The sequence below is a fragment of the Priestia flexa genome (genome assembly GCF_021441905.1).
Classification (GTDB): Bacteria; Bacillota; Bacilli; order Bacillales; family Bacillaceae_H; genus Priestia; species Priestia flexa.
The window spans coordinates 2,183,248-2,413,933 of sequence record NZ_CP090431.1 but is presented as its reverse complement, the minus strand read 5'-3'; the positions used below and the strand labels follow the sequence as shown (position 1 = coordinate 2,413,933).

235 protein-coding genes, 1 tRNA gene, 4 pseudogenes, 3 riboswitches and 2 other annotated features (1 of these 245 cut by a window edge) are annotated in these 230,686 nt (G+C 37.3%); of the genes and pseudogenes, 169 read left to right on the top strand and 71 right to left on the bottom strand.

Going from position 1 to position 230,686, the window contains the following annotated elements; translation table 11 throughout:
* Window positions 1-100 precede the first annotated feature (100 nt).
* Window positions 101-991, top strand: a complete 891-nt coding sequence (locus LZP85_RS12460) for a YitT family protein (RefSeq protein ID WP_025911422.1) — start codon at window positions 101-103, stop codon at window positions 989-991.
* A 334-nt stretch (window positions 992-1,325) separates the two neighbouring features.
* Here the strand turns inward: LZP85_RS12460 and LZP85_RS12455 are convergent, their stop codons facing one another.
* On the bottom strand, window positions 1,326-1,778 hold the full coding sequence (locus LZP85_RS12455; protein ID WP_119543495.1) for a hypothetical protein: 453 nt from the start codon (window positions 1,776-1,778) through the stop codon (window positions 1,326-1,328).
* Between the two features lie 39 nt (window positions 1,779-1,817).
* Window positions 1,818-2,594 carry a hypothetical protein gene (locus tag LZP85_RS12450; RefSeq protein WP_206782495.1) on the bottom strand — a complete coding sequence of 259 codons (777 nt, stop codon included), beginning with the start codon at window positions 2,592-2,594 and terminating at the stop codon, window positions 1,818-1,820.
* A gap of 138 nt (window positions 2,595-2,732) precedes the next feature.
* Here LZP85_RS12450 and LZP85_RS12445 point away from each other — a divergent pair, with 138 nt between their 5' ends.
* Entirely contained in the window at window positions 2,733-3,476 is a 744-nt protein-coding gene (locus tag LZP85_RS12445) for an alpha/beta fold hydrolase (RefSeq protein WP_206782496.1), read from the top strand.
* 34 nt (window positions 3,477-3,510) lie between these two features.
* Here the strand turns inward: LZP85_RS12445 and LZP85_RS12440 are convergent, their stop codons facing one another.
* Window positions 3,511-4,107, bottom strand: coding sequence for a DUF3885 domain-containing protein (locus LZP85_RS12440; RefSeq protein ID WP_025911418.1), 597 nt, complete (start codon window positions 4,105-4,107; stop codon window positions 3,511-3,513).
* A 288-nt stretch (window positions 4,108-4,395) separates the two neighbouring features.
* On the opposite strand from LZP85_RS12440, the gene LZP85_RS12435 reads away from it, so the two are divergent.
* Entirely contained in the window at window positions 4,396-4,737 is a 342-nt protein-coding gene (locus tag LZP85_RS12435; protein WP_224840264.1) for a hypothetical protein, read from the top strand.
* Window positions 4,738-4,749: 12 nt separating this feature from the next.
* Here LZP85_RS12435 and LZP85_RS12430 read toward each other — a convergent pair whose 3' ends face one another.
* From LZP85_RS12430 to LZP85_RS12420, 3 genes are read right to left on the bottom strand one after another with little or no spacing between them, the layout of a single operon-like run.
* The gene (locus tag LZP85_RS12430; RefSeq protein WP_206782498.1) at window positions 4,750-5,883 is read right to left on the bottom strand and encodes a Ger(x)C family spore germination protein; all 1,134 of its coding nucleotides are present in this window, start codon (window positions 5,881-5,883) and stop codon (window positions 4,750-4,752) included.
* Window positions 5,880-6,986: a GerAB/ArcD/ProY family transporter gene (locus LZP85_RS12425; protein ID WP_206782499.1), complete on the bottom strand. Its 1,107-nt coding sequence runs from the start codon at window positions 6,984-6,986 to the stop codon at window positions 5,880-5,882. Before LZP85_RS12425 ends, LZP85_RS12430 begins: the two co-directional genes overlap by 4 nt.
* A gap of 9 nt (window positions 6,987-6,995) precedes the next feature.
* Window positions 6,996-8,417, bottom strand: coding sequence for a spore germination protein (locus LZP85_RS12420; RefSeq protein WP_206782500.1), 1,422 nt, complete (start codon window positions 8,415-8,417; stop codon window positions 6,996-6,998).
* A gap of 134 nt (window positions 8,418-8,551) precedes the next feature.
* Between LZP85_RS12420 and LZP85_RS12415 the strand changes: the two genes are divergently transcribed.
* From LZP85_RS12415 to LZP85_RS12410, 3 genes and pseudogenes are all read left to right on the top strand, one after another.
* Window positions 8,552-8,953, top strand: coding sequence for a secondary thiamine-phosphate synthase enzyme YjbQ (locus LZP85_RS12415; RefSeq protein WP_119543889.1), 402 nt, complete (start codon window positions 8,552-8,554; stop codon window positions 8,951-8,953).
* Between the two features lie 323 nt (window positions 8,954-9,276).
* Complete coding sequence (locus LZP85_RS20790; RefSeq protein ID WP_257788896.1) at window positions 9,277-9,402, top strand: hypothetical protein; 126 nt, start codon at window positions 9,277-9,279, stop codon at window positions 9,400-9,402.
* A gap of 124 nt (window positions 9,403-9,526) precedes the next feature.
* A pseudogene (locus LZP85_RS12410) lies at window positions 9,527-10,899 on the top strand (IS1182 family transposase); the annotation flags it as partial.
* 133 nt (window positions 10,900-11,032) lie between these two features.
* Here LZP85_RS12410 and LZP85_RS12405 read toward each other — a convergent pair.
* Window positions 11,033-11,698, bottom strand: coding sequence for a C40 family peptidase (locus LZP85_RS12405; RefSeq protein ID WP_119543888.1), 666 nt, complete (start codon window positions 11,696-11,698; stop codon window positions 11,033-11,035).
* Between the two features lie 318 nt (window positions 11,699-12,016).
* On the opposite strand from LZP85_RS12405, the gene pfkA reads away from it, so the two are divergent.
* The 3 genes from pfkA to LZP85_RS12390 all read left to right on the top strand — a co-directional run bounded on the left by pfkA (window position 12,017) and on the right by LZP85_RS12390 (window position 14,433).
* Window positions 12,017-12,976 carry a 6-phosphofructokinase gene (gene pfkA, locus LZP85_RS12400; RefSeq protein ID WP_025911412.1) on the top strand — a complete coding sequence of 320 codons (960 nt, stop codon included), beginning with the start codon at window positions 12,017-12,019 and terminating at the stop codon, window positions 12,974-12,976.
* Between the two features lie 314 nt (window positions 12,977-13,290).
* Window positions 13,291-13,689: a universal stress protein gene (locus LZP85_RS12395; RefSeq protein ID WP_025911410.1), complete on the top strand. Its 399-nt coding sequence runs from the start codon at window positions 13,291-13,293 to the stop codon at window positions 13,687-13,689.
* 12 nt (window positions 13,690-13,701) lie between these two features.
* Entirely contained in the window at window positions 13,702-14,433 is a 732-nt protein-coding gene (locus LZP85_RS12390) for an NAD-dependent protein deacylase (RefSeq protein ID WP_025911409.1), read from the top strand.
* Between the two features lie 29 nt (window positions 14,434-14,462).
* On the opposite strand, the gene LZP85_RS12385 is transcribed toward LZP85_RS12390, so the two are convergent.
* Entirely contained in the window at window positions 14,463-14,705 is a 243-nt protein-coding gene (locus tag LZP85_RS12385) for a hypothetical protein (RefSeq protein WP_025911407.1), read from the bottom strand.
* A gap of 239 nt (window positions 14,706-14,944) precedes the next feature.
* Window positions 14,945-15,045, top strand: a riboswitch (SAM riboswitch).
* An 80-nt stretch (window positions 15,046-15,125) separates the two neighbouring features.
* Between LZP85_RS12385 and LZP85_RS12380 the strand changes: the two genes are divergently transcribed.
* The 3 genes from LZP85_RS12380 to safA all read left to right on the top strand — a co-directional run bounded on the left by LZP85_RS12380 (window position 15,126) and on the right by safA (window position 19,186).
* Window positions 15,126-16,253 carry a 5-methyltetrahydropteroyltriglutamate--homocysteine S-methyltransferase gene (locus LZP85_RS12380; protein WP_226639021.1) on the top strand — a complete coding sequence of 376 codons (1,128 nt, stop codon included), beginning with the start codon at window positions 15,126-15,128 and terminating at the stop codon, window positions 16,251-16,253.
* 832 nt (window positions 16,254-17,085) lie between these two features.
* On the top strand, window positions 17,086-18,447 hold the full coding sequence (locus LZP85_RS12375; protein ID WP_119543887.1) for a hemolysin family protein: 1,362 nt from the start codon (window positions 17,086-17,088) through the stop codon (window positions 18,445-18,447).
* Window positions 18,448-18,559: 112 nt separating this feature from the next.
* Window positions 18,560-19,186: a SafA/ExsA family spore coat assembly protein gene (gene safA / locus LZP85_RS12370; RefSeq protein ID WP_182840867.1), complete on the top strand. Its 627-nt coding sequence runs from the start codon at window positions 18,560-18,562 to the stop codon at window positions 19,184-19,186.
* A gap of 46 nt (window positions 19,187-19,232) precedes the next feature.
* On the opposite strand, the gene LZP85_RS12365 is transcribed toward safA, so the two are convergent.
* The 3 genes from LZP85_RS12365 to LZP85_RS12355 form a co-directional block, all read right to left on the bottom strand.
* Complete coding sequence (locus LZP85_RS12365) at window positions 19,233-20,339, bottom strand: mechanosensitive ion channel family protein (RefSeq protein WP_025911397.1); 1,107 nt, start codon at window positions 20,337-20,339, stop codon at window positions 19,233-19,235.
* Window positions 20,340-20,508: 169 nt separating this feature from the next.
* On the bottom strand, window positions 20,509-21,228 hold the full coding sequence (locus LZP85_RS12360) for a DUF421 domain-containing protein (RefSeq protein ID WP_025911396.1): 720 nt from the start codon (window positions 21,226-21,228) through the stop codon (window positions 20,509-20,511).
* Window positions 21,229-21,324: 96 nt separating this feature from the next.
* On the bottom strand, window positions 21,325-21,945 hold the full coding sequence (locus tag LZP85_RS12355) for a LysE family translocator (protein WP_025911394.1): 621 nt from the start codon (window positions 21,943-21,945) through the stop codon (window positions 21,325-21,327).
* A 217-nt stretch (window positions 21,946-22,162) separates the two neighbouring features.
* Between LZP85_RS12355 and LZP85_RS12350 the strand changes: the two genes are divergently transcribed.
* Window positions 22,163-23,014 (top strand): VOC family protein, encoded by an 852-nt coding sequence (locus LZP85_RS12350; RefSeq protein ID WP_061785274.1) that lies wholly within the window; start codon window positions 22,163-22,165, stop codon window positions 23,012-23,014.
* A 31-nt stretch (window positions 23,015-23,045) separates the two neighbouring features.
* Here the strand turns inward: LZP85_RS12350 and LZP85_RS12345 are convergent, their stop codons facing one another.
* Entirely contained in the window at window positions 23,046-23,795 is a 750-nt protein-coding gene (locus LZP85_RS12345; protein ID WP_206782503.1) for a sulfite exporter TauE/SafE family protein, read from the bottom strand.
* Between the two features lie 159 nt (window positions 23,796-23,954).
* Between LZP85_RS12345 and LZP85_RS12340 the strand changes: the two genes are divergently transcribed.
* From LZP85_RS12340 to LZP85_RS12280, 13 genes are all read left to right on the top strand, one after another.
* Window positions 23,955-24,920 carry an NAD(P)H-dependent flavin oxidoreductase gene (locus LZP85_RS12340; protein WP_061785268.1) on the top strand — a complete coding sequence of 322 codons (966 nt, stop codon included), beginning with the start codon at window positions 23,955-23,957 and terminating at the stop codon, window positions 24,918-24,920.
* Window positions 24,921-25,038: 118 nt separating this feature from the next.
* Window positions 25,039-26,325 carry an ATP-binding protein gene (locus LZP85_RS12335; RefSeq protein WP_206833559.1) on the top strand — a complete coding sequence of 429 codons (1,287 nt, stop codon included), beginning with the start codon at window positions 25,039-25,041 and terminating at the stop codon, window positions 26,323-26,325.
* 92 nt (window positions 26,326-26,417) lie between these two features.
* Window positions 26,418-27,434 carry a LacI family DNA-binding transcriptional regulator gene (locus tag LZP85_RS12330; protein ID WP_226639019.1) on the top strand — a complete coding sequence of 339 codons (1,017 nt, stop codon included), beginning with the start codon at window positions 26,418-26,420 and terminating at the stop codon, window positions 27,432-27,434.
* Window positions 27,435-27,523: 89 nt separating this feature from the next.
* Entirely contained in the window at window positions 27,524-29,641 is a 2,118-nt protein-coding gene (locus tag LZP85_RS12325) for an amylo-alpha-1,6-glucosidase (protein ID WP_119543306.1), read from the top strand.
* A 61-nt stretch (window positions 29,642-29,702) separates the two neighbouring features.
* On the top strand, window positions 29,703-30,944 hold the full coding sequence (locus tag LZP85_RS12320; RefSeq protein WP_226639017.1) for an ABC transporter substrate-binding protein: 1,242 nt from the start codon (window positions 29,703-29,705) through the stop codon (window positions 30,942-30,944).
* Between the two features lie 93 nt (window positions 30,945-31,037).
* Window positions 31,038-31,880 carry a carbohydrate ABC transporter permease gene (locus tag LZP85_RS12315; protein ID WP_119543309.1) on the top strand — a complete coding sequence of 281 codons (843 nt, stop codon included), beginning with the start codon at window positions 31,038-31,040 and terminating at the stop codon, window positions 31,878-31,880.
* Window positions 31,881-31,892: 12 nt separating this feature from the next.
* Complete coding sequence (locus LZP85_RS12310; RefSeq protein ID WP_119543304.1) at window positions 31,893-32,720, top strand: carbohydrate ABC transporter permease; 828 nt, start codon at window positions 31,893-31,895, stop codon at window positions 32,718-32,720.
* 172 nt (window positions 32,721-32,892) lie between these two features.
* Window positions 32,893-33,798, top strand: a complete 906-nt coding sequence (gene murQ / locus LZP85_RS12305; protein WP_119543303.1) for an N-acetylmuramic acid 6-phosphate etherase — start codon at window positions 32,893-32,895, stop codon at window positions 33,796-33,798.
* A 15-nt stretch (window positions 33,799-33,813) separates the two neighbouring features.
* A complete protein-coding gene (locus LZP85_RS12300) occupies window positions 33,814-34,671 on the top strand; it encodes a MurR/RpiR family transcriptional regulator (RefSeq protein ID WP_025911383.1) in 858 nt (285 codons plus the stop codon).
* Window positions 34,672-34,723: 52 nt separating this feature from the next.
* Window positions 34,724-36,085, top strand: coding sequence for a PTS transporter subunit EIIC (locus tag LZP85_RS12295; RefSeq protein WP_119543302.1), 1,362 nt, complete (start codon window positions 34,724-34,726; stop codon window positions 36,083-36,085).
* Window positions 36,082-37,095 carry a MupG family TIM beta-alpha barrel fold protein gene (locus tag LZP85_RS12290; protein ID WP_025911381.1) on the top strand — a complete coding sequence of 338 codons (1,014 nt, stop codon included), beginning with the start codon at window positions 36,082-36,084 and terminating at the stop codon, window positions 37,093-37,095. The genes LZP85_RS12295 and LZP85_RS12290 overlap by 4 nt, the downstream gene beginning before the upstream one ends.
* A gap of 107 nt (window positions 37,096-37,202) precedes the next feature.
* Entirely contained in the window at window positions 37,203-38,456 is a 1,254-nt protein-coding gene (locus tag LZP85_RS12285) for an exo-beta-N-acetylmuramidase NamZ family protein (protein WP_119543301.1), read from the top strand.
* 21 nt (window positions 38,457-38,477) lie between these two features.
* Entirely contained in the window at window positions 38,478-40,403 is a 1,926-nt protein-coding gene (locus LZP85_RS12280; RefSeq protein WP_119543300.1) for a glycoside hydrolase family 3 protein, read from the top strand.
* Window positions 40,404-40,416: 13 nt separating this feature from the next.
* On the opposite strand, the gene LZP85_RS12275 is transcribed toward LZP85_RS12280, so the two are convergent.
* Window positions 40,417-41,322 (bottom strand): TetR/AcrR family transcriptional regulator, encoded by a 906-nt coding sequence (locus LZP85_RS12275; protein WP_025911378.1) that lies wholly within the window; start codon window positions 41,320-41,322, stop codon window positions 40,417-40,419.
* 189 nt (window positions 41,323-41,511) lie between these two features.
* On the opposite strand from LZP85_RS12275, the gene LZP85_RS12270 reads away from it, so the two are divergent.
* Both LZP85_RS12270 and LZP85_RS12265 read left to right on the top strand, forming a co-directional pair.
* Window positions 41,512-43,005, top strand: coding sequence for a DHA2 family efflux MFS transporter permease subunit (locus tag LZP85_RS12270; protein WP_062686964.1), 1,494 nt, complete (start codon window positions 41,512-41,514; stop codon window positions 43,003-43,005).
* A gap of 107 nt (window positions 43,006-43,112) precedes the next feature.
* Window positions 43,113-43,643: a GNAT family N-acetyltransferase gene (locus tag LZP85_RS12265; RefSeq protein ID WP_025911376.1), complete on the top strand. Its 531-nt coding sequence runs from the start codon at window positions 43,113-43,115 to the stop codon at window positions 43,641-43,643.
* Between the two features lie 37 nt (window positions 43,644-43,680).
* On the opposite strand, the gene LZP85_RS12260 is transcribed toward LZP85_RS12265, so the two are convergent.
* Window positions 43,681-44,733, bottom strand: coding sequence for an aromatic ring-hydroxylating oxygenase subunit alpha (locus LZP85_RS12260; RefSeq protein WP_119543299.1), 1,053 nt, complete (start codon window positions 44,731-44,733; stop codon window positions 43,681-43,683).
* 197 nt (window positions 44,734-44,930) lie between these two features.
* Here LZP85_RS12260 and LZP85_RS12255 point away from each other — a divergent pair.
* From LZP85_RS12255 to LZP85_RS12245, 3 genes are all read left to right on the top strand, one after another.
* A tRNA-Thr gene (locus tag LZP85_RS12255) sits at window positions 44,931-45,003 on the top strand.
* Between the two features lie 163 nt (window positions 45,004-45,166).
* Window positions 45,167-46,126 (top strand): ABC transporter ATP-binding protein, encoded by a 960-nt coding sequence (locus tag LZP85_RS12250; RefSeq protein ID WP_119543298.1) that lies wholly within the window; start codon window positions 45,167-45,169, stop codon window positions 46,124-46,126.
* Window positions 46,126-47,649: an ABC transporter permease/substrate-binding protein gene (locus LZP85_RS12245; protein ID WP_119543297.1), complete on the top strand. Its 1,524-nt coding sequence runs from the start codon at window positions 46,126-46,128 to the stop codon at window positions 47,647-47,649. Before LZP85_RS12250 ends, LZP85_RS12245 begins: the two co-directional genes overlap by 1 nt.
* Window positions 47,650-47,684: 35 nt before the next feature.
* Here LZP85_RS12245 and LZP85_RS12240 read toward each other — a convergent pair whose 3' ends face one another.
* Window positions 47,685-48,050, bottom strand: coding sequence for a hypothetical protein (locus LZP85_RS12240; protein WP_025910794.1), 366 nt, complete (start codon window positions 48,048-48,050; stop codon window positions 47,685-47,687).
* Between the two features lie 117 nt (window positions 48,051-48,167).
* A complete protein-coding gene (locus LZP85_RS12235; protein WP_374699996.1) occupies window positions 48,168-49,052 on the bottom strand; it encodes an LCP family protein in 885 nt (294 codons plus the stop codon).
* Between the two features lie 309 nt (window positions 49,053-49,361).
* Between LZP85_RS12235 and LZP85_RS12230 the strand changes: the two genes are divergently transcribed.
* Window positions 49,362-50,009 carry a hypothetical protein gene (locus LZP85_RS12230; RefSeq protein WP_025910796.1) on the top strand — a complete coding sequence of 216 codons (648 nt, stop codon included), beginning with the start codon at window positions 49,362-49,364 and terminating at the stop codon, window positions 50,007-50,009.
* 103 nt (window positions 50,010-50,112) lie between these two features.
* A complete protein-coding gene (locus LZP85_RS12225; RefSeq protein WP_226639015.1) occupies window positions 50,113-51,216 on the top strand; it encodes a M24 family metallopeptidase in 1,104 nt (367 codons plus the stop codon).
* Between the two features lie 27 nt (window positions 51,217-51,243).
* Here the strand turns inward: LZP85_RS12225 and zupT are convergent, their stop codons facing one another.
* On the bottom strand, window positions 51,244-52,047 hold the full coding sequence (zupT, locus tag LZP85_RS12220) for a zinc transporter ZupT (protein WP_078989488.1): 804 nt from the start codon (window positions 52,045-52,047) through the stop codon (window positions 51,244-51,246).
* A gap of 330 nt (window positions 52,048-52,377) precedes the next feature.
* On the opposite strand from zupT, the gene LZP85_RS12215 reads away from it, so the two are divergent.
* From LZP85_RS12215 to LZP85_RS12195, 5 genes are all read left to right on the top strand, one after another.
* Window positions 52,378-52,956, top strand: a complete 579-nt coding sequence (locus LZP85_RS12215; RefSeq protein ID WP_061786026.1) for a suppressor of fused domain protein — start codon at window positions 52,378-52,380, stop codon at window positions 52,954-52,956.
* Window positions 52,957-53,124: 168 nt separating this feature from the next.
* The gene (locus tag LZP85_RS12210; RefSeq protein WP_142925367.1) at window positions 53,125-53,319 is read left to right on the top strand and encodes a hypothetical protein; all 195 of its coding nucleotides are present in this window, start codon (window positions 53,125-53,127) and stop codon (window positions 53,317-53,319) included.
* Window positions 53,320-53,408: 89 nt separating this feature from the next.
* Window positions 53,409-53,687, top strand: a complete 279-nt coding sequence (locus LZP85_RS12205; RefSeq protein ID WP_025910801.1) for a hypothetical protein — start codon at window positions 53,409-53,411, stop codon at window positions 53,685-53,687.
* A gap of 56 nt (window positions 53,688-53,743) precedes the next feature.
* Window positions 53,744-54,151, top strand: coding sequence for a ribosomal maturation YjgA family protein (locus LZP85_RS12200; RefSeq protein WP_226639013.1), 408 nt, complete (start codon window positions 53,744-53,746; stop codon window positions 54,149-54,151).
* 51 nt (window positions 54,152-54,202) lie between these two features.
* The gene (locus LZP85_RS12195; protein WP_119543993.1) at window positions 54,203-54,964 is read left to right on the top strand and encodes a MerR family transcriptional regulator; all 762 of its coding nucleotides are present in this window, start codon (window positions 54,203-54,205) and stop codon (window positions 54,962-54,964) included.
* Window positions 54,965-55,029: 65 nt separating this feature from the next.
* On the opposite strand, the gene LZP85_RS12190 is transcribed toward LZP85_RS12195, so the two are convergent.
* Window positions 55,030-55,548, bottom strand: coding sequence for an acyl-CoA thioesterase (locus LZP85_RS12190; protein ID WP_206782513.1), 519 nt, complete (start codon window positions 55,546-55,548; stop codon window positions 55,030-55,032).
* Between the two features lie 282 nt (window positions 55,549-55,830).
* Here LZP85_RS12190 and LZP85_RS12185 point away from each other — a divergent pair, with 282 nt between their 5' ends.
* Window positions 55,831-57,978: a SpoIID/LytB domain-containing protein gene (locus LZP85_RS12185; RefSeq protein ID WP_119543991.1), complete on the top strand. Its 2,148-nt coding sequence runs from the start codon at window positions 55,831-55,833 to the stop codon at window positions 57,976-57,978.
* A gap of 23 nt (window positions 57,979-58,001) precedes the next feature.
* Here LZP85_RS12185 and LZP85_RS12180 read toward each other — a convergent pair whose 3' ends face one another.
* Both LZP85_RS12180 and LZP85_RS12175 read right to left on the bottom strand, forming a co-directional pair.
* Window positions 58,002-59,378, bottom strand: coding sequence for a sensor histidine kinase (locus LZP85_RS12180; protein WP_119543990.1), 1,377 nt, complete (start codon window positions 59,376-59,378; stop codon window positions 58,002-58,004).
* The gene (locus LZP85_RS12175; RefSeq protein ID WP_206782514.1) at window positions 59,375-60,046 is read right to left on the bottom strand and encodes a response regulator transcription factor; all 672 of its coding nucleotides are present in this window, start codon (window positions 60,044-60,046) and stop codon (window positions 59,375-59,377) included. Before LZP85_RS12175 ends, LZP85_RS12180 begins: the two co-directional genes overlap by 4 nt.
* Before the next feature lie 272 nt (window positions 60,047-60,318).
* Here LZP85_RS12175 and LZP85_RS12170 point away from each other — a divergent pair, with 272 nt between their 5' ends.
* Entirely contained in the window at window positions 60,319-61,539 is a 1,221-nt protein-coding gene (locus LZP85_RS12170; RefSeq protein WP_226639036.1) for a S1C family serine protease, read from the top strand.
* Window positions 61,536-62,162 carry a hypothetical protein gene (locus LZP85_RS12165; protein WP_206782515.1) on the top strand — a complete coding sequence of 209 codons (627 nt, stop codon included), beginning with the start codon at window positions 61,536-61,538 and terminating at the stop codon, window positions 62,160-62,162. Before LZP85_RS12170 ends, LZP85_RS12165 begins: the two co-directional genes overlap by 4 nt.
* Window positions 62,163-62,631: 469 nt before the next feature.
* On the opposite strand, the gene LZP85_RS12160 is transcribed toward LZP85_RS12165, so the two are convergent.
* A complete protein-coding gene (locus LZP85_RS12160; RefSeq protein WP_025910809.1) occupies window positions 62,632-63,087 on the bottom strand; it encodes an Lrp/AsnC family transcriptional regulator in 456 nt (151 codons plus the stop codon).
* 191 nt (window positions 63,088-63,278) lie between these two features.
* Window positions 63,279-63,418: riboswitch (cyclic di-AMP (ydaO/yuaA leader) on the top strand.
* Between the two features lie 132 nt (window positions 63,419-63,550).
* On the opposite strand from LZP85_RS12160, the gene LZP85_RS12155 reads away from it, so the two are divergent.
* The 3 genes from LZP85_RS12155 (at window position 63,551) to LZP85_RS12145 (ending at window position 67,597) form a co-directional block, all read left to right on the top strand.
* On the top strand, window positions 63,551-64,210 hold the full coding sequence (locus LZP85_RS12155; protein WP_025910811.1) for a potassium channel family protein: 660 nt from the start codon (window positions 63,551-63,553) through the stop codon (window positions 64,208-64,210).
* Window positions 64,211-64,213: 3 nt separating this feature from the next.
* Entirely contained in the window at window positions 64,214-65,539 is a 1,326-nt protein-coding gene (locus tag LZP85_RS12150) for a TrkH family potassium uptake protein (RefSeq protein ID WP_234561734.1), read from the top strand.
* Between the two features lie 936 nt (window positions 65,540-66,475).
* Complete coding sequence (locus tag LZP85_RS12145; protein WP_025910817.1) at window positions 66,476-67,597, top strand: S8 family peptidase; 1,122 nt, start codon at window positions 66,476-66,478, stop codon at window positions 67,595-67,597.
* A gap of 39 nt (window positions 67,598-67,636) precedes the next feature.
* Here LZP85_RS12145 and LZP85_RS12140 read toward each other — a convergent pair whose 3' ends face one another.
* Complete coding sequence (locus tag LZP85_RS12140) at window positions 67,637-68,926, bottom strand: globin-coupled sensor protein (protein WP_119543131.1); 1,290 nt, start codon at window positions 68,924-68,926, stop codon at window positions 67,637-67,639.
* Window positions 68,927-69,175: 249 nt separating this feature from the next.
* Between LZP85_RS12140 and LZP85_RS12135 the strand changes: the two genes are divergently transcribed.
* From LZP85_RS12135 to LZP85_RS12095, 10 genes are all read left to right on the top strand, one after another.
* Window positions 69,176-69,844 (top strand): C40 family peptidase, encoded by a 669-nt coding sequence (locus tag LZP85_RS12135; RefSeq protein ID WP_119543132.1) that lies wholly within the window; start codon window positions 69,176-69,178, stop codon window positions 69,842-69,844.
* Window positions 69,845-70,066: 222 nt separating this feature from the next.
* Entirely contained in the window at window positions 70,067-70,414 is a 348-nt protein-coding gene (locus LZP85_RS12130) for a DUF2642 domain-containing protein (protein ID WP_076512772.1), read from the top strand.
* A 17-nt stretch (window positions 70,415-70,431) separates the two neighbouring features.
* Entirely contained in the window at window positions 70,432-70,632 is a 201-nt protein-coding gene (locus LZP85_RS12125) for a hypothetical protein (RefSeq protein WP_025910826.1), read from the top strand.
* Between the two features lies 1 nt (window position 70,633).
* Window positions 70,634-72,163, top strand: coding sequence for a glycosyltransferase family 2 protein (locus tag LZP85_RS12120; RefSeq protein WP_119543133.1), 1,530 nt, complete (start codon window positions 70,634-70,636; stop codon window positions 72,161-72,163).
* Window positions 72,150-73,379: a nucleotide sugar dehydrogenase gene (locus LZP85_RS12115; RefSeq protein WP_176031344.1), complete on the top strand. Its 1,230-nt coding sequence runs from the start codon at window positions 72,150-72,152 to the stop codon at window positions 73,377-73,379. The genes LZP85_RS12120 and LZP85_RS12115 overlap by 14 nt, the downstream gene beginning before the upstream one ends.
* A 15-nt stretch (window positions 73,380-73,394) precedes the next feature.
* Window positions 73,395-74,822, top strand: coding sequence for a glycosyltransferase family 2 protein (locus LZP85_RS12110; protein ID WP_025910829.1), 1,428 nt, complete (start codon window positions 73,395-73,397; stop codon window positions 74,820-74,822).
* A gap of 139 nt (window positions 74,823-74,961) precedes the next feature.
* Window positions 74,962-75,354, top strand: coding sequence for a DoxX family protein (locus LZP85_RS12105; RefSeq protein ID WP_025910831.1), 393 nt, complete (start codon window positions 74,962-74,964; stop codon window positions 75,352-75,354).
* Window positions 75,355-75,572: 218 nt separating this feature from the next.
* A complete protein-coding gene (locus LZP85_RS20785; protein WP_257788897.1) occupies window positions 75,573-75,701 on the top strand; it encodes a hypothetical protein in 129 nt (42 codons plus the stop codon).
* 377 nt (window positions 75,702-76,078) lie between these two features.
* Window positions 76,079-76,573 (top strand): PCYCGC motif-containing (lipo)protein, encoded by a 495-nt coding sequence (locus tag LZP85_RS12100; RefSeq protein ID WP_076512777.1) that lies wholly within the window; start codon window positions 76,079-76,081, stop codon window positions 76,571-76,573.
* Window positions 76,574-76,693: 120 nt separating this feature from the next.
* A complete protein-coding gene (locus LZP85_RS12095) occupies window positions 76,694-76,876 on the top strand; it encodes a hypothetical protein (protein WP_025910834.1) in 183 nt (60 codons plus the stop codon).
* Window positions 76,877-76,914: 38 nt separating this feature from the next.
* Here LZP85_RS12095 and LZP85_RS12090 read toward each other — a convergent pair whose 3' ends face one another.
* The gene (locus tag LZP85_RS12090) at window positions 76,915-77,379 is read right to left on the bottom strand and encodes a YtxH domain-containing protein (protein ID WP_025910835.1); all 465 of its coding nucleotides are present in this window, start codon (window positions 77,377-77,379) and stop codon (window positions 76,915-76,917) included.
* Between the two features lie 334 nt (window positions 77,380-77,713).
* On the opposite strand from LZP85_RS12090, the gene LZP85_RS12085 reads away from it, so the two are divergent.
* The 5 genes from LZP85_RS12085 to LZP85_RS12065 all read left to right on the top strand — a co-directional run bounded on the left by LZP85_RS12085 (window position 77,714) and on the right by LZP85_RS12065 (window position 81,105).
* A complete protein-coding gene (locus tag LZP85_RS12085; RefSeq protein WP_025910837.1) occupies window positions 77,714-79,189 on the top strand; it encodes a glycoside hydrolase family 32 protein in 1,476 nt (491 codons plus the stop codon).
* A gap of 181 nt (window positions 79,190-79,370) precedes the next feature.
* Window positions 79,371-79,790 (top strand): organic hydroperoxide resistance protein, encoded by a 420-nt coding sequence (locus LZP85_RS12080; RefSeq protein ID WP_119543134.1) that lies wholly within the window; start codon window positions 79,371-79,373, stop codon window positions 79,788-79,790.
* Between the two features lie 148 nt (window positions 79,791-79,938).
* A complete protein-coding gene (locus LZP85_RS12075; RefSeq protein WP_076512778.1) occupies window positions 79,939-80,244 on the top strand; it encodes an antibiotic biosynthesis monooxygenase family protein in 306 nt (101 codons plus the stop codon).
* On the top strand, window positions 80,241-80,630 hold the full coding sequence (locus tag LZP85_RS12070; protein ID WP_076512779.1) for a globin family protein: 390 nt from the start codon (window positions 80,241-80,243) through the stop codon (window positions 80,628-80,630). Before LZP85_RS12075 ends, LZP85_RS12070 begins: the two co-directional genes overlap by 4 nt.
* Window positions 80,605-81,105, top strand: a complete 501-nt coding sequence (locus LZP85_RS12065; RefSeq protein ID WP_025910841.1) for a GNAT family N-acetyltransferase — start codon at window positions 80,605-80,607, stop codon at window positions 81,103-81,105. The genes LZP85_RS12070 and LZP85_RS12065 overlap by 26 nt, the downstream gene beginning before the upstream one ends.
* Before the next feature lie 143 nt (window positions 81,106-81,248).
* Here LZP85_RS12065 and LZP85_RS12060 read toward each other — a convergent pair whose 3' ends face one another.
* Both LZP85_RS12060 and LZP85_RS12055 read right to left on the bottom strand, forming a co-directional pair.
* Window positions 81,249-82,694 carry an MDR family MFS transporter gene (locus LZP85_RS12060; RefSeq protein ID WP_025910843.1) on the bottom strand — a complete coding sequence of 482 codons (1,446 nt, stop codon included), beginning with the start codon at window positions 82,692-82,694 and terminating at the stop codon, window positions 81,249-81,251.
* Between the two features lie 113 nt (window positions 82,695-82,807).
* Window positions 82,808-83,437: a TVP38/TMEM64 family protein gene (locus tag LZP85_RS12055; protein WP_062687128.1), complete on the bottom strand. Its 630-nt coding sequence runs from the start codon at window positions 83,435-83,437 to the stop codon at window positions 82,808-82,810.
* A 195-nt stretch (window positions 83,438-83,632) separates the two neighbouring features.
* Between LZP85_RS12055 and LZP85_RS12050 the strand changes: the two genes are divergently transcribed.
* Complete coding sequence (locus LZP85_RS12050; protein ID WP_025910845.1) at window positions 83,633-84,238, top strand: poly-gamma-glutamate hydrolase family protein; 606 nt, start codon at window positions 83,633-83,635, stop codon at window positions 84,236-84,238.
* Here LZP85_RS12050 and LZP85_RS12045 read toward each other — a convergent pair.
* Window positions 84,235-84,834, bottom strand: a complete 600-nt coding sequence (locus tag LZP85_RS12045) for a TetR/AcrR family transcriptional regulator (protein ID WP_025910846.1) — start codon at window positions 84,832-84,834, stop codon at window positions 84,235-84,237. The genes LZP85_RS12050 and LZP85_RS12045 overlap by 4 nt on opposite strands.
* A 119-nt stretch (window positions 84,835-84,953) precedes the next feature.
* Here LZP85_RS12045 and LZP85_RS12040 point away from each other — a divergent pair, with 119 nt between their 5' ends.
* Window positions 84,954-85,505: a hypothetical protein gene (locus LZP85_RS12040; RefSeq protein ID WP_062687133.1), complete on the top strand. Its 552-nt coding sequence runs from the start codon at window positions 84,954-84,956 to the stop codon at window positions 85,503-85,505.
* Window positions 85,506-85,658: 153 nt separating this feature from the next.
* The gene (locus LZP85_RS12035) at window positions 85,659-86,366 is read left to right on the top strand and encodes a TerC family protein (protein ID WP_076512781.1); all 708 of its coding nucleotides are present in this window, start codon (window positions 85,659-85,661) and stop codon (window positions 86,364-86,366) included.
* 70 nt (window positions 86,367-86,436) lie between these two features.
* On the opposite strand, the gene LZP85_RS12030 is transcribed toward LZP85_RS12035, so the two are convergent.
* The 5 genes from LZP85_RS12030 to LZP85_RS12010 form a co-directional block, all read right to left on the bottom strand.
* Window positions 86,437-88,245, bottom strand: a complete 1,809-nt coding sequence (locus LZP85_RS12030; RefSeq protein WP_119543135.1) for an acyltransferase family protein — start codon at window positions 88,243-88,245, stop codon at window positions 86,437-86,439.
* A 240-nt stretch (window positions 88,246-88,485) separates the two neighbouring features.
* Window positions 88,486-89,229, bottom strand: a complete 744-nt coding sequence (locus tag LZP85_RS12025; RefSeq protein WP_119543136.1) for a S8 family serine peptidase — start codon at window positions 89,227-89,229, stop codon at window positions 88,486-88,488.
* Between the two features lie 119 nt (window positions 89,230-89,348).
* Window positions 89,349-89,909 (bottom strand): maltose O-acetyltransferase, encoded by a 561-nt coding sequence (gene maa / locus LZP85_RS12020; RefSeq protein WP_182840836.1) that lies wholly within the window; start codon window positions 89,907-89,909, stop codon window positions 89,349-89,351.
* Between the two features lie 81 nt (window positions 89,910-89,990).
* Window positions 89,991-91,088 carry a GerAB/ArcD/ProY family transporter gene (locus LZP85_RS12015; RefSeq protein WP_182840837.1) on the bottom strand — a complete coding sequence of 366 codons (1,098 nt, stop codon included), beginning with the start codon at window positions 91,086-91,088 and terminating at the stop codon, window positions 89,991-89,993.
* Window positions 91,089-91,239: 151 nt separating this feature from the next.
* The gene (locus tag LZP85_RS12010; RefSeq protein ID WP_025910856.1) at window positions 91,240-91,980 is read right to left on the bottom strand and encodes a Cof-type HAD-IIB family hydrolase; all 741 of its coding nucleotides are present in this window, start codon (window positions 91,978-91,980) and stop codon (window positions 91,240-91,242) included.
* Window positions 91,981-92,231: 251 nt separating this feature from the next.
* On the opposite strand from LZP85_RS12010, the gene LZP85_RS12005 reads away from it, so the two are divergent.
* Window positions 92,232-93,860, top strand: a complete 1,629-nt coding sequence (locus LZP85_RS12005) for a family 14 glycosylhydrolase (protein ID WP_119543137.1) — start codon at window positions 92,232-92,234, stop codon at window positions 93,858-93,860.
* Window positions 93,861-93,921: 61 nt separating this feature from the next.
* Here LZP85_RS12005 and LZP85_RS12000 read toward each other — a convergent pair whose 3' ends face one another.
* Window positions 93,922-94,110, bottom strand: coding sequence for a hypothetical protein (locus LZP85_RS12000; RefSeq protein ID WP_025910858.1), 189 nt, complete (start codon window positions 94,108-94,110; stop codon window positions 93,922-93,924).
* Between the two features lie 248 nt (window positions 94,111-94,358).
* Between LZP85_RS12000 and LZP85_RS11995 the strand changes: the two genes are divergently transcribed.
* From LZP85_RS11995 to LZP85_RS11910, 18 genes are all read left to right on the top strand, one after another.
* On the top strand, window positions 94,359-95,321 hold the full coding sequence (locus LZP85_RS11995; RefSeq protein WP_025910859.1) for a carbohydrate ABC transporter permease: 963 nt from the start codon (window positions 94,359-94,361) through the stop codon (window positions 95,319-95,321).
* Window positions 95,321-96,148 (top strand): carbohydrate ABC transporter permease, encoded by an 828-nt coding sequence (locus LZP85_RS11990; RefSeq protein WP_061785822.1) that lies wholly within the window; start codon window positions 95,321-95,323, stop codon window positions 96,146-96,148. Before LZP85_RS11995 ends, LZP85_RS11990 begins: the two co-directional genes overlap by 1 nt.
* 68 nt (window positions 96,149-96,216) lie before the next feature.
* A complete protein-coding gene (locus LZP85_RS11985) occupies window positions 96,217-97,512 on the top strand; it encodes an ABC transporter substrate-binding protein (RefSeq protein WP_119543138.1) in 1,296 nt (431 codons plus the stop codon).
* A 109-nt stretch (window positions 97,513-97,621) separates the two neighbouring features.
* Entirely contained in the window at window positions 97,622-97,951 is a 330-nt protein-coding gene (locus LZP85_RS11980; RefSeq protein ID WP_206782524.1) for a metal-sensitive transcriptional regulator, read from the top strand.
* A 17-nt stretch (window positions 97,952-97,968) separates the two neighbouring features.
* On the top strand, window positions 97,969-98,175 hold the full coding sequence (gene copZ, locus LZP85_RS11975; protein ID WP_119542741.1) for a copper chaperone CopZ: 207 nt from the start codon (window positions 97,969-97,971) through the stop codon (window positions 98,173-98,175).
* Between the two features lie 76 nt (window positions 98,176-98,251).
* Window positions 98,252-100,657 (top strand): heavy metal translocating P-type ATPase, encoded by a 2,406-nt coding sequence (locus tag LZP85_RS11970; RefSeq protein WP_119542742.1) that lies wholly within the window; start codon window positions 98,252-98,254, stop codon window positions 100,655-100,657.
* 413 nt (window positions 100,658-101,070) lie between these two features.
* Window positions 101,071-101,505: a metallothiol transferase FosB gene (gene fosB / locus LZP85_RS11965; protein ID WP_206833805.1), complete on the top strand. Its 435-nt coding sequence runs from the start codon at window positions 101,071-101,073 to the stop codon at window positions 101,503-101,505.
* On the top strand, window positions 101,502-101,933 hold the full coding sequence (locus LZP85_RS11960) for a hypothetical protein (RefSeq protein WP_206833806.1): 432 nt from the start codon (window positions 101,502-101,504) through the stop codon (window positions 101,931-101,933). The genes fosB and LZP85_RS11960 overlap by 4 nt, the downstream gene beginning before the upstream one ends.
* A gap of 18 nt (window positions 101,934-101,951) precedes the next feature.
* Complete coding sequence (locus LZP85_RS11955; RefSeq protein ID WP_226639012.1) at window positions 101,952-103,028, top strand: dipeptide epimerase; 1,077 nt, start codon at window positions 101,952-101,954, stop codon at window positions 103,026-103,028.
* A gap of 343 nt (window positions 103,029-103,371) precedes the next feature.
* Window positions 103,372-103,935, top strand: a complete 564-nt coding sequence (locus LZP85_RS11950; protein ID WP_206782528.1) for a DUF3267 domain-containing protein — start codon at window positions 103,372-103,374, stop codon at window positions 103,933-103,935.
* 438 nt (window positions 103,936-104,373) lie between these two features.
* Window positions 104,374-105,054 carry a transaldolase family protein gene (locus LZP85_RS11945; protein WP_206782529.1) on the top strand — a complete coding sequence of 227 codons (681 nt, stop codon included), beginning with the start codon at window positions 104,374-104,376 and terminating at the stop codon, window positions 105,052-105,054.
* A gap of 98 nt (window positions 105,055-105,152) precedes the next feature.
* Window positions 105,153-105,824 (top strand): DUF4867 family protein, encoded by a 672-nt coding sequence (locus tag LZP85_RS11940; RefSeq protein WP_206833809.1) that lies wholly within the window; start codon window positions 105,153-105,155, stop codon window positions 105,822-105,824.
* A gap of 36 nt (window positions 105,825-105,860) precedes the next feature.
* A complete protein-coding gene (locus tag LZP85_RS11935) occupies window positions 105,861-107,639 on the top strand; it encodes a solute:sodium symporter family transporter (protein WP_206782531.1) in 1,779 nt (592 codons plus the stop codon).
* A gap of 29 nt (window positions 107,640-107,668) precedes the next feature.
* The gene (locus LZP85_RS11930) at window positions 107,669-109,702 is read left to right on the top strand and encodes an alpha-glucosidase (protein WP_234561733.1); all 2,034 of its coding nucleotides are present in this window, start codon (window positions 107,669-107,671) and stop codon (window positions 109,700-109,702) included.
* A gap of 131 nt (window positions 109,703-109,833) precedes the next feature.
* Window positions 109,834-111,174, top strand: a complete 1,341-nt coding sequence (sftI, locus tag LZP85_RS11925; protein ID WP_206782533.1) for a sulfoquinovose isomerase — start codon at window positions 109,834-109,836, stop codon at window positions 111,172-111,174.
* 37 nt (window positions 111,175-111,211) lie between these two features.
* Window positions 111,212-111,946 carry a GntR family transcriptional regulator gene (locus LZP85_RS11920; protein ID WP_206782534.1) on the top strand — a complete coding sequence of 245 codons (735 nt, stop codon included), beginning with the start codon at window positions 111,212-111,214 and terminating at the stop codon, window positions 111,944-111,946.
* 24 nt (window positions 111,947-111,970) lie between these two features.
* Window positions 111,971-113,404 carry an aldehyde dehydrogenase family protein gene (locus LZP85_RS11915; RefSeq protein WP_206782535.1) on the top strand — a complete coding sequence of 478 codons (1,434 nt, stop codon included), beginning with the start codon at window positions 111,971-111,973 and terminating at the stop codon, window positions 113,402-113,404.
* A gap of 71 nt (window positions 113,405-113,475) precedes the next feature.
* Window positions 113,476-114,378 (top strand): AEC family transporter, encoded by a 903-nt coding sequence (locus LZP85_RS11910; RefSeq protein ID WP_234561732.1) that lies wholly within the window; start codon window positions 113,476-113,478, stop codon window positions 114,376-114,378.
* Window positions 114,379-114,800: 422 nt separating this feature from the next.
* Here LZP85_RS11910 and LZP85_RS11905 read toward each other — a convergent pair whose 3' ends face one another.
* Window positions 114,801-115,046: a hypothetical protein gene (locus LZP85_RS11905; protein ID WP_226639006.1), complete on the bottom strand. Its 246-nt coding sequence runs from the start codon at window positions 115,044-115,046 to the stop codon at window positions 114,801-114,803.
* Window positions 115,047-115,157: 111 nt separating this feature from the next.
* Here LZP85_RS11905 and LZP85_RS11900 point away from each other — a divergent pair, with 111 nt between their 5' ends.
* A complete protein-coding gene (locus LZP85_RS11900) occupies window positions 115,158-115,640 on the top strand; it encodes a GNAT family N-acetyltransferase (RefSeq protein WP_226639004.1) in 483 nt (160 codons plus the stop codon).
* A gap of 41 nt (window positions 115,641-115,681) precedes the next feature.
* On the opposite strand, the gene thrS is transcribed toward LZP85_RS11900, so the two are convergent.
* On the bottom strand, window positions 115,682-116,878 hold the full coding sequence (gene thrS, locus LZP85_RS11895; protein WP_206782538.1) for a threonine--tRNA ligase: 1,197 nt from the start codon (window positions 116,876-116,878) through the stop codon (window positions 115,682-115,684).
* A 303-nt stretch (window positions 116,879-117,181) separates the two neighbouring features.
* Window positions 117,182-117,403: a binding site (T-box leader), on the bottom strand.
* A 141-nt stretch (window positions 117,404-117,544) separates the two neighbouring features.
* On the opposite strand from thrS, the gene LZP85_RS11890 reads away from it, so the two are divergent.
* Complete coding sequence (locus LZP85_RS11890) at window positions 117,545-118,561, top strand: S66 family peptidase (protein ID WP_078989512.1); 1,017 nt, start codon at window positions 117,545-117,547, stop codon at window positions 118,559-118,561.
* A gap of 32 nt (window positions 118,562-118,593) precedes the next feature.
* On the opposite strand, the gene LZP85_RS11885 is transcribed toward LZP85_RS11890, so the two are convergent.
* Window positions 118,594-119,001 (bottom strand): carboxymuconolactone decarboxylase family protein, encoded by a 408-nt coding sequence (locus LZP85_RS11885; protein ID WP_119542640.1) that lies wholly within the window; start codon window positions 118,999-119,001, stop codon window positions 118,594-118,596.
* A gap of 298 nt (window positions 119,002-119,299) precedes the next feature.
* Here LZP85_RS11885 and LZP85_RS11880 point away from each other — a divergent pair, with 298 nt between their 5' ends.
* Window positions 119,300-120,457 (top strand): CapA family protein, encoded by a 1,158-nt coding sequence (locus LZP85_RS11880; protein WP_224840403.1) that lies wholly within the window; start codon window positions 119,300-119,302, stop codon window positions 120,455-120,457.
* Window positions 120,458-120,777: 320 nt separating this feature from the next.
* Here the strand turns inward: LZP85_RS11880 and LZP85_RS11875 are convergent, their stop codons facing one another.
* Window positions 120,778-121,344 carry a TetR/AcrR family transcriptional regulator gene (locus tag LZP85_RS11875; protein ID WP_206782540.1) on the bottom strand — a complete coding sequence of 189 codons (567 nt, stop codon included), beginning with the start codon at window positions 121,342-121,344 and terminating at the stop codon, window positions 120,778-120,780.
* A gap of 16 nt (window positions 121,345-121,360) precedes the next feature.
* Window positions 121,361-122,065: an MBL fold metallo-hydrolase gene (locus tag LZP85_RS11870; RefSeq protein WP_226639002.1), complete on the bottom strand. Its 705-nt coding sequence runs from the start codon at window positions 122,063-122,065 to the stop codon at window positions 121,361-121,363.
* Window positions 122,066-122,234: 169 nt separating this feature from the next.
* Between LZP85_RS11870 and LZP85_RS11865 the strand changes: the two genes are divergently transcribed.
* The 4 genes from LZP85_RS11865 (at window position 122,235) to LZP85_RS11850 (ending at window position 125,879) form a co-directional block, all read left to right on the top strand.
* Entirely contained in the window at window positions 122,235-122,459 is a 225-nt protein-coding gene (locus LZP85_RS11865; RefSeq protein ID WP_206782542.1) for a hypothetical protein, read from the top strand.
* 17 nt (window positions 122,460-122,476) lie between these two features.
* Entirely contained in the window at window positions 122,477-122,791 is a 315-nt protein-coding gene (locus LZP85_RS11860) for a hypothetical protein (protein ID WP_242529494.1), read from the top strand.
* The gene (locus LZP85_RS11855; RefSeq protein ID WP_206782543.1) at window positions 122,788-123,291 is read left to right on the top strand and encodes a GNAT family N-acetyltransferase; all 504 of its coding nucleotides are present in this window, start codon (window positions 122,788-122,790) and stop codon (window positions 123,289-123,291) included. Before LZP85_RS11860 ends, LZP85_RS11855 begins: the two co-directional genes overlap by 4 nt.
* A 161-nt stretch (window positions 123,292-123,452) precedes the next feature.
* On the top strand, window positions 123,453-125,879 hold the full coding sequence (locus tag LZP85_RS11850) for a bifunctional diguanylate cyclase/phosphodiesterase (RefSeq protein WP_226639001.1): 2,427 nt from the start codon (window positions 123,453-123,455) through the stop codon (window positions 125,877-125,879).
* Window positions 125,880-125,913: 34 nt separating this feature from the next.
* Here LZP85_RS11850 and LZP85_RS11845 read toward each other — a convergent pair whose 3' ends face one another.
* Window positions 125,914-126,990: a DNA alkylation repair protein gene (locus tag LZP85_RS11845; protein WP_119543140.1), complete on the bottom strand. Its 1,077-nt coding sequence runs from the start codon at window positions 126,988-126,990 to the stop codon at window positions 125,914-125,916.
* A gap of 284 nt (window positions 126,991-127,274) precedes the next feature.
* Window positions 127,275-127,982: a 23S rRNA pseudouridine(2604) synthase RluF gene (rluF, locus tag LZP85_RS11840; RefSeq protein WP_076512818.1), complete on the bottom strand. Its 708-nt coding sequence runs from the start codon at window positions 127,980-127,982 to the stop codon at window positions 127,275-127,277.
* 245 nt (window positions 127,983-128,227) lie between these two features.
* Between rluF and LZP85_RS11835 the strand changes: the two genes are divergently transcribed.
* Together LZP85_RS11835 and LZP85_RS11830 are read left to right on the top strand one after the other, a co-directional pair.
* A complete protein-coding gene (locus LZP85_RS11835) occupies window positions 128,228-128,380 on the top strand; it encodes a YpzG family protein (RefSeq protein WP_078989514.1) in 153 nt (50 codons plus the stop codon).
* A gap of 68 nt (window positions 128,381-128,448) precedes the next feature.
* A complete protein-coding gene (locus LZP85_RS11830) occupies window positions 128,449-128,625 on the top strand; it encodes a YfhD family protein (protein ID WP_078989515.1) in 177 nt (58 codons plus the stop codon).
* Window positions 128,626-128,672: 47 nt separating this feature from the next.
* On the opposite strand, the gene LZP85_RS11825 is transcribed toward LZP85_RS11830, so the two are convergent.
* The 5 genes from LZP85_RS11825 to LZP85_RS11805 form a co-directional block, all read right to left on the bottom strand.
* Window positions 128,673-128,813, bottom strand: a complete 141-nt coding sequence (locus tag LZP85_RS11825) for a hypothetical protein (RefSeq protein WP_167556118.1) — start codon at window positions 128,811-128,813, stop codon at window positions 128,673-128,675.
* Between the two features lie 92 nt (window positions 128,814-128,905).
* Window positions 128,906-129,913: a FecCD family ABC transporter permease gene (locus tag LZP85_RS11820; protein ID WP_119543141.1), complete on the bottom strand. Its 1,008-nt coding sequence runs from the start codon at window positions 129,911-129,913 to the stop codon at window positions 128,906-128,908.
* On the bottom strand, window positions 129,910-130,920 hold the full coding sequence (locus LZP85_RS11815; protein WP_076512799.1) for a FecCD family ABC transporter permease: 1,011 nt from the start codon (window positions 130,918-130,920) through the stop codon (window positions 129,910-129,912). Before LZP85_RS11815 ends, LZP85_RS11820 begins: the two co-directional genes overlap by 4 nt.
* A gap of 74 nt (window positions 130,921-130,994) precedes the next feature.
* Window positions 130,995-131,912, bottom strand: coding sequence for an iron-hydroxamate ABC transporter substrate-binding protein (locus LZP85_RS11810; protein WP_119543142.1), 918 nt, complete (start codon window positions 131,910-131,912; stop codon window positions 130,995-130,997).
* Between the two features lie 15 nt (window positions 131,913-131,927).
* Complete coding sequence (locus tag LZP85_RS11805; protein WP_025910882.1) at window positions 131,928-132,710, bottom strand: ABC transporter ATP-binding protein; 783 nt, start codon at window positions 132,708-132,710, stop codon at window positions 131,928-131,930.
* A gap of 186 nt (window positions 132,711-132,896) precedes the next feature.
* On the opposite strand from LZP85_RS11805, the gene LZP85_RS11800 reads away from it, so the two are divergent.
* The 3 genes from LZP85_RS11800 (at window position 132,897) to brnQ (ending at window position 136,785) form a co-directional block, all read left to right on the top strand.
* On the top strand, window positions 132,897-133,949 hold the full coding sequence (locus tag LZP85_RS11800; RefSeq protein WP_025910884.1) for an NAD(P)/FAD-dependent oxidoreductase: 1,053 nt from the start codon (window positions 132,897-132,899) through the stop codon (window positions 133,947-133,949).
* Window positions 133,950-134,070: 121 nt separating this feature from the next.
* Window positions 134,071-135,246, top strand: coding sequence for a methionine gamma-lyase (megL, locus tag LZP85_RS11795; RefSeq protein ID WP_119543143.1), 1,176 nt, complete (start codon window positions 134,071-134,073; stop codon window positions 135,244-135,246).
* Window positions 135,247-135,444: 198 nt separating this feature from the next.
* Entirely contained in the window at window positions 135,445-136,785 is a 1,341-nt protein-coding gene (gene brnQ / locus LZP85_RS11790) for a branched-chain amino acid transport system II carrier protein (RefSeq protein WP_119543144.1), read from the top strand.
* Window positions 136,786-136,820: 35 nt separating this feature from the next.
* On the opposite strand, the gene LZP85_RS11785 is transcribed toward brnQ, so the two are convergent.
* Window positions 136,821-137,213 carry a VOC family protein gene (locus tag LZP85_RS11785; protein WP_326490221.1) on the bottom strand — a complete coding sequence of 131 codons (393 nt, stop codon included), beginning with the start codon at window positions 137,211-137,213 and terminating at the stop codon, window positions 136,821-136,823.
* 198 nt (window positions 137,214-137,411) lie between these two features.
* Here LZP85_RS11785 and LZP85_RS11780 point away from each other — a divergent pair, with 198 nt between their 5' ends.
* Window positions 137,412-138,944, top strand: a complete 1,533-nt coding sequence (locus LZP85_RS11780) for an AbgT family transporter (protein ID WP_119543146.1) — start codon at window positions 137,412-137,414, stop codon at window positions 138,942-138,944.
* A gap of 61 nt (window positions 138,945-139,005) precedes the next feature.
* Here the strand turns inward: LZP85_RS11780 and LZP85_RS11775 are convergent, their stop codons facing one another.
* Window positions 139,006-139,521 (bottom strand): GNAT family N-acetyltransferase, encoded by a 516-nt coding sequence (locus LZP85_RS11775; protein ID WP_062686895.1) that lies wholly within the window; start codon window positions 139,519-139,521, stop codon window positions 139,006-139,008.
* 154 nt (window positions 139,522-139,675) lie between these two features.
* Between LZP85_RS11775 and LZP85_RS11770 the strand changes: the two genes are divergently transcribed.
* The 4 genes from LZP85_RS11770 (at window position 139,676) to LZP85_RS11755 (ending at window position 145,631) form a co-directional block, all read left to right on the top strand.
* Window positions 139,676-140,245, top strand: a complete 570-nt coding sequence (locus LZP85_RS11770) for a DUF2087 domain-containing protein (protein WP_025910893.1) — start codon at window positions 139,676-139,678, stop codon at window positions 140,243-140,245.
* Between the two features lie 75 nt (window positions 140,246-140,320).
* Window positions 140,321-141,529 (top strand): MFS transporter, encoded by a 1,209-nt coding sequence (locus LZP85_RS11765; RefSeq protein WP_076512805.1) that lies wholly within the window; start codon window positions 140,321-140,323, stop codon window positions 141,527-141,529.
* A 192-nt stretch (window positions 141,530-141,721) separates the two neighbouring features.
* Window positions 141,722-143,803, top strand: a complete 2,082-nt coding sequence (gene ggt / locus LZP85_RS11760) for a gamma-glutamyltransferase (RefSeq protein ID WP_226638997.1) — start codon at window positions 141,722-141,724, stop codon at window positions 143,801-143,803.
* 511 nt (window positions 143,804-144,314) lie between these two features.
* Window positions 144,315-145,631, top strand: a complete 1,317-nt coding sequence (locus LZP85_RS11755; protein WP_061786349.1) for a hemolysin family protein — start codon at window positions 144,315-144,317, stop codon at window positions 145,629-145,631.
* A gap of 223 nt (window positions 145,632-145,854) precedes the next feature.
* On the opposite strand, the gene LZP85_RS11750 is transcribed toward LZP85_RS11755, so the two are convergent.
* Window positions 145,855-146,382 (bottom strand): HAD-IIIA family hydrolase, encoded by a 528-nt coding sequence (locus LZP85_RS11750; protein ID WP_226638995.1) that lies wholly within the window; start codon window positions 146,380-146,382, stop codon window positions 145,855-145,857.
* 154 nt (window positions 146,383-146,536) lie between these two features.
* Between LZP85_RS11750 and LZP85_RS11745 the strand changes: the two genes are divergently transcribed.
* From LZP85_RS11745 to map, 3 genes are all read left to right on the top strand, one after another.
* Complete coding sequence (locus LZP85_RS11745; protein ID WP_078989520.1) at window positions 146,537-146,731, top strand: helix-turn-helix transcriptional regulator; 195 nt, start codon at window positions 146,537-146,539, stop codon at window positions 146,729-146,731.
* Between the two features lie 2 nt (window positions 146,732-146,733).
* Window positions 146,734-147,204, top strand: a complete 471-nt coding sequence (locus LZP85_RS11740) for a DUF3278 domain-containing protein (protein WP_119543150.1) — start codon at window positions 146,734-146,736, stop codon at window positions 147,202-147,204.
* A gap of 177 nt (window positions 147,205-147,381) precedes the next feature.
* The gene (map, locus tag LZP85_RS11735) at window positions 147,382-148,125 is read left to right on the top strand and encodes a type I methionyl aminopeptidase (protein WP_025910904.1); all 744 of its coding nucleotides are present in this window, start codon (window positions 147,382-147,384) and stop codon (window positions 148,123-148,125) included.
* Window positions 148,126-148,269: 144 nt separating this feature from the next.
* On the opposite strand, the gene LZP85_RS11730 is transcribed toward map, so the two are convergent.
* Window positions 148,270-148,461 carry a hypothetical protein gene (locus tag LZP85_RS11730; protein ID WP_076512809.1) on the bottom strand — a complete coding sequence of 64 codons (192 nt, stop codon included), beginning with the start codon at window positions 148,459-148,461 and terminating at the stop codon, window positions 148,270-148,272.
* A gap of 303 nt (window positions 148,462-148,764) precedes the next feature.
* Here LZP85_RS11730 and LZP85_RS11725 point away from each other — a divergent pair, with 303 nt between their 5' ends.
* From LZP85_RS11725 to LZP85_RS11690, 8 genes are all read left to right on the top strand, one after another.
* Complete coding sequence (locus LZP85_RS11725; RefSeq protein WP_025910907.1) at window positions 148,765-149,748, top strand: ring-cleaving dioxygenase; 984 nt, start codon at window positions 148,765-148,767, stop codon at window positions 149,746-149,748.
* Window positions 149,749-149,831: 83 nt separating this feature from the next.
* On the top strand, window positions 149,832-151,010 hold the full coding sequence (locus tag LZP85_RS11720) for an MFS transporter (RefSeq protein ID WP_226638993.1): 1,179 nt from the start codon (window positions 149,832-149,834) through the stop codon (window positions 151,008-151,010).
* A 254-nt stretch (window positions 151,011-151,264) separates the two neighbouring features.
* Entirely contained in the window at window positions 151,265-152,623 is a 1,359-nt protein-coding gene (gene pbp4b, locus LZP85_RS11715) for a penicillin binding protein PBP4B (protein ID WP_226638991.1), read from the top strand.
* A 263-nt stretch (window positions 152,624-152,886) separates the two neighbouring features.
* A complete protein-coding gene (locus LZP85_RS11710) occupies window positions 152,887-153,921 on the top strand; it encodes a LacI family DNA-binding transcriptional regulator (protein ID WP_025910913.1) in 1,035 nt (344 codons plus the stop codon).
* A 27-nt stretch (window positions 153,922-153,948) separates the two neighbouring features.
* The gene (locus LZP85_RS11705; protein WP_206782556.1) at window positions 153,949-156,141 is read left to right on the top strand and encodes an alpha-galactosidase; all 2,193 of its coding nucleotides are present in this window, start codon (window positions 153,949-153,951) and stop codon (window positions 156,139-156,141) included.
* Between the two features lie 350 nt (window positions 156,142-156,491).
* On the top strand, window positions 156,492-156,665 hold the full coding sequence (locus LZP85_RS11700; RefSeq protein WP_153301140.1) for a hypothetical protein: 174 nt from the start codon (window positions 156,492-156,494) through the stop codon (window positions 156,663-156,665).
* A 50-nt stretch (window positions 156,666-156,715) separates the two neighbouring features.
* Entirely contained in the window at window positions 156,716-157,927 is a 1,212-nt protein-coding gene (locus tag LZP85_RS11695; RefSeq protein ID WP_242531523.1) for a multidrug effflux MFS transporter, read from the top strand.
* Between the two features lie 114 nt (window positions 157,928-158,041).
* Entirely contained in the window at window positions 158,042-158,635 is a 594-nt protein-coding gene (locus tag LZP85_RS11690; RefSeq protein ID WP_119543155.1) for a DUF6944 family repetitive protein, read from the top strand.
* A gap of 17 nt (window positions 158,636-158,652) precedes the next feature.
* Here the strand turns inward: LZP85_RS11690 and LZP85_RS11685 are convergent, their stop codons facing one another.
* Window positions 158,653-159,543 (bottom strand): LysR family transcriptional regulator, encoded by an 891-nt coding sequence (locus LZP85_RS11685; RefSeq protein ID WP_206782559.1) that lies wholly within the window; start codon window positions 159,541-159,543, stop codon window positions 158,653-158,655.
* Between the two features lie 114 nt (window positions 159,544-159,657).
* On the opposite strand from LZP85_RS11685, the gene LZP85_RS11680 reads away from it, so the two are divergent.
* The 4 genes from LZP85_RS11680 to LZP85_RS11665 all read left to right on the top strand — a co-directional run bounded on the left by LZP85_RS11680 (window position 159,658) and on the right by LZP85_RS11665 (window position 165,180).
* The gene (locus tag LZP85_RS11680) at window positions 159,658-160,425 is read left to right on the top strand and encodes a class I SAM-dependent methyltransferase (protein ID WP_206833681.1); all 768 of its coding nucleotides are present in this window, start codon (window positions 159,658-159,660) and stop codon (window positions 160,423-160,425) included.
* A gap of 467 nt (window positions 160,426-160,892) precedes the next feature.
* Window positions 160,893-162,707 carry an assimilatory sulfite reductase (NADPH) flavoprotein subunit gene (locus LZP85_RS11675; protein ID WP_119542712.1) on the top strand — a complete coding sequence of 605 codons (1,815 nt, stop codon included), beginning with the start codon at window positions 160,893-160,895 and terminating at the stop codon, window positions 162,705-162,707.
* Between the two features lie 22 nt (window positions 162,708-162,729).
* Window positions 162,730-164,451 carry an assimilatory sulfite reductase (NADPH) hemoprotein subunit gene (cysI, locus tag LZP85_RS11670; protein ID WP_119542711.1) on the top strand — a complete coding sequence of 574 codons (1,722 nt, stop codon included), beginning with the start codon at window positions 162,730-162,732 and terminating at the stop codon, window positions 164,449-164,451.
* A 420-nt stretch (window positions 164,452-164,871) separates the two neighbouring features.
* Window positions 164,872-165,180 carry an MGMT family protein gene (locus tag LZP85_RS11665; RefSeq protein WP_062686977.1) on the top strand — a complete coding sequence of 103 codons (309 nt, stop codon included), beginning with the start codon at window positions 164,872-164,874 and terminating at the stop codon, window positions 165,178-165,180.
* Between the two features lie 51 nt (window positions 165,181-165,231).
* Here LZP85_RS11665 and LZP85_RS11660 read toward each other — a convergent pair whose 3' ends face one another.
* Window positions 165,232-166,002 (bottom strand): DUF2628 domain-containing protein, encoded by a 771-nt coding sequence (locus tag LZP85_RS11660; protein ID WP_062686976.1) that lies wholly within the window; start codon window positions 166,000-166,002, stop codon window positions 165,232-165,234.
* A gap of 201 nt (window positions 166,003-166,203) precedes the next feature.
* Here LZP85_RS11660 and LZP85_RS11655 point away from each other — a divergent pair, with 201 nt between their 5' ends.
* Together LZP85_RS11655 and LZP85_RS11650 are read left to right on the top strand one after the other, a co-directional pair.
* Entirely contained in the window at window positions 166,204-168,957 is a 2,754-nt protein-coding gene (locus LZP85_RS11655; protein WP_062686975.1) for a CHASE3 domain-containing protein, read from the top strand.
* 27 nt (window positions 168,958-168,984) lie between these two features.
* Window positions 168,985-169,836 (top strand): CheR family methyltransferase, encoded by an 852-nt coding sequence (locus tag LZP85_RS11650; RefSeq protein ID WP_025910927.1) that lies wholly within the window; start codon window positions 168,985-168,987, stop codon window positions 169,834-169,836.
* A gap of 32 nt (window positions 169,837-169,868) precedes the next feature.
* On the opposite strand, the gene LZP85_RS11645 is transcribed toward LZP85_RS11650, so the two are convergent.
* Complete coding sequence (locus LZP85_RS11645) at window positions 169,869-171,011, bottom strand: SpoIIE family protein phosphatase (protein WP_163071294.1); 1,143 nt, start codon at window positions 171,009-171,011, stop codon at window positions 169,869-169,871.
* 241 nt (window positions 171,012-171,252) lie between these two features.
* Here LZP85_RS11645 and LZP85_RS11640 point away from each other — a divergent pair, with 241 nt between their 5' ends.
* The 4 genes from LZP85_RS11640 to LZP85_RS11625 all read left to right on the top strand — a co-directional run bounded on the left by LZP85_RS11640 (window position 171,253) and on the right by LZP85_RS11625 (window position 176,503).
* On the top strand, window positions 171,253-172,563 hold the full coding sequence (locus LZP85_RS11640) for a DPP IV N-terminal domain-containing protein (RefSeq protein WP_182840883.1): 1,311 nt from the start codon (window positions 171,253-171,255) through the stop codon (window positions 172,561-172,563).
* A gap of 101 nt (window positions 172,564-172,664) precedes the next feature.
* Window positions 172,665-173,648: a LacI family DNA-binding transcriptional regulator gene (locus LZP85_RS11635; RefSeq protein ID WP_076512468.1), complete on the top strand. Its 984-nt coding sequence runs from the start codon at window positions 172,665-172,667 to the stop codon at window positions 173,646-173,648.
* Between the two features lie 135 nt (window positions 173,649-173,783).
* Window positions 173,784-175,022, top strand: a complete 1,239-nt coding sequence (locus tag LZP85_RS11630) for an MFS transporter (RefSeq protein WP_226638988.1) — start codon at window positions 173,784-173,786, stop codon at window positions 175,020-175,022.
* Window positions 175,023-175,033: 11 nt separating this feature from the next.
* Window positions 175,034-176,503 carry a glycoside hydrolase family 32 protein gene (locus LZP85_RS11625; protein WP_234561731.1) on the top strand — a complete coding sequence of 490 codons (1,470 nt, stop codon included), beginning with the start codon at window positions 175,034-175,036 and terminating at the stop codon, window positions 176,501-176,503.
* Between the two features lie 34 nt (window positions 176,504-176,537).
* On the opposite strand, the gene LZP85_RS11620 is transcribed toward LZP85_RS11625, so the two are convergent.
* Together LZP85_RS11620 and LZP85_RS11615 are read right to left on the bottom strand one after the other, a co-directional pair.
* Entirely contained in the window at window positions 176,538-177,020 is a 483-nt protein-coding gene (locus LZP85_RS11620; protein WP_119544074.1) for a DUF6241 domain-containing protein, read from the bottom strand.
* The gene (locus tag LZP85_RS11615; RefSeq protein WP_025910939.1) at window positions 176,963-177,505 is read right to left on the bottom strand and encodes a hypothetical protein; all 543 of its coding nucleotides are present in this window, start codon (window positions 177,503-177,505) and stop codon (window positions 176,963-176,965) included. Before LZP85_RS11615 ends, LZP85_RS11620 begins: the two co-directional genes overlap by 58 nt.
* Window positions 177,506-178,143: 638 nt before the next feature.
* Between LZP85_RS11615 and LZP85_RS11610 the strand changes: the two genes are divergently transcribed.
* Window positions 178,144-178,878, top strand: a complete 735-nt coding sequence (locus LZP85_RS11610; RefSeq protein WP_119544073.1) for a DsbA family oxidoreductase — start codon at window positions 178,144-178,146, stop codon at window positions 178,876-178,878.
* Window positions 178,879-178,929: 51 nt separating this feature from the next.
* Here the strand turns inward: LZP85_RS11610 and LZP85_RS11605 are convergent, their stop codons facing one another.
* Window positions 178,930-179,406, bottom strand: a complete 477-nt coding sequence (locus tag LZP85_RS11605) for a DUF4825 domain-containing protein (RefSeq protein WP_224840302.1) — start codon at window positions 179,404-179,406, stop codon at window positions 178,930-178,932.
* 189 nt (window positions 179,407-179,595) lie between these two features.
* Between LZP85_RS11605 and LZP85_RS11600 the strand changes: the two genes are divergently transcribed.
* The 13 genes and pseudogenes from LZP85_RS11600 to LZP85_RS11540 all read left to right on the top strand — a co-directional run bounded on the left by LZP85_RS11600 (window position 179,596) and on the right by LZP85_RS11540 (window position 191,632).
* Window positions 179,596-180,159, top strand: coding sequence for a histidine phosphatase family protein (locus LZP85_RS11600; protein WP_061785545.1), 564 nt, complete (start codon window positions 179,596-179,598; stop codon window positions 180,157-180,159).
* Between the two features lie 165 nt (window positions 180,160-180,324).
* Window positions 180,325-180,591, top strand: a complete 267-nt coding sequence (locus LZP85_RS11595; protein ID WP_119544172.1) for a PadR family transcriptional regulator — start codon at window positions 180,325-180,327, stop codon at window positions 180,589-180,591.
* Window positions 180,592-180,597: 6 nt separating this feature from the next.
* Window positions 180,598-181,206, top strand: a complete 609-nt coding sequence (locus LZP85_RS11590) for a DUF2812 domain-containing protein (RefSeq protein WP_119544168.1) — start codon at window positions 180,598-180,600, stop codon at window positions 181,204-181,206.
* Between the two features lie 151 nt (window positions 181,207-181,357).
* On the top strand, window positions 181,358-181,837 hold the full coding sequence (locus LZP85_RS11585; protein ID WP_224840300.1) for a DUF4188 domain-containing protein: 480 nt from the start codon (window positions 181,358-181,360) through the stop codon (window positions 181,835-181,837).
* A 153-nt stretch (window positions 181,838-181,990) separates the two neighbouring features.
* On the top strand, window positions 181,991-183,604 hold the full coding sequence (locus tag LZP85_RS11580) for a putative polysaccharide biosynthesis protein (RefSeq protein WP_078989530.1): 1,614 nt from the start codon (window positions 181,991-181,993) through the stop codon (window positions 183,602-183,604).
* A gap of 136 nt (window positions 183,605-183,740) precedes the next feature.
* Window positions 183,741-184,403 (top strand): type 1 glutamine amidotransferase domain-containing protein, encoded by a 663-nt coding sequence (locus tag LZP85_RS11575; RefSeq protein WP_206782567.1) that lies wholly within the window; start codon window positions 183,741-183,743, stop codon window positions 184,401-184,403.
* Window positions 184,404-184,467: 64 nt separating this feature from the next.
* Window positions 184,468-185,451, top strand: a pseudogene (locus LZP85_RS11570) (zinc-binding dehydrogenase).
* Between the two features lie 13 nt (window positions 185,452-185,464).
* Window positions 185,465-186,631 carry an iron-containing alcohol dehydrogenase gene (locus LZP85_RS11565; protein ID WP_226638979.1) on the top strand — a complete coding sequence of 389 codons (1,167 nt, stop codon included), beginning with the start codon at window positions 185,465-185,467 and terminating at the stop codon, window positions 186,629-186,631.
* A 43-nt stretch (window positions 186,632-186,674) separates the two neighbouring features.
* Complete coding sequence (locus LZP85_RS11560) at window positions 186,675-187,538, top strand: LysR family transcriptional regulator (RefSeq protein WP_206782569.1); 864 nt, start codon at window positions 186,675-186,677, stop codon at window positions 187,536-187,538.
* A 133-nt stretch (window positions 187,539-187,671) separates the two neighbouring features.
* Window positions 187,672-188,178 carry a MarR family transcriptional regulator gene (locus LZP85_RS11555; protein ID WP_025909552.1) on the top strand — a complete coding sequence of 169 codons (507 nt, stop codon included), beginning with the start codon at window positions 187,672-187,674 and terminating at the stop codon, window positions 188,176-188,178.
* Window positions 188,173-188,388 (top strand) — a binding site (T-box leader). It overlaps the preceding gene by 6 nt.
* A 40-nt stretch (window positions 188,389-188,428) precedes the next feature.
* The gene (gene tyrS, locus LZP85_RS11550; RefSeq protein WP_119543571.1) at window positions 188,429-189,673 is read left to right on the top strand and encodes a tyrosine--tRNA ligase; all 1,245 of its coding nucleotides are present in this window, start codon (window positions 188,429-188,431) and stop codon (window positions 189,671-189,673) included.
* Window positions 189,674-189,896: 223 nt separating this feature from the next.
* A complete protein-coding gene (locus LZP85_RS11545; RefSeq protein WP_119543570.1) occupies window positions 189,897-190,898 on the top strand; it encodes a DUF3231 family protein in 1,002 nt (333 codons plus the stop codon).
* A gap of 128 nt (window positions 190,899-191,026) precedes the next feature.
* On the top strand, window positions 191,027-191,632 hold the full coding sequence (locus LZP85_RS11540) for a hypothetical protein (RefSeq protein WP_226638977.1): 606 nt from the start codon (window positions 191,027-191,029) through the stop codon (window positions 191,630-191,632).
* Between the two features lie 219 nt (window positions 191,633-191,851).
* Here the strand turns inward: LZP85_RS11540 and LZP85_RS11535 are convergent, their stop codons facing one another.
* Window positions 191,852-192,361, bottom strand: a complete 510-nt coding sequence (locus tag LZP85_RS11535) for an aldehyde dehydrogenase family protein (RefSeq protein ID WP_206782571.1) — start codon at window positions 192,359-192,361, stop codon at window positions 191,852-191,854.
* A 63-nt stretch (window positions 192,362-192,424) separates the two neighbouring features.
* Here LZP85_RS11535 and LZP85_RS11530 point away from each other — a divergent pair.
* Window positions 192,425-192,982: pseudogene (locus tag LZP85_RS11530) on the top strand (aldo/keto reductase); the annotation flags it as partial.
* Between the two features lie 113 nt (window positions 192,983-193,095).
* Here LZP85_RS11530 and LZP85_RS11525 read toward each other — a convergent pair.
* From LZP85_RS11525 to LZP85_RS11515, 3 genes are all read right to left on the bottom strand, one after another.
* Window positions 193,096-193,590: a hypothetical protein gene (locus LZP85_RS11525; RefSeq protein ID WP_226638969.1), complete on the bottom strand. Its 495-nt coding sequence runs from the start codon at window positions 193,588-193,590 to the stop codon at window positions 193,096-193,098.
* A 2-nt stretch (window positions 193,591-193,592) separates the two neighbouring features.
* Window positions 193,593-194,063, bottom strand: a complete 471-nt coding sequence (locus LZP85_RS11520; RefSeq protein ID WP_206782573.1) for a hypothetical protein — start codon at window positions 194,061-194,063, stop codon at window positions 193,593-193,595.
* Window positions 194,064-194,451: 388 nt separating this feature from the next.
* On the bottom strand, window positions 194,452-194,805 hold the full coding sequence (locus tag LZP85_RS11515) for a hypothetical protein (protein ID WP_206782574.1): 354 nt from the start codon (window positions 194,803-194,805) through the stop codon (window positions 194,452-194,454).
* Between the two features lie 165 nt (window positions 194,806-194,970).
* On the opposite strand from LZP85_RS11515, the gene LZP85_RS11510 reads away from it, so the two are divergent.
* Window positions 194,971-195,834, top strand: coding sequence for an SDR family oxidoreductase (locus LZP85_RS11510; RefSeq protein WP_025909895.1), 864 nt, complete (start codon window positions 194,971-194,973; stop codon window positions 195,832-195,834).
* A gap of 120 nt (window positions 195,835-195,954) precedes the next feature.
* Window positions 195,955-197,037 (top strand): iron-containing alcohol dehydrogenase family protein, encoded by a 1,083-nt coding sequence (locus LZP85_RS11505; protein ID WP_226638967.1) that lies wholly within the window; start codon window positions 195,955-195,957, stop codon window positions 197,035-197,037.
* Between the two features lie 58 nt (window positions 197,038-197,095).
* On the opposite strand, the gene LZP85_RS11500 is transcribed toward LZP85_RS11505, so the two are convergent.
* The gene (locus LZP85_RS11500; RefSeq protein ID WP_119542915.1) at window positions 197,096-197,377 is read right to left on the bottom strand and encodes a 3-isopropylmalate dehydratase; all 282 of its coding nucleotides are present in this window, start codon (window positions 197,375-197,377) and stop codon (window positions 197,096-197,098) included.
* 305 nt (window positions 197,378-197,682) lie between these two features.
* On the opposite strand from LZP85_RS11500, the gene LZP85_RS11495 reads away from it, so the two are divergent.
* The 3 genes from LZP85_RS11495 (at window position 197,683) to LZP85_RS11485 (ending at window position 201,263) form a co-directional block, all read left to right on the top strand.
* Window positions 197,683-198,123: a DUF5392 family protein gene (locus LZP85_RS11495; RefSeq protein ID WP_025909898.1), complete on the top strand. Its 441-nt coding sequence runs from the start codon at window positions 197,683-197,685 to the stop codon at window positions 198,121-198,123.
* Between the two features lie 167 nt (window positions 198,124-198,290).
* Window positions 198,291-201,050 carry a phosphoenolpyruvate carboxylase gene (ppc, locus tag LZP85_RS11490; protein ID WP_119542916.1) on the top strand — a complete coding sequence of 920 codons (2,760 nt, stop codon included), beginning with the start codon at window positions 198,291-198,293 and terminating at the stop codon, window positions 201,048-201,050.
* A gap of 66 nt (window positions 201,051-201,116) precedes the next feature.
* Window positions 201,117-201,263 (top strand): hypothetical protein, encoded by a 147-nt coding sequence (locus LZP85_RS11485; protein WP_025909900.1) that lies wholly within the window; start codon window positions 201,117-201,119, stop codon window positions 201,261-201,263.
* Between the two features lie 54 nt (window positions 201,264-201,317).
* On the opposite strand, the pseudogene mgrA reads toward LZP85_RS11485, so the two are convergent.
* Window positions 201,318-202,309, bottom strand: a pseudogene (mgrA, locus tag LZP85_RS11480) (L-glyceraldehyde 3-phosphate reductase).
* Between the two features lie 154 nt (window positions 202,310-202,463).
* On the opposite strand from mgrA, the gene LZP85_RS11475 reads away from it, so the two are divergent.
* A complete protein-coding gene (locus LZP85_RS11475; protein ID WP_206782577.1) occupies window positions 202,464-203,789 on the top strand; it encodes a D-serine ammonia-lyase in 1,326 nt (441 codons plus the stop codon).
* A gap of 33 nt (window positions 203,790-203,822) precedes the next feature.
* Here LZP85_RS11475 and LZP85_RS11470 read toward each other — a convergent pair whose 3' ends face one another.
* Window positions 203,823-205,310: a UDP-N-acetylmuramoyl-L-alanyl-D-glutamate--2,6-diaminopimelate ligase gene (locus tag LZP85_RS11470; RefSeq protein ID WP_119542919.1), complete on the bottom strand. Its 1,488-nt coding sequence runs from the start codon at window positions 205,308-205,310 to the stop codon at window positions 203,823-203,825.
* Window positions 205,311-205,860: 550 nt separating this feature from the next.
* Here LZP85_RS11470 and LZP85_RS11465 point away from each other — a divergent pair.
* Window positions 205,861-206,550, top strand: coding sequence for a FadR/GntR family transcriptional regulator (locus LZP85_RS11465; protein WP_025909903.1), 690 nt, complete (start codon window positions 205,861-205,863; stop codon window positions 206,548-206,550).
* Window positions 206,551-206,616: 66 nt separating this feature from the next.
* On the opposite strand, the gene fabZ is transcribed toward LZP85_RS11465, so the two are convergent.
* From fabZ to LZP85_RS11450, 3 genes are all read right to left on the bottom strand, one after another.
* Window positions 206,617-207,054 carry a 3-hydroxyacyl-ACP dehydratase FabZ gene (gene fabZ / locus LZP85_RS11460; protein WP_025909904.1) on the bottom strand — a complete coding sequence of 146 codons (438 nt, stop codon included), beginning with the start codon at window positions 207,052-207,054 and terminating at the stop codon, window positions 206,617-206,619.
* Window positions 207,055-207,158: 104 nt separating this feature from the next.
* Complete coding sequence (locus tag LZP85_RS11455; RefSeq protein ID WP_025909905.1) at window positions 207,159-207,338, bottom strand: hypothetical protein; 180 nt, start codon at window positions 207,336-207,338, stop codon at window positions 207,159-207,161.
* Between the two features lie 391 nt (window positions 207,339-207,729).
* The gene (locus LZP85_RS11450) at window positions 207,730-208,344 is read right to left on the bottom strand and encodes an NAD(P)-dependent oxidoreductase (RefSeq protein ID WP_119542920.1); all 615 of its coding nucleotides are present in this window, start codon (window positions 208,342-208,344) and stop codon (window positions 207,730-207,732) included.
* Between the two features lie 334 nt (window positions 208,345-208,678).
* Here LZP85_RS11450 and LZP85_RS11445 point away from each other — a divergent pair, with 334 nt between their 5' ends.
* From LZP85_RS11445 to LZP85_RS11430, 4 genes are all read left to right on the top strand, one after another.
* Complete coding sequence (locus LZP85_RS11445; RefSeq protein WP_167556121.1) at window positions 208,679-208,855, top strand: hypothetical protein; 177 nt, start codon at window positions 208,679-208,681, stop codon at window positions 208,853-208,855.
* A 24-nt stretch (window positions 208,856-208,879) separates the two neighbouring features.
* A complete protein-coding gene (locus tag LZP85_RS11440; RefSeq protein WP_076512458.1) occupies window positions 208,880-210,370 on the top strand; it encodes a hypothetical protein in 1,491 nt (496 codons plus the stop codon).
* Window positions 210,371-210,640: 270 nt separating this feature from the next.
* Entirely contained in the window at window positions 210,641-210,838 is a 198-nt protein-coding gene (gene cspD, locus LZP85_RS11435; RefSeq protein ID WP_025909909.1) for a cold-shock protein CspD, read from the top strand.
* Between the two features lie 142 nt (window positions 210,839-210,980).
* Window positions 210,981-212,558, top strand: a complete 1,578-nt coding sequence (locus LZP85_RS11430) for a peptide chain release factor 3 (RefSeq protein ID WP_025909910.1) — start codon at window positions 210,981-210,983, stop codon at window positions 212,556-212,558.
* Between the two features lie 31 nt (window positions 212,559-212,589).
* Here LZP85_RS11430 and LZP85_RS11425 read toward each other — a convergent pair whose 3' ends face one another.
* Window positions 212,590-212,916: a DMT family transporter gene (locus LZP85_RS11425; protein WP_076512457.1), complete on the bottom strand. Its 327-nt coding sequence runs from the start codon at window positions 212,914-212,916 to the stop codon at window positions 212,590-212,592.
* Between the two features lie 105 nt (window positions 212,917-213,021).
* Entirely contained in the window at window positions 213,022-213,846 is an 825-nt protein-coding gene (locus LZP85_RS11420) for a glycosyl transferase family 2 (protein WP_206833688.1), read from the bottom strand.
* A gap of 137 nt (window positions 213,847-213,983) precedes the next feature.
* Between LZP85_RS11420 and LZP85_RS11415 the strand changes: the two genes are divergently transcribed.
* The 4 genes from LZP85_RS11415 to LZP85_RS11405 all read left to right on the top strand — a co-directional run bounded on the left by LZP85_RS11415 (window position 213,984) and on the right by LZP85_RS11405 (window position 215,853).
* Window positions 213,984-214,562, top strand: coding sequence for a poly-gamma-glutamate hydrolase family protein (locus LZP85_RS11415; protein ID WP_062686646.1), 579 nt, complete (start codon window positions 213,984-213,986; stop codon window positions 214,560-214,562).
* A gap of 145 nt (window positions 214,563-214,707) precedes the next feature.
* The gene (locus tag LZP85_RS11410; protein WP_226638961.1) at window positions 214,708-215,196 is read left to right on the top strand and encodes a VOC family protein; all 489 of its coding nucleotides are present in this window, start codon (window positions 214,708-214,710) and stop codon (window positions 215,194-215,196) included.
* Window positions 215,197-215,219: 23 nt separating this feature from the next.
* Window positions 215,220-215,345, top strand: coding sequence for a hypothetical protein (locus tag LZP85_RS20780; protein ID WP_258954115.1), 126 nt, complete (start codon window positions 215,220-215,222; stop codon window positions 215,343-215,345).
* Window positions 215,346-215,358: 13 nt separating this feature from the next.
* The gene (locus tag LZP85_RS11405; protein ID WP_119542922.1) at window positions 215,359-215,853 is read left to right on the top strand and encodes a tetratricopeptide repeat protein; all 495 of its coding nucleotides are present in this window, start codon (window positions 215,359-215,361) and stop codon (window positions 215,851-215,853) included.
* Window positions 215,854-215,872: 19 nt separating this feature from the next.
* Here the strand turns inward: LZP85_RS11405 and LZP85_RS11400 are convergent, their stop codons facing one another.
* The gene (locus tag LZP85_RS11400; protein WP_076512453.1) at window positions 215,873-216,196 is read right to left on the bottom strand and encodes a YnfA family protein; all 324 of its coding nucleotides are present in this window, start codon (window positions 216,194-216,196) and stop codon (window positions 215,873-215,875) included.
* 269 nt (window positions 216,197-216,465) lie between these two features.
* Between LZP85_RS11400 and LZP85_RS11395 the strand changes: the two genes are divergently transcribed.
* The 3 genes from LZP85_RS11395 (at window position 216,466) to LZP85_RS11385 (ending at window position 218,418) form a co-directional block, all read left to right on the top strand.
* Window positions 216,466-216,669, top strand: a complete 204-nt coding sequence (locus LZP85_RS11395) for a zinc ribbon domain-containing protein (protein ID WP_025909917.1) — start codon at window positions 216,466-216,468, stop codon at window positions 216,667-216,669.
* 76 nt (window positions 216,670-216,745) lie between these two features.
* On the top strand, window positions 216,746-218,074 hold the full coding sequence (locus LZP85_RS11390) for an AlbA family DNA-binding domain-containing protein (protein WP_076512452.1): 1,329 nt from the start codon (window positions 216,746-216,748) through the stop codon (window positions 218,072-218,074).
* A gap of 185 nt (window positions 218,075-218,259) precedes the next feature.
* The gene (locus LZP85_RS11385; RefSeq protein ID WP_153301146.1) at window positions 218,260-218,418 is read left to right on the top strand and encodes a flagellar basal body-associated FliL family protein; all 159 of its coding nucleotides are present in this window, start codon (window positions 218,260-218,262) and stop codon (window positions 218,416-218,418) included.
* Between the two features lie 55 nt (window positions 218,419-218,473).
* Here LZP85_RS11385 and LZP85_RS11380 read toward each other — a convergent pair whose 3' ends face one another.
* A complete protein-coding gene (locus LZP85_RS11380; protein ID WP_119542923.1) occupies window positions 218,474-218,953 on the bottom strand; it encodes a DinB family protein in 480 nt (159 codons plus the stop codon).
* 118 nt (window positions 218,954-219,071) lie between these two features.
* Here LZP85_RS11380 and LZP85_RS11375 point away from each other — a divergent pair, with 118 nt between their 5' ends.
* The 6 genes from LZP85_RS11375 to LZP85_RS11350 all read left to right on the top strand — a co-directional run bounded on the left by LZP85_RS11375 (window position 219,072) and on the right by LZP85_RS11350 (window position 223,577).
* A complete protein-coding gene (locus tag LZP85_RS11375; RefSeq protein WP_076512450.1) occupies window positions 219,072-219,536 on the top strand; it encodes a GNAT family N-acetyltransferase in 465 nt (154 codons plus the stop codon).
* 85 nt (window positions 219,537-219,621) lie between these two features.
* A complete protein-coding gene (locus LZP85_RS11370; protein ID WP_226638958.1) occupies window positions 219,622-219,741 on the top strand; it encodes a YjcZ family sporulation protein in 120 nt (39 codons plus the stop codon).
* A gap of 158 nt (window positions 219,742-219,899) precedes the next feature.
* Window positions 219,900-220,013, top strand: a riboswitch (SAM riboswitch).
* A gap of 83 nt (window positions 220,014-220,096) precedes the next feature.
* Complete coding sequence (locus LZP85_RS11365; protein ID WP_025909920.1) at window positions 220,097-220,915, top strand: MetQ/NlpA family ABC transporter substrate-binding protein; 819 nt, start codon at window positions 220,097-220,099, stop codon at window positions 220,913-220,915.
* Between the two features lie 12 nt (window positions 220,916-220,927).
* On the top strand, window positions 220,928-221,941 hold the full coding sequence (locus LZP85_RS11360) for a methionine ABC transporter ATP-binding protein (RefSeq protein WP_035320727.1): 1,014 nt from the start codon (window positions 220,928-220,930) through the stop codon (window positions 221,939-221,941).
* A 1-nt stretch (window position 221,942) separates the two neighbouring features.
* On the top strand, window positions 221,943-222,608 hold the full coding sequence (locus tag LZP85_RS11355; RefSeq protein WP_025909921.1) for a methionine ABC transporter permease: 666 nt from the start codon (window positions 221,943-221,945) through the stop codon (window positions 222,606-222,608).
* Between the two features lie 18 nt (window positions 222,609-222,626).
* Complete coding sequence (locus LZP85_RS11350; RefSeq protein WP_078989544.1) at window positions 222,627-223,577, top strand: L-lactate dehydrogenase; 951 nt, start codon at window positions 222,627-222,629, stop codon at window positions 223,575-223,577.
* 59 nt (window positions 223,578-223,636) lie between these two features.
* Here the strand turns inward: LZP85_RS11350 and LZP85_RS11345 are convergent, their stop codons facing one another.
* Complete coding sequence (locus LZP85_RS11345; RefSeq protein WP_119542924.1) at window positions 223,637-224,086, bottom strand: hypothetical protein; 450 nt, start codon at window positions 224,084-224,086, stop codon at window positions 223,637-223,639.
* 120 nt (window positions 224,087-224,206) lie between these two features.
* Here LZP85_RS11345 and LZP85_RS11340 point away from each other — a divergent pair, with 120 nt between their 5' ends.
* From LZP85_RS11340 to LZP85_RS11315, 6 genes are all read left to right on the top strand, one after another.
* Window positions 224,207-224,428: a DUF1659 domain-containing protein gene (locus LZP85_RS11340; RefSeq protein ID WP_119542925.1), complete on the top strand. Its 222-nt coding sequence runs from the start codon at window positions 224,207-224,209 to the stop codon at window positions 224,426-224,428.
* 16 nt (window positions 224,429-224,444) lie between these two features.
* Window positions 224,445-224,657 (top strand): DUF2922 domain-containing protein, encoded by a 213-nt coding sequence (locus LZP85_RS11335; RefSeq protein WP_025909926.1) that lies wholly within the window; start codon window positions 224,445-224,447, stop codon window positions 224,655-224,657.
* A gap of 64 nt (window positions 224,658-224,721) precedes the next feature.
* Complete coding sequence (locus LZP85_RS11330; protein ID WP_025909927.1) at window positions 224,722-225,141, top strand: BlaI/MecI/CopY family transcriptional regulator; 420 nt, start codon at window positions 224,722-224,724, stop codon at window positions 225,139-225,141.
* Window positions 225,138-225,959, top strand: a complete 822-nt coding sequence (locus LZP85_RS11325; RefSeq protein WP_119542926.1) for a M56 family metallopeptidase — start codon at window positions 225,138-225,140, stop codon at window positions 225,957-225,959. Before LZP85_RS11330 ends, LZP85_RS11325 begins: the two co-directional genes overlap by 4 nt.
* Before the next feature lie 64 nt (window positions 225,960-226,023).
* Window positions 226,024-226,740 (top strand): DsbA family protein, encoded by a 717-nt coding sequence (locus LZP85_RS11320; protein ID WP_119542927.1) that lies wholly within the window; start codon window positions 226,024-226,026, stop codon window positions 226,738-226,740.
* Window positions 226,737-227,138 carry a disulfide oxidoreductase gene (locus LZP85_RS11315; protein WP_061785581.1) on the top strand — a complete coding sequence of 134 codons (402 nt, stop codon included), beginning with the start codon at window positions 226,737-226,739 and terminating at the stop codon, window positions 227,136-227,138. Before LZP85_RS11320 ends, LZP85_RS11315 begins: the two co-directional genes overlap by 4 nt.
* Before the next feature lie 98 nt (window positions 227,139-227,236).
* On the opposite strand, the gene LZP85_RS11310 is transcribed toward LZP85_RS11315, so the two are convergent.
* On the bottom strand, window positions 227,237-227,719 hold the full coding sequence (locus LZP85_RS11310; protein WP_206782581.1) for a DUF2798 domain-containing protein: 483 nt from the start codon (window positions 227,717-227,719) through the stop codon (window positions 227,237-227,239).
* Window positions 227,720-227,872: 153 nt separating this feature from the next.
* On the opposite strand from LZP85_RS11310, the gene LZP85_RS11305 reads away from it, so the two are divergent.
* The 4 genes from LZP85_RS11305 (at window position 227,873) to LZP85_RS11290 (ending at window position 229,974) form a co-directional block, all read left to right on the top strand.
* Window positions 227,873-228,028, top strand: coding sequence for a YvrJ family protein (locus LZP85_RS11305; protein ID WP_025909932.1), 156 nt, complete (start codon window positions 227,873-227,875; stop codon window positions 228,026-228,028).
* Window positions 228,029-228,140: 112 nt separating this feature from the next.
* Complete coding sequence (locus tag LZP85_RS11300) at window positions 228,141-228,620, top strand: hypothetical protein (RefSeq protein ID WP_076512444.1); 480 nt, start codon at window positions 228,141-228,143, stop codon at window positions 228,618-228,620.
* A 333-nt stretch (window positions 228,621-228,953) separates the two neighbouring features.
* Window positions 228,954-229,211, top strand: a complete 258-nt coding sequence (locus tag LZP85_RS11295) for a CD3324 family protein (protein WP_025909934.1) — start codon at window positions 228,954-228,956, stop codon at window positions 229,209-229,211.
* A gap of 127 nt (window positions 229,212-229,338) precedes the next feature.
* Entirely contained in the window at window positions 229,339-229,974 is a 636-nt protein-coding gene (locus LZP85_RS11290; protein ID WP_226638955.1) for a FusB/FusC family EF-G-binding protein, read from the top strand.
* A gap of 24 nt (window positions 229,975-229,998) precedes the next feature.
* On the opposite strand, the gene LZP85_RS11285 is transcribed toward LZP85_RS11290, so the two are convergent.
* Window positions 229,999-230,475 (bottom strand): GyrI-like domain-containing protein, encoded by a 477-nt coding sequence (locus LZP85_RS11285; RefSeq protein WP_025909936.1) that lies wholly within the window; start codon window positions 230,473-230,475, stop codon window positions 229,999-230,001.
* A 203-nt stretch (window positions 230,476-230,678) separates the two neighbouring features.
* Between LZP85_RS11285 and LZP85_RS11280 the strand changes: the two genes are divergently transcribed.
* Window positions 230,679-230,686, top strand: partial view of a hypothetical protein gene (locus LZP85_RS11280; RefSeq protein WP_224840296.1) — the 5' end (the start) only. It continues 172 nt past the right edge of the window; the window shows 8 of its 180 coding nt (coding positions 1-8); the start codon lies at window positions 230,679-230,681; its stop codon lies beyond the right edge, outside the window.

Here is a 230,686-nt window from a genome sequence, read left to right as displayed (position 1 = left end):
TATTCATGGTTTAATGCTTAAGATGCGAAATATAATAAATAAAATAAAGAAAAATATTCAGAATGTTATGATAAAATAAAAGAAAGGAGTGGATGTCCCAATGCTGCCCGTTGAAGAAGAAAAGGTAAAAATAGTGCATCGGTCTTTACCTCGCAAAATGATTATTAAGCGTGTGTTACTTATTTTATTTGGAGCTATATTAATGGCGGTAGGTCTAGAGTTTTTTCTAGTACCTAATAAAGTCATTGATGGAGGCATTGTTGGAGTGTCTATCATATTGTCTCATTTAACAAATTTAAAACTTGGGGCGTATATTTTTGTACTAAACTTACCTTTCTTTTATATAGGTTATAAGCAAATCGGTAAAACGTTTGCCTTATCAACTCTTTTTGGTGTCAGCATTTTATCTATTGCTACATACGTTTTTCATCCACTGCCGGTGCTAACAACAGATCCGCTTTTAGCAACGGTTTTTGGAGGTATCGTTTTAGGTATTGGGGTAGGAATTGTGATTCGGTACGGTGGCTCTTTAGATGGGACAGAAATTCTAGCTATTTTATTTAATAAAAAAACGCCTTTTTCCGTTGGCGAAATTATCATGTTCTTTAACTTATTTATCTTAGGAAGTGCAGGGTTTGTGTTTGGATGGGACCGTGCTATGTATTCGTTAATGGCTTATTTCATTGCTTTTAAAACAATTGATATTGTTATTCAGGGGTTAGACGAGTCAAAGTCCGCTTGGATTATTAGCGAACAGTACGAACGAATTGGTGAAACTATTTTAGCAAGGTTAGGCAGAGGAGTAACGTACTTGAAAGGAGAAGGAGCATATACGGGTGATGATAAAAAAGTAATCTTTTGCGTTATCACAAGATTAGAAGAAGCAAAGCTAAAAGAAATTGTTGATGAAATTGATTCAACTGCATTTTTTGCGGTAGCAAATATTGCTGAAGTAAGAGGAGGGAGGTTTAAGAAAAAAGATATCCACTAAGTATAGAAAGAGGCTAAGACGTAAATAAATGTTCTCTTCTCAAAGACGAGTCATGCCGTTTCTAAAATCGTTAGGGTGTAAGAGCAAGTCCGTTCCATTGCGCTGCAGATACTCGCTTTCCACGGGGAGGAATCTGAGCCTCCTCGCTGTGCTGCGGGGTATCAACCTTCCCTCTCTTTCTCGCAGGAGTCGAATGTCTTACGCTCCATTTCACTAGTTTTTTAAAGGTGTTTTCCAAACCGACAGAAAATACCTGAACTATCAAAAGAAGTTAACTTGCGCTAGTTCGGATAGATGGTTGACAGAAATGCTTATGTCCCAACTTCTTTTTGCTCTATGAAAGAACAGCTAATCCCTTGGAGAAGTTTGTTTTTAATATTTTAATTACACGATCTGTTTGTTCTGGTATACACTCTACGATTAAAATCACTTCCGCCGTTTGCTCCTGCGTACTTCGCTTTTTAACAACTCTATAATAAATAAAGTTAATTAAAAAGCCAATGATAAACCCTGAAGCAGCACCAATCAATCCCCAGTATATAGGTCCCCATGTTAAGATGAACCCAACGCTTACGCCTATAACTGCAAAAGCTGTTGCCAGCCCAGCAGCGATGTCAAATAAGCTAATGCCGTCTGATTGATGAATACTATCGAAAATTAAAAAATGATCATCTTTTACTTCTAGTGGGATGGCTAAAATTTGGCTTTTAGGAATACCACTGCGCTCCAATGCTACAATGGCGAGCTCTAGGTAAATTGAGTGATCAAAAGTAGAGAATACTTGCATAATGGGCTCCTTACTATATCGGGATTTAGCGTATAGAAGCTATAATCGCTGTTTTAATGAAAAGCGGTATTGCTGATAGTTTTGTGAAAGAAAGTCAGCCTGTTCACGATCATATAATTTATTGTTCTCAATGGTGTTAACATAGGCATCATAGGCGCTAAAACCATATATAGAAGGAAGAAATAAAAGCCATTCTATATTTAAAACGCTTGTTGAACTTGGGATGTCTCCTAAAAATAGAAAATGAATCGCGGGAAGAAATTGTGATTGATAAAAAAATACGACTACCCAAATTAAAGAGAAGAAACCTATGATAATTCGGTGAATATAAAGCTGACCAGATCCCGGCATGAGTATGGACCACATGACGGCTACTAGGGGGCTTCGTTTATCAAGGTAGTTGACTTCTAAAGCGCCCATTTTAAAGATATCAAAAGGTTCATTTTGATGTTCAGCCAGCACGTACACTTTGTTTATGTCGATGGTTGTGCGATAGCTATCCCAAATGGCAAATAGATAAACAGGGATATATAAAAGCGCCCATCGAGTATCCAATATGCTTTTGGCTTCTTCTAGCCTACCAGTAAAAGAATATACCATTGCAACATTAATGTTGGCATGAATATTTGTATAAACCTCCCAAATGAATAAGAGCAGCCCTGTAATGTTTTTAGATAACAAAAGATGACCGAAGCCAGGAAAAGCCGCCGACCACCAGGCAATGATATACGGATTTCGAAGGTGGAGCTGAGTTGTGCCAAACAAGCTAACATAGGCTTTATGTCGCTTGTGCGTTTGGTAAGTAATATGCTTCATACAGAATTCCTTTGCTGGTTAATTTGTTTTATTGTTCCGTAGAACCATTATTTTCATTCATAAAGATGCATTTTTGCTACAAGATAATGTGAAATATGTGCATGTTCCATTCGATAGTATAAAGAAAAGAGGAATTTTATGTTTAAGCGATTACTTAAAGTACTAGCGGTAGGAGTTTTGGTTTTACTTGCTGTCGTGGTAGCATTCTCTGTCATTTGGACACAGTTTGATTACAAGCCTTCTCAAGAAGTTGAAAATTTAGGTGTCCCAAAGCAAGCGATACACCGAGATGGCTACCTACTTTTTCAGCCAGATGATAATACTGATATAAAAGGTGGCTATATTATTTACCAAGGTGCAAAAGTAGAAGCAATGGCATACGGTTATTATGCACAGGAAATCGCAAAGCAAGGATATCTAGTAGGGATAGTAGATGCGCCTTTTAATGTTAGTTTCTTCTCAAGTAACAAGGCAGAAGAAATCATGAAGGAACACCCTACTATTAATAATTGGTTTATCGGAGGACACTCTTTAGGAGGAGTTGTAGCGAGTTCTTATGCGTACAATCATCAAAGTAAGGTAAAGGGACTCATTTTATTGGCTTCCTATCTAATGAACAAAAATGACTTTTCAAACACAAATTATCCAATTTTATCATTAACAGGTGACAAAGATGGTTTATCAACGCCTAATAAGATTTCTGAAACGAAGCATTTATTATCAAAAAATACAAAAATAGTAAAGTTAAAAGGAGCAAATCATGCCCAATTTGGTCTATATGGTGAACAAATTGGGGACAATAAAGCGACTATTTCTCCTGAAGAACAACAAAAGCAAATGGTTCAACAAACGGTTCAATGGCTTAATGAGCAAATAAAATAAAGCTGCTGTATCACATATAGATACAGCAGCTTTGTTAGCTTATTGGCGAATGTTCAGTAGCATCCATATCTAAAATCCATTCGTTAAACTTTTCTTGTAGTAAACCAAGCGAACGTTGATTATTAGATACGACATCCAACGCTCGATCATCATAGAGATGAAAAATTGTTCCTTTGCTTACGTTGATAATGTAACATTCCTCTTCAATCGCAGGTTGGATATGTAAATCGCGATTCGCAATAGATTGTAGTAGTTGCTTTTGCTTTAAGTCAGTTGGCCTGCAGGCAATTGCATACTCATTTTTAGTTGATAATAGCTGTACGCTTGTCTTTCTTAAGCGAGAGCGAATGAATTTTTTCATTAATATATCAGTGCGCTTTAGAAAGGATAGTTCAGCTTTTGAAGATGGCGAACGAAATACAACGATGAGCTCATCATTTTCATCATGAAGTGCTTTAAAAATTTGGTATGTGCGTTTATAAACATTTTTCATATACCCTTGTTCCCACACGCGCTTTTGGTTTGTTAGCTTGAATCGGATGCCTATTGGTGCATTGTAAAAAAGCGGTTTTCTCATTTGGATATCAGGAAATAAGTGAGATAAATATGATTGTAAAGTAAGATTGTTCATACGCAACACCCTATCTATTTGTAAAGTTTTTACCTTTTATTGACTCAAGTGTAGCATGAAGTCGATTGAAAATGTGAAGTGCAAACCTGATTTAACGGAAAGGTAATACAACTGTTATATTTCCATTCAAATTCTTATAAAAGAAAGGTGTTTTTTACAAATTTGTCGTATTAGTAACGTACATATCTCTATGTCAATCATTCTGAATAAAAATGACATAGCAGAACGTTTTTGCTCACGCAGAATTTCACTTGATAATAGAGCTAACCATATGAAAAGTAGGTGAGGATGATAAAAAAACAGGTTTTGCTAGTCGTAGGCGTTACGTGTTTATTATTTGTGCTAATTTTTTATAAGACTATTTTTCAAGAAGGAAATCCGATACCTTTAGCAGTGGGGATGGCAAAAATGAAAACAGGAAATGAAAAGGTAGTTCAAGTTTCAGATAAACCAGAGAAGTATTTAATTCACTCCGATGATTACCTATCGTTTATTAAAGAAATGGATAAAAAAGGTGATACGTTTCAATACCAGGAAGATGAATTATTTTATTTTGATCGAGAAGAAAAGCGAGCTTCTTTTGAACGAAAATCATACACCAATCGCTACATGATTATGGAACTAAAGTAAGACAGCGACTAATTAGCCGCTGTCTGTTTTTGCTCCAAAATCTTCAATTGTAACGTCAACATGATAATCAATAGTAGAGTTTGAAAAAATAGTATCCCATTCTTTTCGATGTTTCTTCCAAAATGCAGGGTGGTTGATTCGTACATACTCTCTAAATTCAGGTGCATCTGCTTCATAATCAGATTGGAGCTTGTTAAGTATTTTGTTTGTATCTGATTGGATAATTTTCTCTACATTTTTTTCAATGTGGTTAATAAAAGAAGGAGATAGCTTTTGGTCAGTAGCATCCCAATCTTCAGATAACCGCCCCGATGTCTTTACGTATACATCAAAGTGAATTGCATGATCACTTTCAACTTTGGTTTTGACTTTTTGTTTAACAGAACCAATTTCAAACGAGAAAGGATACTTTCCATGCTTTCCATATACGATCCCACCTTGAATATCACCTGTTAACCAACTAAGTGCCTGTAAGTCATTTTGAGATAAAAACGCGTGGATTTTTCCACCTTTAATTAAAGCTGCTCCGTTTAACTGGATGTCTTTTTCTAATTTTGAAACACGTTGTACTAAAAAGCTTTGGTCCGTTTCTAACTTAGCTGATATTTCTCCTAATGATAAGGTGGGAAGAATTTTATTGGTCCGATACCTATTCTCAACTAAATCATAAATGACATTGACCGGTGGAGTATCCATTCCTTTAATCGTTAAAATATCCTTTGCTTGGCCATTTGTAACAAAAACAAGGCAGCTTCTGCGAATTTCATTATCCCTAGCAAGCTGATCCATTAGAGAGTCTAACTTGAAGGTCTTCCCAGCTTTTTCACCAAATACTAAAATACGCTGATGCTGACTGAATAAAGGGTCTTGCTTCAATGCAATGTTCCTTGTAATTTCATGTACTGTGGGTCCTTTTGTTACAATGTTTTTATACGGTGAAGATGAGGAAGAAGATACCCCACCACGGTCTGGAGATATAAGAGTTTGATGAGTGAGCATAAGGTTATGCTGAGACGTCTTTTCGTTCACCGTGTCTAAGGAATCCATGCCAACGCCAATGACGAGTGAGAGTTGTTCAATGTTTCGGTGTCGAGAGCAACCCACTAATATGATTATCATCATGATGACAGCTAAATATTTATTCATATTCTCCTCACTCGTTTCTTAATTAGCATAATTGATCCTAAAAAAAATGGAACTGCAAGAAATATAATTAAAAAAGCCCAGCCTAAAAGGTCAGCAAAAGCAATAACGTCTCCAGCTGTTTTAGGGAGGAGTGACCCTACTACAATAACAATTGCTAGAGTTACACGAATTAAAAAAGACTTCTTTGTAGAATTCTTTTTTAACATCATGCTAATTCCTGAAAAAGCTAAAAAATTAAACATTTGAAACGTTAAAAAAAATTGTAAAAGCCAAACTGTGAGCAAGAAGAGCTCTAAACGTTCAACAAAGATTCCTTTTACTTCATGAGACTGAACAAATGCAATGGTTGGATAAACAATTGTTTTAACTTCAGGCACTGTAAGAGCTCCAACAACAAGAATATAAGTAATAATATAGAGGGTAAGAGGAATTCCGAATCCTATGAGAGCGATCTTTCGAATCTGCTTTTTATTCTTTAGGTATTTTGGTAAAAACAAAATTAATTCTGCACCTACAAATGAAACAGAGACTGTTGTAAATGCATTTAAAATTGGATGAATTCCATCGGCTAAGATTGGTCGGAGATTTGAAACGCTAACCATATTAACGCTAAAACCATAAAGTGCTAATAAGATAATGATGGTAAAAGGAAAAAACAAAGCCATCATCTTACTAATCGTATTCATTCCCCCTGTTAACGTATAGAGTGATGTGAGCATAAACGTAATTATAATTACTCCTAAAGGAACACTTTCAAGAAGATAAAATTGAATCATTTCTGACATAGCTCGGATTTCAAAACTTGATACAGCCGTAAAATAAGCAATGGCGAAAAGGTTAACAATACTCCCTAAAAATTTTCCTATAGCTTCCTGTGAAAATTCATATAGAGATTGAATTTGAAAAGATTTTATCATCCACGCGAGCAAAATAATAATTAAAGAAAATAATCCCCATTCAACTATTAGTACAATCCATCCATCTGCATTATTCGTTTTTTCAGTAATCGAGCGCGGTAGCGTCAATAATCCGACACCGAGCATCGTGCATGAAATTGTCGCTATTGCATAAAAGTTTGATAGCAGCTGATCTTGTTGCTTCATAAGTCCTCCTTATTTCTTAGTTGCATTTGCTTTTTTAAAAGGTAAACGGACGTAGGAATCTTTCCAGGATTTACTGTTTTTAGCGTAAAATGGTTTGAAATATTCTATTCCAAAGCTTTCAAGCTTTGTTAAATGTGTAACTAGTATAAGTAAAAAAAGAGTGACTCCGTATAACCCTAAAAATGCTGCAATAATCATTGAGCCGAACCTTAAAATTCGGAAAGATAAACCAATACCATATTGAGGAACGGTAAAAGAAGCAATTGCCGTAACAGCTACAATAATAATCATAACGGAGCTTACAATATGAGCTTCTACAGCTGCTTGTCCAATAACAACCCCGCCTACTAATCCAACAGTCTGCCCAACAGGTGTTGGGAGGCGAAGTCCGGCTTCTCTTAACAATTCGATGGTCACTTCCATTACCATCGCTTCAATAAAAGGTGAAAATGGTACGTCTTCTCGCGTGGCTGCAATGGTAATGGCAAGCTCAGTGGGAAGCAGCCCTTGATGAAAAGAAACAAGGCTAATATAAATGGCTGAGAAAAAGAGCGTAATGAAAATTGAAATATAGCGAAGAAGGCGTAAGAGAGAACCTGCCAACCATCTTTCGTAATAGTCATCGGGCGATTTCATAATCATGTCAATTGTTGTTGGTACTAATAGAGCAAAAGGTGAACCGTCTACAAAAATTGCAACTCTGCCTTCATTAATAGCAGCTAAGACGCGGTCAGGTCTTTCTGTATTTTGGACCTGTGGAAAAGGAGAATAAGGAGCTTCTTCGAGAAATTCTTCAATCATTCCAGAATCTTGAACATTATTAAGATTAATGTTTTGAAGTTTTTGGCGAACTTGATTAACGATATGAGGTTGACATTGCTTTTTATGAAAAACAATTGATGTTCGATGAAGCTGTTCTTCTCCAATGAAAACATCCTCGACCGTTAAGTTTGCATCACTTGCTCTTTGCCTTAATATGCCGATATTTTCTTCTAAATTTTCAATTAACGCAACCTTTGGACCACGCACAACTTTTTCGGTCGTTGGTTCACTCCACGTACGCTGTTTAGCTATTGTCATATTTAAAGAAAAAGCCGTTGTACGATTATGAATAAATAATAAAGGTTCTCCTTTAAAAAAAGCAGTGAGAGCTTGCTTGTACGTATAAACTTCACTGCTTTCAACAGTTGAGATAAAGGAATCCCAACGATCTAGCGTGTTGGCTGGTGATGAGGTTTTTGTTTGAATCATTTTTTCTGTTAATTGATTCAGCTTTTCGCTGTCTACAAGCCCTTGTAGATAAAGAATATAAACAAAATCAGTAGATGAAATCCATAGCTTTTTTGAAGCTATGTCACTGCTATCACCTGCTAATTCTAGAAATGTCTTAACAACGTACTCTGTATCTCGTTGAAACGTTGAATTGAGCAAGTCTTCACCACCTTTACATTATTAGTAATATATTGAGTTCAGTAGTAAAAAACAGTACGATAAAAAAGAATATATATTAGTCTTTACGAGTTCAATAGGTGTTATGCTAACTAATCGAAAAAGGACGTGAAAACATGCTACATTCATTTAAACTTCAAACGAGTAATCGCGATGAGATGATTGATTTGACAAGTCAAGTGGAAACAGAAATTAAAAAGCATCAAGTGAAAAGCGGAGTAGTCACCGTATATTGTCCACATACGACCGCTGGTATTACAATTAATGAAAATGCAGATCCAGATGTAAAACGTGACATGATTAGAAGATTTGACGAGGTATATCCTTGGATTGATGAAAAAGATCAGCATTTTGAAGGGAATACAGCTGCCCATCTAAAGGCAAGTACAGTTGGTTCTTCGCAACAACTTATTATTGAGAATAGAAATTTATTATTAGGAACGTGGCAAGGGGTTTATTTTTGTGAATTTGATGGCCCTAGAAACCGTACATGGTATATTAAAATTCAAGCAGATTAAAAGAAGAGGCTGGGATATAAGTAATTCAGCCAATGATAAACCTGAACGATTGAGAGTTCCTCATCTTTAATCGTCCAGGTTTTTTTGTTGATTGTGAAAACAATGTTGGAAACAGGGCGGAAAGCGAGTGGCCGTAGCGCAATGGAACGAACGTGTTCTGACAACGTAAAGAGGTGAGAAAAGGGAGTGTTCCTCTTTTTGAAAATTTGTTTTGTTATGTTCAACCCTCTTCTTTTAGCATGTCTTCTTTTTTTGATTTTTTGTTATAAAACAAAAGATAGATAATATATATGTTATATAACAGAAAAAGGGAGAGATCTTGTGTGGAGCAAATTACAATTAAACAAGAAACAGAACAAGAACAAAATGAAAAGACAAACTTTACGTGGGTAGATGAATATCCAACAGTATTAGATATTATTAATGAATACTATAGTTTTTGCCGTTAAAAAAGCCAACGCAAGTTGGCTTTTTGTTCAGGCTGTTGAGAAACTTTGTTCTCAACAGCTTTTTTATGTCTGTCTTTTTTTATCAGTGGTAACACTGATAAAAAAAGACTGGAGTTGATGAAACATGATGGGTGCACTTAAAAATCATCGAGATGAACAAGTGATGGTTTCTGTAGAAGATTTAGTTCCTGCCAATCACTTTTTGCGTACAATTGAAGCGACAATTGATTTTAGCTTTATTGAAGAAAAGCTTCTTCCTTATTATTGTGAAGACAATGGACGTCCTTCCATTCATCCCATTACGCTATTCAAAATGATGTTTATTGGCTACTTTTATGGCGTTCGTTCCGAACGTCAACTTGCCAAAGAAATTCAAACGAATGTGGCGTATCGATGGTTCTTAGGCTTATCGTTAACGGATGCCGTTCCTCACCATTCGACGATTAGTTTTAATCGCCGAACACGCTTTTTAGATACGACGATTTTTGAAGACATTTTTGATGAAATTGTTCGCCAGGCGATAGAACATCGCATGGTTGGTGGACGTGCTTTAATGACAGACTCGACTCATATCAAAGCGAATGCGAATAAACATAAATATGAAAAACAACCAAAGAAGTCCCGCCGACAAGCGTATATGGAAGAGTTAGAAGCAGCCGTCAACGAAGATCGTCTTGAAAACGGAAAAAAGAACTAAGTCCTCGAAAGGAAGGCGTTGCCTTACAAAAACAAACCCGCATCAGTACAACGGATCCCGATAGTGGTTTTATGATGAGAGATGGAAAGCCAGATGGCTTTCATTATTTAGATCATCGAACGGTGGATGTCAAACATAATATTATTACAGATACCTGTATTACAGCTGGCAATGTGGCTGACTCTGTTCCTTATCTTGACCGCCTTGACATACAAATAAAAAAGTTTCGCTTTTCTGTTGAAGCTGTTGCATTAGATGCCGGGTATTTTACAAGCCATATTTGTAAACGCCTTTCTGAAAAAGGGATTTTTATGGTGATGGGCTATCGGCGTTTTGGATCGTCAAACAAAGACGTGCCAAAACGTCTGTTTCACTACGTACAGGAAAAAGATGTATTCGCTTGTCCAATGGGGTGCATTTTATCGTATGCGACTACCAGTCGCACAGGAGATCGTACATACAAATCAAATCCAAGTGATTGTGCCGTTTGTCCAATGAGAGACGGGTGTTTTTCCGCTTCCCAAAAACAACGCGTGGTGACACGTCACATTTGGGAGAGATTCAAAGAACAAGCGCGTCTAAACAAGCGCACAAAAGCAGGTAAACAACTTTATCGTATGCGTTGCACGACGATTGAGCGTAGCTTTGCCGACGCAAAAGAGCTAAATGGGTATCGATATGCCCGGTATCGAGGGCTGAAGTCTGTCCAGATGCAGGCGTATCTGACGGCAGCTTGTCAAAACATGAAAAAAATCGCCCATTACCTGACCAAAACAGGTCAGGTAATGGGCGATTTTTATGGAAAACGACGATTTGTTTGTGAAATGTTTACTTGTTTCACTATAAAAAATGAAAAGAGCCTCAGATTGACGAGAACCTTACAGGTTTCTCGTCAATCTGTAAAAAAGCCAACGCAAGTTGGCTTTTTGTTATTTAACGAATTCTTTTTGCACCAATATAACGCTTGCTCCAATAGCTATCTTTTAATGAAGCAACTGAAACACCTTTTGAAGATGAGCTATGTAAAAATTGATTGTTTCCCATGTAGATACCGGCATGGGAAGCGCCTTTTTGGTATGTTTGGAAAAATACAATGTCCCCAGGCTGTAAGCTTGTAACTCGTGTCCCTTTTTTATAAATCTCTGCCACAGTTCGAGGTAAAGTAATGCCAGCGCCCTGCTTGAATGTATAACCAATAAAGCCACTGCAATCAAATCCTCTAGGAGTTGTTCCACCCCAGCGATATGGTACCCCTATATACTGCTTTCCTTTATTAATAACTTTTGAAGCATTAAATGTAGAAGTCTGTGAAGAAGTTTTTACTCCAAGCTTTGCATATGTGCTTTTTCCAACAACTCCATCGGCAGACAATCCATTTTTACGCTGAAATGATTTAACTGCATTTGATGTAGCTGGTCCAAAATAAGTTGTTGTATTGCCAGTGAAATAACCTTTTTTCTTTAAAAGCTGCTGTAATTGCTGAACATCCTGATTTCTCATTCCTTGCTTTAATGTTTGATCACCTAGCGCAGCTTGGCTGACTAAAGGGCTAGCAAATAAAAAGCTAGCGAGGGTAAAAACCGCCACAAATTTCTTCATAATGGGCCTCCATCAATTTTTCGTCAATTTTCGTAAAATAATCATAACACCTTTCGACAGATGGAAACGTTACATTTTCATTACAAAATATGAAAAAAATGAAAATTAGAGTGAGCAGAATGATGTGTTTTGATTTTGAAAAATAGAAAAAAATTGAATATTTAGCTGTTAATAACTAAAACATATGAAAATGTAAGGACATTTAAAAATAATAATAGAAATCTGTTGTGAATTACTACACAAATACTTTGTAGTCATGTAGAATGTAAAAATAGAATACAGTGTCAATTGATTTGACTTTTGATGAGGTGAAAAGTAATGAAAAGAATAGGTGTATTAACAAGCGGCGGTGATTCTCCAGGAATGAATCCTGCGGTTCGTGCTGTTGTGCGTAAAGCGATTCATGAAGGAATGGAAGTTTACGGTATTTATCAAGGATATCAAGGGTTAATTGAAGGGAATATTCGAAAGCTTGAAGTTGGTGATGTTGGTGATATCATTCAACGCGGTGGAACAATGTTATATTCTGCAAGATGTCCAGAGTTTAAAACAGAAGAGGGACGCCGTAAAGGTATTGAAAACCTAAAGAAGCATGGTATTGAAGGTTTGGTTGTAATCGGTGGAGATGGATCTTACATGGGAGCTGTTAAGCTAACTGAGCTTGGTTTTCCATGTGTAGGTATTCCAGGAACAATCGATAATGACATTCCAGGAACAGACTTTACTCTAGGTTTCGATACAGCTTTACATACTGTTATCGATGCAATTGATAAAATTCGCGATACGGCTACTTCACATGAACGTTCTTTTATTATTGAAGTAATGGGACGTAATGCTGGAGATATTGCTCTATGGTCAGGGCTAGCTGGAGGAGCTGAAACAATCTTAATTCCTGAAGCGAAAGATGAGTTCCAAGAGATGGTAGATCGTTTAAAGAAAGGCCAAGAGCGTGGTAAGAAACATAGTATTATCGTTGTTGCTGAAGGTGTAGCTACAGGAAACGAAGTAGCAAAACAGCTTGAAGAAGCTGCTGGAATTGAAACTCGCGTTACGGTTCTAGGGCACATTCAGCGTGGTGGATCACCAACAGCACAAGATCGCGTGTTAGGAAGTCGTTTTGGTGGCCGCGCCGTTGAGTTATTAATGGAAGGTAAAGGCGGGCGTGCAATCGGTATCCGTAAAAATGAAATTGTTGATTATAATATTATGGAAATCCTAGGTGAACCTCATCATATTGATGAGCGTATGTATCAACTATCAAAAGAATTATCAATCTAAACGATATAAAGGCGAGACTTCTTATAGAGGAGTTTCGTCTTTTTTTAGTTTCAAACCAGTACCTTCACAATGCTTACACTTTTTTGTGTAGAATATGCCAGGAATAATCATTACTTTCCCAAGCCCTTTGCAAAAGGTACATATCAGCTCAAACCCCATAATGCCATCATTCCTTTTATTTAGTATAGCATTTCTGTTTATTAGTATAACACAAAAGCGTAAATATTTTTAGAAAATTTAATTTTTATATCGCTTTCTTCAATGGAATAAAAAATAGTAGAGCTGTTATAATTGATAGAAAAGGAGTGAAGGACATGTTTAAGCGAATTTTATTAGCTTCAGATGGGTCTGAACACGCTGCTAGAGCAGCTGAAAAAGCGGTTGCTCTAGCAAGATTAACTGATCGAAGCTTTGTTCAAGTGATATATGCAGTAGAAGGAGATAGTAGGTTAAACACGCTTGGAAAAGATGAAGCAAGAGAAAAGCGTATCCAAACAACACAAGAAGTTTTAGAGAAATCTGATATAGAGTATGAAATTACGTTTATTCATGGAGATGCTGCTAAAACAATTATTCAATTTGCTAACAACAATCGCTTTGATGTTGTAGTAGTTGGAAGCCGAGGCTTAAATCCAGTAAAAGAAATGTTTTTGGGGAGCGTGAGCCATAAAATTGCTCAACATGTTAAGATACCCGTATTGATTGTAAAGTAGGAGAGAGCGCCAATGAATATGCAAGTTGAAGAGTTAAAGAAACGAATTGGAGAGGCAAGTCGGATTTGTGTCTTTACGGGAGCGGGAATAAGTACAGAGTCGGGCATACCTGATTTTCGCTCGCAAAACGGATTGTATCGAAAAAACCTAGAATTTTCAGATGTGATTTCCACTTCTTTTTATCAGAACAATCCGGTACTTTTTTGGGAGCTATTTAAAGAGATTTTTCGTGTGAAGCTGCTTGATGAATATGAACCTAACTCAGGTCATTACTTTATAGCAGAATTAGAAGAAGAAAAGACCGTGCATGTGATTACACAAAATATTGACGGCTTGCATCAGAAAGCAGGAAGCACGAATGTATATGAAATTCACGGAACAATTAAGCGAGCACATTGTCAAAAATGTGGAAGTGAGTTTGGGTTAAATTTTCTAACCAAAGTTGAATTACCGAGCTGTACGTCGTGTGAAGAGGCACTAAAGCCCAATGTAGTTTTATTTGGAGATTCAATTCACTGGTTTGAAGAAGCTGTAGAGGCAGCTTTACAAAGTGATTTATTTATTGTCATGGGTTCATCTTTGCAGGTAACACCCATTAATCAAATTCCTTTATTAGTTAGAAAACATGGTCAGGTACCAATGGTCATTATTAATAAAGAGCCAACTTACTATGATTATGTGTTTGATAATCAAATACACCTCCCAATCGGTGAAGTTGTAACGGCTTTAAAGAGTGGGAAGTGAAAAAGCACGCTATGGGCAGCGTGCTTTTTTTAAACTTCAAAATAGATAGCGAAGCAGAACACAGAAATGACCAGAAAAAACGCTGAATGCAACTTGCTTTCTTTAAACGTCAAAACAGCTTCAATAAATAAAAATAAACTTAGCATTAATTGAATGTATGGTAAATAAGCAATATAGTTGGTAGAATCACTGTTCTGAAAAGCGATTATTCCGTATACCACAGCTCCGATTAAAAAGGCATATTTTAATAGTTGTAATCCTTTAACTAACATCTTTGTGAGGTTCCTCCTTATTTAAAACCTAGGTCACATGATTATAACATATATTATATAGATGTAGACAAGTAAAGTGACGCGATATGTTTGACCATGGTCTATCTTTCATGAACTCAAAAGGATATGAACCACTTCTGAATACTGAATAAAAAATGTTTTATTTCTGATTTTTCAAATTCCTTGTTGACAGACTAAGAAAGTAAGTGTAATATTTTCCCTAGTTAATTAATTGAATATTCTTATCTCGAGAGGCGGAGGGACTGGCCCTGTGAAGCCTCGGCAACAGACTGTTAAAGTACTGTGCCAATTCCAGTAGCAATTTGCTTGAAGATAGGAGAAGAACCAATAACGACTATTAACCTCTTCTTATCTTTAAGAAGAGGTTTTTTATTTTGAACAGAAAGAGGGAATAGAACCATGACAAAGACATTAGTGAAAGCTCCATTTAAAGCTGATCATGTAGGGAGCTTTTTAAGAACAACTCCTCTCAAAGAAGCAAGAGAAGCCTATACAAATGGTCAGATTAGTAAAACGACTTTAAAATCTGTAGAGGACCAGGAGATTGAAAAGCTTGTCCAGAAACAAATCGAAGTGGGACTTAAATCTATCACTGACGGAGAATTTAGACGTGCATGGTGGCACTTAGATTTCTTATCAGGTCTAGATGGTGTAGAAGAGTTTGAAACGGAGTATATTAGTCAATTTAAAGGTGCCAAAACAAAAAATAAAGCAATCAAGGTAGTTGGTAAAGTAGATTTCAACCATCATTATATGCTGGAACATTTTACATTTTTAAAAGAAGCTGTTAAACAATATGGTGATGGAAGCCAAGTTGCTAAGTTTGCTATTCCAAGTCCCAACATGTTATTCACTCGAATTCAAGAGGATACTTACTACAATGGGGATAGAGAACAGTTTTATCATGACACGGTAGTTGCTTATCAAAAAGCAATTCAAGCTTTTTATGATGCTGGCTGCCGCTACTTACAGTTAGATGATACTTCATGGATTGATTTTGTTTCTGAAGAACGTATAGATGCAGTTGTTGAGAAGCTGGGTATGGATGTAAAAGATATTATTGATACGAGAGTCAACTGCTTAAACGATGCGATTTCTAAAAAGCCGGAGGATATGGTCATTACGATGCACATTTGTCGTGGAAACTTTAGATCTACGTATATTACCAGTGGTGGCTACGATACTATTTCAGATGCAATTTTTGCTAACTTGCATGTAGATGGGCTTTTCCTTGAATATGATGATAATCGTTCAGGAGATTTTGAGCCATTAAAAAGTTTTACACGTAACAACCAAACAGTTGTATTAGGACTAGTAACATCTAAATTTCCTACATTAGAAGATGCAGAGGTTATTAAACAAAGAGTTAAAGAAGCGAGTGCATCTATTCCTCTAGAAAACTTGTCACTGAGTCCACAATGCGGGTTTGCAAGTACGGAAGAAGGAAACGAACTAACAGAAGAAGAGCAATGGAATAAAATTAGTCACGTCATTAAAATTGCTCAAGATATTTGGGGCGCTAACTGAAGAATAAGAGTTGTTTCTTAATTTTACATAAGAATCCAATTAGATCTTTCTTTTCGTTGTAGTAAAATTGGAAAAAGCTGCGTCTATAAATGATGCAGCTTTTTTGTGTATTGATAGCGTAACTGCAAATTATCTACAGGTAACATAATATTTATTGGGTAAGATAGCGAACTGTCACGCTAAGGAAACGAAAGATTCTTGATAGATGTATTTACCTTGCAGAATGCTTAAGTTTCAGAGTTGACTTGCAATTGCCTTAAAGGTTTTTTATACACACCAAATGTCGAATAGTTTATTTCTTCATATAATAAAAATAATCAGTGATAAGTAGTTTAAGGAACTCATACTGTAATAATAAGTGAAAATTCTGTCATTATTGAAATGTAAAAGCTGAATATGTGAAAGGAATGTTCTTATTGGGAATCAGGAGTAGACTAGGGTTGTTTTTGTTAGGCATTTGTTTAAACGCAATTGCATTCGTTAGTCTTATCATGGAATTGAGTTTAGTTCCCATTCACGCAAGAAACGCAGGTGATTACCTAACAGTATTTTTAAGTGAGATGCCTATTTTTCTCTTTTTGATAGGCGTGATATGTGTTATTGTAAGCTTTTATATGCCTGTGAAAAGTAAAAAATAGAAGTGTCTTTTATAAAAGGTGTAAAGTATTTATACTTAAGATTCGTGTTAGAACACTGGCTAAAAGGTTTGACGACACAGTTTTTTACATTTAAAATAAAAAGAAATAACTATTTAGCAATAAAAAATGTTTTAAACTTTTAATCACTTAGGAGGTGACTCCTTACTCGTACTATTACGAGCTAAGGAACTTGATTGGACATATTTAACTTGATTTTATTAGCGGTACTGATTGCATTAACTGCCTTTTTCGTTGCTACAGAATTTGCAATTATTCGAATTCGTAGCTCTAGAATCGATCAATTAGTGGTGGAAGGGAGCAAAAATGCAAAAGCTGCGAAGCAAGTTATTACTAACCTAGATGAATATTTATCCGCTTGCCAGCTGGGAATTACAATTACAGCATTAGGCCTTGGGTGGTTAGGTGAGCCTACTGTAGCTCATATGCTTGAACCACTTTTTGAGCAACTTGGTATTGAAGGAGGATTATCTACCATCATTTCAGTTGCTATCGCGTTTGCTGTCGTTACGTTTCTACATGTGGTAGTTGGAGAGCTAGCTCCTAAAACGTTTGCTATTCAAAAAGCTGAAGCGGTGACTCTATTATTTGTAAAGCCGCTAATATTCTTTTATAAAATCATGTATCCTTTCATCTGGGTACTTAATGGCTCAGCTCGCTTGCTAACAGGTTTATTTGGACTAAAATTAGCATCAGAGCATGAATTAGCACATAGTCAAGAAGAGCTTCGCATCTTATTATCAGAAAGCTATAAAAGCGGTGAAATTAATCAATCAGAATTTAAATATGTCAGTAAAATCTTTGACTTTGATGACCGAGTGGCAAAAGAGATTATGGTACCACGAACAGAAGTGGTCTCAATTGATCAAGAAGATACGATTGAATATATTTTAGATATGGCAAAAGAAGAGCGATTCACTCGCTATCCTATTATTGATGGCGATAAAGACCATATTGTTGGTTTGCTAAACATGAAGGAAATCTTAACTGAGATTGTTATGAAAGATGTGCAGTCAATTCATTTAAAAGATTATATTCGTCCAATTATTCAAGTGGTTGAAACGGTCTCTATTCACGATTTACTGCTGAAAATGCAGCGTGAACGCATTCAAATGGCGATTTTAGTTGATGAATATGGTGGTACAGCTGGTATTGTAACAATTGAAGATATTTTAGAAGAAATCGTTGGTGAAATTCGTGATGAATTTGATACGGATGAAAAGCCTCTCATTCAAAAGGTGAAAGATTATCATTACATTGTGGATGGTAAAGTGCTTGTAAGTCAAATTAATGAGCTGCTTGGCATTCAAATTGATGATACAGAAATCGATACGATTGGTGGCTGGGTATTAACAGAAAAATATGATGTAAAGCAACAGGATATTATTACGTTTGAACAGTATGATTTTAAAGTGAAGGCAATGGAAAATCATCATATTCAATACGTGGAAGTCATCAAGCGACGTCAGGTAACCGAAGTTGTTTCAGAACCAATGCCAATCCCTGAAGTCGATCCTTCACAGGCGCTATCTTCATAAAAAACGCACGGTTAACCGTGCGTTTTTTTTGGTATAAACTATTCTCTAAAATTAGTAGTATAGGTGATTATTACCGCTATTAATCTGTCAAAAAATTTGCTTTAATATGATTATGAAAACTTTATTAAAATTCTCATCAATTACAATGTTGTCTGTCACTCTTGTTTTTGGATTAAATCATACTGCTCAAGCATCTACAGTACATACTGTTCAATCAGGAGATACTATGTGGAAAATTGCAGTGAAATACCAGGTAGGTGTTCAAGAAATTATTGATGCAAACCCAAGTATTTCGAACCACAATGTAATCTATCCTGGTCAAAAAATCAATGTGCCAAGCGTAAATACTACGGCTCAATCATTTGAAGCGCAGGTTGTAAAACTTGTGAACGAAGAGCGCGCAAAAGTAGGGGTAAAACCGTTGAAATCTAATTGGGAAGTAGCGCGAGTAGCTCGCTATAAATCTCAAGATATGATTGATAAAAACTACTTTAGCCATACTTCTCCTACATACGGAAGTCCTTTTACTATGCTGAAAAACTTTGGTATTTCCTATAAAACAGCAGGTGAAAACATTGCTGCTGGACAAGCGACACCAGAAGCCGTTGTGAAGTCATGGATGAACAGCGAAGGGCACAGAAAAAATATTTTATCCAGTAGCTTTACAGAAATTGGAGTAGGTTATGTTAAAGGCGGAAGCTACGGACATTATTGGACACAAATGTTTATCTCAAAATAAAATAGAAAGGAGAAAAGGTTGCTAATTTATTTAGCAACCCTTTTTTTTAACCGCGAGATCTTTCTAATATATTTGTATCTTGTTTAATGATATCTTCAGATTGTTGCACTACAAGAGCACGAGTTGGAAAAGCAAAGTCAACTCCTTCTTCTTGTAAAATGTCCATAATTTTAAAGTTTATTTTTTCTTTTACCTCTAAATAGTCAGCATAAGCTGTTGTGTTAGAAAAGAAGTATAGCAGAACATCAAGGCTCGATTCGTTAAAGGTTTCAAAATTAACAATAATCGTTTCCTTATGAATATCTTCATCTTCCATCAGCATTTGCTTAATCCGCTCAACTGAGGTTTCCAGCTTTTCTTTAGGTGTATTATAATTCAATCCTAAATGAAATGATATTTGACGTTTCCCCATTTTAGCCCAGTTTACAATAGGCTCATTTGATAGGGTTGCATTGGGAACTGTTACAAGCGCTTGAGCAAACGTTCGCACCTTTGTGCTTCGAAATGTAATATCTTCAACCACGCCTTCAACGCTTGGTGTTTTAATCCAATCTCCAATTGTAAAAGGCTTTTCTGTAATAATAACAACTCCGCCAAAAAGGTTGCTAACCGTATCTTTAGCTGCAAGGGCAAATGCTAGCCCTCCGAGTCCTAAGCCGGCTACGAATCCATTAACGTTGAAGCCCCATTCTTCACCAATAATGGAAGCAGATAAAACGACAACGATAATGCGAATAAATTTCTCAACAAATGGAATAACAATACGGTCTACTTGAACATCAAAATTTTTGGAGAAAGTTGAGAAAAAGAGAGCCGTTGAATCCGCTAGGTTGTAAAGTCCCCACCCTGCGAGAATAATAAAAGCAGAACGTATAATCTGGCTTTCACGCTCAGCCGTTAAAAGTTCAAACGGTAGATAAGGGAGCGCAAGCTGAATACCAATGATTACAAAAATCCACCTCATTGGCTTTTCAAATGCTTCTAAAATACTTGTGATAAGATCAATTTTTTTATTCTTAACAAACCCGATAATAAATTTAAATAAATAAGTTGTAAACAGTTTACGCAGCACAAGGAAAATTAAAAAAATCCCAACTGCTAAACCAATATTTTTCCAACCATCAACAGATGATAGTGAGTCAACAAAGTCCATATAAACCTCCTAATACGCAAACAATCTTGTATCTACTAAAATAGCATAACTTCACGGTTAAAGCTATAAAAGTCCATGCTGTACATTTATTCAGAAATATTTTTAAATAAAGCTTATCATGAAGGACTTTGCTATGTACTTATTTTAGTAAATAAAATAAGCAAATCTTTTAATGATGTAGCGGCGGGGCCGGATTTATTGGTGAATATAGTGATACATGTAGTTTACCCTCATCAGTCAGTGAAGCAAAGAAAATATCAGAGAGATTTTCAATATCTCGTGTTTTTAACTCGCTTAATAACCATTCTTTTGTCTGGTTGCAGTAAGTTAATACTTCCTCGTATATCTTTCCTTCAATAATTAAGGGATAAGCAAGATCTAATTGGTTATTTGCAATTTGCAAATCATCACGCGTCAAAAATTCTTTGGACGCTTTTTTTTGAACGGTTAATTGCCCGTTGGATTCAATAACAGCGATTTTAACAACACTGATATCAAAGACGTTACTTTGGCGAAGCATATATAAAATATTATCAATTGAGTATCGAATGCGCTTAAGATTCTCAATTAAAAATGCACCATCTTTAATTACAACAATTGGTTCAAATGTAATCTTTTTTCCAAATGAGCGCGAGTGAATCTTAAAGTAAGCAATAATTTTCTGGAAAATGGCAATCATAACAATTGCGATCGCTGTATGGATATGTTCAACTTTTGGGTCAGCAATATCTGCTCCTACAACAGCGCCAAGAGACATTAAAATAAGAAAGTCAAAGATGGGAAGCTCGCCGATTGAGCGTCTGCCCATAAACAGCGTCATAATAAGCAAGAGAGGTAAAATAGTAACAATTCTAGTCAATAGAATGAGGGAATCTTTTAATAAATCCATTGTAAAACTCCTTACTTTCTTAGGCTTTTCACTTAGTATGTATAAAAAAAGAGTTAATATGAATGAAAAAAGAAGCTCTGTATAAACAGGCTTCCATTAGTGATCTGTAAATAATAATTTCAAACCTAAAATGCCAAATACTGTACCTTGTATATACTTTAGTGATAACTGCACGTGACGGTTGTTTTTTGCACGCTTTCCAAGGTAAGAAGCGAAAAGTACTACAAGAGAAAAGACAACTAACGTTTCTAAAATGAAAATCATGCCGAAAGAGAACATTTGTAGTCCTACATAACCTAATGATGGGTTCACAAACTGAGGTAGAAATGTAATGAAGAATATAGCTACCTTTGGATTAGACAGATTGGTAAAAAAACCTTTTTTGAAAAATTGCGCTGTATTCATCTGAGTGGAAGTTAAAGATAAAGGCTCAGTTTTAGAACGAAATGACTGAATAGCTAAAAATAAAAGATAAAGCACGCCAACAATTTTTAAAATATTAAATGCTAATACGGACTGCTGAAAAATAATAGATAGCCCTCCAGCTGCCAAGAGCGTATGAATGAAAGTACCGGTAATGGAACCTAGTACTGTTTTCATTCCTGCTTTAACACCTGAGGTTAAGCTTTGAGTCAAAACAAATAGCATGTCTTGACCGGGAATTAATACAATTGTTAATGAAACAACTATGTAAGATAAAATCCAAGATAATGTCATAGTCACCCCTCCTGACATTGATTAAATCATGTCTTTATGACGATTCTCAAGAGTCTGTGCTAATGAAGTAATAAAGTAATTTGTTACTAAAATAAAGGAATAAAACGACTTGACGAATTTGTCTGATATAAATATAATTTACTTACATAAAGTAAGTAAATTATATAAAATAAATATTTGGAATTCCATTTTATATGAAAAAGAAGGAGAGAAAGAAATGTCATTTCATCAAAAGCCTCATACATTCGTTAGTCAGGTTGCGCTTCGTGTAAATAATATTTTAAAATCGCTGCGTTTCTATGAAGAAGTGCTAGGTTTTCAAGTTCTAACAAAATCCAGTATGAAAGCCGTATTAACAGCAGACGGAAAAACACCTCTCGTTACATTAGAGCAGCTTTCTAGTCCAGAACCAAAGCAGGAACGTAAAACCGGTCTTTATCATTTTGCCTTATTATTACCATCACGTGCAGCCTTAGGTGAGATTATTCGTCATTTAGTTAAAACAGGGTATCCAGTGCAGGGGGCTTCGGATCACTTAGTTAGTGAAGCGATATACTTAGCTGATCCTGATGGGAACGGAATTGAAATATATCGAGATCGATCTGATGCTAATTGGGAGTGGAATGATGATGAAGTTAAAATGGCTACGCTTCCCCTTGATGCTCAAGCTGTTTTAGCAGAAGCAACAAATGAAAAGTGGGAAGGGTTACCGGCTCATACAGTAATGGGGCATATTCATTTGCACGTCGCTGACTTAGAAGAAACGAGAGCGTTTTATGAGAAGTTAGGGTTTGATGTCGTTAGCAGTTTCCCTAACCAAGCATTGTTTATGTCTACAGGACGATATCATCACCATATTGGAGTGAATATTTGGAACGGAAGAGGCGCGAATGCACCGTCTGAAAAAAGTCCTGGAATGAAGTATTTTACAATTGAGTTTCCAGATGAAGAAAAGCGAGAGGTAGTGGTGGATCGTTTGAAAGATATAGGCGCAGTAATTAGTAAAGAAGATCAAGCTATCTTTACAAAAGATCCTTCACAAAATCAAATAAAGCTAGTTGTTCAATAAACTAAAAAAAGCGCATGGGAATGCGCTTTTTTTATACAATAAGCAAAAAGCCTGAAAAAATAGGTAAAGCAACAAGAGATGTTTTTAACACGGGTGTTGGTACGCGTTTTGTAAACTTGGCACCGATATATGAACCTACCATTGTTCCTACAACTACCTCAAATAATAATTGAATATCTAAGAAGCCCTGTTGATAATAACCTGTTCCTCCTCCAATGGCAATGGGAATAATGATTAACATGGTTGTCCCCGCTGACTTGTGAAGTGATAAACCAAGTACCATCATTAATCCAAGCTGAATGAATGGAGTGGATCCTATACCGAACATCCCGGATAAAAGCCCGGTTACTACCCCAATTAATATGGACGCAATTACAAAGTGAGCGCCCTGTGGTATTGGACGGTTGCCGTATTTCCTTGATAGCACAACGATTCGTACCCATAGTAAAACCCCTGATAAAAATAACATGCTGGCTGTTAGCCAAGTTAATTGTTCCTCTGGTATAAAGCTTGAAAAGTGCGAGCCGAGCCATGCTCCTAAAGCCCCTACAATCCCAACAATAATGCCTGATTTAAGTGAAACGTTTCCTTCACGATAGTGGCTGATAGCACCTGAAAGAGAAGAGAAAATCATTGCTGCTAGAGCAGTGGCTAAAGCGATATGAACGGGAACATTAAAAAATAATGTTAAAAGAGAGATAATAAATCCAGAACCTCCTGCTCCTACAAAGCCTAGAATAAGCCCAACAGCTAGCATTGTTAAAATAATTGAAATATGCATTTGAAGTATGCCTTCTTTCCATGTTGATTTCCACTTTTATTCTAACATATATTTAGCTTCACGAAAGACATAGAAGAAAGGAGGGAGAATATAGTAGAGGTACTAGGAACTTTTTGGCATAATGAAAGATAGGTTTGGTGTGAAAGGGGAGAACAATTAATGAAAACACGTGTTACGGAGTTACTAGGAATTCGCTATCCAATCGTTCAAGGCGGCCTTGCTTATCTAGCTTATAGTGAGCTAGCCGCAGCTGTATCAAACGCAGGTGGACTTGGACAAATTACGGCTATGACTTTAAAGACAAAAGAAAACCTTACCCGTGAAATTCATAAGGTTAAGGCGCTTACTTCTTTTCCTTTTGGTGTTAACTTTGCTGTTGGAGGGCAAACCGGCACTTCTTATGAAGAACTTTTAGAAGTAGCAATTACTGAACAAGTACCGGTTGTTTCTATTACAGGAGCGAATCCAGCGCCAATTATTGAAAAGTTAAAGGGCACTAGTATTAAAACGTTGGTGCTTGTCTCTAACGTAAGGCAAGCACAAAAAGCAGAAGAGCTAGGTGCAGATGCGGTTATGGCTGTTGGTCAAGAAGCTGGTGGGCATATTGGAAGAGATGATTTAGGAACGATGGTACTGATTCCTAGAGTAGCTCAAGCAGTGTCCATTCCTGTATTAGCCAGTGGAGGAATAGGAAACGGCCAAGGTCTTTTAGCAGCATTTGCTCTCGGAGCAGAGGGAATTGAAATGGGAACAAGATTTATTGCTACAAAGGAATGTGTACACGCAGGCGAACGTTACAAACAAGCAATTGTTGAAGGGACCGAAAGAGACACGATTGTTATCAAGCGTTCTTTGGGTGCACCCGGGCGCGTATTAAAGTCAGATTATACGCTTTCTATTGTAGAACGTGAGCATATGGGAGATCGGTACGAAGAATTACAAGACGTAATTAGTGGAAAAGCTAACTGCCGTTATATATACGAAAACAATGAAAAAGAAGGATTCGGCTGGGCCGGACAAGTTATTGGCTTAATTTCAACTATTCCAACTGTACAAGAACTTTTTAATCAAATGATAGAAGAATATGAAACCGCTCGCCATAGAGTGAATCAAATATCGCAATAATTCAACCAAATTTGTAACAAATTGTGAAAAAGCTATTTAAAAAAAGGTGAGAATGCAGTATTCTAACAAGTAGATAAGCAGAGCTAGTTGAAGAATATGTTGAAAGACCGGTGAATGAATGAGCTTTTTCACAAAAGATTTGTTAATTAACTTTTTATTTATATTATTACCATTATTTTTAGTTCAAATGTACTATTTATTAAAGTATGCAAAACAAATAGATTGGTTGAAAAATTGGACGATAGCAATATTTCCAATCCTTTCTATCTTGTTATGCATGCTTTTTCCTGTTGATGCCGTTATTGTCCCTGATAGATATAATATTGACCTTCGACGTATCCCATATATCTTAGGAACACTGTATGGGGGAGCGGGATTGGGAACCTTTCTTTTGGTATTGATTTTAACCATACGTTTTTTAATAGGCGGAGTAGGATTTTACGTTACGTTAATATCTTTACCAATTTTAAGTATCCCATTATTCATAATTGCGAAGAAATATTTAGCCATGTCTTTGCAACAAAGAATCATAGCAAGTACATTAATGAGTCTCGTAGGTGCACTTTTGGCTATGGGAGTCTCGATTTTTGTTTTTGATATTGCGCTGCCAACTTTTTTGTGGATTGAATTTGTTTGCTTAGATGTAATTGGTACGCTAGTTATTACGGTTCTATGGGAAGCTATTCGAACCAATCTATCAATTCTTAAACGATTGGTGAAAGCTGAAAAACTAGAAGTCGTCAGTCACCTAGCAGCAAGTATTTCACATGAAGTGCGCAATCCATTAACTGCTAGTCGAGGTTTTATGCAAATGCTAGGGGAAGATGAACAAAATCCCATAAAAAAGCGGTATTTATCAATTGCAATTGATGAACTTGATCGTGCGAAGGATATTATTGATGATTACTTACTCTTTGCAAATTCAGCCCCTGAGCGACCGGAACAAGTAGATGTAGGAGTAGAAATTCAACATGTTTTACAAATTATGAAACCACTTGCAAATATGAACGGTGTCGTTTTACCGCCTCCCTCTCTTTTGCATGGGCAAGCTAAGGTGTGTGGAGAACGAAAGAAGCTTCAGCAGTGTTTTATTAACTTAGTCAAAAATAGTATTGAAGCAATGCCTAATGGAGGGAAGCTCGAAGTAAAGCTGAAAAAAAGCGGAGAAACAGTTACGGTAGAGATTCATGATACGGGGTGTGGAATGACGAGTGAGCAGATTAGCCGGTTAGGCGAACCTTATTTTACAACCAAGGAAAAAGGAACGGGCCTAGGAACAATGGTTTCTTTCCGCATTATTCACTATATGCAGGGGAAGGTTCACGTGAAGAGTGAAAAAGGAAAAGGAACATGCTTTTCAATTGAGCTACCACTTTGTACAAAAACAGCACCTAAAATAGATTAATTTGATTTAGGTGTTTTTTTGTCTTGAAAAATCATTTTGAAAGCGTTACAATGTTCTCATAAGTTATCCGAAACGTTTTGGAGGAAGTGTAATTGACAACTATAAAAGATATTGCGAAAGTTGCAGGTGTCTCTATTACGACGGTATCTCGTGCATTAAATGGGTATTCCGATGTGAATGAAAAGACTAGGCAAAAGATTATAAATGTAGCTAAGAAGCTGAATTATAGCCCAAACACTTTAGCTCGTGGTTTGGTCATGCAAAAGTCGAAGACAATCGGTCTACTTGTTTCAGGAATTAGTCGAGAAAGTGTCAAAGATAATTTTACGTTTGAAGTTTTATGTGGAGTAAATGAAAGAGCCTCTCTTTTAGGCTATGATTTAATTTTATTTAATACCAATACAACAAAACAACGCGAAAAAACGTATACGCAGCTTTGCAAAGAAAGAAGAGTGGATGGGGCAATCATTCAAGGAATTAAAAAGGATGATCCGTATCTAACGGAAGTGCTTGAAAGCAACATTCCCTGTGTCCTTGTCGATATCCCGATTCGTTCCAATTTAGTTGGTTATGTGACAACAGATAACAAGCTAGGGGCTAAGAAAGCAGTTGAACATTTAGTGCAATTAGGACACGTGCACATCGGAATGGTAAACGGAAGTGAGGATGCGTTTGTGAGTCAAGAAAGGCTTAGAGGGTATCTAGACACGTTGGAAGAGCATGGTATTGATATACGTGAAAATTGGATTGTAAACGGGGAGTTTGAAGAAGCCGTTGCAGAACAACAAGCGTATGAGCTATTAAAAAATAACGAAGAAATCACATCTCTTTTTTGTGCAAGTGATTTGATGGCATTAGGTGCATTAAAGGCTTGTAAGCGTTTAGGGCGAAGTGTACCTGATCAGATTTCTATCGTGGGCTACGATAATATTGTGCTTGCTGCTTACTCATCACCTCAACTTACAACAGTAGGGCAAGAAGTGTATCAGATAGGATATGAAGCCGCAGATTTATTGATTGAGATATTAGAGAATCGTTCTACAAATATGGAGCGATATTTAGAAACAGAACTTATTATTAGAGAAACGACAGCTAAAAGCCACGAATAAGTGGTTTTTAATACAAGGAAAATCCGAAACGTTTCGGATTTTCCTTGTGAAGTAAATCCAAAACGTTTTGGTAAATAGGAGGAGTAGTAATGGATTATCGTGTAATTAAAGAAAATGATTTATTTCTGTTAACAGATCAAATGGGAAATATCACCAAAAACCATCAGTACGGTTTAGGTTTGTATACGAAGGACACTCGCTTTTTAAGTGGACTTAACATAAAGATAAATGGTGAGGATCCAATTCTATTAGCTTCAGATGCTGATGAAAATTATATGGCAACTATTCGATTAACCAATCCCCATATAGAAAATGAAGAAAACCTTATCTTATGGCGTGAATCAATTGAAATTTTACGTGAACGCTTTATTTATGACGGGGTTTTATATGAAACAATTAAGCTCAAAAACTACTTTCCAAAGCGTGTAGATTTTACGATTACAGTTCATATGGATGTTGATTTTAATGACATGTTTATTGTTCGAGGTTTTCAAACGGGTCATGTAGGAAAAAGAAGTGGACAAACCATTGGTGAGCAAAGCTTAGTATTTAAATATATGGGAGCAGATGATATTTATCGTGCTACAAATATTGCATGGGATCGTCCAGCAACTTTAGTAACGGAAGAAGGGCAAGTTGAATTTCATTTCTCATTAGATCACGAAGAGGTAGAAGAAGTTGTGTTCACTATTCAACCACAGATTGGACAGGAGGAACCTAAAGCTAAACTTCCAGTTGAGATAGCACTCTCTCAGCTAAAAGATTCATATACAAAGTGGGAAGAACAATCTACGAAAGTACAAACAGATCATGAATCACTTCAAAGGTTGATAAATCGAGGAATGAACGACCTGCGTGTACTATTAACTAACGTAGGATATGGAGAGTTCCCTGTGGCAGGATTGCCGTGGTTTGGCGTTCCATTCGGTCGAGACAGTTTAATTGCTGCTTTACAAATGCTTCCGTTCAATTCAAGCATTGCAAAGGGTACGCTATTAACTATGGCAGCATACCAAGGCGAAACTTTAAATTCATGGAGAGATGAACAGCCAGGAAAAATCATGCATGAAATTCGATATGGAGAGTTGGCTAATACGAATCAAATCCCATTTACGCCTTATTACGGAACTATTGATGCTACTCCTTTATTCCTTATTTTATTAACAGAATATGTAAAATGGACAGGGGATTTGAAGCTTGTATATAGGCTTGAAAACAATATTGAGAAAGCGCTAATGTGGATTGATGAATATGGAGATCGAGACGGGGATTTATTTTTAGAATATCACCAAGAATCTAGTAAGGGAATTGCCAATCAAGGTTGGAAAGACTCTGCGGATTCAGTCGTGCACAGAGATGGTGAATATGCGAAAACACCAATTGCTTTAGCAGAAGTACAGGGCTATGCATATCAGGCAAAAGTTGAAGTTGCAAACCTCTATGAGCAAATTGGAAAGAAGGAGAAAGCAGAGAAATTACGTAAGGAAGCAGTTCGGTTAAAAGAAAAATTTGAGCAAGAATTTTGGATGGATGACGTTTTATTTTACGCTATTGCATTAGATGAGCATAAGAAAAAAGTAGGAACAATCACCTCTAATCCAGGGCATATTCTATTTGCAGATATGTTAAATCCAGAAAAAGTAGAACACGTAGCAAACATGCTGTTATCCGATAAAATGTTTTCTGGGTATGGTATCCGTACAATGGGTAAGGGAGAGGCAGGATATAATCCAATGAGCTATCATGATGGAAGTATATGGCCTCACGATAACAGTATGATTTTGCTGGGGCTTAGCAAAGTCGGAAAACAGCGTGAAGCAAATAAAGTCATTGAAGGATTAATTGATGCATCAGCACATTTTGAATATGATCGCTTGCCGGAACTATTTTGTGGTTATTCCAAAACAGATGGAAAACCGGTAAAATATCCTGTCGCTTGCTCTCCTCAAGCATGGGCAGCAGGGACGCCGTTAACGTTTATTCAGACAATGCTGCAATTGTTTCCAAACAGTATGAAGAAGCAAATTGTTATTAATCCTGCTTTACTAGACAGCATGAATAACTTAACAGTTGAGCATATTCAAATTGGTCAAGGAATGCTTTCGGTACAAGTAGTTAAAGAAAAGGGTGAACAAGTGTTAAAAGTCTTGGAAAACTCGACGGGCTATAAGGTTGTAACAAGTTGTCGCACGGTGAATTGTTCATAATCGTTTTAGGGTCGAGTGGAGAAGTCTACTCGACTCAGAAATGACGGAGGAGGAATGATTGATGAACTATAAAAAGTGGTTAATGACGTTCAGCATACTTTTGGTTGTAGCAATTACCGCTTTAGTAGGGTGTTCAAATGAACTCAAAAGCAGTGTTAAGAAAACCGAAGTGGTGTTAGCTGGCTGGGGAGGAAATCCTGAAGAAATGCGATTGTTGAAGCAAACAATCGCTGAATTTGAAAAGAAGCATCCAGAAATCTCTGTAAAACATGAAGTCATTACTGATCAATACATGGATATTTTAAAAACACGTTTAATTGGAGGCAATGGACCGGATGTTTTTTATTTAGATGCGTTGGAAGCGCCTGGCTTAATTGAAACGGGAATTGTTGAAAACCTAAACCCTTACGTGACGGAGAAATTTGATGTTGAGGACTTTGAAACCCCAATGTTGAAAGCGTTTCAAAAAGATGGTAAGACGTATGGGTTTCCAAAGGATTATTCAACTTTAGCACTTTTTTATAATGAAAAACTTTTTAAAAAAGCAGGAGTAGAAGTTCCAACAACCTGGGATGAACTCATTGAAGTGTCAAAGGTGTTCGAAAAACAAGGTATCAAAGGTCTAGGCGTATCACCTGAGTTAGCAAGGCTTTTCTATATTGCTGAATCAAATGGTGGCGATGTTGTAAAAGATAACAAAGCTAATTTTGCAAGCAAGGAAGTAATAGATGCTTTACAACCTATTGTTAATCAGTATCAAAAGGATAAAACATCTGTTCAGCCATCTGATGTTGGAGCTAATTCAGGTACTGATATGTTTGCTCAAGAAAAAGTGGCGATGGTAATAGAGGGAAATTGGATGATACCATTCCTTGATCAATCGTTTACCCATTTAGAGTATGGTACTGCTGAAGTACCAACAGTTAACAAAAAGCGAGGAACTATGGCTTTTGCAGTGGGATACGTGATGAATGCAGAATCCAAACAAAAAGAGGCATCATGGAAACTCATTGAATATTTAACAGGAAAGAAAGGGATGGAAATTTGGACAAGCAAAGGTTTTGCTTTACCAACAAGAAAGTCCGTTGCAGATAGACTGGGGTATATAAATGATGAAAAAAGAAAAGCACTTGTTGCTGGAGCTTCCTATGCAACTGTGTGGCAGGATGGTCCATACCTCCCTATCATCATGAACAATTTTAATAACCAATTTTTAAGTGCGTTTCTTGGACAAAGTGAGTTAAAAGAAGCGCTACAAAAAGCAGAAGAGCAGGCAAACAAAGAAATTAGCATCTACGAATAAAGCAAGCTCAACAATGGAGTGGATAAAATGAAAAAAGCTAAAAGACAAAAACAACAGTATAAGCTACGTGATATTGGTCAAGGCTACGGATTTATGTCACCAACGCTTTTTGTATTATTGTTATTTGTAATTACTCCCATCTTCTATGCTATCTTTCTATCGTTAAATAAAGTCCAGCTACTAGGTGGTACTGAATTTAGCTTTCGAGGGCTAGAAAACTATATGAAGGTGTTAGAGGACGACAAAGCACATATTGCGCTTTGGAACACGCTGAAATATGTAATTGTTGTTGTGCCTGCACAAACTATTTTAGCTTTGGTATTAGCAGCTACGTTAAATGCAGGACTAAAAGCAGAGAAATTTTTTAGAATCATTTATTTTCTACCAACACTTACGTCATCTGCTGTTTTAACGTTGATTTTCATGTGGATGTATAATCAAAACGGATTAGTTAACCAATTTTTAGCTATATTAGGACTTCCTACATACAATTGGTTAGGAGACCCTCAAGTAGCACTTGTTGCAATCATGATTATGAATATTTGGGCAACGGCGCCGTTTTATATGGTCATCTACTTAGCTGCGTTACAAGATGTACCAGACTCTTTATACGAAGCAGCACAGCTGGATGGGGCCAATGCTTTTCAACGATTTTGGCATATTACCGTCCCAAATTTACGGCCAATCACATCATTTGTAGTCATTATGGGTCTCATTGGAACATTCCAATTGTTTGATCAATCATTTATCTTCTCGGGAGGATCTGGAGGTCCAAATAACTCAACGCTTACCGTTGTTCTGTTAATTTATCAATATGCATTTAAAAATTTAGGAACGATGGGTTATGCAGCTGCTTTAGCATTTTTATTGGCGTTTGTCATTTTAATTGCGACATTAATTCAGCGTAAATTTTCAAAAGAAGAAAGCATGTATTAAGGAGGGGAAGATATGAAAAAGACCCAAAATGCCTGGAAAGTTATTGCTTATGTTGTTTTAACAGTATACGCGCTTGTTACGTTGATACCTTTTATTTGGGCAATGTCAGCCTCTTTTAAAACGTTAGAAGAAATTGTTTCAGGAACGATGAACTTTATACCAAAAGATTTTACTTTCGAAAATTATAAGCAAATTTTTATTGAACAAAAACTGTTTCCTCGCTGGTTATTTAATAGTTTGTTTATAGCTATTGTTGGAACAGCTTTAAATTTACTGTTTAATTCTATGGCAGGATATGCACTTGCTAGGCTGAGCTTTCCTGGGAAAAAGAGCATATTCATGATGATTTTAGCCGTACTTATGATTCCAGGACAAGTTACTATGATCCCTAATTTTTTAATTTTAAAAGAGCTTGGCTGGTTAAATACGTATCAAGGAATGATTGTACCGGCAATGGTAAACGCAACGTTCATCTTTATGATGCGACAATTTTTTATTAATTTTCCAAAAGAGCTTGAAGAAGCAGCGGAACTAGATGGGTTGTCTAAATTTGGAACATTCTTCAAAGTAGTTCTTCCACTGGCAAAGCCGGCTCTAGCTGCGCAAGCAATTTTTGTGTTCATGGGCTTTTGGAATGATTTTATGCGACCTTTAATTGTTATGTCAGATACGGAAATGTTCACGCTAACTCTCGGCCTTAATACGTTCAAAGGTCAATATATTAGTTATTGGAACTATATTATGGCTGCGTCAATGGTCTTTACATTACCAATGTTATTGCTATATGCCTTTTTTAATAAATACTTTGTTAAAGGTATTTCGTTTACAGGGGGAAAATAAATCGGTGCTTAGAAGCATGTGCAGATTGTTAATCAGCGCATGTTTTTTTTTACGTAGAAAAGAAAAAGTTCTATTTGAAATTTTATTTTAATAAGTGTAATTAGTTATTGAAATTTTATTTTAATCAAATTATAATGAATGTAAATTTAACTGTTTTACAGGAGGAAAAGTCATGGATAGAAAACTAACAATACTAACAACAGAATCTCGCAACGAACGCACAATGAATATCGATGCTGAAAATACAGCTGATATTTTACGTATTATGAACGAAGAAGATCAAAAAGTAGCTGTAGCTGTTAATGCAGTTTTACCAGATATCGAAGCAACCGTTGAATATGTCGTCCAGTCTTTAAAAGCCGGTGGTCGACTCATTTATATCGGCGCTGGTACAAGTGGTCGATTAGGTGTTCTAGATGCTGTCGAGTGTCCTCCTACTTTTAGTACGCATCCATCCGCTGTACAAGGAATTATGGCTGGAGGAACAGGTGCATTTACAAAAGCAGCTGAAGGAGCAGAAGATAGTGAAGAAGGCGGTGTGCAGGATCTACAAAGAATTGAATTAACAAGTGCTGATACGGTTATTGGAATCGCTGCTAGTGGAAGAACCCCGTATGTAATTGGAGCTTTGCGGTATGCGAAAAGCATTGGAGCGAAAGCCATTGCCTTATCGTGTAATGAAAATGCAGCTATTTCGCAAGTGGCGGATCGAGCAATAGAAGTAATTGTAGGCCCTGAAATTTTAACAGGATCAACACGTTTAAAGTCTGCAACAGCTCATAAAATGATTTTAAATATGATTTCAACGGCTTCTATGATTAAACTCGGAAAAGCATATGGAAATTTAATGGTTGACGTAAATGTAAGTAACTACAAGTTAAAAGAACGAGCAGTTGGAATTATCGAAAAAGTAACGGCAGCACCATATGAAGAAGCGAAAAAAGCGCTAGAAGAGGCTAATAATGAAGTGAAGACAGCTATTGTTATGATTAAAACGCAAACAACAGTTGAAGAAGCACGAACTCTCCTAGAAAAAAATGATGGGTACGTTAGAAAAGCAATCGAGCACAGCAAGTGAAAAGGAGAGAGAGAAATGGCGACAGGCGGATTAAGAATCATTCACGCTCTACTTCCACAGCTACCTGCTTCTGAGAAGAAAATCGCAGAATATATTTTAGCTCAACCTGAAGCCGTGATGGATTACACAGCTGGTGAATTAGGTTCATTAGCAGGTGCTAGCGGAGCTGCTGTTATTCGCCTTTGTAAATCGTTGGGTGTAAAGGGGTTTCAAGATTTAAAGGTTCGGATAGCAGGAGATTTAAGCACAAAAGTGGAGCAAGGATATCGTGATATTACACCTCACGATACGATACAATCTATTGTAAAAAAAACAACAATTAATAGCGTTCAAAGCATTAGTGATACTTCTGAGCTATTACAGCACGAAGAAATTGAAAGAGCCGTTAGCGCTTTAAGCAAGGCAAGAACCATACACTTTTTTGGTGTTGGAGCTTCTCACATCATTGCCATGGATGCGCAGCAGAAGTTTTTACGAGTGAATAAGGGAGCGACAGCCTTTACTGATGTGCATATAGTAGCGACTTTAATTGCAAATGCAGGAGCTGATGATGTTGTCGTAGGGATTTCTTTTTCAGGAGAAACATCTGAGGTTATTAATATTTTATCCTTAGCAAAAAAGCGAGGTTTAACAACCATTAGCTTAACAAAGCAAGGGTTATCGTCAGTATCAGCTCTAACAGATATTTCACTTCATACTTCCTATACAAGAGAAGCGCCGTTTCGAAGTGCAGCTACTTCATCAAGGTTGGCTCAGCTTTACGTCATTGATACACTGTTTTTGGCCATGGCAAGTACGAAATATGATGAAACTGTTGGATATATAGATCGTACAAGAGAAGCAATTCAATTCTTAAAAGATAAACAAAAGTAAGGTTCTATACATCAAAACTTTGGAGAAACAGTAAAACAAAGGGGGAGCTAGCATGTCAACAGAAAATAAAGTGTTAGCAAAATCAATATTAGAAAATCTCGGAGGCGCTAGTAATATTAACGAATATACTCATTGTATGACGCGTTTAAGAGTAAAAGTAATAGATGCCAGTCTAGTAAACTTAGACACTATTAAGCGTACGGAAGGTGTATTAGGAGTCGTAGAAGAAGAGACGCTTCAAATTATTTTGGGACCGGGTAAAGTTACGGTGGTAACAGAAGCATTTGGTCAGCTGATAGATGAAGCCGGTGGTCTTGATTTAAGCGAACGAGCTGCTCAAAAGAAGAGTGAACTAAAAGCAAAAAATCAAACACCGTTTAAGCTGTTTTTACGAAGAATCGCAAGTATTTTTATTCCATTAATTCCAGCTCTTGTAGCCTCTGGATTAATTACAGGAATTACAAAGTCAGTTGTGCAGGCAGAGTGGTTAGCAGCAGATTCACAGCTGGCTTTAATTCTAACAGCTATTGGAAGCGGTTTATTTGCTTATCTAGGTATCTTAGTTGGGATTAACGCAGCAAAAGAGTTTGGTGGATCACCAGCTTTAGGAGGTCTGGCTGGTATTTTAGTTATAAATCCAGCGGTGGGAGACATTCAGCTTTTTGGAGAAGCGTTATTGCCTGGTCGAGGCGGTTTAATTGGCGTATTATTTGCCGCTATTTTTATTGCCATTGTTGAGAAAAAAGTTCGACCGTTTGTACCTCAATCTTTGGATATTATTGTAACACCTACTGTAGCTCTTCTTGTTACTGGAATTGTTACGTATATCGTCTTTATGCCTCTTGGAGGATTCATTTCAGATTTAATTACAAAAGGGTTACTGAGCGTGCTTGACTTAGGAGGGATTGTGGCTGGCTTTGTACTAGGAGCAGCATTCTTACCGCTTGTTGTAACGGGACTACATCAAGGGTTAACGCCTGTCCACTTAGAACTCATCAATTCAATCGGGGATGACCCTTTATTACCTATTCTTGCGATGGGCGGAGCGGGTCAAGTAGGAGCCGCTTTTGCTATTTATGCAAAGACAAAGAAAAAACGTTTAAAACGAGCAATTGGTGGAGCGTTACCTTCAGGAATGTTAGGAATTGGTGAACCACTTATCTTTGGAGTAACACTGCCACTAGGACGACCGTTCTTAACGGCTTGTTTAGGTGCTGGAGTTGGAGGTGCTTTCCAAGCATATTTTAATATTGCAACTGTTGCGGTAGGGGTTTCAGGGTTACCGTTAACGTTCCTTGTTCATGCACATCAAATTATTTTATATCTAGTTGGATTATTGATTGCATATATAGCAGGATTTTTATTCACATACGGATTTGGATTTAAAGATGAAATGGCAGGAGAGTTCGATTGATAGGTATTTCTTTTTATTTAAACGATCAGTTCGCTGAACAAAGAATTATGGAAGCAAGTAAAAAAGGTGTGAAGCGAGCGTTTACCTCGCTTCACATTCCTGAAGAAACAGGCCATCTTGCTCAAAAAGCTAAACATTTACTGCAAGTAGCAAAACAGCATGAAATGGAAGTTTATGCTGATGTTTCTAAACATACACCTATTCATCTGCAGATTCCTCAATTAGAAGATTTAGTCACCTTAGGCGTAACGGGTATTCGGTTAGACGATGGGTTTGAAGTAGAAGATATTATTTACCTTTCTCAGTTTTTTAAGTTAGCTGTTAATGCCAGTACAGTGTCAGAAAGCTTTCTTACTGCGTTGGTTACAGCAGGCATAGAAGCAAATCAGTTAGTTGGATGGCACAACTTTTATCCAAGACGTGAAACGGGATTGGATGAAGTGTTTTTTCGACAGCAAAATCACATGTTTTTTCAACAGCAGATTCCAGTCATTGCGTTTGTGGCAGGGCAAAAAGAAAAACGAGGACCTTTGTTTGAAGGGTTACCTACTTTAGAACAGCATCGTACCACAAACACGCTGTTAGCAGCAGTCTGTCTAGTCGAAGAAGGGATTAGCAGTATTTATATTGGAGATCCTGAATTCAATGAAGAGATAGTAAATGCGTTAGCCGATTGGAATAAGCATAGGATATTAACTCTTCGTATGGTGACGGAAACGCTGCCAGCATGTACATACCAACTACGTCCTGATCGCTCACGAGACGTTGTGCGATTACAAGGAACGCGTACAAGTCAGAGCATAAAGCCAAGTCAAACAATTAGGCGACCGCGAGGAACCATTACGATGGACAATGAGCGGTATGGAAGATACCAAGGTGAAGTTCACATTGGTTTGAATGACTTGCCGGCTGATGAGCGAGTTAACGTAATAGGACATATTCATCCAGAAGATATAGAGTTATTAGAACTTGCTCAGCAAGCCTATAGTCTCAGGTTAATAAGAGAATAAAAGATTTTTATTTGCAAAACCTAATAGGTATCCTTTTTAGACATTTTATACTCTGCAGCATGAGAAGGAACCATTTCAAACTATAAACGAAATGGAGCGGATTATAAATGAAGAGATGGTCAATGGGAGTTTTAATAGCTGTTCTTTTAGTTAGTATAGCAGTACCTTTTTTCACTTCACCCAGTGAAGCAAAGGGACCTGGGAAGAAACAGAGTTTTAAGTTAGGTGTTGAAGTTCTTTTAGAAGATGAGTTACAACTTTTAGAAGGAAAAAAAGTAGGACTCATTACAAACCCAACAGGTGTTAATCAAGAGCTTAAAAGTATTGTTGATATTTTTAATGAACATAAAGCTTTTGACCTTGTCTCACTATACGGACCAGAACATGGAGTGAGAGGAGATGCTCAAGCTGGTCAGCACGTAGAGTTCTATATTGATCAAAAAACGGGGCTTCCTGTGTACAGTTTGTATGGTCCAACTAAAAAGCCAACGCCTGAAATGCTAAAGGGTGTTGAAGTGCTGGTTTTTGATATTCAAGATGTAGGAACTCGCTTTTACACTTATATTTATACAATGGCCTACGCAATGGAAGCTGCAAAAGAAAATAACATTCCTATCGTTGTTCTAGATCGACCGAATCCCTTAAGTGGTCAGAAGATAGAAGGACCGGTTTTACAAGAGGAGTATACTTCATTTGTTGGCATGTATCCTATTCCAATTCGTCACGGTATGACAGTAGGTGAATTAGCACAATTATTTAATCAAGAGTTTAATATTGGAGCTGATTTAAACGTAGTCAAAATGAAAGGCTGGAAACGATCAATGACAGCAAAAGATTTGCCTACAGAATGGGTTGCTCCCTCACCAAACATGCCAACAGCAGATACAGCACTTGTATATCCGGGAGCTTCGTTAATTGAGGGTACAAATGTTTCAGAGGGAAGAGGAACAACTAAGCCATTTGAAACCATTGGAGCACCTTTTATTAACGGAGGTAATTTAGCTGAAGAGCTCAATAAACTTGCACTTCCAGGCGTGACGTTTCGTCCATCCTATTTCACTCCTTCTTTCTCTAAGCATAGTGGCAAACTTTCAGGAGGAATTGAAATTCACGTAATTAATGAAACAACATATGAACCTGTTAAAACAGGGGTAGCAATTGTAAAAACTATTCATGATTTATACCCAAACCACTTTGCGTTTAACGCTGGAAATAAACCATTCTTTGATTTGCTAGCGGGCAATAATTCAGTTAGGGAAAGCATTGAAAGTGGAAAGTCAATTCAAGAAATTGTCGCAGAGTGGAAGCCGGAGATAAACGAATTTCAAAAGTTGCGAAAAGGATATTTACTTTATAAATAAAATGAAAAGGAGAGGGATTTTATGAAAAAAGTGATGTCTGTAGGGCTTGTAGCAGCTTTAGCTACCTCAATCCTTATCCCATTTAAGACTCCTTTAGTATCAGCAGAAGAAACGCTTGATGCTAAAAGCATTGTTTCAGAAATGACGCTAGAAGAAAAAGTTGGTCAAATGCTGATGCCAGATTTTCGTAACTGGAAGAAGCAAGGGGATAAAATGGCTGTTGGATTTACTGAAATGAATGATGAAGTAGGAAGTATTGTGAAAAAATACCATATTGGCGGCGTAATCTTGTTCGCTGAAAACGTGGTAGATACTGAACAAACAGTTCGATTGGTTAATGGTTTGCAAAGTGCCAGTGAAGATATTCCTCTTCTTGTTACAATCGATCAAGAAGGTGGAATTGTTACAAGGCTACAGTCGGGAACCAATCTGCCAGGAAATATGGCGCTTGGTGCTACTAGAAGAGAACGAAATGCATATAAAACTGGAGAGATTATCGGTAAAGAGCTGTCCTCTTTGGGCATTAACGTAAATTTTTCTCCGACGATTGATGTGAATAATAACCCAGGAAACCCGGTGATTGGTGTCCGGTCATTTAGCTCAGACCCAAAGTTAGTAGCAAAATTAGGTGTTCAAACAATTAAAGGATTACAAAAACAAAATATTGCAACGGCAGCCAAGCATTTCCCAGGACATGGAGATACCGCGGTAGATAGCCATTACGGTTTACCTGTTGTATCACATGATAAAAAGCGCTTAGATGAAGTGGAACTTTATCCTTTTAAACAAGCGATGGATGCAGGTGTAGACATGATTATGACGGCGCATCTACAATTTCCAGCCCTCGATGACACAACGTATACAAGTAAAAAGGATGGTCAACAAATTACGGTTCCAGCTACATTATCGAGAGGGATTATAACCGATCTTTTACGAAAAGAGCTTGGATACAATGGAATTGTAGTTACAGATGCATTAAATATGAAAGCTATTTCGGATAATTTCGGCCAAGAAGAGGCTGTTATTATGGCTATTAATGCTGGCGTAGATATTGCACTTATGCCCGCTCAAGTCAACTCTATTGAAATGGAAAAGAATTTAGAGGATGTTTATAGCGGAGTAATAAACGCAGTCCATAGTGGAGAAATTCCAATGGCTGAGATTAATGACTCTGCCGAACGAATTATTGATTTGAAAATAAAGAGAGGCATTTACGAAGCAACTGATCAAAATGTAGATAAAAAAGTGAAAAATGCTCTAAGGGTAGTAGGAAACAAGGAGCATGTAAAAGCAGAAGAAAAAATGGCAGAAGAAGCGGTGACATTACTAAAAAATGAAAAGTGTACTTTGCCATTTAAACCTAAAAAACATGAAAAAGTATTGGTGGTTGCCCCTTTCAAAGACCAGACAGATGCAATGGCGCGCACAATTCAAGAGCTAATAGATAAAAAAAGGATTAAGTCAGTAGATGTAGAACGTTTAGAATTTGAAAATAAGACGTTTACAGAGGAAACTAAAGAGAAGATAAATGAAGCTGATTATGTTATCACAGGTTCATATATAGTGAAAAATGACCCGGCAGTGAACGATGGGGTAATTGATGACACAGTTCAAGATTCATCCAAATGGGCAACAGCTTTCCCAAGAGCCGTTATGAATTACAGTCAATCACAGAGTAAAAAGTTTGTATTAATGAGTGTGCGAAATCCTTATGACATAGCAAATTTTGAAGAAGCTAATGCTGTTTTGGCGGTGTACGGTTTTAAAGGATACACGAATGGACGCTATCGTCAGCCAAATATTCCAGCGGGTGTTAAAACCATTTTTGGAGCTTCTGATCCAAAAGGAAAGCTTCCCGTAGCTATTCCTTCTGTCACAAATAAAGGCGAAACGCTATACCCGTTTGGCTTAGGATTAAATATTAAAAATAATAAGCCTTTAAAATAAACAAAAGAGCTACCTACATAGGTGGCTCTTTTTGTTCTTCAATTAAGAGTTGAATAAGGTTTTTTAACTGTTTAAACTCCTCTGATGTACCGACTACTGTTTCGCTTAAAGCATGCAAAGTACTGCTAATGACAAACGAGCGTATTTGAGGCTGACGAATAAGCTCTTCTTGTAAGAATGTTAGTAATTCAATAATTTTTGGCTTGTCTACATCATCAGCATCTTCCGCTTCTTTTGTTACTAATAAGATAGAGGCTCGAATCTTTTGTTCTGTTGTTTGAGGAGAATGATTGTGAAAAGGAATCCACTGTGTTAGCAAGTCAGGATCAAAAAGCATTTCTTGGCTAGTAGAGACATTTTTCACTAAATGAACTAATCGATCGACGGTATAACGAATGATTTTAGGTGCGTCAATTTGGTTATGGTGTGCCATGACGCTGTAGTGAAAGTTGCGGTGTAGAATGCCTAAAAACATAATGGCGCAGTCCAGTAAGTAAGCTTTTTTATCTGAGCCAAATAAGTCAATTAATCGATTGTAAAGCCAGTGTAATTCGTAAAGCTGAGCTTGTTTAAAATGCTCCTTTAGCTCAGCGTTATTCGAAAAGAAAATCTCTTCAAATAGTGTAAACAATTGATTTTGATGGTGCATTTGTACCTGAAGTTCAATTTGCTTAATGAATATATCTAAGTCTGAACGGTTTTGGCCAATTAAAAATTCATTTCTTTTGGTTTCTAACTCATCATAAACCGACTCGAAAATTTTAATGACTAGCTCATTCTTAGACGAAAAGTAATTATAAAACGTACCTTTTGAAATGCCGCTATCTTCAACGATATCTTGTATAGATGTTGCTTGGAATCCTTTTTCAACAAAGAGCTTATGAGCGCTCTTTAGCATCAATTCTTGTTTTTTATTCATTTCATCACCTGCAATAAAAGTGTACTAGCTGTCTATTTATTTATGATACAAGAGAAAAAACGTTTACACAAACTCTTTTAAAATCACAGCTTTTTTTTGTTGCAAAAAATGAACTGAAGGTATAATATACAATATGTGAACTTATAGTATAAAAAAATATACTTGCGGTTTAGTGAGAGGAGGAACTTTATGCAAACTACAAAAAAACCACCATATGGAATTATTGGTATTTTACTTATAGGAGCATTTATTTCATTACTTAATGAGACATTATTAAACATTGCTTTACCATCTATAAAAAATGAGTTAGGAGTAACAACATCAACCGTTCAGTGGTTAACGACAGGTTATATGCTTGTCAATGGTATCATGATTCCAACCACTGCTTTTTTAATTCAACGATACTCGGTCCGTGGCTTGTTTTTAACAGCGATGGCTCTTTTTACAACGGGTACAGTAGTAGCTGGAGTAGCGCCGGAATTTGGAGTATTGTTAGCTGCACGTGTTATTCAAGCATCAGGAGCAGCTATTATGATGCCGCTATTAATGAATGTGCTGTTAACGAGCTTTCCAATTGAAAAGCGCGGGGGAGCAATGGGTATTTTTGGATTGGTGATGATTTTTGCACCTGCAATCGGCCCAACTCTTTCAGGATGGTTAATTGAGCATTATGACTGGAGAATGCTATTTCACGTTGTGACGCCAATTGCATTTGTTGTTCTTGTATTAGCATTTTTCTTGTTGAAAGATCAAAAAGAAAAGGTAGATATTCAGTTAGATAAGCTTTCTTTAATTCTTTCTGTATTTGGATTTGGTGGTTTACTGTACGGGTTTAGTTCAGCTGGAGATAAAGGCTGGGGATCACTAGAAGTATACGGAACGATTATCGTTGGAGTAATTGGGTTGGTTTTATTTATTACTCGCCAGTTTAAGCTTGAAAAACCAATGCTAGAGTTTCGTATCTTTAAATATCCAATGTTTGCATTGTCATCTGCCATCTCAATTGTTATTACGATGGCATTATTCTCTGCAATGCTATTACTACCAATGTACGTACAGAGTGCTCGAGGGATTTCGCCCTTAGATTCAGGATTATTGTTATTACCGGGAGCCTTAGTGATGGGGATTATGTCTCCAATTACAGGCAAGCTGTTTGATAAATTTGGCGCACGCGTGCTAGCTGTAATTGGGTTAGCTATCACAGGTGTTACGACGTATATGTTTAGTCAATTATCATTGACAACTACATATACGGAGCTAATTATCCTATACACGGCTCGTATGTTTGGTATGTCAATGGTTATGATGCCGATTATGACAAACGGATTAAATCAGCTTCCACAGCAATTTAATCCGCACGGCACAGCGATGAATAATACGTTACAACAAGTGTCAGGAGCTATTGGTTCAGCTTTACTTGTAACGGTTATGTCTAACCGCACAGAATTTCATGCAGAAGAATTAGCAAAAGAGGCAATGAGTAATGGAGCCGTTGCACCAACGGCTGATTTGCAACAGCAAATTGGACTGCAGGCCATGGTTGAAGGGATCAATGATTCATTTTTAATTTCATCGATACTTATAGTGGTGGCATTAGTCTTATCGCTCTTTATGAAGCGAGTAACAGTTAGCGGAGTTACACAAGACCAACAAGCTGTTAAAAGAGAACAGTTTGCTAAATAAAATAAAAAAGGTAAGGTTCACTTATAAGTGAACCTTACCTTTTTTTATGAATATGTTCGTTGTATAGTGAAAAAGTATGATGAGTCTTGAAAGGAGAATGAGGAGTTATGTGGCAATCTCTTCAAGGTGAACGTATTTGTCTAACCCCAATCCAACTTGAGCACGCACCGGAGCTTTTTAAAATTTGGTCTAATCAAAAAGTTACTGAATTCATGAATATTGATTCTTTTTGTGATGAAAAGCAAGCAAGGGAAATGATTGCTTTTCTACAGAATCTAGCGAAGGAACAAAAAGCACTACGCTACACAATCTTTCATAAAGAGCAAGCAAAGATTATTGGTTCATGCGGATTTAATCAAATAGATACTCATAACCAGCACGTAGAAATTGGCTATGAAATAGACGAAGTATTTTGGGGACAAGGATATGGTTCAGAGGTAGTTCAACAATTGGTTCATTATGGTTTTGTGAGCCTTGATATGGTTAGGGTATCGGCTAAAGTAGAGCCAGCAAACAAGGCGTCCATTCATTTACTAGAGAAAAATCATTTTCAGTATGAGGGAACTCTGCGAAAAGTTGAAAAGTCAAAAGGGATGTTTGTTGATTTATGCATGTATGCTCGAATTAAATATGAGTAATAAAAACGCGTCAAGTTTTAGCCTGACGCGTTTTTAATTAACTTGTATAAATAAAGCTTAGCCCCATTGATTTTAGTAGCTTTCGATAAGCAATGGATGTTTGGTCAGCTGCGATATGAGCTTCCATTTGTAAATCAAGAGGGAGATCTTCGGGCTTTTGGTTTTCAACCATTTCGCGATCTTCATCGAATACCCGAAGGTTAAAGTCATAAACACCTTCAACAGGAGAATCTTTGTCAAAGTTGCGAGCAATAGGTACAAATAAGCGCGTTTCACGAGCGGAAACTGGACAAACCGCATTCATAATCCAAAGCTGGCCACCTTCAGGAAAATAAACTTTTAGTGTAGCGGTGAAAGGTGGGTACACGTCAAATACCCGCAGCCATTTAAAGTTTTCTGGATTTAAGTGTGCTTGTTCTTTAGAGTAATTGCTTACAGTGCTTAAGTACTCCACGTTTAAACCATAGTCTGTTTTATCAACCTTATATCTGGGAACAAAGGCATTGTTTCGATCGCCAAATGTATCCGTATGAACCCAGGCAAAATGTGCAACATCCAAAAAGCCTTCCATCTGTCGACCTGCCGAACCCCCTATATCAAAGCTAGGACAAACAATTTGTTGAAAGTCAGGGTCATCCCAAGCCTGAAACTGTGGAATGTTATCCATTTCGCCTGTTAACGATGTCCAAATGAGTCCAAATTGCTCGATAACAGGGTAAACCGTCATGCAGAGGCGAGGAGATATATTTGCATCAGGATGCGCTGGTATCGATGTACAAGCTCCTTCTGTGTTATAGCGAAATCCGTGATAAGGACATACAATTTCCTCCTCTTCTACCCAACCCATACTAAGGGGAGTGCCACGATGAACGCAGAGGTCTCGAGCTACGACAACTTGTTTTTTAGTGCGATATACAACTAAATTGACATCTAATAGCTTAACGCTAAGCGGCTTTTCGTTTACCTCAGCTGCTTGTGCGATGGGATACCAATAGGTCGAAAGAGTCGTCCAATCCTCCTTGCTAAACGTACAGTCACGCGGATAAGGTGTTTTTGGGGGAGATTTTTTAAGCATTTGTTGTTGGTCCATTTATCTTCTTCCTTTCTAGTTTCTTGAATGTTTTACCAGTGTAACTCATTTTTAGAAAATTCTCATTTTTATTGTTAGATATTCTTACATTCATTTGAATTTTTGTAGATTATAGTGAATCAGATAGATACATTTTGGATAATAAATGAAATAAAATGTTTCAAAGAATAGAAAAATATGATATAATTACGATTGACGCTGGCGTAGCTCAGTAGGTAGAGCACTTGCATGGTAAGCAAGAGGTCGCAGGTTCAATCCCTGTCGCTAGCATAATACGTGTAGTAAAACGAGGACCTTTTAAGGGTCTCGTTTTTTTGTACTCATCAAAGTATTTATTTTCCTAAAAATAGATAAAATGTAAAAATGTTTAATGGAAAGAAAACTAGGGTAAAAGAGGTTATCGATAAAAACTGAACGAGGAGTGCATCTAAATTTGATCACATTTAAAAATGTTTCAAAGCAGTATGAAGATGGCACCACAGCTGTCAAAGACATTAATTTAGAAATAAGGCAAGGGGAGTTTTTTGTTCTTATTGGTCCTAGTGGATGTGGGAAAACAACGACGCTTAAAATGATTAATCGTCTTCATGATGTGACTAGTGGTGATTTATACATAGCGGATAAAAAAGTAACGGATTACAACATTAATGAGCTGCGCTGGGAAATTGGGTATGTCCTCCAGCAAATTGCTTTATTTCCTCATATGACCATTGCGGAAAACATCGCGGTAGTACCTGAGATGAAGGGGTGGAAAAAGAATAAAATCAAAAAGCGTGTAGATGAACTCTTGGAACTGGTTGGACTGGACCCGAAGCAATACCGAAACCGCAAGCCTTTTGAACTCTCAGGTGGGCAACAGCAGCGCATTGGTGTAGCTAGAGCTCTCGCAGCCGATCCTCCTGTTATTCTTATGGACGAACCTTTCAGTGCACTAGACCCGCTAAGTCGTGATCAGCTGCAGCAGGACGTTTTAGCTTTAAAAGAAAAGATAAAAAAGACATTCGTCTTTGTTACGCATGATATTAGCGAAGCCATGACTCTTGGAGATCGTATCTGTTTAATGAAAGATGGGGAAGTAGTTCAAATTGGCACACCAAAAGAGTTTGTTCAAAACCCTAAAAATGATTTCGTAAAATCATTTATCGGTAATCAGGGAAGCGTATTGCTTCAACCATTAGAAGTATTTGTTAATGAAACAAATCAGCAAGATTTTGAAAAGATTGAAGCCCCTGTACATTTAAAATCATCTGCATCTATTGGCGAAGCTGTAGAGCTTTTACAAAAGCACGATTGTGTTGGTGTTTATAAAGGTTCAAAAAAAATTGGTATTGTAACGAGCAAAAACATCCTTGCCTTCTTGTCTAATAAATCAAAAGAAGGAGCGGTGGTATAATGAATGGCTTAACTACTTTGTTAGAACAAAGGGGAGATGCGCTTGTTCAAGCACTGCTTGAACATGTTCAAATTTCCGTACTAGCGCTATTAATTGCAGTATTAATTTCCGTGCCTCTTGGCCTGTACTTAACCAGGCATGAGCGAATTGCTGAGCCTATTATCGGCGTAACGGCTGTTCTACAAACGATTCCTTCATTAGCTTTATTAGGGTTATTAATTCCAGTAGTAGGAATAGGAACCGTTCCCGCTGTTATTGCTTTATTTCTCTATGCTTTATTACCAATTGTTCGCAATACATATACAGGAATTAAAGAAGTAGACCCATCTTTAATTGAAGCAGCAAGAGCGATGGGAATGAATTCATTTAGGCGACTGATAAAAGTCGAGCTACCCTTGGCTCTTCCAGTTATTATGGCTGGTATTCGTACAGCGATGGTCTTGATCATCGGAACAGCAACCATCGTTGCATTAATTGGTGCAGGTGGATTAGGTAGCTTAATTCTATTAGGAATTGACCGAAGTGATAATGCTCTTATTTTATTAGGTGCCATTCCAGCAGCACTATTAGCAATTGTCTTTGACGTGGTTCTTCGAACAATTGAAAATTCTTCAAAGAAGGGTTCGAAAAAACGTCCTATCATTATGATTGCTATTTTAGTATTAATTCTTGCATCCCCGTTTATAGCTATGAAAGCAACTGAGCCAGATCTTGTAATAGGTGGGAAACTTGGTGCAGAACCAGATGTTTTAATTAATATGTATAAACAGTTAATTGAAGACGAAACGAATATGAAAGTAGACTTACGTTCGTCATTGGGAAAAACAGTTTTTGTATTTGAAGCTCTTCGTAATAAAGAAATTGATATTTACCCAGAATATACTGGAACAGCGCTTGTTACGCATTTAAAAGAGCAACCTAATAGTAAAGATGCCAGTGAAGTATACGAACAAGCCAAAGTAGGATTAAAGGAAGAATTTGATTTAGTCTATCTTCAACCGATGGCTTTTAATAACACGTATACATTAACAGTAACAAAAGAGTTTGCAGAGCAAAATAACGTCAAAACTATTTCAGACTTAACAAACGTGGCTGATCAAGTAAAGGCTGGCTTTACCCTTGAATTTAAGGATCGAGAAGATGGATATGCAGGTCTTCAAAAAGAGTATGGCTTAGCGTTAAACAATGTTAAAACGATGGAACCAAAGCTTCGCTATAATGCAGTTCAAACAGGTGATATTAATTTATTGGATGCATATGCAACAGACCCAGAAATTGAACAGTATGATTTAGCAGTTCTAGAAGATGATGAAAAGTTCTTTCCCCCTTATCAAGGTGCGCCTGTCTTAAGAGCAGAAACGTTAAAAGAGCATCCTGAGTTAAAGGAGATTCTCAATAAGCTAGCAGGGAAAATCAATGATGAAGAAATGCGTAAAATGAATTATGAAGTCAATGCTGAAGGGAAAACAGCAGAAGAGGTAGCCCACAAGTTCTTGGTTAAAAAGGGGTTAGTATCAGACTGAAATTAATTGAAAGCCGAGCAATGACTCGGCTTTCTTTATGATGAGGTCGTACCTTTATGTAGTACTTGTAGCCACGTGTCTGGAGAAATTTCGAAGCCTTCAATACTAATACAGGTCATTCCATCCGCGCTACCAAATTCAACGTATTCACCGGCTTTCCAAAATACAGCTTCTCCGAAATTAACATAAATTCGACCTTCACTGTTAGCAATCCATCCTTCTCCGCTTATAATTAAGAGTAGTTTGGGAATCGTGGCTTCAGTTTTAGGCGCGTAATCATAAGGTGCTAATGAAATGTAATTTATTTTTACATCTCCCGTCTGAGAAAGAATGGTGTTGAAATGATAAGACTGATAAAGCATAGAATCAGTTTTACGCTGAGCATATTGATATAGTTTCACATTGGTCCCTCCAGTAGACACGGATTTCGTTGTCGTGTTTCCGTAGCGTAACTAATATATGTATGAACATAAAAAAAAGACCCAAAAAGCAGAAAACTGTCTGCTTTTTGGGTCTTTTTAATCTAAGAATGTTTGAATTTCCTGCCTGTTCTTTTCTAAATCTAATCGTAGTACAGCGCCTGCTCCTGAAACACGTTCATTGATAAATGCACCGTCAACAGGGATGCGAAGCGAATCAAGTTCATTTGAGCTTCCAAGTAAGAAATCTTTTCCTATAGATACGAAGGTCTTTGGAGGTACATTTGTATCCACATAGGGATCAATAATTCCCCATAACTTAGGTGCTTTAGCAATTGTTTGAAGCGATAACGCTTCTTCTGTAAGTTTACCTAAAACTTCTTGCTGTCTTTGAACCCGTCCAAAGTCACTTTGACTATCATGTCTAAATCGCACATAGCCTAATAGCTCTTCACCGTGAAGCGTCTGCTTTCCCGGTTCTAAGGTCATCCCGATACCATGGGACATTCTTTGGTTAATATCAACTTCAATACCATTTGGAGCAATTGTATCTACAACTTTTGAGAAGCCTTTAAAATCTACTACCGCATAGTAATTCACATCGATACCGAAATTTTCCTTTATTGTTTTGCGCAAAAGCTCAGGTCCCCCAAATGCATATGCTGCATTGATTTTATTTTTTCCATACCCGGGGATATCTACATAACTATCTCGCATAAGAGATACAATCTTTGGCTGGTTATTATCCTTGTCATAGTGCGCAATCATAATTGTATCAGCACGTGAATGTTCTTCCCCACGCGAATCAATCCCTAAAAGAAGAACGTTCATAGTATCTAAATTGGCGCTTTTACCGTTAAATTCAAATTGTCCATCTTTTTGAAAGTCGCCGTCTGCTTCAGCCAACCCTTGTTGATATTGATAAAAAACATATCCAGCTAAAGCAATCAGTACTACAGAGCAAAAAAGAAAAAATCTTCTCATTCGCTTTTTCTTTCTCTGTTTATGTCGTTTGCGATGTTCACGTTGTTCCAATATTCTCACCTATCATTTTAAAGTAATTGAAAAGTATAGCAATTATATTCTTATATAAAATTACCATCACATTCTATGATTAGCAAGTATTAGCCATTTTAATCGTAAAAGCTAGGTGTGTATCTAGGTATGTATTCTGTAAGATTAAAGCAAACAAAAAGGTTTTAATGAATTTATACGTTTTTTGCAGGTGAATGAGCCAAAAGTCTCTAATTAGTAAAAGGTGAAAAAATGCAGAATGGCAAAGGAGATGGGGAAATGAGCTTATACGTATCATCTTCAAATATAGTCGTTATTCCACAAAAAGCTGTTTCACACTGGAAAACATATGGAGTGGGAACAATTAAAGGAGCAAAAGTGACGGGAAAGCGCTGTGAACAATTGATGCTACGATTTAAAGAGAAGATAATGACGCCTTTTCAAATGGTATCTTATCACGAGTCATTCGTTGTCATGTTTGATGATGAGCAAAGCAAAGAGCATTTTGAGCTAATTGCAAACATACTTCAGGCAGATGGGGATAAGTTTAACTACTACCTGTTATTTGATGATCATGAATCTGAGGTTTTGAAGGGAATGAAACAATTTTTGACAGTAGGCGAGTTTAATGTACCAGTCGTACGGCTTAATCAAACAGGTGAATTTGATTTTCATAGCAATGGCAACTCGGTTGAAATAGTCATTGATGATGATGTAGATGAAGAAGGAATAAGTTCGTTTATTCAAACATTTAGGTTAAACGAAGGACATTATTTTATTGGTGACCCTGGATTTTTAAAAAACCAAGAGATGTTCCAGGAGCAATATTTTACCGGAGGGGATTACCATCTTATTTATCAGTATAATAATCAATGGCTTAAAAAAGTAATTATTCAACCTAGCGAATCAGTACAAAATAGTATATAAACTAGAATTTCTTTTGTGCCTAAAGACGTTGTTTCACTATTCGAGAAAGTAGTGAAATTATGGTATAATAGTTTTAACAGATAAAGAAAGGAAGTTATATACGATGAATGAACGTTTAAGTAATCTGGCTTCTTGGCTTTCTGAAAAAAGCTATGATGCTGCATTTATTTCTTCAACAGAAAATGTATTTTATTTAACAAATTTTTATACGAATCCACATGAACGGTTATTAGGTCTATTTGTATTTCCAGATGCTGAACCTTTACTTGTTTGTCCTTTCATGGAAGTTAATCAGGCAAAAAGTGGAGGATGGAAGTATGATATCGTTGGATATGAAGATCATGAAAACCCTTGGAAACTTATTCATGAGGCATTACATAAAAGAGGAGTTAATAACATTGGTCGTTTAGCAGTGGAAAAAGAACAGCTATCTTTCCTGCGAAGTGAAGAGTTAAAAACGTTGTATCAAGATGCTGTCTTTGAAAGCGTAGAAGAAAAAATGAACGAATTAAGGCTAGTTAAAACGCAAGCGGAAATTGACATTTTACAAGAAGCAGCAGCCCTTGCTGATTACGGTGTGGAAGTAGGTGTATCTGCTTTAAAAGAGGGCGTTACGGAAATGGACGTTCTTGCTAAAATTGAATATGAATTAAAGCGAAAAGGTATTCGAGAGATGTCGTTTTCTACGATGGTGTTATTTGGAGAAAAAACGGGTGATCCTCATGGTAATCCTGGGCTACGCACGCTGAAAAAAGGTGATATGGTCTTATTTGACTTAGGCGTTGTATTAGATGGATATTGCTCAGATATTACGCGAACAGTGTCATTTGGTGAAATTACTGAAAAACAACAGCATATGTACGAGACGGTTAATAAAGCGTTAGACGCTGCTTTATCTGCATCTAAGCCTGGCACGAGGATTGGGGACTTGGACATGATTGCGCGTAACCTTATTTCGGAAGCGGGATACGGAGAATACTTTCCACATCGACTAGGTCACGGATTAGGAATTAGTGTACACGAATTTCCTTCTATGAACCGTACGAATGATGACGTATTAAAAGAAGGCATGGTTTATACAATTGAACCAGGGGTCTATATTCCGAACGTTGGTGGAGTACGTATTGAGGATGATGTAGTTATTACGAAAGATGGAAATAAAACGTTAACGAAGTACCCTAAAAACTTACAAATTATTAAACCGTAAGAAAAAGCCCCATTAAAAGGGCTTTTTCTATATGAAGAGAAGAAGACTAATGGCCATGATAGCCATTCCACCGATAAGACCATAAATAGAAAGGTGAGCCTCATCATATCGTTGGGCAGCAGGTAAAAGTTCATCCAAAGAAATAAAGACCATAATTCCTGCTACTGCGGCAAAGATAACCCCGAACATAACGTCATTTAAAAAAGGCATGAGTAAAAAATATGCAGCAATAGCTCCTAGAGGCTCTGAAAGACCTGATAAAAAAGAGAGTTTAAATGCTTTCTTCTTATCACCTGTTGCAAAATAAACGGGTACGGAAACGGCAATTCCTTCAGGGATGTTATGAATAGCAATTGCTACTGCAATAGCAATTCCTAAAGAAGGATCTTGAAGGGTTGACGTAAACGTAGCAATTCCTTCAGGGAAATTATGAATGGCAATTGCTAAAGCAGTAAATGTTCCCATTTTTAAAAGAGCAGTGTCTTTCACTCTTGGTTGTTTCATGTCTTCTACGGTCTTTAATTCATGTGGGTTTCCTTGTTTTGGGACAAATTTATCAATCATTGCAATCAATAGCATTCCAGCAAAAAAACCACCAACCGTTACCCAATTTCCAGATACTTTACCAAGTGCTCCTACAAGGGCATCCTGTGCTTTTACAAAAATTTCAATCATGGATACGTAGATCATAACGCCAGCTGAAAAACCGAGTGCAATTGATAGAAATTTTGTATTCGTTGTAGATACAAAAAAAGCTAAAATACTTCCTATTCCTGTTGCGAGACCTGCCATTAATGTTAAACCAAAGGCTAGTAATAAATGTTCAGTCATGAAATAATCCTCCTGAAAGAATAAGAGTGAGTTTTTATCTATATTCCACAAATATCTGAGACATGACCAGTGTGTAAAGGCAACGGGAAATAATATCACATGTTCAATTCTCAATTTATCTAGCACAGTATATTCAGTTTCTTTTGATTGGGAACTTGCCTATAGTTTAGAAGGAGTATGAAATAGCGATTGTGAAAATCATTTCCAAGAGATATATTACGAACAGATAACATTTTGTTCACAAATTATCGCATCGCTATCGATTTTTCGTTTGGTAGTATATCCTGTACATTAGAGGCTTTGTAAGCTTGATAGCAAGGAGGCTTTTTGATGACTAATTACTCAAAAGATGATGAACAAATTATACATAAAGCAGTTGAAGTTTTTGGAGGGAAAGATCGTATTGACGAATTTGAGGATGAGAGAAAAAAACACAGCGTACATGTTTTAGCAACAGGCAATCACCCCCGTTCAGACTTAACAGCATATGCAACGTTGGGAGGGTATCATTGTCCAACAGGATACACGGTGGGTGGTATTCCACTTCGCATTGAAATTGTAGGAGCATGTCATTCTTCATTTGCACCCTTCCCACAAATTTTAAGCAAGTGTGTATTTCATATGATGAAGTCACATGTTTCAATCTTTCCAGGGGCAATTTATAAAGATATTATTACTTCTTTCGATCATAGCCTTCATATGCAGCATATTTTATTGATTCCGCCATTTTTATGGGATACATTTTCTACGATTGAGCTATCAGATAAAAAGGTTGCGTTTTTACAAGCAGTCCCAATCTCTGAAAATGAGCGAGCTTTTGCATTAGAATATGGAGTGGACTCTCTGCTAAGCCGATTCGACGATGAGCGAGTGAACGTATTTAATTTAGAGCGTCGAACGGTAGTATAAAGAGGCAGCCAGGTAGGGCTGTCTCTTTTTCTTGATAGAAAACAGGCTTGTATCTAGAAACTTTAGGACAAAACTCCACGATTGTCCTAAGACAAACACCTATACGTGATAAATTCCCATTACATATAGTAGAACATAAGTATTAAACATAATTAGGAAGGGGATGTTATGATGAATAACCAGCGCAGAAGGCCACAAATAAATCCAAATTTTCGTCCAAGTGGGGGCACAAATAATGAGGATGGAAACAAAAATATCATTAGCAACAGTGGAAACTCCAACGTTAATATTAACCTAGGGCAAGGAAAAAGATCAAAACAGTCGCAGAGCCTAGATCAGTCTGATAGCGGCCTAATCTTTTAATCTAAGGGGGACTCTTTAGTAAGCGAATTTAGTGAAAATTCGCTTAGGTTAATGAAGAGTGAATAGCGGTTAGTACGGGGAGGTTTATCATGAAAAGCTTAGTAAGTGATAGTGGAAACGCAAAAGTAGATATTACCATTAATATAGATAATTCAGCTCTAGCTTATTTAGTAGGAAGCTGCCTCCATGCAACTCAGCAAATAACCGATGAACAATATCTTCAAATGATGACTAATCTGACAACACTACTTGGGAAAAATAGTGAAGAAATAAAAAAGCTGTTTTCAAACCATCAAATTTCGACGAATAAAAAATTTAAATCTGCTAACGAGCTAGAGAATTTAAAAATCTATTATAATAAGAAGTAGAAGCACTTGATAAAAGTGCTTTTTATTTTGAATTCAGTCATAAAAAGGGGAAGTCAATGAATAGTAGAAATAGAGTTGTCTATGCTTGTTTATGTTTAATAACAACTCTGCTGGGGTTGTCAACGAGGGTTTTTCAAGAGTATCTACCTGCTTTTTTGAGGTTGTATATAGGTGATACTTTGTGGGCATTAATGATCTTTCTTGGATTTTCCAGTATATATAAAACAGCTAGTACCATTCGAATTATTGTTATATCAATACTGTTTTGCTATGTCATTGAATGTAGTCAGCTTTACCAAGCAGAGTGGATTGTACAACTTAGAGAAATCACTTTAGGAGGACTCATTTTAGGATATGGCTTTCTTTGGAGTGATCTAATTGCATACACTGTAGGAATTGCAGTGGGGGGATTGGTAGAACTTACTTTTAAAAAGAATCCGTACATAAATGATGAAAAGTATTGACTCTCACGCTACGTCATACTTTATCGTTACTATTAAGAGGGGGGATTGAAAATGGCTATGCAGGTAAAGGAAGTAGCAAGTTTAGCTGGTATTAGCATACGAACTCTTCATCATTATGATGAAATTGATTTATTGAAACCGACGGAAGTAACTGAATCGGGATATCGGTTATATGTTGAAGAAGATTTAGAGATGCTTCAACATATCTTATTATTTAAAGAGCTAGGGCTTTCTTTAAAAGAAATTAAAGCAGTCATTTATGATCCTTCCTTTAATAAACAAGAAGCTTTAGAGTTACATCAACAGCTTCTAATTGAAAAACGAAATCGACTTAATCGGATGATTGCTATGACTGAACAAACGATTAAGTCGATGAAAGGAGAAGGATTGATGACCAATAAACAAAGGTTTGAAGGATTTGATTTTAGTGTGAATCCGTATGAAGAAGAAGCAAAAAAGCGATGGGGTAACGAGAAAGTAAACCAAGCGAATAAAAAAGTTAGAAGTATGACAAAAAGTGAACAAGAGGATTTATCGGCAGAAGCAAATGAGATTTATAAAAAGATAGCTAAGCTGATGAATCAATCACCATCATCAGAATCGGTTCAAAAAGCTATACAAGAGTGGTATGACTTCTTGAATCGTAATTTTACGACATATTCACCAGAAGCATTTAAAGGGTTAGGAGAATTATATATTCAAGATGAACGCTTTCAAAAGAACATTGACCAATTCGGAGAAGGTTTAGCTGAATTTTTAAAAGAAGCTATGGGGGTATTCGCTGATAGTTTGTTAAACGAGGAAAAGCAATAAGAGAAGTTATTCATGATTTTGAACATAGTAATTGAAAAGAGTCCCCATCCAAATGGGGACTCTTTTCAATTACTACTGCGCAACGTTTTTGATAGAATTTTTGCTACGGATTTACTTTGTTCAATTTGTGTACGTTTATTATTTTTGCGTTCTAATGCAATCGCTTGTAGGCTTTTTTCTTCTTCTGTTTGCGCTACAACCTTTGGTACAGTAGCAGGTTTCCTACCTTCTAAAGCAACAAACGTTAAGAAAGAAGTCGCTGCAATTCGTTTAACACCTGTAATTAAATTCTCAGCGATTACTTTTACAAAGATAATCATTGAGCTTTTGCCAGTTAGTACAACAAAAGACTCATATGATATGAAATCTTCTTCCGTCACAGGTTCAATAAAATCGACGTGATCAATCGATGCTGTAACACACGGTTTTCTTGAATGTTTTGTAGCAGATAATGATGCAATCATGTCCATATCGGCTACAATTTTCCCTCCAAATAACGTATGGTGATTATTTAAATCATTAGGGAAGATATGCTGTGATTTTACAACTCTTGATACACTGCAAGGTATTTGTTCAACTGTCATCTATAAAGCACTCCTTTAAAACCTCAATCTATAATGAATGTCCATATGTAATAATAAAAAACGTATATCAATTTTATTCCCTATTTTTGAATCAGTAATCTTTATGATGAAAAGTAAAAAAATAGAGTATTTTCTGTCATATTAGTTAGGTATAAAGTTGTGGCTGTTTAATATGCATTTTACCTTTTTTAAATATGTAAATAAAAAGAATTAAAAAATTTCTCCTTTTGTCCGATAAATAGTTTAAAATATTCATAGATTTATTTATTTAAGGAGGAACGTATGAAAAAAGTAATTGCTGCTTTAGTTGTTATGTTCATGCTTAGCTCAAGCTATTCCGTGGTAAACGCAAAAGCTGAAACAAACCCAACTGTAAGCGTCCAGCTTAAAAATTATTTGAAAAACAAAAAGGAAATTCAAATTCAAACATCAGAAGATGCAGCGACATCTTATGAAGGAGTTCGATTAGAAGCTAATCAGACCTATCTCTTAAAGGTAGAACAAGGGAAACTTTCTTTATATAAAGGAACTACCAAATTAAAGGCTGATACAACTTTTAAACTTTATACTAATCAAACAGCAGAAACGCGTATTGAAGGAAGAGTGTATAGTGGGAGTTTTGATTTTGTGATTGAAGGTAACGAATATATACTACCAATTAATCATGTATCAATGGAAGAGTATTTAAAGGGAGTCGTTCCTAACGAAATGATTCCAAGTTGGCCTGTAGAGTCATTAACTGCACAAGCTATTGCAGCACGTACATATGCAATGGGGCATCTGAACAAAACCATCAATGATACCATTCAATATCAAGTATACGGTGGGAAAACAGTCTATGCTAATACGAATGCAGCTGTTGAGAAATCATATGGTCAAACCCTTACATATAATGGTAAATTAATTAGCGCACTGTATTCATCTAGTAATGGTGGAGTTACGGAGTCAAATGCTAATGCGTGGTCAGGAACATCGCTTCCTTATTTACCAATTCAAACCGATTCATATGATCCAAAGCACCCTTGGAATTTAACAGTGAACAAGCAGCAAATAAACATAGAAAACTTAGACTTAGTTCGCTATAAAGAATGGTGGAGTGCCATTAAAGAAAATGATAAGGAAATTACTGATAACATTAAAGCCTATTTACAGAAAAAAGATTATAAAGGGAAAGAAATTAAGGTTGTCTCAATTCCAAAGCTAGAATTCACTGAAAAGAATACTAGTAATCGTTATAATAAAGGAAGCTTAGAAGTCAAGTTTATTGTAAAAGACGATGTTGATTCAGAGGGGAAACTTAATGTGAAAACATTGAGCTTAAATAATGTAAAGTCTTCTGATATTCGTCCAATTATTGGGGTAAATCTTATCAAAAGTTACTATGTGACTGAACAAAATGCTACTGATAAAGAAACGGTACTAAAAGGCTTAGGATATGGACATGGTGTGGGAATGAGTCAATACGGAGCTTATTATCGTGCCAAAGCTGGTCAAACGTATGATCAAATTTTAGGCTTTTACTACCCGAATGCAGAACGCACACAGCAATACAACCGTGAAGCAAAGCGTTTAGCAGGACCTGAACGCTATGATACAGCTGCAGAAATTGCAAGAGAAGGATGGACGACGGCTCGAACAGTTGTCATTGCAGCGGGAGGGAATTTCCCAGATGCGCTAGCAGGAGCTCCTCTTGCTGTTCAAGAAAATGCTCCGCTATTACTAACAACGGGTCATGAATTGCATCCAACTGTAAAAGAAGAGCTTCAGCGCTTGCAGCCTGAAAAAGTAATTGTGTTAGGAAGTTCAAGAGTTATTCGTGATTCAGTATTAGATGAAATTAAGCAATTAGGTGCTAAGGAAGTTCAGCGTTTAGGCGGAGCGGATCGCTTTGAGACGTCAGCGGCAATTGCTAAACAAATAAATTCTTCGAAAGTAATTGTAGTGAATGGACAAAACTTCCCAGATGCTTTATCAGTAGCTCCATATGCAGCGAAAGAAGGAATTCCAATTGTATTAACAAGACCAACTTCAATTCCTGCAGCTACAGCACAAGTGCTTGAAGGAAAAACAGAAGCAATTGTTATTGGTTCTGAACAAGTAGTTAACGAATCAGTTTACAATTCTCTTCCAGCTAACCGAGTGAGATATGCAGGAGAACATCGCTACGCCACAAATCAGAAGGTTGTGACGAACTTACTTGGCAATACAAAAAAAGCTTATGTAGCAGCGGGAACTAATTTTCCAGATGCACTAGCTGGATCAATTCTAGCTGGAAAACATGGTGTACCAGTTATCCTAACCGATGCAGATAAGCTGCCAGCAGGTACAGCTGATATCTTAAGTGGCTATAACGATTTTACAGTATTAGGTTCTAGTCGTGTAGTAAACGACTTTGTAGTTAATGAACTAGAAGAAATTGCAAATAAATAAACGGAAAAGCCGTGGCAAAAACGTCACGGCTTTGTTTGTGAAGCTGGAATGTGAATAGTAAAAGAAACGCCTTTATCTAGGTTTTGAACTGAGATTGTCGCATTATGCATAGTAACAATTCGCTTTACAATACTGAGTCCAATACCAAACTCTCCTTTTGAACCTTTTTCAAACGGTTCAAAAATAGTGGATAATACGCTCTCTTCGATAGGAGGTCCGTCATTTGCAATTCGACATTCTACAATATCTATCCCTTCACGAATTTTTCTGTGAACAAAGATAGAAATGGATGATTCAGCGTATCTAATCTGGTTTTCTAAAATGTTCTCAATAACTTTGGTCCACTGCTCTTTATCACCATCAATTGTCACTTTATCATCTCTAATATCCCATTGAATTTCAGTACGACTCCACCGCAGCCTTTCAACTACCTCGCAAATAAGTTCTGACAAAGAAAAAAGCTCATGGTCAACAGGGTGAGCTGATAGATAATCTAATTTTGTTAAATATAACAAGTCACGAATTTTCTTTTCTAATTTCTGTGATTCATCTTCAATGACTTGAACAGTATTTGGCAAATCTCCTTTTGGATAAATACCATCTTGTATGGATTGAGCGTAGCTTCTAATGACCATTACAGGTGTTTTCAAATCATGTGAGATATTTTGAAGAAGAGTTTGTTGTGCTTCTTCTTTTCGAATAAGTCGTTGTCGCATTTGTTCTATGGAAGAGCCCAATTTTCCAATTTCATCCGTGCGGTCTAACGTTACAGGCTCGTGCCATTCTTGTTCTGCAATTCTCTTAACATGTCTCTCAAGCGAGACAAGAGGACGACTTAAATATTTTGCGAGCCAAATAGAAGGGATCCAGCTTAAAAGAAAAACGATGGACATTACGACTAATAGCTGCTTAAATAAAGCGGAAGCCAAGGCATTTCGATACGTATCCCATGAAAACGATAATAAAAATGCAGGCTGGTCATTAATGATTACTTTACTAATTACATAAAATAACGTTCGGTTACCCAGGTCTTTTTCATACCTTTCGACAGTTGATTCCTGATCTTGAGCTAGCTCCTGTGCGTGTCTCAAAAAATCTTGAGGCAGAACGCGTGAAGATAGATAGGAAATATCGACATTTTCAGGTAATAAAATGTGGTCTACCGTACGGTTTCGTAAAGATGGCCCGTTTTCGTCATTGCTAAAATAATATTCGCCAGAGCGACTAGGCAACCCGTATTCTTTTAAAATATGTTGTTCGTTTTCAATGCTTGTATAAATCTCATCGGTGAAGAATTGTCTAAGTGCGCTCGGGAACAACGTAGCTAACAAAAGTGAGATAACTAGTAATATGCCTGAGATGACAAGCCAAATTTGAAAAGCAAGAGATCGGTTTTTCATGTGCTCATCATCCGATAACCATATCCATAAATGGTTTCAATTCGAGCATGTGGCAGTTTTTTTCGAACCCTGCGTACTAAATCATCCACCACTCGGTCTGAACCGAAGTAATCTTCACCCCATATAGAATCTAATAACTGCTCGCGTGAAAATGCTTGGCCTATGTCTTTAGATAATGTAACAAGAAAATCAAATTCTTTTGATGTTAAATCAATAGTCTGATTGTTTTCATATACAGTTCGTGTATGAAGGTCTAACGTATAGGGACCTATAGCAATTGTTGATTCGTGTTTTTGTTTTTGACCATACACAAGGTTTAAAAGTTTTTGAACACGAATAACGAGCTCACGAGGCAAGAATGGCTTGGATAAGTAGTCATCGCTTCCCATTTCAAGCCCTAATACTCGATCAATATCTGCATCTCTAGCAGAAATGAAAATCACAGGGATATCAGGGGTAGCAGACTTAATTTCACGAATGAGATGATAACCATCGATATCAGGAAGCATGATATCTAAAACCCAAAGACTAGGAGGGGTATGAATCATTGCTTTGGCATCTGTTCCATTTGAAAATGAAGTAACAGACCAGCCTTCTTTTTGTAAATAAAGAGTTAAAACTTCATTTAAGTTTTGTTCATCTTCGACTAAGTAAATTGTAAAGCTCACTTTATACACACTCCTCTTTCTATTCAAAGCTATTATACTATGTGTTTGGTAGCAGAAAAAATTTTTTCACAATTTCCCATATTCTTTTGATACTTATCCCAAACTTTTGTTTTATAGTGTAAATAACGAAAAACATAATTGAATGTAAAGGAGCCAATTATATGGAACCAAGAGACTTTAATCAAAATAACAATGATGGTGAATATAACAGTCAACCTAATAATGACCAAATGAAAGCTCAATACGATGCAGAATATCAACAAGAACCAGGTATGAAACAAGAATATCCAATTTATCGGTCTGAGCATGTAAGAGAAGAAAAATCTAAAAGAAGGTTTTTACCATTTCTTGCATCGTCCATTGCAGGTGCTGTATTAGGTGGAGGAATTGTATTATATAGCGCGCCTCAGCTAGGGTTCACAAATGATGGAAGCCAAACGAATACCGCATCTACTTCAACAAACGCTACAACTACAGCTGCTACAAAAACTATTAGCACCAATGTAAGTCAAGGAGACCTGGTATCCGTTGTAGATAAAGTTTCACCAGCCGTAGTAGGCGTAAACAATATCCAAGAGCGAACAAATCCCTTTTCAGGAGATACGCAAACAGCAGAATCTGGAACAGGTTCAGGCGTTATTTTTAAAAAAGATAATAACAAAGCGTATGTTGTAACAAACAACCACGTAATAGAAGGATCAAGTAAGGTAGAAGTTACGTTATCAAATGGGAAGAAAGAGGATGCCCAAATTGTAGGTGCGGATCCGCTAACCGATTTAGCTGTTTTAGAGATGGATGCTAAAAACGTAGAGGCAGTAGCTGAATTTGGTGATTCTACTTCACTCGTGGCTGGAGAACCGGTACTTGCCATTGGAAACCCCCTTGGTGAGCAGTTCTCAAGAACAGTCACACAAGGTATTGTAAGCGGCACGGAGAGAACGGTAAACATTACAACATCAGCTGGGGAATGGAACTTGGATGTTATTCAAACAGACGCAGCTATTAATCCAGGAAACAGCGGTGGAGCATTAATCAATGCTGCTGGTCAAGTAATTGGTATTAATAGTTTAAAGATTGCTGAAGACGGTGTAGAAGGAATCGGTTTTGCTATTCCAACTGCAGATGTTCAACCTATTATTGACAAGCTAATGAAAGATGGAAAAATTAATCGACCATATATGGGAGTGGGGCTACAGGATGTAGCAGGTTTATCAACTGCCATTAAAGAAAATGAGCTAGGCCTAACAGAAGATACTTCTGACGGTGTTGTGGTTACGACAGTTGAACCTTTTTCAGCTGCTTCAGAAGCTGGTCTACAATCAAAAGACATCATTGTAGGGATAGATGGTAAAGAAGTAAAAACATCCAGTGACTTGCGCAAGTATTTATACACGGAGCGTGCAATTGGAGATAAAGTAAAGCTTGACGTTTACAGAAACGGAAAAAAAATAAACCTTTCACTAACGTTGAAACAACAAGGCAACGATGAATGATATACACAGCACGGCAGCTATTTCTATTTTTAATCGCTGCCTTGTTGATTACTGGGTGTGTAAATGCTTCAGAAGAAGTTGTTTTTCCAACACTAAACAATGAACAGCCGTCTAATAAAGTGGTCGCTATATACAAAGGTGACCCTATTACAAGTGATGAACTTCGAGAATTTTTAGCCGTACAAGGCTTTCTAGATCCGGATGCTCCGGTGAACGATTCTTCTTATCGAAAAGATGCTCTTTATCAGCTTATTGTTGATAAGTACGTAGGGGAAGAAGCTGTCAATACTGATTGGGTGAACCAACAGTCAGAACAATTGTGGAATGAAATTGAACATTCCTATAGTCAAAAAATTAGAGAGCAAGCTTATGAAGAGCTAGACATTACAGAAGAAGTTGTAAAGAAGCACATTAAAGCTCATTTTCAATCGAAACAGTTCTTTCGAGACAAAATATCCGAAGAAGATGTAAAAGGCTACTTTGACAAAGCGGGATATAGCGCTGAATTTAAAACAGTTGAAGAAGCGAAAGAGCCAATCCTTCAAAAGCTTGTACAAAAAGCTATCAATAACTATGTTCAGGATGAATTAAAGAGACAGGTTAAGTACGTTCAAGTCTCTTGATTCACCTTTTATATAGATTACTGAGGTTGGGACATAAGTATTTCAGCTAATGATCTATCCGAACGATCAACAGTTGAATACTTTTGATCGTTCAGATATCTTTTGTTGAGACAGAATCATTTCGTTATGTCCCAGTCTCATTCTGTTTGTTCTTTTCATTGATGAAGCCCCCTTTTATCGTGATAGAGCAATATAAATGAAATGAATAAAAATAGAAATAGACAAATGTTTTTGTAAGTGATAAGATAGGGTTGTAAAATCTTTCATTATTCGGAAAATTCATTGTCCTTTCACCTTTTGGTTGAAAGGCATTTTTTTGTTTAATTCGCATACATAAAGATAAAGAAAATAAAATGACTAGTCTCCATTCATACTCCTCAGACGTGATGATACCATCACGTCTTTTTGCAATTAAATGTTAATATGTAAGGTTGCCTTATGAAAAGAATTGAAGTAGTCATAGTCTAACTTATTTTTCTTTTAAAAGATAATCGATAAAGCCGGGTTTCATTTCGACTTGAGAAATACCGATATGAGATACAGTATGTGCAAAAGGAGTAACTTCATCGATGAAATTTTCAAGTTCCTTAAGGTTTGGAAGCTGTAACTTTGTAATAAAGCAGGCTTTTCCAGCTATTCGTTCACAAAATAAAGCGTATGGATAAGTAGCGATAAATTGTTTAAAGCGACGATATTCACCGTTTTTAATTGTTGCCTCAACAAAACAAGAAATAGGAAGCCCTAATTTTTCACAATTAATAGTGACAGAGTATCCGCTAATAATACCAACTTGTTCCAAATTTCGAACCCGCTCAGCAACCGAAGGGGCTGATAGATTGACTAATTTTGAAAGTTCTCTCATGGAAAGTCGAGCGTTAGTAGTTAACTCCTTTAAAATATGTAAATCAATACGATCAATGTTCATCTATTCTCATCAGCTCTTTCATTTTTATATTCTATTATAGTGAAAAATGATAAAAATTTCTGCGTTTTGCCTTCTTATTTTTAGGGGGATTTTATTATTTAAAAAAGGTATTGACATACCAAAAATGTGGGAGTAAGATAAGGTGAAACTTTAAGTAATAACTTATTTTTCCATTTAAAGTAAGTCACAAATAGATGAAATCGCTGAATCCTAATAGGAGCGGAGGAACCACTTTTGCACACTTTGTGCTCGGGGTGAATCCTTTATAGGTAGGGTTACTCTCATAACCCGAATCCGACAGCTAACTTCGCAAGCGTTTTGAGGGGGAGATGGAATGTGTAAAAAACACAGGAGCCTTCCTGTGTTTTTTTTGTGTGGAAATTAATCGTTACAATAAGTAAGATCATAAAAAAAGAGCACAATAAAACAAGAGAGAAACCGGAATAGGAAAGGAAAGTTTGAAATGAAAAAGCAATTTGCGGTGTTAGGATTAGGGCGTTTTGGCGGCAGCCTTGTAGAAGAATTCATCAATCTAGATGTGGATGTTCTAGCGATTGACCGCAATCAAGAAGTTGTCAATAAGTACACAAATACAGCCACTTATGCAGTGCAAGTAAACGGTGTGGATGAAGCAAGCCTTAAAAGCCTTGGAATTCGAAATGTTGATCATGCAATCGTATCATTTGGAGACGATATTGAAGCGAGTGTATTGGTAACAATGTTACTGAAAGATATGGGTGTGAAGCAGGTGTGGGTAAAAGCAGTAAATTCATACCATCAAAAAGTACTTGAAAAAATTGGAGCCGATAAGGTCATTCACCCTGAGCGAGATATGGCGAAACGAATTGCGCATCACGTAGTTTCTGAAAAGATTATTGATTACATTGAACTTTCAAAGGACTATAGCATTGTAGAAATAATGGCTTCAAAAAAGATTCATAATAAAACATTATTTGATTTAAACATCCGTTCCAAGTATGGGTGTAATATTATTGGTTTTCAACGTGGAAATGGTGAAATGGTAATTTCACCAACAGCCCATGAAATTATCCATGAAGGTGACATGCTCATTGTTATTGGACATAATCGGGATATTAATCGCTTTGAGGAAGAAGGCGTATAATCAATGAGTTTAGCCAGAAGTATTAAGCTAACGCCCCCCCAATTATTAACATCAATCTTTGGAGGGGGAATTATTATTGGCGCATTACTTTTAATGCTTCCATTTTCTACAACGGAACCAATCTCTTGGATAGACGCCTTGTTTACCTCTACTTCAGCTATGACGGTAACGGGATTAGCCGTTGTAGATACAGGAACGCGCTTTACGGTATTTGGTCAGACGATTATTATGCTTCTGATACAGGTAGGTGGATTAGGGATCATGTCATTTGCCGTGCTGATCTTTATTATGCTCGGTAAAAAAATCGGTTTTAAAGAACGAATGATGGTCCAGCAAGCTTTAAACCAAACTAATATTGGTGGCGTCATTCTTCTAGTAAAGCGCCTTTTTATCTTCTCTTTTGTCATTGAGTTGATTGCACTGATTTTTTTAGCCATTCGGTGGGTACCAGAGTTCGGCTGGGAAAAAGGGTTATTTTTTAGCTTGTTTCATTCAATATCAGCATTTAATAATGCTGGGTTTGGCCTTTTATCTGATAGCTTAGTGCAGTATGCAGGAGATCCACTCATTAATATTACGATTTCATTATTATTTATTATTGGGGGAATCGGATTTACGGTACTGGCGGATTTATGGGAGAAAAAGTCTTACAAAAAGCTTAGCCTACATTCAAAATTAATGATTATTGGAACATTTATCATTAATACTGTGGCGATGCTGTTTATTTTTTTCTTAGAGTATGGAAACGCCAAAACGTTGGGAAGCTTAAGTCTTGGTGACAAGATGTGGACATCGTATTTTCAAGCGGTTAGTACGAGGACCGCTGGATTTAACTCTATTGACATAGCTAACTTGACGGATTCAACAGCTTTTTTAATGATCATTTTAATGTTTATTGGGGCAGGGAGTGCGTCTACTGGTGGAGGAATAAAGTTAACAACGTTTATTGTGATAACATTTGCCGTCCTTTCATTTATTCGAGGACGTGAAGATATTGTCTTATTAAAGCGCAGGTTAAGTACTGTATATGTTGTAAAAGCACTAGCTATTTCTATGATCGCAATTATGTTTGTGTTCTTCGCTACGTTTGCAATAAATATAACGGAACCGAACACGCCTTTTTTAAAGCTGATGTTTGAAGTTGTATCAGCATTTGGAACAGTTGGCTTATCCATGGGAGTAACGCCAGAGCTATCATACGTTGGACGTGTTATTATTATTTTTATCATGTTTTTAGGTAAGATAGGTCCGTTAACTTTAGCATTTTCTTTAGCTAAATCAAAACGTGAAAAAATTCGTTATCCAAATGAAGATGTATTGATTGGATAATAAAGAGACCGCATTCTTTGTTTTCATAGATAAACAAAGGATACGGTCTTCGTTTTAATTAAAACATAATAGTAGCGCCTAAAATTGTGGCGATCATTAAAAAGAATGTAACCATTAAGATTCCTGGTAATTTTGATTGATTGCGCATCCACTCAATCCCTCCTTTTCAATTATAGTCATGTTAAAGTGCCTTCTACCTATATAACGTATAAGTAATCAATTTAGATTCATTTTTTTAAAAATTTTTAATGAAACCGAGAGCCTGTCCAGACTTATTACGCTTTTGCAGATATTGAGTTTTAGAATCGAAAAAAGATACGGTCATAAGGCAGATTGGCGTGTTACTGTTTAATAAAAAAGGTATTAGAATCCACGTTTGTCCATTGCAAAAACTCTTGTAGTGAATATAGTAAAATAGGAAGTCATTATGATTTCCTTTCACATCATAACGCCCTCTAATAAAGACCCGATGCATGACAATTCCCCCAACTGTCTGGTTCGATCGGTATATGACCATGCTATTTGTATGGTCTTTTTTTACATGTTAGATTAAAAGAAATAAAGTCATATATATAATAATTATAAAGAACTAAAGAAGGGTAGGTCTTTACTATTGTTTTTAAAATTAAAGAATGTTTAGAAAATTACTATAATATTATTTTGTGATAGTGATATAATAATATGAATATTTTAAAGATATTTTTTTGTACTTACTAGTAAAATATACTCTTTAATTGTAAAAAAAATACTTTTTAAATGCCCTTAGATTTGCTCTTGTCAGCTTTTCTATACAGCCTATTAACCTATAGCCAAAAAGTTGTAAAAATAGATAATTAAAGGTAATAAATCCAACTTTCACTGGTAAAGTTAATGGATTGTCTCTGCTGCTACTAAACTACTAAAACTAGCAGTGGAAAATACGAAAGGGGCAATGATATGAAAAAGTATAGTTGGTTAAAGGTTGTAACATCGTTAGCAATTACGGCAGGGGTGTTAATACCATCTACTGGAGGAGCTTATGCAGCAACTGAAGAAAAAGAACAAGTGATTGTAGGATTTAAAAGTAGCGTAAATGAAAAAAGTATTACAAAAGCAAACGGTAAAGTGAAAAAGAAAATGAAAGAATTACCGATTGCCGTCGCAGAAATGACTCCAAGTGAGGTTGAAAAGCTTGAAAAAGATCCAAATGTAGCTTATGTAGAAGAAGATATTCGTATATCAGTAGCAGCTGATACGCAAGACTGGGGAATCTCTAAAGTGAAGGCTCCTACAAGTTGGTCAACTGGTTTAAGTGGACAAGGTGTAAAAGTGGCGGTAGTTGATACTGGAGTTGCAACAAATCATCCTGACTTAAAAGTAGCTGGAGGAGCTTCATTTGTATCATATACATCTTCTTATAATGATGATAATGGACACGGTACGCACGTAGCAGGGATTATCGGTGCTGAAAACAACGGTACAGGTACGATTGGTGTTGCATATAACGCAGATATTTACGGTGTAAAAGTACTTGAAAGCAGCGGTTCTGGAAGCCTTTCTAGTATCATCGCTGGAATTGACTGGTCTGTAGCAAACGACATGGACATTATTAACTTAAGCTTAGGAACGTCTGTAGGATCTACAGCATTAAAATCGGCAGTTGATCGAGCTTATCAAAGTGGAGCAGTTGTAGTAGCTGCTGCTGGAAATTCTGGAAACTCTGCTGGAACAGGAGATACGGTAAATTACCCAGCGAAATATGATTCAGTTATTGCTGTGGGAGCTACGGATCGTTATGATCGCCGTGCTTCATTCTCATCAACTGGCCCTACTGTTGAAATAGCAGCTCCTGGTGCGGCTATTCTAAGCACATACTTAAACGGTCAATATTCAACGTTAAGCGGTACATCAATGGCTAGCCCTTATGCAGCTGGTATCCTAGCCTTATACAAACAGAAATACCCATCATATTCAAATGCACAGTTACGTCAACTGTTAATCAACAAATCAATTGATTTAGGACCAGCTGGTCGTGACACGCACTTCGGATACGGATTATCACAAGCTGGTACTTTCTAATTTAGATAAGAACAAAGCAGAGCCTTGGCTCTGCTTTGTTTATACCTTTTCAGATAGTGTATAAAGCTCATCGGATGATGTAGCAATTTTATCAATACGATTTGTCAATTCTGAAATAATGGAAGATATTTTGTCTAGTTCTTTTTTTGTTAGAACGCTCTGCTGTTTATTTTCTGTTGTGACAGTTAAAACATTTGTGAAAAACGTTGTGATGTTATTCATATTTACCGTTGTGTCTTTTGTTAACCCCGCCACTTCATCTCCAATCTCAGCTACGCTTTTTATTTGTTTTTGAATATCTTTGATGAAAGTTGAAATGTTTGCGATTGATTTTTTTGTTTCCTCCGCCAGTTTACGAACCTCCTGAGCAACCACGGCAAATCCTTTTCCATGTTCCCCTGCTCGAGCTGATTCGATTGAAGCGTTTAAAGCAAGTAAGTTTGTTTGTTCAGCAATGGATGTTACAATCGCTACAATTTGTGTAATTTGCTTTGATGTATCTTCTAACGTTTTCATGCGTTGCTGAATGAGAGAAGTATTTTGCTGGATGCCATCAAGCATTGCTTGCTCTTGTTCGAGCTTGGTTTGGCTTTCAATTGCATCTTTGGAAACAATCTCAGCTAACTCTGAGCTTTTATTCGCAAATGACACAACATCCGCCGTTTGGCTGCTTATTTGAGTAACAAACTGTGCTGTTTCCTCAGATAGGTTAGCTAATAGAGAAGAGGTACGACTAATCTCATCTTGAATAAGCTTTTTTTCTTGATATAAAAGTTGTCGTTGTTCTTCAAACGTTTCTTCATAGGCAGTTAACACAATTTGTTGTTCTAAATTAATGAGCGTTGTAATACTTTTAATAGTTTGAATGCAGGCTTCTTTTTCGTCTATCTCCTCATGGCACAGGGCAATTAATGCAATTTGTAAGTTCTGAAAAGCGCATAAATACCATTTCGGTTCAAGACCAATTTTTACATGCATTTTTGAAATCATTTTACGCTTTTGTACAAACTCATCATCTACTTTGCCGTTAAACATTTCTAATATATGTTTTTTAAGCGTGTTTTTTAAGCGGTCAATACTGCTATGCTTCTCAATGATGGTAACTAAGTGTTGCTGTTCTCCAATAGCTCGATAGAATTCGTTTACAATTGAAATAATATTTTCTTCAACTGCAGGCTGTAGCCTAACGATTCTTTTAAGGTCATCTAAGTTTAGACCAATCATTTTAATTTGTTGTTGAATTTCTAAACTAGATACTTGCATGCTTGCAGTCATTTCTTCAAGAGCAACTGCTTGTTCGGTATGTGTGTTTTTCCTAAACCAGTTCATAAAATCACCTATTATCCTTAAAGTTGTAAGCACATATATGGGTATATAACGGTCATGGACCCTTACTATATATTTCGGTTTGCTTGTTGAAAAGCTTGAGCGTTATTTTCAAAAATGTCATGAAAATGTGATGTGCTGTCATGGGATTGTTATGTTCTATTTATCTGATTGTGATGCGTGCATGATAAGGTGATACAGTGACCACTTTGATAGATAGTAGTGGGAAAAATAGGTGAAGGAGTATGTATAATGAGGAAATTGGTTGCGTCTATGTTAATGGGAGGAGCCGTATTGTCTACACCCGTCATTGGACAAGCCGCTTCAAACGACGAGCTATTAAAACAAGGAATGAAAAACGAAAGCATCTATGAAGTCAAAGATTCTTTAAAGCAAGAAGGATATTTAAAGGGTAAGGTTTCTACATACTTTAATTACGAAACAAAAGTAGCAGTTCAAGCTTTTCAGCAAGATCATAATCTAGTAGCTGATGGAATTGTTGGAACCAAAACATATAAAGAACTAGAAACAACAGAAGTTGAACAAGGAGCGTCTAGCTTTGACGAGTCTGCGGTCATTAGTAAGGCGAAATCTCTTATTGGCACGCCTTATAAATGGGCAGGTACAACACCTTCTGGCTTCGATTGCAGTGGCTTCTTACAATATGTATATAAGGAAAGTGTAGACGTAGAAGTTCCACGTACCGTGGCAGATATATATGCGGCAGGTGAAAGCGTGAAGGAACCAGCAGTGGGAGATATTGTTTATTTTGAAACATATAAAGAAGGCCCTTCTCATGCAGGGATTTATTTAGGTGATAATCAGTTTATTCACACTTCTACCTCAAAAGGTGTAACAATCAGTGATAAAAACTCGAGCTATTGGAGTGAACGTTATCTAGGTGCTAAAAAAGTAAAGTAATTTGAGAAAACAGTAGAGAATTCTACTGTTTTTTTGTTTTGAAAAAAGTTAAATCATTGTGCACTCTTTCTTTGTAAGAATGCGAGACAAGCGCATATTTATCAAAAAATGCGAAAAAAGTTCTATCACTTCCTCCTGACAGCTTGTATATATTGATAAAGTAATCGTTTGAGTGTTCTAGTAAAATTCAAATGATTGCATGACTAACAAGGAGGAAAAAAGATGTGGTGTTATAGCTATTACCGTCTCAAAAAGAAAATTAAGAGACTGTTATTTTCAAGAAGGTTTGGTACTTTCATTGAAAATAATACAAAAAAAGCAGTAGAAGAGGTTATTTATTCTCAGCGATTTCGAGACTACTTTATTCAGCTTGTAAGAGAAGCGGATGTTTCGCCTTTTAAAGAAATTGCGCTTCAATATTTAAATGAAGAAGTTGTCGTTTCAACAGTTGCGGGTCCTTTGCAAGGTACGGTTGCTGAAGTAGGCGATGATTATTTAAGGCTAACTGAAAGTGCCACTTCCAGCATTTTGTTACCATTTACCAGCATCATTACAATTCAAAAAGTTTAAAGAGAGGAGAGGAAAAGATGTTTCAAGACGCATTAAGAGAAAGCATTGGTTCATTTGTACAAATCATTACCCCAATTGATATTATTAGCGGTACATTAATTGCAGTATTTGAAGCTTCAATTGTTGTTCGTACATCAAGCTCATATGGAGAGCCTACTGATGTCACAATACCTTTTGCATCTGTCACATACATTCGTATTATTAGTGGAGATGAATAAAATGAACGTATCCGTTATCATTCCAGCATGTAATGAAGAAGAGTCATTGCAAAGTGTGATTCAGGCAATAAAAAAGATAGCACCTTTTGAAATCATTGTTGTTGTAAATGGGGCCACTGATAATACAGCTTTAATTGCAAAACAAGAAGGGTGTAAAGTGTTAACGTACGAAGAGAAGCTTGGGATTAACATTGGTCGAGCAATTGGAGCAAAAAAAGCAAAGGGGGATATCCTTGTATTTCTAGACGGAGATATCGTTGTACCCTTTGAAGAACTAAACCAGTATGTGCAAGCAATTAAAGATGGCCATGACCTTGCATTGAATGACTTGGAATGGACAATGAAGCGAAAAATTCGTCCTCACGTAGTGGCTGTCTCAAAATATATGCTTAATTTAAGCTTAAAAAGACCAGATTTAACAGTTCAAGCAGTTACCGCAATTCCACATGCTATAAAGCGCTCAGCAGCTGAAGAAATCGGCTTTGAGAATTTAGCGCATCCCCCATTAATGCAGACACTTGCTATTTTAAAAGGAATGTCTGTTGTATATCCTTGTTCCACAGATGTTATTTATACCAACCGTATTCGTAATACCCACAAGACGCTTGTTCCTAATTCTCCGTTTCCCTTTTCAACCGAATCAATTTTAGCTGATCATTTAAAAGCTTTTTCTCACTTAATTCATCAGAAAGGAGTAAGGGGAGGACTTACGGATGGAAATCGTAACCGTAAGATTGTATCAGAATATACACCCACTCTGCTGAAAAAAGAGAGATGTAAAACAAGTGCGATTATTCCAGTTGGAGAAGAAAGAGAAACGATTCATCTTGTTATTCAAGAAGTGCAAAAAGCAGGTGTTGAAGAAATTATTGTGGTAGCAAATGGGTCAGATGAAATAACGATTTCAAGAGCACGTGAAGCAGGCGCAACGGTACTTGTGTATCCAAATAGGCTTGGACATAATGTTCCAAGAGCAATTGGAGCAATGTATAGTTCAGGTGATATTTGCTTGTTTATTGACGGTGATATCGTTATTTCTGCTGAAAATCTTCAACATTTCATCCGTGCAGCTGAAAATGGAGTTGATGTTGCGCTCAATAATTTGGAGTGTTTATTAGATCAAGTCCATCCTCTACATTCTGTTAGTGCTGCAAAGTATTTTTTAAATGCTATTAGTAAGCGTCCAGATTTAACCATTAACACAACAACTGCAATTCCTCACGCAATAAAAAGAGAAGTAATAGAGAAAATCGGGTACGAATCGCTCATCATTCCTCCTTTATTTCATTTGAAAAGTTTGTTAGCAGGTTTTACGGTTAAGGCGATTCATTTTGTAGACGTAGCGCGCACCAATCGCATTCGAAAAGAGCACTTAAAGACAACAGGATTACCTCAATCAACGGAAAGGATTTTAGGAGACCATATTGAAGCAATTGCTTATCTACTCAATCAAACAACGGAAAGAGGTCTCTTTTTAAAAGATACAAGAAGACATGACATTTTGTCTGAGGTGATGCGTGATGAAAACTAAAAAAGTAGCAGTATTAGGACTTGGATACGTGGGATTACCCTTAGCATTATTGGTTGCTAAAAAAGGTTTTGATGTGATAGGTCTTGATGTTGATCGTAGCAAAGTGAACCTACTTCATCAAGGGAAAAGCTATATTCCAGATGTATCAAATGAGGAGATTAAAAGAGAAAAGAAATTTAAAGCTCAATGTTTACAAGACGGAATTGAAGAGTTTAAACAGTGTGAATATGTAATTGTGACGGTTCCAACACCAATTAACGATCAGCACGAACCAGACTTAACAGCAATGATTAAGGCTTCAGAGTTTTTGCAAAAGGAAATGGTTGCCGGACAAACAGTAATCTATGAGAGTTCAACTTATCCAGGTACGTTAGAAGAAATTGTTTTACCAATTCTTTTAAAATCAAAGCTACAAGTAGGAAGCGACTTTTATCTCGCTTATTCTCCTGAAAGAGTAGACCCAGCAAATACGCACTATCACATTGAGCAAATCCCTAAAGTGATTAGTGGATATACGGAAAGCTGCTTACAAAAAATTAGCGAATTTTATGGTAGCATCTTTCAAAAAGTAGTTCCTGTTTCGTCACCAAACGTGGCTGAAATGTGTAAACTATTTGAAAATATTCAACGGTTAGTTAATATTTCTCTTGTGAACGAAACAAATGTATTATGTGAACAGCTGAACATTGATTTTTATGAAGTACTTGAAGCAGCAGCAACGAAACCATTTGGATTTACTCCTTATTATCCCGGACCTGGAATTGGTGGGCACTGTATTCCTGTTGACCCACTTTACTTTGTATGGAAGCTCAAACAGGCTGGTTTAAAAAGTGAACTCATTCAAGCAGCTCATGAAATAAATGAACAAATGACTGAACATGTTGTGACACTCGTTGAAAAGCAGCTTGATAAGAATGAGAAAAATGTTTTGGTCATTGGCATCGCGTATAAACGGGATGTAAACGATGTACGGGAGTCACCAGCATTGCCTATATGCAACGAGCTAATTACAAGAGGGTATAATCTATCATATCATGATCCATATATCGACACTTTTACGCTAAATGGTTGCAACATTCAGTCTGTAGAGCTTACTAAACAAGCGGTGCAAACAGCCAATGTAGTCTTAATCTTAACCGACCATCAAAACATTGATTGGTCACTTGTGAAAACTGCCGCGAAAATAGTGGATACAAGGGGAGTATTAAGGCGTTAAAAAGGAGGGCGTAATGTGAAGAAGCTTTCAATCATTCTAATTGTTCAAAATGATGAAGCGACAATCAGGCAAGTCATTCGCAGTACTCGCTGTTTAAATCCTCATGAAGTGATTGTCTTAGCCAAGCAGTCAATGGATGGATCGGTTTTAATTGCAAAAGAAGAAGGCTGTATTGTGAAAATAGAGAATGGTGAAGAAACAGCACATGAATTGCGAATGAAAATAACTCGCATGTGTAAGGGAGACGCCTTTTTATATTTAGACAGCGATTATATGATCTCAGAGAAACAAGTAAAACAATTTGTTCAACCACTTTTATTTAGTCATTGTGATGTGGTTTTAAACAAATGGGATGAAGCATTTCAGCATGATTTTGGAAGGTTTGAAGTCATGTGGAGCAGGGTTCTACATGATATGTGTAATAAACCTCATTATACCAATGCTTATCTTTCTCCACCATATGCATTTACTAAGGAAGTATATAGTCAATTATCCTCTGCTGCTTGTACAAATCCTCTCGCTTTATTTGTTGAACTACAAACGAACTCCTTCCGAACAAGCCATCACCTTTCCATTACAACTTTTGGAGAAGGGAAGTTTGCTCCTGGTGCTTTTGAAAACAAACGAGCTGAATATAAAGAAAGATATAAGGAGCTCTTGGACAATTATATAGCTAAAACAGAAGCTGTTTCAAAAGCTATGAACAGAACGGATGCTTATCAGCCGTATGAAAACATTAGCAAAGGGTGGGGAAAACTTTCCTCTTTTTATAAAGGAAAGCAGCTATCAGTTGTCATACCAGTAAAAAATGAAGCGAAAACGCTACAAGAAGTGATCAAAGAGGTTCGGAAGCTTGAGCCTCTTGAAGTTATAGTTATTGTGAACGGCTCTACGGATGAGTCAGAACAAATTGCCAAAAATATGGGAGCGAAAACAATTGTTTATAAGAATGCGTTAGGGCATGATGTAGGTCGAACGATAGGTGCCGAGGTTGCAAAGGGAGACATTATTTTATTTGTAGATGGAGATTTTAGTATTAAGGCTTATGATTTATACCCCTTTGCAAGAGCAATAGCAGATGGCTTAGATGTGGCTTTAAATAAAAGTGAAGATGAAAAAAGCTTATCTCATAGTGTGCAGGCTTGGAAATTTCTATTAAATGAAATGAACGACAGAGGAGATTTATGGATGAGCTCGCTAACTGCAGTTCCGCATGCGATTAGCAAACAAGCGATAAATAAGATTGGTGCTCACATTCTCTCTAGTCCTCCTATGGCGATGTTGAAGTGCTTTCAAAATCAATTAAGCATAGCTTCTGTTCATGACGTTAACGTAAATAAACAGAATCGTTTTCGATTTCATGAGTATCTTCCAACAAATGTAATTAACTCAACGGCAGAGCTTATTATTAAAGAGTATATGAGAGCTTTTTATTTAAGCTGATAGCAAAAATAAACCTACTTACTAACAAAATGTAAGTGGTTTATTTTTTGTTACATAATTATAATATAAAAATAACTTGTAATTATATATATATTGCTACTAAAATAGTGATATAGGATACATAAAAGGAGGAACTAACATGAAGAGTTATACAATTGGTACATTCTTTATACGTGTTGTATTAGGGTTAACATTTTTTATTCATGGCCTAAGTAAATTTCAAGGCGGAATTGACGGAACTGTAGGTTTTTTTGAAAGCATTGGTATCCCTGGTTTCATGGCTTATGTAGTAGCAATTATAGAACTAATTGGTGGAGTTGCTGTTATTGTTGGACTAGGCACACGAATTGTTGCAGCATTGTTTGTTTTTGTTATGCTAGGAGCTATTTTTACAGCAAAACTGGGAGCGCCATTTGTGGGAGGATATGAGTTAGATATTGCACTTCTAGCTATGTCTTTACATCTTGTCTTTGCAGGAAGTGGAGCATTATCTTTGGATCAGCTCTTGAGGAAAGATGAAAGCTACTTGTAAAAGAAGGGGCGCAGTTCAAGGTTGTGCTTCTTTACTATAAGAAAACGTTAATCGTTTTCAATTTAACATGGTAATATTTTTATCACTAAATGGTATTGAAAATTCGTGAAAAAAGAGTAGAATGTAGGAATATCCTTTTTAAAAAAGGGTATAGAGAAAAGCAGGCGCTTAACCGGGATGAACAGCGTATATTTCAAAGTAGAAAAGGAGATGTTCATATGCCAATCATTCTAAAAGATGTTGTAGTGGGGTTTTTCTCAATGGCCGCTGCAGGTCTATTCGCTTTTCAAGGAATCGAAGTTGTGTCAGCAGTTGTAGACCTAGTACAATCTTGGAAACAAAACTAACATTCAATTATAAGAGAAAGAGACTGAGACATAAGTAGTTTAGCCTCTACTATACCTGAACGATTGAGAGTTCATAACTTTTAATCGTTCAGGTTTTTTTGGTTGATTGTGAAAACAATGTTGGAAACAGGGTGGAAAGCGAGTGACCGTAGCGCAATGGAACGAATGTGTTGAGACAAACCAAAGAGATGGGAACAGCTAGTGTTCGTTTTTTAGAAGCAATCATTTTGTTATGTCCCAAACTCTTTTTTTATCTCTTCTGAATGCAAAATAAGTAAATACATATAGTAGGAGGAAATGAACGGTTCATATGCTGTATACTATTAGTAGATAAAATTCCATGAAAATTGTACAAGGTACAACAGGGGGGAAAAGTGATGAACTATGGAAAGTGGATGATTTTAGGGATAGTTAGTACAAGTATTGTACTTACGGGATGTGGAAAAGAGAAAAGTAGCAGTGAGCATGAATCTCATTCACATCATGAAATTGAAACGACAGCGGACATTCGTGAAGAAACAAAAAGCAATGAAATTTTACCAACGTTTTTAGATGATAAAGACGAGAATATGAAGGTTGTATATCGCTCAGTTGGTAAGCATAAAGAGCTTCTTGAAAAGATTCCATGCTACTGTGGCTGTGGTGATACAGTAGGGCATACAAGTAGCTATGATTGTTTTATTTATGAAAACAAAGTAGGTGGAGCTGTTGTATGGGATGATCATGCAACAAGGTGTGGGATATGCTTAGACATTGCTGCGCAGTCGGTAATCGAATACAGTCAAGGTAAAAGTATAAAGCAAATTCGAAATGATATTGATGAAAAGTATAAAAAAGGATACGGAAAACCTACTCCAACTCCTAAGATATAGCAATGCCTGGAATGGAATGTTAAGTATAAAATTCCTTCCAGGCATTTTATTTTTTGATAAAAATAAAATGTGTTATAATTAGAATAGTTAGAAAGTTTGAGTGGGAGAGGAGAGGTAATAATGCAAACCCCAGAAAGTTTAGAAGGGCCAGAATATAAGTCGATGTTAATAGAAGAAGCGGTAAATCAAAAGTTGTATGATGAACAGAAAACCTATAATCTGTTAGGAAGAGTAATTTTAATTAGTTCATTATTACTTGTGTTCTTTGTATTATGGGGAGTGTTTAGTTTCTTTACAACGTAAAACGCTGCATGGAAGGCGAGCATCCACACAGCGTTTTTTTATTTTACTTCTTCAACTGATTGTTCTAATTCATTAACTTCAGTTTCGATATTTTCAAGCTCTTGTTTTATTTGGCTTTCTGCTTCTAGCGTAGGCACTTCTCCAATTGTTTCTTCCTCAACCTCTGTGCGTTCAGTAGTAGCGGCAGCTTCAAGTTCTTCAGTCGATGGACGAAGTGATTTTACTTTGTTTACAACTTGAACAGACTGTTCTGATACCACTTGTGAAATGCGTGCAGTGCGTTGCTTTAAGTCTTGTCCTTTTGCATAGACGCTTTCTTTGACTTGACCAGTTTTTGCTAATGCTTGATTTGCTTGATCTTGAATGCTAGCGCGGAGCTCTTTTCCTGACTTTGGAGCTACTAGCAGTGCAGTTGCAACCCCGACAACGCTTCCTACAATGGTACCTACTAAAAGCTCTTTACTACCTCTGTTTACAACTTGTTTTACATTTTCTTCTTTCATGACATATACCTCCTCTTATAATATGTAATCATATGAAGGACCTACCATTTTGTTGAATACTTCCTGTAAAACATATTGCGTTAGTTAAAAAAATCTGCCGCTTGCCGTCGGATGCTCGTACAGGTTGATGAATTTTGATTGTTATATAATATTCAACCATCCTTCCAAGAACCCTTCTTTTTTGACATAAAAATTGTAAAAAAACTTATCTTTAAAATACGACACAATAAAACGACAAGATCCGTTTTGGATTCGTTGGATTTTTAAAAGAAAGTTTTATATGATAGAGTGTGAAACAAAATGCTTGTTGAATGTGTTGGAGGGATTTATACATATGTCTACATCAAAATATCGAACAATTTTTGAAGCGAAGCCCGGCGAACTTGAAGAACTAAAAAATAAAGCGAAGCAGGATAGCTGGCAACCTATTTATCATATCTATCCTGAATATGGCTTAATGAATGACCCAAATGGTTTAATCCAACTTAATGGAGAATATCATGTTTTCTATCAGTGGTATCCTTACGGAGCAATTCATGGTATGAAGCATTGGGCACATGTGAAATCAAAAGATTTAGTAAACTGGGAGAGACTTCCTGTAGCGATTGCGCCGACAGAAAAGTATGAGTCACATGGGGCATATTCTGGAGGTGCCGTTGTGAAAGATGGAAAAGGGCTCCTTTATTATACGGGAAATGTAAAGTATGAAGATGGATCTCGTACAGCAAATCAATGCATGGCCATCTTACATGAAGATGGTACCGTAGAAAAGTATAGTCAGAATCCTGTAGTAGAAGGCGTGCCAGTTGGTTATACCGGACATGTTCGTGATCCAAAGGTATGGAAAGAAAACGACATGTACTACATGCTTCTAGGAGCACAGCGCGAAAACGAAACGGGAACGTTAATTGTATATGAATCAACTGATGCGCTCGATTGGCGTTTTAAAGGTGAAGTAAAAACGAAGCTGCCGGATTTTGGCTATATGTGGGAGTGTCCTGATTACTTTAAATTAGATGGAAAAGACGTTTTTGTGTTTTCACCGCAAGGCATTCAGGCAGAAGGTCATAATTTTCATAATATCTATAATGTTATTTATGCAGTAGGCACATTTAATCTAGATGATCTAACGTTTGACATGGAATACTATCGTGAAATCGATAAGGGTTTTGATTTTTATGCTCCCCAAACGTTTGAAGACGAACAGGGAAGACGTTTAATGTTTTCGTGGATTGGAAATCCAGACGTCGAGTATCCATCTGATCAATATGGTTGGGCTCACGCTTTAACTCTTCCGCGTGAGCTGTCATTAGAAGGAACAGAATTAGTGCAAAAGCCTGTTTCTGAACTAACAAAGCTTCGCGATGATGCAGTTCATTTTCGCGGGCGTTTAACAGACGAAGAAGTTATTATTGATGAAGCTACTAACAATGCCTATGAGATAGATATGAGCTTTACGAATATTGAAGCTTCTCAAGTAGGCTTTCAGCTTTTTAACAGCAAGGAAGAAACACTAACGCTTGTTTTTGATCATGAAAAAGAAGAAGTGCGAGTAGATCGTTCTCATTTCAAACATCAATATGCTACAGATTACGGAGTTGTAAGAACGGAAAAATGGGAATCAGCTTCTTGTGTTGATGTTCGTATTTTCGTTGATAAAAGCATTCTAGAAGTATATATTAACGGCGGAAAAACAGTATTTACTTCACGCATATTCCCACAAAAAGATTCGAAGTCAGCTGTTACGGTATTTGCAAAAGGCGAAGCAAATTATCAAATTGCCTACTATGGGTTATCGCGTGGAATCTAGAAGCGGTAAGAAAGGTCAAGACTTGTTCTTGGCCTTTTGATTTTGAATATAACAAATTTGATACATTATGTTGTGGAAAGCTAAGAAATCAAATTCTTAGCTTTTTTATCTTTGTACTTGTTTTTTAAAATTAAATTGTGTACAATTAAATCAATGAAAATACAAAAGGAGAAATGAATTAATGAAAACTTTATATGAAACAACGGTTATTAATACAGGTGGAAGAAGTGGTGAAGTACATTCGCCAGATAATATTTTTAACTTAGAAATTGCTGCACCATCATCACTAGGAGGTAATGCCACAACCGAAACAAATCCAGAGCAATTATTTGCGGCTGGCTACAGCACATGTTTTAATAGTGCTTTAGAATTCATGTTGAAAAGACACAGCGTTGAGATTGAAAGCAGTAAGGTCACCGCTACTGTACGTCTTGGTACAGATGCTAAAGATCAAGGAGTTAAATTAGAAGTGGATTTAACGGTTCATGTGGAAGGATTAGATTTAGACATTACGAAGAAATATGTAGAAATGGCCCATTCCTATTGCCCTTATTCAAAAGCAATTAGCGGTAATGTTGATGTGAAAATTGACGTTGTTTAATTAAGCGAGCTCCCATGAAGATATTTTCATGGGAGCTCTTTTATATCAAATGGGACATAAATTAAATGTAGGACGACCGATTCGTATACATTAAAAACGTGCTGTAGTAGACTGAAAAGTAAGAGTTAGCGACATTGGAGGGGAAATAATGTATACGGTATTTTCAACATTTGATGTACCTGATGAAAAGGCAGAAGAAGTCATCAACATTTATCAAAAGCGATCAAGGAAAGTCGATCAAGCTCCTGGTTTTGTGGATTTTCAGCTGTTACAAAATGATAAGCGTGCAGGAGAGCTGACGGTGCAGCTTACATTTGAAACGAAAGAGTCTTATTTAAAATGGGTGCGAAGCAAGGAATTCAAGGAAATTCATGAGCTTGAAAAGAGATATCCAGATCAAGAATTAGCAGCGGTCATTCCGAGCATACGTCAATATAAGGTTGTGGCTACATGACAAACCTTCCTGTAAATAAAATTGTAGAAAAGGTAACAGAACAAATTTATGAGCAAGAGCCTACGCTTTTACAAAAATTTGGTGAACGAGGGAAGCAAAAGTGCATCGAGGACAATCACTACCACATGAGATATTTACATACGTCATACCTGCTTCAAAATGAAGCTGTGTTTAGCGATTACGCCTTATGGTTAAATAGTTTGTTAACGAGTCGAGGCATGAAAACGAAGCATATCATTGATAATTTTATCCTTATTGAAGAAGTTCTTTTGGAACTAGCTGGAGATAGTGACGAACCAGCTAAATCGTACATCTTATATTTGCGAGCGGCGAATGAAGTGTTACGAAGAGAGGAGAAAAATGATTCGATTACTGACGAAAAATGATGCAAGACAATACGTAAAGCTAAGGCTTGAATCGCTTTTGGAAAGCCCAGCTGCCTTTTTAAAAACCTATGATGAAGAAGCTAGCACTCCTCAATTAGAAGAAGAGATGGGAGAGAAACTAGTGAAAGAGCATTTTTACACATTCGGTTCATTTCGAGGTGAACAGCTTATAGGAATGATTACACTTCAAGCAGAACAGCCTTTAAAAATTCGCCATAAAGGTAACCTTTTAGCAATGTATGTAGCAAAAGACGCACGAGGAAAGGGAGTTGCAAAAGAGCTTGTGCAAGTTGTGTTGGATAAAGCAAAACAATTAGGACTTGAACAGCTGCAGCTCACCGTTGTTTCAACGAATAAAGAAGCAATCGCGCTATACGACTCGTTTGGGTTTGTGACCTATGCGGTTGAACGAAATGCACTAAAGTATAAAGGACAGTACTGGGACGAAGAGCATATGGCTTTATCATTAAGATAAGCTTCATAATGTTGATAGTAAATCATTGATTTTTAGGAGCTACTTATATGGTTATATACAAAACAAGCCCGCATTAAAGAATGAAGCGGGCTTGTTTTATCTATATAGAAGTAACAGTAGAATAATGGTGTACCTTTAACAAATTAAGATTGAGAGAGCTCTTTTTGTCCTACTTTTTTGATTAAGACAAATCCGATAATGACAGCAAAAAACGCAAGAATCATGATGCTAGCAAATACCGTATGAATACCGACAAAGAGATGCCCTTGAACAGAAGCTAACGTATCAGGATCTACCTTTTGGTGCTCAAATGATGAATTAATCATTGAACTATCACCGCCGTTTGCATTCACTTGAAGGTTAAAAAGAGTACCAAATACGGCAGCTCCTAAAGTCTGGCTAAATGTATTCGTAAAGGTATTTAAAGAAATAGCTGTTCCACGTTTTTGTTGTGGTACAGAGCCTTGAATAATTAGCATGAGTACGGGCGTAATAATTCCCATACCTAGGCCGAGAATTCCAATTGAAGCATAAATGGACCAATCAGATGATTCCTGTGTTAATGAAAATAAAAAAGACGTTGCAATCAATAAAAAAATTGTTCCAAGCGTAATGACATATGTAGGTCTTAGCTTTGCAACCAGATGCCCTGAGAAAATAGAGGCAATTGTCCAACAAACTGGCATTGGCATTAACATAAAGCCAGCAGCTGTTGCGCTTTTTCCGAGAATTCCTTGCGTGAATAAAGGAAGGTATACTGTAATGCTAATTAGAATACCGCCCATAAATAGTGTTAAAAAGTTAACGGTTGTAATGGTAGAATTCGAAAAAAGATTGAGCGGTACAAGCGGTTCAGGAGACCTTTTTTCAATCCAAATGAAAAGAATGAATAGTACAAACGCGCTGCTAAACAAACCAATAAGTAAATCATCTGTCCACTGCTGTGTTTGGCTGCCTGTTAAAAGTGCATAAAGTAAAGCGATAACTCCTAATGAGAAAGTAACAGCACCTGGGTAATCAATATGTCGTTTTTCTTTTTGAATTTGTTCTTTATAATATTTCACAATCATAAACAAGGATAAAAGACCGAATGGAACGTTTAAAAAGAAGATGTAACGCCATGACAGCGTATCAACTAAAAATCCTCCTAATAATGGACCAATGACGCCAGAAACACCCCACACAGCGCTAATCCACCCCTGTGCTTTTACACGAGCTTGAGCTTCTTTATTTAAGTCGCCAATGATGGTCATTGTAATTGGCATAACTGCTCCTGCACCCAAGCCTTGAAAAGCACGAAAGATGATGAGCTGTGTCATATTCATTGCCATTCCACAGAGAATTGATCCAATTAAAAAGATAATAATACCAACTAATAATACGCGTTTGCGTCCGAATAAATCAGCAAGCTTTCCATAAATAGGCGTTGAAACAGCCGTTGCTAACATGTAAATTGCATAGACCCAGCTCACTAGTTCAATACCTGATAGATCACTTGTAATTCTAGGCGTAGCGGTACTGACGATCGTTCCTTCCATCGCTGCTAGTGATGTAACGAGCATGAGTGCAATCATAATTTGTTTTTTCATAGAAGCAGCCTTCCTTTCTTAAATAACTCCAAACTTTTACAGTATATCTTATTTAATATTATTAAACAATAAAGCTATTAAAAAATAACCAAGCATTCGAATTGTATGCTTGGTTATTTTGCAAGAAATCGTTTCCGCTTATAAATGAATTTGCCTATATAATAAAGTGCAACGGTTAAAAGAACAACCCCTGCAATGACGTATTCATTAATCATATCTGATAATAATCCTGCTGATAAAAGAGATAAGATGGTGAAGTAAATGAGGTTACCCGATGCCGTCCCCCATAAAAACTGCTGAAAGCGAATAGAGCTAACGGCGGCTACGAAGTTAATAAGACTAGTCGGAATGAACGGGAAAACTCGTACTTGAAAAACGTAGCTTGTTCCGTTTGCTTCAATTTTTTCAAGTAAAGAAGGCTTTATTTTTTTTAATAATCCATCCTGGAAAACATAGCGAACCATTAAAAAGACGCAAGCTGCTGCTAGCATACTCGTAAACCAACTCCAAATCAATCCTAGTTCGAATCCTAATAGATTTATGTTAATGGCAATGATTAATACAAGTGGAATCATGGTAAACGCATTTTGCACAAGCATGGCAACTAGCGTGAACAGCAGTGTTATTAGTAAGTTTTCTTTTAAAAAGGCTGTTATCTTATCCATATCACCAGTGCGAATCGAATTAAATAAATCAGTATTAGTAATACAAATGATTAATACAATAGCGACTAGAAAGAGCAATCCTGCTTTTATCCACGTTTTAATTTGAAATCACCTTTTTCATTTGTTAAGTTAACAAACAGTAAATAGGCTTTTATTATATCTTAGCTCTCTGAAAATGAACATTAATTTACTATGGAAGGGAACTAAACTTACATGAATAAGTAGAGAAAAGGTATGATACGATAGGGTTAATAAAATAAGCGGGAGACAAGTATGAAGGACACATATAAAGATTTTGCTGAATTATCAAAGTTTGAACGAGCTGAAAAGGATTATCGAATTAGAACACAAGCAACCTCATCTGAACTGCTAGTGCTAGCCATTCACGGTGGGAGAATTGAGCAAGGAACATCGGAAATGGCTATTGCTATTGCAGAGAAACAAAATAGCTATTATCTGTTTGAAGGGATGAAAAGTGCTCAAAATCGTAAACTGCATATTTCATCTTCTCATTTTGATGAGCCTACTTTATTATCTATGTTGAAAGAAGCAGAATATGTTCTTAGCATTCATGGATATAAGGAGACAAAGAAGAAGCATACGCTAATCGGTGGGTTAGATGAAGAGAGAAAGAAGTGGGTATACAAGGCGTTGAGAGATGCGTCGTTTAGTGCTGAAATTGTTGGTCAAGACCACTTGTTATCAGGTACGCACAAGCATAATGTTGTGAATAAAGGAAAGCGAGAAAAAGGCGTCCAGCTTGAAATTAGCTATCAAGAAAGAGACAGCTTTTTTCTAACAAAAAACCAGTATACGAATTCTTTTTATCGCTATGTAGCAGCAGTTCAATTGGCATTTGTAGAAAACGGCACACCCTAGGATGTGCCGTTTTCTTGGCCCGAGCAAATGCTTTGTAAATAATCACGAATAACAGCTTCAACTCTGTCGCTAGTTACTCGATCTCTGTCAAACATTGCGTGCAGTGCTAGCCCATCAATTAAAGCATAAAGCTTTTCTGATTCCAGGTCAGTGTTTATCTTTTCTTTTAATACGTTTTCATTTTCTAGGTAAAGCATAATTTTTTTCATACCGGAGAAAATTCCATCATCAATAGGTCCTTGATTTTTATGTTTATGATGAGCTGTGAAAGTAAGCCAAACCTCCATTTCAGCCATTTTTTCATCATTAGTTGGAACGATCTCTAGCAGCATTTTTAATACTTTTTCCTGTGGAGGAAGGTCCTGTGAAGCAATTGAAACAATTCGTCGCTCAGCTTGTTCTTTAACTAGTTCCATGGCATAAGCTAATAAGTCATCTTGGGAAGAAAAGTAGTGACGCAAGGAGCCAAGTGATAAATTTGCTTCCTTCGCAATATTTCTAACGGTAGTACCTTCCATTCCTTGCTTTAAAATAACTCGCCATGTTGCTCTGGCAATTTGTTCTTTTCGTTTTTGATGATCAACTAATTTTGGCATGAATTTATTGTAGCAATAAAAAAGACAAGTTGCAATTTTACAATACAGTTGTATTAATAAAAAAGAAATGCTAAAATGGATTTAAATAATACAACTGTATTAAAAAGAGGGGTGGAGGCTTGAATTTTATTGCTTGGATGATTGTAGGGTGTGAAATTGCTTTTTGGATTGTTATTTTGTTAGGGTTAACAACACGATATATAGCTAAAAAAGAAAAGATGGGTTTTTTCCTTTTAGCACTAACGCCGGTTATTGATTTGATCTTATTGCTTGTTACTGGAATTGATTTATATAATGGTACGAAAGCGACGACTGTTCATGGTATTGCAGCCATTTATATTGGAGTATCGCTGGCATTTGGTAAGAGCATGATTAAATGGGCAGATGAGCATTTCTTATATTATGTGATGAAGCAGGGGCAAAAACCAATCAAACGTTTTGGAAGAGAGCACGCTAATCATGGGCTAAAGGGATGGTTTCAACATTTAGTTGCGTATGGAATAGGAGCTGGTCTTTTAGGTGCGCTTATTTATCTATTAAATGATTCACAACAAACAGAAGCGTTAAGCGGTATACTGCGAATATGGTCTTTAGTTTTAGCCATCGATTTGTGTATCACCATTAGCTATTTTATCTGGCCAAAAAAGATGAAAGAAACAATTAAACAGTAAGCTGTCCAGTGCTCACTTGTAGGTGAGCATTCTTTTTTGATGAAAGTAGGATAATAGGATGTATTTCGGTTATTTGAAAATTTTCAACTTATTTACACTGATATCCTTTATAATAGAGAACGTTAGAGAAATGATAGATAAGGGAGAAAGAGAATGGACATTTTAAGTGCAGAGTTTTTGTCAGCGCTTCTTGCTATTATTATTATTGATTTAGTTTTAGCTGGCGACAACGCAATTGTAATCGGTTTAGCAGCAAGAAAGTTACCCAAACATCAGCAGAAAAAAGTAATCATTTGGGGAACAATTGGAGCAATTGTTATTCGTATGCTTGCAACATTAGCAGTTGTTTGGTTATTAGAGATTCCAGGTTTACTTTTAGTTGGAGGAATTTTATTAACGATCATTGCGTACAAGCTCTTGGTTGAAGATCAAGATCATGATGTAAAAGCTGGAGATAGCATGTGGGCTGCAATTCGTACAATCATTATTGCAGATGCATTAATGGGGTTAGATAACGTATTGGCAGTTGCCGGTGCAGCACATGGAAGCTTTTTATTAGTAGTACTAGGGTTGTTAATTTCAGTTCCTATTGTGATGTGGGGAAGCACGTTAATTTTAAAATGGGTAGAAAGGTTTCCGATTATTATTACAATTGGAGCGGCAGTACTAGCTTGGACCGCTTCTAAAATGATTGTTGGCGAGCCGTTTCTAAAGCCTTATTTTGAAAATGGTTTCGTTAAGTATGGTTTTGAAGTGTTAGTCATTGCTGTAGTTATTGGAGCAGGGAAAATGAAACAAAGGAAAGCACAAAAGCAATCTGTAGAAGAAACTATTGAGAAGGCTCAATCTTTTTCTAAGTAGAACCGAGCTTATAACCCAAACAAAAAGAGGTGCATTTGGCACCTCTTTTTGTTTGGGTTGAATTATAGGCTTATGAGATGTCCGTACTTTTTAGCATAGCTTTATAGATAAGCTTTGTTAATTGCTCGGCACCTTCTGGAAGAAGATGAACGCCATCCTTGGTAAAGTATTCTGGATGATTGGCTCCTAAAGTATGCCAATCAACAAGCATCACGTTTTTAGATTCTTTTGCTGCTTTTTCTAACTTCTCATTTACTTCTGTTTCCCATTGTCGTGGAACTCGTGCATTGATGAGATACACATCTGCTTTTGAGAACTGCTTAAGTAGTTCATCTAGCTGTTTTTCTGTAAAGTAACCATTCGTACCAAGTTGAATAATAACTGCACTAGAAGGTTCGTTAAACTGAGCATAGTTCTTTGCGACGTTTAACGCTTCTGATAGCTGTCGACCAACTTTGCCATCAATTACAATATTAGGATAAGTTTCTTGCAGGGGGTCAGCTAAGTTAAGCATGACTGAATCACCAATTGATAGAACTTGAGTATAGGAAGGTTCCTTTGCCGATGATTCTTTTTCTTTCAGATTGTTATCCTGTGATATTGGCTTTGCTGTTGTTTCAATATGAACGGCTTCAGGCTGTTTGCTTTCTGTTTTTTTAGGTTCTAAAATCCCCGTAACGCCAAGTGTAAACAATAAGAAAAAAATAACAAATACTATAGGCGCAGCAAATTTTAGATGAGAACGAAATGTAGCCGACGGTTTGAATGTTGGCAGTGTTTGCCTAAAGAAGGTTTTGAAGCCTTCTTTTCGTATAGGTTGTTCAATAAATCGATAAGAGATTTCTGCGATGAAGCATGTCGCTATAACTTGTAAGCTGATATGTACATAATTGAACTCACCAAATTCAGTAGTAGGTGTTGTTAATGTAATAATAGGGTAGTGCCATAAGTAAATGCCATACGATCGTGTACCAATCCATCGTAACGGCTTAAAAGATAGTAGTTTACCAATTATGCTACTAGGGTGTGAAATCGTTGCGACGAGGACAGCGGCATTTAAACTAACTAAAAGCATACCTCCTCGATACATTGATGGGGCAAATTCATTTAGTAATGAAGTGCATAAAAACACTAACAGCAAGCTTGTAAGGCCAGTAACGTTTAAAATGAATTTTCCTGTGCTTGGGACATTTTTAGAAGATAAGCGATAGAGTGGCCAAACAAATGCTAAGCAACATCCAATTAGCAATTCGAATGATCGTGTATCAGTGCCGTAATAAACGCGACTAGGGTCCATACCTGGTTCATATAGAGCTCCCATTAATAGTGCAGACACTAAGGCTCCGCAGCTTATAATGAAAAGAACAGTCTTTTTCTTCCTTGTAAACCGCAGTCCAATTAGCAATAAAAGTGGCCATATGATATAAAATTGCTCTTCGATTGCAAGTGACCATAAATTTTTTATGGGAGAAGGTGATTGAAAGCTATCAAAATATGAAACATCTTGAAAAATAAACCACCAGTTACTTACATAGAGCAATCCTGCTATCGCATCCCCTTGTAAAGTAGATAAAAGAGATGGTTTGAATAAAACCGTCCAAGCAACTACGCATACAACCATGAAAAAAGCTGCAGGAAACAACCTTCGTATTCGGCTTTTAAAAAACGAAGGAAGGAGCAGTTTTTGGTGCTCGTCATATTGTTTCAATAAAATAGATGTAATTAAATATCCTGATAAAACAAAGAAAATGGACACGCCTAAGAAGCCGCCGCTTACCCAACTAAAGCCATAGTGATATGCAAATACAAATATAACAGCTAGCGCTCGAAGTCCATCTAATCCATGAACATATCGATGCTGTAGCTGAGTGTTAGCCATATTAAAGACTCCTTTACAATCTAAATTGTTATACGTATGTAAATAATATTTTGGTGAACCCAGAAAAATGACTTTTGAAAAGTTTAGGATAAACCACAAGATATATGGTACAAAGAATTATTTTACCCATAAAGTATTTTTTACCATATTGTCATAAAATGCAATACTTTTAGAATGAAAATATTTTTTTGTGTAAAAGAACCGGACGTACCTTTGGTAAACCTGGCTCTTTTTTTGAATTTATAAAGGAGAGCGCACGGCTCTGTCTGCATTTATTCTACCATAAACCCAATTTGTTCCTGTACCTATTATTGGGTCACACGTATTTTGAATGACTGTACGGATTTGAGACGAGCTGCGCCCTTGAGCTGCTAATAATGCTGCTAATACAGCTACGTGAGTGCCGTGGCCATTAAAGTCATTTGTGTCAGTATTGTTATCAATAAAGTTATAGCCGGGAACTAATTTTAATGCGAGGTCAGGGTGGTTTGGCTGGACGCCTCTATCAAGTATTGCAATTCTAATGCCAGCATTGCTTTGAGTAACATCCCATGTAGAAGGAACACTTACTTTTTGAGGTCTGTATTGAAAGGAATAAAATGAATCATTTGGAATATAGGAAGCTTCAAACACGTAGTTTTGCTCTGCGTATTCAACTTCATCGAGTTCCGAGTATATTTTCATCATCTTATTAATATTCTTGGCTGTAGTAACTACTTGAAAGCCTAATGTTTCACTACAATATGAAGCTTCACATTTATATTTTTTATGAATTGAAGCGATTGTATTCTCATCAACGTTGTCATTAAATTTAACAATAAATTGATCTTGAGCAAATATTGATTGTTTAACCTTTAAAGCTTGTACCAATTTTTTAACTACAAAAAACAAAAGCGTAATTACACAAATTGAACCCGTAGTTAATGCAATCCATCGCGCTGCAGATACTCTCTTATCAAGAGAGTTGTGTACCCTAAGTCCCATTCCACTAGTTTTTTACTTATTTTTGGAACGAACAAAAAAATATCCGGACGATTGCAGGTTAGCAACCGTTCGGATATTTCATTGACTGAAATACTATATCCCAGTCTTCATTGGTCTCATTATATCTTAATTTCTTTAATAATTCGTGCAGGATTTCCACCAACGATAGCGTTTGGAGGAACGTCTTTGGTCACCACGGCTCCTGATGCAATAACTGCATTATCGCCAATAGTAACGCCTGGATTAATGACAGCGCGACCGCCAATCCAAACGTTATCCCCAATGACAACGGGCTTGCCGTATTCCCTACCGCTGTTACGTTCAACGGGGTCGAGTGGGTGAGTAGCTGTATAAATGTGAACACCTGGTGCTAGCATACAGTTATCACCAATCGTTACAGGGCAAATGTCTAAAATTAAGCAATCGAAATTCGCATAGAAGTTTTCTCCTACATGAATGTTATATCCGTAGTCGCAGCGGAAAATAGGTTCGATATAAATATTTTCCCCAGTCGAACCAAATAGGTCTTTTATTAAACTCATGCGATAAGTATCATCTGTTTCAACTGCTTGGTTAAATAATCTGGTTACTTTTCTTGCATGAGTGCGGTCTTTGATCAATTCAGCATCTCCTGATATGTACATTTCTCCTGCAATCATTTTTTCTTTTTCTGTTTTCATTTTTTATTCTCCCTACCCTTTTTATTTAACGTTTTCATATCGTAGTTTAGCGTAAAATTCGGCGTTCGTTAAGTAAAGTAGCTAAGAATCCACTAGCTTTTTCTTTATTCGATCAATAACAAAAAGGAAAAGAGGCAGAACAAAGCCGATTGTGCCTGTATAAAAAGGAGAAGTAGTAAGCGTGTAAGTTCCTAAAAACGGACCGCTTGGCACAAAGATATTGGAAGAAGCTAAAAACAATAATCCGATAGGTAGGGTTAAGAAACGATATGAACTTAAGTTAAATAACTGCGCTAATCCTAAGTTTAATACAAACAACAAAATGCTAAGCTTGAAGAAAATTGAAATAAACCAAATTATAGCGACAATTACTTCAATGCGGGTTATGAAATTTGTCACATTAATTTCTTTAGCCAATAGGTAGGTAGGAGAAAGACGAGTAGAAGTTTGATTTACTCCTAAAACTAAAATGCAAAGAAAGATAATGATAATTAAAAAAATACCGCCAATCAATGTACCAATATAAACAGGTGTGCGTTTTTTATTCGTCCATTTAACATAAGGAAAAATCATTAAAAAAACAACTGTATCCAAAAAAGGAAATGTCAAAAAATGCACTGTGGAAATGAAAATAGGTCGGATACCCGTAGTAAATAATGGTTGAAAGTGATCAAAGCTAATTTGTTTAATAAGAAATAATACGAGTAAACTAAAGAGAGCAATGACCCATGGAAATAAAATTTCACCAGAACGTGCCAAAACCTCAAGTCCTAAGCGAACGCCAAACAACGATACGCTTAATACAAATACATAAATTGGAACAATTGGGGTTTCAGGCATAACTTGCGTAATGATAAAATCACCAATATTATAAAGTGTTAAAGAACCTGCTACTAAAGGGAAAGTTAAAAAAATGATAGAAAACAATTTGCCAATCCATTTGCCGAGAATTTCTTCGGTGAACTCAGTAAATAGCATTGTTGGATATCGTCTTCCTAGTGCTATGTATAAAGGCATAATACCCAAAGCGATGATTAGCGTTAAAATACTTGTAATCCAAGCATCTTGTTTTGCAATTGAAACAATGATAGATGGGATAACTAAAATAGCACTCCCAATTATATAAAGGCTAAGTAGCACGATGAATTGTTTTTCAGAGATTTTGACATGTTTTAGCACGCTGGAAAGACCTCCTATACAAGGCATATTGTTCTTCAAGCCTTATATGCTCGTTAGTATGCCTAATTCGACGTTACTTATGAATAATGAGAAAAAAAGTAAAAGCAGAGCCAGCATTGGCTCTGCTTTTGAGGAAGTGTAAATATAACTCTTACTTTAAAGCCCAGTGATAAATAGCTTCAGCAACACCATCTTGGTCATTGGTTTTAGTTATCCAGTCAGCTGCTTCCTTTACGACATCTTGCGCGTTACCCATAGCTACGCCTACTCCAGCTTCTGTAATCATTGCAATATCATTTAGGCTATCACCCATAGCCATTACTTCGTTCATTGACAGATTTAAGCGTTCACAAACGGTACGAAGTGCTTTTGCTTTATTGATGCCAAGAGCGTTAATTTCAAGATTTGTTGGGCTAGAATTTGTAATTTCAAGATTTTTGTTTTTAGTTAATGTATCTAAAACTAATTTGCGCGTATCATCATCATGAATATCATAGCCAAACTTTAGCCATTCATGATTAGTAATATCCGTTGGAAACTCGTCCCTCCATACCTTTTCACTCGTCACAGCCCAAAAAGTTAATTTATGCTTTTGTTTTAAATCCCACATTTCTTGTATGTAATCTGGTTGTAGAATCGTGCGCTCAATTAAATTTCCTTCACCGTCCCAGATTTCACTCCCATTTACATTAATAATATAAGAGGAAAGCTTTAACGACTCAGCAAATTCAATACTAGTTGGGCGCGACCGTCCTGTACTTAAAACCACATGTATTCCTTTTTCTTCTGCTTGTGCTATAGCTTTTTGATTACCTTGTGAAATTTCACCTTCTGTATTTAATAGTGTGCCATCCATATCAAGAGCAATTAACTTAATTGATGGTTTATCCATAGTGCTTCACCCTTTCAAAAATGCTTTTTCTACTTTAAGCATAGCATGAACAAACCTTTTAAAAAAGAAAGGTGCTGAGTAAAGGATAGACCAAATGACTCATTTTTCAAAAAAATGAAAAAGTTAATTGACGAATACGAAAGGGCTTTTCTATAATTTTCTAGAAAAGAAATTCATCTTTTGTAGAAAATTGCAAGCGATTGCATAAAAAGAAAGATGAAGGCTTCTAACAATAATAAGGGGGAAAAGAGATGGGGAAAAGTTTTAAAGTGCTGTTAGCATTCATAATGAGTATAGCAATTATATTTACAAGCTATACAAGTACTCACGCAGAAGTCAAATCAGATTACAAGCTGTACGTTATGGCTCCTTTAGGAGAAATTACGGATTGGGATCAGTTTGAACGTCAGCTTGTTCAAATGAAGAAGAATGGAGTATACGGCTTAACAACAGATATTTGGTGGGGAATTGTTGAAGCTAAGGGAGATAATCAATTTGATTGGTCTTATTATAAAAAGTATGCCAGCGTTGTTGAAGATTCAGGCCTGAAATGGGTTCCTATTTTATCCACACATCAATGTGGTGGTAACGTAGGAGATGATTGTAACTATCCAATACCTAATTGGCTGTGGGAAAAAGATGACATAGAAAGCATGGCATTCAAAAGTGAAACTGGGTTTGTTAATAAAGAAGCATTAGCACCTTGGTGGAACGGAATTGAAAAGCAGTATGAGGAATTATATCGCTCGTTTGCAAAAAACTTTGCTAATTATGATGATATCATTAGTAAAATTTATTTAAGTGGCGGACCAGCAGGAGAATTACGCTACCCATCGTATCAGTTTGCAGACGGATGGGACTATCCAAAACGCGGTCAGCTACAAGCATATACAGAAGGTGCAAAAGAAGACTTTAGAGATGAAATGAAGAATCAATATAAAAATATTAAAAATCTTAACAAGGCGTGGGGAACATCATTTAAGAAGTGGAATGATATTGAACCTCCAACTGACGGAGATACTTTCTTTACAAGCGGTGAAGCTTACAAAACTATATATGGAAAAGATTTTATGAAGTGGTATCAAGGGGCTCTTGAAGATCATCTTCAGACAATCTCAGAGCAAGCACATAAATACTTTGATCGTACGTTTGGCGTAGAAGTTGGTGCGAAAATTTCTGGTGTGCACTGGAAGATGAACGATCCTGAAATGCCACATGCTGCTGAATACAGCACAGGATATTATAATTATGCTAAGCTTCTAGACCAATTTAAAAAATCAAATATGGCGTTAACGTTTACTTGCTTAGAAATGGGAGACCAAGATGCACAAACATCTCCTTACTATAGTGCTCCAAAAACGTTAGTGACTCAAATTGCTACATTAGCAAACGAGCGTAATCTTTCGTTAAACGGAGAAAATGCGCTTCCTATTATTAATAATGAATGGGGATTTGACAATGCATCTGAGATGGTATTTAACTATGACTTTGATGGTTTTACGCTTCTTCGTATGACGTATTTATTTGACGAGGCTGGGCATCCGACAAATGAACTTAAGATGTTGAAGGATAAGCTTGCGCTAAAGCCATTACCAGTTACGTTTAAAATGGAAGGTTTACAGCTAAAGAAAGGTCAAACGCTTCATGTAACAGGTAATCGAGGAGAGCTAGGTCGTTGGAATGCAAGCAACTATAACTATACGTTAAAACCAAAGCGAGACGGTAGCTTTGAGGGAACATTTGACTTAGCTGCTGATCGTCAGTATGAATTTAAGTTCTACATTAAAGATCAAAATGGGAAAATCATTTGGCAAGATGGTGAAAATCAAAGCTACAACACACCAGCAACGGGAAAAGGACATTACGTAGCAACTTGGTAATAAAATTGAAACAGCCGCTTATACGAATAAGCGGCTGTTTTGTATGATAGATGTTTCGTTTTTACTTTGCTTGGTCTTGATTGTCAGCATGTTCTTTTGGATTTTGTTTATCATGATTAGGAGACATCATGTTTGACATGACGACATGGCCATCTCCACCGCATACTTTGCACTTTATAAATGAAAGCAGCGCAAATCCAAATTTCGTTCCGCTTCCTTGGCAGTGTGGACAAACATAACGAAGAGGCATTTTGATACCATCCTTTTTTATAAATTCATTCCCATTATAATTTTTGTACCTTCCTCTCACAAGGTACAAAAGGTAGAAGAAGGTGGAGGAGATTTTTCTCTCTAGTTAAAAGGTAGGGGGTGAAAAATCATCGATTTTTGTTGCTTTTAGGGGAAGAGTTCAATATTTTCCACCCTCCTTGTCAATGTAATCGGTTTCAAAAAAGTTTATGCTGCACTAAAATGAGAGCATATAGGAGGTGCGGTTACATGGAGAGCCAAAGCAAATTGCAAGAAAAAGAGGTTGTGTCAGTAAATAAGCCAAGACAAACGAAGTCATCAATTCGCACAAGCAATCGTAAAAAGTGGAAAAAAGCAGGAATATTTACCTTGTTTGTAGGACCAGTCCTTTTAGCATTTAGCATGATTGTTTTATACCCGTTTTTATCAGGTGTTTATTATGCCTTTACCAATTGGAATGGTGTAACAGGAAATATTGAGTGGGTAGGATTAGACAACTTTAAGTACTTACTTTTTGAAGATAAGCAATTTCATGCTTCCTTCATTCTAACCGCGAAGTACACCGTTGTTGCAATCTTATTAACAAATGTCGTTGGGTTTGGTCTTGCATTACTTGTTACACAGATGCTTAAGACAAGAAACATTCTACGAACAGTCTTCTTTTTACCTAACTTAATTGGTGGATTATTACTTGGATTTGTATGGCAATTCATTTTTATTCGAGGATTTTCATCAATTGGTCAATTAACAGGATGGTCACTATTTGAGCTTCCTTGGTTGGGAGATGCAAATACAGCTTTTTGGGGCATAGTTATTGTCAGCGTATGGCAAGGTGCCGGTTATATCATGATTATTTATGTAGCAGCTTTACAAAACGTTCCTCAAGAGCTTCTTGAAGCAGCAAAAATTGATGGAGCGAACCGCTGGCAAACACTTCGTCATATTACACTACCAATGGTAGCGCCAGCCGTTACAATTTGTTTATTCTTAACCATTTCATCTTCATTTAAAATATTTGATGTAAACTTATCATTAACAAACGGTGGACCGTTTAAATCAACAGAAATGTTAGCGCTTAACATCTATACAGAGGCTTTCGTTAACAACCGTTATGGTATTGGAGAAGCAAAAGCACTGATCTTCTTCTTAATCGTAGCAGGTATTACAACGCTTCAAGTTATGTATACGAAGAAGAAGGAGGTTGAATCTTAATGCGCAATAAGTATACAGGAAAGACGTTTATTATTGAAATCTTAGCGATAATACTAGGTCTAATCTTCCTTGTTCCGTTTTACTATGTTATCGCTAACTCATTAAAGCCGTTTGCAGAAATCTTAACGAATACATCAGCTTTACCATCAGCATTTCAATGGCAAAACTACGTAACAGCTTTTGAAAGAATGGATTACTTACGAGTATTTAAAAACTCATTAATGATTACAGTAGCAAGTAATCTAGTGATTGTAGTCTTTTGTTCAATGGGTGCTTATATGCTTGTACGTACAAAAACAAAGTTCAGTAACTTTATCTTTTTACTCTTTGTAGCAGCGATGGTTATTCCGTTCCAATCTATCATGATTCCATTAGTAAAAGCGGCAAGTTCGTTTGGATTAATGAACAGTATCTGGGGATTAGTTGTGATGTATCTAGGATTTGGTTCTGGATTAGCAATCTTCTTATATCACGGGTTTATTAAAGGGATTCCAGTAGAGTTAGAAGAAGCAGCAATTATTGATGGATGCTCTACATTTGGAGTGTTTTGGAGAATTGTATTCCCGTTGTTAAAGCCAATCACGGTGACCATTATTATTTTAAACAGCTTATGGATTTGGAACGACTTCTTATTACCGTTACTTGTTCTGCAAGATCCGTCATTGCGTACAATTCCATTAGCAACGTTCTTCTTCTTTGGACAATATACAAAGCAGTGGGATTTAGCACTAGCAGCATTAATGTTAAGTATCATTCCATTATTAATCTTTTTCTTCTCAATGCAAAAGCATATTATCAAAGGAATTACAAGTGGGTCTATTAAATAATGAATTTGGAAGCCTATGCTCATGATGAGTGAGCATAGGAGCCAAACATATCATAGGAGGAACCAAGCATGAAACTAAAAAAATTTCCTTTAGCAGCAGGTGTACTATCAGCATCTCTTTTATTTACAGCAGCGTGCTCCAGCGATAGTTCATCTGGCGATAATGCAAGCGGTGGCGCAAAAGGTGACCAAGTTGTTGTTGATATTTTTCAAGGAAAAGTTGAAATTGCAGATCAGCTAAAAGCATTAACAGATCAATATACAAAAGAAAATCCTAACGTAACGTTTAACATTGAAACGGTTGGAGGCGGTGCAGATGGTGCAGCAGCACTAAAAGCGAAATTCGCTTCTGGAAATGAGCCTGATATCTTCTCAAATGGTGGCTATCAAGAAGCTGTTACGTGGAAAGATAAACTTGAAGATTTATCTGGTGAGCCTTGGATAAAGGATGCGTTTGATAACACGTTAGATCCAATGACAATTGACGGTAAGGTATATGGTCAGCCAATGAACCTGGAAGGCTATGGATTTACGTATAATAAAGAGCTTTTCAAGAAAGCGGGTATTAAAGAAGTACCACAAACATTAGATGAACTAGAAGCAGCAGCTAAGAAGCTAAAAGCAGCAGGAATCACGCCGTTTTCAATTGGATACGGCGAATGGTGGGTATTAGGAAATCATGGTTTAAACATTCCTTTCTCAGCTCAAGAAGACCCAGATGCGTTTATTAAGAGCTTAAATGAGGGGACTGGAAAAATTTCAGGTAACCAGCAGTTTAAAGAATATGTTAAACTATTGGATTTAACAATTAAGTATGGAAATAAAAACTCATTAACAACGGATTACAATACGCAGGTAACGAACTTTGCAACGGGTGAAGCAGCAATTATTCAACAAGGAAACTGGATTCAGCCAATGCTTGATAAGATTAATCCAAACTTAGATTTAGGCGTTATGCCAATGCCTCTTGGTGATGGTGGAAGTGTGAAAGGTAAAATTTCAGTCGATGTACCAAGCAGCTGGGTCGTTCATAACGGTGCACCAGAAGCAGATAAAGAAGCAGCAAAAGATTTCTTAAACTGGATGGTAACATCGGAAGAAGGCAAGCGTGCACTTGTAGAAGAATTTAAGTATGTTCCTGCATTTAAGACAATTGAAGCAGGCGCAAAAGATATCGGTCCATTAGGTGCGGAAATCTTAAAGTATTCTGAAGAAGGACAAACAATGCCTTGGCAATTTATGAAGTTCCCAGATGGTGTGAAAGAAGAATTTGGTGCTTCACTTCAAGAGTATGTTGGTGGTCAAGTAACGGAAGAAGAATTGTTTAAATCATTTGAAAGTACTTGGGATAAACTAAAAAAATAACTTAATGTATAAGAGCTTCTCCTGTAGTGGAGAAGCTTTTTATTGTACATAATACTTTACATAGGGTGGGGGGGTACATTATAATTCAATTATGAAAGGTGGTTTTTGGATGGAAGAAAACCGTGGGTCGGAAGTAAAAATAGATTGTCATGCAGGTAATGCAAGGCGAAGTCATCATTCTCCAGAAGTAAAGAAAAACTTAACGAGTCGCCTTAATCGAATTGAAGGACAAATTCGGGGAATTAAAGGGTTAATTGATAAGGATACGTACTGTGATGATGTCATTACGCAAATATCGGCTGTTCAGTCAGCTTTAAATAGTGTAAGTAAAATTTTATTAGAAGGTCATTTAAAGCACTGCGTTGTAGAAAGAGTACAAGAGGGCGACGAGGAAGTAGTAGATGAGTTATTAACAACAATTAAAAGATTAATGAAATAAAAAAGGAGCTGGAAAAGATGGAACAAACAGTATTATCAGTACAAGGTATGTCATGTGGGCATTGTGTAAAAGCAGTTGAAGGTACAGTATCAGAGTTAAGTGGTGTAAAAAGTGTAAAGGTTAATTTAGAATCAGCAACGGTTGAAGTTGAATATGATGAAAGTAAAGTCAGCCTTGAAACGATTAAAGAATCAATTGATGATCAAGGCTATGACGTAGCGTAAAATCGCGTGCGAATAACTTCGCACGTTCTCTTTTAAAAAGTAATATACCTATATAGGGTATATGAGGAGGGGTTCTATGAAAAGCCAAAAAGACATTACGTTACGTATAGAGGGTATGACGTGCTCAGCCTGTGCAAGCCGAATTGAAAAAAGTTTAAAGAAAATAGATGGAGTTGAAGATGCAGCTGTTAACCTTGCATTAGAAAAAGCAACAATTCGCTATACACCTGAAGTAGTTCAGCCACGCGTTTTTGAAGAAAAAGTGCAGAATCTAGGATATGATGTTATTTATGAAACAGAAGAACTAGACATAACCGGGATGACCTGTGCAGCTTGTTCAAGCAGAATCGAAAAGGTATTAGGAAAGCAACAGGGAATTGCTCATGTAAACGTGAATCTTGCATTAGAAACGGCAACTCTAAAATATAATGAAGAACAAATTGATCTATCTACCATCATTAATAGAATTGAAAAATTAGGATACGGTGCGTCTTTAAAGGCTGAAAAAAACGAAAATATCCGTGAAAAAGTAACCAATCAGCAAGAACTCAAATTTTTAATTGCAGCAATATTAAGCATACCGCTGCTTTGGGCGATGGTTAGTCACTTTTCCTTTACGGCCTTTATTCCTGTACCGCCAATGTTTTTAAATCCATGGTTTCAACTGGCCCTTGCTACGCCAGTTCAATTTCTTATTGGTGGACAGTTTTATGTTGGAGCCTATAAAGCGCTAAGGAATAAAAGTGCGAATATGGATGTTCTTGTGGCTTTAGGAACGAGTGCGGCTTACTTTTACAGCGTTTATTTATCGATTCAATCCATTGGTTCAAATGCTCATATGATTGAACTTTATTATGAAACAAGCGCAATCTTAATTACCCTTATTTTACTCGGAAAATTATTTGAAGCCAAAGCAAAAGGGCGCTCTTCAGAGGCAATTCGAACGCTTTTAAGTTTACAAGCAAAAACGGCAATTGTAGAGCGAGAAAATCAACAGGTTGAAATCCCTATTGAAGAAGTGAAGCATGGAGACGTTGTTTATGTGAAGCCGGGTGAAAAAATCCCGGTAGACGGTGAGGTAATAGAAGGACAATCTGCAATTGATGAGTCCATGCTAACAGGAGAAAGTATTCCGGTTGAAAAATCGATTGGTGATGATGTGACGGGAGCCACAGTGAACAAAAATGGCTTTTTAAAAGTAAAAGCAACAAAAGTGGGAAAAGAAACAGCGCTTGCACAAATTATAAGAGTTGTGGAAAGCGCACAAGGTTCTAAAGCCCCTATTCAACGCGTGGCTGACCGTATTTCAGGTATTTTTGTTCCCATTGTTGTAGCACTAGCAATCATAACGTTTCTTGTTTGGTACATGATCATCAACCCTGGTAACTTTGCTTCAGCGCTTGAAAAAATGATTGCTGTACTTGTAATTGCCTGCCCTTGTGCATTAGGTCTAGCTACCCCAACGTCAATTATGGCAGGATCAGGTCGAGCAGCCGAGCTAGGTGTTTTATTTAAAGGCGGTGAGCATCTAGAAGCAGCTCATGAAGTAGATACCATCGTGTTAGACAAAACTGGTACCGTGACAAAAGGTGAGCCACAAGTAACGGATATTGTGACGGAAACAGGCGCAAGCCAAGAAAAGCTTTTACAGCTTGTTGCCTCTGCTGAAAGTCAGTCTGAGCATCCATTAGCACGCGCCATTGTCAAAAAGGCTTCTGAACAAAATCTTAGTTTGCTAAAAATTTCAGCTTTTGAAGCAATACCTGGACATGGTATAAAAGCGATTATAGAGGATGAGGAAATTTTAGTGGGTACGAGAAAGCTTATGTCCGATTCTGGAATTGAAGTTGCGGGTGTTGAATCACTCATTTCAGAAATTGAGTCTCAGGGGAAAACGGTTATGCTAATTGCTTTAAACAGTGAATATGCAGGGTTTGTAGCAGTTGCTGATACGGTTAAAGAAACGTCAGCAAAAGCTATTAAGGCCCTAAAAGAAATGGGACTTCACGTTGTGATGATTACAGGTGATAATAAGCAAACAGCAAATGCTATTGCTAATGAAGTGGGAATTCATCATGTGCTTGCTGAAGTATTACCTGAAGAAAAAGCAGCCGAAATTCAAAAGCTGCAGGCTCAAGGGTCAAAAGTGGCAATGGTTGGTGACGGCTTAAACGATGCACCGGCTCTAGCAGTGGCGGACGTTGGAATGGCCATTGGAACCGGCACGGACGTCGCGATTGAAGCAGCAGACTTAACGCTTATGAGAGGTGACCTTACAAGCATCGTTCATGCTTTGCAAATGAGTAAAGCAACAATGCGTAACATTAAACAAAATCTCTTTTGGGCATTCGGCTACAATACCATTGGAATTCCAATTGCCGCAATCGGATTTTTGGCACCGTGGTTAGCCGGAGCAGCTATGGCGTTCAGCTCTGTATCCGTTGTGTTAAATGCGCTGCGTTTGCAGAAAATGAAGATTTAGAAGACAGTCTGGGATATAAGTAATTCAGCTAATGATAAACCTGAACGATTGAGAGTTCCTCACTTTTAATCGTTCAGGTTATTTTAATTGTGAAAACAATGTTGGAAACAGGGTGGGATGGAGCAAAGGACACTCGACTTCTGCGGGAAAGAGAGGGCAAACTAAGAAATCCTGAGAAGTACAGCTGGTAGGATCAGTTAAGCGGTATGACTGTTTTGATAGCCAATCAATGACTTTTTTTTCTTTCTTTTTCCTAAAAAACATGGGCCACCATCCTTTGTATAAACTATGTTCTTAGTATACAAAATTAGTAGATCATTTGAAATAATAAGATAAAAATAGGTTTATATGGTAGTATATGTATATAAAGAATTGATAACATATGTATGTAGGTGAAGAAGTAGGAGGAAAATATGCTTCAAGGAATAAATCACTGCTGCTTTTCAGTGTCTAATTTAACTCAATCAATTGTTTTTTATGAGAAAGTTTTGGGAGCTACACTTCTTGTAACAGGTAAAAAAACAGCTTATTTTGATTTGAACGGATTATGGATAGCGTTAAATGAAGAGAAACACATTCAACGAAACGAGATTCACCATTCGTATACTCATTTTGCGTTTTCAATTAATGCTAAGGATTTAAAAAGTTTTGAGGCAAAACTAGTGGCTTACCATGTACCAATTTTAAAAGGAAGAACAAGGGATGAACGTGATAAAGAGTCGATTTATTTCACCGATCCAGACGGACACAAGTTTGAAGTGCATACCGGTACGTTAGAAGACAGGCTTCATTATTATAAAGAAACCAAAGCTCATATGGTATTCGTTGGAGAAGGGAAAGAAAAATGAAAAAGTGGCTTATATTTAGTGGAACCTCTCTGCTACTAGTGGGGATTGTTGGAAGCTCCGTATATATAAGGGGTGGCGAATCTCTTCAAACTGGAACCATTATAACTTTCCCTGAAAATAAAAAATTCGTGGCAATTGAGTTAAGTAATCAAAGCTCTTTTACCTCAGTTCACCTCATAGATGTACAAGTAAATAATCAAGCATATCCAAGTGGACTAGAACTTAAGCAAGTAGAGGCGAACAAAATAATCACCTTATCAGATCAGATTGATCAACCAATGACGCTACAAGAGATACAGAAGAAGAATATAGAGCGCTCAAATAAAAAATATATGTTAAAAATCACTCATAGTAAACCAATTGACCGAGTGTCTCTTACGTATAAATATGTCGGGAAAACTCAAACACAAGCAATAATTTTCGATTGAAAAGTAGGAGTGTGCCAAATGATTATTAAAAACCTTGAAGTAAAGCATGAAACTATTCCTTTAAAAGTACCGTTTAAAACAGCACTTCGAATAGCCACAGAAATTGAAAGTATTGAAGTGGTTATTACGTTAGAAAATGGAATAAAGGGTAAAGGAGCAGCTGCACCAACGTATGTCATTACGGGTGATTCATTAGAGAGCATTGTGGCAGCCATTAAAGGACCTATTAAAGCTGCAATAATTGGAAGAGATATTAAAGAGTTTCAAATGTTGCTTCAAAGCGTACAGTCTTGCTGTGTAGGAAACACTAGTGCTAAAGCTGCTGCTGATATTGCTCTTCATGATGCATATAGCAAGCTAATGAAAGTGCCCCTTTATACATATTTAGGTGGTGAAAAAACTCTCTCAACATGTATGACTATCGGTGTAGATACTCCTGAAAAAATGATAAAAGCTGCGAAACTAGCCGTGGCTGACGGTTTTCAAGTACTTAAAGTAAAGGTTGGAGCGAATCCAGAACTAGATTTTGAACGCATACAGAAAATTCATGAAGCTATTCCTTCATACATAAAGTTGCGTTTAGATGCAAATCAAGGTTGGAGTGCAAAACAAGCCGTTCATATCATTCATGAGATGGAAAGTAGAAAATTTAACATTGAGTTTATTGAACAACCAGTTCCTTCCTATGATTTAGACGGCTTAAAGCATGTGACAGATCGAGTTACTACGCTTATAATGGCGGATGAAAGCTTATTTTCGCCAAAGGATGCGTTAAAACTTGTAGCCGGCCGTTATGTAGATTTATTAAATATTAAGCTTATGAAGTGCGGGGGAATAAACGAGGCTTGGAAGATTGCGAGTATTGCAGAAGCAAACGGTGTACGCTGCATGATTGGTAGTATGATGGAACCTTCCTTTTCAGTAGGAGCTGCTGCACACTTTGCATCGGCTCATCCAAATGTTCATTACTTTGACTTAGATGCTCCACTATGGCTAGATGGTGACTTAGATGTTTTAACCTATCACGGAGATCAAGTCATTTTATCTGCTCTTCCAGGGGTTGGAGATGTACAAACTACTTTTCAAGGAAATTAAAAAAGATGCCAGCTAGTATCATAATCTAGTTGGCAGTTTCTTTGAATATTTGAAAATGGAAAGCTTGTACGTTTTACTGCTCGTCCTTTTTTTGCTCTTCAATGATAGTGGCAATACGGTTGATAATCTTTGTAAAATTATCAATCTTTTAATGAGTAAATAAAAAGCGACCGCAATTGGAAAAACTACATTGGCAATAACGTTTAACCAGCTTTCTATTAGAGACACCTCCTTAAAAGTGGACTTGCTATATCATATGCAATCTTTCACCAAGGATTCATTATGCTGGAAATAAGTACTTATATACGTTTTTATTGTTGTTAAATGGAAAGGTGTGAATTTTTTGGGGAAGGAAGTTTCAATCGTTTTAGATCCTAAGGATGTTAATAGAAAAGCCTCTTATTACACAATAGGAATTGTATTGCTTAGTACGGTTGTTTACACATGGTTCTGGGGGTTAGAGTTTACCATTACTCTTATGTCCCTGCTTAAGTTTATCGGTTTTTATTTTCTATTAATTTTTCTTCATGAACTGCTTCATGGAGTTGGTTTTTTGTGGTTTGGGAAGGTCAAGCTAACAGATTTAAAGTTTGGTTTTATTTGGAAGTATATGGTTTGTTACGCACACTGTAAGGTCCCCATTTCAATGCGTGCTTTTCGCATTGCACTGTTGCTGCCTGTAATTCTAACAGGATTTGTACCCCTCGTTATAGGGATGCTAGTTGGTAATGGAATGCTTGTAGCTCTCTCGACATTATTAGTTGGTGGTGGTGCAGGAGATTGGCTCATTTATCGTTCAATCCGTTCATTTTCTAAAGATACGTTTGTAAAAGATCATCAAAGTGATATTGGCTGTACGGTGTATGTGTGTAATACAACGAATGAAAATCAAAATGTAAATATCTAGATTGAAGAGGTTGAGACATAAGTGTTTCAGTCAATGATCTATCCGAACCATTGAGAGTTAACGACTCTTTTATAGTTCGGATTTTTTGTTGATTGGAAACCAATTTTAGAGAATTAGTGGAATGGAGCGTAAGACACGTGACTCCTGCGGGAGATAGAGGAAAGGCTCAGATTCCTCCCCGCGGAAAGCGAGTGTCTGTAGCGCAATGGAACGAACCGGTTATTATAACCTAACTACTTTAAAAAAGGCATCATTCGTCCTTTAGAAAGGAACATTTTGTTTTGTCCCAGACTCTTTATGTAAAAAAATCTTTAAAAAAGACTTGAAATTTTGGATACGTTTTCATATTATTATAAACAAAGGTAGTTACTTTTTATAAAAGATACCTATGTTACAATGTTTAGTAAATAATTATAACAAACTAAGGGGATGGAAAAAATGAAATATTTTTTAGACAGTGCAATCTTAAGTGAAATTACATACGCTTATGAAAATTGGGCAATTGATGGAGTGACAACTAATCCACGACACATAATGAACAGTGGAAAACCATTTTTAACGGTATTAGATGAGTTGGCAAAAGAGTTTGAAGGGGTTGCAAACTTTCCGATTTCAGCAGAAATCAACCCACACCTAGATGATGCGAGAGAAATGGTTCATGAAGGTAGAAAAATTGCTAAACTTTCACCAAACTTTATTATTAAAATTCCGTGCACAGAGCCTGGGTTGATTGCGGCTAAAGAGCTTGAAAAAGACGGAATATCAACGAACGTTACGCTTGTTTTTTCTCCATCTCAAGCACTGCAACCGGCTAGAGTTGGTGCCAAATTTGTTTCTCCGTTTGTAGGGTGGAAAGAAAATAGTGGAGACGATGCAACAGCATACATTCAAGATATTATTAAAATCTATCAAAACTATAATTATGAAACAGAAATTATTGTAGCAGCGTTACGCAACGGTAAGCAAATTGCAGATGCGGCAAAAGCAGGTGCTCATATTGTGACGTGTGGATTTGATGTATATAAAGAAAGCTTCTATCACGCATTTACAGATTATGGGTTAGATAAATTCAGAAAAGCATGGGATAATACCATTACAGAACAAACGGTTTTAAAGTAATATACTAGATAAATAGAAAGCTCCTCTTAGCAGCGTTATTAATAATCTTTAGGGGAGCTTTTTAGATAAGCATTTTACAACAAAGGAAGCGATTGTTGATGTCTAAGTTTGAGAAGTTAAAAAGCTTGAACCCCCACCTATCTTTTTATCATGTAGAAGAAAAACAATTTGAGCTTTACGGAAAGATTATCACAGACTATAATTTTGATGAAATAAAAGCTTATATGGAAGAGATACAGATTCCTAGTGAGGGAAATATATATGTGGCGTCAGACAGTAAAATGGAAGAAAAACTAGTAAAGAAACAGATTGAAGCAACTTCATATGGTCAGATGCCAATTCAAATTGGGTACTGTAATGGTCTAAATACTTTTTTAAACGGACTGGAGTATCATCAAGGTAATGAAATTAATTTTGCTGTAACAGATATGGTTTTGTTGCTTGGGAAGGTGCAAGATATTTCGGAGCGTATGTATGACTCTAAAAATGTAGACGCTTTCTTTATTCCGGAAGGGACCGCTTTGGAGCTATATGGTACAACGCTTCACTTTGCTCCATGTACAGTAACAGATGAAGGGTTTAAAACGATTGTTATTTTGCCAAAAGGAACGAATGAACCTTTGTCCAATGAAAATGAAGTAGATAGCAAAAGTGATCAGCTGCTTTTTATGAAAAATAAATGGCTTTTGGCTCATCCAAATCGTAAAATGCTCATTGATAAAGGTGCACACCCTGGAATAAAAGGTGATAATATACAAGTTAATCACTGAATATTAAAACAAATATTGGTGTAGGGGGAATAAAACGTGCAAAATCAAAGTCCATTATTTACACTTCTTTCATGTTTAGTGTTTATGGCACTACTTGGTTGGTGGACATATAAAAAGACAAAAGGTACAAACACCACAACGGAAGGATACTTTTTAGCAGGGCGTGGCTTGTCCGGTGGATTTATTGCTGGAGCTTTAATTTTAACGAACTTATCTGCAGAGCAAATGATTGGGTTAAACGGTCAATCTTATGCAGCGAACATGACAAATATGGCTTGGGAAGTAACAGCGGTTATTGCAATTGTTATTATGACGCTTATTTTACTACCTCGCTATTTAGGAGGAGCATTTACAACGCTACCTCAGTTTTTGAGAGAACGCTATGATGAAGGCGTGAGACGTTTAGCTGTTTTATTATTCATGTTAGGGTACGTGCTTGTCACGATTCCTTCTACTTTATATTCAGGTGCATTAGCCCTGATGAAATTGTTTGATATTCCAAGTCTGTTAGGTATCTCTTATGTTCAATCCGTTTGGTTAATGGTTTGGACCATTGGGATTATCGGCGCATTCTTTGCCATTTTCGGAGGGATGAAAGCCATTGCGGTTTCCGATACGTTTATTGGAATCGGATTAATTATCGTTTGTTCCATTATTCCTTTAATCGGATTATTTCAATTGGGGGATGGAAGTATCGGTGCTGGGCTTAAAACCATTACAACCGTACATCCAGAAAAGATGAATGCAGTTGGATCCAGTACAGATTCTGTGCCTTTTTTAACAATTTTCACAGGAATGATTTGGGCAAACTTATTTTATTGGGGAACCAATCAGTATGCGATTCAGCGTACGCTTGGAGCAGCTAACTTAGCAGAGGGACAAAAAGGAGTATTATATACAGGCTTTTTTAAACTATTAGTTCCAATCTTTATGATGATTCCAGGTATCATTGCCTTCCACTTATATGGAGGGGATATGAATCCTGTAGACTTAGCATTTCCTACTTTAGTATCTAATATTTTACCATGGTATTTACAGGGGTTCTTTTTAGTAGTGTTACTGGGAGCTGTATTTAGTACATTTAATGCTCTTATTAACTCAGCAGCTACGATGTTTGCCTTAGACGTGTATAAGCCGCTTCGTCCAAACGTAACGGATCAAAAGCTACTTAGTTTAAGTAAGTGGTTTGGGGCAGTACTAGCTCTTGTTAGTTTCTTTATTTCACCGCTTCTCATGTTTGCTCCAGATGGATTATGGGAATTAATTCGTCGCTTTACAGGATTCTTTAATATTCCGGTGATTGCGATTGTATTAGTCGGTATCTTTGCAAAGCGTGTACCAGCAGTTGCTGCAAAAGTCGCCATTGGCTTTCATGTTGTTACATACTACATGCTTTTATGGGGAACCAATCATTTATTTGGATTTAAAGTAGACATTAACTTTATTCATGTTTACGCTATTCTCTTCTTTACCGAAGTAGCAATGATGTTGATTATTGGAAAGATTTCACCAAGAAAAGAAGCATGGAACTTCATTCCTAGACCAAAAGTGGATATGAAGCCATGGAAATATTCACTGCTTGTCTCAATCGTATTACTTGGTTTAATGTTTGCATTCTATATTGTCTTTTCACCAATTGGCTTAGCTTATGCAGGTGGCGTAGTTTCTCCATATTTCTGGCCAGCACTTTTGGGGCTGTTTGTGGTTACCGCTATTCTGGGCTATGTCTCTTTGACAAGTTGGAATAAAAAGTACGGACAATACGTGGAAAAGAACACAACTGTTAAAACAGATAATAAGCAGTTTCCCGCTTAATAAAATGTAAGGTAAAGGAGAACGGCTATATGCTAAAGACAACAATGACAGGAATATATTTAAAGGAAATTGATAACGGATTTGAACTATTTTTTAACAATCAACTTTTCATAAAACATACAGTTGAAAAACCGAGTATATTTGTTGGGGTTGGAAAAGAAAACATTGAAATGTATCGAGGCAACTTCAATATAAAAGATTATTTAGTTGAACGTATTGGTTTAAGGTTTGTTGCTGTTACTCCGACTGATAGTGGTTATACAATTCAATTCTCAACATTTAAAGGCGGAGATCCAATCCTTCTTGTTGGTATCACAGAAGAAGAAGGACGTTTAAAGCTTGAGTATACGCAGTTAGATGAATCGATTAATCGTTTTTGGTTACGAGTTGTAGCTGATAAATCAGAAAAAGTATATGGATGTGGAGAGCAGCTTTCACATTTTAATATGAGAGGTAAAAACTTTCCGCTGTGGACTTCTGAACCTGGTGTAGGTCGTAATAAAAACACGTATACAACGTGGCAAGCAGATGTTAAAGATAAAGCTGGAGGAGATTATTACAATACCAATTATCCTCAACCTACGTTCGTCTCTACGAAAAAGTATTATTGTCATGTAGAAACAACTGCGTACGCAGATTTTGATTTTCGTAATCCACATTTTCATGAGCTTCAGATATGGGAGATTCCTAAATACGTATTATTTGAAACAGCGGATACGTATTTGGAGCTAGTTGAAAAGATGACGGCAGTTTTTGGTCGTCAACCTGAGCTTCCTGATTGGGTATATAATGGCGTGATTTTAGGTATTCAAGGTGGAACAGAAGTTGTTGAAGAAAAGTTAAACAAGGCTTTAGAGAAAGGCGTTAAGGTTGCTGGGGTGTGGTGTCAGGATTGGCAAGGTAAACGCATTACGTCTTTTGGTAAGCGACTAATGTGGAACTGGGAATGGAATCAAGATGAATATCCGAAACTAAATCAAAAAATAGTAGAATGGAAACAAAAAGGTATTCGCTTTTTAGGTTATATTAATCCTTACGTAGCGGTTGAGGGACATTTATATAAGGAAGCAAATGAGAAAGGGTATTTAGCATTAAACGAAGCTGGAGAAACGTACTTAGTAGACTTTGGAGAGTTTTATTGTGGTGTCGTTGATTTCACGAATGAAGAAGCGACTCAGTGGTATAAAAAGGTTATTCAAACAAATATGATTGAGTTTGGCTTAGATGGCTGGATGGCTGATTTCGGGGAATATTTGCCAACAGATGTAGTACTTAAAAATGAAGAAGATGCGAAAAAAATGCACAACGCGTGGCCAACGCTTTGGGCAAAAACAAATTACGAAGCCGTTTCTGAAGCAGGTAAACTTGGAGAAGTCGTTTATTTTATGCGAGCTGGCTATACGGGTGTTCAAAAATATTGTACGCTTCTGTGGGGAGGAGATCAAAGTGTCGACTGGTCACGAGATGACGGATTAGCTTCTGTGATACCAGCAGCACTGTCATCTGGTATGACAGGATGTGGATTACATCATAGTGATATTGGTGGTTATACAAGTCTTCATGGCAATAAGCGTTCAAAGGAACTGCTGCTAAGATGGACTGAGATGGCAGCGTTTACACCTTTTATGCGAACTCATGAAGGAAACCGTCCGGATGATTGCTTCCAATTTGATGGGGATGATGAAACATTAGAACACTTAGCAAAAATGACGACTGTGTATACAACTTTGGCGCCTTATACAAAATCAATTGTAAAAGAAAATGCTGATCGTGGTATACCTGTTCAGCGTCCACTGTTTATGCACTATGAACAAGATGAGAAAGCTTATGATATTCAGTATCAATATTTATATGGTCAGGACCTATTAGTAGCACCTGTACATCAAGAATTACAGACAAAATGGGATGTGTATTTACCAGAGGATGACTGGGTTCATCTATGGAGTGGTAAAGAATATCGAGGTGGAGAGGTTTCAGTTGAAGCCCCAATCGGTTATCCACCAGTTTTCTATCGTAAAAGTTCAGAATGGAAAGCTTTATTTAAAAAGATTTCTACTATGTGAAAAAATAGAAAAGACTGCTGGTTTCTTCCGCAGTTTTTTCTATTTAGTTAAAATACACCACACAAAGATAGTGATGTATGATATAATCATTATGATGAATGGGAGAAACAAGGGATAAAGGGGAAAAGTTCATGTTAAATACATCTGTCTTATATTTGCCAATCGGGAGAAAAACATTTGATATTGAAGTTGCAGAACAATATCGAAAACAAAGTGAAAGTTGGTTGCAAGCATCTTGTGCCAAAGTCATAGCGCCAAGTGAGATTCTTACATCGGTAGAAGAGCTAGAAGACTTTCTACAATCAATTCATCATGAGTCAATTGATACTTTATTATATCAAAGCGTAACGTTTGCCGATGGAGAGTTCATGGTAAAAGCGCTTGAATATTTTACGAATCCTGTTGTTGTATGGTCCGTTCGGGAGCCAAGCGTTGGCGGCCGCTTGCGATTAAACTCATTAACAGGTGGCAATAGTACAAGTAACGTACTTAGAAATCATAACCATCCGTTTTCATTTGTATTTGGAAATCCGAATGAAGAACAGCTGCAACATAAGTTAACCAAACAGCTTAATGTCATGCGCGTCATTCAATCATTAACAGATATGAAGGTTGGAGTAGTAGGGGACTATCCACCTGGCTTCTTCTTCTCACAAGCTGATGAAGATGAGCTGCATCAAGCACTTGGTGTTACTTTAAAGAAAATAGATTTGCAAAAAGCATTTAAAGAATGCATTACTATTCCAAAGTCAGAGTGGGTTGGAGAAGTAGATCGTGCTGAGCAACAAGTAATAGGGCTACAGCGCGATGATGAAACCGTACAAAAGTTTGCCCAATTCTCTACTTATATAAAACGAGAGATTGAGAAGGAAGGTTTTACATCGCTGGCTATGCGATGTTGGCCTGATTTTTTTAATAATCTAGGAGCAGCACCGTGCTCAACTCTGTCTCAGTTCACAGAGGATGGAATGGTAACATCATGTGAATCTGATATTCATGGATCAATTTCCATGTTTATCTTAAGAGAATTAGCAAAAGGAAACGCCCCGTATTTGGGAGACTTGGTTCACATTGACGAAGAGAAAAATTCAGCTGTATTTTGGCACTGTGGAGCTGGTGCTTATTCGTTAGCCCGTCCAGATACTGGAGCCACAGCTGGTGTTCATCCTAACAGAAAGATTGGCTTGGCAATGGACTTTGGCTTAAAAGCTGGAGAAGTAACGATTTTCCGAGTGAGTCATACACCAGATGGTTATCGTTTATTAATCATGAAAGGAACGGCACTTGACGTTGAACAGCCTTTTACCGGTACGTCAGTTGAAGTAGAATTAGCAACGGACGTAACGGAGACTTTATATGATTTAATGCATGCAGGCTATGAGCCACATTTTGCATTAGTATACGGTGACGTAGTAGATGAGCTAAAAGAGTTAGGAAGAATTTTAAACATCCAAACAAATTTATATAATTGATGTTAAAAGACTATAGGAAAAAGGGTGATAAAAGAAAGTGAAAGCAATTATAGATCCTACCAAAAACGTTGCGCTATATTTGCAGGTTAAAGATATTCTTGTAAAGCGTATTCAAGAGAAAGTGTGGCCTCCTAATACACTAATTCCAACTGAACAAGAATTGATGGAAGAGTTTGATGTTAGTCGTACAACGTTACGTCAAGCGATTACAATGCTTGTGCAAGACGGACTGCTGGAAAAAAAGCAGGGGAAAGGAACGATTGTCAAAACACAGCCATTAATAGGCGGAAGCTTAGGTAAGTTGAAAGGATTTGCAGAAGAAGCAATTGAAAGAGGGTTAACGCCTGAATCAAAGTTAATTCGAGCAGAATTTAAAAAAGACCTTTATTATGAAAAAACAAAGTTGAGGGTAGCTGACGATGAAGAAATTCTAGTCATTGAACGCGTACGGTTTGCTGATGAAGTTCCAATTGCGATTGAGAGGTCTTGTTGGCCGGTTCATATTGGACAAATTTTAAATAAAGAAGATTTAAATAGAGCTAAATTTTATGAGGTCTTAGAAAGTGAAGGAATTCTATTAAAGCGCGCAAAAGAAAAGATATCCGCAATGAATGCTACCATTTACGAAGCTGATTTGTTAGGCATTCGAGCGGGAGAAGCGCTCTTGGAAATGACAAGGTTGAGCTTTGGTTTTGATGATAAGCCTATTGAATTTACAACCACAAAGTTTCGTAGTGATAAGTACCATTATGATATTGAATTAACGAGATAATAAACATTTGGGGGAATGGGAGACATGGTAAATACGGCAAGCGTAAAGCAATATGGATTATATGTAGATGGCGAATGGATTGAGACCAAAAAGGAAATGAATGTTCTTGATAAATACACGCAGGAAACAGCTGCAAAGGTATCAGTTGCTGAAAAACATCACGTTGATCAAGCAGTTCAGGGAGCAAAGCAGGCACTTAAAACCTCATTTTCACCATATACGCGATACGAGGTATTAATGAAGGTAGCTGAATTGTTGGTAGCAAGAAAAGAAGAATTTGCACAGGTATTAGCTATTGAGGTCGGTAAACCAATTCGTGAATCAAGGGGCGAAGTAGAACGTGCTGCTCAAACACTGCAGCTATCTGCTGAAGAAGCTAAGCGTATTCACGGAGACGGAGTTCCTGTTGAATCCGCAGCTGGCTCTGAAAATCGAATGGCATTTACGGTTCGCGTGCCCGTTGGTGTTATCGCTGCTATTACACCGTTTAACGTACCGCTCAATTTGGTATGTCATAAGATTGGGCCAGCACTAGCAGCTGGAAACACTGTTGTGCTCAAGCCTGCTGAGGTAACGCCTATTTGCGCATTGAAGTTAGCAGCTCTATTTCAAGAAGCAGGACTACCTACAGGGCGCTTACAAATTGTAACAGGAGATGGTGAGCAAATTGGTACATGGCTATTAGATAATCCAGACGTTAATATGTTCACTTTTACTGGTAGTCCCCGTGTTGGAGAGCTCATTCGCTCAAAAGCAGGTCTTCGAAAAGTGGCGCTGGAACTAGGAAACAATTCAGCAACGGTTGTTCATAGCGATGCTAATATAGAACAAGCTGCTTCTCTTATTTCTCAGAAAAGCTTTAATAATGCAGGTCAAGTTTGTATTTCTGTTCAGCGTGTGTATGTACACCAAGAAGTTTATACAACATTTATTGAAAAACTAAAAGAGAAAACGCAACAGCTAGTTGTAGGAAATCCGATGAGTGAAGAGACTGATATTGGCCCGATGATTCGATTAAAAGAAGTCGAGAGAGTCGATGCTTGGGTTCAAGAAGCAAAGAGTCAAGGTGCAATTATTGAAGTAGGTGGAAAAGCAAACGGTTCATTTTATGCGCCAACGATTTTAACTAATGTAAAAGATAATATGAAAGTTTGCCGCCAAGAAATATTCGGCCCTGTGGTTGCTGTTGCGATATATACTGAGATTGATGAAGTAATTGCCAGAGTAAATGATTCAGAATACGGTCTTCAAGCAGGCTTATTTACAAACGATTTGAGCTTTGCCATGAAAGCCGCTCGTGAAATTGAAGTTGGTGGTTTAATTGTTAACGATGCATCGGCTTACCGAGTGGATCATATGCCGTATGGTGGTGTGAAAAACAGCGGTAGTGGTAAAGAGGGACCGAAATATGCAATAGAAGAAATGACGGAAGAGCGCATCATCGTTTTAAACCTATAATAAAAGCAGGGGCCTATGTATAAACAAGGCCTCTGCTTCTGTATAAAAACGTAATAGTGAAGGTGCAAACAATGGAATTTTTATTTGTATTAATCCCGATATTTGCAATATTTGCGATTGGGTTTATTGGACAAAAACGGATTGGATTTGATACAAAATCCATTTCCACAATGGCGCTGTACTTAATGTCCCCAATCTTGGTGTTCCGAACATTTTATACGACTGCGTTTAATGAAGAATATGCATATTTTATTTTATATACGTTTGGTCTTTGTTTTCTACTAATTAGCGTGGTATTTATCCTATCGTGGATAAATGGCTACATAAATTCACAAACATGTGGAATGATTCTAGCTTCTGCTTTTATGAATAACGGAAATTATGGCACGCCGGTTGTACTGTTGCTTTTCGGCGCAACAGGGCTTGAATCTGCTATTATACTGATGGTTATTCAGCAGTTAGTGATGTGTACAATTGGTGTATATTATGCTGCTAAAGGAGGGAAAGCGACAAGTGGAATAAAAGAGTCGCTGCGTGCAGTTAAGAGAATGCCAATTATATATGGCGCAGTTGTTGGAGGGATGTTTCAGCTTTTACATATAGAACTGAGCAAATCAGTTTATCAAGCTGTTGACTTAGTTGCTAATGCCGCTATCCCGACAATTATGCTTGTGCTGGGAATGCAGCTTGCTACTATATCCGTTCGAAATTTAGCCAAGAAGAAATTATCTTTCTCCCTTGCTATTAAGCTAGCTATTTCACCAGTTATTGCATATGTCTTAACATTATTCTTACCTGTGGATGATATGACAAAGCAAATTATGATTATCATGGCTGCTATGCCTACAGCTGCCAATACAACGATGTATGCCATGCAATTCGACACGGAACCGGAGTTTGTCTCGGTTGCTACACTATTCAGCACGTCTTTAAGCTTAGTGACGTTACCCATTGTGTTTTGGATTGTACTGTAGATATAAGTTAAAAGCTGAAAGGATAGATAATATGCAGAAGCAACAGTCCTATGTAATCAAAAAATACGTTAAGTGGCTTTTCATACTTACATTTATCGTTTTTCTTTTCATGTATTTACTCTATGGTTTTTCGCACTATGTAACCGGCGTTTGTTTTTTAATTTCATTTGTGACGGGCGTTTCATTTTTAATGAGAGAATATACGACTTATTTAGATCATTAAGATTCGATGCACTAACAACAGTTTACTTATATGTTACTATATTCATAGTGGAAAATTATAGGGGGATGATTGATGAATCAATTATTTACTTTATTTCTTTCCGATTTGTTAGCTACTATTCCGCTTTTTATAAGTATAAATCTTTTAAGAGTATAGGTTTACTAATAGGTAAAAAAGACATGGCATAAGCCATGTCTTCTTAATAATAGTAGCCATATGGTGGGTAGTAAGGGTATGGTGGATAAGGGTATGGTCCGAATCCTCCGCCGTATAGAGAGCTAGCAAGCAATCCGCCAGCTAATCCTCCTAAGAATGGAGCACCGAAGATAAACGGGCCTCCAAAAGGACGTCCGAATGGTCTGCCAAATGGTCGACCGAAGCCGCCTGGTCTGCCATAAGGTCTCCGAAAATCGTGCTGATTGTATACGTGTTGGTTTTGATACATAACAATACCTCCTTTTTCTTTAGAAGTATATGCAGCAGCCTATAAAACGTTTGGGCAATAATCTCGTTTACGTACATTATTTTTTGAAAATAAAATAAAGGAGAAAAATCTATGAATCTATATTCCGTAATGAAGGCAGCTGAAAGTGATTTTTTATCATTTTCAGAGCTGAAAAATCAAGTGCAGAAGCTTCATATTAAAGGAAGGCCTGATTTATATGAGAAGAAGGATTCATCTCTGTCCTACAGTGAATATCAACAATGGCTCGAATCGGCTGAAACAGAATTACTAGTCGTACGAGATCGAGAGAAGTCTGTGGTTGGATATGTCATCCTTGATTTTAAAAAGGCAGGACATACTAATCCCATTTTAAAAAATCGGTGCACTTTATTCATTCGAAGCATCGGTATTAGTGAGGATCATCAAAGCAAAGGAATTGGCAAGCTATTAATGAATGAAATTGTTAAATACGGCAGAGAAAAATCAGTAGATGCTATTGAACTAAACGTGTTGGAATTTAACGAACGTGCAATAAAGTTCTATGAAAACATGGGGTTTACTACTAAAAGCCGTCAGCTTGAACTGCTGTTTTAAAAAAGGAAGCGCTCAGTATAGTTATATTGAGCGCTTCCTTTTTATCTATTTTGCGCAAGCTCGAATAAAAAATCATCAAAGCTTAGGGAGTGCTGGCTATTATCTGAGCGCTTTCGAACGGCAAGACTGTTGTTGGCTACTTCTTGATCGCCGACAATTACGATATAAGGAGATTTTCTTAGCGTAGCTTCCCGAATTTTAAGGCCAATCTTTTCTTTGCGGCTATCAACTTCAACCCGTCTTCCATGCTGACGTAAGCGCTGTGCAACTTCATTTGCGTAATCTATATGAGCATCAGCAATCGGGAGAATTTTCACTTGAACAGGTGCAAGCCAAAGAGGGAAGTCTCCACCATAATGCTCGATTAAAATACCCATAAAACGCTCGATTGAACCGTAAATTGCGCGATGAATCATTACTGGGCGATGAGGGTTGTTATCTTCTCCGATATATGTGCAGTCGAATTTTTCAGGCATTTGAAAATCCAGTTGAACTGTTCCACACTGCCAGCTTCGGCCAAGGGAGTCTAAAATATGAAAATCAATTTTAGGCCCGTAGAACGCTCCGTCTCCTTTATTAATATCGTACGCTAACCCTCTTGCTTTTAAGACATTTTCAAGAGACGCTTCCGCTTGTTCCCACATGCTTAAGTCTCCCATGTATTTTTCAGGACGAGTTGAAAGTTCTATCTTATACTCAAAGCCAAACTGCTCATAAAATTCATGAACTAGCTTCAAGACACCATCAAGCTCTGCTTCGATTTGAGAAGGCGTAACAAATAAATGAGCGTCATCCTGAGTAAATGAGCGAACGCGAAACAAACCGTTTAAAGATCCGGATAGTTCATGTCTGTGTACGAGCCCAAGCTCAGCAAAACGAACCGGAAGCTCTCGATAGCTTCTACGTTTGCTGTTGAACAATAAGATTGCGCCGGGGCAGTTCATTGGCTTTAGGGCATAGCTTTGTTCATCTACGTTTGAAAAATACATGTTTTCTTGATAATGGTCCCAGTGTCCAGACTGTTCCCATAAATGCTGTTTCATCATAACGGGTGTTTGAATCTCTGCGTATTGAGCTTGAATATGCTTTTGTTTCCAATCGTTAACGAGTTCGTTTCGAATGGCCATGCCGTTTGGTAAGAAAAAGGGCATGCCGGGTGCTTCTTCTAGAGTCAAAAAGAGTTCAAGCTCTTTTCCTAGCTGCTGATGGTTTTGCTTTTCAAGTTTTGCGTTTCTCATGTTTTTCCTCCTCATAATTAAATAAAAAAAACCGCACTCATCCCAAAAGAAGGGACGAGTGCGGTCGTGGTACCACCCTAGTTTCACGACAAAAAAACGTCGTGCTCAAAAACGATAACGGATTTCCCGATTACGGATAGTTTGCAAAGCATTTCCCCGCAATAGCTCAAAGATGGTAAATCAACTTTGTTTCTAAAGGGCTCGCAGCCAAAGGCCCCAGTCTCTGGATAAAAGGTAAAAGAAGATTCGTATTCTTATCAACGCCATCTATAAAATTGTATAAAAAACCGCACTCATCCCAAAAGAAGGGACGAGTGCGGTCGTGGTACCACCCTAATTTCACGACAAATAAGCGTCGTGCTCAAAAACGATAACGGATTTCCCGATTACGGATAGTTTGCAAAGCATTTCCCCGCAATAGCTCAAAGGTGGTAAATCAACTTTGTTTCTAAAGGGCTCGCAGCCAAAGGCCCTAGTCTCTGAGTAGAAATGAAAAGTTATTCATGTCCTTATCAATGCTTACGGATGATTAGAATGGATGGATTTTCCTTAAGTCAAGAGGGATTTTTAAAAAAAGGAAAATAAAGATAAAATAACCCAGTTAAAGTTAATTATGGTATGATGAACAATACATATTCGGATGAGAGAAATAAAGGAGTGCTAGTAATGATTCAATTTCCGCGTTTAAAGCATGACGCTACCATAGGTGTAACCGCTCCTTCTTCGGGGGTTCCAGACGCTTTACATAAGATGTTTCAATCAGCTTGTGACAAAATGGAGGAGCGTGGGTACAAGGTTCAATGCGGTCAAACTGTTTGGACGCAGGTAAAAGCAAAGTCTGCTTCAGGTAAAGTGCGAGCTTATGAATTGATGAGTATGCTCAAAAACGAAGAAATAAATTTAATTATTCCGCCTTGGGGTGGGGAGCTTTTGATTGAAATTTTTGAGCACTTTTTATTTCAAGAAATTAAGCCAAAGTGGGTTTTAGGCTATTCTGATACAAGCTTATTCCTATTTGCGTTAACCATAAACACCGGTATTGCAACAGCTCATGGTCCAAATTTAGTCGATTTGCGAGGCGAGTACTGGGATGAGACGACCAAGATGTGGGAACGAGTATTACAACTTGAAGAAGGAAAGAGTATTACGCAGTACTCTTCTACTGATTTTCAAAAAGAATGGCAGCACAGTAATCCATCTCCTTGCGTCTTTCATTTAACCGAACCTACCGAGTGGAAAATGGTTGGGAACAAAGAGCTTGTGATTGAAGGAAGGTTACTTGGTGGATGTATCGACGTAATCCGTCATGCAATTGGCACACCATGTGGGGATGTTAAAAGCTTTCAGCAGAGGTTTTTACAGGGTGAAAAGCTCGTTTGGTATTTTGAAAACTGTGAGCTATCAGCTACAGACCTTAGGCGTACACTCGTTCAAATGAAGCTAGCAGGTTGGTTTGATTATTGTAGCGGTATACTTTTTGGTCGAAGCACTGCTAACCATCCAGTCGGAGGCTATACAGCTGAAGATGTGTATGAAGCCCTTTTAAAAGAGCTTGAAGTACCTATTGCATATGATCTTGACTTTGGGCATATGCCTCCTCAGCTTACGCTTGTGAACGGTGCTTTCGCCAAGGTAGAAATTAAAAATGGAAAAGGTTATATAAAACAAACATTTAAAAACTAACAGAGGTTGCATAATGCAACCTCTGTTAGTTTTTATGGCTGTAAGTCTAGCATAGCTCCATAATATTGAGAAGCGGTTGTGAAACAAATAAAAGCACAAAGCTCGCTAATCTCCTTATCGTTAAAGGCCTCTTTTAAAACGGCAAAGACAGTATCTGGAACGCTTCCTTTTTCTTTTAAAAAAACGTCTGCAAAGGCAATCGCCAGCATGGTTTTCTCATTTTGTTGTTTACGATTTGGCGCACCTTTTGCTTTACAATAAGCGCAGCCATTTTTTTCAGCTAATACGCGCCTTACTTCTTCCTTTAGCTGTGCTGATAGACTAAGAGTTCTTTCTAACTCATCACCTAAATCACACCATTTATTCATAATATCTACATTGTGACCTAATAGCCGTTGAAAAGGCGTGAATCCAACCCTAGAAAGTTCAATTCTTGGCATATTTTACATCCTCCTTTCATTTTTCTAGTATAGCGTAATGGGATAAAACAGACCCTTTCGTTTGAAAAAGAATTTAAAATAATTATTTATATATATAACAAATAATGCATAGATGGTTTTCAATTGAGAAACTATCAATTTTTAGAAACAGTTTATCTGAAAAAGTCATTTATTTAGATTTTTTGATATATTCCTAGTTTTTTCTAAAAGGTTATAGTATCCTTTTGGTAGAAAGATTCATCTTTTGTAAAAAAATGATAGATTTTTGGGGAATATGGTATAAAGGGGAATCGGTCAGATGGAGGAAAGAACAGGGAGAAAACAGAAATACCGGCGGATGAAAAAAAGAGGGATTTTTACTATTCTAACTTTGATTCTCATTGGCTATTTTGTCGTTGCCAATATGGATCGTTCAGAACCTGCAAGTAACAACGGTGCTTCAACGGAAAAAGAACAACCTAAAAAGGAAGAAGCTAAAGAGAAAAAAGCAGCGGCCGTCAAGAATGAAAAAGAAACAACGATTAAAATTAGCGCAGCGGGAGACTTTACAATTGGTACAGACGAAAGCTTTCCATATCAACAGTCGTTTCCGCATGAAGCAGATAAAAATGGCTTACCTTACTTTGTAGAACATATTAAAGATTTATTTGAAAACGATGACTTTACGACCGTTAATCTTGAAACAACGTTAACTAACTCGACGCAAAAAGCAGCAAAAACCTTTCGTTTTAAAGGGGACCCTTCCTATGTTAATATTTTAAAACTAGGAAATATTGAAGCTGTTAACTTGGCAAATAATCACATTTTTGATTATCTAGATCAAGGATATGAAGATACCATGAAAACATTAGATGAAAATGATATCGGTTACTTTGGATACGATAATGAGTACATAACAGAGGTTAAGGGTGTTAAAGTTGGTGCACTGGGATATGAAGGCTGGGATTCAAACGTTGAAACAGCCAAGAAAGAAGTTAAGGCTGGCATCAAGCGTTTACGCAAAGAAGGTGCAGAGATTGTTATTGTACATTACCATTGGGGAATCGAAAGAAGCCCTGTGCCAACGCAAAGTCAGCAAGAGCTAGCTCGCTACACGGTTGATAACGGTGCAGACTTAATTCTAGGACATCATCCACACGTTGTTCAAGGTATTGAAGAGTATAAAGGGAAGTTCATTGTATATAGTCTAGGAAACTTTATGTTTGGTGGAAATCGAAATCCAAGTGATAAAGATACTTTCGTTTTTCAACAAACCTTTCATTTGAAAGGTGAAGAGCTAACAGATAAAAAGGAAATTCAGGTTATTCCATTTAGCATTTCATCAGTAGCTTCAAGAAATAACTATCAGCCAGCGCCTTTACAAGGAGCTGAAGCAACTCGAGTTAAAAATAGAATTATTAATTTATCTGCCCAAATTACAGATTCAAACTGGCTTGTTTATGAAGGCGGAGAATAAAAGAAAGAGCCTGAGACATAAGTAGTTCAGCCTCTACTATACCTGAACGATTGAGAGTTCATAACTTTTAATCGTTCAGGTTTTTTTGTTGATTGTGAAAACAATGTTGGAAACAGGGTGGAATGGAGCGTAGGACACTCGACTCCTGCGGGAAAGAGAGGGAAAACTGAGATCCCGCAGCGCAGCGAGGAAGCTCAGGTTCCTCCCCGCGGAAAGCGAGTGACCGTAGCGCAATGGAACGAACGTGTTGAGACAAATCAAAGAGATGGGAACAGCTAGTGTTCGTCTTTTAGAAGCAATCATTTTGTTATGTCCCAAACTCATTTTATATTTGAAAATCCGTTTATAAACGTTTGAATCATGACAGTTAGGCTAGTGTTAGCATCGAGGTCTAGCTGAAACCCTTGCTGTTGTTCAATAGAGGTAAATCCGTGTAATAAGCTTCTTAATCCACGCACAAGGTGAATTTTTGTATCTTTATTGATAGAATAAGCATCCATCGATTTAGCCACAATTTGCACAACGGCTTCTTGATGAGTTTTAAGCTCTGGATCATCATGATTTGAAACGCGAGAAATTGCCTCATACAAACCAGGAGATTGTCTCGCAAAATTTACGTAAGCAAAGCTAAGAGAGAGAATAGCTCTTTCACCAGACTGACCAATCGCTGCTTCAGCCATTACTTTATATAATTGTTGTAGGCCATAAATGGCAAGGTGCTGTCGCAAATCTGCTAGATTAGCGATATGGTTATATAAAGAAGGAGTCTTAATATTTAATGCTTTAGCTAGCTTTCCAAGTGTTAAATTATCATGTCCTTCTTCAGCAATTAATGATAATGAAGCTTGCAATATAGTAGATAAGTTGATACCGGCACGAGGTGACATTAGATGTTCTCCTATTTTAAAATGTATTTTCAGCTTTTTGAATAGCTTTTAGCATGGCTTCATACGGATCTGTTATGCATGTACCATGTCCAACAGCTAGCAGCTTGGGATGTAAATCAGCTAATTGCTTAGCACTGTTCAGTGAACGTTTTTTATCCCATGTTGCAAATGCAGGAAAAGGAAAGGTAAGATTTAGCATTCCAGCAACGGCTATACCACCTTTTGTTTGAAAAGCATCTCCTGCAATTAAAAAGCGATTTCGCTCATCAAATAAAGAGATAGAGCCAGGAGTATGTCCAGGACTTGAGATGACTTTTAAAGAGCCAACGGTATCTTGTTCATAGAGTAAGCGGTCTGGAGAACTTTTTATTTTGTTTGATATTCCCCCCTTAATAGGCAGCATTCCTTCATCTTCTAGCAAGCGTTTATCTCCGTTGAGTAAAAGAGAGTCTCGAGCAGATATACAGAGCTGGGCGTGTGGAAATTCTTTTTTCAGTATATCTACTGATCCAACATGATCATCATGACCATGAGTTAATAAGATAGTTGTCAGAGGCTTAGAAAGGGATTTAATGACTTCAATTATTTTTGGTCCATGTGAAAATAATCCTGCATCAATAAGCGTTAGTTCAGCTTCTTCTTCAATAATGTAGCAATTAATAGGTAATAAGTTCGGAAAAAAAGTTAATTGATAAAGCGTATCAAATCGAGTTACTTTCATTTACTTATCAGCTCCATTCAGAAAAAAAACTAATATTGTTAGTTATAAAACTAATAATATTAGTTTTTTCTTATATTTTCAAGTATTAAGGTAAATATTTCTTTCTGAAGACCTACACAAAATTAGTTAATTCATATAAAATGGATAATTATAGGAAAAGGGGTGCGGAATGAAATTTCTTATAACGTTTGGAACATTTATCTTTACAACGAGTGTATTAATGCTAATAGGAGAGATATTTTCAATATCAATTCTTCGCTTTAGCTATGAATATATGAATGATGATACGGGGTTTGAGGTAAGTATTGGATCGGTTATGCCGTTTGTGATAGGGATAGCCATGGGGGCTGTTGTAGAAAAGCTGTATGAGCATCGCGTCAAGAAACATGCATAAGAAAGGAGAGGGGAACTTTGGAAATCATCTTTACAACTGTCATTATCGCTGCTTTAATTGTTTCAAGTCTATACGTTGTCCAAAAGAGAAAGAAACACGGGTTAAAGGGAATTAAAAGTGCTCTAACTCCCATCTGTTTTTCTCTTATTGCTTTATTACAACTAGCGGCATATTGGTTTCATTTTTTAGGTGTGGTGAGTGTAGCTTTTACGATTGTATTGCTGTTAGCCGGTGCTTATTTCACTAAGTATTCAATTGTTGAAAAACCAACGAGCTTAGAGGAATGTAGCATGGAGCTACATTTCTCTTTTTTTAGGAGTGAGTGGAAATGAAGTTATGTTTAAAGCCTTTGTCCATGGAGGATGAAGAAGCATTATATCAGTTTGAAGTCATCAACCGTACGTATTTCGAACAGTATGTTCCCTCTAGGGGTAAAGACTATTATTCACAAAGCGGATTTCATGAAAGGCTACGTGCGCTTATGCTTGAACAGGAGCAACTATGTTCCTTATTTTATTTGATAAAAAATGAGCATCAAGCTATTATTGGACGAATCAATGTAGTTGATATTAATGACGGAGCAGGAGAGTTAGGCTATCGGATTGGAGAAGAGTATGTTGACCAAAAAATTGCAACACAGGCAGTAAGAATACTTTTAGATAAGCTAGTAGCACACAAACAGATAAAATCTCTGCAAGCTAAGACAACAACGACAAACGTTGCTTCACAGAAAGTATTAGAGCAAAATGGATTTTTAGTTCAAAAAGAGGTAGAGAATAATAGTGGAACCAATTCTTCTTTATCCTTCATCCATTATAAATGGAGTCAATGAGTTCTTGTGTCAAATTAATGAGTTGCTTGAAAATCTTTTGTTTTTGTCGATATATATAGTGTCAACAATCGCTTTATTTTATGAAAGAGACGATTCCGACGTATTTTAACTCTCATCTGTCTCTATAACGACATGATGACATAGGAGGAAGTATAAGACTTATGGATATCGTTTCAAATACATATTCACTGCCGCTGGTTATACTGTCAGTTGTCATTGCTATTATTGACTCATTTGCGGCATTAAATATTGGCGCGCGTATATACAAAGCAAAAGGGATGTCAAAGTGGCTTTGGCTAACAGCAGGAGGAGTTGCAATGGGAGGTGGCATCTGGTCCATGCACTTTATTGCAATGCTTGCATTCCATCTAAGTATTCCTGTGAGCTATAAGCTATCCATTGTTGTTTTGTCCATCTTACCCGCTGTAATAGCGTCTGGTTTAGCGCTTTATATGGTTGGTCAAAAGACAGTCAGTACTAGACAGGTCATTATTGGGGGAGCTGTGGTTGCAGCAGGTATTTCAGCGATGCATTATATCGGGATGGAAGCCATGGATATGGCGGCGGAAATTATCTATGACCCTTGGCTATGGGGTCTATCCGTTATCATTGCTTTTATTGCTTCCGTTGTAGCTATACGTTTGTTATGCTATGCGCGGATAAATGAAGGAAACCCTAATTTTTGGTGGCAAAAAGGTTTAAGCGCATTGGTTATGGGAGCGGCTATTTCAGGCATGCACTATACGGGAATGGCCTCTGCCACGTTTACTCATACTCATGCTCATAACATGATTTCGACGTCTTTAAATCATGTGATTTTAGCCTACTCAATTGGAATTAGTACACTCCTTATTTTAGGCATTATCCTAATTAGCACACTGATTGATCGCAAGTTCGAATCACAGACAATTCAATCCGAGCGTAAGTTTCGATCCGTCATTGAATCGGCAATGGATGCAATTATTTTATCAGATTCAAACGGTTCTATTATTTCTTGGAATAAAGGTGCTGAGCATATGTTTGGCTATAAGGAGAGTGAAGCGCTGGGTCAAAATCTTAGCTTTATCATCCCATCTCGTTTCCAACAAGCTCATTCAGATGGGATGAAGCGTTATTTAAAAACAAAATTGCCACACGTCATTGGAAAAACGGTTGAATTAGTAGGGGTCAAAAAAAGAGATATCGAATTCCCGATTGAGCTTTCTCTAGCAAGTTGGGAGGAAGATGAACAAACATATTTCAGCAGTATTATTCGAGATATCACAGAAAGAAAGCAAGCAGCAGATAAAATAAATGAAATGGTCTATTTAGATCCTCTTACAGGGTTGCCGAATCGTCACTTGCTAAATGACCGCTTAACGCATGCTATTGATCAAGCAGTCATTAACAAATATATAATCGGCGTAATGTTTATTGACTTAGATCGCTTTAAGTATGTTAACGATACGCTAGGTCACGCTGTAGGAGATGAACTTTTAATTCACGCAGCGTCGAGGATGAATAAGCTTTTAGAAAAAATAGATACGCTTAGTCGTCAAGGCGGAGATGAATTCATTATTATATTACCGAATACGACAAGTGATAGTATCGCAAAGCTTGCAAAACAGTTGTTAGAAGCTTTTAGCGAGTCATTTATTGTTAACGAACACGAAATATTCATTACACCATCCATTGGAATTTCATGTTATCCATCCGATGGTCGAAATATTGAGTCATTAATTAAAAATGCAGACACGGCTATGTATCGTGCAAAAGAACAAGGAAAGAATAATTTTCAATTTTACACGCCTGATATGAATGAAATCGTCTCAACAAAGATGAAGCTTGAAATTGGGATGCGAAAAGCTCTAGAGCGGAAAGAGTTTGTGCTACACTATCAGCCTCAAGTTGATATTTCAACAGGAAATACAATTGGAGTAGAAGCGCTTGTTCGTTGGCAACACCCGGAGTGGGGACATATTTCTCCAGGTGAATTTATTCCAATAGCCGAAGAAACGGGACTTATTATTCCAATTGGAAAGTGGGTTCTTGAGGAAGCTTGTCGTCAAAACAAGAAGTGGCAGGAGGAATATAATATTCCCCTGCGAGTGTCAGTGAACATATCGTCGAGACAGTTTCAGCAAACAAACCTTGTTCAGATGGTAAAACAAACGCTAGAAGATAGTGGGTTAGCCCCTGAGTATCTTGAACTTGAACTAACGGAAAGTATCATTCAAGATTCAAAGCACGCAATTAAAACGATGCATGAGTTAAAAAGTATGGGGATTCATCTATCAATTGACGACTTTGGAACAGGCTATTCTTCCCTTAGTTATTTGAAGTTATTTCCAATTGATACCCTGAAAATTGATCAGTCCTTTACAAAAAATATCTTTGAAAACTCAAAAGATGCAGCATTAGTAGAAACAATTATCAATATGGCTAATAATATGGATTTGAAAGTAATTGCTGAAGGTGTAGAAACGGAAGAACAGCTAAGCTTTTTGCGTCAAAAGCACTGTGATGAAGCACAAGGCTACTTCTTTAGTCGACCGATTACTCCAGCTGAACTGTCAGAACAACTTCATGAAAGGCTAACAGTATCTTAACAAACAAAACCTCCCTTTGTTTAAAAGGGAGGTTTTATTGTAGATGAAAATCAAGGGACCCCATTTCAATACCATTTATGAGTATCGTTAAGGTGTGTACCCCGCTATAGTGTGTGCGCGTAGATAGATTTTTAAAGGAAAGCTTTCTTTCGTAGTGCTTAGATGAATATTTTTTGACTTGAAACTCTGCTAGCTTAAACACTTTTCTTGTGCGATTACCCCGTGATTTTACATAATCTACTGCATATTCAATACGAATTTTCTCTTCTGTTTCGCCATATAGATCAAATTGAAAAGTTAAAGAGCCTCCAATTGCTGTTTCGGGAGCTGAAAGTTGAAAATTTGAGATTGTCACTTGATGATTCTGGTCAAAGCCAAAAAGCTGTAGAACTTTTGGATGGCCATTTTTCAATAGCGTGCGACATGCATGTTTTAAAATCCAATCTGTGTGTGGGTGCTTATTAAGGTTAGCCTCAGTAAAAGTTAAAAGAAGATCAGGATGTGTTTTAGAAATATCATTTAAATTATTTGCTACGCTTTTACGTACATACAAAGATGAATCTTGAAGTAAGTTATTTAACACGGGAAACACCGGCCTTGGGTCTTGTTTAAATGATGGAATAGATATTCCCCAAGGAAGGCGAGGACGACAGCCTTCACTGGCAAGGCGGCGAACGTGTTCATTTTCATGAGTAGACCATGTTAAAAATTGTTCCATCATGCGTTTTTGATCTTTGAGTAAAAAAGGTCGAACCGCAAACTCTGAAGTAGAGTAGGTCGTGAAAAAAGCAAGCGCATCCATAGACATTTCCCATTCGTTCAAACCATATTGTTCTACATAGTCTGGAAAAGTAATTCCAGCAAGCTGTCCCTTAAATTCAGGGGCGACTTTATATAAAACAGCAAGTGCTCCGTGATAATCTAAAGCTAAATGTTTGTGTAGCATTGTGGTAATGTGTCTCATTCTTTCTTTTAATGATTGATTATGCCACTCTGCATGAAAAACACCTGATATAAAAGCATCTTTTGAAAATGAAGAATAAGCTTCTTCAATCGAATGGGCCAGCTTGTTAATAAAATGTTTATTATAGATATCTCTTTGTTCAACCATTAGTACACCTCTTCTAAAAAAATTGATAAAATATGGTAAAATAATTATTCTTAAGATAAACGCCCTCGTAGTTCAGAAGGGAAGAGCGCCGGAAAACATTGTAGCCGCCGGGTCGCAAGGTAAGGGTTTCAGAAGCACCGAAAAGCAAAATAAGCTGAAATGAGTGAAATTCTCGTTGGTGAAATTCCGTAGGGAAGCGTGTTCTCCCAAACCTAAGCTTACGAAAGGAGTGCAGGTTCGAATCCCGTCGAAGGCATAAAGAAAGCAGAGAATTTCTCTGCTAATTACCACTCTTTTGGCTCGTAGTTTAGTTCTTTAAACAGCTGGTTACGCTCTTTTTTTGTTAAATCACGCCACTGACCAACAGGTAGATTATTTAAGTGGATATTCATAATGCGTGTGCGCTGCAGGCGTAATACCTGATAACCAAGAGCTTCACACATACGACGAATTTGACGGTTAAGCCCTTGGGTTAAAATGATTTGAAATTCGTATTTCGACAGCTGCGTTACTTTACACGGCAGTGTTTTTGTTCCTAAAATATGTACACCCTCTGACATGTTTTTAACAAATTCTGGAGTGATAGGCTTGTCCACAGATACCACATACTCTTTTTCATGCTGATTTTCTGCACGCAAAATTTCGTTAATAATGTCATTGTCATTCGTTAAAAGAATAAGTCCATCAGAATCTTTATCCAATCGTCCCACATGGTGGATACGTAACGGATGATTGACAAGGTCAATGATATTTCCCTTTACTTTCTTCTCACTTGTACTTGTAATGCCAACTGGCTTATTTAAAGCAATATATACGTTGTTACGAGCGATACGAAGCTGCTCTCCGCTTACTCGAACGTCATCGCCAGGATATACTTGGTCACCAATTTTTGCTTTCTTACCATTAATGGTTACGCGACCTTCGCTAATTAATTTATCTGCACCGCGTCTGGAAGCTTTTCCAGATTCGCTAATGAATTTATTAACTCGCAGTTTCATCACATCCATATCTTCATTCATTTTACTTTAAAGTAATGCCTTAATATCTTATCATGCTAAGTGAATTCCGTCATTAGTTGTTCTTTTTATTATTGACAAATTTCATCTGTTTTTAAAAGTAAAAAAGGAATGGAGAAAACTGTTAGCATGCTTTGTATGCATTTAGCCATGCTAATAAGTGAGATGCCAAGCGAGGCTTTCTCGTTAAAGGTAAGTATCCTAACTTTGAGGTGATAAGAATGAGTTATAAAGATCAATTAGATCCGCACTCAGAACTTTTTAGCCACAACTGGACAAGACCGAAGCGCTCGAAATCGCAGGTAAATGGACATACTCAAATGTCACAAACAAACATTATTTTGCGAAGTAATGCGAAAGCGCATCGTTGGTAAGGATGCTATTCTCTATGCAAAAGGCGCACACAGCGCCTTTTGTTAATTCATTGAAAATGGAGGGGTAAATGATGAATCAAAAAAGTCGTGTAGAAGCGGAAAAAGCGAAATATTTTTCGTCTCAAATTGTTAAAAAACCAGGTCATTCTGATGGTGTATACGAAGAGTTTTCAAGTGAGCTTGATCAAGCTGATTTAAAAGCTCAAGAACGTGCAAAAGCTGCAGATGAACGTCAAAGTCATTAATGAATAAAATAGCTGCCGTTTGGCAGCTATTCGATAATCAATAGTTATTATTCTCCTTGTGCGCCACCAAGCGTTTTTTGGTGCGCATGCTCCGCTTCATTTCCGTTCTTTCTAAGCTTAGCTGCTTTGTCATCAACTAGCTTTGATTGATCCACTTCTTGTGAAGGAGTTAGCTTTTTCTTAGACAATAGAATCACCGCCTTTCGATTACACTTTTAGCTTTTCTAAAACTCAATAAAATATCAGTCTAAAATAAAAAAGACTCCCAATTGGAAGTCTTTTATTTTTTCAGAAGTAGATAAATGAAATAGGGAGCACCAATTAACGCAACAATAATTCCGGCCGGAACTCCTTCAGAAGTCATTAAGTTACGTCCGATTGTATCAGCTATTAAAAGGAAAAAGCCACCCATTAAAATAGCTACGGGAATAAATAGCTGGTTTCTTGGTCCTACAAGGCTTTTTGCAAGGTGAGGAGCAATTAATCCAATAAATGCAATTCCACCGCTTACAGATACGGCAGAAGCTGCAAGGGCTACAGCAGCAAGTAATAGTGTGATTCGTTCTTTTTCAATGGAGATTCCAACACCGATAGCCGTATGCTCATTGAGCGATAAAATATTAAGTCTATTAGCTTTGTATAAAACAAAAGGAATTAATACCATTAGCCAAGGTAAAAGAGCTAAAACAAACGGCCAGTCTGAACCCCAAATGTTTCCGGCTAACCATTTTGCAATAAAGTCCACCTTTTGACGTTCAGCAGAAGAGATTAAGACAATCATGACTCCGGATAGAGCCATGGAAAACCCAACACCAGTTAGTACTAACTTAGTAGGGTCGAGGCCTATATTTCTTTCATAGGCAAACGTGTAAATCAAGGCTGCAGTTATAATGGCTCCAATAAATCCAACAAAGGGAATCATATACACAAATGAGCCAGGGTCAATTGGGAAGAATAAGAAAAATACCGCGACTCCTACTCCAGCACCTGAGTTAATTCCAATAATGCCTGGTTCTGCTAAATCATTTCGGGTAATGCTCTGTAAAATAGCTCCTGATAAAGCAAGAGCCATACCAGCTAGTAATGTAATAACGATACGAGGCAGACGGATTGAAAATAAGATAAATTCTTCTTTAAACGTGCCTTGTCCAAATAGAGTCGGAAGCAAGCGGTCAAAGGATAAAGACGCATAGCCTAATCCCATGCTAACAGCAATTGTCAGCAAAATAAGAACTGTTAGTAAAAGCAAAATAAATAGCTGTTTTTTTCGTAGTGTAGGATGAATCATCGGATTGTGTGACCTCCTTTTTTAATAATAAATAAAAAGAAAGGGAGGCCAATCATTGCTACAACTGCAATAATGGATGTTTCGTACGGAGCGTTAATTGTGCGTGCTAACGTATCCGCAAACAACATAAACGACGACCCGATAAGTACAGACATTGGGATGATAAATCGGTAATCCGTTCCGACAATCGCTCTTACGATATGAGGAATCATCAGACCAATAAAGACAAGGTTACCGGCTAAAGCAACCGATGCACCCGCCAATAACACAATGACTCCAAACAAAATAACTTTAATCTTAGTCGTATGCTGTCCTAATCCCGTTGCTACCTCATCACTTAAACTAAGAATGGTCAGCTGTCTAGCAAGAGTAAGTGCAATCAATGTGCCTACTATAATAAATGGAATCACAATGGATAATTGATTCCAAGATGTTAAAGTAAGTCCTCCAGAAGTCCACATAGACACATCTTTTGAAATGTTAAAGTAAATGCCAACGGCATCGGCGATTGCATATAGAAAAGTAGAAACTGCGGCACCAGCTAATACAATGCGGAGAGGGGAAAAACCTCCTCTTTTTAGAGAGCCAATGCCAAATACTAGCCCAGCGCCAACACCAGCTCCAATAAAGCATGCAATCATAATCCAAAAATAGTTGGCAGATGGAATGAGAGCAATTGTCAGAGCAAGAGCAGCTTTAGCACCAGCTGTTAATCCGAGTAAACCAGGGTCTGCTAGTGGATTCCTTGTCATCCCTTGCATGATACCACCTGATACTGAAAGAGCGATACCTACAAAAATAGCTGCTACTTCTCGAGGAAGGCGAAGTTCGCGAATAATTAAGATTTGATTATTTGTACTAGTTGAGGTAAGCGCTAACCAAACATCTTTTATAGAAATGTTAGCTGCCCCAAAAACCATTGAAATAATGAACATTCCAATAAAGATTAAAAATCCAAGAATAAGTTTAAGTGTAAAAGGAATAAATGGTGTTTTGTTCGTTGTCATGAGCCTCTCATCTTTTCTTTTATAGAATAAAGCAAAAGGAATTCTTAAAATAAGAATTCCTTTTTATGATTGGATTACTGCTGTAAAAATTTCTCTTTAAAGAAGTCTAATTGATATTCTAATGAAATTGGATCATTAAAATAAAACTCTTTTGCATTTGCTTCAAACAGTTGCTTGTTCTTTACAGCAGGAATGTTTTTGTACGTATCCGTTTCTTGGAATGACGTATCTCCATCTGTATTTTTACTGAAGATTACGTAGTCACCGGCATACTCAGAAAGAACCTCTGGTGAAATTGCATAATAGCCATCTTTTAATGCCATTTCTTTTACTTTTTCAGGCATTTTTAATTTCATCTCTTGATATAAAATTTCTGTACCACGTGCCCAATTGTCACCAAATACATAGAGTTGTTTGTCAAAGTTTTCAATAACTGAAACGGTTGCATCTTCACCAATTTTTGCTTTGATGTCTTCACCAGCTACTTTTGCATCAGCTTTGAATTCATCAATCCATGCTTGTGCTTCTTTTTCTTTGTTTAAAGCTTTACCAATTTCTAAGTGCTGAGTTAAATAATCTACTTTACCGTATGTATACGTAACAGTAGGAGCAATTTCTTGTAATTTATCAATGTTTTTTGTTGTCGATAAACCAATAATTAAATCAGGGTTTAATTCAATGATTTTTTCTAGGTCGTCTTCTGTTACAATTTCAGCATCTTTTAGCTGATCTTTGAAGCGAGGGTTGTCTTTTGACCATGAATCTACGCCAACTACGTTTGTATCTAAAGCTAAAACGTTTCCGACAAATGAAGCAAGAACAACTACGCGCTTAGGATTAGCAGGAACTTCAATCGGTCCATTTTCAGATTCGTATGTAACAGTATCTGATTTTTTATCTTTTGCTTCATCACCTTGGTTTTCGTTTGAGTTACCGCAAGCACTAATAATGAGCAGTAGTAAAAGCATAAAGGGAAGTAATAATTTTTTCATGTTGTTAGTCTCCTTCTATAATAAATTATATGTAATACACATTGGTTTGTTTGTTCTAGGATCGCGTCCAATTTCAGCATCGATTTGGAAGACCTCTTTTAAAACGTCTTGCTGCATGACTTCTTCACAGGTACCGGCTTTTATAATTTCGCCATCTTTCATTGCGATAATATAATCTGCAAAGCGGGCGGCTTGATTTAAGTCGTGAAGAACCATAATAACAGTGCGATCTTGCTCTTCGTTAAGCTTTTGTAACAGCTCAAGTACTTCAAGCTGATGAGCCATATCCAGGTAAGTAGTGGGCTCGTCTAAAAAGATAATATCTGTTTCTTGAGCTAGGGCCATTGCAATCCACACGCGCTGTCGCTGACCGCCCGATAAGGCATCAACAGGACGGTACTTATAGTCTATTGTTCCTGTTACTTCAAGTGCCCAGTCAATAACTTCATAATCTTTTTTTGTTAAGCGACCAAATCCTTTTTGATAAGGAAAACGTCCATAAGATACGAGCTCTCCTACGGTGAGTCCGTTTGCGCTTTCAGGGGACTGAGGAAGGATTGCTATTTTCTTTGCAAGTTCCTTGGTGTTTTCTTTTGCAATACTAGAACCGTCCAATAATACAGTGCCGGACTGATGAGAAATCAAGCGTGTAATAGCTTTTAGCAACGTTGATTTTCCACATCCGTTTGAACCAATAATGGTTGTTATTTTTTTATCAGGAATTTGAACACTCAAATCTTTTACGATTACCCGTTCACCATATCCAATGTTAAGATCTTCTGTATGTAGGCGAACCATGGCGAAACCTCCCGTTCAAAAGTGTTAATTAGAATTGGTGATAATGATTATCATTTCTGATTCATTTTTACTATAATAGTCTGTTTGAATTCTGTCAATCATTATTTTTGTTTGTCAATTTGATTAAAAAGATGTATATTTAAATGAGAATGATAATCAATGATGATTACTAGGAGTGAGCGAATCGTGAAAAATTCAGAGCTTTATGATGTAACCGTAATTGGTGGCGGACCAGCAGGGCTATATTCGACCTTTTACAGCGGGCTTCGTGAAATGAAAACGAAACTAATTGAATTTCAGCCTCGTTTAGGGGGGAAAGTGCACGTTTATCCCGAAAAAATGATATGGGACGTGGGGGGCTTAACTCCGACTCCTGGAGCTCAATTAATTGAGCAGCTTGTAGCTCAAGGATTAACGTTTGATCCAACAGTTGTATTAAACGAGAAAATTGAATCTATTTCTCGAAATAATGAAGGACACTTTTTATTAACGGGTTCTTCGGGCGAAATACATCGATCTAAAACAGTAATCATAGCGGTAGGCGGAGGGATTTTGAATCCACAAAAGCTAGAAATTGAAGGAGCAGAGCGCTTTGAGATTTCAAATTTAAATTATACTGTAAAGTCACTGCAACGCTTTAAAGATAAAGTCGTAATTGTTTCGGGAGGAGGCAATTCAGCCATCGACTGGGCTAATGAATTAGAGCCTGTTGCAAAAAAAGTGTATTTAACATATCGAAAAGACTGTCTATCTGGTCATGAGTCACAGGTGACGCAGCTAATAAATAGCTCTGCAACTTGCATGTTAAATACGTCAATTAGTAAATTAATAGCTGATGGGAACAGTGAAAAAATTGCTAAAGTAGAGCTTACTAACCATTTAACTGGAGATATTACATATCTACCAATTGACGAAGTAATCATCAACCATGGATATGAGCGAGACACATCATTACTTCAAAAAAGTGAGCTTTCAATTGAAATGATTCATGATTATTATATTGCGGGAAACTCGTCAAGTGAAACAACTGTGCCCGGCTTATACGCAGCAGGTGATATTCTGCAGCATGAAGGCAAAGTAAACCTAATTGCTGGTGCGTTTCAAGATGCAGCAAATGCCGTAAATCGAGCAAAGCTGTTTATTGAGCCTAATGCTAATAAAGTTGCAATGGTCTCTTCTCATAATGAAGTGTTTAAAAAACGCAATAGAGAGCTAGTAAAGCAAATGTTACAAGCATAGAAGGTGGCTGCAGATATAGTAGCCATCTTTTTTATCGTGTAATTGTACCGTGACAAACTACTAGAGAATTTCATATAATTTTATAAGTAAGCGCTTACAAAATTTTAAGGGGATGAAGGGAATGACGAATACAGAGAAATATAGGTTTGAAACAAAAGCGGTTCACGGAACGTATAAATCAAGCATGCATCACGACAGCCTTGTTACACCGCTTTATCAAACATCTACTTTTACGTTTTCAAGCTTAGACCAAGGAGCACGACGTTTTGCAGGAGAAGAGAGTGGATATGTTTACTCAAGGTTATCAAACCCCACCGTAGCAGAATTTGAAAGTCGAATGGCAGAGCTAGAAGAAGGCGAAGAAGCGCTAGCATTTGGTTCGGGAATGGCTGCTGTATCTGCAGCTTTAATTGGTTTAACAAAGGCTGGAGATCATATTCTTTGTTCAAAAGGTCTCTACGGCTGTACGTTTGGTTTATTGGAGCTATTAAATGAGAAATATAGCATTACACATTCTTTTTCAACGTTTCTAACAGTAGAAGAAATAAGAGCTAGCATTACTGATAAAACTGCATGCATTTATATTGAGACACCGATTAATCCTACTATGCACGTCATTAATTTACCTCTTGTAGTGGCAGTAGCAAAAGAGCATGGAGTTCCAGTCATTGTGGATAATACATTTTTAACGCCGTATTTGCAAAAGCCCTTGGCTCTAGGATGTGACCTTGTTATACACAGCGCAACCAAATATATTGGTGGGCATGGTGACGTTGTGGCAGGCGTAATGGTTGGAAGTACAAATCTTATTCAAGGTATAAGAAAGACTGTTCAAAAAGATATCGGTGGCATTCTTGCGCCTTTTGATGCGTGGTTATTAATTAGAGGCTTAAAAACCCTGCCTGTCAGGATGGATCGTCATTGTGAAAATGCAGAAAAAATTGTTGAAAAGCTAAAAATACACCCAAAAGTGAAAGCTGTTTATTACCCGGAAATAGAAAGTAGCTTCGAAAAGCAAATGAAAAGAAGTGGAGGGGTGTTAGCTTTTGAATTAAATGGATCAGAAGAATCTGTGAAGAAGTTTGTGAATGAACTAAGCTTAATCTCCATTGCAGTTAGCTTAGGTGATACAGAAACTTTAATCCAACACCCTGCTTCAATGACGCATGCGGTTGTTCCAGAAGCTATTAGAAAGGAAATGGGGATATCAAACGAGCTGTTGCGCCTATCTGTAGGCTTAGAATTTTGGGAAGATATATGGAGAGATTTAGAAAGTGCGCTCAATAAGATTAGCTAATTATGTCAGATTGAAAAGACCTTTTTGATAGGGTCTTTTTTGTTTTGTCAAGAATTTTGTTCTGAAAGTAAAAAGTTATGTTGAAATATCCATAGCTACTAGTTATAATGATGTACATGCTTCAAATGAACGTTTTTAAATTATTCTGAAAAATCTTTTTAGGAAGTAATTTCAGCCAAGAAAGACGGAGGGTTTTAGGTGTCAAATAAAATACCATTTTCATTTATTGTTGTAATTGGTCTTATGTTATTCGCTCTATTTTTTGGAGCAGGAAATTTAATCTTTCCAGCCATGCTTGGTCAATCAGCCGGTACGAATTTATGGTCTGCAAACGCTGGCTTTTTACTTACAGGGGTAGGACTTCCTTTAATAGGGGTAATGGCTCTTGGGTTTTCAGGCAAAGATGATTTGCAGTCTTTAGCTAGTCGTGCACATCCTGTTTTTGGGATCGTGTTTACGATTGTTCTTTACTTAGCAATCGGTCCACTTTTTGCAATTCCTCGAGCGGGAACAGTTTCTTATGAAATTGGCGTCAAGCCATTTTTATCAGAAGGAGTAGGAGGTCTACCTCTATTAATTTTCACCATCATTTTCTTTGGAGTTGCGTGCTTCTTTTCCCTTAAGCCAGGTAAGATTGTTGATATTATTGGAAAGGTGTTAACACCTGTTAAAATTGGGTCTATTGGCATTTTAGTTGTTGTAGCAGTTGTAGCTCCAATTGGTGAATTTAAAGCTCCTTTGGAAGCGTACGAAACCAATTCATTCTTCAAAGGCTTTCAAGAAGGATACTTAACAATGGATACGCTAGCTTCATTTGTATTCGGTATTATGATTATTAACGCTATCCGTGAGAAAGGGGCTACGACTAGAAAGCAAATCATTGGGGTATGCGGAGCGGCAACTCTTATTACAGCCACAGTATTAGGTGTCTTTTATACGGCTCTGGCTTATATGGGAGCGTCGAGCGTATCTGAGCTAGGCTATTTAGATAATGGAGGTGCCGTGCTTGCGAGCGTATCAAATTATTATTTTGGCTCATTTGGAGGCGTGTTTTTAGGTATTATGATTACCGTGGCATGCTTAACAACAAGCATTGGGTTAATTATTGCCTGTTCTACTTTTTTTCACCAGCTATTTCCTAAAGTTAGCTATAAAGTAACTGCTGTTATTTTATCTGCTTTTAGCGCACTTGTTGCTAATATTGGTTTAACACAGCTAATTGCAGTTTCCGTACCTGTACTAACGGCTATTTATCCGCTTGCCATTGTGCTTATTGCGCTTACGTTTTTACATCCTTTATTTAAAGGACACCCTGTCGTATACCAAGGAAGTTTACTTTTAACATTCATCGTAAGTTTATTTGATGGACTAGGTGCTGCTGGGGTGAAAATTCAGGCAGTTGATTCAGCTTTTACACAATTGTTACCGCTATATTCTGTTGGATTGGGATGGGTCGTTCCAGCCATTATTGGAGGAATCGTGGGATATATTGTTGTATTGCTACGAGCAGGAACAGTCTTAAATAGACCAAGTAAATAGAAGTGAAAAGCATGCTGAAGAGCATGCTTTTTTTGTTACAACCACTCCAAAAACTCCAACCGATTACCAAAAGGATCATGTACATAAATGCGATTAGCGTTTGGTAACTTTTCATCTTGTATAAAAGCAACTTGATGAGCTGCAAGGTGCTCTTTCAAAGCAGATAAATTTTCAACTGTAAAAGCAGGATGTGCCTTTTTGGCAGGTATAAACGATTGGTCAATTCCGATGTGAAGTTCACAGTCGTTGATCTTAAACCACAAACCACCATTTTTCTGAAGTACGACAGGCTTTTCAACTTCCTGAAAACCAAGAAGCTCATGAAAAAAGCGTCTAGCTCTATGTTCACTATTAGGCGGAGCAGCCAGCTGAACGTGATCGATGCGTTTAAGAGAATACATCAATGAATCGCCTCCATCTGAATTCACTTCTTTCTTCTATATTAGTATAGTGGGTAGCTCTATCGAGTAGTAGAAAGAAAAAGTAGTGCACGATAATAAGAAATTCTTATAAAAAGATTAATTTTTTAGAAAATTTATTGATTTCTGTTTTCTTGTCGTGTTACCCTTTTGAAAAGGAATTTAAATGGGAATTTTTCTAAAACATCAATAGAGGGGAAGGCAGCTATGAATCCAGAAGTGAATCAAGTTGAGAAAAAAGGGGTTATAGTAAGGGTATTAGACTCTATTGAAAGGGTTGGGAATAAACTTCCACACCCCGCAGTATTATTTGTTATTTTTGCTATGAGCATTATGGTTGTTTCATGGATTGTAAGTGTATTTGACGTAACGACCGTTCATCCTGGAACAGGTGAAGAACTTCCAATTAGAAATATGTTTTCTAAAGAAGGGATTCAGTTTATCTTTACATCAATGCTATCCAATTTCACAGAGTTTCAGCCTCTTGGTTTAGTACTAGCTATGATGCTTGGTATCGGAGTGGCTGATAAGGTTGGACTAATTGAAACGTTTATTAAAAAGACTATTATAAATGCACCTAAAAGTGTTATTACATACGCAATTGTTTTTGCAGGAGTGCTTGGTAATTTAGCAGCAGATGCGGCGTTTGTCATTATTCCTCCGCTTGCGGCAACCATTTTTTATACGCTAGGAAGACATCCCTTTGCTGGTTTAGCAGCTGGGTTTGCGGGAGTAGGTGCAGGGTTTAGTGCTAACTTGGTCATTTCAGGTAATGATGCTTTATTATCCGGAATTGCAAATGAAGTAGTGAAAACGGTAAGCGATACGGCAACGGTAACACCCGTTGATAACTGGTTTTTTAATGCGGCATCTGTAGCGCTTGTTGTTCTTGTCGGTGGACTTGTAACAGAAAAAATTATTGAGCCAAGACTTGGTACGTACAAAGGGAATAAAGCATCCGTGATGTCAGAGGTATCGAACCTTGAAGCAAAAGGGCTTCGAAACGCTGGTATTGTAGGGTTTCTTTACATAGGAATGATTGTTATGATGACTGTGCCAAAAAGTGGACTGCTAAGAAGCGATGAAGGAACTATTATTCCAAGTCCATTCTTAGATGGTATTGTACCAATTACGCTTATTTTCTTTCTTTTAATTGGAATGGCATATGGATTTACAGTAGGGAATCTAAAATCTATTTCCGATGTTCCTAACTTAATGGCAGAATCGATGAAAGATATGGCTGGCTTTATTGTCTTAATTTTTGCGGCTTCTCAGTTTATTGCGTACTTTAACTGGACGAACATTGGTACGTGGATTGCTGTAAGTGGAGCTGAGATACTAACAGGAATTGGGCTAACAGGACTGCCTGTTATCATCGGATTCATCTTTTTGACTGCAGTATTGAATTTATTTATCTTTAGCGGGTCTGCCCAGTGGGCTTTAATGGCTCCTATCTTTATCCCGATGTTAATGTTGCTTGATTATCATCCGGCATATGTGCAAATGGCTTACCGAATTGCCGATTCGTCCACTAATGTTATTACGCCATTAAATCCGTATTTTCCAATTATCTTGGCATTAATGAAAGATTATGATAAAAGGTCAGGGATTGGCTCACTGATTTCCTTAATGCTGCCGTATAGCGTAGTCATTTTGGTTACGTGGACTCTATTCTTTCTAATTTGGAATCTTCTTGGGCTTCCAATTGGGCCAGGGATTGAGATGTTTATCAATAAATAAAAAAGTCGCTGTGTAAAGCGACTTTTTTATTTGTCATCACCGCATTTTGGAGATAATGCCATTAGGATCTTGGCAGTAGCTTCATGTCCATAAAAATCGTATCCCATACCCCATCTTTTTCAGTGAAGCGTGTGTGAAAGCCCCTTGATTGCCAAAATGCAAAGCCGCCAGGAAGGAATGGGTGAGTGTGTAAGCTTAAGACATCATACGTCCCTTGACTAAAAGACAGTGCTTGTTGAAAGAGCTGTTTGCCAATTCCACAGCGGCGATACTTTTCGTCAACATAACACTTAACAATTTCAGCTGTGTTTTCTGGATAAAAGTCGTTCAGATGACTAAAACGACGGTCATATGGATAAACACAAATGGTTCCAATTACTTCATTGGTAGGTGAAAAAGCAGCGAAGAAAGCTGTTTTTTCTTTATGTAAGTAGTGCATTTCAAAGTTTGCTAAATCTGGAGAAAGGACATCCTTATTCAGCATGGGAAACAGTTGACTGCGCATTTTAACTAAAAAAGCAACAACTTGTTTTGCGTCTGTAGTGGTGACTTGCTTAATAGCGACAGTAGATAGCATAAAATTTCTCCTTAGACTAAAAAAATTCCGTGTATGGTGAGAGTATACACCATTTCTTTGTAAAAAAGATCGGTGTTTTCTGAAAAATAACTTTTAATATTCTGTAAATTAGATTATAGTCTAATTAGATAAATATCTAACTAGGAGTGTTTATATGCAGTTGAAGCGTATTGTGGACTTTCATAAAACAATGGGCGATCCGACGCGAATTCGTATTCTAAGTTTACTAAAGTCAGGACCCCTGAACGGGCAAGCAATTGCAGGCAAGCTAGGACTAAAACCGCCAACGATTACGCACCACATGGCAAAGCTTCGAGATATTGGACTCATTAAAGAACGAAGAGACAAAAATACGATTTATTTTTATCTGAATGTCAAAGCACTAGAAGCAAGCGCAACGGCTATTTTAACGATTGTAAATGAAGAGGTGATTGAAACAGTGGAAGAAAATGATCGTTTTAAAATTTTAAAGCCCTTTTTTACTGCTGATGGAAAGCTGACAAATTTACCAGCACAGCGTAAAAAGCGTATGGTTGTGCTTGAAAAGATTATCAGTGATCTTAAGTATGGAATTGTTTATGAAGAAAAAGAACTGAATGAGTATTTAAAAAAGTTTCATGATGATTACGCAACGTTAAGGCGTGAATTAATCATGAATCATTATATGTATCGAAAAGATAATCAATATGAAATGAACCCTAAAGAGCTATGGGGTAAGATGTAAGCTAGTTTAATCAACTAGCTTTTATTTCACACAACTAATTAGATGGTTATCTAATTAGTTAAAGGGGATAGAAAGATGATTTATTTATTAAAAGTTGAGAAAGCATATCGAAGTTTATTTTTAGCAGGGGTTGTGAACGGAGTAGGAGATCGTTTCAGCCAAGTAGCGTTGTTAGCTTTGCTTTTAGAATATACGGAATCTGGCCTAGCAGTAGGTACAGCACTTGGCATTAGGGTTCTTCCGTTTCTTTTTTTTGGCCCCTTAGGAGGAGCGCTTGCGGATCGTTTTTCAAAGCCAATGATTTTAATTGTTACAGACCTCATTCGAATTCCGTTTGCTTTAGCTTTTATATGGGTAAACGATTCTTCAATGATTTGGCTTGTTTATGTAAGTACGTTTGTATTAGCAGCGGGAGAAGCTATCTATGCTCCTACAAGAAAGGCTTTAATACCTACTGTTATTCATTCGAACCGTATTGTACAGGTTAATAGTTTAGAGCAAGTATTATTAGGAATTGTATTAGTTGGTGGCTCTCTTATTGGTGGCTTTGCTTCTTTTTATATAGGAAGTGATGTCACGTTTATATTAAATGCGTGTTCTTTTTTATTTGCCAGTTTAATTGTATACAAACTAGTAGATAGAGGTGGACAACAAGTAAATTCGAAACCAACAGAATCCATTACAATTTCTGCTGTTTATTCAATTATTACGTCTTCGGTAGCTTTAATTTTGGTTTTTTGCTTTGAACTTTTTGTACCTATCTTTAATGGAATTGATAACGTACTCATTAGCGTGTATGCTGTTCAAGAATTTAACATAGAAAGCTGGGGGGTAGGCTTGTTTTACGGAGGACTTGGGATGGGGCTAATGCTTAGCTTTATTGTGGCGAATCGAATCCGAAAATATCTGTTGATTTGTGGATTAGTCTCTCTTGGAGTAGAAGGTATTTTCTTAATGATGATAAGTAACACCTATTCCTGGCAGCTAGCGTTTTGCTTTTATTTGGTTCTAGCATTCTTTTCAGGTATTAGCAACGCTTGTCTGGATTCAGTTGTTATGAGAGTGACGCCTTTACAACATCAAGGAAAGGTATTTGGTATGTTTACAACCATTTCCAACGTAACTCTGGGTTTATCTATGTTTGGAGCAGGCTTATTATTAACAGTAATAGATAGTCGAACACTTGGATTAATTGGTGGGATGGGATATGTAATCATCAGTGTAGGGTTAGTATGTATTTATATCATAAGGACTCTTAAGCAAAAAAAAACTCCTTTTATATAACATAATGAGTTGAAAGGCTGCTCAATTATTTTAGCAGCTTTTTTAGTTAATTAGGACCTATTAGTTTCTAAATATTGTTATTTATAGTTAAAATGTATTATTTTGCTTTATTTTGTAAAAAATTATGAAAATTTAGTTTATTATAGAATGTGAAGGGATACATTCCACCTATTAAAAAGGAGCGTGAAGTAGATGAAGGTGTTAAAAAGTTTTTTTGCTATTATGCTAGTCTTTAGTGTTATTGCACCAGTAGGATCTGCAGAAGTGCCAGGAGTGAATCGCTCGATGAAGCAAGGAGCGACGAAAGGCCTTGTGTCTGTGTCACACCCTTTAGCAGCTAAAGTAGGGAAAGAAGTGTTAGAAAATGGTGGTAACGCCGTCGATGCAGCCGTAGCTATTCAGCTTTCTTTAAACGTTGTTGAGCCAATGATGTCAGGTATTGGTGGCGGCGGATTTATGATGATTTACGATGAGAAAGAAAACGATATTGAAATGATTGACGGTCGTGAAATGGCGCCAGCTAATGTAACATCGAAATTGTTCTTAGATGAAAAAGGAAAGCCTGTACCTTTTAGCAAGAGACACACAACTGGAAAGGCAGTTGGAGTTCCTGGTACAGCAAAAGTATTAGAACAAGCCCTTGCAGATCATGGGACAATGACATTTGAAAAGCTAATTGAACCAGCTATTAAACAAGCGGATAAAGGCGTTAAGGTGAATTGGTCGATGGCGCAGTATATTAATGAAAATAAGTCGAAGTTGAAAAATAATAAAGCAGCATCCGAGATTTTCTTTCAAACTGGCGAACCTCTTGAAGAAGGAGATTTACTCCTACAAAAAGACCTTGCTAAAACGTTTAGAATTTTGCAAGAGGATGGTCCTGCAGCTTTTTATGAAGGAGATATTGCGAAAGCTTTAGCTGAAGAAGTACAAGCTAAAGAAGGAACGATGACTGAAGAAGATTTAAAAAATTATACAGTTAAGAAAAGAGAGCCTGTAGCTACTACATACAGAGGTTATGATGTTATTAGTGCAGCACCGCCAAGCTCAGGTGGATTAACGGTGTTACAAATTTTAAAGCTGATGGAAGGTTATGATGTTAAAAAAATGGGAGCAAACTCTCCTCAGTACCTTCATTATTTAACAGAAGCGATGCACTTAGCGTACGCAGATCGCGCAGCTTATATGGCTGACGAAGATTTTTACAGCGTACCTAAAGAAGGCTTATTAAACGAAGAATATCTGAAAGAACGTCGTAAACTTATTAACAAAAATCGTTCAATACCTGAAGTGAAAGAAGGAGATCCTTGGAAGTATCAAGAAGGAGAGAAAGAAAAGAAAAAAGTCGTGAAAGAAGAAAAGCCAATCGGACAAACCACCCATTTTTCAGTAGTAGATAAGTGGGGGAATATGGTTTCGTATACAACTACTATTGAACAAGTATTTGGGTCAGGTATTATGGTTCCTGGGTATGGCTTTATGCTTAACAATGAAATGACGGACTTTGATGCAACACCAGGGGGAGTTAACGAAGTAGAGCCAGGTAAGCGACCACGAAGCAGTATGTCCCCAACGTTTTTGGGAAAAGATGGCAAGCCGTTTATGGCGATTGGTTCACCAGGAGGACCAACAATTATTGCATCTGTCGCTGAAACAATTATGAATGTTGTAGATCACGACATGCCTATTCAAGCAGCAATTTTAACACCGCGTATTTATTCAGCAGCTTATCCAACTGTTAGGTGGGAGCCTGATATTGATCAAAATACGCGATTAGAGCTAATGGCTAAAGGACATGCTTTTGAAGAAACAGCGCAGCATATTGGGAATGTCCAAGCAGCTATTTTAAATCGAGAAACTGGAAAGATGTACGGTGGAGCTGATAATACGCGTGAAGGAACGGTTTTAGGAGTAGACCGCTTTTCCTATAAAGCAAAACAGCCCAAGCCAATTCAAGAACAAAAAGAGGGGCCGTTCACAGTAAAAGTGAATAATGTCAAATACCCATATACGCATGACCAGCTTAAGCTCATTGATGGAAAGCCTTATGTACAAGCTGATAAACTGCTACTTGGTTTGGGGCTTTTAAAAACGAGCGATTTGAAGATGTATAAGCCAACGAAACACTCCTACTTACCGGCTGCTACTACTGCAGTAGGAGCAGGATTTGAAGTAGAGTGGGATGAAGAGAAAAAAGAGCTTTCTTTAGAGAGGGACCCTGTAGAAATTGGTAATCCAATTGATGATGAAGATGGAGACATTATCACGAACTAAAGTTTAGTATTAAAAGAGACTGAGACATAGGTAGTTCAGGTTCCTCCCCGTGGAAAGCGCAATGGAATGAACGTGTTCAGCTAACCTAAAGAGATGGGAACAGCTATTGTTCGGCTTTTAGAAGCAATCATTTTGTTATGTCCCAAACTCTTTTGTTACAGGAATGTAAAAGATTTAAACGTTAAAATGAAGTTCATAAATTCGTCATGAACTTATCTGTAAGTTTCCCAAAAATCATGTATAATGATTCTTAATCTTTGCTATATATAGTAAAAAACCATTAACTGATAGTTTAAAAGGGGGGTGATTCCATGGGGCAGGGAGACATAGCAGACGAAGCAGATTTGCAAGTATGGTTAATGTAATAAAAGTAGCGTGCATTAAAAAGAGATTGAAAGTTACATTTATGCACCTGGAATCACCTTTATACATAAAGGTGTAATCCAGTCGATACTTTTATAAAACAGGAGGTGTTCTCTTATTCTGCCGTTTGACAGAATAAGAAAACGTATTGATTACACTTAATTTAATATTAGTTGCGCTTTTAATTGGTTTGACCGCGTTCTTCGTAGCGGCTGAGTTTGCCATTGTAAAACTTCGTAGTTCAAAGGTTGATCAGCTGATTGCTGAAGGAAGAAGAGGGGCACTTGCAGCTCAAAGGGTAACCACACATCTTGACGAGTATCTATCTGCCTGTCAGTTAGGTATTACAATTACAGCTTTAGGCTTGGGTTGGTTAGGTGAGCCGACTGTTGAGAAAATCTTAAATCCAATTTTTGCTGATTTTGGCTTTTCATCAACGCTGTCACATTTATTATCCTTTGCTATTGCCTTTGCTCTTGTTACGTTTCTACACGTTGTAGTCGGGGAATTGGCTCCGAAAACAGTTGCTATTCAAAAAGCAGAAACGGTAACACTATTATTAGCGCCAGCTCTTATTTGGTTTTATCGCTTAATGTATCCATTCATCTGGTTATTAAACGGGTCAGCACGTATTTTAGTCGGTCTTTTCGGGCTAAAGCCAGCTTCTGAGCATGAAATCGCTCATAGTGAAGAAGAGCTTCGTATTATTTTGTCAGAAAGCTATGAAGGTGGAGAAATTAACCAAGCGGAATATAAGTATGTAAATAACATATTTGAGTTTGATAATCGCGTTGCACGTGAAATTATGGTGCCAAGAACAGAAATGATTGTGGTATCAAATGAGGATACAATAGAAGAGTTCTTAAAAGTAGCAGTAGAAGAACGCTATACGCGTTATCCGTTTGTAGCAGAAGGTGACAAAGATCAAATTATTGGTTTAATTAACCTAAAAGAAGTTTTAAATGATGTGGTCATTCATAGTCACTTAAAGCAAGAGAAGGTTGAGCGATATATGAAGCCAATTATCCAGGTTATTGAATCAATTCCAATTCACGATTTACTGTTAACCATGCAGAAGAATCGTACGCAAATGGCTGCTTTAATTGATGAATATGGCGGGACGTCTGGACTTGTTACGATTGAAGATATTCTTGAAGAAATCGTTGGAGAAATCCAGGACGAGTTTGATGGCGAAGAAGTTCAAGAGGTTCGTAAAGTATCAGACGATCATTACCTTTTAAATGCCAAAGTGCTAGTTGAAGAGGTAAACGACTTATTAGGAATTCACATCGAAGAAGAAGAAGTCGATACGATTGGCGGTTGGATTTTAACACAAAAAACCGATATTGAGCTTCACGATTGTATCGTTTACGAAGGTTATGAGTTTAAGGTGACTGATGTAGATGGATTGCAAATAAAAGAAGTAGAAGTAAGGAAACTGCAAGAAAACGCAGCTGAAGTATAATAAAAAGCCAGCTTGGCCATATGGTCAAGCTGGCTTTTTATATGTTATTCTTGCGCTTCCAATCTTCATAAAAATGCAGCAACGTTTGGTGTATGCCCTGGAGTGCCATTAACACTAAGTAAAGCATCATAAATAACACGATTTCACCTGTGAACAATGCAATAACGGCCAACCAAACATAAAACATTTTATCTTTCATTCTCTTTTTCCCTTTTAAATAGAACTAAGCTTTGAGGAGCCACTTTCCCGCTTCTTCTAAGTTCGTAGCAATATAATGAGGGAAATTTTTCGTTTGTTCATGCTTATTCTCAGCAAGAGCTTTTTTTCCCGCACCTGTTTGCACTAAAATGGTTGTTGCTCCTACTTTCCTTCCAGCTTCAATGTCCGTCCACCGATCTCCAATTATCACGCATTTTGATAAGTCTAACTGATGCTTACGGGCAGCTTCTATAAGCATGCCGATACTCGGCTTTCTGCATGTGCATCCCGCAGTATGATGATGGGGACAAATGCAAAAGTCGTCAAACCCAAATGAAGTCAATTCGTTTATAAACTCATTTTTGGTTGCTTCTCCGCTTGAAATTCCAGGCTGGTTGGTAAAAGCAAATAGTTTAATATTGTGCTCTTTTAACAAATGAATGGTTTTTAATGAAAAAGAAAACAACGTAAAATCTTTTGGGTAATGAACTGTATCGTCGCCTCCTATTGGGCCATCACGATCAATAAAAACTGCTTGAATACACGAAGCCATCAAGAAACCTCTTTTCTATGAAATTATTTTTAGTGTATATGAATATGGATAATTGTTCAATTAATGGAATATTAAGTTGACGATGTTAACTATAAAATGTAATATATAGTTAACAAAAGTAATGTATATATTGCAAATTAGAAAAGGTGGTTGTTTGAAAAATAAAGTTAAATTTGCCCGTATTGAAAAAGGCATAACACAGGCGGATCTCGCACAAAAAGTAAATGTAACAAGGCAAACAATTGGGTTAATCGAAAAAGGTAAATATAATCCTACACTTCAGCTCTGTGTTAATATTGCAAAAGAACTTGACAAAACTTTAAATGATTTGTTTTGGGAGGAGGAATGACAGTGAAAGAATCATGGTTATCATGTATACTTCCTGATGATGAATACAAAGCGCAAAGAATTGTTTACTTCTTAGGAGAAGGAGCGCTTTTTATGCTAGGTTCACTTGGATTTTTATTGATAGGAACACAGGTGTTTTTTGCATGGAATATACCTATTCAGTTGTTGGCAGGAATACCGATAATACTCTTTGTTGCCTATGTATTTATTCGATATATCGTATCGGGAATAGAATACACAAATGTAATGTCCGAACGTGCATTTGAAAAAGAAAAAAAGCGAATTGTTGTAAAGTCGATTAGCTTTATAGTGTTGTTTCCGTTACTATATGTATTATTTTTAGGGTGGCAAGCGTTTAGCGAAAAGTCTTTTGACGTAGCAGGTATTGTATTGATTAGCGGTGTTTTAATGTTTCTTGCTGAATATATTTCATTAAAACGCTCGTATGCAAAAAATAAAGAGCTGTTAGATTAATGAATCCATACTATAAAACAGTAATTAGCTTATAAAGAAATACAGGCTATAATAAAGCCTGTATTTTTATGTGGTGAAAAAAATGAATATTTTGTTTTATTTATTTATAATCCTAACTCATTGCTTGAATCCTTGGAGTAAGATAAGATATGTTCATATGAAAGGTGTGAATAGAAAGTGATAGTACGTACTGAAGAAGAAAGGCAAGGCTTAATGAAAATTGGAAAGATTCTTGCTGAGATAAGAGATACGTTAGTAAAAGAAACGAAGCCTGGAGTTACAACAGGCGAACTAGATGAATTAGCTAAAGAACTTTTTGAAAAACATGGAGCAATTTCTGCTCCGAAAGAACTATTTGATTTCCCAGGCTATTCTTGTATTAGTGTAAACGAAGAGGTAGCTCACGGCATTCCTGGTAAACGTGTAATTGAAGATGGAGATCTTGTTAATATTGATGTATCAGGTTCGAAAGACGGTTATTTTGCTGATACGGGCATTTCGTTTGTTGTTGGGGACAGTAATAAGTTTTTAGAGAAGCTTTGTAAAGCGACAAAAGAAGTATTTGATGAGGGACTTAAAAAGTTTAAAGCTGGTGGTAAGCTTAGTAATGTTGGGCGAGCTGTTCATAACAGTGCACGCAAACGTGGGTACACGGTTATTACTAACTTAACGGGTCACGGGGTAGGACATTCACTTCGCGATAAGCCAGATCACGTTCATAACTACTATGAGCCAAGAGACCGCACGCTTTTAAAAGATGGAATGGTTATTGCGTATGAACCGTTCGTGTCAACAAATGCTGAAGAAGCATATCAGCTGGATGACGGCTGGACGTTAGCGACAAATGATGGAAGCTTTGTTGCACAAATTGAGCACACAATCATTGTGACGAAAGGTCAACCAATTATCGTAACAGAATAGAAGCAGATGCCTTTGCATCTGCTTTTTTATAGTACTACTCATACCAAAGCTTAATTGTTTGTTGATTCATTTTAATGTAGGTGGAAAGTGAAGAAATGAAGATAAAAAAGAATAGAACAAAAATCGTTCTATTCTTTCTATTTACTAAAATAAATTTAGTTTATTTAAATTAGTAGTCCCATTTACCGTGGCGTTTGCTGCTTTTTTTATAAGAGCATTTTTCTTTCTTGTCGTAGCTGTGTTTCTTTTTGTCACAAGTTCTTTTGTCATCGTGCTTGTAATCTTTTTTGTAAGAATCTTTTTCGTAGCAGTAGCATTTAAACTCTTTCTTACCATAATCTTTTTTACCTTTACGGTGCTTGTCGTGTTTTCTACACATTGACAATCATCTCCCAGTTGTTTTATTAGTAGAAGCTCTAATGCATTCTACTTAATATAAGATATGAAAAACCGGACAACCTGGTATATGCAAAAGCCTGTATTGAGTAGAAAAGGGCGAGTCCATTTTTAACTTTATTATAATGAGCTGATTGACATTGACATAATGAAAGTGAATTTGATATAATTATCTCGAATTAAAGATATTTGATATGAAAATAAATGATGGTATAAACATAATCCTAGTTAGGAGGAATTAGAATGAATGAATTAAAAGGTATTCATCACGTGACAGCTATTACGAGTAGTGCTGAAAAAAATTATGAGTTTTTCACGTATGTACTAGGGATGCGCTTGGTGAAAAAAACAGTCAACCAGGACGATATTCAAACCTATCATTTGTTTTTTGCAGATGATAAAGGAAGTGCTGGAACTGATATGACGTTTTTTGACTTCCCAGGAATTCCAAAAGGATCTCATGGTACGAATGAAATTTTTAAAACATCATTTCGTGTTCCAAACAATGAAGCACTTCAATATTGGGAAAAGCGATTTAATCGTTTAGGTGTTCATCACGGTGGTATTCAGGAACTATTCGGAAAGAAAACTTTATCTTTTGTGGACTTTGATGATCAGCAATACCAATTAATTTCTGATGAAGGAAATGTCGGAGTAGCTTCTGGTATACCTTGGCAAAAGGGGCCGATTCCACTGGAATATGCCATTACTGGACTTGGTCCAATCTTTGTACGCGTGGCGAATTATGAGTTCTTTAAGGAAGTATTAGAGAAAGTATTATTATTCCGCGAGGTGGACCAAAAAGGTGACTTGTATCTATTTGAAGTTGGAGAAGGTGGGAACGGTGCTCAAGTAGTAGTTGAACATAACACAACTTTACCTGAAGGTATTCAAGGGTATGGAACCGTTCACCACGTTGCGTTCCGAGTGAATGATCGTCAAGTACTTGAAGAGTGGATTGATCGACTTGCGAGCTTTAGATTTCCAACATCAGGCTATGTGAATCGTCATTTCTTTGAATCTTTATATGCTCGCGTTTCTCCTGGGATTTTATTTGAATTTGCAACGGATGGTCCAGGATTTATGGGAGATGAAGAGTATGAAACACTAGGAGAAAAGCTTTCACTTCCTCCATTTTTAGAGCCTAAACGTGAACAAATTGAAAAGCTTGTACGACCAATTGAAACGGTTCGGAGTACAAAACACTTTGAAAAAGAGTATGAGTAAAGGTAGCTTCCAATGGAAGCTGCTTTTTTTTTACGTCATTGTTAGAAGAACTGACGTATAATAGAAGAGAAGGTGTGGGGGTGATGATCATCAATAAAAAGAAAATGGTTTTATTTGCTGTTTCCATTATGATTGCAGCACTAAATATGAGGCCAGCTATTAATTCAATTTCCCCTATTTTACAGGAGCTTACGTCAGCACTTCAAATGAATGCGTCTACGGCTAGCCTTTTGACAGCTGTACCCGTGTTGTGTATGGGAGTGTTTTCACCGCTTGCTGCAAGCTTGGCTCAAAAATTTGGGCTAGAGCGTATTATTGGGTATGCGCTTTGTTTGATTGGAATTGGGACGGTACTACGTTTTTTTACATATTCAACAGGCTTTTTAATTATGACCTCGCTTATAGCAGGAGTAGGAATTGCCGCTATGGGCCCGCTTTTGTCTGGCTTTATAAAAAAATATTTTAATGAACATGTACCGTTTATGATTAGTCTGTATACAGCTGCTTTGACAACAGGAGCAGTTGCCGCTTCATGGCTTTCAGTTTCGATTTATGAAAGCACAAATTCGTGGAGAGTGACGCTGAGCGTTTGGATACTATTTGCTATTGCTGCTATTCCAGTGTGGTGGCAATGGGTTTTGAAAAATAGCGAAAGTTCCTCTGGTCTTTCGGTACCCGAAGAAGTGAAGCCTATACCTTGGAAAAGCCAACGCGCGTGGCTATTAACGTTATCTTTTGGCTGTATGGCCATGATTTTTTATTCGGCAACGGCTTGGATTGCTCCACTGATTGAAAATCAGGGCTATTCGAAGCAGTATGCAGCAAACATTCTTACGCTCTTTACTGCAACTCAAATTCCAGTGGGTTTTTTATTACCAGTTTTATTAAAAAAAGTGACATCACGCCTTTTTTGGCTCTGGTTTGCCGCTGGAATGGAAGCGTTAGGTCTACTTTTATTAGCTCTTGAAGTTGTTCCATGGGTGGGTGCAATCTTTATTGGTATCGGTGCTGGAACGCTATTTCCGCTAAACTTATTACTACCGATTGATTTATCGAAAAACGCTGATGAAGCTGCTGGCTTGTCAGCAATGACCCAGTCAGCTGGCTATATCATCGGTGCATTAGGACCAATTATCATCGGTACTTTAGTTGACTTAACCGGTCAATTTTACTCCACGTATGTTTTTTTACTTGTTGTGATATTTACGATGAGTATTATTCAATGGTTTGCTATGAGATCGGTTTCTAGAAATAGAGGGTAGTAGTATGGGATAAGAAAGGGGAAGAATAAGACCTTCTTCTTTCTTATCTATCATAAATGGACTAGCATTATTACAAAAAACGTTAACTGTGTTAGAAAGTTTGTAATCTTGTAGAATAAGTCGAATGCATTAGTTGAATTTTAAATGAAGAAACAGGACTTATATCCAATATCTTCTAATCAAGTTTTCTTTTACAATAATAGTAGAAGCACAATCCTAGTTATGCATCTACTATTCTTGTAGGAGGAAGTGCCATGAAAAAATCGTACGCAGCGTTATCACTAGCATCAATGCTTGTCCTAACAAGCAACCCCTCATTTGCAGACGCTACTATTCATTCAGAAGCTTCTGTTCATCAAGACTCACTTTATGCTATCAACTATTCATTGTTAAAAAAAGCAAAACCTGAGGAGGTTGGCATGTCATCTGCTAAGCTAAAAGAAGTTGATGCGATGATTGAACAAGAAATTAAAAGGGGTTTTCCAGGCGCCGTATTACTTGTTGTAAAAGATGGTAAAGTTGTGAAAAATACCGCGTATGGCTATGCTAAAAAATATAATAGTTCTACACTTTTAAAACACCCTGAAAAAATGAAAACAAGTACTATGTTTGATTTAGCATCGAATACGAAAATGTATGCGGTAAACTTCGCTCTCCAAAAGCTGGTTAGCGAAGGGAAGCTAAATTTAAATGAAAAGGTTCAAACATATCTACCAGACTTTAAAGACCAATCAGAGGATGTTATTAAGGGAAAGGATCAAATGAAAGTGATTGATTTACTTCATCATAGCGGGGGATTTCCACCAGATCCACAATACTTTCATCCAAAAGCGGGTGCTTTATATTCTCAGGAAAGAGACAGAACCATTAGTTTAATTTCCAAGACACCTCTTCAATACGAACCAGGAACAAAGAATGTATACAGCGACGTTGATTATATGCTCCTCGGCGTTATCGTTGAAAAAATTACTAATCAGCGCTTAGATCATTATGTGGAAAATGAAATTTATCGACCATTGGGCTTGAGACATACACTGTTTAACCCGCTACAAAAAGGATTTAAGTCTAAAGACTTTGCGGCAACTGAACTACAGGGTAATACGCGGGATGGTGTTATAAGTTTTCCGAATGTTCGAACATATACATTGCAAGGAGAAGTTCATGACGAAAAAGCATATTATTCAATGGCAGGTGTTTCGGGGCATGCTGGCTTGTTTTCAACAACGAGTGATTTAGCAGTTTTACTACAAGTCATGTTAAACGGAGGAGGATATGGTCGTCATCAATTATTTAATGAGCAAACAATTCAAACCTTTACAGAGCCGTCACCTATGAATTCTACATATGCACTTGGATGGAGACGAAACGGGGATGAAAGCATGGAATGGATGTTTGGTCCTCATGCAAGTCAAAATGCAATTGGCCATACTGGCTGGGTTGGTACTGTCACAATCATTGATCGAGAGAAGGATTTAGGTATTGTTTTATTGACGAACAAGAAACATTCACCACTTATTAATCCGTCAGAAAATCCAAATCGCTTTGAAGGAGATGTGTTTGAAACTGGTCAATATGGAAGCGTTGTAACAGGCGTTTATGACGCCATTGAATAGAGAGTGAAGAAAGAAGGAGCTGAGGTTAATCAGCTTCTTCTTTCTTCTTTTTTTTGAAAACGCATTCAAAAAGATGTTGAACTCCATCGGAGGTTTTGATAAAATAAATTTAGTTAATTTTACTAAAAAAATAGTAAAATTAACTGTTTTGCCGACGACTGCATAATAAGCAAGCAGTCTTTTTTCGTAAACTGTTTGGTCTATACCAATTTTCGTATGCTATCATAAAAGCAAATAGAAGTTTTACAGGGAGTGGCTAACTTATGGCAACGATTAAAGATATTGCACAGCAAGCAGGCGTTTCAATCGCTACCGTATCTAGAATTTTAAATAGTGATCAAACTCTATCCGTCGCTGACGATACGCGTAAGCGAGTAATTAACACTGCAAAAAGCTTAAATTATCAGTCGTCAAAAAGAAAAAATACGGCGTATTCAAAATTAACAGAGACTCGTTCTATCGGTTTAATCCTAACAACATCACAAAAAGATGAAGTGAATGATCCATACTTTTTATCTATTCGATTAGGCATCGAAAGTATTTGTGAAGCTTATCAATTTAAAATTGAAAACGTATTTGTGGTTGGTGAAAATGAAATCCCTAAAGGCGGACTTAATCATTTAGACGGCTTAATCGTGATAGGAGCAATTGACGAAAAAGATTTAGCGTCATTTTATTACAATAAAAATAGGCTAATCTTTGTTGACTATACACCTAAAGGTAATGATTTTGATGTAGTGACGTCTGATTTCGAAGCTGCAACTAGAGACTTAATTGAAAAGCTAGAAGAAATGAAGCATAAAGATATTGCCTTTATTGGTGGGAAAGTGATTACAAAGCGCCTCAGTGACAGTGCCGGAGAGCATCATTCTGAAAGACGTCAAAACACGTATGAACGAGTGATGAAAGAAAAAGGGAACTTTCATTCACGCTATGTAAAAGTAACGGGATGGGATCCAATTCATGGATACGAAATGACGAAAGAATTAATTAATCAAGAAAGCATGCCTACTGCAATTATTGTAGCGAGTGACCCATTGGCTATTGGAGCTTTAAAAGCGCTTAATGAAGCAGGTATTCATGTGCCAAAGGAAGTATCAATTGTTAGTTTTGATGATATTAGTGCAGCAGCTTACCTAACTCCAAGCCTATCTACAGTTAAAATTCATACAGAAGAAATGGGGAAAACAGCGGTAAAGCTTCTTCATGATAGATTAAAAGGAAGAGAGTTACCAATTAAGGTTATGTTACCTACGAGCTTTATTGCTCGGGAAAGTATAGCAGAAAAGATAGAATGACAACAAAGCTAGGGGAGATGGAGAGAAATGTCTATTTTATTTGACGAAAAGAATAAGATCTTTCACTTGAAAGCAAAAGATACAAGCTACGTAATGGGGCTTGTTCGAGATAATTACTTAGCTCATTTTTACTGGGGGAGAAAGATTAATAACTACAATCACACAAACCAAATCCAGCCGTTAGACCGTTCGTTTTCGCCGAACCCGTATCAAGGAGACCGCACGTTTTCACTGGATTGGTTACCTCAAGAATACCCTCAGCATGGAAACGGTGATTTTCGTTCACCAGCTTATCAAGTAGAACTATCAAATGGTACAGCGGTTACGGATTTACGTTATAAAGAGCATCGAATTTATAAAGGGAAACCTAGCTTAGAAGAATTACCAGCTACATATATTCATTCTGATGATGAAGCAGAGACTCTAGAGATTGTGTTAGAAGATAGCATTATTGGCTTAGAAGTAACGTTACAGTATACGGTTTTTGAAAACTATAATGGGATTACGCGTGCGACAAAGTTTGAAAACCAAGGGAAAGAGTCTATAAAGTTGATTCGTGCTCTCAGTGCTAACGTTGATTTTCGGGACGCAGAATTTGATATGCTTTCACTGCCAGGTGCATGGGGGAAAGAGCGTCATGTTGAGCGTCAGCCATTGCATACGGGTATTCAATCTGTTGGCAGTATAAGAGGTGCAAGCAGCCATCAGCAGAATCCTTTTCTTGCGCTGCTTCGTAAAGATGCGACTGAATATTCTGGAGAAGTATATGGATTTAACTTTGTTTATAGCGGTAATTTCTTAGCCCAAGTAGAAGTAGACCAGTTTTCAACGGCGCGTTTATCTGTAGGCATTCACCCGCATAATTTTACGTGGTTACTAGAAAAAGAGGAGGCTTTTCAAACTCCTGAAGTCGTCATGGTATATTCAGCTGCAGGTTTATCAGAAATGTCTCACACTTTCCATAATTTATATAAAAACCATCTATTACGCGGTGAATTTAAAGAGAAAGAGCGTCCAATACTGGTAAACAACTGGGAAGCTACTTACTTTGATTTTGATGCGGAGAAAGTAGAGCAAATTGCCAAGGTAGGTAGCGAGCTTGGCATGGAGCTGTTTGTACTTGATGATGGCTGGTTTAAAAAGCGCAACTCAGACACAACGTCACTTGGAGATTGGTTCGTTGATAATGAGAAACTTCCTGCAGGCTTAGAAGATGTGGCCAAACGTGTAAACAACGTAAACATGGAGTTTGGCTTATGGTTTGAACCTGAAATGGTCTCAAAAGATAGTGATTTATATAGAGAACATCCGGATTGGTGTTTGCACGTACCGAACCGTCATCGAACGGAAAGTCGAGAGCAACTTGTTCTTGATTTTTCTAGAGAAGATGTACGCGCTGAAATTACAAAACGTATCTCAGCTATTCTTTCAAGCGTTCCAATTACGTATGTTAAATGGGACATGAACCGCCACTTAACAGAAGTGGGTTCAGCACTTCTTCCTGCTGAGCGTCAAAAAGAAACGTCTCATCGCCATATTTTAGGCGTATACAAAATGATGGAGGACCTTACAACTGCATTTCCTCATATTTTATTTGAAAGCTGCTCTGGTGGTGGAGGACGCTTTGACCCAGGGATGCTGTATTACATGCCGCAAACTTGGACCAGCGATAACACGGATGCGGTTGAACGTCTGAAAATTCAGTATGGCACAAGCCTTGTGTACCCGATTGTATCAATGGGAGCGCACGTATCAGATATTCCGAATCACCAAGTTCATCGCTATGCACCATTAAAGATGCGCGGTGATGTAGCAATGGCTGGCAACCTTGGCTATGAGCTAGATTTAACGAAGCTAACAGATGAAGAGAAACAAGCTGTAAAAGAGCAAATTGTGGAATATAAGGAAATTCGAAGACTCATTCAGTACGGTAATTTTTATCGACTCTTAAGTCCATTTGAAGGACATGAAACGGCATGGTTATTTACGGATGAAGCAAAAGAAGAGGTAGTAGTATTTTATTATCGTGTACTTGCTGAGCCGGCGGCACCTTTGCGCTCGATCAAACTTCATGGGTTAGATTCAGAGAAATCGTATGAATTAATAGGAACAGATAAGGTGTATGGGGGCGATGAGCTTATGTACAGTGGAATTCATATCCCTATTTCCTTACAAGGTGACTTTCAAAGCTATGTGTGGAAATTTAAAGCAAAAAGATAAAGAAAGGGAGGCTGGGACATAAGGATTTCAGCCAATGATAAACCTGAACGATTGAGAGTTCCTCACTTTTAATCGTTCAGGTTTTTTGTTGATTGTGAAAACAATGTTAGAAACAGGGTGGAATGGAGCGAAGGACACTCTCCGCGGAAAGCGAGTGGCCGTAGCGCAATGGAACGAACGTGTTCTGACAACGTAAAGAGGTGAGAAAAGGGATTGTGTGTCTTTTTGAAAATTTGTTTTGTTATGTCCCACCCTCTTTTTTGTAATGGTTATTCTCCACTATTTAGTAGAAGTGTGGTAAACTATTTAGCGAGAAAAGATTTTGTTAGTAAGATTGGAGATGCAAGATCATGTTAGCGAATCATGATAATCAACAGCCCATGAGTCGTTCTGAACGAAGAAAACAAGCTCAGCCAAAGAAAAAAACTCAAACGTTTCAAAATCGTCTTTTAAATGGATTAATTTTAATTGTCTCAATATGGATTTTATATTTACTAGTTAAAATTTTGTTTTTAGTTCAATGAGCAACGGATACAGTTGCTCTTTTTCATTTGGGTAAAAAGGAGAGAATATTATGCAAAGAGAGCTTACGCAAAATATAGCAGTTGGTTCAAAAAGCCGTTTGCTGCTTGTTTTAATTTTAGGAGGGCTGGGTGCATTTGGGCCTTTTACAATCGATATGTATTTACCCGCTCTGCCAACAATTGCAAAAGAACTTGATGCGACAACATCTTTAGTTCAAATTAGTTTAACAGCCTGCTTGATTGGGTTAGCGTTTGGTCAACTGTTAATGGGGCCTTTTAGCGATATTAAAGGTCGAAAAAAGCCTCTCGTTATTTCAATTATTATCTATACAATCGCTTCAGCTTTATGCGTTGTGGCACCTACTATTTGGATATTTATTGCCTTACGCTTTATTCAAGGAGCTGCAGGGGCGGCTGGTATGGTCATTTCAAGAGCGAGCGTGCGAGACTTGTTTTCAGGAACAGATTTAACTAAATTTTTTGCAATGCTGATGCTCGTTAACGGGTTAGCACCTATTGTAGCACCGATTGCAGGAGGTCAAGTACTGGAGTTCGTATCGTGGCGAGGAGTATTCGGTGTTTTAACCGTAATTGGCTTAGTTATGTTAATCAGCGTTATGGTTGGACTAGATGAAACACTACCGCCGGAACGCCGTAAAACAGGCGGATTTAAAGAGATTTTACAAACCTTTGGAAGCTTAGTGAAAGACAAAACATTTGTAGGTTACGCGTTGACGCAAGGGTTCGTAATGAGCGCAATGTTTGCTTACATTTCGGGCTCAACATTTGTTCTTCAAGAAATTTATGGGTTGTCTCCACAAATGTTTAGTGCGGTGTTTGCTATTAATGGTTTAGGTTTAATTATTGCCACGCAGGTGACGGGACGTTTGGCAGGAAGAATTTCTGAAAGTATCTTGCTGACGTATGGTCTGATTCAAGCTGCTGTTGGCAGCATTAGCTTAGTGCTCGCTATTTTATTCACAGACTCTGTGTTGCTGCTGTGTGTTTTTTTATTCTTCTCAGTAACAAGCGTTGGGATTGTCAATACAACGGTATTTTCATTAGCTATGCAAACTCAAGGAAAACAAGCGGGGAGTGCAGCTGCTTTATTAGGACTACTCCCATTTTTACTAGGAGGATCCGTAGCGCCGTTAGTGGGCGCATTTGGAAACAATACGGATTTAGCGATGGGAATTGTTATTGCAATCTGTGAGTTACTTGCTTTATGTGCTTATATGTTACTTGTAAATAAAAAAGGATAACATTACAAAAAAATAGCGCTTTACATAACGTAAAGGGCTATTTTTTAGATGAAATCACTTTCAATTTCTCATGCATATGCTGTAAAAAGAACTTTATGACGGGGCGTGGCATAGATGGATAATGGACAATTGGAAGTAGTTGGAGCTGCAATTGCCGCTATCGGAACCATAACGGCCGCAGTTGGAAGTACGCCTTTCTGGTGGCTTTCCGAACAAGCTAAGTACAATTTAAATCTTTGGGGAAACTTACTTCAGGGAACAGGTAACGCATTAGAAGCAGATAGGCAAGGAGAAATCTCACTCGAAAAAATCGGAAACGAAATTCAAGCTGTCGGCAACTCCACCATTGTTGCAGGCCTTCTTTTGTTAGAAGAAGGGGAAACACAAACTCGTCTTACTATTTCTGGAAACTTAATGCAAGCTTTGGGAGGAGCGGCTGCTTTAGGAGATGAGTTAAAGGACGACTCAAATATTGGAGAGGTATATAGCATCGTCGGAAATATCATGCAAATTATTGGGAATTCGATGCAAGCTCTAGGTGATGGCTATGATTTAAGAGCAGAAGAACTAGAAGAAGCAACAGGGACAGATAATGGTTCTGATGAAGATAATAAAGGAGAAGTATTAAATGTGTTTGGAAGCTGGATTCAAGCAGGTGGATCTGTACTATCGTTCATCGGTCAGGTTATAGAAGAAGAGGAAGAATAAAAGGAAGCACCGAGGTTCTAGTTGAAAGTAGAAACTTCGGTGCTTTTTGCCATATGTATAAAGTTCTTTGAAGCTTGACTAAGGTAAAAATCCTTAACGTGAGCGAATACAAGCGTACGCGTAGCGTGCTCTAGTTTTATATAGCGAATTGTGGAAGGATTATCATGTTTAATAACCATTTCAGGAACAATGGTAACTCCAAGGCCGTTCAAAACTAATGCTTGAGCTGTTTCAATACTACTTGTTTCATAAGCTACTGCTGGTTGAAACTGGTGATTTGCACATAAAGAGAGTACCTTCGAGCGAAAGTCAAACCCGCTTTTTAATAAGATGAATGGGCAATTTTCGTAATCGGTTAAGCGATTCGATAAAGGTGGTAGCCAATTGGGCGAATTCTTTGGAACAGCAAGGTAGAGAGCTTCTGTTAAAAAAGGTTCATATTTTAAGCGTTCATCTTTAATCGGAAGTGATAGCAAAGCAAAATCTACTTTAGCGTTGACCAATAATTTCAGTATATTTTCGCTTGAGTCTTCCAGAAACTTTACTTTTACAGTTTGATACTGATGCATAAACTGCTTTAGCAAAGGAGGAAGAACATGTCCACCTGTGATAGGGGTAACGCCAATTGTGATACTATTTTCTTTTATGTTTTTGGAATCCTCTAGCTCTTTTTGTAAATTGTCATGCATACGTAAAATAGCCTGTGCTCTTACAACAAACAGCTTGCCTTTCTCTGTTATTTCAATACCAGTTGAATAACGATTAAATAATAAAATACCCAGCTCATCTTCTAGCTTGGAGATTTGTTTACTTAAAGAAGGCTGAGCGATATGTAAATTCGCAGCAGCTTTCGTAAAGCTTTTCATCTTGTAGACTTCTATTACATATTGAAATAAGCGTATCTCCATTTTTCCCTCCATAGTTTTAAACTATCAATGTAATAGCTACCATATATTAGCCATTAAATCATTTAGTATGTAGGATAAATATAACAAATATTTCTAAAAAGGGGTTAGTTAAAAATGAACTCAATAAATGTTTGGAATCCTTCTTTATATGACCAAAAGATGCAGTTTGTTTCAAAGTATGGTGAAAGTTTAATTGATATTCTTTCTCCTAGAGAAGGTGAACGGATTTTAGATTTAGGATGCGGTACAGGTGATTTAACTGCAAAAATTGCTGAGCATAATGCGTTAGTCACGGGTATAGACTATTCCGAAGAAATGATTAATGCTGCTAGAAACAAGTATTCACACATACAATTTAATGTCGGAGAAGGACAGTCATTCGAAGTTAATCAACCATACGATGCGATTTTTTCAAACGCAGCGCTTCACTGGATGAAAGATGCTAAAGGTGTATTATCATCAGTTTATCAAGCTTTAAAACCAAAAGGGCGATTTGTTGCCGAATTCGGTGGAAAAGGAAATATTCAAACCATCATTGAGAGCATTTCGTATTTTCTACAACATGAATATAGCATTGATGCAAAAGAAAGGAACCCTTGGTATTTTCCTAGTATAGGAGAATATAGCGCGTTGCTTGAAGAGACCGGGTTTAAAGTGCTCTTTGCACAGCACTTTAATCGCATTACACCGTTAGCTGATGGTGAGGACGGTATGCAGCAATGGTTAGAAAGTTTTGCTGGTGATTTTGTGACAGGCCTTAGTCATAGTGAGAAGACACACCTTTTTGGACAAGTCACTAAGCATCTTAAGCCACAGCTGTATATAAAAGGTCAGTTTGAAGCCGATTATCAACGTATTCGAATAGTGGCAATAAGAGAATGAAATAGTTCATCTATAAACTAGAGGCTGGGACATAAGTATTTCAGTCAATGATCTGTCCGAATTGTCGACAGTTAACGCTGTTTGATAGTTCGGATGTTTTTGGTTGGTTCGGAAGATAATTTTAAAAAAGAGTGTCTGTAGCGCAATGCAACGAACTTGTTTTTACAACCTAACTATTATAATAAAGTAATACTTCGTCTTTGAGAAGGAATCATATCGTTATGTTTTAGCTCCTTTTTGTTTAAATACCATTATTATGTTTTCTGAAGCCTCATATTAATATTTTTAATACAACTAATAAATTATCTGTATTTTACTAATTTTGAATTTTAGTGTAAAATCAATTAAAAAAATAGGAATAGTAGAGATTAAGAGATTTTTAGAGAAATATTCGTCAGAATAATGAAATCATTTTGTATAATTTGTATACATACTAAGCTTTATATTCCTTTGTGAGGTGGATATTTTTGCAACTTCAGGTCACAAACAGTCCTTTTAATCAAGAGCAGGTAGAATTATTAAATAAGCTACTACCAACGCTAACAGAATCCCAAAAAATTTGGCTAGGGGGATACTTGGCTGCGAGCGGTTCAGCACTAGCAGCAGTATCAGCACCTGTTGCTGAATCAGTGCAGAGCGTATCAGTTGCTCAGCCTGTGTCTAAAGACGTAACAATCCTTTATGGATCTCAAACAGGAAATGCTCAAAACTTGGCAGGTCAAACGGGTAAAACATTAGAAGTAAAAGGCTTTAATGTTAAAGTCGCATCTATGAGTGAATTTAAACCCAATACCCTTAAAAAACTTGAGAATTTGCTCATTGTTGTAAGCACACACGGAGAGGGGGAGCCACCTGATAACGCGCTCTCATTCCATGAGTTTTTACACGGAAAACGCGCTCCAAAGCTTGAAAATTTACGCTTTTCAATTCTTTCTCTTGGAGACAGTTCTTATGAGTTTTTCTGTCAAACAGGAAAAGAGTTTGACCAACGCTTAGAAGAGCTAGGCGGTACGCGCTTATATCCACGAGTTGACTGCGATTTAGATTTTGAAGAACTAGCAGCAGAGTGGACAGAAGGTGTTTTGAATGGTTTAAGTGAAGGTAGCGGCGCTCAAATGGAGGCTGCTGTAGCAGTGGAAGACGCATCAGCTCAGCCATCAACTTACTCTAGAACGAATCCATTTAAAGCAGAAGTACTAGAAAATTTAAACTTAAATGGTCGCGGATCAAATAAAGAAACGCGTCACTTAGAGCTATCTTTAGAAGGTTCTGGATTAACGTTTGAACCTGGAGACAGCTTGGGCGTTTATCCAGAGAATGATCCTGAGCTTGTTGATTCATTAATTTCGGAGCTAGGTTTCAACCCAGATGAAGTAGTGAAGGTGAACAAACAAGGCGATGTGCGTTCTCTACGTGCAGCGCTCATTTCAAACTTTGAAATTACTACATTAACAAAACCGCTTCTTGAACAAGTGGCAAAGCTTACAGGAAATGAAGAACTGCATGCTCTTATCAGTGATAGCGCAAAAGTAAAAGAGTATGTCTATGGGCGTGATCTTTTAGACCTTATTAAAGACTTTGGTCCGCTTGGAGTTTCAGTTGGAGATTTTGTTGCCTTATTGCGCAAGCTACCAGCACGTTTATATTCAATTGCAAGTAGTTTAGAAGCTAATCCTGATGAAGTGCATTTAACAATTGGAGCAGTGCGCTATGATTCACACGGAAGAGAGCGTAAAGGCGTATGTTCTATTTTATGCGCAGAACGCTTACAGCCAGGTGATACTTTACCTGTTTATATTCAACATAATCAAAACTTTAAGCTTCCAAGCAATCCTGAAACGCCAATTATTATGGTGGGTCCAGGAACGGGAGTTGCACCGTTTCGTTCGTTTATGCAAGAGCGTGAAGAGGTTGGTGCGGAAGGTAAGTCATGGATGTTCTTTGGCGATCAGCACTTTGTAACAGACTTCCTATACCAAACGGAATGGCAACAGTGGTTAAAGGACGGTGTACTTACCAAGATGGATGTTGCATTTTCACGTGATACAGCTGAAAAGGTATATGTTCAGCATCGTATGAAAGAGCATAGTAAAGAGCTTTTTGAGTGGTTAGAAGAAGGTGCGGTTGTTTATATTTGTGGAGACGAAAAGCATATGGCACATGATGTGCACAATACGCTAATTGATATTATTGAACAAGAAGGCAATGTAAGCCGTGAACAAGCAGAGCAATATTTAGCTGATATGCAGCAGCAAAAGCGTTATCAGCGCGACGTATATTGAGGATTGAAAGGAGAGTTTCAACATGGTTAACAAAATTTTAAAAGCGCCCGAAGGTCCTCCAAGTGACGTTGAGCGTATAAAAGAAGACAGTAATTACCTGCGCGGTACGTTAAAGGAATCGATGCTTGAACCGATTAGCTCAGGAATTTCGGATGACGATAATCGTTTAATGAAATTTCATGGCAGCTATTTGCAAGATGACCGTGATCTTCGTAACGAGCGTCAGAAGCAAAAGCTAGAGCCAGCTTATCAGTTCATGCTTCGCGTTCGTACACCAGGTGGAGTTTCAACGCCTGAACAATGGCTTGTTATGGATGATTTAGCTCAGAAATACGGAAACGGCACGCTTAAGTTAACAACACGTCAAGCATTTCAAATGCATGGTATTTTAAAGTGGAACATGAAGCAAACAATTCAAGATATCCATGCATCAATGCTTGATACAATTGCAGCATGTGGTGACGTAAATCGTAACGTGATGTGTAATCCAAATCCGTATCAATCTGACATTCATGAAGAAGTATTTGAATGGTCAAAGCAACTCAGTGATTATCTATTACCACGTACGCGAGCATATCATGAGCTTTGGTTAGATGAAGAAAAAGTTGCTTCAACGCCTGAAGTGGATGAAGAAACTGAGCCAATGTACGGCCCGTTATACCTACCTCGTAAATTCAAAATTGGAATTGCGGTGCCGCCATCAAATGATGTTGACGTATACTCTCAAGACCTAGGTTTTATTGCAATTGTTGAAGAAGGTAAGCTAGTTGGTTTTAATGTTGCAATCGGCGGCGGCATGGGGATGACGCACGGGGATAAGCAAACGTACCCGCAACTAGCAAAAGTGATTGGTTTCTGTACACCAGACCGAATACTTGAAGTGGCTGAAAAAATTATTACAATTCAGCGTGACTACGGTAACCGCTCTGTGCGTAAATACGCGCGCTTTAAGTATACGGTTGATCGCTTAGGGTTAGATACTGTCGTTAAAGAATTAGAAAATCGCCTAGGGTGGAAACTTGAAGAAGCGAAAGAATTTCACTTTGAACATAACGGCGATCGCTATGGCTGGGAAAAAGGTGTCAGAGGAAAATGGCATTTTACACTATTTGTTCAAGGTGGTCGCGTAACGGATTACGATGGCTATCCGTTAATGACTGGATTGCGTGAAATTGCGAAAGTGCATACTGGAGACTTCCGCTTAACAGCCAATCAAAATTTAGTTATTGCTAATGTATCAAGCCAAAAGAAAAAGCAAATTAGTGAATTAATTGAACAATATGGATTGACAGACGGCAAGCATTATTCCGCGCTTCGTCGCAGTTCACTTGCTTGTGTATCGTTACCTACCTGTGGATTAGCGATGGCAGAAGCAGAGCGCTACTTGCCGACGCTTATTGAACAAATCGATGAAATTTTAGATGAAAACGGTCTTCGTAATCAAGAAATTACGATTCGTATGACAGGCTGTCCAAATGGATGCGCTAGACCTGCACTTGGTGAAATTGCCTTTATCGGTAAAGCGCCAGGAAAATATAATATGTACTTAGGGGCTGCTTTTGACGGCAGTCGTTTAAGTAAAATGTATCGTGAGAACATCAGTGAAAGCGAAATCTTAAGCGAGCTACGCGTGCTAATTAGCCGCTATGCAAAAGAGCGTCATGATGGTGAACACTTCGGTGATTTCGTTGTACGCGTTGGCGTTGTGAAAGCAGTAACGGACGGTACGAACTTCCACGATTAAGAAAGAAAAAGGCAGAGGGCTCTCCTCTGTCTTTTTTTATGAGTCCATGAACCGAACGAGAAGCTTGTACATATACTAAAAAGACAAGTCGGTTTAAAAGGAGAACTTGTAATATCAATCAATAATCCTATTGGATTTTTGGATGTTCATTGTGAAGCGAGCTTCTATCATTTTCTTGTTATCTTAAGCAGTGTGCTTCCCCAGGTTATTAAAGTAAGAGATTCAGTTACCATTAGTCAATTTACGAATTTAATAAGCAATCTACTAAGATTACTTACAACAAAAGTATCTGTCAATAATGAGCAAACTACGTTTTTGCAGCAGGCTACCAATGAAATTAATAATGCTCTATCTGATGCATCTATTTCAAGACAGCTCATGTTAAAATAAATGAATTAGTTAAAAGGAGAGTGAAAGTCCCTGAAGGAATTTACGGAGCGGGTTATTCAAATTATTCAAAGAATCCCTAGTGGGTACATTATGACATATGGACAAATTGCAAAGGAAGCAGGAAACCCACAGGCAGCGAGACAAGTAGCTCGCATTCTACACTCTATGAGTCAAAAGCATAAATTACCGTGGCATCGTGTTGTAAATGCAAAAGGTGAGATTGTAATTAAAAGTGAAGAAGCTGCTTGGACTCAAGCGACATTTTTAGAGAAAGAAGGTATTTCTGTAAAAGAAGGAAAAGTAATAATAGAACATTATTGCTTGAACCAAAAGAAATAGTGATTAGTAAACTAATTTATAAAAAAAGAAGGTAGCGTGCACCTTCTTTTTTTAATACCACGTATTATCTTCAATCCAATATTCATATTCCTCAGCTTCTTCATCACTTAGCTTCTTGCCATTTATGTAGACTTCATGCCACTCGTATACTTGCTTATGAATATATGTATAGAATAGGATGCGTACATGTTCTTTTTCAGCATAGTCATAGCCTTTAAACTGAATAATATGATGGTTATCTTCTTTTTTGATATACGTCCACGTTGGATTATCCGTAAATGCTTCTAGCGTTATTCCTTCATCGCTGTACCTCATAATGTCTTTAGCATTTGTTTTAGTCGGTAAATAAGATAATCCGTAATCAGCACCAATACTAAAAGCAATAACGAGTGCGTTTAATCCAATTAAACTACCGATGTGTGTGCCACCTTTATCTTTTAAATAAAGAATTTGCTTTTCTTCTGGGAGATCCATAGCGGACTGTACTAGTTTAAAAGCATGTTTATAATACCAACGATTAGCATTTATTCCTATTACTATGGCAATCACCAAATAAAAAAGTAATTCAACTAGAAATGGGATATCAATGATATATGTTGCAACGAGCAGTGGGATATCAATCAGCGCAATAATTAAAAAGATTTTATATAACTTGCGGTAGGCAAGCCAGAATGGAAAAAATAAAAAGGCCATCCAGTTCCAACTGTTATTTTTGGCAGGGTCTGTGACCGAGCTCCATTTTGTATGGTAGTAAGAGGTGTTGGTTTGCACTACTTTATGTTGAGCATCAAATGATAGAGGATGAATTGTTGAATCTAGCATCTAGATCCTCCTTTCTTTTTTCTTATCCAATCTAGAATAAGCTATTAATGGAAATGAAACAAGTAGATTTATGTGTTTAATAGGTACTTTTTAGCCCGAATGCTAACCCGTGTTCTTTAAATTAAAAAACAGTATAGGAAAAATCTTTTTCAGTGTATAATAGATACACTGTAAGATGAATAAGTAAAGGCAGGAACATATATGAAAACGAAATGGAAAATGGGGATACGAACAAAGATTTTAGGGGGCTATTTCTTTATTGTTTGTAGCTTATTTATAGCTATTATTCTTTTAAATAACCAAATTAAGTCGTTACAACAAGAGCGAAATTTTATTATTGATCACGATATCCAAATTCATGAGTTAACAGGTCGAATTGAAAATAGTTTGTTGAACATGGAAACGGGTCAACGCGGGTATGTACTCACAGGGGATTCAAGTTATTTAGCACCTTATGAACAAGGACAATCTCAATGGAGAGACGATTATAATAAGTTATATCGATTATTAGATGATAATTCTCAACAAGAGAAGCTAAAGGAAATAAAGTCAACCATTGAGAGTTGGGTTGAAAGCGCTGGAGAACCAACAATTAAATGGAAGCAAGAAGGTAACAAAGAAGAGCTAGAATCGTTTTTTAAAGTAGATTCTGGTCGCCGCTACATGGATGACATGCGCAGTCAATTTAATTCGTTTCGTGAAACGGAAAAAGCAATGACCGAACAAAGAGCAGTGGAATTAGATAGCCAAAATAAAAATATTACCTTAGGCATGTATGGTCTTCTCGTATTTGTCGCCTTATTCTCAACTGTAATTGGCGTTTTTTTATCAAGATCAATTGTTAATACAATGAAAGAAGTTACAAATACAATCAAACAGATTGCTACATCAAAAAATCAGTTAAATACGCGAATTAGAGTTAAAACAAACGACGAAATCAAAGAGCTAGGTGATGCAACTAACGAGCTACTAGATAGTGTAGAAGACCGAAATTGGCTTCAAACCAACCTGGCAGAAGTCGTGACTATGTATCAAGGCATTACGTCTATTCGAACATTAGCTGAGCAATTTCTACTAACGGTTTCTAAAATAACAGGTGCTTCATGCGGTGCATTTTATATTCGAAATGATGAGCATGATGAGATTGAGTTTGTAAAAGAAGCAAGTGTTGCTGATCGGTTTGAAGACGTAGGAAGAGAATCATTTAAAATGGGACAAGGGCTTATTGGACAATGTGCATTAGAGAAGAAACAGTTATGCTTAACAGATTTACCTCAAGGGTATCAATTGATTGGCTCAGGCTTAGGTGCAACCGTACCTAAAAGTGTGCTTATTGCTCCTGTTTTATTTGAAGGTGAAGTTATCGCGGTTATTGAATTAGCAAGCTTAGAAGACTTTACTGCGCTTGAAAAAGAGCTTATGAATCAGGTGGTTGAGACGTTTGGACTGACGATAAATAGCGTTACGAGACGAATGGAAATTGCTCGATTACTTTCGGAATCTCAAGCAATGACTGAAGAGCTTCAAGCACAGTCCGAAGAGCTTCAAACGCAGTCCGAAGAGCTTCAGATGCAATCTGAAGAGCTTCAAACCATCAATGAACAGTTAGAGGAGCGCACGCGAGACGCAGAACATCAGTCCGAAGAGCTTCTGGTTGCAAAAAAAGAGCTAGAAGAAAAAGCAAATCAGCTTGAATTGAACTCACAGTACAAGTCTGAGTTTTTAGCAAATATGTCTCATGAGCTTCGTACGCCGCTTAACAGTATATTAATCCTATCAGAGATGCTTTCGGAAAATGGAGATAATAGGCTTACAGATGAAGAAGAAGAGTATGCACGCATTATCCACTCTTCAGGCAGTGATTTATTAGGGTTAATTAATGATATTTTAGATTTATCAAAAGTAGAAGCAGGAAAGCTAGAGCTGCTTCTAAGTGAAGTTAACATGAGCGAGCTTCCACAACAGCTAGAGCGTCAGTTTGCTCATGTATCTGAAAAGAAAAATGTAGCTTTTCATGTATACAAAGAGGATGATGTACCGAATCTGTTTATAACGGATGAAAAGCGTGTTCAACAAATTTTGAAGAATTTGCTATCCAATGCTTTTAAATTTACTCATCAAGGAGAAGTATCTATTTTCATTCGACGAGCAAGTGAAAGCATCTCTCACCCAATAAAAGAATTAGTGGAGTCGAACTGCTGGCTCGAGTTTGAAGTAAGGGATACTGGAATTGGTATTCCTAAAGAAAAGCATGAACTGATTTTTGAAGCCTTCCAACAAGCAGATGGTGCCACGGTTCGGAAGTACGGTGGTACAGGTTTAGGGCTGTCCATTTGTAGCGAATTTGCAAAGCTTTTAGGTGGTTTTATTACACTTCATAGTGAAGTAAGTAAAGGAAGTTCGTTTACGCTTTATTTACCAAGCTTAATTAATGGGGCTGTGGATTATACTCAGCTAGAAGAAGCGTACAACCAAGTGGCGGTGACTTTTAATGAAGTGGAAGTCGCTGAAACACAGGTAGAAAGCAAAATTGACAATCAAGAAGAAGATACTTCAACTATAAATGACTCAAATGTATTCCAAGGAAAGAAAGTATTAATTGTTGATGATGACCAACGTAATATTTTTGCTTTACAAACAGCGTTGAAAAAGCAGGGAATGGACATCATCACGGCTCAAAATGGCCTTGAGTGTTTAGAGATTGTAGAGTCAAAAGAGCATCATATTGACTTAATTTTAATGGATATTATGATGCCGTATATGGACGGATATGAAACAATGCAAAAGATTCGTCGAGAGTTGGAATTAACTGATTTACCAATTATTGCATTAACCGCAAAAGCGATGAAAAATGATCGTGAAAAATGCTTAGAAGCAGGAGCGTCTGACTATATTAGCAAGCCGTTAGATTTAAGTCAGTTATTTTCCGTGATGCGCGTGTGGTTGGCAAGCTGAGTTAAGTAATGAAAAAGGATGTTACGTATGGATACAAATCAACTAGAAGTAAACGAAGCATCGTATAAATCAAATCTAGAGCTGAAGCTGCTATTAGAAGCGATTTATCGACTATCTGGATTTGATTTTAGAAAGTATGCTCAGTCCTCTGTATACCGACGAATTCAAAACCGAATGAACATCGATGGCATTCCAACGATTTCAAGAGTAATTGAAAAAGTTGTGCATGACGAGGAGTTTCTAGAGCAAATTTTAAACGATCTATCAATTAATGTAACAGAGATGTTCCGAAACCCAACGTTTTTTAAAGCGTTTCGTATGCAGGTAATACCTTTACTAAGACAGCATAAAGAAATTCGAATTTGGCATGCTGGCTGTGCAACAGGTGAGGAAGTATTTTCAATGGCTATCCTGTTACAAGAAGAGGGATTATTAGATAGAGCAGTTATATATGCAACAGATATGAACGAAGACGTGCTTCAAAAGGCAAGACAAGGAACGTTTTCACTTCGGAAAATGAAAGATTATACAAAAAACTATATGCAAGCAGGTGGAACAGAAGCCTTTTCACAGTATTATCAAACCGATCATCTATATGCTTATTTCCATCGAAGCTTATTAAAAAATATCATTTTTGCACAGCATAACTTAGTAACAGATCACTCATTTAATGAGTTTCACGTTATTATTTGTCGTAACGTGCTCATTTACTTTACAAATGAGCTTCAAGAGCAAGTATATGGGCTGTTTTCAGAAAGCTTATGTGAAGGTGGGTTTTTAGGACTTGGAGATAAAGAAACGCTGCGTTTTTCAGCTGGCTCTGAATTCTACGAAGAGTTTGTGGGAAATGAGCGAATTTATCGAAAAATAACTACATGAAGAAAGGTCGAGAGCGCATGCTCTCGACCTTTTTAAATAGATTTAGCTTGAACAAGCAGTAAACACATGTCATCTGGCTGGTTTTCACGCTGTTCGGGAGGGAGGATTTGATCCATGATAATTGATGTATCCTCCCATTTTTGAGAAGTAATTAATTTCAGTTGTTCAGTTGCCTCGACTTCCGAAGGTCCCATCGCTTCTAGTGCACCATCTGTAAATAATAGAAGTTGAACATCTTCTTCAAAAGACACTGTAAACTTGTTGACGTTAATGTCATCAAAAAAACCAACTGCACAGCTTCCTCGCTCCAACGGTAAGACTTCCTTGCCATCAATCAACATAAAGCCAGGGGGATGCCCAGCATTTACGTATTCGATCGTTTTCTTTTTTGTATCAATCACAACATAGATACCGGTAAAATAATAAGGAATATGATCTTTTTCCGTATGTAGCAAGGTCATGTAGCGATTTAACTCTTTAATCACAAGCTCAGGATCAACAAGAAGCTTAATAGCTTCTCTAAGGACAGATGAGATAAACATACAGACAAGAGAAGCCGAAATTCCGTGCCCCATCATATCAAATAAAATAATTCCGTATCGGTGTTTATCAATTTTATGGCAATAATACATATCTCCAGCGAGCTTAAAAGATGGTAAATAGGATACGTCCATTTTAATATCATCTTCTTTTAACAATTGGCTAAGAAGATTTCGCTGAACGTTTGTAGCTAAATCAAGTTCTGTTTGAATTTTCTTTTCATGCTCAGCGTGCCAGTCGAGCTCTGATTTTAGTCGAAGCGCAACGCGTATGCGTGCCAGCAGCTCTACTTTGTTAATGGGCTTTGTAATATAGTCACTTCCTCCAGCGTCGAGTGCTTCAACAAGCTTTGAAGAGTCCTCAAGAGCGGTGACAAAAATAATAGGGATGTTTCTCAAACGCTCGACGGTTTGAATACGGCGACACGCTTCAATACCATCAATTTCAGGCATCATAATATCTAATAGAATTAAATCAACAGGCGGTGTTTTTGCATGAAGATCATCTACTCTTAGATAGGTGAAAAGCTCTTGTGCCGATGTTAGTGATACGGTATCAGTGTAGCCAGCACCTTTTAAAATTTTATCAATTACAAATAAATTGACGGAATTATCGTCTACCAATAAAATGGCCATTCTTTATCTTTCCCCTTATCTTGTTTGAAGACTATTCAGTTTTCAAGCATACATTTTCTTTTAAGCTTTATTATACAAAACTTATATGGCTTGTGGTATTAACATCTCTTAATGTTAATAATAAAATTTGCCTCTACGGAAATACAGAGAGTTAAACTAGGTGATAATGTAATAATTTTCTAGAATTCTAAAGTTAAATGGGTTAATATGTAAATAATGGATAAGGAAAGGAAGGATAGTGTTGAAAAAAGGATTTTTATGGGGCGCTAAGGCTGTTGTTTTTGCATTATTAATTAGCAGCATTTATTTATCATATACTCAAAGTAACGATCCGTATCGTTTTTTTACGGGCTTAGGGAGTGAAATTTCAATTTCCCCAAATGACGATCGTTTGTTATTTTCATATTATACAAATGGAAATGAACAGATTTACAGTTCGAGTATAAGTGGAAAGGATGTCCAGCAGCTTACAACGTCGAGTGAAACTCGCAGTCATACACCGCGCTATTCAAATGACGGCAAAAAGATTTTATTTTTAGCAAAGAAAGCGGATGCTAATGAGCAAAACGTTCTTAATGTTACGAATGCGGATGGGCAAACACCTCAAAAGGTTAGTGATGATTCTCTACACGTAACGGATGCTGTATTTTCAAAGAATAATCAGCAAATATATTTTATCGGAATGCCTGCTTCAGATCTTGGGAAATTAGAAGGAACAGCAGAAGGTGGAAGTAATCTCTACGTTGCAGATGTACAGACTGGAAAGGTCAAGCAACTAACAAAGAAAGACTATTTTTCAATGGGAGATTTAGCTGTTGATGATGATGACGTATATTATACCGTTTTTAATGAGCATGAAGAGCTCTACTCATATAATCTAAAAGCAAACAAAGAACAGCGTGTAAATTACAATAAACTAACAGGAGATATCTATGAAACAACTTTTACACCATCTGGTGATCAAGTAGCGTATACAGCAGTCTCAAAAGAGTCTGAAAACAGCTCGTTATATGAATATGAACTATTTTTATTTGATATTCAATCAAATAAAACAGAGCAGTTAACAACGTTAAAATCTAGCGTGAATTCTCCTGTGTTTTTTCATAAGCAAAATAAAGTTGTTTTTCTACATGATACAGCCTGGGCAGCACAACCTGAAGAGTATAAGTTAAAAACAATTGATCTAAAAACAAAAGAAATACAAGAAGTAAAGTTATCAGTTCCTAAAGATACGAATAATAGCGTGCTGAACAAGTTAGTAGGCTATATAGGAAATGGATATACAATTGGGCTATTATACGTCGTACTGCTTTCTTTATTCACATACTCGTTTCATAAAAATAAGCATAAACCATACGTAATTCCGATTATTAGTCTTAGCATTGCTATTGTAGGAGTTGTAGCAAGCTTTGTTACAGCAGCTGTTTTTGATCCATGGGTGGGCATTGCAATTGGGACGCTATCAATTGGCATCGCGGCATGCAGCATTATCTTATTTCTCATTGCGTTTGTCATAAAGCAAGTGACGACAACGCATAATCATTCACTATAATAAGAGCTGCAACAGGTACAGGTGGACTGTACCTGTTTTTTCTATTTGAAAAACGAGGTATAATAAGGTGAATCGTTTTCATAAAACAGGGGGATTACTGAATGAAACCAAAGATTAGCGATGTAGCCAAGCGCGCTGGCGTATCACCAACGACGGTGTCGCGCGTTTTAAATAATAGAGGATATATTAGTGAAGAAACAAAAACACGCGTGCATCAAGCGATGAAAGATATTAACTATTTCCCGAATGATGTAGCACGTTCTTTGTTTAATAAGCGCACAAACGTCATTGGTTTAATCTTTCCAACGGTTGCCAATCCATTCTTTGGTGAACTGACGTTTTATATTGAAAATATCTGTACCAAATTAGGCTACAAAGTATTGTTGTGCAACAGTTTAAACCGAGTAGATGAGGAAGAAAAATACGTTGAAATGTTAATGCGTAACCAAGTGGACGGAATTATTGTTGGAACCCATAACCGAGGAATTATTAATTATCACAAGGAGCATCTCGCAGTCGTAGCTATTGACCGAAATTTATCTGAAACGATACCCGTTGTCAGCTCAGACAATTATGAAGGAGGAAAGCTAGCGACGGAATTGTTGCTGAAAAAAGGGTGTCATCATATTGTTCATTTGAATGGACCAGCCGAATTAGAAACGCCAGCGAGGTTTAGACGAAAAGCATACGAAGACGTGATGAGACAAAGTGGAAAAGAACCAATTACTTATGAAATTCCCGCGACGTTTGATCGACGCAGTCAACAGGGAATAATTGAACAGCTGTTTGATGAACAAGTTAACGTAGATGGGATTTTTGCCAGTGATGATGTCATTGCAGCTTCTGTTTTACGAGAAGCAAAGAGGCGAGGAAGAGATGTTCCTAGCGATTTAAAAGTAGTGGGATATGACGGAACTGAGGTAACACAAACGCTTCTTCCGGAGTTAACGACTATCAAGCAGCCGGTTGAACAAATTGCTCAGCGATCTGTTGAACTGTTATTGCAAGCTATTGAAGGAAAGTTTGGTGAACTGCCTTTAGAAACCAAGCTTCCCGTTCAGTTATTGGAAGGAAGCACAACGTAACGATACATAGCCTAAAATGGGCTATGTGTTTTTTTTTGTGTCAACCCGTTGACATATGAAACCGGTTGACATAGAATGTATTTGAAAGTGCTTTCAAATATTGGGGAATGAGTTCACTTCAAAGGGGTTAGAGGGATGAATAAATCTAAAAGTTTGTATTGGAAGCTAAGCGCTTATTTTTTCTTTTTCTTTTTTACGTGGTCATCGAGCTACTCATTATTTTCGATTTGGCTTGGACAAGAGATGAATCTAAACGGGGCTGAAACAGGCATTATCTTTTCTGTAAACGCTATCTTTGCTCTTTGTATGCAGCCGATTTATGGATATGTTTCCGATAAAATTGGTTTAAAGAAAAACATTTTATTTTTTATTAGTACACTGCTTGTGTTTGTGGGACCTTTTTACGTATTTGTCTATGGTCCGTTACTCCAAGCCAATGTAATAGTTGGAGCCGTAGTAGGGGGATTATACCTTGGCGTTGCCTTCTTAGCAGGGATTGGAGCTATCGAATCTTATATTGAAAAAGTGAGTAGAAAGTATAGCTTCGAATATGGAAAATCGAGAATGTGGGGATCTTTAGGCTGGGCGGCAGCGACGTTTTTTGCAGGACAGCTGTTTAATATCAATCCAAACATTAATTTTTGGGTCGCTTCTGTATCCGCTATCATTCTGGTTTTAATCATTTTATCGGTTAAAGTTGAAATGACAGATTCAGAGATGAATAAAGCTGAATCCGTTAAAATGAAAGACGTTTGGAATCTCTTTTTATTGAAGGACTTCTGGTTCTTCATGGTTTATATACTTGGCGTTACGTGCATTTACGGCGTATATGACCAGCAATTTCCTATCTACTACGCATCATTATTTCTAACAGAGCAGTTGGGAAATCAGGTTTTTGGTTATTTAAATTCATTTCAAGTTTTCTTGGAAGCTGGAATGATGTTTCTAGCACCTTTTATTGTTAATAAGCTTGGAGCAAAGAATAGTTTAATTCTAGCAGGTCTCCTTATGGCACTTCGCATCATAGGGTCTGGCCTGGTTGGTGGGCCAATTGGGATTTCATCTATGAAACTTATTCATGCGCTTGAACTACCAATCATGTTAATTGCTATCTTTAAATATTTAGCGGCCAACTTCGATACACGCTTATCATCTATTCTTTACTTGGTTGGCTTTCAGTTTGCCTCACAGGTAGGAGCTTCTATCATGTCTCCACTTGCAGGAATGTTATATGATTTAGTTGGTTTTAGATCTACGTACTTAATTATGGGTGGCTTTGTGTTATTTTTCACCATTCTATCAATCTTTACATTGTTAAATCACAAAAAACAACCTGTGCTGAAGCAGGCTAACAATGTACCTAAAATAGTGTAGGGGGAATGAATATGTTAACAACGAACGGAATTCAACAAGCAACGGAAGCAGTGGAACAAGCAAAGAAAAAGGTAAACAATCGTCATCGTCTCGGCTATCACATTATGGCTCCAGCAAATTGGATTAATGATCCAAACGGTCTTGTTCAATTTAAAGGAGAGTATCACGTTTTTTATCAGCATCATCCTTATGATGAAAATTGGGGTCCTATGCACTGGGGACATGTGAAAAGCTTAGATTTAGTTAATTGGGAACATCTTCCGATTGCACTTGCTCCAGAAGATGCTTGTGACAAGGATGGCTGCTTTTCTGGTAGCGCAGTTGATAATGATGGAGAGCTTACGTTAATTTATACGGGACATCATTATATCGACAAAGAAAGAGACTTGTTTTATCAAAACCAAAATATTGCAGTCAGTACAGATGGAGTACATTTCAAAAAGGTAGTCGAGAATCCAGTTATTGAAAAGCCGCCAGCAGATAGCTCTCATCATTTTCGTGACCCAAAAGTATGGAAGCGCGGAAGGGATTGGCATATGATAGTGGGGAATTCAAAAAACAACATTGGTCGCGTTATTTTATATCGCTCTCCAAACCTTCGAAACTGGGAGTATATTGGCGTACTAGCAGAAGGAAACGAGCAGCTTGGTTATATGTGGGAATGTCCAGATTTCTTTGAGCTTAACGGTAAACATGTTCTACTGATGTCACCACAGGGGATAAAAGAAGCTGGAGATCACTTTAAAAACTTGTTTCAAACGGGCTATATGATTGGAGAATATGAGTACGACAAGAACAAGTTTGGGCATGGAGAATTTATTGAGTTAGATTATGGTCATGACTTTTATGCGGTTCAAACATTTTTAGACGATAAAAACCGTCGGATTGCAATTGGCTGGATGGATATGTGGGAATCGGATATGCCTACAAAGAAAGATGGCTGGTGCGGAGCACTTACATTACCTAGAGAACTTACGCTTTCAGCTGATGGAAAGATAAAGATGGTGCCTGTTGCAGAGGTGACACAGCTTCGAGAAAAGAAGCTGTCAGCGATTGAAAATCAAACGATTACTTCTAGCTATGAAATGGGTGTGCAGGGTTCAATGTTTGAGGTTGAAGCTGTGTTAGAGGTGACGAATGCAGAGAAGGTAGAGCTAGTACTTCGAGGCATCGAAAACGAAGCCACAGTTCTTGCCTATGACAAATCTACAAATAAACTTAGGGTTGATTGCTCTAAATCAGGCAAGAAAAAAGATGGAATTCGTCGTGTCAAACTAGCAGCTAGTGACCAGTTGAAGCTACGTATTTTTGTTGACCGCTCTTCGATTGAAGTATTTATTAATGAAGGAGAGGCTACGATGACAAGTCGTATCTATCCAACAGAACCGTATCGCAGTGTAGAATTTACAAGTTGTTCAGGAAAAAGTCTACTGAAAAAAGCAACGTGCTGGAAATTAAAAGATATTTGGAATGAGAAATAAGCAAAAAGCACGGGACTAGTCCCGTGCTTTTTCGCTACTCTGCAAAATTATTCTCAATGAATTTTTGTTCTTCTTCAATTGTTAGTGTGCCATAGGCTTGACCAACATTTCCACCTTGAAGTCTCCAAAAAAAGTTATGGTCTTCTGCAACTGTTGAAAAATTATCATTTTCCCAACGTTTTAAGATCGTTAGCATGTCTGTTTTATGTTCAAAAGAACTTGCTTCTACAATTGCAATCACTTTTTTGACATTTTCATTTGTTAAAGGAACCGCCCCCCATTTATCCTGAGCACGCACTTTTTGATGAGTCATCTCGTGCATAATTTGCATCACTTCACTTTCTTCAGAATCAGCGGTTATACCGAGTTCTTCTGATACGCCACCTATAAAGCTTGTTTGTTCTTTAATTTCTTCTTCAATTTCTTCTGCTTTTTCCTTTTCAACAGAAGCAGCTGTGGTTAAAGAGGAGTATCCTGCTTTTTTGTCGTTAATCGAAGCGGACCCATAATGAACCAAATAAATACGGAAGAAATAATGGCTATGAGCCAGTAAATGAGCCAAAACGTATCTTGAAAGGGAACGATAAAAAAAGCAGATCCAATCAATATAAGCATAATAAGAGAGCACTTACAAAAACGGTAAAAGGAGCGCCACTGCTCTTGCTTTTTTGCTTCACCAACTAAACAGATTTTCTCAGGAAGCGTACCGTTATTCCATTTATGGTTCGCCCATTCGTCTGCCCACTTGATGGTTTGGTGGCCATAAACGATGGAAAATGCAATATATGCTGCCGATAAGCCGTGAAAAAAGGTTGGCTTTGTTCCGGTCGATAAATCGATAAATGTAACTCCTAACAGAAATAAATCAATAAGCGGTGTTGCTGCTAACAAAACAAGAGAGAGCTTTTCTTTTTTCCATACATACCGACAAAGCAATCCTAAAGCCAAGAACATCCAAAAAGCGACTTCTCCCAGTATAATGGCTAGAAAAATAGGGTTCATATACCTAGGTTCCTCCTTCTTACTTCAAGGTAGTCAATTCTATCATGACAATCATTTCAGCTAATCTTTCTTGTGAAATTAAATTTTCTAATCATAGTATAGTGCTGTTCAGCTTAACAAATAAGGAAAATTCCATGTATCTCTCTATGTGTATATGAAAAGTATAACTGCTCGTTTTAAATAAAGTAACATAACAAAAGGAAAAAAATTCATTTTTTGAAGTCGTAGTAAAAACTCAGGCTAAAGTTGTAGAAAAACATGCCAAAAGATACGGCAGGTGATGGATACGATAAAAGCTCTTTATTCATACAATGAAGATAGAAAGAAAGAGAGCGTTAGTAATAGAGGAGGAACCAATAATGACAGCTAAACAAAATGTTGAAACGAAAAAGCATATGTTTAAAGAATACTGGAATGAAATAATTAAAGCCCTCATTGCGACGAAATAAAAGGAGGAACAAATATGATTTACGTAAATGATTATGTGGTAAAAACCATTCATGAACTACACGTGCAAGAAGTTGAGCGAAAACGATTTTACCTTACCATATTTAAGCGCCAACATTGAGCATCTTATTAAGAGTTTCTTCAGTCATATGGTATGATAACAAATATCTTGAATTGAAGAGGTGCGAGTTATGAAAATTGAAGTATGGTCGGACTTTGTTTGCCCATTTTGTTATATTGGAAAACGTCGTTTAGAGGATGCCCTTGCGCAGTTTCCACATAAAGATGATGTTGAAGTGGAGTTTAAAAGCTTTGAGCTTGATCAAAATGCGCCACTAAATACAGGTCAAACCATTAATGAAGCGTTAGCGAAAAAGTATGGCATGACGATTGAACAAGCGCAGCAGGCAAATGAAGGTATCGGCCAGCAGGCTAAAAGCGTTGGACTAACGTTTAATTTTGATAATATGAAGCCGACGAATACCTTTGATGCGCATCGCTTAGCAAAGTTTGCTAAAACAAAAGGTCAAGAAGAAGTAATCACTGAAAAATTACTCTATGCGTATTTTACAGAATCAAAAAATCTTGGTGATCGTGAGGTTCTTGTAAGCGTAGCGGAAGAAGCGGGCTTAGATCGCTCAGAAGCACTAGCCGTTCTGGAAGATAAAACGTCGTACTCAAATGATGTCCGTATTGATGAAAGTTTAGCGCAACAATACGGCGTAACGGGTGTTCCGTTTTTTGTCATTAATCAAAGGTATGCTATTTCAGGCGCACAGCCAAAAGAAACGTTCACAAGTGCTCTTGAAAAAGTATGGGCAGAAGAAAACCCGGCTCCTAAACTGCAGGATTTATCTGGGGATAGCTCTGTAGATGCAGCCTGCGTGGATGGGAACTGTGCCGTTCCATCAAAAGATGAACAATAACTAGTAAGTTATATCGTAAGAAAAAAGGAGAGAGCTTAAGCTCCTCCTTTTTTAATGGAATAATTTATTCACTTTTTCTTCGTCGTTTAGATAATCTGTAGCTAACTCTTTTAGTGACTGTTCACTGGAGAAATCGCTTAGTTGTTGAGTATACCAGCTTTCCAACTCCTTTTTTGTAAGTGTATATTCAGTATCATCAAATTGAAAGGTGATCCAGTCTGCATTTTGAATTAACGCAAAGATAAAGGTAGCGTTATAAATAGCTACTTTCTTATGTTCATTGTCTCCGCCGCTGATGTCTTCATATGCTAGATGGATGCCGTACGGCTGTTCTTTCGTCTGAAGCTCAAGCTTTTTAAACTCTTCTTCATGTAAGAGTTGGTGAACAATGTGTACCACTGCGCTATTATCTCCGATGTAGGAACCTTTTAACTCGAATAAATCTTTACTGGTATTAGCTGAACTACAGCCGTTTAAAAGGAGTAGTACCGATAAGGAAAATAAAAATAGTTTCATATATTTTAGCAATTTTCGACCTCCTGATGTATCTCCAATATCCATTGTTAATCGTAACATAGATGAGGAGTGAATTGTTAAAATTAAACAAATGTGTAGCATTCCTTCAAGAAGTGAGCTTAGATTTCACAATATTGACAATAGAAATAAATTGAATATTTTGGTAATGTATAAGTGGGACAATTGGGAAAAGGGGTATCTATGAAAATATCGTTTATAAGACATGGTAAATCTGCTTGGAACGAAAATGAAAAAATAAGCAGTGAACAATTTCGTGAATGGGTGTCAGCTTATGACGAAAAAGGCGTTCAGGAAGAAGAAGAGTACCCGCAGTCAACGGTCGAAATTGTTGCTAGCAGCGGCATCGTACTAACGAGTGACTTAAAAAGAAGTCAACACTCAGCTAATCTATTGACGAGAGGGTCACGATTAAACTCAGACAGTATCTTTAGAGAAGTAGAGCTCCCTCAATGTACATTTGGTCAGTTTATTAAATGCAAACCAGCTGTTTGGCTTGTCATATTAAGGCTTTTATGGCTGGCTGGATACAGTCAGTCATGTGAGTCGTACAAGCAAGCGAGAAAGCGAGCAAAAATTGGAGCAGAACGCTTAGTTCAATATGCCAAAAATAAAGAGACAGTTGTCCTTGTTGGTCACGGATTTTTTAATCGTTTACTCGCAAAAGAACTAGAGAAAATGGGCTGGGTTACATATGAAAAAATGAGCAGCAAACATTGGAAGTGCATTACATATGAGTCTCCTTAATAAGTAGGTAAAGTCATCGCTTTTGGAAGCGATGGCTTTTTTTATCTTTTTGGAAAAATGTTGACATATACAGTTAAACTATATATAGTTGAGTTGTATAAAGTTGAACTGTATAAAGAGGGTGAATAAGTGAAAAAGCATAAACTTCTTCCGTTATCAGAAACAATGCACTATATTTTATTAGCTTTACGAGAACCTTTGCACGGATACGCGATTATGAAAAGAATTGAAGAGCTAAGTAATCATGATGTTCGGATTGCAGCCGGAACGCTATACGGAGCGGTTGAAAATTTATTAAAACAAAAGTGGATTAAGCAGGTTCCATCTGATGATCCGAGGAGAAAAGTATATAACATCACAGACGAAGGGAAGCGTATTTTGAAAGTTGAACAACAGCGCTTAGCCCATATACTTTCTTTATATAAGGAGTGAGTGATCATGAAGAAATTTAAACTGTTTATCGATGTGGAGAAAGAAGAAGAATGGCTCAATGAAATGATAAGAAAAGGATGGCTTTGTCAACGAGTTGGGATGTTTGGAAGCTATAGTTTTATTAAAAGCTCTGCTGTAAGTCATGTTATTCGACTTGATCACCAGACGTTTAAAAATAAAGCTGATTTCTTATCTTATAAAACGCTCTATGAAGACTATGGGTGGAAGCATATTGCTGGAACAAAAATGAGTCATACACAGTATTGGATGGGGGAACCAGACGGAGATACGGAGTTGTTTTCAGACCTTTCCTCTCAGATTTCGTATTACAAACGATTAATGAACTACAATGGTTTCTTCATGGTCTTTATTTTGTTTTTCATTATGATGTTTTACTCTGATAAAAACTTTGAAGCAGTTTGGAATCCAAAAGCAGCTTACTATACTCAAGGCCTTTGGGAGATGGAAAATCCTCAATTTATATTGGGCTTTCTATTTGAAACGCCCTTTGCTTTAATGAGATTTTTGAGCCCGTGGATTATGATTATATGTGGAATTATATTTGTCTTAACTTATCAGAAGTACGCAAAAAAAGTTAAAGAGCTATCTTCGTAACAGCAAGGGCAGGCTTCAGGTTTGAAGCCTGCCCTTGCTGTTTGTACATTCTTAGTAACAAGAGAATCAATATGTAAAAAATGTAATTTAAGTTATAGTGTTCCTTTGAAATAACTGGTAAACTATACATGATTACTGGGAGGTGAAGGTGTTGGCAAAGCAGATTTACAACGGGCGCTATACGGCAGATTCAGAAGAAGATATGGTTGTGTTTATTATCGGTATGAGAATTAATAAACTATTTTCTTTCTCAAAATGGCTTCCTGTATTTATGGCAATGCCGCCGATGATAAAAGAACTTTATCAAAACAAAGAGCTCGGCTTTTTACATACGGAAATGTCTTTTTCATGGAAAACAATCACTTTAATACAATACTGGAAAAGCTTTGAACAACTTGAGTCCTATGCAAAAGGAGCTCGTCATTTAAAAGCATGGAAGAAGTTTAATCAGCGAATTGGAAGCGATGGAACGGTTGGGATCTATCATGAAACGTATAAAGTCGAAGCAAATGCGTATGAGTCCATTTATGCAAACATGCCGCTGTTTGGACTGGCGAAAGCAAAAGGGCACAGGCCTGTAAATCGAGGGTTAGAGTCTGCGAGAGAAAGGTTGACTAAAGAGCATTCATAAATTCATTGTTGGTTACAATTGCAAATTAATAATGGTACTTAAAAGCTTTTGTTAACGAATAATAGAAAAAAGTAATGAAACAACCAAGAGTGAAGTGAAAGATGAAGAGTTTAAAAGTGGCTTATAGCTGCTTTTTTTAGCGAGGAGAGGAATATGAATAACAAGTTAGTCCGTGGCACGTTTTTTTTAACAGCTGCTACGTTCATCTCAAAAATCTTAGGGTTTGTTTATATTATTCCATTTATGAATTTGGTAGGAGATGAAGGATACGCTCTTTATAAATATGCGTATGGGCCTTATGGTCTTATGATTAGCTTATCGACAATGGGTCTCCCGCTAGCCGTTTCCAAGTACGTGTCAAAATATAATGGGCTAGGAAACTATCGGGCAAGTCAAGATTTATTGAAGTTTGGCTTGTTTTTAATGATGGTGACTGGGTTTATAGCATGCGCAACTTTATATGCTTTAGCTCCAACTTTAGCCCATTTCGTTGTTGGAAGGCAAGATGGAAGTGGAAATAGTATTGATGACGTAGTTTACGTAATTCGAATGGTCAGCTTTGCTCTTCTTATCATTCCAGCAATGAGCTTACTACGAGGGTATTTTCAAGGCAATCAATCAATGGGTCCCTCGGCTTTGAGCACGGTAATTGAGCAGGTCGTTCGCGTTCTGTTTATCGTATGTGGCACGTATGCTGTGTTAACAATGTTTAATGGTAGTATAACAAGCGCGGTTGGAGTGGCGACATTTGGTGCAGTGGTGGGAGGCGGCGCAGGTCTTCTTATATTGGTAACTGTGTATCAAAAGCGCAAGCATTTTATTTATAAACAAGTACAGAACAGTCGAGAGAACAAAAGAATTCCGATTGCTTCAATGTTAAAGGAGCTATTAAGTTATAGCATTCCATTTGTAATTGTTGGATTAGCCATTCCTATCTATCAAAATATCGATACGTTTACAATTAATGCGTTGTTTCAATCGATTGGCTATACCCAAGAAAAAGCCGAAACAGTCAATGCAGTTATTGGTCTTGCGCAGATATTGGTAATGATTCCAGTCTCACTAGCAACTGCTTTTGGGATGTCACTGCTTCCAAGCATTACGACTTCTTATACAAAAGGTGAAATAAATAATGTGAAGCAGAAAATTACGCAGGTTCTGCAGCTCTTTTTCTTTTTGACGCTTCCTGCTGCTGTTGGTTTATCACTGTTAGCAAAGCCTGTTTATCGAATGATTTTTCCGTCAGGAAGCAGCTATGAGCTGGGAGGTTTTGTTCTCCAATGGTACGCACCAATGGCCATTTTATTTGGTTTATTTACTATTACAGCAGCTATTTTACAAGGAATTAATCAGCAGAAAAAGGTCATTGCTGGTTTGCTAATTGGGATTATACTGAAGCTGAGTCTAAATATTGCACTACTTTCATCTTTTAAAGAACTCACACCAATTTTGGCGACGTACGTAGGCTATGGCGTCTCTGTTTTATATAATTTCCATCTTATTAAAAAAGCTCTGTCATACCGCATCATCCCCGAGCTTGCCAGAATGAAAATATCCATTGTGCACGTAACGTTCATGGGAATCGTTGTGTTTATCATGAGCAAATTGTTAACGGTTTGGTTAGCAGGCGCTGTACAGGATTATACTGCTTCTGTCCTTACAGCTATTCTTTCAGCAATAGCGGGAGCAGGTATTTATATGGGTTGCAGTTTTAGTAACAGCGAAATACGGGATCTATTTAAAAAGCCAAGGAGAAAAGTATCATGATGCTTTTCTCCTTAGTTATTTATATATAAATATATTTATAGATAATGGTTTATTTTCTAATTTGTATTATCGAAAATGAGGTCGTACAATTTGACTTGTAGTACAAAACAATACACGTCTTCAGGAGGAACTTAATATGTCAAAACATATTTTAATGGTTGTAACAACAGCAGATAAAATGAACGATGATCATAAAACAGGACTATGGCTTTCAGAATTTGGTGAAGCATATCTTGAATTTACAAAGAAGGGATATGAAGTAACAGTAGCAAGTCCTTTAGGCGGAAAAGCACCGGTTGATGATCGAAGTCTTCAAGGAGATGTTCCACAAGAAATGCTGGATACTGCTATTCATTTAGAAAACACGGTAAAGCTAGACAGTATTTCAGATGTATCAGGATTTGATGCGGTTTTCTTACCAGGTGGACACGGTACAATGTTTGATCTTCCGGATAATGAAAAGCTGCACGCTGTTATTCGTGAGCTTTACGAAGATAATAAAATTGTGGCAGCGGTTTGTCACGGACCAGCTGGATTAGTTGGAGTAACATTATCAGACGGTACACCGCTAGTAGCTGGAAAAACAGTTACTGCCTTTACAGATGAAGAAGAAAGAGAAACAACGCTTGATCAGTTTATGCCGTTTCTTTTAGAAACACGTCTTCGTGAACTAGGTGCTAACTTTGTAGCAGCTGCAAACTGGACAGATCACCTTCAAGTAGAAGGCAACTTAATCACAGGTCAAAATCCGCAATCAACAATTAGCATAGCAAAAGAAGTAATTAAACAATTAGCATAAGTAGAATCCCCTATAGAAGTACAAGCTTTTATAGGGGGGTATCTCTGAATAGGAGTGGTAAAGAATGAAAGCATTATTATTGCATGAACCAAACACATGGCGTGAAATGAAAATTGAAGAAATTGAAAAGCCGGTGGCTAAAAGAGGAGAAGTTGTTGTCAAGGTAGAAGCAGCAAGCTTAAATCCTGTTGATTATAAAACAGCAACAAACGGAAACCCTAGCTGGACTTATCCACATATTGTAGGGTTAGACGTAGCTGGCACAGTTGAAGAAGTGGGCGAAGACGTAACGGAATGGCAAAAAGGTGACCGTGTTGTATACCACGGTGATTTTAACAAAAAAGGTGGGTACGCAGAGTATGGCGTAACAACAGCTCATACAATTTCTCGTATTCCAGATTCTATTACGTTTGTAGAGGCAGCAGCTCTTCCAACAGCTGGTTATACAGCTTATTAAGCATTGTTTCGCAAATTTCCAATGAATGCAATCCATACAATTTTAATTCATGGAGGTGCTGGTGGCGTTGGTGGCTTCGGAATTCAATTGGCAAAAGCAGCGGGCAAAACCGTCATTTCAACAGCTTCTGCTCATAATCACGAGTACGTGAAGTCACTAGGGGCAGATCATGTAATTGATTACCGAGAAGAAGATGTGAAAGCACGCGTTATGGAAATTACAAACGGACGAGGCGTCGATGCGGTGCTAGACACGGTAAGTCGTGATAACGCAACGGCTTCTTTAGATATGATTGCTTACAATGGACATATTGCGCATATTGCTGGAGCGCCTGATTATACGAAAGTGAACCCGTTCACGAAGGTTATTTCATTCCATGAAGTAGCGCTTAATGCTATTCATCATAACCATGACGAAATTGCTGAACGTGACTTGGCAAAAATGGGTGATGAATTTTTACAGCTAGTACAAGAGAAAAAAGTATCTGCCCTTGTTGAAAGAGTGATTTCATTGAGTGAAGTACCACAAGCTCTAGCAGAGCTGTCAGAACGTCATGTACGAGGGAAAATTGTCGTTGATATGAACAAATAAAAGGAGAGAGACCATGGAAAACTTTCAGTATCATAACCCTACAAAACTAATTTTTGGAAAAGACCAGCTAGCTGCGTTACCAGGAGAAGTGAAAGCTTACGGAAATCGCGTTCTACTGCTATATGGTGGTGGAAGCATTAAGCGCAGTGGCTTATACGATAAAGTGCAAGAGCTTTTAAATGAAGCGGATGTACAGGTGGTTGAATTAGGTGGAGTAGAGCCGAACCCTCGTTTAACAACGGTTGAAAAAGGCATTCAGCTTGTTCGCCAACACGAAGTGGATCTTATCTTAGCAGTTGGCGGAGGTAGTGTTATCGACTGTGCAAAAGCGATTGCTGCAGGGTCTCATTATAAAGGTAGCGCTTGGGATATTGTTATGAAAAAAACTGTTCCGACTTCTGCTGTACCTATTGGAACCATTCTAACATTAGCCGCAACAGGCTCTGAAATGAACGGTGGGGCAGTTATCACAAACTGGGAAACAAATGAAAAGCGCTCATTTGGATCAATTCATACGTATCCAAAGTTTAGCATCTTAGATCCACAGCTTACGTATACTGTACCTCAAGATCAAACGGTATACGGAATCGTTGATATTATGTCCCATGTATTTGAGCAATATTTTCATGCTTCAGAAAATGCGCCTCTTCAAGAGCGTATCGGGGAGTCAATTCTTCGCACGATGATTGAAACAGCACCAAAGCTTATGAAGAATTTAGAAAGCTATGAGCACCGTGAAGTGATGCTTCTTAACGGCACATTTGCGCTAAACGGTACGCTTTCAATGGGGGTTAAAACTGATTGGGCTACGCATATGATTGAGCACGCAGTTTCTGCTGTCTATGACATTCCTCACGGTGGAGGTCTTGCGATCTTATTCCCTAACTGGATGGAATTTGTTGCTAGCAAAAATCCAGCCAAGGTAGCACAGCTAGGAGAGCGAGTGTTTGATATTAGTCGTGAAGGAAAAGAAGATGCGCAAGTAGCAAGTGAAACGATTGCTGCTTTACGTACTTTCTGGACGTCAATTGGAGCACCTTCTACGCTAGCTGACTACAACATTAACGATGAAAAATTAGATTTAATGGCGGATCGTTCAATGGTTCGTGGTGAAACACTAGGAAGCTATGTTCCACTTCATAAAGAAGATGTAAAAGACATCTTACGTCGCTCTCTTTAAAGGAACGTATTTACTAAAGGTAAATAGGCTCGGAGGATAGAACATGATTGATTTTGAATGGTATCGCAGTTTTATTAGCATATATAAACATCGTTCGGTATCTGCTGCTGCCAAAGCACGTATTTTAACACAGCCTGCGATGAGTCAGCATCTAGCTGCTTTGGAAGCCGAAGTAGGGGAGCCTCTTTTTATTCGAGCACCACGTAAAATGATTCCAACGGATAAGGGAAAAGAACTTTATACAAAAGTTGTTCCTTTAATTGAAAGTCTAGAGAAAGCGTCTCTTGAACTCAAACATGAGTCTTCTTCGTTAGCCCCGATTATACGAATCGGGTCACCCGTTGAATATTTTACAAAAGGGGCTCTTCATAAAATTAAAGATGTGAATCTACGCTTCACCGTTCAGTTTGGAGTTGCACAGCTATTATTAGAAAAGCTTGAACGAGACGAAGTAGATTTTATTATTACAACTCAAAAACTTCAGCAAGCTGGAATTGATTGCGTGAAAATTGAAGATGAAACGTTTGTGATTGCCGCTCCAGCTCAACTTGAAGAGCCGAGCTTACAGCAAGATGAGCTGGAAGCGTGGTTGAAAAAACAAAAGTGGCTCACGTATGGGTTGGAGCTACCGATTATTAGAAGGTATTGGCGCGAGCATTTTAAAAAGCGTCCTGATATTCAAGCAGCCCACGTTGTTCCAGATTTAAGAGCCATATTAGAAGCAATTGAACAAGGCATGGGGATAAGCGTCTTACCAACGTATTTAGTTCAAGATTCAATCGCACAAAATCGCTCTAAAGTATTGTTTTCAACACTGCACGTCTCCAATACAATTTATGCTGCTTATAAATCGGATCATAAAAGTCACCCTGCGTTTCAAGAGATACTTTTAAAATTACAGAAATAGCATGAAGTCGCGTTTAGGCTTCATGCTTTTTTTATATAGAGCTTGCTTTTTAGGTTAAAGTATAGTTTAATTACACTTATATAAATTAATCATTAGGTAGCTAATGATTCTGAAAATTCAAGGTAAGGTGCGAATGGATAAGAAAAATAAACATCAAATAGAAGAGGTAGATCGTTTAAAGGTTTTATCTGAAAGCCTAGGAGAAGACGTTGATTTACACGCAGTAGCAGTTGCTACCAATCTCTACAGAGCAGCTCAATCTTTGCGCATTGTGATGGAACGTGACGTACTATCAGCTCATAAACTATCGTGGACTGCATTTTCATTACTATATGATGTGTGGGTATGGGGGCAAAGGGAAACAAAAGAGTTAGCTGTTTCTTCAGGCGTTACGACGGCAACAATTAGTACCATAACGAATACATTAGAGCGCAAAGGCCTATGTAAGCGCAGTGCTGACCCAAGAGATAGACGTCGTGTTAGCATTAGCCTAACAGAAAAAGGTGAACAAGTAATTAAAGAGCTGTATCCAAAATTTCATCAAGGTGAAAAGAAGCTTGTTCATTCAATGGAAGTAAGTGAGCAAGAACGGTTAGCTGAGCAGCTTCGCTATATGATTCAAAATATTAATAACGTATAGGCATTGAGAGGATCTTAGTAGTTTTTATCTCCCTATTTTTCAGAGAGCCAGTGGACGGTGTGAACTGGTATATAGATAAAAGTGAATTACATTCCTTGAGCTTTCTTTGTGTAGCAGCAAAGAGCGGTGAGTAGCCGTTAAAAAATGAAGTGGAAGAGAACATCTCTCTTCAACAAGGGTGGTAACGCGTGTAAGAACCACGTCCCTTATTTAGGGGCGTGGTTTTTATTATTTTTAAGGAGGAAGTAAAATGGAAAACTTTTTAGCACAAGCAACAGAAAATCAAAAAGCAGAGATTGAGAGGCAATACAAATTATATAGTTTTGGAACTCAGGAAATCATTCCTGCGGATGAACTGAAGCAAAAAGTAGCAAAGGCCGTTTTAACAGGTGCACCGCTGAAAATTAAGCTAGGATTGGACCCTTCAGCTCCTGATGTTCATTTAGGGCATACAGTCGTATTAAATAAGCTTCGTCAATTTCAAGAAAATGGGCATGTTATTCAGCTTTTAATCGGTGATTTCACAGGTAAAATTGGTGATCCAACGGGTAAGTCTATTGCGAGAAAACAATTAACGGATGAGGAAGTCAAGCATAATGCCAAAACGTACTTTGAACAATTCGGAAAAGTGCTAGATATGAACAAAGTAGAACTTCACTATAATTCCTTTTGGTTATCAAAGCTTAATTTTGAAGACGTCATTAATTTAGCAGGGAAAATTACCGTATCACGCTTACTAGAACGAGATGACTTTGAAAAGCGTTTAGGAGAAGGAAAGCCAGTTTCTCTTCACGAATTTTTCTATCCACTTATGCAAGGGTATGATTCTGTAGAATTAGAATGTGATATTGAACTTGGTGGAACAGATCAGCACTTTAATATTTTAATGGGACGTCACTTTCAAGAGAAGTATGGAAAAGAAAAGCAAGTAGCCATGCTTATGCCTTTATTAGAAGGGTTAGATGGAGTAGAAAAGATGTCTAAGTCCAAAAAGAACTACATCGGTATTGATGAAGAGCCTTGGAACATGTATGGAAAAGCAATGTCAATTCCAGATGAACTCATGATAAAGTACTACAAGCTTGCTACGTATGTACCTTTAGAAGAAATTGAAGAGATGGAACGAGGTTTAACAATGAACACGAAACATCCTCGAGATCTAAAGATGCAGCTTGGTAAAACAATTGTACGAATGTACCATGGTGAAAAAGCTGCACAAGAAGCTGAGAATCATTTCAAAACGGTCTTCCAAAAAGGAGCTTTGCCAGATGATATTCCGGTGATGAAATGGGAAGGTTCAGAACAACTTCCAATCATTGAGCTATTGGTTGAGCTAGGACTTCAAACCTCTAAAAGTGAAGCCCGTCGGATGATTAAAAATGGTGGGGTAAAACTAAATCAAGAAAAAGTAACAGATGAAAACTTACAAGTAGCCATAGAAAATGACTTAATTGTTCAAGTTGGCAAAAGAAAATTTGTTCAGCTTAAAAGATAACGGAGAAAGCTCTCATACCAGAGAGCTTTTTTTCATGGCTACATATTATGATTAAAAATGTAAATAGTAGTAGTATCAAAAAAAGTAAAGATATAGAGATGAGAACGCCTAAATTAGAAGCCGCGCTATGTAGTATTGCTTTTAAGGGACTTACTCAGAATTTACATAAGAGATTAATCAAAGGTATTTTATTTATCTTGATAAAGTATAGGAGGCACCATAAATGACAAGTCATATACCACTTAGCTCAAGTGAACTAGCAACGCTATGGATGACGTATCAACAAAAAACAATGTCTCAGCGGTTACTGGAACATTTCATTGAGCATGCAGAAGATGAAGAAGCTAAAGAAATTTTAACATCTACGCATAATAAAATTGTTCATTATATAGAAAGAATAAAACAAATTTTTGAACAAGAAGGAGCCGTTGTGCCCGTTGGATTTACAGAACAAGACGTAAATACAGAGGTACCAAAACTTTACGACCACCTATTTGACATTATGTTTTTACGCTTATTAAAGCAAATGAGCATGGGGTTACACACTCTTCATTTAAGCATGGCACATCGTGATGATATCGTGTCTCTATTTCAAGAGCTAACAGAATTTACGCAAGGCGTATATAGCAAATGCGTAGATTATTTACAGAAAAAAGGTGTTCTAGTGAGACCACCTGTGGTATCCATGCCAAAAGAAGTAAAGTTTGCTAAAGGTACAGGGTATATGAATGGTATGAAGCTATTTTCTGAAAAGCGAGCGCTTAATACGGTCGAAGTAGCGCATATTCATTATGCAGTGGAAACAAATATTTTAGGCATGCAACTGATAACAGGATTTGCACAAGCTGCTAATGAGCCAGAAGTACGTAAATATTTTATAAAAGGGAAAGAGTTATCAAAGAAAATTATCGCTAACTATACGCAGCTGCTTCTCGCCAGCGACATTCAAGCTTCATCGACGTGGGCTGGTAAAGCAACAAATTCTCAAATAGCACCATTTTCAGATAAACTCATGATGTACTGCACAAGTATCTTCTGTAGCTTCGGATTGGGAAGCAACGCGCTTGGAACAGCCTTTAGCTTACGAAATGACCTTCCGCTACTTTTAATTGATACGGCTAAAGATATCTTAACCTATGGTCAAGAGGGTGGGAAAATTATGGCAAGGAACGGCTGGATGGAAGAACCACCGCAGATGGAGGATCGAATAGATTTAACAAAATAAAAAAAGTAAAAAAAGTGCAAGACAACCGTTTGTACATGGTAGAAATTACCCTTCATTTCAGTTATTATAAAAGAAAAATGAGTTGTTAGACAATCAGGTGGCTAACCGTAATAGGGTAGGGGAAAGCGATGTTAAAAGAAACGGTAAAAGAGTATATTGAAGTAGAACTAAGAGGAAGTTCGGGAAAAAAAGTAGAGCTTTATGAAGAGGAGAAGGATTTTGCAATGAAAAACGAATTAATTCCAGAAGGCGTCACAATTTCTTCCAAAGCTGATTACACTAGATTTGCGGATGCATATGTGGAGAGAGTAGATAAAGAGTCCGAAAATTTATTATCTGAAGAAGCTGCTGGTACATTTTTAAAAGAGCCAATTCAATATGTTAAAAACCATCCGAATGAGTTTATTTATATTGAATGTCAATCATTTGATGTAATTCGTGTTGAAGGGGTTTCTGTAGAGCTTGATGATGTTTTTCGCACGTACAAAGTGCTTTTAGGGCTGCGTCAGCCGAAAAAAGTAGGTTCTCATATCAAAGCATTTTTAACAAATGAATTGTCAGAGGGACAAAACAGCTTTCAAGCACTATTTAACGATAAAGACGGTATGTGGGACATTAATATTGATATCGAATCAATGAAAGGATTTGATGAAAACCTTTCTCTACATGATACGTTTGAATTAATTTATCACGTATTGTTTGAGCTAGTTCAGTATATTGATGAGCAAAAATAAAAAAGGATGAACCATAAGTATTTCAGTTAATGATATATCCAAACTATCGCGAGTTAACTGCTTTTGATAGTTTGGGTATTTTTTGTTGGTTCCAAGACAAGTTTAAAAAGCTAGTGAAATGGAGCGTAGGACACGCGACTCCTGCGGGAAATAGAGGGAAAGCTGAGATTCCTCCCCGCGGAAAGCGCGTGTCTGTAGCGCAATGGAACGAACTTGTTCTTACAACCTAGCTAGTATAAAAAATTCAGATGAAATGTTTTCACCGTACGAAGTAATGATTACTTCTTTTAGCTTTTTGATTAAAGCTTGCTTACTATTTTTTTGTACAAGGATATAATCTGGTGCTACGCACGTTTGTCCAGCATTTGCAAACTTTCCGCGTGCAATACGGGCCGCAGCTTCTTCGATATTTACATCACTGTGAACGATAGTTGGACTTTTTCCACCTTCGTGAGTAGCTGGTGTTGGTACTTCTTTAGTAGCCGCCCACTCTTCGAGATGCTTTAGTGTAAACTCAATCTCTCCTAGTACTAAACCAACCTCTGCGCGCTTAGCTTCCGCTTCTGACTTATGTAAATCTGCTTTTAGCGCATCTAAAATATCTTGTTCATGATTTTGAATTAGCTCTTTTAATTTTGTTAGTGTCTCAATTCGAAATGCAACGTCTTTTGTTTTACCACTGTAAAAGAATGAACGCTGCTTCTTTACAAGTTCTTGGTAGCTAGTCATCTTAATAGTCTCCTTTAACAATCATTATTTAATCGTAAACGTAAATGATAACCTGTAGCCCAAATTCATTTCCCAGATAAGGATACCCCAAAAGATGAGGCAGTGGGATCATTAAAAGAGTTAAAAGATGAAGGGGAAATTCGATCAATTGGTGTCTCAAACTTTTCAATTGATGAATTAAAGCAAGCAAATAAGGATGGCTATGTTGATGTTTATCAAGGAGAATATAATTTATTGGAAAGAAATGCAGAGAAAGAATTGCTGCCATATACAGCGCAAAATGATCTTTCTTTTATTCCTTATTTTCCCCTTGCTTCTGGATTATTAGCCGGTAAATACAATGTTGATGCAAAATTTAATGATTTGCGTAAGAATTTACCTTATTTCCAAAGAGATGTATTTAAAGAAAACCTTTTAAAAGTAGAGGAGTTAAAAAAGCTTGCGCATGCTAAAGAAGTTGAAGTTGCTCATTTAGTATTGGCTTGGTATTTAACTCGCGACTCGATTGACGCTGTAATTCCAGGAGCGAAGCGAGCGGAGCAAGTCATTAATAACTTAAAAACGTTAGAAGTAGAGCTAACAAAAACTGAAATAGAAGAAGTTGATCAGCTCTTTCGTTAATTGATCAATTCGTGGTAACAACATAAAAATAGCTCCCTTTAAGGTGATTCATTCAACCGATGGGGAGCTATTTTTATTGGGAATATTTTTAACGTGAGTAAACTGCTCTAACATTAGGTAGCCATGTACTGTCGTACTTTCTTTAACTGCTCATATGCTAAAGCGGTAATGGTTTGAATAAGCAAAAATACTGAAAATGAGTATATGATTGTAAATTCGTTTTGAAACGCAATGATATCCGACGTAATAAAAACCCAATTCATTCCCATACCAATTAATGTCCAAGTAAGAATGTAGTAAATAAACGTATATTTTGAAATATGAAGCGCCTCATAGAAATAGATAAAAAAGTAGCCAAAAGGCGCAAACAATACATAATAAAGGCCGTCGAACAGCTCATAGTGTGGAGAATCATTTACCGTGTAAAAATCAATGATTCCACCACCGATTGTAAAATCAAATACAAGCCCGCTTGCAAGTCCCCAAAGCCAGCTTAAAATTGCAATTTCCTTTGTCAGTTTTCTAGGTAAGAGTAATGCAATAACGATAGCAAGTCCAATCATACACAATAAAATGACTTCGTTCTTACTCCATTCGCCAAGCAACATATTTATGACGTCACCTTTCTTAAGGTAATTTTTCGATACATGTTAAATACGTAAAATAAAATAAACTGTAGTATGAGCGTATACCCAGCATCATAAAGAAAGTTCCACTGCTCATAAGTATAAACGTTCAACTGAACAGCCAGAAATCTTAAAAAAACAAATCCTGCTAAAAATAAGAGTGTAATGCCAATCCAACGTTTTATAGCAGAATAGCGATAGAGAAGGTTGAATTGAATAACGAATAGCATTGGAAAGATAAGGCTTCGGTCTAAGATAAAGGCTGTATAAGGAATGGGAGTTGTTGGCGTATTAATTAGGTTGAGCTCTTCGTTAATAATCCAAGCAGCATTAATGTTAATAATAAGTACGACTAAGAACAGAAACGTATTTTCAACAACAGATAATACTTTATGCTGCATATAAAAAAGGGATATGGTGAGGAATGAAACAAAAACAAAAATAGATAAGACCATGGTAAACCTCCTTTGTATAGTTATTTGTTTTAGAAAGCAGAACTATACCGTAGCTAAAGAATTAAGAAAATGATTTTTTAATTGTTTTCCGAACCACCAAAAAATGAGGGTGGGACATAACAAAACAAATTTCCAAAAAGACGAACACTCCCTTTTCTCACCTCTTTACGTTACCTGAACACGTTCGTTCCATTGCGCTACGGCCACTCGCTTTCCGCGGGGAGGAACCTGAGCTTCCTCGCTGCGCTGCGGGATCTCACGTTTTCCTCTCTTTCCCGCAGGAGTCGAGTGTCCTAAGCTCCATTCCACCCTGTTTCCAACATTGTTTTCACAATTAACAAAAAACCTGAACGATTAAAAGTGAGAAACTCTCAATCGTTTAGGTTTATCATTGGCTGAAATCCTTATATCCCAGCCTCTCAATCATGAAGTTAGATTTAGCTAAGTCGTAAACATATTGATTGTATCCGTCTGAACCCGTTGCGCGGAGAACTAAGAAGTCGCCACCATTTGCTTTATTAATCATCCATTTAAATGCTTCGTCTACATCCGTACTGCCTCCCATGTAGACTTGTCCGAAAGTCGTGGTTGTCGCTTTATCAACTGAACTGCCCGTTGTATAGAGCGTATAGTTAGCTGCTGCAGCTGAGGTTGGTAAGGTAGATAGAAGTAGTCCTCCTGTTAAAGCGATGCATGTGATCATACGTTTACCAAAGTGGTTTCGTTTTTTTATGTTCTTCATTTTGTTTACCTCCTTTAATTGAATTACTTAAAGGTAATGCAAAATATGTGCCAAGATACAAGATAAAGGTACAAGTGGTTTCTCTACAGATAATTAATCTATAATGGGTGTATATGGTTGAATGAACCTGTGTTAAACAACCACTAAAATAGAGAGAGTGATAACATGAGTCAATTTCCTGAGTTTAAAGAACAAACAGTATTAATTACAGGTACCTCAAGCGGGTTTGGTTTACTTAGCGCGTATCACCTTGCCAAAGCTGGATATAATATCATCGCTTCAATGCGCAATTTAGAAAAGAAAAGTGCTCTGCTAAGGATGTTAGAAAAAGACAAGTTAAAGGAGAGGGTAACGTTTGTTGAACTAGACGTTACGTCTCAGCGTTCAGTTGACCAGTTAACTGCATTTTTAGATAAGGGTAACGGGGTTGATGTGTTAATTAATAACGCAGGATTTGCGTTTGGTGGTTTTAGCGAAGAAATTCATATAGATGAATACAAAGAGCAGTTTGAAACGAACGTATTCGGTGTCATGAGGGTGACTCAAGCGGTGCTTCCGTTTATGCGAGAAAAGCGCAGGGGTAAAATTATTAATATTAGCAGCATCAGTGGGTTAATCGGCTTTCCGGGATTATCGCCGTACGTATCTTCTAAACACGCACTCGAAGGATATAGTGAAAGTTTACGGCTTGAGTTAAAGCCGTTTGGAATTGATGTTGCTTTAATTGAACCAGGTTCTTATGCGACGAATATTTGGACAACAGGTAAGAAGGTATCGAAGCATTCGTTGAATGAAGGATCTCCTTACCACGCTTATATGCGCGCAATTGAGAATGAGCTACAGGCTGGTGAGAAAAACCTTGGTGACCCTGATCAAGTTGTTTCTTTACTTCTTTCTTTGTGTAACCAATCACAGATAAAAAAACTTAGATATCCTGTTGGTAAAGGGGTCAAGTTATCCATATCGGTAAAGCGTATGCTTCCGTGGAGCGTTTGGGAGAGAGTCATCATTAAAAAGTTGTTGAAATAAGACATTAAGAGCTTTTACATAAGTGAAAGACTTTTTAGGGTTTGCATGCCAAATTCTTCTATCGTATACTGAGTTAATTAACGAAAAATTAAAAATTATGAAACGGTTAAGGAGGACAACATGAGTGAACCCAATATTGTAAGAAGTGGCCCTAATCATTATATTTGTGAAATAGGTGCTGCGAAGAAAATCGACGAGTATATAGCAAGTTTTTCTAGACCAGTAGTTTTTACAGGATTCAAATCATTTGATGCTTTTAATCAATACGGTGCATTGCCTGAACATATTCCAGTTATCCAGCATAAAGGGTATTGTTATGATGAAGATATTCATACCTATGCAAAAGAACTTTATAACGTTGATTTGGTAATTGGAATTGGTGGAGGTATTGTACTAGATAGTGCAAAATCATTAGCGGATTATTTAGACGTTGAAGTTATTCTTGTGCCAACGATTCCTGGAACATGTGCAGCAACAACGCCTCTTAGCGTGATGTATGATGGAGACGGGCAGTACGTTCGCGTTGATTACCATAAGAGAGCGAGCTTTTTAACAGTTGTAGACCCAAAGCTTTTACTTTCATCTCCTGTTAACTATGTTAAAAGCGGCATTGGAGATACTCTAGCAAAATGGTACGAAGCAGATGCGATTATTCGAAACACGAAAAACGCACATGAACTTTCAGCAATGGTATATTCAGGTCTTAATCAAGCAAAATATATTAGAGATATATTGATGGCAGATAGCGAAGCTGCTATTAAAAGTTTACAAGAACAGAAGGTTACCCCGGCATTTACGAGGGTAGTAGAATCCATTATTATGATTGCTGGAACCGTTGGAGGATTTGCCGTTCAGTACGGGCGGGTATCAGGTGCTCACGCAGTTCATAATGGACTTAGCTTTGTTGAAGAAGCTCATCATGTTCTTCATGGTCAAAAAGTGACATATGGTATTTTGGTTCAGCTCATGTTAGAAAACCAATTAGAAGTGGTCAAAGAACTTATACCGTTTTACGAAGCGTTAGGGTTTCCGCGCACGCTCTCAGACTTAGGGATTAAAGAAAAAGAAGAAGCTAAAAAGCTAGTAGCAACTCATGCAATTAAGGAAGAAGAAGCTCTTCGCTTTATTGGGGATTTTACAAAAGAAGAAGTAATAAATGCAATGGACCAAGTAGAGGACTTCACATTAAGCACACGTCTATAAAGGCAATGAATGAAAGGTATGAAAAAATGCCTCTTAAAAGAGAACAATTTTTCATGCCTTACGTTGTTTTTAGACGTTTATATTCACTAATAAACGTTGAGGGATCTGCTTGAATTTCATATTTGAAAACACCTTGATGAGTATGTAAATACAGTAATCCTTTTTCTGAAGAAAAGGGTTTATATGAAATGTCCAAAACTTGTTCTAGCGTGAAAGACCGCGCGTTACACTTTACTTGATTAGTGAAAAGCTGGAGTTCGTACTCTTGTTTTATATAATGCTGCTGAAAGCGATCAACTTTTCTAACCACATATGAATACATAATGCTGGAAATTAGCATAGTGTAGACTCCCTTCTAAAGGTTTTTGTAGGGCTATGATAGCATGAGAGTGTCAAAAAGCGAAACATTTGACAATGAAACTTACATTTTCTAAAATGATAGTAATTATAGGATGTTGCTCTAAGGGGAGTAGCTTTTACAACAAGGTCGTCAGTACAGAGCATATGCTCTCGGCTTTGTTGGAAACGAGTTCGTTGTTAGCAAGACCTTACCAATAAGCAGGTAGAGGTCTTTTAGGTTATGAACATGCCGCTACCTAATTGGTAACGGCTATTTGCATATTTAAACATAAGGTTGGGGATTTTGTGAAACTATTATCATTACAAATGTCAGCGTATATTCAAAAAGAGGTGGAACAGCTTCAAGAAAAACTTTCACCTTTTACGAAGAAAGTATCACGCTATATGTTTTGGTCACTGCCTCTCATCGCAGTTTCTGTCTTCAATTTAGGGTTTATGCTTTTTACAGATCCTGTTACTCGTGAAGCGCTACCGATGTTAGGTATATATGCTCTGATTGGAGCAATTGGTATGGCGTTATCAAGAGAAACGAAATTAAAGCGTAAAGAAATGCGGAAGGTAGGAGCAGAATACGCAATTGAGCGCATTCAAAAAAGTGAAGTGGTCTCTTCATATCGTAAAGAAGAATACATTGAGCGAATTAAAGCACAGCCGCTTGCAATGATGGCTCATTTTATCCAGTTTTTAAGCGAAGAAGAAAATAGAATGAAACGTGCAAATATGTAACTTTGTAATGACAGGTATTCCTTAGTGAGTACCTGTTTTTTTATATAATAAAAAAACATGTTAGGTTTTTTTACATGAAAATTGAATTTATTTATGATATACTGTAACTAGTTTCAATTTTCTAAAAAATGAAACGTTAGATTTTTTGTCAAGGGGTGGAAGAAGAAATGACGATTTTACAAACTACTGAGCAAGACAACAGCGTCGCATTGCGTCGAGACGTCAAGTTTCTTGGACAACTACTAGGAAATGTATTAATTTATGAGGGTGGACAAGAGTTACTTAATAAAGTTGAAAAAATACGTGAAGTAGCAAAAACACTTCGTGAACATAATAATCAGGATATCTATGAACAGTTAAAATCTGAAATAACAAGCATTGAAGATCCAATGAGACAGCAAGTCATTCGTGCATTTTCTGTTTATTTTCATCTAGTTAATATTGCGGAACAAAACCACCGCATTCGCCGCAAGCGCGAGTATCAGCGGCAAGAAGAAGCAAACATACAGCCTGGCTCACTTGAAAAAGCAGTAAGTGATTTGAAAAATAGTGGCGTAACAGCGGACGTTATTACAAAACTTCTTGAAACGCTGTCTTTAGAGTTAATTATTACAGCGCATCCAACAGAAGCAACGAGAAGAAGCGTGCTGGACATCCATAAGCGAATTGCTGATATTTTACAAGCGTTTGAACAAAAATCAGTAACAAAACGTGAACGGGAAGAGTTAGAAGAGCAGCTTTTTAACGAAGTCATAATTTTATGGCAAACGGCTGAACTACGAGATCGTAAGCCGCGCGTAATGGACGAAGTGGCAAATGGATTATACTATTTTGATGAAACGTTGTTTGAAGTATTACCACATATTCATCAAGAGCTGGAGGATTCATTGAAACGCTACTATCCTGAGCAGCAGTGGCAAGTGCCAAACGTTCTGCGTTTTGGATCTTGGATTGGTGGAGACAGAGATGGTAATCCAAACGTAACGCCAAAGGTAACGTGGCAAACCTTAACAAAGCATCGTAGCGTAGCGGTTCGTAAGTATAGAGCAGCTTTATTGAATTTAAGGGAGCGCCTAAGTCAATCAACAAAGCGAGTTTTAATTTTAGAAGATTTAGTGCAATCGGTTGAACAAGAAAAACAGCTTTTGCCTCAAAAGAAAAGATGGCGCGTGCCTCATGAGGTATATCGCTGTAAATTAACGATTATGCTTCATAAGTTAGAACATGTTGGACAAGAAGGTGGGTATAAGCAGGCTGACGAGCTACTTAATGATATTAAGCTTATTCAAAAAAGCTTACGTTTACATCATCCGATGCAATATGAGTTGAAAAGCGTTCGTCAATTAATTCGTCAAGTAGAATTGTTTGGCTTCCATTTAGCAACGCTTGATATTCGAAATCATAGCGGTGAACATGAAGCAGCAATTAAAGAGATTTTATATTCAGTTGGCATTGTAGAAGACTATTCTTCTTTGACAGAAAAAGAAAAGTTGGAGCTGCTAAGCGGAATCTTACAAGATCCTCGTCCGCTTATTTCGTTCACTGAAGACTATTCGCCAGAAACAAAGCAAATAATTGAAGCGTTTCAAATGATTAAGCGTGCACATGAAGAATTCGGAAAGCGTTCGATTGAAGTCTACTTAATTAGCATGACCCAATCAGCTAGCGATTTATTAGAAGTAATGGTTTTGGCAAAAGAAGCAGGAATCTATCGTTTGCATGCCAACGGAGAAATTGAAAGTTATTTAAACGTTGCCCCTTTATTAGAAACGATTGATGACTTAACGGCTGGGCCAAAAATTATGGAAGAGCTATTCCAACTTGATTTTTATCGAAAACATTTGGCAGAACAAAATGATTTACAAGAGATTATGCTGGGGTATTCTGATGGAAGCAAGGATGGCGGAACGTTAACAGCAAACTGGAAGCTCTACAAAGCTCAGCAGGAAATTCATGATATGGCGAAGCGCTATAACGTACGCCTTAAATTTTTCCATGGTCGAGGTGGATCTCTTGGTCGAGGCGGTGGTCCATTAAACCGAAGTATTTTATCGCAACCTGCTGAAACGCTAGGAGACGGCGTTAAAATTACAGAGCAAGGAGAAGTATTATCTTCTCGCTATTCGCTATACGACATTGCGCACCGAAGCCTAGAACAAGCGGTTTCAACCTTGCTAACAGCAGCTGCCAAAGTGTCGTCTGAAGCTGAACAAACGGATATTCGTACATCTCAGTGGGAAGAAGCGATGAACATTGCATCAAAAGAAGCGCTTGCTCATTATCAGCATCTTGTTTTTGAAGATCCAGACTTTTTAACATACTTTAAACAAGCAACACCGTTACCAGAGTTAGGTGCTCTTAACATTGGATCTCGTCCAATGAGTCGAAAAGGCAGTGACCGTTTTGAAGACCTGCGAGCTATTCCATGGGTATTTGCTTGGACACAAAGTCGACAGCTTTTGCCTGCTTGGTATGCAGCTGGAACGGGTCTTGTACATCTTATCAAAAAAGAAGGAAGTCTTTCTCTACTGCAGCAAATGTATAAAGAGTGGCCATTTTTCCGCTCAACAATTGATAATTTGCAGATGGCTTTAACGAAAGCAGACTTAATGACTGCGAAAAACTATACTTCAATGGTTGAAGACAAAGCGATTGCTGATCGAATTTTCGGAGCAATTGAGAAAGAGTATACCGAAACGAAAGAAGCAATTCTACAAATTACGGATCAAGAAGAATTAATGGAGCACCTACCGAATATTCAATCGTCTATTCGATTGCGAAATCCATACGTTGATCCGCTAAGCTTCTTCCAAGTCGAACTTATTTCCAAACTTCGTCAAGCAGATGAAGAGCAGGCTGATAGACTTCTACAAGAAGTGTTATTAACTATCAATGGAATTGCGGCCGGCTTGCGTAATACAGGCTGATTTTCTAGCGTATGATGCCCCCAAAAAGTGGAGAAGCTAACGGGGTATCAAGCTGGAGGTGATAACATGAGCAATGCAAAAGGACGTTCAAAGAAAAATTTACCGACTGATGCCAATCATGTAAATGCTCAGGAGAAAGCTGAGCAAATGCGTATGACAGATGAGCGCAATCAAAAGCATAATGATGGTCGCAAATACGATGGGAAAATCTAAATGCGCTCTCACAAAAAAACCTTCTACTCTTATCTGGAGAGCAGAAGGTTTTTTTTAGCTATTTAAGATGGCATCAATCTGGCGAAGTTCATCTTGCGTAAATGAACGTTTATGAAGGGCTGCAACGTTCTCTTCAATTTGACTTACGCGACTTGCTCCTATGAGGGCAGAGGTAATATTTCCATCTCTTAACACCCAAGAAAGAGCCATTTGAGCTAAGCTTTGATCTCGTTTCTGTGCAATTTGATGAAGTCTTTGCACTTGATTAACCACCTTTGCAGTTACGCGCTCCGCATCTAAAAAGCCGGTTTCTTTTGCTGCTCTCGAGTCTTGTGGAATACCGTATATGTATTTATTCGTAAGCAACCCTTGCTCAAGCGGACAAAATGCAATGCAGCCAACCTGATGATCTGCTAGCACATCTTGGAGTCCGTCCTCTATCCAACGATTAAACATTGAGTAGCTTGGCTGATGAATGAGAAGGGGTGTGCCGAGTTCATTTAAAATATGCACAGCTTCTTTTGTTTGCTCCGCGCTATAGCTTGAAACACCTATATATAGCGCTTTTCCTTGTTTTACAATTAAATCAAGCGCTTGCATGGTTTCTTCAAGAGGCGTATTAGGGTCAGGGCGATGAGAATAGAAAATATCAACATATTCAAGGCCCATGCGCTTTAAACTTTGATCTAAACTAGCAACAAGGTATTTTTTTGATCCCCATTCTCCATATGGACCTTCCCACATTCGATAGCCCGCTTTTGTAGAGATAATTAATTCATCTCGATAAGAGGAAAAGTCTTCTTTTAACATTTTTCCAAACATCTCTTCAGCAGAGCCTGGTGGTGGTCCATAGTTGTTTGCTAAATCGAAATGAGTAATTCCTAAGTCAAAAGCCCGTCTTAGCATGGCTTTTCCATTTTCAAACGAATCTACCCCCCGAAATTATGCCAAAGTCCCAGTGACAGTGCGGGAAGCAGTAAGCCAGAGTTTCCACACCTGTTATAAATCATTTCTTTGTACCGCTGTTCATTTGCGCTGTAAGTCATCACACATGTCCCCCTTTTGTTTAATGAAATCGCTTTAATCATAATAGGGAAATCAAAAAATGTCACTTAATTTATCTTTTGGATTAGCATTAATAAAAGAATAGTTCGTGATAAAATGATAATAAAGCATAGAAAAAAGAGGGGGGGAATAAGGATGGAAATAGAAAAATACGACGTAGTAAGGTTAACAGAAACATTTCCGGTTATAAAAGAACTTATCCAACTCACAGAAACCTGCTGGATGAACCCAAACAAGCAGTCTTTTCAACTACATAAACAAAAGATGCCACTAACTGAGCAGGACGTTAAGGATGCAGAATCAAGGCTTGACCGGTTTGCACCTTATTTACAGAATGTTTTTCCCGAAACGAAAGAAACAAAGGGAATGATTGAGTCACCTTTGATTGCCATTCCTACAATGAAATCGCGTTTAGAAAGCCGTTTTAGCCAACAAATCGAGGGAGAACTTCTGCTTAAGTGTGACCATGACTTGCCCATTTCGGGTTCAATTAAAGCGCGAGGTGGCATTTATGAAATCTTAAAGTATGCTGAAGACTTAGCTATTAAACATAACATGCTTTCGTTTGAAGATGATTACCGAAAGTTTGATAGTGAAAAATTTCGTTTGTTTTTTCAGCAGTATACAATCGCGGTAGGGTCGACTGGGAATTTAGGATTAAGTATTGGAATAATTAGTGCTAAGCTTGGCTTTCAAGTAACCGTTCACATGTCAGCTGATGCCAAGCAATGGAAAAAAGATTTGTTAAGAAGTAAAGGGGTAACGGTTATCGAGTACACAGATGACTACAGTAAAGCTGTAGAAGAAGGGCGTAAGCAGTCATCACTTGATCCAATGTGTTATTTTGTAGATGATGAAAATTCAAAGCATTTATTTTTAGGTTATGCTGTAAGCGCCATTCGTTTGAAAAAGCAGCTTGCTGCAATGAAGGTCAAAGTAGACAAAAACCATCCGTTATTCGTGTATTTACCGTGTGGAGTTGGAGGTGGTCCAGGCGGAGTGGCTTTTGGCTTAAAGCTTATGTATGGCGATGATGTTCGCTGCTTTTTTGCTGAGCCAACCCACGCACCTTGTATGTTGTTAGGTTTAGCAACAAATCTTCACGATAAAATTTCTGTGCAAGATATTGGTCTTGATAATATAACTGAAGCAGATGGATTAGCCGTAGGAAGGCCATCAGGGTTTGTTGGTCAAGTAATTGGTCCAGTTCTAGAGGGGAGCTACACAATCAGTGATGATGAAATGCATCGATTGTTAGCAGAGTTGGCTGATAGCGAAGGAATTGAATTAGAGCCATCAGCACTAGCCGGTATGATGGGACCAGTAATGACAAACAGACAGCTGTCTCGACAAACACTTGAACATGCGACTCATATTGTATGGGCAACAGGTGGAAGCATGGTACCACTAGCAATAAAAAAAGAGTACTATGAAAAGGGAAAACTGGCTTTAAGGAGATGATAAAAACTCCCCTCATGCATATGAGGGGAGTTTTTATAATGCTACATAATAAGATTCAATAATAGCTTCATCGGAGTGAGGAATATACTCTCCTTTTACAATTTGCGACCCGTTGATACAGCCGCTGGTTAATAAAATAACATCATTTGCTCCTCCAAGCTCTAAGGATTTTAAGACTCCTTCTCTTCTCGTTGGAGCTCGGTGAAGGTTCGAAGCATTGGGATGAGCAAATCCTGTAAATACTTGGTCAATGATATCGTTAGGGTTATGAAAGCCAGGATGGTCAACGGTAACAACAACTTCATCCACTTGTCCCTCAATGATGCTGGCCATTTTGGGCATTTTGTTAAAGTCTCGGATGCCAATTCCAGCAATCATCACAATTAAACGATTATATGTTAATTTTTTTACTTCTTGCAAAAGTCGAGTTAGAGCTACAGGCGTATGAGCATAGTCAAGGATAATCTTTTGATTTTGTGGCCCTTCAATTACTTGGAAACGCCCTTCAGGACTAGCGAGCTGTGGTAGAACGTTAAGAATATCCTCAATGTGAAAATTAAGCAGTAGCGCTGTACCGATAGCTGATAGCACATTAGCAATATTATATTCGCCAAACACAGGGACGGTTACGGGATAAATGTTGTCGTTATAATGAAGCTCAAACGTTGTTCCTTTTTCTTCTACGCTGATAGAATCAGCACGCAGCGTTGCGTTGGAGTTCTTGTTGAGACTATAAGTAACCATTGGATTTTTAAATAGTTGAAGCAAATCTTTTCCCATCAAATCATCATCAACGTTTATAACAGCCGTTTTGGCTTGTTCAAATAGCTTCATTTTACAGTTTTTATAGTGTTCCATCGTTTTATGATACTCAAGGTGTTCTTCTGAGAAATTTGTATGAATGGCGACATCGAATAAAATTCCTTCAACGCGCTTTTGATCAATGGCAATGGATGAAACCTCCATGACAGCTGCCTCATCTCCGAATGTTTCTAGGTCATGAAAAATTTGGTGCAAATCAATTGATTCAGGCGTTGTGGGGGTGCTTTTTTGATAGGTTAATTTTTTATGTGAAGACCAAATCCCCGTCGTGCCAATTGAACCTGTTGGTAACCGGAGTAGCGTTAATAATGAACGTACGTAAGCTGCTACTGTTGTTTTCCCGTTTGTACCAGTTACGCCAATTGTTTTGAGCTTTTCATCCGCTTGTTGGAAATAGAACTTAGAAATCTTTGCCATTGTTTTTCGAACATCATCTACAACGATAAACGTACAGTGCGGATACTTATCATGAAGTTGTTGAAAACAATGATGAACGGATCCAAAGACTCCTACAGCTCCTTTTTGAATAGCTTCTTCTATAAATTGATATCCGTCCGCGTTTTCGCCTTTCATGCTAAAAAATAATGACGAGTTTTTGACATATTTCGAGTGATAAGCGAGATGTAAGACGCGCTGAGAAGTTGGGCCGACTAGTTGCTTAATTTGAATGTCAGGTAACTGTTCAAAGTTTAGTATCATGATTTTCCTCACCATTTAGTTTATTTTACAAGTTAACTTGCAGAAATTACCGTTTATAATGTTCTTACTATTTGTCAGTTTGAATTGAACTATTCGCAAGAACATATATGAACCATACAAAATATCTAAATAGAATTTCAAGTTCTGACTCTTTTCCCTTAGGATAAGAGTGATAAACAAGGGGTAATATGGAAAAAAACCTTTTTAATCCTTGGTATCTCGCTATTTACAAAGAAGTTTGCTGCTATATAGTGAAAAGGGAAATAGTGGAATGGTTATGTCAAAAAAACATGAACATCCATTCATTTATGATTTGTTTTCATGTGAAAATTGTGATAATTATAGAAATTTTTTTACATTTTTTTAAAAATTAATGTATACTTGTAATACAAAGAAATTTTAAAGCGGTTACATATGAGAGGTTTACACTTCATCAAGGGGACTCAGTACAGATTAGTTGGGATCTTACATCGCGTAAATCCCTCTTTCGTGCAGGGAGAAGAATGTTGTAGACGAATAAGACAAAAAGCAAACAGAGAGGGGAATAATAATGTTTGTACCAATTGAGCGTAAGAAAGTATCAAGTCAAGTTCTTGATCAGTTAAAGAAGATGATAAAGGAAAAGACTTTTCCGCCTGAATCTCGCTTACCATCTGAGCATGAGCTTTCGAAAATGTTTGGCGTTAGTCGTGCACCTATTCGTGAAGCGTTAAGCGTTTTGTCAGCTAGTGGATTAATTGAATCCAGACAAGGTGGAGGAAGCTATGTTAAGCGAGTAAACTTAGCAGGCATGCTTGATCCGATGACGTTTGAAATGGTTGAAGCAGACCAGGTGTTAGAATTAGTTGAGATGCGAATTATCATTGAATCAGAAGCGGCAAGCCTAGCGGCTATTCGTCATACCGAAGAAGAACTACTAGAAATTAAAGAATCGTTAGAAGCATTCAAAGGAACGATTAAAAATAGTGCTGAAATTGGTTATGAAGCAGATTATCGCTTTCACCATGATATTGTAAAAGCGGCACATAATTCATTTTTGCTTCACACAGTAGAGAACTTGGGTCATCTATATCGCAAAGCGTTAGCGTATTCGTTAACGCAAAGGCCTGAGAGTCGCAAGCAGGTTCATGAAGATCATGATCGCATCTTTGAAGCAATTAAAAATAGAGATGCTCAAGGTGCAGCAGAAGCAGTTCGTGAACATTTAGAGCATGTTCGTATGAAAGTGATGCAAGGATAATAGATTCACAAAAAAGAACGCTAGCAATGGCGTTCTTTTTTATGGCTTCCAAATGCTCTAAAGTAGTTATGCTTGTTTTGGATCAAACAATGCAAACGTTACGTCCGCTTCACAAGCCACTTCGCCATCGACCGACGCAACAGCACGAGCTTTCGCAATCGTACCGCGCACGCGCGTCATTTCTACTTCTAAACGAAGCTGATCGCCAGGAACAACTTGCTTTTTAAAGCGACAGTTGTCGATACCTGCAAATAAGCCAAGTTTTCCTTTGTTATCATCTTTTTTCAACATAACAACGGCGCAGACTTGAGCAAGTGCTTCTACAATTAGAACACCTGGCATAACTGGATATTCAGGAAAGTGTCCGTTGAAAAATTCTTCATTAGCCGTCACGTTTTTAATACCTACGGCACTTTTGCCTTCTTCTACTTCAATAATACGGTCCACTAGTAAAAATGGATAGCGGTGAGGGATAATTTCTTTAATTTGCTCAATTGTTAGCATAATGGTCTCTCCTTTATGTAAAAACTTATACCTGATACTAGTATCAAACTATATACGTACAAAGTCAACTTGTAAAGAGTAAAATTAATAAAAGTGCATGGATCTCATTTCGGTTCCGTTAATAAGATTTGGGTAAAGCGATAAGTGAAATAACATTGTCCAAATAAACCTAACATTCCAAGTGGAATTAAGAAAAGGTATCTTTCAGAATACAGCATGCTAATAGAAAAGAGTAAAAAGCAGGCTGTGATTGTTAATAGATGAATGACTAGTTTACGTGTCATGAATTAGACCTCCCTCTTATAAGAATCGCATACCATATTTTATCATATTTAGTTATGTTTGGATTTTTATAAAAAGAGGGTGGGACATAACAAAACAAATTTCCAAAAAGACGAACACTCTCTTTTCTCACCTCTTTACGTTGTCAGAACCGTTCGTTCCATTGCGCTACAGCCACTCGCTTTCCGCGGAGAGGAACCTGAGCTTCCTCGCTGCGCTGCGGGATCTCAGTTTTCCCTCTCTTTCCCGCAGGAGTCGAGTGTCCTACGCTCCATTCCACCCTGTTTCCAACATTGTTTTCACAATCAACAAAAAACCTGAACGGTTAAAAGTGAGGAACTCTCGATCGTTCAGGTTTATCATTGGCTGAATTACCTATGTCTCAGCCTCTTTTTAATAGGAAAGAGCCACGGATTGTTTTAAATGAATTTCTGCATTTGCTGCGTGTAATAAAAAGTGGGCTACGTCTGCGCGGCTAATGTTTTTGCTGTCTTCAGGTACACCCGTCACAGCTTTTCGATACTGAGCGGTTACGGGGCCATTTGTTAACCCCATTGGTCGAGCGACTGTCCAATGAAGGTTGCTTGTTTTTAGCAGTTGAACAGCTTTTAAATGGTCGCGTAGTGGATTTTTTAAAATATTTTGAGCAAGCCAACCTGTCATACCTGGAATTTCTCCTTCAATTCCAGCTGAAGCAGTATATAAGATTCGGTGTAAGCCTTGCTCTTGCATTGCTTCAATAATAGTAGATGTTGCTTCTTCTAAAAATGTAGAAGGGCCTAATCCATCAGTTCCTAAGCAAGAAACAACAGCATCGTGGCCTGTAATAGCATGAGCCACCTGAAAGGAATCCGTTACATTTCCTTCTATAATATGCAAATTGCTATTTGTTATTGTTAGCTTATCTGGTGTTCGAACGAATGCTGTGACGAAATGTCCTTCTTCTAAAGCCTGATTCACGAAAGCTTGTCCAGTGCGTCCGCTAGCTCCAAATACAACAAATTTCATGATCATCATCCTTTTCTGTAGAATTACTATCCCATATCCTTCTTATAAAAAATATTCTATACGTAACATAGCATATTTCGCGGTGAATTTCTCACAAAAAGTATGGAATTGCTGAAAAAAACAGAAAACTAGCGTTTTAATAAGAGATTTGCAAGATGAAGGAAAAAGGAACGAGGCTTGTACCCACCGTCTGACAAAAGGATGTCTAATTTTAAAACTCTTGTCATAGACTGTCTAGAAAAGAGAGAATTGAACGAACGGTTTATAAAGGTGTTTTTTAATAGAAAGCGAACTTTGTATATAAGCATATGGAGCGAAAAGGGAGCGATGAGGAATGGGAAAAAAGATAAGCAAGGTTCGGATTGGTGTTGTATTGATAGGGCTACCACTCGTTTTTGTCATCGTATCCATCATCACAAAAGACTGGCGATATTTAACGTGGAGTATACCACCTGCGTTAATGTCTTGTTGGACTGCACTTGTTGTTTTACGAAAGCAAGAAGAGTCTTAAAAGCCAAAAAAAGGAGATGGGGAAATGAATGGTCAACAGCTTCTTTATAGTTTGCTAACAGCGAATGGACAAGGGTTACAAAGTGCGTTTGTCATAAGTAAACATAAAATATCCAAGCTACAACCAACTTTGCCAAACGAAAAGGATGAACACATCCAGTTTCAGCAAAATCTCCAGCAGGATATGAAAAAAATTGCTAAGCAGCCAGAGGTCGATTTGCATCTTCAGCTGTTTTTACATATGGCTGAATACTTTCGACTGCCTGTTTCTCACACTACAACAAATGGAGAACTATACGAACTTAGTGAAGAAATAGGCAATATGTTTGTCGCAAAGTATAATGAATTGTTTTCAATTGCTCGCTGTCATTCCCTAGACGATGTTTTGCGTCATCAAATTCGTTTGTTTATTCACCTTGCAGATTCACAGTACTTAATCGCTTCAAAGCGTGAGCAGATGGTGTTACAAACAGCTCTTTTAACGTGGATTGAGCAGTTACCAAGCTTATATCAAGATCGGATTCTAGAACTATTCAGCAGAGAAGTCACTCAAAAAGCAATGGAAGAGGTCTTACAGAGACAGGGAATTATCAGCTTTTTTAAGCAACTTCCTCCAAGTGCATACGATCTACTATCATCTTTACTTTGTGCAGTAATGCCTTTGTTTGTGCCTATGCAGCATGCACCGTCACTTCTAGTTGGTTTCAATGCACCGCTATGGACGTTAGCGAGCTTGGAAAGTCATGAAATTGTAGCCAAGCGTAAGGAAGCAGAACCTTTTTTACCGCTGTTAGCGACCGTTGTTCATTTAATGTGGATGTGTAAGCTTGAGCACCAAGATGAGTTGCTTAACTACCAATCTTTGTTAATTAAGTGGTCATCTGTGTATCATCGGTATGAAGATTTTCAAATAAAAAAAGAGCAGGCTCAGTTTGACGTCGAGCGTCTTGAGGGCCTTATTTATAATGGAGAGCAAGATATTAAAGAGCTTAAAGGTATAGAAAGACAGCTTACTAAAAAAATAGATAGCTTAAAAGAGTCCATTCGCCATCAGCTTAATCAAATGGATTTAAAAACGCTAAACTGCGGCCTTGTTATGAAAAGGATGGTTCAGGAGCATGAAGCCTTAAAGGAAGATGTAGACGAATTAAAAAGAAAGCTTTCAATAAAAGGCGATATCATGGAACGAATTCGACTTACGTTTCGTTCAGCTGAGCGCATAGTAAAAAGTAAAGTAAAGGAAGTTGAGCGCAAAAAAATACTGATGCAAATGACGGATTTTATTTTAGCGAACCGGCTTCCAATCTGTGTGGATATACAAAATGAAATTGAAGAATTACAGGAGCGTTTAACAAGTACGCTGTTGAAGCTTAATCAGCATATTGAATTGCTGGACGAAACAAAAAGTTCTCGAGGGCTAACGAGCGGTAAACTTAAGCGATACGAAGCAGAAATCAAGCGCTTGGAGAAAGTCTATTATGGATTAGCTGTCAGAGAATTAGAGCCAATTTCGTAGATTAGATAAGCTGATAGATAAATATGAGTTACCCTAAATTTAGCCTAGGTTATTATGAATAAAAAAAGCAAAAAAAGTACGATTTCTTTGAAAAAAATGAGTAAAAGTTTACACAAATCCCTTTGAAATTTTTTTGATAATTTGGTACAATAAAGTTGCTTATTTTTGTTCCATAAGGATAGTTCGATGGGTTTCGTCTTGACTTATTGTAAGAGCAAGAATGGAGTAATACACAAGGTGTAGCTTGCTGCACGAGGAGGAAAAGAGATTATGTTACAAGGTAAAGTAAAATGGTTCAACGCTGAAAAAGGTTTCGGTTTCATCGAAGTTGAAGGACAAGACGATGTATTCGTACACTTCTCAGCTATCCAAGGCGAAGGCTTCAAAACTTTAGAAGAAGGCCAAGAAGTTACATTTGAAATCGTTGAAGGTGCTCGTGGACCACAAGCTGCTAACGTTCAAAAGTAATTCTTTTTATAGGATTATCAGGGGCTCCCAAATGGGGGCCTTTTTTCTTTTCCTTCGAAAAAGGCTGGTCATCTTGTATAAAAAAAGCGTATAATGAAATGATGAAAATAGGAATTGTATAGTAGAAAGGATAATTAAACTTATGAGCAATCAACAGCAACAGCAGATGGTCGACTCACGTCGTACGTTCGCCATCATTTCCCACCCGGATGCTGGAAAAACAACATTAACTGAAAAAATGTTATTACTAGGTGGAATGATTCGTTCTGCTGGAACAGTTAAAGGTAAAAAGTCAGGAAAGTTTGCAACATCTGACTGGATGGAAATTGAAAAGCAGCGTGGAATCTCCGTTACATCAAGTGTAATGCAGTTTGAATATAAAAATCATTTTATCAACATCCTAGATACACCTGGACACGAAGACTTCAGTGAAGATACATATCGAACACTAACAGCGGTAGATAGTGCTGTCATGGTTATTGATGGAACAAAGGGAATCGAAGCGCAGACGTTAAAGTTATTTAAAGTGTGTCGTATGCGCGGGATTCCAATTTTAACATTTATCAATAAGCTAGATCGTGAAGGAAAAGATCCTCTAGAGCTATTGGAAGAAATTGAAGAAGTACTTGGAATTGAGTCTTACCCAGTGACGTGGCCGATTGGCATGGGGAAAAGATTCCAAGGTACGTATGATCGCTTTTCGAAGCAAATCGAAGTGTACCAAGGAAATAAAGAATCATATTTTGCAGACTTTGACGGTGAAAACATTGATGATGAAGTGAAAAAGCACGTGGATGAAATGTATTTGCCAACGCTTGTGGATGAATTATCTCTTCTTGATGAAGCAGGTAACGATTTTTCAATTGAAAAAGTAAAGCAAGGCCTTTTAACACCTGTATTCTTTGGTAGTGCGATTGCAAACTTTGGAGTACAGTCGTTTTTCAATTCATTTTTGCAATTAACATCACCACCACAGCCGCGTGAATCATCTGTTGGAACAATTCAACCAACGGATAACAATTTCTCAGGCTTTATCTTTAAAATTCAAGCAAATATGAACCCAGCTCACCGCGATCGAATTGCCTTTGTACGCGTGTGCTCAGGGAAGTTTGAGCGTGGCATGAACGTAACGCTTGCTCGTACAAATCGTAAAATGAAGCTTGCTCAGTCACATCAATTTTTAGCATCAAGTCGTGAGACGGTGGATACAGCATATCCAGGTGACATTATTGGTTTGTATGATTCTGGTACGTATCAAATTGGAGATACGATTGTCGGCGATGGTAAAGTGTTTCAATTTGATGCGCTTCCGAAGTTTCCACCCGAGCTATTTGTGAAAGTACGTGCTAAAAATGCCATGAAATCAAAGCATTTTGAAAAAGGAATTAATCAGCTTGTACAAGAAGGAGCGGTTCAGCTCTATCGTACACCGTTCTTTGGAGATTATATTTTAGGTGCTGTTGGTGAGCTTCAGTTCCAAGTGTTTGAACACCGTATGAAAGGTGAGTATAACGTAGATTTAGAGTTTGTTCGCATGTCTCATAGCATTGCAAAATGGGTGGACAAAGAGACGATTAAGGATAGCATGTTTGACTCTCGCGTTATGCTTGTTGAAGATCGGGATGGGCATGCTGTACTCATGTTTGAAAATGATTTTGTATGGCGCTTATTCCAAGATAAGTATCCTGACGTGAAGTTTTTAGATCCATTTAATTTATAAAAAAACGCTTGGCGGTTGCCAAGCGTTTCTTTTAATGCGCAAATGACTTTAAATTTAAAATGACAACTCCTGCAATAATTAACGTAATGCCAATGACCATTGAGATGCTGCCGCTTTCCTTCCAAATCACAACACCGATAATAGCTGTAATGGCAGTTCCTACTCCTGACCAAATTGCGTAGGCAATGCTCAGTGGAATTTGTTGAAGAGAAGCAGAGAGTGAATAAAACGCAACTCCAAATCCAACGATTACACCAATGCTTGGCCAGAGTTTTGTAAATCCCTGAGATGCTTTTAACATGGATGTTCCAAAAAGTTCCGCTGTAATAGCAAGTGCTAGAAATAAATAGGCTTGCATCTGAATTCACCCCTCGCTACGTAAAAAAATATTTTTTACGACGTATACTGTAAGATATGCTAAATTTAACTTCGACATCTTATCATAGGATGAAAAAACTCGCTACTATTTTTTCTTCGATAGGTAATCCACAGTTTCTTGCTTTCCTAAAGCGGCATGTCCTTGTTTTTTGTTATAGTTTAATATCACTTTAATTTCATTGACTTCACATTCATCACTTAATGTGTGAAGACCTGATAGAAAAGGAGTAAGATGGTTAGTCATATCAAATTCTGAGGCTGCGTTTTGGAGATAATCAATTGGTGGGACGTAACCAATTTTCTGATAAAACGCTAAGATGTTAATTCGCTCATAAAACATTTGAACCACTTCTTCTTGTGACATGTTGGGATAAGATAAAGAAAAAACGTTACGAACGGGTGTTTTAAGCCACTTCGTTAAGCATGTTTGTGGATTATTTACAACTGCTGTAGCACCTTTTAAATAACCCGCTAAAATGAGCGACATGAAGCCTCCGCCTGACGACCCGTAACAGGTTACGTGTGATAGGGGGACTTGTAAATTCGCTAGAATTTCACCTAACAAAACAGAAATTTCTTGAAGATAAAACCTTTCTTTTGTTCCTTGTCCCCATCCTAACGAAAGCGGACCTAAATATAAGGTAGGATCGTTATAATAAATGACGGATGCATCGAATAGGTCCATCCATGAATGGCGCTGAAAATAAGGAGGACCTTGCGGGTGCTCTTGCTTAGCACCGGCTCCAGAGCCTAACAGAATCATCTTTGAAGAGTTTTCTTTTAGTTTGATTAAAAATTCATATAATACGCCGTCCCACTCAACGGCAAAGACATACGGCATGTCATTTAATAAATCAACATCATGTAGCTGATGCTTTTTGATTGCAATTCGCGTGTAGTTTTCAATCAATTGTTTAACACCACTTTCTATATAGTAAAAAGCATTCATTCCATCTTATGAAAAATCTAAAAAAGTGCTTGTACGTTTAATGTATACTCTATGAAAATCAAGTCATATTAAGAAACAATAGAAGGGAAGTGATCGTTGTGCGAGATATATATCAAACGTTTCAAGAGCTATCTCAGTGTGAGCGAGCTGGAATTGACTATGAAATTGAGTGCATCATTCGTAAGAAAGACATTGTTGTGTTGGCGATTCATGGCGGTACAATGGAAGAGGGTACACTTGAAATGGCAAGGGAATTGGCGCAGGAGGTTAACGGGACTTTTTATGCATTTAAATGCTTAAAAAAAGAAGATCCCTTTGAACTGCATGTAACATCTACTCATTACGATGAAGAGTTGGCAAGGTCATTAGTCCATCAGTCAAATATAACTATTTCATTTCACGGTGCACGCGGTGCGGAACGAGAGATTTATATAGGAGGGCGCGATGAACCTCTTGCATCTCGCGTGAAAGAATTATTAAAACCCGGGTTTATTGTAGTTGAGCCGCCCCCTCATTTAAGAGGAGTTTCGCCAGATAATATTGCAAATGATAATACCCGCCATCAGGGACTGCAGTTAGAATTGACAGTACCTCAATATGATGAGCTGCTAACTAACGTAGAAAAAAAACAGTCTTTTATTGAATCATTAGTAAAAGCGATTAAAGAAAGTGAATAGCATGTATACAGCGCCGGAAAAAATAGGCGCTGTATTTTTATTGCAAGATAGTTGAAAAGCGCATCTCCATATGGAAGATATGCTAAAATATAGAAAAAGAAAGTGTTGCACCTTTAATGGTTGGTTTATAAAGTGAGGAGATAAGATGAAAATTAAAACAGAAGGAATATCAGAAGTTGTCCTTGAAGTACACTCAATGGAACGAGCCGTACAGTTTTGGTCTAATCAGCTTGGCTTTCCAATCGTGGAACAATGGGGGTATGATAACGGACAGTTTACCGAGGAATCAAATGGAATTTGGGCAACATGGCTCTATGTTGGAGGGCCAACAAGGCTAGGACTATGGCTTCCTCGTATGTTTTCCAAAGCTGAGCAAAAGATGAAGCAGCTGAATATTTCAAGCTGGCCAAACCTTTACGATGAGGGTGGCGTTCACGTTCACTTAGCTCTCCACGTGCAGAAGCAAAATCTTGAGGGAACGCTTACATTGTTGAAACAGGAAGGTATCGATGTGAAGATAATAAAAGAAGCAAATGAAACAAGAGTGTATTTTAAAGACACGGAATCAAATATTATTGAATTCTATACAAAATCAATGGCCGACGATTACACAAAACAAGTGATAAAGAAATAGTAGAACACTAGGGAGGGGTATCAATGAATGAACTCAATGGCTATTTGCTTGCAATGGAACACGTAAATCATTATACAAATCATGTCTGTACGTTTGTATTTGATACAAAAGAGATGCTATATGTGCTTGAGCTTGGAATTGATAGCTAGAAGGGAGCTCGTTTTGCAAAATTATTATTGGATCATAATTATGTTAGTTTTGGGAACATGTATAAAACTATGGAAAGTTATTCGTAAGAAAAAGCCACCAACAAAATTTGAGCACTTTCATAGTAAAGCTTATGATTTGGAGGAAAAAGGAAAGTTAGAAGAAGCTATTTCAATGAGAAGTGAAGGAATTAAAAATTCGGCGCTTTCACCTTTAGAAAGAGGTGACTTGCACTTTGGTAATGCTTATACATACGTTCAGATGAAACGCTATAAGAAAGCAACCTTATGCTTTGACAATGCGTTTGAGGAAGCAAGACAGGAAGAGTTTCCTTATGATAAACAGTATGAGCAGATACTAGAGATTTATCTAAAAGCGGGAAGAGAGCAAGATGCACTCCGTATCGTTGAGGAATTAATAGAAAGAAGCTACTATGATAAAAAGTTTTTAAGGTTAGAAACAGCTAAGCAGTGGGTGCAAACAGAAATGCAAAAGCGTGCTCTATCATGAGTACGCTTTTAAATTTCGTTTAGCTTCGAGGCCAAACAATGACAATAACGCCAACTAAGCAGATAATGCTACCTAACCAATCTTGGAAATCTGGTGTTTCTTTGTCAATTAACCAGCCCCAAAATAGACTCATGATAATAAAAACACCCCCGTAAGCCGCATATACTCGTCCAAAGTCGGGAAAAGCCTGCCAAGTGGCGATAATCCCGTATAGAACGAGAGCGATTCCGCCAGCTAATCCAAACCAGCCAGACCAGTCATCACGAAGCCATTTCCAAATAAAGTACCCGCCACCAATTTCAGCAATTCCAGCTAATATAAAAATAATAGTTGCCTTAAACATAACTTGAAGCTCCTAACATAGTAATCTCTGTTTTAATGATATCTGTATTTGTTTAAAAATACGAGGTGAAATTAAAAATGTGTTAAAATGGATAATAAGGAATAAAAAGTATAAAAATGGAGGTAGTTCGTTTGAATTTCATATTGTTCTGTCCAAAGAAGGTAAACAACGAGTATTGTAAGAACGGAAAAATATGAAACTTTTTAAACACTATTTCGTATTACTTAATATAAATTAGATTTTTTATTTTAACAAAGGATATGACAGAAATGAAAGAGGCAGGATGTATAAAATGTGGTGGACAGAGCGTTGGGCAAAAGGAAGTGGCAATGACAGGCACAGGTCTCTCAAAGCTTTTAGACGTTCAGCATAACCGCTTTGTTGTGGTTTATTGTAAGTCATGCGGTTACTCAGAGTTTTATAATAAAGAAGCGTCTAAGGCGTCTAATATTCTCGATTTGTTCTTTGGTTAATTTAGAAGAAATACGACTGTTTAGCCACTTTTCATCATATGGATAAGTTATATGCATATGATGAGGAGGGGAAACTGTGAGTGATTCGTTTTATTCGCCGTTCATAAATAAAGAGGGAAGAAAGCTAACGATTGCTGAAATTTGTTTCTCTGATGTAGAAGTGATGGTTGCGAAGCAGTTAGAAGAAGGGTATCAGCTTGAATTTAAGCGAGAAGTTAGTTCCACTGTGAAGAGGAAGATTCCAAATATTATTGCATCGTTTGCCAATGAAATGGGCGGGTGGCTAATATTTGGAGTTGATGAAGATGATTACTCAATCAATTTACTTGAAAAAAAAGAGTATGAGCTCTTTATTCACAACATGCTGAAGGATGTAACGAATCCAATTCCTCGTATTTTTACTCGGTTTCTATCACCTGAACATACCACAGAGTACGGCGTCTTTGTTATTTGGATTCCAGAAGGCTTGTACCCTCCTTATATGTCATACGGGAAAGTTTATCGCCGTATTGGGAGCGGAACTTCTCCAATTTCAGAAATTGATGACCGCTATCACCTGGACCGTCTATATCAAAAGTCAAAAGACCGAATGATGCGTTTAGAAGCATTTTGCACAAAAGAATTATCTATCTATAACCGAAAGGGGCTTACGCACGGCGAAGGCTATGTTCACTATGGAATGTGCAATATGTACGTCATTCCAATTTATGACTTGTACTTATTGGAACATATGGATGAAGATAAATTAAAGCAGTATATCTTATCAAAATCAAATGAACCGAAAGCTTATCCAATGTATGAAGAAATTGAAATGAACGTTCATTTACCGTTTGTTAAAGCATCATATTCTGCAGAGTCAATTATTTTTCGAAACACTGATGTTATTGACTCCTATGATAAAACCGTTGCTTGGGAACAGTTTGTTAATGGAGCGGCAAAATTTCATATTCCAATTCCATATGTAGAAGAGCTTGATGAAGTAAAATCTGTTTTGCAAGAGTGCGTACCAAGCTACAGAAGTGCTGCTATTTTTGATCAATTTCAATACGTTGATGGCCATCAATTTTTAACATTGTTACTAAGCTGTCTTGGTGAGTACATTGAATGTATGACGCAGCTCAACGCTGAATTAGAAGATATGATTGTTGTAATTGATCTTGAAAACGTGCGAAATGATGTTTTGTATTTTAACCATGAGGCATATAAAGGTTTTTTAAGAGAAGAAGGCCTAGTTTTTTCTGATAAAAAGCATTATCGATTTAATAAATCTTTTCGAGCTATGAAGCTAAAAGAAAAAAACGGTGAATCTTTATTTCAATATGTTGATTATATTATTAACGCGTTTGGTCTCTCAAAAAACAAAGCTCTTCATTTTCTTATGCAATCTTTTTATCAATCAAAGTAAAAAAATGACTATTTTTTAACAATTGAGAACATTTATACATTTTCCGAAAAAGGTATGGTACCATCAAATAGAGTGAGGGGAATAGTGGTTATTCCTCAAACTCGCTTGAATAAACCTTTCAAACAAAAGGGGATGTTACAAAGGTTTATATCAGACTTTGTGAGACATAGGGGAGAGAATGAAACATGAAAAAGGTTGGGTCCATTCTGTTAATCGTGTTAGCGCTAGCAGGATTGGGAGGGGTGTGCGCTGCTTATTATCATTTCGAGCAGCAAAAAGAAGCAGTAGATAAGTTTGTGGTAAATGAAACATACATATTAACAGTAGGGGTAACACAAATATAGAGATTTTAACCAGATATACGGGTAAGCTATTCAAGAAAAAAAATCCTAACAATTGTTAGGATTTTTTTTCTTGAATAGCTTTTTTAATTTGTTTAATTGTTTCAACATGCATTCCCTCATGGTAAAAGCTAAACAAGAACGTGCTGCCAACGTGATCAAACGAAATGCCAGCTTTATTAGTGAACGGCTTGGCTAGTTTCAAATCATAATGAGCGGGTATGAATTCTTTAATACGCTCAGTTTGAGTCATCAGCTCTTCTTTTAGTTGAATTAAGGTAGGAGGTGTTTCCTTCCATTGAGAAGGTATTGTTCCAGCCGCGAATAATCGCTCATATGAGGCAGGCAATTGATTTTTCTTTCCAGCAAGCTCAAAAACAAGCTTTTCTTGAATATATGCAATGTGCCCTAAATTCCAAACAATGTTGTTTGAAAAGCCATCGGGAGTTACTAACGATTCCTGTTCAGTTACGCTTGATAAAACTTTTAGCGTAATACTTCGAACGGTTTCTAAATGATGTAATAACAATAAATTCATAAATAATTCCTCCTTTAGACTTGTTTCTTTTCTAGTAATATCTTTTAATTATAACAGGGAAACAGTCAAATACGGTGTAGTTTGCTTAACGAAAATAGTAAGAAGAAAGGGCGATATCATGTCTAGTTTACGTTTTGAAAAAATATTGCAAGTAACAAAGAATCATATTGAGTTGTTAAAGGAAGCTGATCCATCAGAAGAGGTTATTTCAGGCTATATTGAGAGAGGAACATGCATTGCAGGAAGAGCAGATGGTGAGTTAGTGGGGCTTGTTGTACTGCTACCAACAAGGCCGAATACGGTGGAAATTGTCAATATTGTAGTAAAGAAAAACATGCGAAATCAAGGATACGGAAAGCAATTGGTGGAAGAAGCTTTAAAGCTTTCAAAGCACTATGGATATAAAAGCGTAGAAATTGCAACAGGTAATTCAAGTATTGAGCAGTTGGCGTTGTATCAAAAATGTGGATTTCGTATTACAGGAATTGAAATTGATCACTTTGTTCATAACTATGAAGAAGAAATCTATGAAAATGGTATTCAATGTCGTGATATGATTCGACTGCGACAAATATTGAGTTAAGGGTACATATTTTTAGAAAATAGGCGTTTAGACAAGCAAAAGGATGATGCGTGCATACACTGAGACAGAAAGGATGGTGTATGTTATGTGTTTTTACGGCGGTTATTGTGGAGGATACGGCTATAATAAAGGCGGCAGTGGGTTTGCCTTAATCTTAGTTCTGTTTATTCTTCTTGTTATTGTAGGATGCATTTGTTGGAATTAATAAAGAAAAGAAGCATACAAAAGGAGACTTTTGTATGCTTCTTTTCTTTAAATTAAAACTAATCTAAAAATTTTTATAAAATAAAATTAAAAAAATATTGACACTATATACAAACTACCTGTAGAATAGCCATCATAACAAAGTGAATAAAAAAGCAACTCTTATCGAGAGTGGTGGAGGGACTGGCCCTATGAAACCCGGCAACCTATCAGCAATCGTGCTGTAACGGTGCTAAATCCTGCGGTGTATCTTTATACACTGAAAGATAAGAGAAGCGGATTGGTTAAAATCGCTTCTCTTTATCTGCAAGAGGCGTTTTTTTTATGGAAAAAAAGAAAAGGGAGCGATTGGCATAATGAAAAAAACAACAAAAGTACTAGGTTTAACACTGGCATCAGCACTACTAATTGTAACGGCTGCGTGCGGAAAAGAAGAAGCAAAGACTTTGAGCACAGAAAAAATTACAATCGGAGTAACTGGTGGTCCTCATCAACAAATTAACGAAGAAGTGAAGAAGTTAGCAGAAAAAGATGGATTAGAGATTACCATTAAAACGTTTAACGACTATAATACACCGAACACAGCGCTTGATGAACGTGATTTAGATTTAAATAATTATCAAACATTACCGTTTTTAGAACAACAGGTAAAAGATAAAGGCTATAAAATTGAGGATGCGTTTAAAACGGTTGCGTTTCCAATGGGTATTTATGCAGACGGCATTAAAGATATAAAAGAACTGAAAAAAGGTGACAAAATTGCTGTGCCAAATGATCCAAGTAATGAATATCGTGCGTTAAAGCTATTTGAAGCGGCTGGAGTTATTAAATTAAAAGAAGGCGTTGAAGAAAAAGCAACGAAAAAAGACGTAGCTGAAAATAAACTGGATCTTGAAATCGTTGAGCTAGAAGCTTCACAAATTCCATCTCAATTAGGTGAAGTAGCAGCTGCTGCAATTAACACAAACTTTGCGATGGGTGCAGGTTTAACAATTAATGATGATGCCATTTTCCATGAAGAAATTGAAAACAATCCATATCCAAACTACGTTGTTGTACGTACGGAAAATAAAGATGATGAAGTTGTAAAACAGCTAGAGAAATACTTCCATTCAGATGAAATTCGTCAATTTATTGAAGAAGAGTTTAACGGCTCAGTTGTCCCAGCATTTTAAGGAGTGGTGAACGTGATTGAATTAAAGCAGACTTCCAAAACATATGAAGTCAACGGCAAGAAAGTGGAGGCTGTGAAAGACGTGTCCTTGACTATTGAAAAAGGAGAGGTGTTCGGAGTAATTGGATATAGCGGTGCGGGGAAAAGTACGCTGATTCGCTGTGTTAATCTACTTGAAAAACCAACGTCTGGAGAAGTATTCATTAATGGTGTAAGCCTAACGACTCTTTCAAAGCAGGATCTTCAAAAGACACGCCGGAAAATCGGCATGATTTTCCAGGGTTATAATTTATTAAAAACAGCAACTGTATATGAAAACATTGCAATTCCTCTAAAACTAGAAGGCATTGATAAAGAAACCATTCAAAAGCGCGCAGAGAAGTATTTAGAAATTGTCGGGTTGTCTGATAAAGTTAATCACTACCCGTCTCAGCTATCTGGCGGTCAAAAGCAGCGTGTTGCCATTGCACGAGCGTTAGCGCATGAGCCTGAAATTTTATTAAGCGATGAGGCCACAAGTGCCTTAGATCCAGAAACAACGGAAGCTATCTTGGAGTTACTATTAAAAATTAACCGAGAATTAGGCTTAACAATTTTTCTAATTACGCACGAATTAAACGTTGTTCAACGTATTTGTGATCGCGTAGCAGTGATGGAAAATGGAAGAGTTGTAGAAGAAGGAAAAGTAGTGGATATATTTACTCATCCACAGCATCCAACAACTAAGCGTTTTATTGGTTCAGAATCTGCATTTAATCTTCCAGAAGCTTTAAAAACAGAATATCGTAAAACTGGTAAGCTTGTATCACTTTATTTTAAAGGAAGTGAAAAGTCCAATGAACCGGCGCTTGCGATGGTTTCACGCAAATTTGATGTATTACCAAGTATTTTAGCCGGTGGAATTGAACAGTTAAAAAATGAAACGCTTGGAAAGCTGCTTGTTCATTTAAGAGGAGATAAGGAAGCTTATGAAGAAGCAATCGGATATTTAGAAAGTGAAGGCGTTATTGTAGAGGAGTGGAAATAAGATGGCTGAATTTTTTGTAGAGTGGGGAGACGTTATTTGGGAAGGCTTCCTTCAAACGTTAACCATGACAAGTATCTCATTAGTTATTGCCATCTTGATTGGTTTACCGCTTGGGATTTTACTTGTTGTAACTAGACAGGGTGGACAGTCAGAAAACAGATGGTTATACCAAGTTCTGAACTGGATCATCAACATTATTCGTTCGATTCCATTTATTATTCTATTATTCTTCATTCTACCATTTACTAAGCTTATTGCTGGAACAACCATTGGTGTACAAGGCGTAATTGTTCCCCTTGTGGTTTATACCGCACCTTATATTGCAAGATTAATGGAGTCTGCGCTGTTAGAAGTTGATAAAGGAATAGTGGAAGCATATCAATCAATGGGGATTTCAACGTCAAAAATTATTTGGTACGTTGTTGTAAGAGAAGCGCGTTCTGGTATTATCTTAGGATTAACTATTGCAACAATTGGTCTCATCGGTGCTACTGCAATGGCAGGCCTTGTTGGTGCTGGTGGGCTTGGAGATATCGCCTTTCAATATGGGCATTTACGCTTTGAACCAACAGTGATGTACACAACTATTCTCGTATTAATTATTATGGTACAGTTGATTCAATCGTTTGGTAGCCAGCTAGCTAAGAGATTAAAAAGAGAAGGGTAAGAGAGAGGTAGGTTGCTCATGGGAAGGAAAGTTGGAATTATTGGATGTGGCAATGTTGGCTCAGCGACAGCTTTTTCATTAGTTAATCAGCAAGCAATAGAAGAATTGGTACTTGTGGATTGTTTAAAGGAAAAAGCGGAAGGTGACGCGCTTGATTTACAGGATGCAACTGTCACAGCGTCTGGGGTTACAAACGTATATGCAGGTGGATTGGTCGATATTAAAGATGCAGATGTGATTATTATAAGCGTTGCCGGTCCAAGACCTCAAAAAGGTGAAACGCGGCTTGATGAACTAAAAGCAACTGCACCTATTATTATGGAAGTAGTTACAACTCTAAAAGAGCTTGGTTTCTCAGGCTGTTACGTTGTAGCCACAAATCCATGTGATGTTATTACATACCATGTATGGAGTTTGTCTGGATTGCCAAGAGAGCGTGTAATTGGAACAGGAACTTTATTAGATAGTTCACGTCTTCGGCGAGTTGTTGCAAATGAACTCAAGGTAAAGCCACATGACGTTCATGCGTATATGCTTGGTGAACATGGCGATTCGCAGTTTGCACTATGGTCACATTCAACAATTTTTGGACAAAAACTAGAAGATTACTACCAACATGAGCAGTCTATTTTAGATAAAGAAAAAATTGAAAAAGAAGTGATCAAACTAGGTTTTGAAATCTATTGGCTGAAAGGAAATACGGAATTTGGTATTGGAAACGCGATTGCACAGCTAACCAAAGCCATTGTCAGTAACGAACGAGCTGTTTTTCCAGTTTCTACGATATTGCAGGGAGAGTATGGCTTACATGACGTAGCTATTAGTATTCCATCTGTTATTGGAAAAGGAGGAATTGAGAAACGAATTCCTCTTCATTTATCACTAGAAGAACATCGTAAGCTGGAATATTCAGCAAACATTATTCAAACAGCAATTTCTGAAATCCGTTCTCAAAAAATACAGCACTAAAAAAGCACGCTTTTCTGAAAAGCGTGCTTTTTAACGATAGCTTGTCGTACATACATAACTCATACTAAATAAAATAAGGTTTTTGCCTGCTCCGTCTTTTTGAAAATTTCTATGGTTGTAACAAGCAAAAAGGTAAAAGCAACACTAGAGGCTAAAAGGGAAATACGCAAAAATAAACGCTTTCTCTTTAACAGCCGATAAATAAAGAAAAGCATGATCCCAATTAACACAATACAAGCAATACCAAGTTGGATAGAGAGCTTTGCTAACTCATCAATGGTTTCTTTAAATAAAAGTAGCCCTTCGTTGTTAAGCTTTGTTTCAGAAATATTTGTTTTTTCTTCATGGTTTAATACGCCGATGTCCCACTTTTGAGAGGATGTATCATTGTATACTGTGTAATAAAACGGCCCGAGTTTTTGTTCATCAACGTGATGGTTACTTGCTGAGACGTGTGAAGCAATGGGAAAGGCGAGTAAAAAAATAAGCAGTGAAATCCATCTTTTCATAGTTAAAATCCTCTTTCTCTATCACAATCTTCTTTTATTATAAAGGAGATTTTTTTTTGTATCTATCATCCCTCCGTCCTATTTAGATTTCTATATATAAGGCGAAAGGGGGAATGAAGGATGGCAGAAAAAATTCAGGAAAAAAGCCAGCTTCGCATGACATTTCACAACGGTGATAAGGAGGATGGAACGATGATTTTAAAATCCAAACTATACCCAAATATTGCAATAGCTTCTTCACCTGATGCGTTGCTAACAGTAAGTGAAGCCATTGCGAGTCTACAGTTACTTCCACTTGTTGAAGTCGCAGAAGTCGTAACATATACGCTTGTAAGTGAATAATAAAGGGGGGAGCTAAATGAAAACATTAACAATGCAGTTTTTGAACTTAGAACAAAAAACAGTGGGTATTTCAATTGAGCAGCCGAAAGAAGGGCTTGAAGCTTCTGAAATCAGCGCAGCTATGGATCAGATTTTAGCAAGCAATGTGTTCACATCAAATGGTGGAACACTTACATCAAAAAAGGGTGCACAAATCATTGAGCGTAACGTAACGGAATTTGAAATCTAAACATGGTTTGCCTTGACCAAAAACCACCTCCGCACTACAATGAGTAGTGTGAGGTGGTTTTTTTATGAAGATTCAACAGTTTAAGTTTAAAGAAAGTGGCTTGAATCGTTTTTTTGGACCTCTAGAAGCAAAGGTAATGGAATGTATATGGCATGGAAAACAAATGACAATTAAAGATGTTCAAATTGCTCTTGAAAAAGATAAGATAGTCAACTTCAATACGGTTATGACCGTTATGAATCGTCTTGTAGAAAAAGGGCTGTTGGACAAGTATGTAAAAGGGAGAGTTTCCGTTTATCAACCTGTGCTGTCACAGCAGGAATTTTTAGAAGGGCAATCTAAGGAATTAACGTCTGAATTAATTGATGAATTTGGACTCTTGGCTGTGAGTCATATGTTAGATGCAGTAGAAGAAGCAGATGAAGAGCTGCTGCTGCTTTTAGAACAGAAAATTAAAAAGTTAAAAGCGAGCGAAGAAATATGAATAAAAAGCAATCTGTTGTTCTTTTTTACGCATCCATACTAGTAGCCATTAGCCTGCTTGTACAAATGACGGTTTATCTCATAGACCCACATCATCATTTAAATGTGTTTACTCTATGCTATCACGCTGTAGAACATATTGGTTGGAAGTGGGCACAGTATGTTTTATATGGGTTTGTGGTTTATACCCTCTTGCTTGTTTTCTGGAAGCTAACTAGACAGTTTTGGCTTTTGTACCAATTTTATCATCAAATTAAAGTCAGTAAAGTATCAAGCTTAACTCGTTACATAGGCAAGGATGAAGATATTTATCAAGGGATCGTTGTTGTTAATTCTACCCGTCCATTTGCTTTAACGAAAGGATTTGTGAAGCCTCAAATTGTTGTTTCAACAAATTTAGTTAATCTGTTAAATGAAAAAGAACTTGAAGCAGTGTTATATCATGAGCAATTTCATGGGCGTAATAAAGACCCACTGAAAATTTTTCTGTTATCATTGTGTGCATCTGCACTGTGGTATCTTCCTGTGCTGAAGTGGAGCAATGAACGTTACAAATTAATAAGTGAACTGTTAGCTGACCGTGCTGCGATTGATTCGCTAGACTCGACACTTCCAATTGGAAGTGCGCTTTTAAAACTGATTAAGTACCAAAAGCAGCAAACTTCTTATGCATATGCGCCTTTTGCCGAGACAGCAGTCAATTATCGCATAAAGTGTTTGGTAAATCCAAAGATGACCGTCACATGGAATATTCCAAAACTTATGATGGTAAAGTCAGTGGCTGTGTTTGTGCTGCTTTGGTCAGTATTTGCTTATTAAGGAACGAATAAAACATATTGAGGGAGAGGTGAAAGCTGCTTCTATTTAAGTTGCAGCAAACAAAATGGCAAAGTCAAAGAAAAAAGGAAAAACAGGAGTTCAAAAAAAGCAGTCTACAAATTCTAAATGGTTGTTTTGGACAATTGGAATTGTGAGCGTGGTTGTTTTAGCGTTTATTATCTTTGGTAATATCAATAAAGGTAGCGAACAAGCTGATATCAGCTATGAAAATCAACCGTTCTTGGGCGAAGAGGATGCACCAGTTGAAGTGATTGAATTTGGTGATTATAAATGTCCTCATTGTAAAGAGTTCAACAATACATTTTTTCAATTGATTGACCAAGATTACATTCAAACAGGCAAAGTGAAGTTTTACTTTATGAACTATGCTTTTATTAACGTAGATTCAACTCGCTCGGCTCAGTTTGCTGAAACGGTTTACAAAGAGCTAGGAAATGATACATTTTGGAAGTTCCATAAGCTGCTTTATGAGAAACAACCTGATTCAGCCGGTGCTGAAACACAGGATATTTTTACAGACCAATTTTTACAAGATACCCTCGGCGAAATAGCCAATGAGGAAGATGTGCAAAAAGTAGTGAAAGCTTATGAAAACGAAGAGTTTAAAGAAGCGTTCCGCCAAGACATGTCTTATGCCAAGAAACTAAATGTTTCTGGAACACCGGCTCTTTTTGTAGATGGAAAGCCATTTGAAGGATCAACTGCTGAAGACTTTGATAAGATGGTTAAAGAAGCAGCTGAGAAGAAGGGACAAGAATGAAGAAAACATTAGTAGGGAGCTGGATTGTTACAATTGTTGCAACTCTGGGCAGCTTATCTTTTAGTGAATTGTTTAATTTTATTCCATGCACATTTTGTTGGTATCAGCGAATTCTAATGTATCCGCTCGTGATCATTTTAGGCATAGCTGTGTATGAACAGAATGACAGAATTTATAAATACGTACTGCCGTTCTCAGTCGTAGGTATGCTTGTATCGGGCTATCACTATGCATTACAAAAAATACCTGCATTACAAGCGTTTGAAACATGTACAAGCGGTATACCTTGCTCGGGTCAGTACATTAACTGGCTTGGCTTTATCACAATTCCATTTTTAGCATTCATTGCGTTTACAATGATTACATTCTTAATGGTAATGTTAAAAAGACAAAAATAACAGAAGGACTCTAAGCTAAAAACTTGGAGTCCTTCTGTTATTTTTGAATAAACTATGTTCTAAATAAACACATATTGCATCAACTAAAAATGATGTTCTTATAAAGAAGGAGCTTGTTTTATCGAAATAAATTTTGAAAAGAGAAATCGAACAGCTGGCCCTATAATAAGAATCTGTGTTGGGTAGGCGACAATTATGTTTTTTGCAAAAATTGTAAAGAAACTAATTAGTACATGTTGGTTTGTCAAAGAGCCAGCTATAGATGCATGAATAAGTCCATAGATTGACATGAAAAACACCATTCCTATCACCATACACGTAGATAAAGTTAAGATCATATAAAGCTTCTTCTCTTTCTTAAAAGGTAGTGAAAAGACAACTTTGTGAGCTATAGGCCCTACTATTACTAATTCAAGTGCAAGAGCAATAATGAAGACCATTATCATTTCTTTTACCATTTGCAGCGGTGTTAGTACGTTGAACATTCCATTAAGCATGAAGTTATACGTTGTCATAACGAATACCATGCCTAAGCACATCATCATTCCAAAATAAAATTCCTGTTTTTTTGTTGTTGGCATATCGTAATCCTCCTTTTGAATTCTTTGTTAAGTATAGAGATTTAAAAAACGCTTCGTAAGTGAACATTATGTGAACTTTTTTGTTTTTCGTCCCTTTTGAAAAGTAAAAAGCCTATATATAAAGCGATAGAGCATTAAAGGAGGAGAAGAAAAATGACGGATTGGCTTTCTTTCGTTTCAGATGTTGGCTTTCCAATTGTAGTGACTTTATATTTGCTGCATCGGATTGAAGCGAAGCTTGATATGGTTGTAACGTCGATTCAAAAATTACCTTACGAGTTAGAACAACGGGAAAATGAATCAACTTGAAAAGTGGAGAAATATCCATGTGTTAGTAAAATAAAGGAAAAGAGCTTTTTGCATTTATGAGCATGTTATACTTGTTCTAGCTGTTAAGATAAAAAGTGGAGGGATTCAAGTAATGAACATGTACCCTGACATCGCAACAAGCTATGGAGCAGATTTAATAGTATGTGAAAATCAATTTGAAGCAAGCTATTATTACCATGAAATGAGAGGGCAATGCTTACAAAAGTTAAAAGAAATTAGCAAGTTAGTTGATGAATTTGAATTTGACTTTTCACCAGACAGTTTAAAGATAATTGAACTTCTATATTATGATGTAGAAGATCAGCAGTCTTTTTCATTTTTTAATCTGACTAAAGAAGAATTTGAACGTTGTCTAGGCGTTTATTTAGGGGAAGTTGTAGTTAGAAATATTGAAAAAGCTCGCTGGGTTGTTCGTGAATATTCCCTCGACTCTAGCAAATTTTTAATGGGAATTGAAAAAGGGAAGTTTGCGTTAATGCTTCCTTATGGATATCGTGAGCATAAAGAACGCTATCCGCACTTTCGATTCACTCTTTATCGAGACTTTTTACAATTTAAGAACCGTAACTAAGCTTGAAAAATAGCTTGTAGTTGAACATAAAATAATTAATTAATTATATATTAAAGACAGAGAGATGAAGGAAAGCTGAGAATATTTTCTCGGTTTTTTTCATGAGTATGGATGAAAAATGGTATAATTAGGTGAATATCTCGTTTTGGGAGGTGATCGAGAATGGTAAACAGCTGTTTACCTGCTTCTGTTCGTACTCATGCAAAGCCTACAAATGGAAAGGCGATACTTTGCATGGGGATAAACGCTTGATTAAGTCGCCCATTGCTTAGTTCACTTCATTTAATAGGCTTTGCCACCTTATTTATAGTAAAGAATAAGGAGCGAGCAGAAATGAAATATGTGAACGCAACGACTGTTTTACCTACTGAGCTAGTTAAAGAACTTCAGAAATATGTCCAAGGAGAAACTATTTACGTGCCAAGTACAACCCGAAAAGAATGGGGCGCGTGCTCGGGTACCCGAGAATGGACGAAAAAGCGAAACTGTGACATTAAAAAAGCTTTTCAAGAAGGCCGAACAATATATGAACTAGCAGAACAATACTTTTTAGCTGTTGAAACAATTAAAAAAATTGTTTATAAAAAGTAATTATAAAGGCACTCATCAAAAGATGGGTGCCTTTATGTATATCTTTTTTTAGAACTGTTTTTGCCATGTTAGCAAAATTTCCTGAGCATATAATAAGAAGTAGAATAAAAGAAAGGCTTGATTTAATATGGAAGCATTTATTAATCATCATCAATACAATCTTATACGAGAGCAAGTGAAGTTAATCTCTGACAGTTATGCGAAATCTAATAGCCACGATGTAACAAGTGCTATTAAAGCCTTGGCTGCTGAACGAGTATTTAATCAATTTGAAGAGCTAACACCGTTGCAAAAAGATATTTTGTCACCTATTTCAATGCTGTCAGACAGCAAGGAAGCCGAGGTGTTTTTGAATAGCTTAGAATCGGTTATCATTCCTTTTCCACAAATAAGCGAAGCCGGAATTAAAAAGTTATTTAAAAAGGTGAAAAAATTAAAGGTACCGGCTAACATTAAAGAAGAAACGCTTCACTGCTCGTATATTGGGTGGAATGATTACGGTGCCAGTAAAAAGTACATTATCGTAGAGCATCACGGAAAGTTAATTGGCGTTGCAGGTGAATTTAACCGTATTCAAGATAAAGGAGTATGTACAATTTGTCATCGTATTTCGGACGTAGGGCTATTTATGAACCAGAAAAAAGCAAGTTCAGACGGTACGTTTATAAAGCGTGGAAACTATATTTGCCAAAATAGTGAATGGTGTAATGATCATCTAACAGATCGAAGCAAGCTAACTGAATTTATTGAGTGGTTATATTAAAAGCGAGGACTTGCTCCTCGCTTTTTACTGACCAATCTTTATCGGAATGTGAATCTTTATTACAATATCGTTATCTACGTTAAAGTGTGTAGAGGTATCAACAATTTCTAATGTAGGGCCAGGAATTGCTTGATGTCCAGATTTGGAAAGCCAATTTTTTTGAATCATCTCGTAAGTTTTATGAAGACTTTCAAACGTACCTTTGTGCTCATATTGTATATATGTATAAGCGGGAAACGTGTGAACATTCATTCCTTTGGGGATGGTGGTTGGATCGTTTACTTCTACACCAGTGATATAAAAGTAGTCATTTTCAAATGGAGGGAGACAAATCCCTGTCATGATATGATCATGCTTTCGATGAGGAATGGTACTATAATTCTGTTCCATTTGCTCCCAAAGAGCCTTTACTATGTCCTCGTCTCTTTTATTGAGCTTAGACCTTTTTTGAGCAACACCAACTACTGAAAATCCTTCTTTATAAACGATTTGACCTTGCATAATCCACCTCGTATGTAATGGGATAAAGTGAAGCTTATCGTGATTTTAACATACAATGAGACAATGGAAAATAGCTAAAAAAAGATGCAATCCTTTATTTTTACATAAAATGTAAGAATTACGTATAGGACATAATGGCCTCTCTTATATATTCAATAATATCTCTTCTTCATTGACGAATTGAATGTAAAGGGGTGACCGCCATGATAGG

Bases quoted from the DNA above. Each gene is read 5' to 3' on its own strand.
- LZP85_RS12460 (WP_025911422.1), top strand. From the start codon at position 101: ATGCTGCCCGTTGAAGAAGAAAAGGTAAAAATAGTGCATCGGTCTTTA.
- LZP85_RS12455 (WP_119543495.1), bottom strand. From the start codon at position 1,778: ATGCAAGTATTCTCTACTTTTGATCACTCAATTTACCTAGAGCTCGCC.
- LZP85_RS12450 (WP_206782495.1), bottom strand. From the start codon at position 2,594: ATGAAGCATATTACTTACCAAACGCACAAGCGACATAAAGCCTATGTT.
- LZP85_RS12445 (WP_206782496.1), top strand. From the start codon at position 2,733: ATGTTTAAGCGATTACTTAAAGTACTAGCGGTAGGAGTTTTGGTTTTA.
- LZP85_RS12440 (WP_025911418.1), bottom strand. From the start codon at position 4,107: ATGAACAATCTTACTTTACAATCATATTTATCTCACTTATTTCCTGAT.
- LZP85_RS12435 (WP_224840264.1), top strand. From the start codon at position 4,396: ATGATAAAAAAACAGGTTTTGCTAGTCGTAGGCGTTACGTGTTTATTA.
- LZP85_RS12430 (WP_206782498.1), bottom strand. From the start codon at position 5,883: ATGAATAAATATTTAGCTGTCATCATGATGATAATCATATTAGTGGGT.
- LZP85_RS12425 (WP_206782499.1), bottom strand. From the start codon at position 6,986: ATGAAGCAACAAGATCAGCTGCTATCAAACTTTTATGCAATAGCGACA.
- LZP85_RS12415 (WP_119543889.1), top strand. From the start codon at position 8,552: ATGCTACATTCATTTAAACTTCAAACGAGTAATCGCGATGAGATGATT.
- LZP85_RS12405 (WP_119543888.1), bottom strand. From the start codon at position 11,698: ATGAAGAAATTTGTGGCGGTTTTTACCCTCGCTAGCTTTTTATTTGCT.
- pfkA (WP_025911412.1), top strand. From the start codon at position 12,017: ATGAAAAGAATAGGTGTATTAACAAGCGGCGGTGATTCTCCAGGAATG.
- LZP85_RS12395 (WP_025911410.1), top strand. From the start codon at position 13,291: ATGTTTAAGCGAATTTTATTAGCTTCAGATGGGTCTGAACACGCTGCT.
- LZP85_RS12390 (WP_025911409.1), top strand. From the start codon at position 13,702: ATGAATATGCAAGTTGAAGAGTTAAAGAAACGAATTGGAGAGGCAAGT.
- LZP85_RS12385 (WP_025911407.1), bottom strand. From the start codon at position 14,705: ATGTTAGTTAAAGGATTACAACTATTAAAATATGCCTTTTTAATCGGA.
- LZP85_RS12380 (WP_226639021.1), top strand. From the start codon at position 15,126: ATGACAAAGACATTAGTGAAAGCTCCATTTAAAGCTGATCATGTAGGG.
- safA (WP_182840867.1), top strand. From the start codon at position 18,560: ATGAAAACTTTATTAAAATTCTCATCAATTACAATGTTGTCTGTCACT.
- LZP85_RS12365 (WP_025911397.1), bottom strand. From the start codon at position 20,339: ATGGACTTTGTTGACTCACTATCATCTGTTGATGGTTGGAAAAATATT.
- LZP85_RS12360 (WP_025911396.1), bottom strand. From the start codon at position 21,228: ATGGATTTATTAAAAGATTCCCTCATTCTATTGACTAGAATTGTTACT.
- LZP85_RS12355 (WP_025911394.1), bottom strand. From the start codon at position 21,945: ATGACATTATCTTGGATTTTATCTTACATAGTTGTTTCATTAACAATT.
- LZP85_RS12350 (WP_061785274.1), top strand. From the start codon at position 22,163: ATGTCATTTCATCAAAAGCCTCATACATTCGTTAGTCAGGTTGCGCTT.
- LZP85_RS12345 (WP_206782503.1), bottom strand. From the start codon at position 23,795: ATGCATATTTCAATTATTTTAACAATGCTAGCTGTTGGGCTTATTCTA.
- LZP85_RS12340 (WP_061785268.1), top strand. From the start codon at position 23,955: ATGAAAACACGTGTTACGGAGTTACTAGGAATTCGCTATCCAATCGTT.
- LZP85_RS12335 (WP_206833559.1), top strand. From the start codon at position 25,039: ATGAGCTTTTTCACAAAAGATTTGTTAATTAACTTTTTATTTATATTA.
- LZP85_RS12325 (WP_119543306.1), top strand. From the start codon at position 27,524: ATGGATTATCGTGTAATTAAAGAAAATGATTTATTTCTGTTAACAGAT.
- LZP85_RS12320 (WP_226639017.1), top strand. From the start codon at position 29,703: ATGAACTATAAAAAGTGGTTAATGACGTTCAGCATACTTTTGGTTGTA.
- LZP85_RS12315 (WP_119543309.1), top strand. From the start codon at position 31,038: ATGTCACCAACGCTTTTTGTATTATTGTTATTTGTAATTACTCCCATC.
- LZP85_RS12310 (WP_119543304.1), top strand. From the start codon at position 31,893: ATGAAAAAGACCCAAAATGCCTGGAAAGTTATTGCTTATGTTGTTTTA.
- murQ (WP_119543303.1), top strand. From the start codon at position 32,893: ATGGATAGAAAACTAACAATACTAACAACAGAATCTCGCAACGAACGC.
- LZP85_RS12300 (WP_025911383.1), top strand. From the start codon at position 33,814: ATGGCGACAGGCGGATTAAGAATCATTCACGCTCTACTTCCACAGCTA.
- LZP85_RS12295 (WP_119543302.1), top strand. From the start codon at position 34,724: ATGTCAACAGAAAATAAAGTGTTAGCAAAATCAATATTAGAAAATCTC.
- LZP85_RS12285 (WP_119543301.1), top strand. From the start codon at position 37,203: ATGAAGAGATGGTCAATGGGAGTTTTAATAGCTGTTCTTTTAGTTAGT.
- LZP85_RS12280 (WP_119543300.1), top strand. From the start codon at position 38,478: ATGAAAAAAGTGATGTCTGTAGGGCTTGTAGCAGCTTTAGCTACCTCA.
- LZP85_RS12275 (WP_025911378.1), bottom strand. From the start codon at position 41,322: ATGAATAAAAAACAAGAATTGATGCTAAAGAGCGCTCATAAGCTCTTT.
- LZP85_RS12270 (WP_062686964.1), top strand. From the start codon at position 41,512: ATGCAAACTACAAAAAAACCACCATATGGAATTATTGGTATTTTACTT.
- LZP85_RS12265 (WP_025911376.1), top strand. From the start codon at position 43,113: ATGTGGCAATCTCTTCAAGGTGAACGTATTTGTCTAACCCCAATCCAA.
- LZP85_RS12260 (WP_119543299.1), bottom strand. From the start codon at position 44,733: ATGGACCAACAACAAATGCTTAAAAAATCTCCCCCAAAAACACCTTAT.
- LZP85_RS12245 (WP_119543297.1), top strand. From the start codon at position 46,126: ATGAATGGCTTAACTACTTTGTTAGAACAAAGGGGAGATGCGCTTGTT.
- LZP85_RS12235 (WP_374699996.1), bottom strand. From the start codon at position 49,052: ATGAGAAGATTTTTTCTTTTTTGCTCTGTAGTACTGATTGCTTTAGCT.
- LZP85_RS12230 (WP_025910796.1), top strand. From the start codon at position 49,362: ATGAGCTTATACGTATCATCTTCAAATATAGTCGTTATTCCACAAAAA.
- LZP85_RS12225 (WP_226639015.1), top strand. From the start codon at position 50,113: ATGAATGAACGTTTAAGTAATCTGGCTTCTTGGCTTTCTGAAAAAAGC.
- zupT (WP_078989488.1), bottom strand. From the start codon at position 52,047: ATGACTGAACATTTATTACTAGCCTTTGGTTTAACATTAATGGCAGGT.
- LZP85_RS12215 (WP_061786026.1), top strand. From the start codon at position 52,378: ATGACTAATTACTCAAAAGATGATGAACAAATTATACATAAAGCAGTT.
- LZP85_RS12210 (WP_142925367.1), top strand. From the start codon at position 53,125: ATGATGAATAACCAGCGCAGAAGGCCACAAATAAATCCAAATTTTCGT.
- LZP85_RS12205 (WP_025910801.1), top strand. From the start codon at position 53,409: ATGAAAAGCTTAGTAAGTGATAGTGGAAACGCAAAAGTAGATATTACC.
- LZP85_RS12200 (WP_226639013.1), top strand. From the start codon at position 53,744: ATGAATAGTAGAAATAGAGTTGTCTATGCTTGTTTATGTTTAATAACA.
- LZP85_RS12195 (WP_119543993.1), top strand. From the start codon at position 54,203: ATGGCTATGCAGGTAAAGGAAGTAGCAAGTTTAGCTGGTATTAGCATA.
- LZP85_RS12190 (WP_206782513.1), bottom strand. From the start codon at position 55,548: ATGACAGTTGAACAAATACCTTGCAGTGTATCAAGAGTTGTAAAATCA.
- LZP85_RS12185 (WP_119543991.1), top strand. From the start codon at position 55,831: ATGAAAAAAGTAATTGCTGCTTTAGTTGTTATGTTCATGCTTAGCTCA.
- LZP85_RS12180 (WP_119543990.1), bottom strand. From the start codon at position 59,378: ATGAAAAACCGATCTCTTGCTTTTCAAATTTGGCTTGTCATCTCAGGC.
- LZP85_RS12170 (WP_226639036.1), top strand. From the start codon at position 60,319: ATGAAACAAGAATATCCAATTTATCGGTCTGAGCATGTAAGAGAAGAA.
- LZP85_RS12165 (WP_206782515.1), top strand. From the start codon at position 61,536: ATGATATACACAGCACGGCAGCTATTTCTATTTTTAATCGCTGCCTTG.
- LZP85_RS12160 (WP_025910809.1), bottom strand. From the start codon at position 63,087: ATGAACATTGATCGTATTGATTTACATATTTTAAAGGAGTTAACTACT.
- LZP85_RS12155 (WP_025910811.1), top strand. From the start codon at position 63,551: ATGAAAAAGCAATTTGCGGTGTTAGGATTAGGGCGTTTTGGCGGCAGC.
- LZP85_RS12150 (WP_234561734.1), top strand. From the start codon at position 64,214: ATGAGTTTAGCCAGAAGTATTAAGCTAACGCCCCCCCAATTATTAACA.
- LZP85_RS12145 (WP_025910817.1), top strand. From the start codon at position 66,476: ATGAAAAAGTATAGTTGGTTAAAGGTTGTAACATCGTTAGCAATTACG.
- LZP85_RS12140 (WP_119543131.1), bottom strand. From the start codon at position 68,926: ATGAACTGGTTTAGGAAAAACACACATACCGAACAAGCAGTTGCTCTT.
- LZP85_RS12135 (WP_119543132.1), top strand. From the start codon at position 69,176: ATGAGGAAATTGGTTGCGTCTATGTTAATGGGAGGAGCCGTATTGTCT.
- LZP85_RS12130 (WP_076512772.1), top strand. From the start codon at position 70,067: ATGTGGTGTTATAGCTATTACCGTCTCAAAAAGAAAATTAAGAGACTG.
- LZP85_RS12125 (WP_025910826.1), top strand. From the start codon at position 70,432: ATGTTTCAAGACGCATTAAGAGAAAGCATTGGTTCATTTGTACAAATC.
- LZP85_RS12120 (WP_119543133.1), top strand. From the start codon at position 70,634: ATGAACGTATCCGTTATCATTCCAGCATGTAATGAAGAAGAGTCATTG.
- LZP85_RS12105 (WP_025910831.1), top strand. From the start codon at position 74,962: ATGAAGAGTTATACAATTGGTACATTCTTTATACGTGTTGTATTAGGG.
- LZP85_RS20785 (WP_257788897.1), top strand. From the start codon at position 75,573: ATGCCAATCATTCTAAAAGATGTTGTAGTGGGGTTTTTCTCAATGGCC.
- LZP85_RS12100 (WP_076512777.1), top strand. From the start codon at position 76,079: ATGAACTATGGAAAGTGGATGATTTTAGGGATAGTTAGTACAAGTATT.
- LZP85_RS12095 (WP_025910834.1), top strand. From the start codon at position 76,694: ATGCAAACCCCAGAAAGTTTAGAAGGGCCAGAATATAAGTCGATGTTA.
- LZP85_RS12090 (WP_025910835.1), bottom strand. From the start codon at position 77,379: ATGAAAGAAGAAAATGTAAAACAAGTTGTAAACAGAGGTAGTAAAGAG.
- LZP85_RS12085 (WP_025910837.1), top strand. From the start codon at position 77,714: ATGTCTACATCAAAATATCGAACAATTTTTGAAGCGAAGCCCGGCGAA.
- LZP85_RS12080 (WP_119543134.1), top strand. From the start codon at position 79,371: ATGAAAACTTTATATGAAACAACGGTTATTAATACAGGTGGAAGAAGT.
- LZP85_RS12075 (WP_076512778.1), top strand. From the start codon at position 79,939: ATGTATACGGTATTTTCAACATTTGATGTACCTGATGAAAAGGCAGAA.
- LZP85_RS12070 (WP_076512779.1), top strand. From the start codon at position 80,241: ATGACAAACCTTCCTGTAAATAAAATTGTAGAAAAGGTAACAGAACAA.
- LZP85_RS12065 (WP_025910841.1), top strand. From the start codon at position 80,605: ATGATTCGATTACTGACGAAAAATGATGCAAGACAATACGTAAAGCTA.
- LZP85_RS12060 (WP_025910843.1), bottom strand. From the start codon at position 82,694: ATGAAAAAACAAATTATGATTGCACTCATGCTCGTTACATCACTAGCA.
- LZP85_RS12050 (WP_025910845.1), top strand. From the start codon at position 83,633: ATGAAGGACACATATAAAGATTTTGCTGAATTATCAAAGTTTGAACGA.
- LZP85_RS12045 (WP_025910846.1), bottom strand. From the start codon at position 84,834: ATGCCAAAATTAGTTGATCATCAAAAACGAAAAGAACAAATTGCCAGA.
- LZP85_RS12035 (WP_076512781.1), top strand. From the start codon at position 85,659: ATGGACATTTTAAGTGCAGAGTTTTTGTCAGCGCTTCTTGCTATTATT.
- LZP85_RS12030 (WP_119543135.1), bottom strand. From the start codon at position 88,245: ATGGCTAACACTCAGCTACAGCATCGATATGTTCATGGATTAGATGGA.
- LZP85_RS12025 (WP_119543136.1), bottom strand. From the start codon at position 89,229: ATGGGACTTAGGGTACACAACTCTCTTGATAAGAGAGTATCTGCAGCG.
- maa (WP_182840836.1), bottom strand. From the start codon at position 89,909: ATGAAAACAGAAAAAGAAAAAATGATTGCAGGAGAAATGTACATATCA.
- LZP85_RS12010 (WP_025910856.1), bottom strand. From the start codon at position 91,980: ATGGATAAACCATCAATTAAGTTAATTGCTCTTGATATGGATGGCACA.
- LZP85_RS12005 (WP_119543137.1), top strand. From the start codon at position 92,232: ATGGGGAAAAGTTTTAAAGTGCTGTTAGCATTCATAATGAGTATAGCA.
- LZP85_RS12000 (WP_025910858.1), bottom strand. From the start codon at position 94,110: ATGCCTCTTCGTTATGTTTGTCCACACTGCCAAGGAAGCGGAACGAAA.
- LZP85_RS11995 (WP_025910859.1), top strand. From the start codon at position 94,359: ATGGAGAGCCAAAGCAAATTGCAAGAAAAAGAGGTTGTGTCAGTAAAT.
- LZP85_RS11990 (WP_061785822.1), top strand. From the start codon at position 95,321: ATGCGCAATAAGTATACAGGAAAGACGTTTATTATTGAAATCTTAGCG.
- LZP85_RS11985 (WP_119543138.1), top strand. From the start codon at position 96,217: ATGAAACTAAAAAAATTTCCTTTAGCAGCAGGTGTACTATCAGCATCT.
- LZP85_RS11980 (WP_206782524.1), top strand. From the start codon at position 97,622: ATGGAAGAAAACCGTGGGTCGGAAGTAAAAATAGATTGTCATGCAGGT.
- copZ (WP_119542741.1), top strand. From the start codon at position 97,969: ATGGAACAAACAGTATTATCAGTACAAGGTATGTCATGTGGGCATTGT.
- LZP85_RS11970 (WP_119542742.1), top strand. From the start codon at position 98,252: ATGAAAAGCCAAAAAGACATTACGTTACGTATAGAGGGTATGACGTGC.
- fosB (WP_206833805.1), top strand. From the start codon at position 101,071: ATGCTTCAAGGAATAAATCACTGCTGCTTTTCAGTGTCTAATTTAACT.
- LZP85_RS11960 (WP_206833806.1), top strand. From the start codon at position 101,502: ATGAAAAAGTGGCTTATATTTAGTGGAACCTCTCTGCTACTAGTGGGG.
- LZP85_RS11955 (WP_226639012.1), top strand. From the start codon at position 101,952: ATGATTATTAAAAACCTTGAAGTAAAGCATGAAACTATTCCTTTAAAA.
- LZP85_RS11945 (WP_206782529.1), top strand. From the start codon at position 104,374: ATGAAATATTTTTTAGACAGTGCAATCTTAAGTGAAATTACATACGCT.
- LZP85_RS11940 (WP_206833809.1), top strand. From the start codon at position 105,153: ATGTCTAAGTTTGAGAAGTTAAAAAGCTTGAACCCCCACCTATCTTTT.
- LZP85_RS11930 (WP_234561733.1), top strand. From the start codon at position 107,669: ATGCTAAAGACAACAATGACAGGAATATATTTAAAGGAAATTGATAAC.
- sftI (WP_206782533.1), top strand. From the start codon at position 109,834: ATGTTAAATACATCTGTCTTATATTTGCCAATCGGGAGAAAAACATTT.
- LZP85_RS11915 (WP_206782535.1), top strand. From the start codon at position 111,971: ATGGTAAATACGGCAAGCGTAAAGCAATATGGATTATATGTAGATGGC.
- LZP85_RS11910 (WP_234561732.1), top strand. From the start codon at position 113,476: ATGGAATTTTTATTTGTATTAATCCCGATATTTGCAATATTTGCGATT.
- LZP85_RS11905 (WP_226639006.1), bottom strand. From the start codon at position 115,046: ATGTATCAAAACCAACACGTATACAATCAGCACGATTTTCGGAGACCT.
- LZP85_RS11900 (WP_226639004.1), top strand. From the start codon at position 115,158: ATGAATCTATATTCCGTAATGAAGGCAGCTGAAAGTGATTTTTTATCA.
- thrS (WP_206782538.1), bottom strand. From the start codon at position 116,878: ATGAGAAACGCAAAACTTGAAAAGCAAAACCATCAGCAGCTAGGAAAA.
- LZP85_RS11890 (WP_078989512.1), top strand. From the start codon at position 117,545: ATGATTCAATTTCCGCGTTTAAAGCATGACGCTACCATAGGTGTAACC.
- LZP85_RS11885 (WP_119542640.1), bottom strand. From the start codon at position 119,001: ATGCCAAGAATTGAACTTTCTAGGGTTGGATTCACGCCTTTTCAACGG.
- LZP85_RS11880 (WP_224840403.1), top strand. From the start codon at position 119,300: ATGGAGGAAAGAACAGGGAGAAAACAGAAATACCGGCGGATGAAAAAA.
- LZP85_RS11875 (WP_206782540.1), bottom strand. From the start codon at position 121,344: ATGTCACCTCGTGCCGGTATCAACTTATCTACTATATTGCAAGCTTCA.
- LZP85_RS11870 (WP_226639002.1), bottom strand. From the start codon at position 122,065: ATGAAAGTAACTCGATTTGATACGCTTTATCAATTAACTTTTTTTCCG.
- LZP85_RS11865 (WP_206782542.1), top strand. From the start codon at position 122,235: ATGAAATTTCTTATAACGTTTGGAACATTTATCTTTACAACGAGTGTA.
- LZP85_RS11855 (WP_206782543.1), top strand. From the start codon at position 122,788: ATGAAGTTATGTTTAAAGCCTTTGTCCATGGAGGATGAAGAAGCATTA.
- LZP85_RS11850 (WP_226639001.1), top strand. From the start codon at position 123,453: ATGGATATCGTTTCAAATACATATTCACTGCCGCTGGTTATACTGTCA.
- LZP85_RS11845 (WP_119543140.1), bottom strand. From the start codon at position 126,990: ATGGTTGAACAAAGAGATATCTATAATAAACATTTTATTAACAAGCTG.
- LZP85_RS11835 (WP_078989514.1), top strand. From the start codon at position 128,228: ATGAGTTATAAAGATCAATTAGATCCGCACTCAGAACTTTTTAGCCAC.
- LZP85_RS11830 (WP_078989515.1), top strand. From the start codon at position 128,449: ATGATGAATCAAAAAAGTCGTGTAGAAGCGGAAAAAGCGAAATATTTT.
- LZP85_RS11820 (WP_119543141.1), bottom strand. From the start codon at position 129,913: ATGATTCATCCTACACTACGAAAAAAACAGCTATTTATTTTGCTTTTA.
- LZP85_RS11815 (WP_076512799.1), bottom strand. From the start codon at position 130,920: ATGACAACGAACAAAACACCATTTATTCCTTTTACACTTAAACTTATT.
- LZP85_RS11810 (WP_119543142.1), bottom strand. From the start codon at position 131,912: ATGAAAAAATTATTACTTCCCTTTATGCTTTTACTACTGCTCATTATT.
- LZP85_RS11805 (WP_025910882.1), bottom strand. From the start codon at position 132,710: ATGGTTCGCCTACATACAGAAGATCTTAACATTGGATATGGTGAACGG.
- megL (WP_119543143.1), top strand. From the start codon at position 134,071: ATGACGAATACAGAGAAATATAGGTTTGAAACAAAAGCGGTTCACGGA.
- LZP85_RS11780 (WP_119543146.1), top strand. From the start codon at position 137,412: ATGAATCCAGAAGTGAATCAAGTTGAGAAAAAAGGGGTTATAGTAAGG.
- LZP85_RS11775 (WP_062686895.1), bottom strand. From the start codon at position 139,521: ATGCTATCTACTGTCGCTATTAAGCAAGTCACCACTACAGACGCAAAA.
- LZP85_RS11770 (WP_025910893.1), top strand. From the start codon at position 139,676: ATGCAGTTGAAGCGTATTGTGGACTTTCATAAAACAATGGGCGATCCG.
- LZP85_RS11765 (WP_076512805.1), top strand. From the start codon at position 140,321: ATGATTTATTTATTAAAAGTTGAGAAAGCATATCGAAGTTTATTTTTA.
- ggt (WP_226638997.1), top strand. From the start codon at position 141,722: ATGAAGGTGTTAAAAAGTTTTTTTGCTATTATGCTAGTCTTTAGTGTT.
- LZP85_RS11750 (WP_226638995.1), bottom strand. From the start codon at position 146,382: ATGGCTTCGTGTATTCAAGCAGTTTTTATTGATCGTGATGGCCCAATA.
- LZP85_RS11730 (WP_076512809.1), bottom strand. From the start codon at position 148,461: ATGGTAAGAAAGAGTTTAAATGCTACTGCTACGAAAAAGATTCTTACA.
- LZP85_RS11725 (WP_025910907.1), top strand. From the start codon at position 148,765: ATGAATGAATTAAAAGGTATTCATCACGTGACAGCTATTACGAGTAGT.
- LZP85_RS11720 (WP_226638993.1), top strand. From the start codon at position 149,832: ATGATCATCAATAAAAAGAAAATGGTTTTATTTGCTGTTTCCATTATG.
- pbp4b (WP_226638991.1), top strand. From the start codon at position 151,265: ATGAAAAAATCGTACGCAGCGTTATCACTAGCATCAATGCTTGTCCTA.
- LZP85_RS11710 (WP_025910913.1), top strand. From the start codon at position 152,887: ATGGCAACGATTAAAGATATTGCACAGCAAGCAGGCGTTTCAATCGCT.
- LZP85_RS11705 (WP_206782556.1), top strand. From the start codon at position 153,949: ATGTCTATTTTATTTGACGAAAAGAATAAGATCTTTCACTTGAAAGCA.
- LZP85_RS11700 (WP_153301140.1), top strand. From the start codon at position 156,492: ATGTTAGCGAATCATGATAATCAACAGCCCATGAGTCGTTCTGAACGA.
- LZP85_RS11695 (WP_242531523.1), top strand. From the start codon at position 156,716: ATGCAAAGAGAGCTTACGCAAAATATAGCAGTTGGTTCAAAAAGCCGT.
- LZP85_RS11690 (WP_119543155.1), top strand. From the start codon at position 158,042: ATGGATAATGGACAATTGGAAGTAGTTGGAGCTGCAATTGCCGCTATC.
- LZP85_RS11685 (WP_206782559.1), bottom strand. From the start codon at position 159,543: ATGGAGATACGCTTATTTCAATATGTAATAGAAGTCTACAAGATGAAA.
- LZP85_RS11680 (WP_206833681.1), top strand. From the start codon at position 159,658: ATGAACTCAATAAATGTTTGGAATCCTTCTTTATATGACCAAAAGATG.
- cysI (WP_119542711.1), top strand. From the start codon at position 162,730: ATGGTTAACAAAATTTTAAAAGCGCCCGAAGGTCCTCCAAGTGACGTT.
- LZP85_RS11660 (WP_062686976.1), bottom strand. From the start codon at position 166,002: ATGCTAGATTCAACAATTCATCCTCTATCATTTGATGCTCAACATAAA.
- LZP85_RS11655 (WP_062686975.1), top strand. From the start codon at position 166,204: ATGAAAACGAAATGGAAAATGGGGATACGAACAAAGATTTTAGGGGGC.
- LZP85_RS11650 (WP_025910927.1), top strand. From the start codon at position 168,985: ATGGATACAAATCAACTAGAAGTAAACGAAGCATCGTATAAATCAAAT.
- LZP85_RS11645 (WP_163071294.1), bottom strand. From the start codon at position 171,011: ATGGCCATTTTATTGGTAGACGATAATTCCGTCAATTTATTTGTAATT.
- LZP85_RS11635 (WP_076512468.1), top strand. From the start codon at position 172,665: ATGAAACCAAAGATTAGCGATGTAGCCAAGCGCGCTGGCGTATCACCA.
- LZP85_RS11630 (WP_226638988.1), top strand. From the start codon at position 173,784: ATGAATAAATCTAAAAGTTTGTATTGGAAGCTAAGCGCTTATTTTTTC.
- LZP85_RS11625 (WP_234561731.1), top strand. From the start codon at position 175,034: ATGTTAACAACGAACGGAATTCAACAAGCAACGGAAGCAGTGGAACAA.
- LZP85_RS11615 (WP_025910939.1), bottom strand. From the start codon at position 177,505: ATGAACCCTATTTTTCTAGCCATTATACTGGGAGAAGTCGCTTTTTGG.
- LZP85_RS11610 (WP_119544073.1), top strand. From the start codon at position 178,144: ATGAAAATTGAAGTATGGTCGGACTTTGTTTGCCCATTTTGTTATATT.
- LZP85_RS11600 (WP_061785545.1), top strand. From the start codon at position 179,596: ATGAAAATATCGTTTATAAGACATGGTAAATCTGCTTGGAACGAAAAT.
- LZP85_RS11595 (WP_119544172.1), top strand. From the start codon at position 180,325: ATGCACTATATTTTATTAGCTTTACGAGAACCTTTGCACGGATACGCG.
- LZP85_RS11590 (WP_119544168.1), top strand. From the start codon at position 180,598: ATGAAGAAATTTAAACTGTTTATCGATGTGGAGAAAGAAGAAGAATGG.
- LZP85_RS11580 (WP_078989530.1), top strand. From the start codon at position 181,991: ATGAATAACAAGTTAGTCCGTGGCACGTTTTTTTTAACAGCTGCTACG.
- LZP85_RS11575 (WP_206782567.1), top strand. From the start codon at position 183,741: ATGTCAAAACATATTTTAATGGTTGTAACAACAGCAGATAAAATGAAC.
- LZP85_RS11565 (WP_226638979.1), top strand. From the start codon at position 185,465: ATGGAAAACTTTCAGTATCATAACCCTACAAAACTAATTTTTGGAAAA.
- LZP85_RS11560 (WP_206782569.1), top strand. From the start codon at position 186,675: ATGATTGATTTTGAATGGTATCGCAGTTTTATTAGCATATATAAACAT.
- LZP85_RS11555 (WP_025909552.1), top strand. From the start codon at position 187,672: ATGGATAAGAAAAATAAACATCAAATAGAAGAGGTAGATCGTTTAAAG.
- tyrS (WP_119543571.1), top strand. From the start codon at position 188,429: ATGGAAAACTTTTTAGCACAAGCAACAGAAAATCAAAAAGCAGAGATT.
- LZP85_RS11545 (WP_119543570.1), top strand. From the start codon at position 189,897: ATGACAAGTCATATACCACTTAGCTCAAGTGAACTAGCAACGCTATGG.
- LZP85_RS11540 (WP_226638977.1), top strand. From the start codon at position 191,027: ATGTTAAAAGAAACGGTAAAAGAGTATATTGAAGTAGAACTAAGAGGA.
- LZP85_RS11535 (WP_206782571.1), bottom strand. From the start codon at position 192,361: ATGACTAGCTACCAAGAACTTGTAAAGAAGCAGCGTTCATTCTTTTAC.
- LZP85_RS11525 (WP_226638969.1), bottom strand. From the start codon at position 193,590: ATGTTGCTTGGCGAATGGAGTAAGAACGAAGTCATTTTATTGTGTATG.
- LZP85_RS11520 (WP_206782573.1), bottom strand. From the start codon at position 194,063: ATGGTCTTATCTATTTTTGTTTTTGTTTCATTCCTCACCATATCCCTT.
- LZP85_RS11515 (WP_206782574.1), bottom strand. From the start codon at position 194,805: ATGAAGAACATAAAAAAACGAAACCACTTTGGTAAACGTATGATCACA.
- LZP85_RS11510 (WP_025909895.1), top strand. From the start codon at position 194,971: ATGAGTCAATTTCCTGAGTTTAAAGAACAAACAGTATTAATTACAGGT.
- LZP85_RS11505 (WP_226638967.1), top strand. From the start codon at position 195,955: ATGAGTGAACCCAATATTGTAAGAAGTGGCCCTAATCATTATATTTGT.
- LZP85_RS11500 (WP_119542915.1), bottom strand. From the start codon at position 197,377: ATGCTAATTTCCAGCATTATGTATTCATATGTGGTTAGAAAAGTTGAT.
- ppc (WP_119542916.1), top strand. From the start codon at position 198,291: ATGACGATTTTACAAACTACTGAGCAAGACAACAGCGTCGCATTGCGT.
- LZP85_RS11485 (WP_025909900.1), top strand. From the start codon at position 201,117: ATGAGCAATGCAAAAGGACGTTCAAAGAAAAATTTACCGACTGATGCC.
- LZP85_RS11475 (WP_206782577.1), top strand. From the start codon at position 202,464: ATGGAAATAGAAAAATACGACGTAGTAAGGTTAACAGAAACATTTCCG.
- LZP85_RS11470 (WP_119542919.1), bottom strand. From the start codon at position 205,310: ATGATACTAAACTTTGAACAGTTACCTGACATTCAAATTAAGCAACTA.
- LZP85_RS11465 (WP_025909903.1), top strand. From the start codon at position 205,861: ATGTTTGTACCAATTGAGCGTAAGAAAGTATCAAGTCAAGTTCTTGAT.
- fabZ (WP_025909904.1), bottom strand. From the start codon at position 207,054: ATGCTAACAATTGAGCAAATTAAAGAAATTATCCCTCACCGCTATCCA.
- LZP85_RS11455 (WP_025909905.1), bottom strand. From the start codon at position 207,338: ATGACACGTAAACTAGTCATTCATCTATTAACAATCACAGCCTGCTTT.
- LZP85_RS11450 (WP_119542920.1), bottom strand. From the start codon at position 208,344: ATGAAATTTGTTGTATTTGGAGCTAGCGGACGCACTGGACAAGCTTTC.
- LZP85_RS11445 (WP_167556121.1), top strand. From the start codon at position 208,679: ATGGGAAAAAAGATAAGCAAGGTTCGGATTGGTGTTGTATTGATAGGG.
- LZP85_RS11440 (WP_076512458.1), top strand. From the start codon at position 208,880: ATGAATGGTCAACAGCTTCTTTATAGTTTGCTAACAGCGAATGGACAA.
- cspD (WP_025909909.1), top strand. From the start codon at position 210,641: ATGTTACAAGGTAAAGTAAAATGGTTCAACGCTGAAAAAGGTTTCGGT.
- LZP85_RS11430 (WP_025909910.1), top strand. From the start codon at position 210,981: ATGAGCAATCAACAGCAACAGCAGATGGTCGACTCACGTCGTACGTTC.
- LZP85_RS11425 (WP_076512457.1), bottom strand. From the start codon at position 212,916: ATGCAAGCCTATTTATTTCTAGCACTTGCTATTACAGCGGAACTTTTT.
- LZP85_RS11410 (WP_226638961.1), top strand. From the start codon at position 214,708: ATGAAAATTAAAACAGAAGGAATATCAGAAGTTGTCCTTGAAGTACAC.
- LZP85_RS20780 (WP_258954115.1), top strand. From the start codon at position 215,220: ATGAATGAACTCAATGGCTATTTGCTTGCAATGGAACACGTAAATCAT.
- LZP85_RS11400 (WP_076512453.1), bottom strand. From the start codon at position 216,196: ATGTTTAAGGCAACTATTATTTTTATATTAGCTGGAATTGCTGAAATT.
- LZP85_RS11395 (WP_025909917.1), top strand. From the start codon at position 216,466: ATGAAAGAGGCAGGATGTATAAAATGTGGTGGACAGAGCGTTGGGCAA.
- LZP85_RS11385 (WP_153301146.1), top strand. From the start codon at position 218,260: ATGAAAAAGGTTGGGTCCATTCTGTTAATCGTGTTAGCGCTAGCAGGA.
- LZP85_RS11380 (WP_119542923.1), bottom strand. From the start codon at position 218,953: ATGAATTTATTGTTATTACATCATTTAGAAACCGTTCGAAGTATTACG.
- LZP85_RS11375 (WP_076512450.1), top strand. From the start codon at position 219,072: ATGTCTAGTTTACGTTTTGAAAAAATATTGCAAGTAACAAAGAATCAT.
- LZP85_RS11370 (WP_226638958.1), top strand. From the start codon at position 219,622: ATGTGTTTTTACGGCGGTTATTGTGGAGGATACGGCTATAATAAAGGC.
- LZP85_RS11365 (WP_025909920.1), top strand. From the start codon at position 220,097: ATGAAAAAAACAACAAAAGTACTAGGTTTAACACTGGCATCAGCACTA.
- LZP85_RS11355 (WP_025909921.1), top strand. From the start codon at position 221,943: ATGGCTGAATTTTTTGTAGAGTGGGGAGACGTTATTTGGGAAGGCTTC.
- LZP85_RS11350 (WP_078989544.1), top strand. From the start codon at position 222,627: ATGGGAAGGAAAGTTGGAATTATTGGATGTGGCAATGTTGGCTCAGCG.
- LZP85_RS11345 (WP_119542924.1), bottom strand. From the start codon at position 224,086: ATGAAAAGATGGATTTCACTGCTTATTTTTTTACTCGCCTTTCCCATT.
- LZP85_RS11340 (WP_119542925.1), top strand. From the start codon at position 224,207: ATGGCAGAAAAAATTCAGGAAAAAAGCCAGCTTCGCATGACATTTCAC.
- LZP85_RS11335 (WP_025909926.1), top strand. From the start codon at position 224,445: ATGAAAACATTAACAATGCAGTTTTTGAACTTAGAACAAAAAACAGTG.
- LZP85_RS11330 (WP_025909927.1), top strand. From the start codon at position 224,722: ATGAAGATTCAACAGTTTAAGTTTAAAGAAAGTGGCTTGAATCGTTTT.
- LZP85_RS11325 (WP_119542926.1), top strand. From the start codon at position 225,138: ATGAATAAAAAGCAATCTGTTGTTCTTTTTTACGCATCCATACTAGTA.
- LZP85_RS11320 (WP_119542927.1), top strand. From the start codon at position 226,024: ATGGCAAAGTCAAAGAAAAAAGGAAAAACAGGAGTTCAAAAAAAGCAG.
- LZP85_RS11315 (WP_061785581.1), top strand. From the start codon at position 226,737: ATGAAGAAAACATTAGTAGGGAGCTGGATTGTTACAATTGTTGCAACT.
- LZP85_RS11310 (WP_206782581.1), bottom strand. From the start codon at position 227,719: ATGCCAACAACAAAAAAACAGGAATTTTATTTTGGAATGATGATGTGC.
- LZP85_RS11305 (WP_025909932.1), top strand. From the start codon at position 227,873: ATGACGGATTGGCTTTCTTTCGTTTCAGATGTTGGCTTTCCAATTGTA.
- LZP85_RS11300 (WP_076512444.1), top strand. From the start codon at position 228,141: ATGAACATGTACCCTGACATCGCAACAAGCTATGGAGCAGATTTAATA.
- LZP85_RS11295 (WP_025909934.1), top strand. From the start codon at position 228,954: ATGAAATATGTGAACGCAACGACTGTTTTACCTACTGAGCTAGTTAAA.
- LZP85_RS11290 (WP_226638955.1), top strand. From the start codon at position 229,339: ATGGAAGCATTTATTAATCATCATCAATACAATCTTATACGAGAGCAA.
- LZP85_RS11285 (WP_025909936.1), bottom strand. From the start codon at position 230,475: ATGCAAGGTCAAATCGTTTATAAAGAAGGATTTTCAGTAGTTGGTGTT.